Genomic DNA, 230,686 nt, shown 5'->3' with positions numbered 1-230,686 from the left:
GGCCGTGGTATTACCTTGCCATCAAACTCAACCGGTAGTTTGAAAAGTATTGCTATGGCAACAGGTGCCTATGCGTATATCCGTCGCCAATTTAAATTATCAATTGGTAAGATGGAAGGTATTGAAGAACCATTAGCTCGTATCGCAGGTAATGCTTACTTAATGGATGCAGCGGCAACCTTAATTACCTCTGGTATTATGTTAGGTGAAAAGCCTGCTGTTCTATCCGCAATTGTAAAATATCACTGTACCCATCGAGGTCAACGCTCTGTGATTGATGCCATGGATATCACTGGCGGTAAAGGTATCTGCCTTGGCCCATCCAACTTTGTTGGCCGCTCTTATCAAGGCGCACCTATTGCAATCACCGTTGAAGGGGCAAATATTTTAACCCGTAGTATGATCATCTTTGGTCAAGGGGCTATTCGTTGCCATCCATATGTACTTGAAGAAATGGCAGCAGCGCAAGAGAACAACCTGCATAAATTTGATAAAGCGGTATTTGGTCATATTGGCCACGTATTTAGCAATAAATGTCGTAGCTTCTGGTTAGGCCTAACGAATGGCCGTGGTAGTCATGCACCAACCAAAGATGAAACACGCCGTTATTATCAAATGTTGAATCGTCAAAGTGCTAACCTAGCCTTACTAGCTGACGTTTCCATGGCTGTGTTAGGTGGTAGTTTAAAACGTCGTGAGCGCATCTCTGCACGCTTAGGCGATATTCTTAGTCATCTTTATTTAGCTACCGCGACACTAAAACGCTATGAAGATGAAGGACGTCAGAAAGCCGACTTACCGTTAGTTAAATGGGCTGTCGAAGATTGTTTATACCAATCTGAAAAAGCCATTGATGATTTACTGAAAAACTTCCCAAATAGGTTTGTTGCTGGTGTTATGCGTTTTACGCTCTTCCCTACTGGTCGTGCAATGTCCGCGCCATCAGATCACCTTGATCATAAACTCGCACAGTTAATGATGGAGCCATCTGAAACTCGCGATAGGATCGGTCGTGGTCAGTATCTAACACCAACTGAACATAACCCACATGGTTTGGTTAATCAGGCCCTGTATGACATCATCGCCGCAGAACCAATTTTTGAAAGGATTTGTCGCTTGAAAGAACGTAAATTTAGCTTCACTCGCTTAGATGAATTGGCAGAGAAAATGTTACCTGAAAATATCATCACACAAGAAGAAGCGGATATTCTACGCAAAGCTGAGGCTAGCCGTCTTCGCACCATCAATGTTGATGAGTTTGATTTCGAAGCATTGGGAACAGCTAGTACAAAAAAGCCTCAAACTGAAAGCGAACACGAAAAGCAATCTAAAAAGAAACAAGCTGCTTAATTAATTCGAATTGGCAAACAGGCACAAATGAAAATAGGCGGGAAACATAGATAAACGATGTAACCTGCCTAACTAAATGTAGCCCCTCTCAGATTTGAAGCATAGCAAGTATATTTAATGATATAAAAACTAGCCTTTTATATTGGGCTAGTTTTTATTTTTTTAATTAAACTTCACTAACATTATCATTATTCGACTTAAACATCTCTAATAAAGAGTAATTACATCTTTAGTAACATTATTACTATATAAATAAATTTAACTTAAACAATTCTTATATTAATATCTCCCGCTATTTTCACTGTAGCGAGTGAAATCAATAACTCTCAAGTTTATTAATGGAGATATTATATGTCTTATTCAAGTAAAGAAGTACCACAAGGGGTCAAGCGTTGGAACTGGGGCGCGTTTATGTTTAATATCATCTGGGGATTTGGAAATAAATCTTATTTACCGTTATTGATGCTAATACCAGTATTTAATCTAATATGGATGTTCGTTTGTGGATTCAAAGGTAATGAATGGGCTTGGAAGAATGGTGACTATGATTCAGAAGAAACCTTCATGAAAGTACAAGAAACATGGAATAGAGCTGGATTAATCTATTTTATTATTAGCGTTGTATTTTCTGTCGTATTTTTCTTATTCTTTTTCTCGACAATGATGGCAATGTTAGCGGGTATTGCATCACAAGGTCAATATTAACAGTAAGTTGTAACTGCTATAATTTGTAATTAATATTAAATTATCATAGTGATTTTAAAATATCATAAACAAGCTTAAAATCACTATGACGACCACAGTTCTAATGTTTTATTTTAATTGATGTAAATAATTCATTCTATTAACAACACTCAACCAATCTTTTTGATACAGTAAACATTGAAAGCAATCCTCCTTTGCCCCCATATCAATATAGAACTTAGCTTTACTCACCCTATTATCAATATGACCTTTGTTATACAAATAGATATCCACTAGAGATACAATAGCATCCCCCCTATATCTTCCATTCAAATCAATAATTTTCTGATAATAGCGAATGCTATTTTCTAAATTAACATCCATACCGATACCAACTTTATTTAGAATAGCTAAATGATATAACGCAGGTTCAAAATCAGGTTGTAATTCAATGCTGTTATTTAAATAATTAATAGCTAATAAACAATTTTCATTGGGAACACGTTTTTTTACAGAACAATTCGAGTCATCAAAATAGATAAGATATAAGAGATAATGACTATACACATCACCTTTCCTAGCTTTATTTTTCAATTGATTAAAATTTTGAATTGTTCTAGGTTCTTTAACCGATATATTGAGATCACTTTGATATATGATTTCCTTTTTAGGTAATTTATAGTCAAGCATTCTATAAGAAGGGCGCTCCTTATAGGTTTCTTGGCAGCCCATACAACCACTTATAAAAAAAACAAAAATAATGTAAAAATATCTAAGCAAACTAGAACCCATTAAATATTGTGAGGTGAAAAATATTAAAAAAGAATGAAGCAGCGGTAATCATATTTTAAATATTTAATTCACCCTCATCTGTGTTTTCCTTCTAATGCAGTAAGGTGTGTAATTATTAGATGATATCTACTCGTTATACTGTAAGTTGCAGAGGTGTTAACTGCATCTAGCTAACCAAGTCACATAGTTTACCTATGCTCCGCTGCTACTTTAGCTTGTCGCTTATCTGCTCCTAAAATTATTTAGAGTATATTTATTTCCATTTCAAATCCTTTTATTAATATTTAATCTATTATTAATCTAGTTTTTTAAAGCTACCGTAATGCCTAGTACAAAATTGACTTCCATTTTTCATGCCAATTTCAGCATAATGTTGAGCTTGTTTTAAATCGACACCTTCGCCATCATCATTACTGATATGAAGATAAATCAAATACTCACATGCTAATTCACTACCTTTTTCCCCCTTATTCATTACCCTATCTAAATAATAAACTGCTTTTTGACGATTTCTTTTGAACCCAATACCTTCAGCATACATTTTACCGAGTTCAAACAGTGCTAAATCATACTCAGGATTTTGCTCAAGTGATTTCTTAAGGTATTCAACAGCAAGTAGACAATTCTGGTTCGGTTTAGTATCTAATATAATAATACTACTACAATTAGAATCATTATAATGTAGCATAGACATTAAGAAACTACTTTCCGCATCGCCATTTTCAGATTTAAATTTTACATTTAAAAAATCATTTAAATTTCTAGGCTCTGGATTTTTATCTTTTATAGAATTATCAAATTTAATATAATTAGATGGATAATTATAATTTAACATTCTATATGAAGGGATGATTTCCTCTCGCTCTTTATTAAGAATACAACATCCTGATAGAAATAACACAAACAAAACAATTGTGAATATTTTCAATCAATACCTCATCAATTAAGAAATAAATTATAAACAATTAAAAAACGTGATAAAACTTAATTATAAAATAAATTAAATCAGTAATAACAGTATATATAAACTAAAAATTAGACTTAAATCATTACCAGAAAGCTAACACAAAAAAATTATCTCATTAAACTATAAGATAAAAAATAACTAATTAAGGTTATTTTTTATTTATCTGATAAAAAACAGATAACATAAAATTATTTATACTTAAAATAAACTAAGGTGTGGCTAGACGATAAATGAAGATGGAGCGGGTAGAGTATACATAAACTATCAACACACTGAAATTTGGAGAATTTCGGGTATATATTGAAAACAAAAGATACTACCAATATGACAATATCTCCCCTTGTCATGCTTCAAGATGCAGGAGGTTGACTACGCCTACCTGCATCTCAAATTATTTACAGTATATATTTATAGACAAGAATTAAAGTTCTAGCGCCAATAACTCTTCGATGGTTTGGCGACGACGGATCAGTTTTGGCTCACCATTAATCAGTAGTACTTCAGGTAATAATGGACGGCTGTTGTAGTTTGATGACATGGAAGCACCGTATGCACCTGTATCATGGAACACTAAATAATCGCCAATCTGCACCTCTGGTAATAAGCGAGTTTCCACCATACCGCCTTCTTGCTGCGTAAACACATCACCTGATTCACATAATGGCCCAGCAATGATACTTTCTGTTTGTGCGCTATTTTCGAGTGATCGTCCATCGGCAGGGAGTACAGAAATATGATGATAGCTGCCATACATTGCTGGACGCATTAAATCATTAAAACCACTATCCACTAGCACATAATGACGGCTACCCATATGTTTAACTGCTCTAACTTCGGCGATTAACACACCAGACTCCGCAACTAAATAACGTCCCGGTTCTATTTCCAGTTCAACATTATGCCCCAAATGTTGCTCGATACGCTGACGAGCACTATTCCATAGGCTGTAATAATGTTGAATATCAATAATTTCATCTTGCTCACGGTACGGTGTTGATAGCCCACCACCAGCCGAAATCGCCTGTATATCAACACCTGACGAAATGACTTGCTCGACCATTGCATCACAGACATTGGCTAGATGTTGGTAATCTACCCCAGAGCCAATGTGCATATGCAATCCGACTAACGATAAGTCATATCGACGAATTTGTTCGAGTGCCTCTGGTAAGTCTTGATACCAGATACCATGCTTGCTGTTTTCACCACCTGTATTGGTTTTTTGTGAGTGACCGTGACCAAAGCCTGGGTTAATACGTAACCAAATTGGATGTCCTTGTTTTTGTTCACCAATTTGACTCAACATATCGATTGAGCCTGCATTTACAGGAATATCTAGCTCTGTAACACGTGCTAGTGTCGCTCTATCAAGTACATCAGCCGTAAATACTATTTCTGATTTTTCACGACCCGCCTGAAAACCAGCGACTAAAGCACGCTCAATTTCGCCTAGTGAAACAGAATCGACTTTGACACCATGTTCACGCATCAAACGTAAAATATGGATATTAGAGCAGGCTTTTTGTGCAAAACGCACCGTGTCGAATACTTTGAGCTGTTGTATACGCTCAATAATAACGGCGCTGTCATACACCCATAATGGCGTCCCAAACTGCTCAGGCAGAGCACGTAGATTTTCAGGTGTTAAATATTGGCTTGTGGTGGTTGCAAATGATGTCATTGTATACCCGAAATCCTTCAAGTTTCAGTATTGTTGATAGTTTATCTATGCTCCCCGTCTATCTTCGTTTGTCGCCTAACGGCAACTCGCATCACTTGGAGTATAGATCCTCTAACCATTTTTATTATACCTTCTATTATTCAGAGAATAGTCGGGAAAAAAAATATCCATTTTGTTAGAATCTATTCACTTTTGATATAGGATTGGCGATGAACACATTTTCTTGGCGGCATATTGAAATTTTTCGGGCAGTAATGACCACGCCAAATTTAACTGAAGCGGCACTCTTACTGAACACCTCTCAGCCAACAATCAGCCGTGAGCTGGCTCGGCTTGAACACCTATTACAGTTTAAATTGTTTGATCGTATTAAAGGTCGTTTAAAACCAACCACTCAGGGGCTACGTTTTTTTGAAGAAGTGGAGCGTTCATATTATGGATTAGAACGTATAAAAAACTCGGCGCAGACGATCCGCCGCTTTGATAACGCTCAACTCTCTGTCATTTGTTTACCGGCTTTCGCACAATCATTATTGCCGCATGTTTGCCAAAAATTTATGGCTGACTACCCTGAAGTGAGTTTAACGGTTATCCCGCAGGAATCTCCCATTTTAGAAGAGTGGTTATCGGCTCAGCGCTATGATTTTGGATTAACCGAGCATTTGCAAACCCCACCCGGTACTGAGCAACTGACATTAGGCTCACTGAATGAAGTTTGTGTCTTACCAAGCGGCCATCCTCTTGAAAATAAGGCAATACTGACACCAGCTGATTTTCAGCAGCAAAGTTTTATCAGCCTCTCACTAACTGATAGCTATCGACAAGTCATTGATGCCATTTTTTCTCAACAGCAAATAGACAGAAAAATGGTGATGGAAACCCATTCGGCATCATCGATTTGTGCGATGGCACTAAAAGGCATTGGTATTTCAATCGTCAATCCAATTACTGCGTTAGATTTTCATCAGCAATCATCTGGTAAGCTTATTATTCGACCGCTTAGCTTTGCGATCCCATTTACCGTAAGCCTAATAAAACCCATTCATCGCCCATCCTCAGAGTTATCAGATGTTTTCACTCGCTATTTACAAGATATATTTGCACAAACAGAGCGGGATTTAAGTGTGGCGCTGTTGGAGCATTGATAACCAATATTCCGAGGTTGCAAACCAATTACCAAGAAAATCTAATACCGCCCTTAATGTTGTAGGCATATTTTGCCGACTGGTATAAACCGCATAAATCCCAAGTGGCTGCGGTGTATAATCTGGTAGTAATTGGATAAGCTCTCCCGATTCAAGGTATTTTTTTACCGATAAATAGGGCTGCATTGCAATACCGGCTCCATTTAATGCGGCTTGAGATAAAAAGACAGACTCATCAGCGCTTAATCGCCCCCCCACTAACACAGAAAAAGGCTCACCGTTCTTTTCAAATCGCCATAAACTGCGGCCGAAGAAGTTATAAGTTAAACATTCCATAGGGGCTAAATCTTCAGGTTTAACCGGTATTTTTTTATCTTTTAAAAAAGAAGGTGCGGCACAAATCACCGAATGGCAAGTTGATAATGGTTTTGCAATTAAACTCGGCTCTAATTGGTTAGTAATACGGATTGCAAGATCTATCCGTTCTTCAACTAAGTTTACCGCTTTGTTGGTAATGCTCAGATCAATCGCCATATTAGGATACTGGTTAAGAAACTCTGTCATTGCGACGGAAAGGACTTGACTAGCAATTGACTGTGCGCAACTAATGCGCACCAAACCTGTTAGTTCATTAGCATCATGTTTTTGTTGTACAGGCAATGTTAGAGACAATGCATTCAATTTAAGTGCTTGCTGATAAACGCTTTCTCCAGCCGAAGTTAAACTCAATCGTCTGGTTGTGCGGTTCAGTAAGCGTACCCCCACCCATTGTTCCATTTCAAAAAGATAACGCGTTACCATCGCACGCGACATATCCAATTTATCCGCCGCAGCACTCATACTGCCCTGCTCTACAATACTAATAAAAACTTGAACTGCCGTTAGCCTATCCATCTATTTGACCGATTTATGCAACAAACATTTGCTCATTATGGCGTTTTTCTCATCATTATTGCAATTTAATATACACCTATTCCAGACAGATGAGACAAACTAACCAACAATTGGAAATAAATGATGAAACTACACACAGCAGTTGCCGCCTCAATTCTATTGATGAGTACCTCATTAGCTCAGGCCGCCGATCTAAAGCTCGATGTTTATAACCCAAGAAATAACAGTGTATTCCCTGTTTCTTCTGAAATTATTAGCGGTGATAAGGAAGTTGTTTTAATCGATGCTCAATTTCAAAAAAATGATGCTCAAGCTCTGGTTAATAAAATCAAAGCATTAAATAAAACATTAACAACTATTTATATCAGTCATTCAGATCCTGATTATTACTTTGGATTAGATACCATCACCAAAGCATTTCCAGATGCAAAAGTGGTCGCAACAAAAGAAACTGTCGAAGCCATTAAAGCATCGAAAGATGGTAAGTTGGCGTATTGGGGTGAAGTACTTAAAGAGCAAGCTCCGACAGCACTAGTCGTTCCGGATGTGATACAAGGTAATAGTTTTACTGTTGATGGTGAAACCTTGCTTATTAAAGGGAGTGATGGCCCAGCCCCTGATCGCACCTATGTGTGGGTTCCGTCACTTAAAGCTGTCGTTGGCGGTGTTGTCGTTTCAGATAATATCCACATTTGGATTGCTGATACCCAAACCAAACTATCTCGTCAACATTGGCAACAAACATTAGAAGGCATTCAAGCGCTAAAACCTGAAATCGTTGTTCCCGGTCATTTCACGGGGAATTCAAAAATGGATTTAGGTACAGTTACTTTTACTCAGCAATATTTGAATACATTTGAATCGATGGCAGAACAGAGTAAAGATGCCAAAATGCTAACCAGTAAAATGGAAAAGGCTTACCCTAACCTTGATGACAAATCGAGCCTAGAATTGAGTGCCAAAGTTATCAAAGGCGAAATGCAGTGGCCACAATAAAATAATCATGGTTGGCCGACTTAGCTCGGCCACGACATTAATAGAGGATAAACCGTGAGTAAAATAACCCTACATTATATTTATGATCCGCTTTGTGGCTGGTGCTATGGTGCATCACCACTCATTGAAATTGCGAATGCTCATCCTAATATTGCTTTAGAACTTCATGGCGGAGGAATGCTTGCAGGTGCATCCCGTTTACATATGGATAATCAGTTTCGTGAACATATTAAACAATCGGATAAACGCATTGCCGCTATGACAGGACAAGTGTTTGGCAAGCAATACCTAAACATGTTGGATGAGCCAGATCTGGTACTTGATTCCGCACCACCATTGCAAGCTATCCTTGCAGCAGCTCAGCAACACAAAGCACTAACTATGCTAAAAGCGGTTCAACATGCTCATTATGTTTCAGGTCGACATATTAGCGAACCCAATACTCTATTAGAAATCGCACATGAAATAGATTTGGATATTGAGCAATATCAGCGCGATTACCTACAACAAGGTGGCGATAATCTAGAACAGCATATTCACTATAGTCGCCAATTACTTGCACAGTCAGGCTCTTCAGGCTTCCCAACATTATTAATCCAGCAACAGGGCAAATGGTTGCGCGTGCCATTACAAAACTATTTAAGCGATGTAGAACAATGGCAGCAGTTTTTAGATTCAATAGTTGCAACCAGCCATTAAATTTAACCCATTATTTTTATAATAAATGGATTGAGTGAAGGTGCAAACAACCAATAACTGGCACTGAGTGTAATCGCAGGCCCAAATGGAATCGCATGAAGCACGTTGTTGTGCTTTTTAATGTGATAAGCAATGCAATAATGTATCGTACCAAACACAGCAGCTAAGGCTAAAAAATAGGGTAAATCCATCAGACCTATCCATGCAGCACCAGCAGCTATCAGCTTTAAATCCCCCCGCCCCATTTGTGGGCGTTGGCGGATTTTTTCCATGATCATAGTGATTAGCATTATGGAAAGATAACTAATCACAACCGCATATACAGCAGAAACCACATTGCCTTGTGTTATACAACTTTGATATACCAAACCAGCCCACAATAATGGATAAACAAGTATATCAGGGAGATAACCCGTTTTAAGGTCAATGATAAATAGGCAAACCATGATGTTTAAAAAGAAAGTGAATAAGGCAATAATTATTAACTCATTATTTAATAACGCATTAATAAACATTAAAGGAAGGTATAACAGTACTAACCATATAGTCTTAATGTTAATTCGTTCTTTATGAAAATATTTAACTGGAATATATTGTAACCACCACTGCGTGTTCTTTGCTGATAGAAATATAAGAATGATTATCAGTAACAGTCGGTCATAACAACTATTTTCAAACACCTCAAAAAAACATTTTCCGTTAATATTTTCAAGACAAAAATTACCTCGACACAATGTTAAAGCTGAAAGAATAGAAGAAATAATGCCATCAGTATAATGAAAAGGTAAAAGAGAGAGATTATTAGTAATTTTGTGATAAATCCGCTCGACAGAAAATAGCATTAGAGTCTTCCTTACCCATTCCTTTAGTGCCGCTATACTCTAAATAATTCAAGGTGCAGGTAGGCGACAAGCGAAGGTAGGCGAGAAGCAGAGATAAACTATGTGACTCGACTAACTGAGCGTAATCAACAACCCTGTAACTTGCAGTATGACGTGTATATACTCGTTATATGCTAACAATATACCGTGATTCGTCTTTTCCCCATACACAGTAATTCCGATGTAAATCATCGTTTTATCCTTTATAATCAACGGTTTTTTTAAATCCACTAAATATATACACCCTACCAATGCCACACAAAGTAGACTACAAAAACGGTTCAAATCACTATAAACTTAAGTGTCTCCCTTGCATTTAGGGATTTAAACCCCATATTTTATTTTTGCTATCTGTATTTTTAACCTTGTATTTTTTAAGGAAAAATTATGCGCATCCCACGCATTTATCACCCTGAGCCACTCCAAACCAATACAACAATCGCTCTTGACGATGATGCTGCTAACCATGTCGGCCGCGTTCTTCGCATGACGGCAGGCCAAAAGCTTGAGTTATTTGATGGGACAAATCAGGTTTTTAGCGCTGAAATATCAGAAGCAAGTAAAAAGAAAGTCTCGGTCAATATTGTCAGCAGCCAATTTGATGACAGAGAATCACCATTAGATTTGCACCTTGGGCAGGTCATTTCCCGCGGTGAGAAAATGGAGTTTACCATTCAAAAATCGGTAGAACTTGGTGTTAATACCATTACGCCATTATTGTCAGAACGTTGTGGCGTGCGTTTAGATGGCGAAAGACTCGAAAAAAAATTACTACAGTGGCAGAAGATAGCCATTGCCGCTTGTGAGCAATGTGGTCGTAACCGCATCCCACAAATCCGTCCTATCCAATCTCTTGAAGCATGGTGTGCAGAGGACGACGGTGGGTTTAAAATCAATTTACACCCTAGAGCAACACAAAGTATCAATACATTGCCCGCCGAATTAAATAAAGTTCGTCTATTAATCGGCCCTGAAGGTGGGTTAAGTGATGAAGAAATCGCCATGACAGCCAATTATCAATTTACCGATATTTTGTTAGGGCCAAGAGTATTAAGAACAGAAACGACTGCGCTAACCGCAATCACCGCACTACAAGTGCGCCTAGGTGACCTAGGTTAAGGAGAAAAAATGATCAAGCTCGGTATAGTAATGGATCCTATTTCATCCATTAAAATCAAGAAAGATACTAGTTTTGCTATGATGCTGGAAGCTCAACGTCGTGGTTATGAAATTCACTATATGGAGATGAATGATCTCTATTTATACCAAGGCGAAGCACGCGCAACCACTAAGGTTGTCACCGTCGAAGAAAACCCAAGCAAATGGTATGAATTCAAGTCTGAACAAGATATAGCCCTCGGCTCTCTTGACACGATTTTAATGCGTAAAGATCCCCCTTTTGATACTGAGTTTATTTACGCAACCTATATCCTTGAACGAGCCGAACAAGCCGGCGCTTTGATTGTTAACAAACCACAAAGCCTACGTGACTGTAACGAAAAATTGTTTACGGCATGGTTCCCTGAATTAACACCAGATACCCTCGTCACCCGTAGTGCTAAACAACTACGTGAATTCCACCAAAAACATGGTGATGTTATTTTTAAACCTCTTGACGGTATGGGTGGCGCATCTATTTTCCGCCTGAAACAAGATGATCCTAACGTCGGTGTTATCATTGAAACGCTGACAGAACACGCAACGCGTTACTGCATGGCACAAAACTATCTTCCTGCCATTAAAGAGGGGGATAAACGTGTGTTAGTGGTTGATGGTGAACCTGTCCCATACTGCCTTGCTCGTATTCCTGCACAAGGGGAAACCCGTGGTAACCTTGCTGCTGGTGGACGTGGTGAGGCTCGCCCTCTTAGTGAAAGTGATTGGGCTATTGCCCGTGCTGTTGCACCAACCTTAAAAGCTAAAGGCCTCTATTTTGTTGGACTGGATATTATTGGTGATAGACTGACTGAAATTAACGTGACAAGTCCAACTTGTGCTCGTGAAATCGAAGCTGCTTATGATGTTTCCATTACAGGTATGCTGATGGATGCTATTGAGCGCGATATCAGAAAATAATATTTTCTATCCGTTATACTTCAAGTTATGTGTGTGTTGATGATGCTCAGCGACATGTAACTTGGATTGTTTCAAGTATATTTAAGATGAAAAGGCAAAAACTCGTCTTTTCCTAATCAACCGATCAAAGTAGGCAATAAATAACCCATTTATGAACTTACAAAATCATTTTTTGATAGCCATGCCATCCTTGACTGATCCCTATTTTGAGCAATCAGTGGTCTATGTGTGCGAGCACAATGAAAAAGGGGCGATGGGGATCGTCATTAATAAACCTATTGATGACTTTTCGGTCAGTACTATGTTGGAAAAGTTAGAAATTACGATTTCTACTGACACAAATGCAAGTAACCTAGCAAAACCGGTAATTGCAGGTGGTCCCGTTGCTGAAGAGCATGGTTTTATTTTACATACGCCAATCAAAGGGTTTGCATCTAGTTTGCACCTTAATGATGATATGATGGTCACCACGTCTAAAGATATTTTAGAAACCCTTGGTAGCGAACGCCATCCAATACAATCTTTAGTTGCATTAGGCTATGCAAGCTGGGAACCAGGCCAACTTGAAAATGAAATCATGGAAAATAGCTGGTTAACTGTCGAAGCAACGCCAGAGCTGGTTTTTAACACACCAATCAAAGATCGCTGGCAAGCAGCTGCAAATCTATTGGGGATCAATATTCAAACTATTTCTATGCAGGCAGGGCATGCATAATGTCTAGCAGAACACTTCTCGCCTTTGATTTCGGAACAAAAAGCATTGGCGTTGCCATTGGCCAAGAAATTACTGGCACAGCTCGCGCTTTAACCTCCCTCAAAGCCAATGACGGTCGCCCTGACTGGCAACAAATAGAAAAACTATTGAAGGAATGGCAACCACAATTAGTAATTGTCGGCCTTCCTTTGAATATGGATGGCACCGAACAATTAGTGACCAGCCAAGCGCGTAATTTTGCTAATCGTATTCATGGTCGTTTTGGTGTAAAGGTAGAGCTTCACGATGAACGTCTTTCAACGGTTGCTGCAAAAGCCGATCTATTTGAGCAAGGTGGCTACCGAGCTTTAAGTAAAGGCAAAGTGGACTCCGCTTCTGCGGTTGTGATCTTAGAAAGTTGGTTTGATCAGCACCTATAAATATAAAGGTTATCTTTTGTCGTGTAATTTTTATTAATCTACGCACGCAAAGGTGCCGTTATAAAGCAATATGCTTTACACTAGGGGCATTGTTGATTATCCACCTAATGTAATTGAACAGAATAATGACCATTCAAAGTAATATCTCTGATGTAAAAGCACGCATTGAACAAGCGGCCACAGAATGTCATCGCTCTTCACATGACATCACACTTCTTGCGGTTAGCAAAACCAAGCCTTGTGACGCTATTTTAGAGGCCATTGCAGCTGGGCAGCGTCAATTCGGTGAAAATTATGTTCAAGAAGGTGTTGAAAAAATCCAATTTTTCTCTGATAGGACTGATCTCGTTTGGCACTTTATCGGCCCATTACAATCAAATAAAAGCCGTCTTGTTGCTGAACATTTCGATTGGTTTCATACCCTTGATCGTGAAAAAATCGCTCAGCGCCTTAATGATCAACGCCCTAGCGATAAAGCACCATTAAACGTATTAATTCAAATTAATATTAGTGATGAAAACAGTAAATCAGGGATCCAACTTGAGCAGCTGGACGAACTTGCTAAGTATGTCAGTCTACAGCCTAATTTAGTACTACGTGGCTTAATGACAATCCCTGCACCTGAAACTGATTATCAACGCCAGTGCTCAGTTTTCCGCAAAATGGAAAACGCGTATCAGCAATTACAAGCACACTACCCTAGTGTCGATACCCTTTCTATGGGTATGACTGATGATATGGCAGCGGCCATTCATTGTGGTTCTACCCTAGTACGAATTGGTACCGCTATTTTTGGTGCTCGAGACTATCAACGGTAAAACGGTAATAAGGAGAACAGCATGCAACATCGAAAAATCGCATTTATTGGCGCTGGAAATATGGCGAATGCAATTATTGCTGGATTAGTTAGCCATGGTTACCCTGCCTCTATGATCACGGTTTGCTCACCAACCCCTGTTCGCCGTGATAAAATAGCTCAACAATATGGCATTATCAGTAGTAGTGATAATGTATCCGCTGTACAACAAGCCGATGTGATTGTCTTAGCAGTAAAACCGCAAATGATGGAACAAGTCTGCCAACCACTGCAAAATGCGGCTGACTTCAGTAAAAAACTACTATTAACCATTGCCGCTGGGATCCCTTCACAGCGTTACCATGATTACTTAGCCCAACCGTTGCGGTTGATCCGTATTATGCCGAATACGCCATCGCTAGTGGGTAAGGGAGTCAGCGGGTTATATGCCGAAGCAACAGTAAGTACTGAAGACAAGCAATTCGCAGAACAACTCATGCAGAGTGTTGGGACAACAATCTGGTGCAAAAAAGAACAAGAAATAAATAATATTATTGCTGTTACAGGCAGCTCACCCGCTTATTTCTTTTTGTTTATGGAATCAATGCAACAAGCCGCGGAAAATCTGGGATATACTGCTGAGCAAGCACATGAATTAGTGTTAAACGCTGCCGAAGGTGCCATCGCGCTCGCCAAATCACAAAATGAAACCGCCTTTGCAACCCTGCGTGAGCAAGTCACCTCAAAAGGGGGTACTACTGCCATGGCATTAGCACAATTTTATGAACATCACCTTCCGCAAACGGTCGCAACCGCAATGCAAAGTGCGATCTCACGGGCAGAAGAAATGGAAAAACTTTTTTAATTAATAGCAGGACGAGATATGCAGACCTTACTTTTTGTTGTTACCACCATTATTCAACTTTATATTTTTGTCCTACTGCTACGTGTTTGGATGCAATGGGTACGTGCTGATTTTTATAACCCATTTTCACAATTTGTGGTCAAAGCAACTAAGCCTATCGTGACCCCATTACGTCGCGTCATACCTGCTATTGGCCCAATCGATACTGCATCAGTGGTGGTCGCGTTTGTCTTAGCGCTTGCCAGTATTATTTTTAGCCTTTGGGCAACGAATACTTTACCCATTATGGGGATCACCATCATCCCAATTGGGATTATTTTACTGCTTACTTATATCGGTAAATTAATTTTTTGGATGATATTAATTAGGGCGATAATGAGTTGGGTTAGTCAAGGCCGTAACCCTATCGACTATTTGCTGTATCAATTAACTGAGCCATTAATGGCGCCAATTCGTCGCATTATCCCAGCAATGGGGGGATTGGATTTTTCTGCGATGATTGTCATGTTTATTTTGATTGCACTGAATTATTTACGTTTGGATGTATCACTGATGATAGACCCAACCTTAACAGGCATTCTCTATTCAATTGGTGTGATGTAATAAGAGTTATCAACAATGCAAAAAGTGGTTTTAGCAACCGGTAATCCGGGAAAAGTGAATGAACTAGCCGATCTCCTGCGTGATTTTGGGATGGACATTATTGCCCAAACCTCTCTAGGCGTTGAGTCCGCAGAAGAAACAGGGTTGACATTCATTGAAAATGCGATCTTAAAGGCTCGCCATGCAGCAAAACAGACTGGACTGCCTGCTATTGCAGATGACTCAGGGATCTCTGTCGATGCACTTGGTGGTGCTCCAGGTATCTACTCTGCGCGTTATGCAGGTGAAGATGCCACCGATGAGCAAAATTTGCATAAATTATTAGAGGCCATGAAATCAGTGCCTGATGGACAGCGTCAGGCACAATTTAACTGTGTGCTCGTTTATTTACGTCATGCAGAAGACCCTACTCCTCTGGTATTTCATGGTCGCTGGCACGGTGTGATCACCCATGAACCTTGTGGTCAGGGGGGGTTCGGCTACGATCCTATTTTTTATGTACCTGAGCTTAACTGTACCTCAGCAGAACTGAGTAAATCAGAGAAACAAGCCGTTTCACACCGTGGGAAAGCATTAGCTATGCTGCTGGATGCACTCAAAAATGCTTAAGCTGCCACCATTAAGTTTGTATATTCATATTCCTTGGTGTGTACAAAAGTGCCCATATTGTGATTTCAACTCACATACTCTGAAAGGGGAAATCCCCCAGAGAGAGTATGTTGAGCATCTACTGCAAGATTTAGATCACGATGTTGCATTAATAGGCGATCGCTCGGTTAAAACTATTTTTATCGGTGGCGGGACGCCAAGTCTGTTAAGTGCTGAATCAATGCAAATGTTGATGGATGGCGTCCGCCAACGCGTCAATCTCGATCTTCAAGCTGAAATCACCATGGAAGCCAACCCAGGAACCGTCGAAGCAGAACGTTTTTCAGGTTACCAAGCGGCAGGTATTAATCGTATCTCCATAGGTGTACAAAGCTTTGGCGATGATAAATTAATTGCACTTGGCCGTATTCATGGCCCACAAGAAGCCAAACGGGCGGCTAAGTTAGCCACTGAGCTCCATCTGCGCAGTTTTAACTTAGATTTAATGCATGGATTGCCGTCGCAGACCCGTGATGAAGGCTTGTCAGATCTACGCCAAGCGATAGAGTTATCACCTCCGCACCTGTCTTGGTATCAGTTAACCATTGAACCAAATACACAATTTGGCTCACGTCCACCGACACTGCCTGATGATGACACTTTGTGGGACATTTATTCACAAGGCCACCAGCTACTCACCGCCGCGGGTTATCAACAATATGAGACCTCCGCGTATGCTAAACCCGGTTATCAATGCCAACATAATTTAAATTATTGGCGCTTTGGCGATTATCTAGGGATAGGCTGTGGTGCTCATGGTAAGGTTACATGTACTGATGGACGTATTTTACGTACCATCAAAACCAAGCATCCACGAGGCTATATGGAAGGACGTTACTTACAACAATCCTATAATGTCGCCGCAGAAGACCTGCCATTTGAATATTTTATGAACCGTTTTAGGCTATTAGAAGCCATGCCGCGAAATGAGTTTAGTGATTATACAGGGCTACAGGAATCCACAGTTAGAGCGGCATTGGATGAGGCTTTGCAAAAAGGCTATATCACTGAAACTGAGCATGAATGGCAAATTACAGAACACGGTAAATTGTTTTTAAACTCATTATTAGAGCTTTTTCTTGGTGAAGAGTAATAAGAACCCGCTTTAGTAGCGGGCTCTTAGTATCATTATAACGCTTTATCTACCGCATCAATCTGCTCAGTTAGGCTCACTAAACCACCACCTGACAAATACCATAAGTCAGATTTAAGATAGGTGATCTTGCCATTTTTATAAGCTTTGGTTTCTTGAATATTTTTATCTTCAAAAACCGTTTTATCTAGCTTACCTGCGCCGATAGCTTCGCTGCGATCAACAATTAAAATCACATCAGGGTTAGCCTGCGCAATTGTTTTAGTATCAACGACGCGACGTTTTGATTTATCGGCTTCTGCCACTTCAGGCAATTCAGCACGCTGAGCTTTAACCACATCATACACAACGCTTTGGTTATTTGGGATCAATTTACCGTCATTATGTAGCAATACCAATACTTTGGATTGTGATTTTTGCGCTTTATCTTGCGCTAAGGCGATCGATTTATCTAATTGAGTTAGTTGAGCTTCGACGGCTTTTTGGTCACCATACAGATCACCAATTAAATTGATATTCGCTTTTACTGAGTCAATATAATGTTTGCTATCGATGCCTAAATTTACTGTTGGTGCAATCTTTGATAATGCATCATAAGACTTACCTTGGCGGCCTGTGATCACAATGAGATCAGGTTTTAATTCAGCAATTTTGGCGAGATCAGGTTCTTTCATTCCACCTGCATTGTGCATCGTTGCAGGAATGCTATCTTTAATATATGCAGGCGCATTCCCCATTGGTAATGCAATCACTTTATCGCCAAGCCCTAATTTCTGCATTGAATCATAAATACCAAAATCAAATAAAACCACCTTTTGCGGTTTTTTAGAGACTTCAGTTTCGCCCGATAAGTGCTTAATATTAAGCTTTTCAGTACCTTGAGCAATCACCGCGTTAGGGGTAAATGAGGCTGATTCAGCACTCAATGCATACGGTGCAGAAAAAGAGAGTAGAGAAACAAGGACAGCAGGAATGAATTTTTTCATATTAACAATACCAATAGTCACTAAGCCAAACACGCATTCTAGAATGAGAAGTGAATAAGTCAACTAAATAAGAATCAATTTCATTTCGATTCTTATTATTGATAATGTCATCACATTTTACTGATAACAAAAAGGCAGTAAACATCAATGCCTACTGCCTTTGATAAACGGTAGAAAAGATTTATTTGAGGGAGTTCATTAACGAAATGCGTTGCTGTTCTAAAGAGGTCACTTTACCGCATACTTGCTGGCCAAATTGTTGGAAACTGTTCTCTTGATTTTTCCATTCAGCTTCCAGATCTTGTTGTAAACCACCTAAATTACCGAGTAAGCCTTGTAAAGCCTTACTGCTATCACCACCAGAAAGCAGTTGTTTACGTCCCATCTCATTGATGCTGTCTTGTAACATACCGCCTAAGCTATCATTAACTAATTGGCGCCCTTGTGTTTCTACTTTATTCATTGCTTGGTGATGGAATGCGTAGCCATCAGCACGTGTCTCAATTACCTGATTAATTTGACCATTCAGATCACTTTCAAGCTTAGTTAAGCGCTTACGCACATTACTGTCATTGCCAATCACACGGATCACAACCTTATCTAAGGTATTCCTTGAAGCTGACAGTTTCTTTTGTGTTTCTTGTTTGATCCATGGGATATCGTTACGAACAGCAGTTTGGTAACGAATAGCTTGCTGCCGCTGTTGCTCTGTTACCGCCACGTTTTGACCATTTAAAGTCACATCACCTTGGGGGGTAATTTTCAAATCGCCATTGCTACCAACGACCTGAATATTAGCAGGCGTCATAAAGATATCGTCTTTAGGCGTCACTGAACATTTATAATCAGCAGCTTGGCTGGTTGCACAAGCCAATAGTGAAAATGCAATTAAAGTACGGCGTAACATAGTAACTCCTATTGATGATACTTAAAATACAGAACGACCAATGCGTTTTGATAATAGTTCGAGAGCTGCACATCCAACAAGTGAGTTGCCTGCTGAGTCTAACTCAGGTGCCCATACCGCAACAGAGAACTGATTCGGCACAATACAAACAATTCCCCCACCAACCCCTGATTTACCCGGCATGCCAATACGAAAAGCAAATTCACCTGAGCCATCATACATACCACAAGTCATCATTAAGGCATTAATCTGCCGCGATTGTAACGGTGTAATGATAGGGTCAACTGAGCATGATGACATCCCTTGAGAGGTCAAATAAGAGAAGCAACGCGCAAGCTCTACACAGCTCATACTTAGAGAACAATAATGAAAGTAAGTTTCGAGAACTGTAAGTACATTATTCTCAAAATTACCAAATGACTTCATTAAAAAAGCAATTGCCGCATTACGACTAGCATGATCCAACTCTGAGCGCGCCACTGTCATGTCATAGCTAATATCAGGTTCACAGGCCAACTTTCGGACAAACTCTAACATGCGCTGCTTTGGAGCACTTAAACGTGACTGCAACATGTCAGCAATGACAATCGCCCCTGCGTTAATAAAAGGATTACGAGGGATGCCTTTTTCCATTTCTAATTGAATTAATGAATTAAATGGCAAACCTGAAGGCTCTTTACCTACACGGCTCCAAATTTCCTTTTCTTCATAGCGCGTCATTGCCAATGTCAAACTAAGTACTTTTGATATTGATTGAATGGAAAAACGAGTTTCAGCATCACCCGCCATAAAAATATCGCCATCAGCGGTATTAACAGCGATACCTAATTGATGAGGAGAGACATTCGCTAACGCTGGAATATAATTTGCCACGGCCCCTTTGCCCACTAAAGGCCGCACTTGGTCTAAAATATCGTTCAGTAGCTGATTGGAAAATTGACTGCTCACTGCACTTCACTCCAGAAAACAAAGGCACCCTATAAGGATGCCTTGAAGCTGCTAACAAAGCAGGATAACGACTGTTGTCCTGCTTAATGTTCAGTTCTGAACTTACTCTTCCCACCAAACATCAAATAGCTCTGAAACAACGATATCTTTCATGCCTTTTGATTTCAGCCAGTTTTCAACGATTGCACGGTGCTCTTCAGTACATTTACCGATTTTTTGTAGGCAAACAATTCCTTCCCAGCTCATATAACCGCTAGCTTCAAAAGCTAAACCATTTGGTTCAATCGCTTCTGCAATCAATGCATCAACTGCACGATCGACTTCTTCGATTGGTGTGCCTTCTTCAAAGCTCCACTTAACGATAAAACCTAATTCTTGAAATTCATCAATACGTAATTTTTTGCGTAAACGACGACTGCGTTGTTGCTTAGCCATTATTTTGTCCTCTCAAACATTAAATCCCATACACCGTGCCCCAACCGCTGGCCGCGCTTTTCAAATTTTGTTTCTGGTCGTGTCTCAGGGCGAGGAACATAATCCCCTGTTGTTGACAGGTTTTTATAGCCTTGAGCATGAGTCATGACTTCTAACATATGCTCCGCATAAGGTTGCCAATCTGTCGCCATGTGGAAAACACCACCTACCGCAAGCTTAGTGCGGATTTTATCAGCAAAAGGCGTTTGCACAATACGACGCTTATTGTGTTTCGCCTTATGCCATGGATCAGGAAAGAATAACTGAACCATCGATAAGCTCCCATCTGGGATCATCGTGTCCAATACTTCGATTGCATCGTGGCACATCACGCGCAAGTTAGTGATATTTTCTTCTTTAGCTGATGCTAGACATGCACCGACACCCGGCGCATGAACCTCGATCCCCAAAAAGTTTTTTTCAGGGTTTTGTGCCGCCATCGTAACTAAAGACGCGCCCATACCAAAGCCAATTTCTAATACAACTGGGTTGGCGTTATTAAAAACAGCGGTAAAATCGAAAGGTTGAGGAACAAAATCAATGCCCATAGCCTCCCATTCACTTTGTAGCGCATCTTCTTGGCGTTGTGTCAGACGACCTTGGCGACGGACAAAACTACGAACGCGGCGCATAACCCGCCCTTCTTCATTATATTCTGGGGAAATGACGTTATTGATCATAATATAAAAGTTCTGAGAATTAATTGCCTAATCAAGTAAATATGCTAAAAATGACGATATCTGCCTACTATTTTCAACAAGTTAGTAAAATGACTAATAATACAGGCTTGATAGAAAGAGCAGGGAGTTTACCAAAACTCAACCAAGGTTGCAGGTGAAAATTGGATAACTTTACACTCAACCACACAATAAGCGGTTTACAGCTCGTCTTGTCTATGTTGCAATCCTGACTAACACTGATTTCAACCGATTTAATAAAAATAATATACTCAATGGAAGCTCAACAATTTTCGCTCGCCGTGCTTAACTGGTATCACAAATACGGTCGTAAGACCTTGCCATGGCAAAAAGAAAAGACCTCTTATCATGTATGGCTCTCTGAAGTGATGCTCCAACAGACACAAGTCAGTACTGTTATCCCTTATTTTGAAAAATTTATTAGTCGTTTTCCGGATGTGAAAGCACTAGCAGATGCCCCATTGGATGAAGTACTTCATTTGTGGACTGGTTTGGGTTACTACGCTCGAGCCAGAAACCTCCATAAAGCCGCCAAAGTTATCGCCGAACAGTTTCAAGGGCAATTTCCAACCACATTTGATGATGTTGTCGCCCTACCCGGTGTTGGTCGCTCTACCGCAGGCGCGATCCTTTCTCTCTCTCAACAACAGAACTACCCGATACTCGACGGCAACGTTAAGCGAGTATTAGCTCGTTGCTATGCGGTTGATGGCTGGCCTGGAAAGAAAGAAGTCGAAAACCGATTGTGGGAAATCAGTACTAATGTAACACCTAACGAGGGTGTCGAGTTTTTTAACCAAGCTATGATGGATTTAGGTGCCATGGTTTGCACACGCAGCAAACCTAAATGTGAACTATGCCCCCTAAATTTAGGCTGTGTGGCATATGCAAATCACTCATGGCAAAACTATCCCGGTAAAAAACCAAAACAAAAAATTCCTGAAAAAACAGCTTGGTTCTTGATTTTACAATATGAAAACCAAGTATGGCTTGAACAGCGCCCACCTTCTGGTATCTGGGGAGGGCTATTCGCTTTCCCTCAATTTGAAACGCAACAACTGATGAACCAATGGCTTACCCAATCAGGGATAAAACATGATGTTCCAGAACAATTAATTGCGTTTCGCCACACTTTCAGCCATTTTCATCTGGATATTATTCCTGTTAAAGTGAGTATTCAGGCATTTACTTCAGCGATGGATGAAGGTAAAGGACTTTGGTATAACTTAAATCTCGGTGCAACAATCGGCCTCGCTGCGCCGGTTGAAAGCTTACTTCAACAGCTTGCCGTACCGCCTGATCTTCTGAGGAAAAAATAATGAGTAGAACTATTTTTTGTACTTTTTTACAACGTGATGCTGATGGGCAAGATTTCCAACTTTACCCAGGCGAGCTAGGAAAACGTATTTTTAATGAAATTTCAAAAGAAGCTTGGGGTCAATGGATGACAAAGCAAACCATGCTAATCAATGAAAAAAAATTGAACACGATGAATCCTGATGATCGTAAGATGCTTGAACAAGAAATGATTAAGTTCCTATTTGAAGGACACGATATTCATATCGACGGCTACACACCCGAAAAATAATTGATTGGTCTACCGACATTTTTTGGTAGACCGCTTTTTAAATACTGTGGAATATATGAAAAAACTGCTCGCATTGACGCTGCTGGTGCCTTTATTGATCTCCTGCTCCAGCAATAAAGAGTCTGATTATAATCCCAATTATGTGAAAGATACCAATGGGTTCGATATCCTTATGGGCCAATTTGCTCATAATATTGAAAACATTTGGGGGATCAAAGAAGTCCTGATTGCAGGACCAAAAGACTATGTAAAATATACTGATGAATACCGCACACGTAGTCATATCAATTTTGATGCAGGTACCATCACAGTAGAAACAATTTCTGCTGTAGAGCCCTCAGAACACCTAAAAAAAGCAATTGTTACCACCCTACTTATGGGTGATGACCCTAATTCTATCGATCTGTATTCTGATATTAATGATATCCCTCACAGTAAAGAGCCTTTCTTGTTTGGGCAAGTATTAGATAATACAGGTGAAGCCATTCGCTGGGAATGGCGAGCAACTAAATATGCAGACTACTTAGTTACTAACAAATTACAACGCCGTCAATCAGGTATGAATGTTGTCTGGAGTGTCACCATGCAGCTAGTACCTAACCACTTAGACAAACGTGCCCACAAATATTTACCGTTTATCAAAAAAGCTTCAGCTAAATATGGTGTTGATGAATCACTTATTTTAGCCATCATGCAAATTGAATCGAGTTTCAACCCTTATGCAGTTAGCCGTTCAGATGCATTGGGATTAATGCAGATCATGCCTAACACAGCAGGTAAAGATGTCTTCCGCTCACAAGGTAAGTCTGGTGTACCTAGCCGTAGTTACCTATTTGATCCTGAAAAAAATATCGATACGGGTACTGCCTATTTAGCAATTCTGCAAAACAGCTATTTGGGTGAGATCCAAAACCCAACCTCACGTCGTTATGCGGTAATAACAGCCTATAATGGTGGTGCTGGTAGTGTGCTAAGAGTGTTCCATAATGATAAAAAACAGGCCGCAGTCAAAATTAACAATTTAGAACCGGGTGACGTTTATGAAACCCTTTCAACTAAACACCCTGCTGCTGAGTCCCGCAATTATCTGATTAAAGTAAATAAGGCACAGAAAAACTATCGTCGTTAACAATGATAGTCTCTAGTACAAAAAACACTCGTTTAAACCTATCGTTTGCGAGTGTTTTTTATTTTTTCTGCTTTTTTATTATTCATCTTGCTCAATCATTGTCTAACATGTTGAAAAAAAGCGCATCCGGTAGAAAGTTTTGTGGATCTGCCTTGACTCCCACAGTGAAATCAGGTTTAATACGCCTCGTTGCCCGGATAGCTCAGTCGGTAGAGCAGGGGATTGAAAATCCCCGTGTCCTTGGTTCGATTCCGAGTCCGGGCACCACTTTCACTTCTACAGTGGTTCCCTCAAGTCAAGCAAACTCCTATATATTTCTTGCATTATCAATCATCTAACTTCACCGAACTCAACCTAAATTAAATGTCTGTTGGCAGCTTTTTCACGGACTCACCGTGTTTAATATAATTTATATCCCTTATTAAGACATTCAGCGCCTGCCAGATACAGACTACCAAACCTAAAGACAAAGAGTATAAACTCTCTAATGCGCGTGGGTTTTACCTTCTCGTTAAACCTAATAGCGCTCGTTTCTGGCAAATAAAATATCGCTTCGCAGGTAAAGAGAAAAAATTATCGCTTGGTGTATAACCTGATATTTCTCTTGCTGAGACCTCTCCTTTAGAAATAAGCACTTCCTGAGAGCTAACAAAAGCTTTCCGAAAATACAAACATCCCTATTACCCGTTTAGCCGATAAACACTGTTACTAACAGGAGTGAGAACGATTGAGATTAGAGCCGCTAGTTGGAGCGCGTTTGATTTTAATAATGCACTCCCGAAGGAAGAATAAAGATGCGCAGGCTACACTCTGCGCCTCTTTCTTAACAAGTGCCTGAGATATTAAAAGAAGTACATGTTTTTACGGATCAATATCAACCGATTTTTCCGGGAGCGCTGTAACGTTAATCAACCAATGAATGAAGCCAATATGAGCATGATTTTAAAGCGAATTGGGTATGATGGTTAAAAGACAAGGCATGACTTTCGCCACACCATGAATACAATCTTATATGAGCAAGGATTTAATAATGCATGGATTAAAACTCAACTGGCACATAAGGATAAAAACACTATTCAAGGCATCTATAACCATGTGCAATATTTGGAAAGAAGAAAAAAAATGATGCAGTGATATGCGGATTATATTGATGAGTCAGAGCATAAATCAAACTGAATAATTTCTTTATGCCATCTTTGCGAATATTCATAAAGGTGGTTATTACATAGATTTTATTTTTTATTTTGAATACTGATATCAAGCTATCATTTAACCTACTTCGACAAGTATACAGCCACCTGAACACCCACAACTGAGTAAATTGTGATTTTTTAAGTTTTTTTCGTAATACAGGCGCATGTTCGATAAACCAGCTATAAATCATCGAACGATGAAATGAAATCTCACGTTCACCTAGCATATCACTAATATTGGCATAGCTTAATAGTGTTGAGCTGTACCAACATAAACATCAAAGGGTAATCGTAGTGCGAAATGCTTACATTTGAACTCATTTGGTAGTATGAGTTTTTCTAAAGAGCTAATCAACAGCGTGAGTGTTTCTTATTTAGATAATTTTTGTAGCAAGCCCCTAGAAATAGAGCGGCATTGCCGCGATGCTTACACCTACGGCAAGCTTATTTTCAAACGCCAGATGAGTTTAATAAATAAACATATACAAATCAATTCATTATGATATTTCATGGTATTTTTATAAAATTAATTTTTCATTATAAAAGCAGTCACAGAAAGGCCTAAAAGGGTATTTGCGAATAAATAGGGAATGGTTAAAGAACCTAAAATAGGTGTATTTTTTTGCTTTTACCCACACATATGTTACAAGATAATGCAAATTATTAATATGTGTTAATTTCAGATTAAACTATTGTTTTTTTATTTTCTTATGAATTATAAATCTACATTTACGTTATCAAGTTTTGACTAATTAAAATTTTAAAAAATTAATTTTCCTAATTTAACCACTTGATATTCAGCTAAATTTAAAAAAGTATTAAGAGTTGTAACATGACAGTAATTACGGAAAAGTCCGATAGAGGGCGTTTGATTTTTAATCCTTACACTTTATAATTGTACCGAGTTAAACCTGATATGTTATATATTTTCATTTAATTACTAATTTTAAATTGGTAATTATTTTCATCCATTGGAAAGATTACTAATATGAATTTTGAAAAAAATAAAACTAATAGTCAGTGCGATAACCAGGACAATCAATTTTCAATTTACTGTGGAGCTGTTATTAAAAAAATCAGAAAAGAGTCTGGAATAACTGGCACCGAACTAGCCAAGAAATTAAATATTTCGCAGCAACAGATGTCTCGATATGAACGAGGTATTAATAAGATTTCAGTAGATACGTTATTTAATTTATCAATAGCATTGAATGTCCCATATGAAAAAGTAATTAAAAATGCTTTACTTGAAATGGAAAAATCAAATTGTGATGATGAGTCAATGTTGAAAAAGTTAATAATGGCTTCTAATACCGTTCATTTTTATTAATCATAATAGAATAAATGTTTTGTAGTAATAGAAATAAATCAAGTTATTTACTTATAATTCATAGAGGAATATATGAAAAAAATTTTTTTATTAGCATTAGTTTCTGGTGTTATGAGCTCTTCTGTATTTGCTGCGGATATGGGCCATGGAAAAGTGAATTTTAAAGGCTCCATTATTGATGCACCATGTTCTATTTCACCAGATTCAATTGATCAAACTGTTGAACTTGGGCAAATATCAAATATAGCGTTAGTTTCTGGCGGTAAGTCTAGCCCAAAAACTTTTGATATCGCTTTAGAAAATTGCGATATAGCAGCATTAGAAAAAGGCGTTCAATTAACATTTAGCGGTGCAGCGGCTTCATTTGATAATACAAATAAAACTTTAGGTATCGTTGGTACTGGTGCAGGAGCAGGTATACAAATTACAAATGGGGGTGGAAATATCATTACGTTAGGTACACCAACACCATTCCAAGATATTCAAGATGGAAATAATACCCTGCGTTTCTCGGCGTATTTAATGGGTAATGGTGGTGATATTAAAACTATTACTGCCGGTGAATTTAGCTCTATAGCTGACTTTACGCTGTCATACGAATAATCAATATTTAGTAGCTAGCAAAAAAGGATATTTTGCTGGCTTATTTCAAATGGAAACCAGCGTAGGAGAGGAAGCTATGAAATATTTAATGATCAGTAGGCTGCTTTCGTTGAGTCTTAGTATGTATTCTCTCATAAATATTTCCCCTGCCAATGCACTAGGTTTGGTAAAGATGAGTGGCAGTATCATTGAAACAGCCTGTGCTATTGATGTTGGTAGCCGTGATCAAACTATTAATATGGGAAGCCTCTCTCTGAGTGATATCCGTCGAGATGGTCAAGGCCCAGTACATCCGTTTGTTATTAAGTTAGTTAATTGTGTTCTTGAACGTCAAAACCCGAATCAACCTAATTGGCAATACTTTCGAGTCACCTTTGATGGTGCACATCAACACGGATTATTTAGTGTGAATGGACAAGCCAAAGGTGTTGGACTACAAATTCAACGTAATGATGGCGGAGAAATTATTGTTCCAGGACAAGCTCTATCTGCTCAAACTTTGACGCAAGGTTCCCGTGATTTAGCTTACGAATTAAGGTTGGTAGCTAATCATACTCCATTAGTATCAGGGCAGTACTACAGCCAATTAAGCTTTAAATTGGATTATGAATAATCCAATTATTAATTTTATATGTCAAAACCAAGTATTGATTTTGAATCAAAAAGCTAAATGGTTTTATTAATAAAAAAGAAATAAGAAGGTCGAGATGATGGCCCTAGGTTTTATTCATATGCCGTTGTTACGGGTAAGCCGTCCTCGGTTGATGGGACTACTTATTGCTTTATCCCTAAGTTGTAATAGCTACGCTGAGCAGATTGAATTTAATACTGATATTTTAGATGTCAATGATCGCGCAAATATTAATTTAGCTCAGTTTTCACGTCCAGGCTTTTTAATGCCAGGGGAATATCGTTTTTCTATTTTTATAAATAAGCATCAACTACCTGAACAAACCGTATTTTATTATGTACCCGATGGTCAGACAGATGAGAGCGAGGCCTGTTTAAGCCCTACATTAGTTGAGCAACTTGCACTTAAACCTGATTTATTGCCAACCCTAAAATGGTGGCATGATGGGCAGTGTTTATCACTAGAAAGCTTACCGGGCACTGAAGTTAAAGGGGATTTAGCTGTTTCCGCTTTATATATCAGTTTACCACAAGCGTATTTGGAATATACAGCCGAAAACTGGGATCCACCTGCTCGTTGGGAAGATGGATTACCTGGCGCTCTTTTTGATTATAACCTCAATGCACAGGTTGGTCAGCAAACTCGAGGTGGACAACGAACAAATGTCAGTGCCAGCGGTAATGGTGTTGCGGGTGTTAACTTAGGTGTATGGCGTATGCGTGCTGATTGGCAAATGCGTTTAGACAAACAGCAAGGACAAGATACTTCTAGTTCATTAGATTGGTCTCGATACTATGTCTACCGTGCAATTAAATCTCTCGGGGCAAAACTCACTTTAGGTGAAGATTATTTAGCCTCAGATATTTTTGACAGTTTTCGATTTACGGGACTCAGCCTGATCACCGACATCAATATGTTACCACCTAATTTACGGGGATATGCCCCCGAAATAACAGGTGTAGCTAAAAGTAATGCTACCGTTATTGTGAGCCAGCAAGGCCGTATTATTTATCAAACACAAGTTGCCGCTGGCCCTTTTCGTATTCAAGACTTAAATGATGCACTATCCGGTGAGATTAATGTTGAAGTTAAAGAACAAGATGGCTCAATTCAAACGTTTACGGTGAATACAGCCAGTGTTCCTTATCTCACTCGCCCAGGCCAATTGCGTTATAAGCTTGCCGCTGGACGTCCAACTGATTGGCGCCACCACGTGAGCGGTGAAACATTTGCCAGCGGCGAGTTTTCGTGGGGAGTAAATAACGGTTGGTCATTATATGGTGGCGGCGTTGCAGCGGAGAATTATGCTTCCGCTGCGGTTGGTATCGGTCGAGATCTGATGATGTTTGGCGCGCTGTCTTTTGATATCACCCATGCGCGTTCACGGTTAAAAGGGTTAACTGAAGTCGGCGATAAAACGTATCACGGTAATTCATATCGCTTGAGCTATTCAAAACGATTTGATGCCTACAATAGCCAAGTGACATTTGCAGGATATCGTTTTGCTGAGCAAGGTTTTATGAGTATGTCTGAGTACTTAAATGCCCAGTCTACGGGTGTCCGCCAGTATAGCAATAAGGAAATGTATACGGTTTCCTATAACCAACAATTTCCGGAGTTGGGGCTCAGTGCCTATATAAACTATTACCATCAAACCTACTGGGATCAGCCTGATAATGACCGTTATAGTCTGTCTTTAGCACGTTATTTTGATATCGGGAAATGGAAAAATTTAAGTGTTAACCTGACGGCTTATCGAAATCGTTATCAGCAGACTAATGATGATGGCGCCTACCTTTCCCTTTCATTACCTTGGGGGGAGAGTGGCTCGCTTAGCATGAACAGCAGTTGGGATGAGCGTGATAATTCTCAACGAGTCAGTTATTACGATCGATTAGATGAACGTACTAATTACCAATTAAGTACCGGATGGTCTCGTTCTGGTGGGTTAGTGAGTGGTTATTACACACATCAAGCTGATTTGGCTCAAATAAATGCAAATGCCACTTATCAGCAAGATAGATATCGTTCTGCTGGCTTATCACTTCAAGGTGGTTTTACGGCGATTAAGCAAGGTGTGGTGATGCATCGTGGTAATCAGCTTGGTGGGACTCGAATTTTTGTTGATACGGATGGTGTTCCGAATATCCCATTACGAGGTTATGGCTCAACTATTCGAACAAACTATTTTGGTCAGGCTGTATTAACAGATGTGAACAGTTATTACCGTAATCAGGTCAGTGTCGATTTAAATACATTACCTGAAGATGCTCAGGTATCACAATCGATTAAGCAAGGTACCTTAACAGAAGGTGCTATTGGTTACCGCCAGTTTGATGTTGTCGCTGGACACAGTGCAATGGCCTTATTGCGTTTATCTGATAATAGTTTTCCCCCATTTGGAGCACAAGTTTTCAATATAAAAGGCCAACAAGTGGGAATGGTGGGGGATGATGGGAGTACGTATTTAACTGGGCTCAACCCTAACGATAAATTACAAGTTCATTGGGATGACAAAGCACAATGTGAAATCACCTTACCTAAAATATTACCGAAGAGTGACACGTTGTTGACGAATTGGTTATTACCGTGCGATGCGACTGGCATCTTACCCATAGAGCAGACACAGATAGTTGTTGAATCGAATACAGCGAGTTTACCGTCATTATCTACGCCTCATTCATTAATTTCTGAGGTATCAGATAAGTCGGGTTTGGCCAGCTCACCGAGCTGGTTAAGAAAATAAAAAATAACATGATTGAAGAAGATTATCCCTACTTCATACTAAGGTAAAAAATATGTTACAGAGTAATAAAACCAATAAAAAAATTCATCACCCAATTGCCATTTTTTGGGTTGGGGCAGCGTTGATATCCGCAACACTGTCTTCCGCACAAGCTGCAGTCGCTTTAGATCGCACACGTGCAATTATGACGGGTGAAGATAAATCTATTAGCTTAAATATCAGTAATGAAAATAAACAATTACCTTATTTAGCGCAAGGCTGGATTGAAAATGCCCAAGGTGAAAAAATCACGGAACCTTTTACGGTATTACCTCCCGTTCAGCGTGTTGAGCCTGGTGCTAAAAGCCAAGTAAAAATTCAAGCACTACCGAGTGTCGCGTCGCTGCCGCAAGACAGGGAATCCGTTTATTATTTCAATCTACGTGAAATCCCACCTAAAAGTGATAAACCGAACACACTTCAGCTGGCATTACAAACACGAATTAAGTTGTTTTATCGCCCAAAGGCGATCATTCCAACTCGCCAACAAATGGATAATCCATGGCAAGAAAAAATCACCCTCACTCGTCAAGGTGACCAATACAGTGTGGAGAATCCAACGCCGTATTTTGTAACGCTTGTTGATGCTGCTTCAGTGAAAGATGGAAAAACAGTCGCGGGGTTTGAACCGTTGATGGTTGCACCTAAAAGCAGTTTGCTTATGGGGGGGAGTACAAAAGCCTTAGGAAGTAAGCCTGTACTCACTTATATCAATGATTATGGTGGGCGACCAACGTTGATGTTTACTTGTCAAGATAATCGCTGTCATGTGGTATCAGATAAACAGTAGCTTAGAACAAGATGACGTTAAAGCAGATTTCAACGCAGGAGAGCCTCATGAAAGAAGCCAATAAGATACCTCATTGTATGATGGCGTGCGGTTTAGGATTGTCCTTACTCAGTAGCACAGCACTCAGTGCTGAACTCGATAAAGTGGATAACTGGGATGTCGATGGTGCTAATGGCACATTATATGTACACGGAGCTTTAACGGAAAGTGCTTGTCGATTAGCGATGTCGTCAGCATATCAAACAGTTGAACTGGGGATATTAGGCACAGGGCAATTACAGAAAGTTGGTCAAACAGGTACCCCTGTCGCGGTACAACTGCGTTTAGAAGATTGTTTAAGTGGTGAAAGTCGTAATCGTAATAAACTCGGAAACTTATTGTGGAGTCCTGATATGCCTGCAATGAAAATTCGTTTTTTGGCAGAGGCGGACAATCAAAGCCCACAATTAGCTGCCGTTACGGGGGCGCAAGGAATCGCATTACAATTGAGTAATGCTTCTTATCATCCTATTGCAATAGGGCAATACAGTACTCCTGAGCTCGTTTCTCCAGGGCAGAATCAATTGACTTATTATATTACCCCGATCCGTACTACAGCAGGATTAAGTTCGGGAGCTTATCAAGCAATTATTCGCTTTCAGGTCAGTTATGATTAGGAGTTAACGATGTTATTGATACAGCATTTGACCATAGGGATTAAAGGCTTTATTACGCTCAGCTTTCTTTTTTTTAGCTCGCTGTTATTTGAAAGTCTATTTCATGTCGTACGTGCCGATACTGCAAATCTGAATTTAACGTTGACCATTACGATGCCTCCACAGTGTACGTTTGGTGGTGGTAGTTCAATACAAATTGTACGTTTTGAAGAGGTACAACAAGGATTAATTGATGGAGTGAGTTATAAGCGAACTCCTATTGATACCGGGTTATCTTGCAGTGCATTAGAAAAAAATGCGTTGAATATGTCGTTGTCATGGGATCCGGTAACCTTTAATGGCGTTTCTGCTATCAGTACAAACCGAACAAATTTGGGTATTGCCATTTATCGGGATTCGACTCGCTTAAGTAACGGCGCATCAATTAACTTTACCTATGGCAATTCTCCGAACTTGTATGCGGTACCGATAAAACCTAGTGGTGTAATGCTTAGTGATGCGGGATCTTTCACTGGCACAATGACTGTGACGTTAAATTATCAATAAATGTGGGACTATCTCATGAATAATACTCTCTTTGTTCGGTGTTTTATCGGCCTGCTTTGTTTATTAAGTCCGATATTATCACGAGCATTGGATGTCTATTTTACAGGAACATTGGTTGTCACGCCGCCAGAATGTACCGTGAATAGTGGTACAGTGGCAAATGTGAATTTTGGCGATATCCATGAAACACTGATTGACAATAGCAGTTATAAACGCACACGTATTGATTACACCTTAAATTGTACACATGTCTATAGCAATGCATTAAAAATGACGGTCAGTTGGAACCCGATTACGCTAAATGGGCAAAATGTCATTCGTACTGGTCGAACGAATCTCGGGATAGCGGTTTATCAGGATTCGACTCGATTAAGTAATGGTGATGTTGTGAATTTCACTTATGGTAGCAATCAGCCCGCGCTTTATGCGGTGCCAGTAAAACCCTCGGGAACAGTATTAACTGACGGCGGAAATTTTAATGGGACATTAACTTTTGTGGTGGATTACCGTTAAGGAGAATAAGATGAAATTTATTTACCGACAACAAGTGGCACTCTGCTTTTTTTGTGTAATAAGCTCTCCATTTGCATTAGGGTTAGAGGCAAACCTTTACGGTAATTTAATTGTGACGCCACCTGAATGCATTCTAAATAACAATGCTCAAGCAGCGATTCATTTTGGTGATATTTTATTAACGCGCATTGACGGTGATAACTACTTACAAACATTGCCATTGAGTCTATCGTGCACAGGATTAGCAAAAAATAATCTAACATTGACATTAAAAGGTGATGCGACATCGTTTAATAGCGGTGAAGAATTAAAAACAAGCAACGATAAACTAGGCATTGCTTTTTATGTCAATAATGTTCGACAAGCGATTAATAAACCAGTGAATATTAATTACACCTCTTTGCCTTCTTTAAAAGCCGCACCGATTAAAAATATGAGCGAGGGCTTTAATGATACAGATGGCGGTAGTTTTACTGCATTGGCGACATTAAAGGTGGACTATCAATGAAAAAGTCACTGATAAGCACAAGTCAACGTTATTTATGTAGTGTAGGCGGGCTCTTCATGATGATGTCCTCAGCAGTAGAAGCTAATTGGTTTTTTGATGGTACGCTCGTACTCCCTCCTGCCTGTGAATTAGGGCAAACTAATCCCGTACGCGTTTCTTTTGGAAAGGTAGGGGTCCGTAAAGTGGATGGGAATCTATTTAAACAAGACATACCGTATCAATTGAATTGCCAAGGTGACTTAACTCAACCGTGGAATGTGACATTGACGTTCAGTGGAATACTTGCTGGTTCGGGATTTGATAATGCAACATTACGCACAATTAGCCCTATGAATAACGGAAAATTAGGTATTCAAATTCAAAAGGACGGGATACCGTTAGAACTGAACAAAGCGTTTGCAATTAACAGTTCAAAGCCACCAAAATTATCGGCGGTTCCGATTAAGCGCGCAGGAACGGAGCTGGTTGGTGATAATTTTTCTGCGACCGGGACATTGACCATCGATTTTCAATGAAACGATAAAAGGGAAATAAGAAAAATGCAAATACCATTACGTCAATTATGGTCTTTAGTCTTGTCACTAAGTCTAGTTGGAGTACCGCTTTGTGCGCAGTCGGAAACCGTACAATTTGATGGAACATTGGTTGAGGACGCTTGTGAAGTATATCCTGGCGATGAAAATATCGAATTGGATTTTGGTACTATTGTAGACAAATATTTGTATTTGAATACACGAACACACAGCCAGCCATTTACAATTAGGTTAATTAATTGTGATTTAGTGTTGGGTAAAGAAGTTCAAGTAACCTTTATGGGAACTGAAAGTACAGCATTACCCGGATTATTAGCACTTAATGCAGGGAGCCAAGCAAATGGGATCGCTATTGGTTTTGAAACTCAAAGTGGCGAACCTATCTCGTTAAATAGATCAAAGGACTATACTCAACAACTCAAAGTCAGTGACACCAATAACATCAATTTGAAAGCTTATGTTCAAGGCGAACCTAACGCCCTTCGCGATAAATCCATTGCACGCGGAACTTTCGAGGCTACTACCACTTTTATTCTTGAATATGAATAACTCTAAAGAAATGGCTAATTTTTTGTTAACTATTCAAAATAACAATACTACATAAATATAACAGGAGTTATATATGTCAAAATATAGAATGCAGACAAGCTTATATATATTATTTCTATTAATCATCAGTTTTAATACGTCAGCTGATTCATCTGTAGACTTTGGTCCTAGACCTTACATGAATGCAGTAGTCAGTAATGGTGGTACAGGGCAGATGACAGAAGTAGGATACAAAGCTCCGGGAAGTGGTGATCCAAAGAGTGTCAGAATTGGGTTAGAAGCTTCTGGTTATATTCCAAATAGAGGGAATATAACAGTGTATTACGAAAGACTTTCAACTAATGAATGTAATGGCCGATTGGGTAGCTACACATCAGCAATAAATACAATAACAAATATAATGAATAATAAAATAAGTATTCCATATATATCAGGTGATTCTGTGGCTTTAGAATTGATGGACACTATTAATATAGATTTTATTTACGCCTGTTATGATTCAATGAACAGGGCTTCTGCACATATAGTAAGAAGTAGTCGGCGTGGGGATATTGAAATTGTGAATCCCCCAAATAAAAAAAACACATGTACACTAAACGACCAATTATTAAACTTTACATTTTTAGCAAATGCATTAGATGTAAATGGTGCTAAACAAAATAGAAACTTAACTATAAATTGTAGCAATGGGGATGCAAGAGACTATACCTTGAAATTAACCTCTTCTCGGGTAGATCAAAATGGGAATTTAAGTTTTGGGAATAGTGTAGCAGCTAAAATAGCTATTAATGGTACTGATATTAGTGCGAATAGTTCAGGTATTGAATTAAATGCTCTAGAAACAACAAACCTTAATGTCACAGCTAGTTTAGTTGGTGTAGCGCTAACTTCAGGAGAATCTTCAGCATCCGGAGTCTTAGTTTTAGAAGCCAAATGAGCACCCCATCACAAGCAGTGAGGTATTAACACCAAAGGCCAACTACTGATATCACGTTCAAGGAGCTAGGAATATCCCGCTAAGTAATTGATACTCACAGCAGCGCACTCGACGTCTAGGAGTTTTAAAGTTTCAGAAGAGGCAGACATAATATGGGGGATACAAAACTAAAATTCCCTTTCATAGCTAAGTCATATCTGCAAATTTGTAATTTTTATTCAACTACCGATTGATAAAATACGAATAAAGAAAATAACGCTTCTCTGGGTTATTCATTTGCATAATTTTAGTTTTTATGTTAGCTCGATTAACCACATCATTTATGTAACAAGAATAAATATAAGAATAAATTCACCATCATTTACTCTTATATTTAATTCTATTTTTAATAATAGCTTTTTAGTTATTAAAAGCTATTATGGCTGCTTCATATCCTGTGTGGCACTCAATTAATTTGAAATTTACAGTCGTTTTTCCTATACTTTTTTCTTTATTTCCACAGCATATAGTGAAGAAAAAATAATAGCTTACCGAGGTTACTTCAATTCTTCCAAGAATATGAAGCACGTAAAGATCAGCTATCAGATAATACTCCTGAAACCTTCTGACAAACAGAGATCCAGTTACCTAAATCAAATTGAAAATATTGCAGCAATAATTGCAAGCTAGCCGGCGTCGTGAACAATAATATCGTCAACAACTTCAGCAGCAACAAGCAGATGTTCAACGTCTTAACAATAATCTACAATTATTAGCGAAAAAAACAGTACACCGCCACCAGCTAGTTCAACTCAGCCCATCTTGACAACTGATGCTCTAAAAAAACGAGCAATTACGGCAAGCTTATGCCCAATACAATTTAGGTTGGTTAATCCAAAAAGACCACGTTACGCAAACTTCACATCACGCCGTACGTTATTACTTTCAGTTAGCTTGCGACAATGGCCTCCAACAAGCATGCTTAGCCCTTAAAGCTCAAATCGCGCCATAATGGCGCGACCTACCTCATTCAATTTAATAGTCCCATATACCATTAAATCGTTTTTCGTTACTTGCAGTATAAATAACAGTATGTGCAATATTTCTGTGCCCTAAATAATCTTGGATTAAGCGGGTATCACGACCTAAATCAGCCAAAGCATAACCGCAAGCATGACGTAACATATGTGGGTGCACTTTAATTGATAACTTAGCGTCTTGCCCATATTTTTCAATTAAACGAAAAATTTGGCTACGTGATAAAGGTTGATTTTTTTGAGATAAAAAAACCCATTTATTATCATCTGAGGCAATTTTTTTACGTTTGGATAGCCACATAACCAAAGCATCATATTCTTCAGGAATTAGAGGCTGTACAGTTGAAAGCCCAGATTTTAAACGTTTAACATAAATAACTTTTTGCTTCATATCGATATCATCAAGGGACAATTGGCGTAATTCACTTACCCTAAAACCATGTAAAAAGCCCATTAAAAACAAACAATAATCCCTTTCAGGATATCTCCCACTCTTTGTAGCGGCCAGTAATGCATCTACTTCTGTTTGCGTCATAAAACTTCTTTTTTTCATTTTTATCCCTTAAAAGTGCTCACCTCTACCTAAGGCAATAAAGTATTTATTTCCGATACCTATCATTGTAAAAGCACCAGATTAGACTTTTATTAGCCTTTTAGATACTCCTTATATCTAAAACCTCCCTTGCTTTAATAAAACAGAAAATGCGATAACGTTTTGTTATCCTTTGACGAGCAGGTAATCATCGAAGTATTAAAATATTCATTACAAGTGAATTAATATTATGTTTTAATCAAAACCCTATTCCCCTTTCTAATGAAAAACGGACAAAATCTATGAAATCATGGCCTTATCCTAAAATTGTTGCTCACCGAGGCGGAGGGAAACTTGCTCCAGAAAATACATTAGCCGCAATCGATGTTGGGGCTAGTTTTGGTCATACCATGATTGAATTTGATGCAAAACTTTCTCTTGATGGTCAGATTTTTCTCTTGCACGACGACACACTTGATCGTACTAGCAATGCTTACGGCGTTGCAGGTGAATTAAATTGGCTACAATTATTAAAAGTTGATGCAGGTAGTTGGTATAGTAAAAAATTTGCAGGTGAGCCATTACCTTTACTTTCTGAAGTCGCAGCTCGTTGCCAACAACACGCTATGATGGCGAATATCGAAATTAAACCAACAACAGGTCTAGAAGCTGAAACAGGAAAAATTATCGCGCTTGCAGCGCTTCAATTGTGGCAAGGCCAAACAGCTCCATTGCTCTCCTCTTTCTCAATTGAAGCACTAGAGGCTGCTCAACGGGCTGTACCAGAATTGCCGAGAGGATTGCTATTAGATGATTGGCGCGATGATTGGCATGAGCTAACAACACGACTGGATTGTGTATCTATCCATCTAAATCATAAACTATTAGATGAAAAGCGGATTAAACAATTAAAAAATGCAGGGTTACATATTTTAGTCTATACCGTCAATAAACCACCCCGTGCTGCGGAGTTATTAAAATGGGGGGTTGATGCAATTTGTACCGATGCGATCGATGTTATTGGTCCTGATTTTGCTGCATGATATTGCTTCACTTTGCAAGTTATTGACTAACTTGCAAAGCCCATACTATTCACAGTTCCCAATCGAATGATATTTGTCAAAAATCACAATATATTTACGGCTTTTCTTTTTTAAACGTGCATCTCGATATTCCTGCTGAGGTAACAAATAAAATACATCAGGTGTTTCATCTTCACTGACTTGGCAACTGTCATGCAAGATCACTCTAAAATAAGTATTTCCGGTATTTTTTAATACTCCTTCAACAGGATCACTTTCATATTTGAAATTAGGTTGCTTGGGTCTAACAACAAAGTAGGTTTCTAAACTGATAGTGGGATAAAACAAAGGAGATTTCTTTTGAGCAACACTATTTTGCGCTTCAAATGGTGTTTCACTAATAATCACTTTGTAATATCTCTCCTGTTCGTCAACCTTTCCACGATAAAAAATCTTAAAAAATTCTTGCTCTTTTGGTAATAAGATTTTTTTTAGTGGAGTGAAAATAATCTCACCATTGCGGATCTCTTCGCCAACTTCATGACCTCCCGGTCGATCAATCTTATACGCACTAAAACTATACAGATTCGTTGTTTTCGTATCATTAATGTATGGCTTTGAAAAAAACTCTTTATCCGCTTCCATAGAAGATATATCGGTATCGATATATAAGGCATAAGCACAGTTATAAAATAAACATGACATTATGAATAATATATAAGAGCTTAGTTTAACTTTAACCATTTTATCACTTATGCCTACATTGTTAGAGGTTGTTGAACTTTAATGAACATCAGGTCCAGTCCAGATTGCTTTTACTGTCACCGTACCACTTGCCGATACCGTACCTAGCCAGTCAATACCATCCAATGTAAACAATGAACTGGAATCATTCATAGGGAATGATAAATCCAGATTAGTGCGATAAAAAGATCCGAGATCTTGATTTGGTTGATCCCATGGTGTTTCAGACCATAAAGCATTTTTAAGTGATATTTCATTGCTATCACAACTTGCTCGATATGTCGATTTACCGCCATTTTCATTTGTAAATGAAAGATAAGCAGAAAATGGAACTTTAAACTTCTCATCATCCGATGAGAAAAGACAATATGTTTGTCCCTTTAAAGCAACAGAAGGACCATCAACTTTAGCTGTAATTGAATCTGCTTGGCGAAAACCACTGGTAGTAACGATATAATTGAATTCAATCGGCGGCTCTTCACTCCCCACTTTTCCTGTTTTAGATTGAACAGGGTTAAAATCGGCAGGAATGATACTAATCCCATAATCTCTCGGTTTTATGATCATTTTATTTGATGGCGTAAATTCATAGTATCCTGATTGTGGTACTGCCGTGTTAGTAAACGAAAATGTGAAAAAATCTTGGCTATTAGTAAAGTCAACATTACGGCTAACTAATTCTTTAAAGAAAGTGTTTGATAAAAATATAGATACATGTTGATTTGTCGGTTTAAAGTAATAATTAGCTTGATTTGTTGAGTTATAGTTATACCAACGATTACTTCCGTCATCAGGGCCAATTAATATCGTGTTTCCCGCAGGAGTAAAAGGAATTAATGTATTATTAATTTTCAGGCTCAACCTAATGTTGGCAAAAATATCACCTTTAGTTTCTTGATCAATAACCTGGCAAATAATACCACTTTGATTTGAAATAATACCAATACGGCAAAACTCAGAGCCTAACCCTAGATTAGGATTCCCATTACTATCAATAAAAATTTCTTGTAATGCACCAGTAGAGGTTAGTTTGATATGACCAGACTTAGTTATATTAAATTCATGGGAAGCAATGATATTACCGCCAACGCTTCTACAAGATTCACCTTTACTTGGGTCATAATCTGTTTGTGTCATGCAAGCTCGATAGCTATATGTCTCGTTCGTACTCACAGGTAATTGTAAGAAATATTGATATGCTGAATCACTGAAGATCCCCCTAGCATAATTGGATTCTCCACGCACATCACTCTGTACAATTTTATAAGCACCATCTTTCCCCATATATTGAGCAGGCCAATATCCTGTACTATCACGGCAAGTGTTTCGCATACATCGATTACCTGTAAACGGCCGATCTATTGGTGAATTTTCTAACCAAATATCAACATTTTGATTAGCCCGAATGCCTGTATTCGTATACCCCATATAGCCAAGACTTAGCTGAGATGTCCCTGAGTAACGCGTGTATTTATTTGATCCCGAAAAACGAGGATCGGTAGATCTCGGAGTAATAAAATATTCATCATCGACGTTATTTTCAATAAATACATAACTATTGGTAACATTTGCAGCTTGTACATTTCCTCCCGTAAAACCATTAACAATGGTACAAACGAGAAATATAAAAAGTCTATGTTTATTCATTAGCAAATTCTCTTTATCTTTTCGCAATTGAAGATTGAGGCTCACAGGTGACATCGCCTACCCACAAAGCACCTCTAGCGCCTTGTAGGTTTAAATCGGCCTCACAAATTGTTTTTTCATCTTCTTGCAATAGCGAAATAACTGGGTAGCGAACATCAACATCCATCGAAAACTCACCATTTTCATCCGTCTTGGTTCTTCCAATATGATTACGTATTGAAGCATATTTAATAAATTCACCATCTGGTGATTTAAGGCGACCGAAAACAGTGATTAATTGCCTAACTTCCGGCTGATAAAAAGCAATATTCCCCGGATATAAAGTGACAGATTTGTTCCTTCCAGACACAATATCGAAGCTATCTTTCGACTTACCATCATTCATTAATTGAATGTCGTAGTCAGAATAAGGCGATAGAGGGATAAATGTATTTTTTCCACTAATAGGATAATTTTGACCGTTGACCTTCGCCACCATACTTCCAGCACCGTTAATGTCAGAGTTAATAATCACCCCTGATTTTCCTTGCTGTCCACTTGGTGTCACCATGCCATTACTATAAGCAATAGAGCCACGAGAAGTATAATTACCATTAAACCTATCATTATCCGGTCGATTTAATGTGATCGTACCTGAGTTATATTTCATATCGTAAGAAGCATAAGCTAATGTTGAGAAGTCTGACTCACCGTTGTTTTTATCTCGGACTAATTTAGAAACAGATACCCCTGCATTCGTGATTGCAGAATCATCAAAGTTTTTATTCGCATAAATATTGGCCTTTACGTTACCGTTCGTAGAAGAAACACCAGTGCTTAACCAAGTGGATAACGGCAAAGAAAAATCAAGATTAATATATTTTTCATTAGTACTGCTTTGATTATCATAATGGTAACGCTGAACACCCGCTCTTAGCCCGACGGTCCCGTAACGTCCAGAAAATAATGTATTCGCATATTCATAGTTAATCGAATCACTGCCAACGCGGCGATCTTTGGTATTACTAATAGTAAAGCTTCCTGCTCTATCAATCACTTTATCAAAATTAAAAGTACCACCATAAGAATAGCTATCTGCATCATAAAGTGGCAAATCACCTTTTATGACTGTCTTCTCCCTCGACGCCCATAATGAGGCATAACCATCCGGTAAATTTACAGAAATAGTGCCAATATTCCGATGACTTCCATGGTTTTCCAACATACCTTGCCAAGAAATTGATAAGTGCTCATTTAAAGCAACATTAATACTGGTTTCATTGACTAAGAACTTATCAAAACCATAGTTAGACATGGTTAAACTCAATCCTGAGAATATCGGAAAACTTTTTGCTATCGAAGCACCTAATAAATAGCTCTTATTTGGAGTTTGAGTGTGTGAGTTTTCACCTCTCACATAACTTTTCTTATCGAAATCAACATAACCACCATAAATTTCCCAATTGGTCTTATCAAAATTTCTCCCCATAGCACCAAATGATTTATTAATAGTTTGGTTTTGTGTCGTCACAACTTTACCATCAACAACAGTTTCAATCGTGACATCATAAATACCATAAGGTAATACGCTAGTATCAACCTCATAGTTACCCATAGGGAAGTTTTGAATATTTAACAACTTACCTTGTCGATATATTCGTACTTCACCAGGGCTATTCAAAAATGCATAAATTGGTGTTAAAGACTGCTGCTTATTAACCATAAGACTTGAGGAATTATTACCTATTGAGACCGCATAAATTTTGCTACTGCTTAACGTAGTCAAACTAGCGATAGACTGTAAATTCCATGTGCTCATTAATCCAAGCGCAAAACGCAAGCCACCAAAATCACGCTCATACATTGCTCGATAGAGTTCAACATTTGAATTCGATTTACCAATACTGTAAGCAGAAGCATTAATATTCATATGGTGTTCTGCAAGCGCAAATAAGGTATCTAAATTGAAATAGCTACTAGACGTATTGTTAGCATTTTTGACTTGGCTTTGAAAAATACCGAGATCATAGTTAGCGACTGCTGAGACTGAATCAACAGAAGAGTTTCCTAATGAGGATTGTCTTATACGTTCTTTAGGCGAAAATGCTTGCTTATCAACATCCAAAGATAAATTAAAAGAAGAGATATTCAATTGTAGTACTGCATCACGGCTAATCACGATACCATTACTTTCATTAAAAAAAGCATTTTGTTGATTATCTATTTTCTCTACTAATTGCTCATTGAGTTTAGGCCCTTGCGTATTATCAATAAGATGAATACTCGATAGCTTTATCTTATCCTGATCGATAACAATGACCGCATCTGCTATCTTATCTTCACTTTGATTATTTTTATCTGCATCCTTTAATCGTAGGAATACAGGTACAGTCATCCCTTCCTCTAATGCAATAACGAATGCAGGAGGAATAATATATCCACCAATTTTTAAACTTTTTATTCCATTGGCATGAATAGAGCCTGAAAAAATAATACTCAATATTGATATCGCAATAACACTCTTACGCATGATTAAAGCCCATTCTAGTTATTTGACAACAATGAACTCTCCTTTGTGCCAAATACCTACGCTAGATTTTTTATTTGTGAGATCGACAAGCTGTAATTTCACTGCTAAATGAGGCATAAGGTAATAACGCTCTCGGCAAATACCATCTACGCCACTTTCTTTCTTTGAAGCCAAACATGGACCAGAAGCAACAACTCTGAAAGAACTATTTCCTAAATTAGAAACTTGTGAATTTTCATATTTATAATCGAACCGTTCGATTCTTGGTGCGACAACCAATATAGTGCTAATAGTTGCAGATGTTGTAGCTGATGCTGATTTTGCACTTTTGGTTGCTCCACTTTCACCTATCGGATCATCTTTCCAATTTAATCGATAGTATCGCTCTTTATCATCTTTAGGCCCTTGATAAATAATCTTAAATATATCTCTTGCATTACCTGGTAAAATTAAATTTGCAGGTGTTGATAATATTTCATTAGGATCACTGATTGGTAAAACCTTTCCGTTATCTAATGGTGAATCTATTTTCTCAATACTTAAATTAACCAATCTTGCCGTAGCAACAGTATTCTCTACTTCTTTAGCTAAGGTACTATTATTAGCATCAATAATTTCAGTAATATTACCAACATTGATGGCAAAACTACTTTTAAATGGTAATAACATTAAAATAGTGACTAAAGTTATTTTTCTCATCATAATAAAACTTAAAAATAATGACGATAAAGATACTATTTCCTTATACTATCTTTATCGCGATATTAAACGTCATACATTAAATTACAGCATTAACTTAACTAACAATTAATATTTTGTGAGCTATGTTTGCTGTACTTGAATATTTAATCAATTGGATACTATGCGTCAGAACCTGACTCTGGATTTGGAGCCGGAGTAAAATCACCATCCCAAGTCGCAGTAAACTGAACCTTTACATCACCATCCCAAGTACCATCAGTCAGTGATTTAAAATCAGTTGCTGCTCCTCCCGTTTCTGCACCAGCGATAACAAATGTAAATTCACCGCGGTCAGTTGCACGCTCTGAGCCATTATAAACACCATTAGCCGCTAAATTATCTAAGCCCGATGTCAAATTTTTAGAGGTATCGATTAAAACGGTATCTGTTGTTTTACTTAAATCCGCACCGTTCCATTTAACACCAACTGTTAATTTAGAATCATCAGTTGTTCTTGCTAATGTATTGGCAATAATTTTTGATGCTAATTTAAAATCTGTTGCACCGGCTTGCCCTTGAATAGCAATATCAAACGCACCATTTTGCTGGTTAAAGCTTTTTTGTCCTTCTGCATAATTAAAGGTTAAGCTTTTTAATGGAGTAACAACTAGCATGCTAGTTGTATCTTTGATCGCAGTTGCTTGCCATGTTGCTGTTGCTTGAGCAGTACGTGTCTCTGCATGTGCAACTGTAGCAAAAGATGCGGCAATAATAGTGGACAGTAATACTGACGGCAATTTTTTATTGAACATATTATTCTCTCTATTTATATCTGTGACAAAATTAAATACATAGTACAAAGAATACTGTTATCAGGATCCTTTATTAAATGTAATCAAAAAAAATTATAAAAAATAAAAACCATGACCATCGAATAAATCCGATGTTCTTTAAATAAGACAAACATCCATACTAAAATGATAATTCATGATTGATATTACCTATTTCATTAATAAGTAATACCAACCAAAATTTATTTTCTTTATGTGAATTTTTATTACCTAGTATACCAGATTAAATCTTAATAAAATCAAGCTAGTTCCACAACTTATTCGAGGTATTACTAACTATTTGATAATATGTCCTATCTTTATTGATAGCCTCATTAATTCTTTTATTATCATGCTCATCCATGACAGTATTAAATAAATCTCGCCATGATTTGTGCAAAATAGTTAAAATATTATCGACTATTTCAAAAGTGAGTTTTGTTTGCCCTGTTTCATAACGAGACACTTGCTGTTGACTGACATTTAACATCATCGCTAGCTGACATCCTGATAGACTGTTTTCTTTCCTTATTTTTCTTATATATAGCCCTATTTTTTTGTTTATTTCATCTGCAAGATAATCCATAAATCCCAGCCTTATATAAAAATAAGTATGCATTAATAAATACAGTTAAAGTTATGCGCAAATATTTGTTAGGAAGATAGTAAAACCAACAACTATCTTTGTATAATTGATTTAGAGAATCAAAATCCACAAACAAAAAGTAGAAAACTATTAAAACAAGGCTTTTTTACATTTCATTAAGAATTAAAAATAAAATACTAAATATAACAATGGAATACAAAAAACCAATACAAAATTAGAGTTCGATTATTTACATTTAGATACATTTTAAAATATTCACACAGAAAAAATACTCATATCTCGCCTATTTTGATCAAAAAACACTCTATCAAAAAATGATTTTCGATTCAAATTACTCATAATACGCGTTTTTTACATTGAAGCTGTCTTTTTTAAGATTTATCTTAATGGTTTGTAATATGTATACTAAGCTGTTTTCTATTCAAAACAGCTCGATATGCCGCCGTGTAAACAGTCAACAAATATCTCAACATGGCTAAAAATCATCATGGATATTTTTAGATAATCAATTTCAGCTCATTCATATCCTATATTCAGGTTAAACAATCATATAAATTGCCTTAATCTTTAAAATTCTCATGAATGAGCTGATAACTACTGATATAAACTAATTTGCGTTCGTCTTTCTTAACATAACTGCATCATATAAAGCTATTGCATTCTATCACTACCGTTAGATAAAAATCACTATCCGAAACCATATAACCAATAGCCTTCCACGTGAACCGATACTCAACATATGCAACCGAATAACCTAATTCTTTGTGTTTACAGTTAGTTATGCCCAAGCGTTTTTTGAATTTTTACTGAGTATTTTCAAATAAATATCTTCATTTTCTATAGATTGCTCAAGCTTCAATTGATTGTTAACGTTAACAGTTTTATTTATAAAATCAGCCCAATTACCCTCTAACTCTATCATTAACTGATTGATTAACGTGATATTGAAGTTAACTTTTCCTGTCTCATAGCGAGATAGTTGCTGCTGACTAAGGCCTAATTTTTTGGCTAACTCATAACCTTTTATTCGTTGCTTTTTTCTAAGATTTTTAAAGTATAGTGAAACCATGCTGTTCAAATCTAAATTATCCATCGATACCACCTTATGTGATTGCTGTTCTATTCTTAATTTAATTATACAAAAAAAAAAATTAAGCGGTTAATTTAAATTATGTCAATGTATAAAAAATATAAAACTTAACTTACAATTAGCATTATTATCTTATAGAAAACTATAAACTTTAAATTTCCATTCTCAAAAAACAAAAAATACTTACATAAATATTTAAAATTATAATTTCAAAATAATTTGAAACAACTAAAGAAATAAAGCTGATAGTTTTACTGTTAGTTACTTAAGACGCTAATCAATATATTCAAATCACTTTCATCACCATTAAAATACCTTACATTACAACTAGTTATATTAAAATTGTTAAAATATTACTTTATACATTACATTTATTCAGCTTTTATTTAACAATAATTTCACCTTGCTTTATATGTTACAGATAACAATTTTTATTCACATTATCGATTATCTATATTAATATTTAAATTAGCTACGATTGCAATAGTCATAAATTCACTGCAAAGTTATTCCCTAAATACAATCAATGCTGAATAATATCCACGTGTAAAATAATAAATAGATGACTACTACAACATAACATTACCCTTACCTACTGTTATGAACTCAAACATCACATGTAATAATATCGTTTCACTTGTACCATTATTTCCTTCCCTATAAAATTTTCTTAGGAAGAACTGTAAAATTAAGCTGCTTAAAAGCAGCCTCCTTTGGCGCTGATAACTAATTTACTTGATAATGGTATAGCGCTTTCATTCTATTAATTTTTCACCATTTTATTTAACAGAATATCACTCATACTAGCATTCGATATTGTTTCACCACAAAGTACCCTCATCAAAACCTCACCACCGAGCGAAGAAAGTGAAAACAACATATCAGGTTCTAGTAGGCGAATTTTATCCATATTACTTTCTTGGTTAACGAGAACGATCGTTTTTACATCTTTATTTGCATTAACTAATTGTTTAACACCTAATAATACGAACGTACTTAACGCATCACTATCCGTCATAATTAATACATATTGCGCTTGCTTAACATTCGCTTCAGCTAATAGTGCTGTACTTGTGGGATCACCCGTTACTATATTATCTTTCTCTGGATAATGTGTCCGATGGCTCTCTTGACAAATCACAGCGACAGGAAGATCTCGATTTTTTAACCCTTGATATACACTGACTGCCGTTGGTGTACTACCAATAACAACATAATGATTCTTCATATAAGAAAACCTCTTACGAACAATTTCCTTTGTCCCTTTAGCTAATAATCCAACAACATAAACCACTGATGTTGTAAATATAGTAATTCCAAGAATGATCACTGTAACAGTAAACACTCTAGCATCTGTTGACACAGGAACAATATCGCCAAAACCAACTGTTGTCATACAAACTAAAGCAAAATAGAAAGCTGTTGTTCCATCTTTTACAACAGGTAAAAATTCATTACCAATATAAAGTGTGCCAAAAATAGAATAGAGCAACAAAGCAATGATACAGGTGACTGCCACAAAGCCAGCACTGGTTAAACTATGATGATGATATCGTCTCCAAAACACACTTAATGCACTAAATAAACCTAAAGAAAAATAGCCTTGATGAATGTTTTCTGTCGCGATTTTTAAATCCACAAATGAAATAATTGCCAATAGAAATAACGAAAACACCCATGCGATACGCGCACCATTAAGCATAAATAACGATAAAAAAATCAATGAAATACCAAGAAGAAATCTTGGAATATCAAGTAGTTTCATAAATCCAAGAGATTTAAGCCACTCACTAAAGCCATTTGCACGCCAATCAATATAATCGGTATAAGCCCCAAAAACAGGGGTAATAATCATATAACCGTCAACGATGATAAGTATTGAAAGGACAAGTCGAATAAATAGGGATGATTTCAGAAAAACAATAAATACGTTATCTGACATTTTACCCTCACCCTGTGATCAGATAGGAATACATGGAACCCTCTATATATCACATGTTACGCAATGATGTTAGCTGCCAATACGCATTCCTTTCAATTTGGCTTACGGCATGTAACACAGACATCAACGAAAATGATTTAGTACATCTTGATGGTAAGCACGCCATCGCCATAACCCATCATAAAATGATGAAAAACCATTAACTTAAACCAAATATCAATCAATTTAAAAATCAATAACTAGCTAATCATTTTATTGAACTTAACTATTAAACTCATATCTAAAAATCGATTTTCTGCATTTTTTCTTATTACCTAACTTAACTTAAGAATAAGAGTTTAATAAATTATGGTTAATTCTACACAAGCAAAAAGATTTAGCTGGTCAGCCTTATTTTGGCTTCTCATCTACTTCTGGTATTTTTCCTCGCTATTGCAAATCTACGTAGTTGTGACGGGGCAAAGCAATACTATTGGGCTTAGAGATTCATTATTGTACAGTACACTTTGGTTAGTACCGGCCTTATTCTTCCCCCAACGGATTAGATTGGTTGCAGGTATTATTGGTATTATTCTTTGGCTTTCATCTGTTATCGCGCTTGCTTATTTTGTGGTTTATGGCCATCAAATTTCACAGAGCGTTATGTTTGTCATGTTTGAAACCAATACCAATGAGGCAGGAGAATTTTTACAGCAGTATCTTAGCGTTAAGGTAGTTGCAGTGATTCTCATTTATACCCTAATTGCTATTTTCTTATGGACGCGCCTAAAACCCGTTAACATGCCAGTTCCTGCCCGCATGCTAGTATCATTACTCGTTTTAGCAATATTATTTGGCGCACCTTATTATAATAAGGGTATTAAGCAAGACAGACCAATGGCCAATGTCATATCATATATTAATAGTAAATTGGCTTATGCAGCGCCTTGGCAGTTTGTGAGTGGATATTTCCTATATAAAAACCAACTCGCGAATATGGAAGAACTAATCCGTGATAACAGTAAAATTCCACCATTAGAGAATTTTGTTGATTCTAACGGCAATACGCCAAGAACCTTTGTGCTGGTGATCGGTGAATCCACAAGTCGCGACAGGATGAGCTTGTATGGATATCAGCGCCCAACAACCCCCGAGTTAGTTCAATTAAAACAAAACTACCCAGATAACTTGTCGGTGTTCAATGATGTTGTTACTTCGCGGCCTTATACGATTGAAGCATTACAGCAAATCTTAACATTTGCTTCGCAAACAGAACCTGATTTATTTAATTCACGTCCCTCAATCATGAATATGATGAAACAAGCTGGCTTCAAAACATTTTGGATCACTAATCAGCAAACCATGACTGAGCGTAATACGCTATTAACCGCATTTTCACGTCAAACTGATAAACAGTATTATTTAAATAACGATATGGCACAAAGCTCTAGAATTTATGATGATGTCGTATTCGCACCGTTTAAAGCTGCACTTGCGGATCCTGCTGAGAAAAAATTTATCGTTGTTCATTTACTTGGCACTCATATGCGTTATGAGTTCCGTTACCCAGAAAATCAAGCTATTTTTAAAAATAGAGATAGCCTAGTACCAAGTAATCTAAATGATGACCAAGTCAAAGACTACAATGCTTATGATAATGCGCAGCATTACAACGACTATGTTGTTTCAACCTTGATAAAAGATTTTGATTCATCAAAAGAGAATGGATTTTTAGTTTTCTTCTCAGACCATGGTGAGGATGTTTTCGATACACCACCGCATGAAACACTAGGCCGTACAGAAGGAAAGCCAACTAAAGTTATGTATAACGTACCATTTCTCGTATGGCAATCACCTGAATGGCTACAAACTCATCAATTGGATTTAAACGATAAAACTAGCAGACCCTATAGCACCATGGATTTTATTTACTCATGGTCTGATTTAGCTGGATTCAACTACCAAGGCTATATCCCACAAAGAAGTTTATTTAGTAATGAATTTGAGCCACAACCACGCTACATTGGTGATCCTGAAAACAAATCATCACTTAAACTATATGATGATTTAAATAAATAGTATTAACTCAAAATGGGAAGCTATCAGGCTTCCCATTTTATATGCTAATAATCTGACTACTGTATTTTGCCATCTTTCAAAATAAACTTAACTTCTCCTTGCCAAAACTCCGCAAGAAATACCGAATCAGGCTCATTAATCCCCTGCGCCTGCATTTGTTGATTTAACCACTCTTCATCTTTCTCTACAGATCGTAATTCATTTAACCTAGCCACCCCGTCCTTCATCACAATCACTGAGGGCATATTGGTTGGATCACAAATAACAGTGAGCTGCCCATCAGGTTCAATTTGAGCATAATAAATTTCTTGAAATGAATGAACACCTTGTGCATGTATCCGTGAGGAAATATTCAAAATATCAATTTTATTTCCCTTCTCAAGTATGTTTTCCATGATAAATTTCCCTTTATTAATAATAGGGATGGGATTACCAATAGTAACATTGCGGATAAAATTAAACTTTTTAGTTAAATAGTTTAGTCCTGAAATAAATGAGACACCAATAAGCAAGATAATAACATACTGATATAAAGGAATAGTGTCACTATAAATTACCCCCCCAATTATTCCACCTAAAACAAAGTTACCAATGAAATCAATCGGTGTCATTTGTGATAACTGCGTTTTCCCTGAAAGATTCATATGACTAAGAACAATAGCGAAACCAATGATAAATTTAATGATCACAAGTAGATAATAATAACTCATATCCTATTTCCTTTAGCTCTATTATTGTTTTTTATACGTTTTAACCAATATGACAATAGCATACTCTCTATCATCTTCTCTTACAGCTTATTTTCGGAGCCCACTTATTTTAAATTATGTTGAATATACGTTATATTTATATAAATGCTATATGCATCCTTGTCCCACTCATAACATGCTAAAGGATATATTTATGAAAAAGAAAATATTAGGTGCCCTTATTTTTGCTGGTATCATCTCTATGGCTGCGGGTTGTGACGACTCTTCAAAAACTGATGAAACAATGAAGCAGGTTGAAGAAAAAGCAGAGCAATTAAAGGATTCGGGTCAACAAAAAGCAAATGAACTCGAAAAACAAGCTTCAGATAAAGCATCAGAACTTAAGGATTCAGCCGATAAAAAAGCCGATGAATTAACTGAGAGTGCAAAAAGCAAACTATCAGAAGCTAATGATAAAGTCTCTGAAAAGAGTCAAGAAATTAAGACTGATGCCATTAATAAGGCCGATGAACTAGCTACTGATGTCAAAAATAAAACTGAAGAGCTTAAGTCAGAAAATAAATAGCTTCTTCGGTTAAATAGCTTCAACAAAAAACAGGTCAATTGACCTGTTTTTTGTTGAACATGATGTAACCAAATAGCACAAAAACCGTATTGGTTTATTCTATGGTATCGCTATGATACCTTTATGATTTTTACACCAAATGGACATCAATATGCAGATAAAATATAGCCTAGGCCACTCTTCTCCTGAACTCGTCGATGATGCATTCGAATTACGTCAACAAGTTTTTACTCATGAACAAGGCTTCCCCGCTGAAATTGATATTGATGAATACGATAAACACGCTTTACACGTTGTGCTATACCTAGAAGATACCCCCGCCGCGGTATTACGCTGTATATTACATTCAGATGGCCGAGTTAAAGTTGGCCGTGTTGCCGTACTCAAACAACATAGAGGTAAAGGGCTAGGTCGTAAGTTAATGAGATTCGTTGAGCAATATGCAAAAAAACACCAATTTCACACGATCGGCTTATCAGCACAGCATACCGCAATTGTTTTTTATGAAACTTTAGGTTATCAAACCGAAGGTGAAATGTACGATGAAGACGGAATGGATCATATTTATATGGTATTACCATTAAGCTAGCGTAAATGCCCTTACTCTATAGGTAAACCTTTTCTGTCCTATTATTGGAGGTCTTTATGGCTAACGGTTGGGCAAATGAAAATGCCGTTCAAGAACAAATCGATGCAACATTGGATGATGCCGTTGCTAAAGCGCGTAGCCAACTTCATTCAGGAGAAAGCGCCGAATTTTGTATTGAATGTGGTGAAGCTATCCCTGTAGCACGACGCCAAGCACTTCCTGGAGTGCAACTTTGTATTGCTTGCCAAAGTGCGCTTGATAAAAAGAATGCGACTTTCAGTGGTTATAATCGCCGAGCAAGTAAAGATAGCCAATTGAGATAACCTGTTTTACTCATTCCCTAAAAGTGAATGCTCCATATCATTTGGAGAAGCGTAAAATGATAACTGAGTAGGTCGCGAGCAGCATAGACAACAGAGTGACTGATATAAGCCATACTTCAGCTCAAAGCGCGGTAATTTGAAGAGTAAGAAGCATAAATATAGTCAGGTCATTTAGAGGATTACCTGCCTCCTCAAAATTAACATAATTACGCATTTCACTCATCTTATATAACTTTTTATTTAATCAGCTAAATCATAGTAATTATCACTCTTAATTGTATGATTAATAATAGTATATCATTAACTCGCGATAGCTAGTTACCCGTACTTATTTGAATTTAAGCTCTATATATGGCAGTATATCTGCCTATTTTTTCTATTGGGGGGGTAATAATCAGCAAAATAGTGGATAGTGGCAGTTTCTTAATTGTCTTTTCAGCTATCTCGATGAACTCGTTTATTAATGTTCTTTCTATCGTTTCTTATTTTAGAAACCCATTCGCAATTTTCATTGTTTCATTAAGAAGGACAGTTCGCCGCATACCCAATGCACCGTATGGTATGTAAACAATAAAATAAATCTAAGAAGGTTGTTATGAGTCAAACTGATACTGATTCAAAAAAAATTCGCTCAAAAATTAGCCCCCCTGTATTTTATACTTCCGCTTTGGTTATCTTAGTGATCGTAGGTTTCGCTGCCCTAGCGCCTGAAATAGCAGAATCTCATCTAAGTCATCTTCAACAAAATTTATTCAATAATGCTAGCTGGTTTTACATTTTAGCCGTTGCTATCATTTTATTGAGTGTGACTTATCTGGGACTCTCTCGATATGGACAAATAAAATTAGGCCCTGATCATGCACAACCTAACTTTAGTTATGTTTCTTGGTTTGCAATGCTCTTTTCAGCAGGCATGGGTATAGGCTTAATGTTCTTTGGTGTTGCAGAACCGGTGATGCACTACCTAAACCCACCGGTTGGTGATCCCCAGACAGTTGAAGCCGCTAAAGAAGCTATGCGCTTGACCTTTTTCCATTGGGGTCTTCATGCGTGGGCTATTTATGCCATTGTTGCATTGATCCTGGCATTTTTCAGCTACCGCCATGGGTTACCACTCACATTGCGTTCGGCTTTGTATCCAATTATTGGTGAACGCATTTACGGACCGATCGGGCATTTTGTCGATATTTTCGCCGTTGTAGGGACAGTTTTTGGTGTCGCAACTTCACTTGGGTTCGGCGTTTTGCAAGTTAACGCAGGGATGAACCACCTATTTGGTTTACCTGTAACCCCTATGGTGCAGGTTGCTCTTATCGTGATCTTTACTTGTCTAGCGACGATTTCTGTAGTTTCAGGGTTAGATAAAGGCATTCGTATTCTGTCTGAACTGAACTTAGGTTTAGCTTTTATCTTGCTGTTGTTAGTGCTAATTCTTGGCCCAACCGTTTTGCTATTAAAGTCATTTGTCGAAAACACTGGGGGCTATTTATCCGAGATCGTGAGTAAAACCTTTAACCTGTATGCCTATGAGCCTAAGTCTAGTGATTGGTTAGGTGGATGGACCCTCCTCTATTGGGGCTGGTGGCTATCATGGTCTCCTTTTGTCGGTATGTTTATTGCCCGTATTTCGCGTGGTCGTACAATCCGTGAATTTGTCACAGGGGTATTGTTTGTACCAGCAGGGTTTACACTCATGTGGATGACCTTTTTTGGTAATACTGCGATTAACCTGATCCAAAACCAAGGCGCAGTAAAATTGGCTGAAACTGTTCAGTCTGATGTTTCGCTCGCGCTGTTTGAGTTTTTAACCTACTTCCCGTTTTCTACTGTATTGTCATTTTTTGCAATGCTAATGGTCATCGTCTTTTTCGTTACCTCCGCGGATTCGGGCGCAATGGTGGTTGATACCTTAGCATCAGGCGGAGACTCAAACACCCCTGTTTGGCAACGTATCTTTTGGGCCGGGCTGATGGGCGTTGTTGCTATTACTCTGTTACTTGCGGGTGGTCTACAGGCTTTGCAAACATTGACTATCGCTAGTGCTCTACCTTTCGCGATGGTATTACTTGTTGCCATCTATGGGTTATTCAAAGCATTGCGTGTTGATGCCTACAAGCGCGATAGCCAACAATTAGCCACTATCGCACCTACCGCGAGCCGTAACCCAATTCCGTGGCAACGACGCTTGCGTAATATCGCTTATTTTCCAAAACGTAATCAGGTAAAACGTTTCTTAGGTGAAGTCGTTTATCCATCAATGGAAATGGTCTCTGAAGAATTAGCTAAACAGGGTACAACATGCCATATCCATAATGATAAAGATGACCGAATTGGTTTTGAAGTCGATTTAGGTGAAGACATGAACTTCCTATATGAAGTTCGCCTACGCTATTATGTACAACCCGCATTCGCACTTGCAGGCATGGGGGATGATAGTGACGAAGAGAAAAATGAAGAGCAAAAATACTATCGAGCAGAAATCCACTTAAAAGAAGGTGGTCAAGATTATGATGTTATGGGCTGGACTAAAGAACAAATCATTCATGATATTCTCGATCAATATGAAAAACATATTCACTTCTTACATTTGTTAGGTAAGTAAATCACTCTTAGGGCATCAGAATTTATGCAAAAATAATCTGATGCCCCGTTTTTTTAAAGAAAGCATTTCCTTTTCAAGTAAAATTACTTTTATTTTGAGGAATTAGCTTATGCTTTCAGTGTACAAAAATTCAATTACCTTACCCAAGCATCCCTTTAGAAACCTAGAGTCTGCCAACAATAATTTCTCTAATTTAGTCACTAGCATGGCTAACGTAACTATTAGTTCTGAAGCGCGTCAACATTCTTGTGAATATGAATACACGTACGATGCAGTATTTTTTCAAAAAATTATTGCGGCTCAAAGTTATTACACCATTTATTGAACACGCTGCTCCTATCTTTAGTCAAAATGATATGAAACAAGATTTGGCGTTACGCTTAATTGATTTCATTAGGTCATCTAAAGATGAAAAATTCAAAAGTTATATTTTACGTCCTAAATACCACATACCTATACTCTAAATAATTCGGGATGGGGATGCAGGTAGGCGACAAGCGAAGATAGACGGGGAGCATAGATAAACTATATGATTCGGCGAGCGTAGCGCAGTCAACAGCCCTGCATCTTGAAGTATGACGAGTATATACTCTAAATAATTCGAGATGCAGATAGGCGACAAGCGAAGATAGATGAGGAGCATAGATAAACTATGTGACTCGGCGAGCATAGCGCAGTCAACAACCCTGTATCTTGAAGTATGACGAGTATAGAATGGTCAGCGCTCAAGAGTTTATACAGGTCAATCTATAATAACTTGCCCACATAAAACACTTTTATCTGAAAAGATAAAAACCTCTCCATCAAAAGAGTGCATGGGTAAAATGGTATTAGCTATAATAACCAATACCATTTTATTGTTGATAAAAAGGAATACCTTAGGCAGTTTCTCTTTTATCAGTGATATTACTGTAGTCAGGGCTTTCTAATGCAATCAATTCATCAAGTAATTCCGTTAAACGTTGCATTTTTTCATGAGAAAACGCTTGTTCAATTTTTTGATATCCTTCTTCCACTTCTTGGCGTGCTTTATCATAAAGCTCCTGCCCATTAGGTGTCAGGGACACATACAATTTGCGCTGATCATTGAGAGGTTTTAAACGAAAAATTAACCCCTCACGTTCCATTCGAGTCAAAATTCCCGTCAAACTCGGGCGAAGAATGCAGGTTTGAACCGATAACTCATGGAAATCAATAGAGCGCTTATCCGCAAGAACACGAATAATACGCCATTGCTGTTCAGTCAAATTGTATGACTTTAAAATAGGCCGAAAGAATCCCATTGCAGTCTCTCTCGCCTGTAATAATGCAATTGTCAATGATTCATGCATAAGTCTAAAACCCACCACTCTATAATGTTTAATTAGTACCAAGTTCTTGGCACCACTTCATGTATTGCGCTTTTACGTCGTAAATTCACTCTCAGTGATAGCGATACTCTCAATTATTCTCATCGCTTAAAAGCAAGGTTAGCACGGTAAAATAACAATCACAAAGAAAAACCCTAAAATATTAATGAGTAAATAATTTAATCCCCCTCAAGAAAGTTAAAGAAAAGTTACAATAAAAAATAAGCAAAAATATCAACATACTGAATATTAAGGGGTTACACTCAAAAAACATGAATATGTTAAAGAGATCACAATTAAAATTAACAAATGCATTAGTCTATTGCCAATTTCTAATTAATACATTATTAATATATTAACAATCATTCGAAATCTTCGATTTATGAGTAAGGAGTTGTCAATGAAAGGCACTGTTTTTGCCGTTGCCCTCAACCATCAAAGCCAAATTACGCACTGGCATGAGGCTTTCGGGCAAGCCCCTTATAAAACCCCACCTAAAACACCTGTGTGGTTTATTAAGCCGCGTAATACACTAATTAATTCAGGCGATAATATTTTACATCCAGCTGGTGAGACCGTTAAAAGTGGCGCAACACTTGCCTTAATCATCGGTAAAGATGCACGTAAAGTCAGTCAAGCTGAGGCAAAAAATTACATTGCAGGGTTTGCATTAGCTAATGAAGTTAGTCTGCCTGAAGACTCATTTTACCGCCCAGCAATCAAAGCCAAATGTTGTGATAGCTTTTGCCCAATCGGTGAGATGACTACAGCAACATTAACTTCTCCGGTTGAGATCATTACATTGATTAATGGCAAAGAAGCCGACCGTTGGTCCACCAAAGATCTAGTACGTGATGCCTATGAATTAGTGGCTGCATTAAGTGAGTTTGCAACATTAAAAGCAGGTGATGTGATCCTAATCGGTACTCCTCATCAACGCGCCACCATCCAACCGGGTGATCAAGTGGTTATACAAGCAGAGGGCTTTCCAAGCCTAAGCAATCAAGTTGTTGCGGCAGGAGGACAATAATAATGAAACACGCCAAAATTCGTTATCAAGGTAACGAGTACTCAGTAACAGTCGGTGATAATGAAGAAATTACCCTACCAAACGGCCAAGTTATTGCGGGTGATGATGCGAATGTTGAATGGTTACCACCAGTAAGAGGCACACTGTTTGCCCTTGGTTTAAACTACGCCGATCATGCTACAGAGCTTGATTTTAAGCCACCTGAAGAACCTCTGATTTTTATCAAAGCAGACAACACTCTAACAGGCCACCGCCAAGTCTCTGTTCGCCCTGATAATGTTGACTATATGCACTATGAGTCAGAGCTCGTTGTCGTGATCGGTAAAACCGCACATAAAGTTTCACAAGCTGATGCAATGGACTATGTTGCTGGCTATACCGTTTGTAATGACTATGCGATCCGCGACTATTTAGAAAACTACTATCGCCCAAATTTACGAGTGAAAAGCCGCGATACCTTAACACCAATCGGCCCTTGGATTATCGATAAAGATCAGATTGAAGATCCACATAACCTCGCACTTTACACCTATGTTAACGGTGAATTGCGTCAAAAGGGCTCCACCGCGGATCTCATTTTTAATATTCCGTTTTTAATTGCCTACCTCAGTGATTTCATGACCCTACAACCTGGCGACATGATTGCGACTGGAACACCAAAAGGGCTTTCCGATGTGGTACCTGGTGATGAAGTCATTGTTGAGGTCGAAGGTGTTGGCAGACTGATCAACTACATTGTCAGCGAAAAAGAATATGAGGAGCGAGTGTAATGACTAAGATTAATCATTGGATCAATGGCAAAAACGTTGCTAGCAAAGAGTACTTCCAAACCACCAGCCCCGCGACTGGTGAAGTACTAGCTGAAGTGGCTTCAGGCGGGCAAGATGAAATCAACCAAGCCGTTGCCGCAGCAAAAGAGGCTTTCCCTAAATGGGCAAACACACCAATGAAAGAGCGTGCACGGTTAATGCGTCGCCTTGGTGAGCTGATCGACCAAAACGTCCCTGAAATTGCTGAAATGGAGACCCAAGATACAGGTCTACCAATTCATCAAACCAAAAATGTGTTGATCCCGCGCGCTTCCCATAACTTTGAATTCTTCGCTGAAATTTGCCAACAGATGAATGGTCGTACCTACCCTGTTGACGACAAGATGATGAACTATACGCTGATCCAACCTGTTGGTGTCTGTGCACTTATTTCACCATGGAACGTGCCATTTATGACAGCAACATGGAAAACAGCACCTTGCTTAGCGTTAGGTAACACCGCCGTATTAAAAATGTCAGAACTATCACCATTATCAGCAAACCGTTTAGGTGAATTAGCGCTAGAGGCGGGTATCCCTGCTGGTGTGCTTAACGTGGTTCAAGGCTATGGTAATACCGCTGGCGATGCATTAGTAAAACACCATGATGTACGTGCAGTGTCCTTTACGGGAGGCACCGCGACTGGCCGCATGATTATGCAAAATGCAGGTCTGAAAAAATATTCAATGGAACTTGGTGGTAAATCCCCTGTTCTGGTATTTGAAGATGCTGATATTGAGCGTGCATTGGATGCAGCGCTATTTACCATTTTCTCCATTAACGGTGAACGTTGTACTGCTGGCTCACGTATTTTTATCCAAGAAAGCATTTACCCTGAATTTGTTAAACGCTTTGCTGAGCGCGCCAATCGCCTAATTGTCGGAGATCCTACGGATCCGAAAACCCAAGTAGGAGCACTGATCAGCGAACAGCATTGGAACAAAGTTTCTGGCTATATTCGTCTTGGTGTTGAGGAAGGTGCAACATTACTGGCGGGCGGCCCAGACAAACCAACCGATCTACCTGCACATCTGAAAAACGGCAACTTCTTGCGCCCAACAGTATTAGCTGATGTTGATAACCGCATGCGTGTTGCTCAAGAAGAGATCTTTGGACCAGTGGCTTGCTTGATCCCATTCAAGTCAGAAGAAGATGGTTTACGCATGGCTAATGATGTTGAGTATGGCTTAGCATCCTATATTTGGACACAAGATGTCAGCAAGATCCTTCGCTTATCTCGCAGTATTGAAGCTGGAATGGTGTTTGTGAATACACAAAACGTACGTGATTTACGTCAACCATTTGGTGGTGTTAAAGCATCAGGTGTCGGTCGTGAAGGTGGTGAATACAGTTTTGAAGTATTTGCTGAAATGAAGAACGTTTGTATTTCCTACGGGGATCATAATATTCCTCGTTGGGGCGTGTAATTTATTGAAATATTAATCATTAATATTAATTTAACATCAAGCCCTATTATAGTTCGAGCGACTTCCTGACAGGAATAGCTCGAACTTTCACAGGGGAGGTAAGGACTTATGGGTAAGTTAGCACTAGCGGCAAAAATCACACATGTTCCATCCATGTACCTGTCAGAATTACCCGGTAAACATCATGGCTGCCGTCAATCCGCCATCGATGGCCACAAAGAAATTAGTCGTCGCTGTCGCGAGTTAGGCGTTGATACCATCATTGTTTTTGATACTCACTGGCTAGTTAATAGTGCTTATCATATTAACTGTGCAGATCACTTCGAAGGGATCTATACCAGTAACGAACTCCCTCACTTTATTCGCGATATGGAATATGAGTATGACGGTAATTCAGAGCTAGGACGAATGATTGGCGAGGAAGCTCGTAAATTAGGCGTTCGCGCGCAATCACATGAAATTCCAAGCCTAACTTTGGAATATGCAACACTGGTTCCAATGCGTTATATGAATAGTGATCGCCATTTCAAAGTGATCTCTATCTCCGCATTCTGTACTTCTCACAGTTTCGAAGACAGCCGCAAACTTGGCGAAGCTGTACTGACTGCGATTGAAAAATATGATGGCACTGTTGCAGTACTGGCAAGCGGTTCACTATCACACCGTTTTATTGATGATCATCGCGCAGAAGAAGGTATGAACAACTATACCCGCGAATTCGATGAGCAAATGGATAAACGTGTGGTGAAGTTATGGCGTGAAGGCCGTTTCAATGAGTTTTGTAAGATGCTACCTGAGTATGCTGATTACTGTTATGGCGAAGGCCATATGCACGACACCGTGATGTTATTAGGCATGTTAGGTTGGGATAAGTATGCAGAAAAAGTTGAAGTCCTAACGGATTTATTCGCTAGTTCAGGAACAGGTCAAATCAACGCTATCTTCCCATTACCTAGCTATATTACTGATAAACAGAAAACTGTTGCTTAGGAGCCATAATGCCTCATTTTATTGCTGAGTGTACTGACAATATCCGTGAACAAGCCAAACTGCCTGAACTGTTTTCAAAGGTCAATAATGCGCTCGCGGGCACAGGTATTTTCCCTCTTGGCGGGATCCGTAGTCGTGCCATTTGGTTAGATACTTGGCAAATGGCTGATGGTAAGCATGACTATGCTTTTGTACACATGACCCTCAAAATTGGTGCAGGTCGTTCTCTTGAGGATCGCCAAAAAACCGGCGAGTTGCTATTTGCATTAATCAAAGAGCATTTTGCTCAGTTGATGAATGATAGATACCTAGCGTTGTCTTTTACTATGGAGGAGTTAGATCCTGTACTGAATTATAAACAAAACAATATTCATGCGTTGTTTAAATAAGGAATACTGATGCCGACCGCATTCGATAAACATATCCCTCGCTACCTGATCCCATTACTGGGGTCATTAGTCGCTTTTGGGCCGCTATCGATCGACATGTATCTTCCTGCATTGCCACAAATGGGAATCGAGCTCCATGCAAGCCAAGGACAGATGCAGTATACACTCGGCGCATTTTTTACAGGTTTTTGTATTGGTATGCTGTTTTATGGGCCACTCAGTGACATCCTTGGACGTCGTAAAATGTTATTAAGTGGCCTCATCATTTTTACGCTAGCGAGCTTACTATGCGCGCAAACAACTTCAGCTGATTCTTTAATTGCATTTAGGGCTCTACAAGCCTTTGGCAGCGGAGCTGCTATCGTGATGGCCAGAGCGATTGCAAGGGATGTTTATCTAACGAGTGAATTACCTAAAGTCTTATCTCTAATGACACTGGTGACGATGATAGCGCCTCTGCTTGCGCCTTTGCTAGGTGGTTTTTTACTTATTCACTTTCAGTGGCAAGCGATCTTCTATCTTCTTGCACTGATTGGCCTTTGTTCTACGGGGTGTATTTTCTTTTTACTCCCTGAAACCCTTTCACAACAAAAGGGTTCTAAAAATTTACTCAGCGTAGCATTTCATAATTACGCTCAAGTGTTAAGCGACAAAGAAGCCATGAGTATCATTGGCACTATGGCATTTTCTTTCGCGGGTATGTTTGCTTTTATCAGCGGCTCCCCCTTTGTTTATATCCAATACTTTGGGGTATCTGAACAGCATTATGGCCTCTTATTTGGTTGCAATATTCTTGGCATGATAGCGATATTGCTACTGAATGTCCGATTGCTCAAAACCTATAGTCTGAACCGTATTCTGTGCTTACAAAGCGGGGCTCAATTACTGTTTGGCGTATTATTACTTATTTTCTACCAGCAAAGCCTGCCTATTATTGTTATTCTGGTGGTGCTGTTTTTATCAATGGTCAATGCTATCGGTACTAACAGCTTGTCACTGTTATTGCAGCATCGAGGAAAAATTGCAGGCAGCGCCAGTGCTCTCGCTATCTCTATTCAGTTTGCATTGGCAGCAATTGCAAGTGTTGCAGTTTCTGTACTACAGGATGAATCCCCATTTGCTATGGCACTGGTTATGGCTGTCTGTGCCGGACTCAGTTTCACTAGCCAGCGTTTTTCGGCTAAAAATGTCCGCTCACAGTTAATTTCAGTGTCTTCGGAGAAAAAAGAGAAATGAGTATCAACGTTAATTCTACCTTATTCCGCCAGCAGGCTTATATCAACGGTCAATGGGTCAATGCCAACGATAATAGCCAATTTGATGTCACTAACCCTGCTAACGGCGAAATCATTGCTAAAGTCAGTAATGTAGGTGCAGTACAAACCCAACAAGCCATTGATGCAGCAGAAAAAGCACTGCCTGCTTGGCGAGCCAAAAGTGCGAAAGAACGTAGCCAGATCCTTAATAAATGGTTCCGACTGATGATGGACAATCAAAAAGAGCTCGCAGAGCTACTCAGTTGGGAGCAAGGTAAATCCATTACTGAATCAATGGGAGAAATTGCCTATGGTGCAAGTTTTATCGAATGGTTTGCTGAAGAAGGCAAACGTGTTTACGGTGAAACTATCCCTTCTCCACTTCCAGGCCGCCGTTTAGTCACCATCAAACAACCGGTTGGTGTCGTGGCGGCTATCACGCCATGGAATTTCCCGAATGCAATGATCACCCGCAAGGTAGGTCCAGCACTGGCCGCAGGGTGTACTATGGTTCTCAAACCCGCAGCTGAAACCCCATTATCGGCATTAGCGCTCGCAGCGTTAGGTGAAGAAGCAGGGATCCCTGCTGGTGTATTTAATATTGTACCGGGTACCGATGCTAAAGCTATTGGTGGAGTGATGACCTCTAGCCCTGTGGTTCGAAAACTGACATTTACGGGTTCAACCCGTGTTGGCAAACTATTGATGGCACAATGTGCTGACACAGTTAAAAAATTGTCGTTAGAACTGGGTGGCAATGCGCCCTTTATCGTCTTTGATGACGCTGATTTAGATGCGGCAGTTCAAGGCGCATTAGCTGCTAAGTTCCGCAATAGCGGACAAACTTGCGTCTGTGCTAACCGAATCTTAGTTCAAGAAGGTGTTTACGAAGAATTTGCGAAACGCCTCGCAAAAGCTGTTAACGAATTGAAAATTGGTCCTGCAACCCAAAGCGATTCACAGCAGGGGCCTCTGATTAACCAAGCTGCTGTTGATAAAGTCAACGAACATATCACTGATGCGGTATCTAAAGGCGCCCGTGTACTTGCTGGGGGCAAATCTGCCTCACTAGGCGGTTTGTTCTTTGAACCGACTGTATTAGCTGATGTAACCGAATCAATGATTGTCGCTAAAGAAGAAACATTCGGTCCGTTAGCGCCATTATTTAAATTCCGTGATGAACAAGAAGCCATTCAGTTAGCCAATGATACTGAGTTTGGTTTGGCATCTTATTTTTACTCAAGGGATATTGGTCGTATTTACCGTGTTGCTGAAGCATTAGAAAGCGGCATGGTAGGGATCAATGAAGGCATTATCTCAAATGAAGTCGCCCCATTTGGTGGCATTAAACAATCAGGTCTGGGGCGTGAAGGTTCACGTTACGGAATTGAAGATTATCTGGAAGTGAAATACCTCTGCTTTGGTGGGCTTTCTAACTAACTTAATTTAGTTACCGCACTACGCTAACGGTGTAGTGCGGATTTATACTCTAAATAATTCGAGTTGCAGGTAGGCGACAAGTGAAGATAGACGATGAGCATAGATAAACTATGTGATTCGGCTAGCTGAGCGTAGTCAACACCTCTGCAACTTGAAGTATGACGAGCATAAAAGCCTCTAGCGTTTCTTGCGTTACCAGCAGAAATCAACAGGAGCAATATTCGCATGTTACAAAAAGATGTCATATCTCAAGTTGCACAACGCCTTAATCAGGCCGAAAAAACGCGTGAACAGATCCGTCAAATTTCATTGGATCACCCAGAGATTACGATAGAAGATGCCTACGCTATCCAACGTGAATGGGTGGGTTTGAAAATTGCTGAAGGGCGTTCACTTAAAGGCCATAAAATTGGGTTAACTTCTAAAGCCATGCAGGCTAGTTCGCAGATAGATGAACCTGATTATGGTGCACTTCTAGACGATATGTTTTTTGATGATGGCTGTGAAATCCCAACAGACCGCTTTATCGTACCGCGTATTGAAGTTGAGCTTGCTTTTGTCTTAGCGAAACCGTTAAGTGGTCCTAATTGCACTCTGTTCGATGTTTATAATGCAACCGACTATGTAATACCAGCGCTTGAGCTGATTGATGCTCGTTGCCACGGTATCGATCCTGAAACAAAGCGTCCACGTAAAGTTTTCGATACTATCTCAGATAATGCAGCCAATGCAGCAGTTATTTTAGGTGGCAGACCAATCAAACCACGTGATCTTGATTTACGTTGGATTAGCGCCTTACTTTATCGCAATGGTGTTATTGAAGAATCAGGCGTCGCCGCTGCGGTTCTCAATCACCCAGCAAATGGGGTTGCTTGGTTAGCCAATAAATTAGCCCCCCACAATGTCCAATTAGAAGCAGGTCAAATTATTTTAGGTGGTTCTTTCACGCGCCCTGTTGCCGCTCGCAAAGGAGACGTATTCCATGTTGATTATGGCGTAATGGGCTCTGTGAGCTGTCGTTTTGTATAAGGAAATCATCATGGATATTTTACACAACAAATTTAAACAAGCATTGAAAGAACAGCGCCCGCAAATTGGTTTATGGCTAGGTTTATGCAGCTCATACAGCGCCGAATTAATCGCAGGGGCTGGGTTTGATTGGTTACTTATCGATGGTGAACATGCACCTAACAATGTGCAAACAACACTCACACAGTTACAAGCCATCGCGCCATATCCTTCACAACCTGTAGTTAGGCCGCCTTGGAACGATCCCGTTATTATTAAGCAATTATTAGATATCGGCGCACAAACACTGTTGCTACCTATGGTGCAAAATGCAGAACAAGCACAACAAGCCGTTCGTGCGACACGTTATCCACCCGCTGGGATCCGTGGAGTTGGCAGTGCGTTAGCAAGAGCCTCACGTTGGAACCGTATTCCTGACTATCTGAAGCGCGCTAATGATGAAATGTGCGTGATCGTGCAAGTTGAAACGCGTGAAGCTATCAACAACCTTGCTGATATTTTGCAAGTTGAAGGAATTGATGGGGTATTTATTGGACCCGCCGATCTCAGTGCTGATATGGGCTTTTCTGGTAACCCGAACCACCCTGAAGTTAAATCTGTCATAGAAAAAGCGATTGTGCAAATTCGTGCTGCGGGTGTGGCTCCGGGGATCTTGATGGCTGCACCAGATGTTGCCGATCACTATTTGAAACTAGGCGCATTATTTGTAGCTGTTGGAGTTGATACTACGCTATTGGCTCGTGGAGCAGAAGCGCTTGCTGCGCGCTTTGGTAAAACGGTTTCTGAAACCGCACCAACGACACCGAGTGTGTATTAATTTTAAAAATAAACAGACCATTAAATACAAATAACCCTACAAGCAAATGTATTTGATGGTTAATAGTCAGCGACATTAGTCACCACGTACCTCTAGGGCAGACATTATAGTATGGCTGCCTAACGGATTTTTGTACCCATAATAGCATTAAATGCATATAAATGAGGGAATTACAAAATGAGCAACACATCAAACATTGCTGAGAAAAACCCAGCAGAACAGCATAAAAACTTGACTGAACCACAACAACGCGTTATTAAAAAATTATTTCGTCGATTAATTGTCTTTTTATTTGTGCTGTTTGTTTTCTCTTTCCTTGACCGTATTAATATTGGTTTTGCGGGACTAACAATGGGGAAAGATATTGGCCTTACTTCGACTATGTTTGGTCTTGCCGCTACCTTATTTTATGCAACCTATGTTATTTTTGGTATTCCTAGCAACATAATGTTAGGGATTGTAGGTGCACGCCGCTGGATCGCCACCATCATGGTGCTCTGGGGTATCGCTTCAACAGCGACCATGTTTGCTACAGGCCCCACTAGCCTATACGTTTTACGTATGTTAGTTGGTGTAGCTGAAGCAGGTTTCTTACCGGGGATCCTTGTTTATCTCACTTATTGGTTTCCTGCCTATTTCCGCGCTCGTGCGAATGCTTTATTTATGGTTGCCATGCCTGTCACGATGGCATTTGGCTCCCTCGCTTCCGGCTACATTCTTGAATTAGATGGTGTTTTAGATCTTAAAGGCTGGCAATGGTTATTCCTGCTGGAAGGATTCCCATCCGTTATTTTAGGTGTTCTCGTTTGGTTCTATCTTGATGATTCTCCGGCCAAAGCTAAATGGCTAACCAAAGAAGATAAAGAAAGCCTCCAAGAAATGATGGAGCAAGATAAACTAGAACTGGTACAGCCACAGGGCTCCAAAAGTCATAGTGCATTGCAAAATACCAGTTTATGGAAAGAGATTTTTACTCCTGTAATTCTTATGTATACCGTGGCGTATTTTTGCCTGACGAACACGCTCAGTGCCATTAATATTTGGACGCCACAGATTATGCAAAGTTTTAATCAGGGTAGCAGTAATGCAATGATTGGCTTACTTACCGCGATCCCTCAGTTTTGTACCATATTAGGTATGGTATATTGGAGCCGACGTTCAGATAGGCTACAAGAACGTAAAATGCATACCGCACTCCCTTATTTATTTGCCGCCGCCGGATGGATCATCGCCGCACTGACCCATCAGCCAATGATCCAACTACTCGGTATTATTATGGCATCAACAGGATCATTTACCGCGATGGCCGTGTTCTGGACCACACCCGACCAATCAATTAGCTTACGCGCTCGTGCCGTTGGTATTGCGGTGATTAACGCTACAGGTAATATTGGTTCTGCGGTTAGCCCGCTATTGATTGGTTGGTTAAAAGATCAAACGGGCAGCTTTAACTCAGGGCTTTATTTTGTGGCAGGGTTACTGGTCATTGGTGCTATATTGGTTGTATTAATTCCAATGAAAAGTTCGCGTCCAAGAGCAACGCCTTAAATAAACATAATAATCTGGGCTGTAGGCAAATAGCTTACGGCCCGCTTGATAACCTAAAGGATCAATGTGGTGTCATCGCTAATAACCAATATCGATATCAGTAAAGATTATGATGAGACACAGGGAAATGATGATGTCCATTACCAAACCTTTGGTAATATGGCCGCATTTTTTGGTCGGGATATGCAAGCTCACCGACACGATGGCTTCTTCCAACTGCATTATCTTGAGACAGGGCATATCACACTGCAACTTGACGAACAGCGCTATTCCGTTCAGGCTCCGCTTTTTATACTTACCCCGCCTTCTATCCCTCATGCTTTCTTTACTCAAGAAGATACTGATGGCCACGTGCTTACGGTACGGCAGGATCTGATTATTCCATTATTAGAATCACTCTATCCAGCTAATCCTGATTTGGTGGCAATTCCTGCTATTTGCTTATCGGTCGCGGATAAGCCTGACGATCTAGAAACTTTTAACTATTATTGGTCATTGATGGCGCGCGAATCATCAAACAGCTACGCTGGGCGAGATCAAGTACTTTCCTCCCTCGCTCAAGCCTTATTTACTTTTTTACTTCGTTCCATTCCACTTGATGACCATCCGGTCAGTGGCGTTAGAGGAGAGCATCGATTATTTCAACGTTTTAACCAACTTATTGATGCACATTATCACGAGCATCTTTCCATCCCAGAATATGCTGATAAATTAGGCGTTACAGAATCTCGGCTTAAAGATATGTGCCGACGGTTTGCTAATCGCCCACCGAAACGCTTGATATTCGACCGGTTGTTACGAGAAGCCAAACGTATGCTGCTATTTTGTGATAGTCCAGTCTCTGAAATCGCCTATCAACTGGGTTTTAAAGATCCTGCTTACTTTGCGCGATTTTTTAACCGATTGGTTGGTGACTCGCCTAGCCAATGGAGAGATAAAAATATTCATTAGCCGGTTGCTAGTAAGCAACAGTTTATTTGCATACAAATAATTTATTTATTCATTAATTAGCTCATTTTTCGAGCTCTATTTGTCATAAAAAAATAAAATAATTTATATTATCTATCAATAAATACTAATTTTATTCTTTAGCATTTTTAATTCTTTCAAATACTCATTTAAAATAGTTATAAATAAGCGATAAATTAATAACTACTATTTATTCAAAATTCATAATTACCCCATATTTAAAAATCAAATCATAAAGTTACACAGTGTATCCCTCTAGATTATTTACATATTATCAATTGGAGTTTTTTAAGTAATATTATAACTAAATATTATATCAAAATAAGATGATTTACCTAAAATACCATGGTAAAAATCACTCATCTTATGTGTAACTGCGTTTGCTATTCTCAGGGTGAAGGTTAACTATGTACGATGATTTAAATTCATTAAGCCGACAGCTTAAAATGGATAATTTTTCTTTTCTTGAAATTGAAGAAACCACTGCATCTGGTAGTGGACAGCTATTATCCAATATAGCACCTAGATCAGATACACCAATATCAGATAAAAAAGATAATCAGCTCAAAACGATAGAAAAAGCTCCATCACAGGATAACCTTACATCAGCAAATGAATTTAAAAATTTTATTAATTACAATAATAACCATTATTATAATGAAATAAATGGTTCCACGTCTCATACCGAGCAAGCTATTATACTCAGTGTACTATTTTCAAGTATCAGTAAAAAATAATTTTATTTTAAAGTAATATGGACATGAGTTAATTATATGCAGAAAACATTCAAGTTTTTTAGCTCAATACTTTTATTGCTATTATTTCTTTTATTAATCATTATCCCACTGGATAGTGAAAGGCAACTTTTATTAGGATGCGTACTTGTTATATTGACTTTTTTTATTGGTATATTTAAAGGTAAAAAAATTCAACTCACTATGATATTAATCTCTTTACTGTGTACATCACGTTATATCTGGTGGAGAGCAACAACAACACTTTATTTTGATTCTTATATTGAGTTAATTCTAGGCTCATTACTTTTTATTGCAGAGCTATACTCATTAGCTATTTTGCTTTTCGGCTATATTCAAACATGTTGGCCACTAAAAAGAACCATAGAACCCTTGCCACGAGATACAACACTATGGCCAACCGTCGATCTATTTATACCAACTTATAATGAAAGTATCGATATTGTCAAAGATACTGTACTCGCAGCTCAATGTATTGAATATCCGAAAGATAAACTTAAGATATTTATATTAGATGATGGGAAACGCGAAGAATTTCGTCAATTTGCCGAAGGGGTCAATGTCGGTTATATCACTCGTCCAGATAATAACCATGCTAAAGCGGGTAATTTAAATCACGCTCTAACAAAAACAGAGGGAGAACTTATTTGTATTTTTGATTGCGACCATGTTGCTACACGGGTATTTTTGCAAGCGACAGTTGGCGCTTTCTTAGTAGATGATAAGCTTGCACTGATACAAACTCCGCATCATTTTTACTCAAAAGATCCCTTTGAACGTAACCTCAAAGCAGCCAAAAGAGCACCTCATGAAGGCTCGTTATTTTATGGTCCCGTTCAGCAAGGCAATGATAACTGGAATGCTGCCTTTTTCTGTGGTTCATGTGCAGTGATCCGCCGCAGAGCATTAGCAGAAACGAATGGTTTTGCCGTCGAGACCGTAACCGAAGATGCTCATACCGCATTAAAATTACAACGTAAAGGCTGGAATACCGCATTCTTAGCGATCCCCTTATCAGCAGGTTTAGCTACTGAACGGTTAACATTACATATCAACCAGCGTATTCGTTGGGCTAGAGGAATGACGCAAATTTTTCGAGTTGATAACCCAATGCTTGGGCGTGGATTATCTTTCACACAACGTATTTGTTATCTCAATGCTATGCTACATTTCCAATATGGCTTACCTAGAGCCACCTTTTTACTATCACCATTAGTATTTATTTTATTCGACCTAAATATTATTTCATCATCAGCAGCATTGATATTTTCTTATGCATTGCCACACTTAATTACCTCTAACTATGTAAACTCAAAGTTAGTTGGCAATTACCGTTATTCCTTCTGGGGTGAAATTTATGAAACTGTCATGGCATTTCATCTAATACTCCCTACCCTGATGAGTCTAATTTCACCAAAACTCGGTAAATTTAACGTCACAGACAAAGGTGACTTAACTGATAAAAATTATTTCGATCATACCGCTGTTCGTCCTTTAATTGTCGTTGCGCTGCTTTTAGTACTTGGTATTAGTATGGCGCTAACTAAATGGGCTATTGGTATGTACAGTTATATTGATAATGGAGTCATTATTATCAATTTAATGTGGGGAGTTTACAGTCTACTCATTGTATTAGCTTCGATAGCCGTAGCGAAAGAAACTAAACAATTACGACGTACAACCCGAGTGTCTGCAATATTACCGGTTACTGTTTATTTTTCTGATGAGAGCCAGATAGAAACTCACTCTGTTGACTTATCTATGAATGGTGTAAGGCTTAATTATCCATTTAAGCATAACCCTACACAAGAATATGTCACACAAATATCAATTGGCGTAGGAAAAGAAAAAGCACTAATTCCAATCCAAAAAACATGGATTGATGGTGCCTATTTGAGAATGGAATTCGCTCATTTAACAGATAATATACGGCGTGATGTTGTTCGTGTCGTACTCACTCGTGCTGATGCATGGCTGAGCTCACAACATGTAGCAGATAAACCATTAAGAGCATTTGCTGATGTCTTACAGTGTGCCATTGGATTATTTATTATCCGCAAAGATAAAAAATCACCAAATAATTCAATAATTCTATCCACACCAAATAAAGAGCAGCAACATGCCTAGTCGCTACATGAGCTTATTATTAATCATTAGTATGTTGCTGATGCAAAGTACTGATGAATCCCCTAATGATTTTGGTAAAAATCATTAAGTTAAGGTGGATACACATCTTGTCATATGATCAAATGGTTTCGCGAAAAATCAATAATCAGACAACAAGATGTGCGAACTCGATATTTTACACGACTCTCTTTACCAATTCTGCCCCGAATTACACTTAAAACGACTCAACAGCTTAACGTTGGCTTGCCACGCATTACTTGACTGTAAAACTCTCACTCTTACCGAACTTGGCCGTAACCTGCCAACCAAAGCGAGAACAAAACATAACATCAAACGAATCGACCGATTGTTAGGTAATCGTCACCTCCACAAAGAGCGACTCGCTGTATACCGTTGGCATGCTAGCTTTATCTGTTCGGGCAATACGATGCCCATTGTACTTGTTGACTGGTCTGATATTCGTGAGCAAAAACGACTTATGGTATTGCGAGCTTCAGTCGCACTACACGGTCGTTCTGTTACTCTTTATGAGAAAGCGTTCCCGCTTTCAGAGCAATGTTCAAAGAAAGCTCATGACCAATTTCTAGCCGACCTTGCGAGCATTCTACCGAGTAACACCACACCGCTCATTGTCAGTGATGCTGGCTTTAAAGTGCCATGGTATAAATCCGTTGAGAAGCTGGGTTGGTACTGGTTAAGTCGAGTAAGAGGAAAAGTACAATATGCAGACCTAGGAGCGGAAAACTGGAAACCTATCAGCAGCTTACATGATATGTCATCTAGTCACTCAAAGACTTTAGGCTATAAGAGGCTGACTAAAAGCAATCCAATCTCATGCCAAATTCTATTGTATAAATCTCGCTCTAAAGGCCGAAAAAATCAGCGCTCGACACGGACTCATTGTCACCACCCGTCACCTAAAATCTACTCAGCGTCGGCAAAGGAGCCATGGATTCTAGCAACTAACTTACCTGTTGAAATTCGAACACCCAAACAACTTGTTAATATCTATTCGAAGCGAATGCAGATTGAAGAAACCTTCCGAGACTTGAAAAGTCCTGCCTACGGACTAGGCCTACGCCATAGCCGAACGAGCAGCTCAGAGCGTTTTGATATCATGCTGCTAATCGCCCTGATGCTTCAACTAACATGTTGGCTTGCGGGCGTTCATGCTCAGAAACAAGGTTGGGACAAGCACTTCCAGGCTAACACAGTCAGAAATCGAAACGTACTCTCAACAGTTCGCTTAGGCATGGAAGTTTTGCGGCATTCTGGCTACACAATAACAAGGGAAGACTTACTCGTGGCTGCAACCCTGCTTACTCAAAATCTATTCAAACATGGTTACGCTTTGGGGAAATTATGAGGGGATCTCTCAGTGCAAAGTATCACTGCTTTCGCACAACCGCTAGAAAGTGAATATACAAAGCTGTCTACTGACTTAGACTTTATTTTAAATAACAATTTATCCGATAACAAAAACAATGTTGAGACAACGTCTGAAGAAATATCACTTAAAAAATTAGGATTAACCAAAGGGCTAACACTAACGAGTAGTAAACTACAATCTGGGGTCAGTTTTACCCTACCTTATGATTTTATTGCCATTAATTCTGATATGCGAATTGTTATATCCGTCAATCAAGCAGACAACATTGAAAAAGAAAATTTACAAATTATCTTAAATGGCCAATCTTTAGGTGCAGTTCCTCTATCGCAAGTCGATGAAAACCGTTCTATTTTTACTTTAAAAATTCCTAATTCTCTATTGTCATCAAAGAATAACTTAAATTTTCAAGTCATTAGTAATGATGACATCATTAATAATGAATGGACATGCCAGCGACCCGATCTCAAAAATCTGGTGGTCAAAATAGCCCCATCTAGTTCAATGACCATGAAAGGGATCCTGATGAATACTCGAAAATCACTGGCGGATTTCCCGCGCCCATTCTTAGATCCTTTAAAAATTAATAGAAATGAGCTGACTTTTATTTATTCTGCTTCTCCAACCTCAGATAGCTTGGTCTCTTCTGCAATCGTAGCCTCTATTTTTGGCATCAAAAGCGACGAAAAAGAAAATGACTTTAACGTTTATTTTGATGAGATCCCTGAAAAGCATGCTATTTTATTCACAACACTAGGTGAAACTATTTCAGGCCAATCATTCGCCGATCCTAATGGCTCAAGCTTAAAACTTATTGATAATCCCAACAATAAAAAATACAAATTACTCGTTGTCAGTGGTCGTAATACAGATGAATTACGACAAGCTGCTTACCAACTCTTTCGTACTGATTTAACTGATAATAGCACTATGCAAGTGCAACCTCACACCGTCCATAAACGTCAAGCTTACGATGCTCCTAACTGGCTTTCAGCTAAAAAAATTATCCCATTTAGTCAATTAATCAAAAGTCCTGATGCACTACAAGCACATATGTTTTGGAATGAGGAGAAGAAAATCAATTTTAGGCTTCCTCCTGATATGTTTATGCTTTCAGGTGATAAAATTCCTTTAAAAATTGATTATACTTTTGACCGGAAAAATTGGTTTGATGTTGATAATTCAATGTTAACCATTGCACTTAATCAGCAATTTTTAAAAAATGTGAATGCAAAAAATCATACTATTGTAGCCCCTATTATTGATTTCTTTGAATCTCAAAGTAACAATAGTACAACCCTTTATTTAGATAACACGCGCTTTCAAGGGGAAAATAAATTAAGTTTTTACTTCAATATCACTCCAAATAGTGACACACCTTGTAATATTCTTAGCAATAACGATATTGTCAACCAAATACTACCTAGTTCAACACTTGATTTACGCAATATTGGTCACTTTGGTGAATTACCCAATAGCGCTTGGTTCCTGAGTGGATTATTTCCGTTTACCAAGTATGCCGATTTATCAGACACCTCTATTTTAGTACCTGAGCAACCTGAAAAAGATGAAGTGGCTTTATTGCTCAATCTCATGGAGCATTCTGGGCGTATTACTGGTTTTCCTGTCAGGAATTTAACGCTATTTAATCATTTTGAAAAAATACAATCTAATTCAAAATTAAAATCATCAAATATTATCATTATTAACAAATTAAAAGATTTCTCTGCAATTCAACCACTACTTTCAGATACGCCCTATCACTATAACCAAGGTAACTTACAAATTTCTTCGCCATCACTTATACATAAAACAAAGTTATTGCTATTGGGTGAGTGGAAAAATCAATTTGAAGAAGCCAATAATTTTTTATTGAACACTCATCAATGGCGTGGCTCTCTTAGCTTTAAATCACCATGGTCTTCTGACAAGATCGTTACCATTCTGACTGCAACCAACTCAGCTCAATTAAATAAGCTAGCAACAGATATGATTACTCCAGGACGGCAACAAATTGAATCAGGTGACACATTGCTATTCAGCGACCTTGATGATGTAAAAATCCTACGATTAACCCCATCATTCCTATCAGGCGAATTACCATTATTTACTTTAACCATCTGGTTTTTTAGTCAGCATCTATTTTTATTGATGACCATATTATTTGGATCATTGTTTTTAATCAGTTTTTATTTATTCCAGCGATTAAAAGCACATGAGTCTAAGCGTTTATCAGGGACGAAAAAATAAGATGAAAAATAACAAATTTGCAAAAATGCTACTCATGTTGCTATGCGGAATACCTGCCTGTACAACATTTGCTACCTCTTTAGAAAATGAGACAGCAATCAAGATACTGTTAGAAAAAGCCGATTATTGGCATGGCAAATCTAACTATGAACTAGCGTATGATGCGCTTAATAAAATTTTTGCTATAGAGCCTAATAATATCGAAGCATTATATTTAATGTCACGCTATAAGATCCAACAAGGCAACAAGCAAGATGCTACCTCATGGATCGAACGATTCAAAAAATTCTCCCCTAACGACCAACGGATCAGGCAGCTAATGCAATTCGATCCGCAAAAAAATACGTCTGATACGTTACTTAAAAAAGCCCGCTCATTGGCGCAAAAAGGTCAAATCGATCAAGCGATACAAGCGTATAACAATCTATTTATTAATAATCCACCAAGTGGTGATCTGGCAATTGAATATTACGAAACCTTAGCGGGAAGTAAAAATCATCTAGAGCTAGCAATATCAGAATTAAGAAAAAAAGCTCTGCAATCTCCTTCAGATAGTAAAGTGCAACTTGTACTCGCAACTGTATTAACTTATCAAGAGAAAACTCGCCGAGAAGGCATACAAAAGCTTAGCCAGCTCGATAATAAAAATACTGCCGTGATTAATGCTCTTCAGCAAGCATTACTATGGCTACAACCAAATGAAAGTGATTTACCACTTTATCAAAACTTTATTAACCTTTCGCCAAACGATAACCGTGTTATGGAGCACTATAATCGCAGCGTTGGTGGTAATGAGATATTAGCGGCATTTACACTGCTCAATAAAGGCCGCATTGAACAAGCAAAACAAAAATTTACTACTGCCTTAGAGAATGATCCGAAAAATAGTGATGCAATGGCAGGACTTGGTTACGTAGCGTTACATCAAAAAGATTACCAACAAGCTGAAATACGATTACGTGAAGCAGCAAATAGCACAGACAATCATAAACGAAAACAATGGTTAAAAGATCTTGAGAGCATAGGTTATTACTCTTCTCTGGACACGATAAAAAAATTAACACGAGATAAGCAGTACGATCAGGCTTTTGCTTATATAGATCAAACCGCTGCATACAGTTCACAACAACAGCTCACATTAGACTTACTACGTGGGCAAATTTATCGTGACCAAAAAAACTACACAAGTGCAGAATCTCTTTATCAAAAACTCAATCAAAAATACCCCAATAATAAATTGATTAAAGAGCAGTTAGTTTGGTTATTTGCAGAGCAGAAAAAGTATGCTGAGTTAAACCAATTATTCGCAACTCTTCCCGTTTCAGAGAGACACTATTACCAACAACGCATTGATATGAGTGAACAATATCGAAAAGAAGCACAACAAGCATTAGATAATGGCTTAGACAATCAAGCTGAAACTATTTTAAAACAAGCAATTGATAAAAATCCTAACAATGCTTGGCTAAATCTTGATTACGCGCGGGTACTCAACAAAAAAGGCGAAAAACAAAAAGCAGCAGCGGTGATAAACAACCTAGTGACTAATTACCCTTCTACCGCAGCTTGGCACAGCGCACTGATTTTTGCATCAGAGCAAAATAATTGGAGCAATGTACTCACTTTATCCAACAAAATTCCACCAGAGGCTCAGTCATCAGAAATTATTGAGTTAAAACAACGAGCTAAATTTAATCAACAAGTCGACATTGCGAAACATTATATAGAAAACGGCAACAATAATGCAGCCCTCAATACACTTAAAATAAATATTAAAGTGCCACCAAATAACCCAAGTGATATCGGTCGGTTAGCCCAACTCTATATGGATGCCGGTGATAATCAAATGGCTTTAAAGCTGATCCGCCAAAATCAATTATCAGAGCCTCAAGGAAACTTAAGTGATTACGGACAACAAATTCTCGTTTTACGTCGACTAGGTTATATTGCCGAAGCAGAAAGTTTAATGAACTCTCCTGCTTTATTGGCTACAGCGAATGAAAAAGAAATAAATAATATCAGAGCAACTTATTTAAGTGAGCAAGCTGACTTATATCGCGAAAAAGGTCATTTAAATGAAGCTTGGCAAATATTAGCACCCGAGCTCAAAAATAATCCTAATAACAGTTTATTACTTCTTGCGACTGGGAGAATTTACCAAGCCAATGGGCAATCTAATCAGGCTGCTGACATATATCATTATGTTCTATCTATTTCACCTCAAAATCAGGATGCCTTAATGGGATTGGTGGATATCGCATTAGCTAATAAAGAGATTTCCACGGTAAAAAAATACTTTAACCAAATACCAGCAAGTAACAGAACAAGCTACATCATGCTATCAGCAAGAGTCGCTAAACTTGAAGGAAATAACACTCAAGCCATAAAACTATTAAAAACAGCTCAATGGGGGTTAATTAACCCTACTGAAAACTCAAGTGATTTCCCTATAAACCACCCGCTAGCTGGAGAGGTCCTCGAAAATACCAATCAAAGTACTCAACAAAAACAGCAGTTAAATTATATTGAAATCATGCTCAACGAGTTACAACAAAAAACGGCTATTGCTCTGGATAATACCATTGAATTTAATAGTCATTCAGGAGAGTCAGGACTAAGTAAATTAACGGAGTTTAAAGACACTGTAAGCCTATCAATTCCTGTATCTGAAGATATGAAAATAGCCTTGAATATATCTCCATCGGTAATCGATTCAGGTAAAACCCCTGCTGAAAATGCAAGTTTAGTCGGTAGCGGTGCCCTAATCAGAGCAAATCGCCGTAGTCTGGTTGATAGTTCTCTGCGCGAAAATATTCATGCTGATGAAATTGGTAGTAACACATTACAAGGTTTGGAATCAAGCATTTCACTTAAAAGCGATAATTTCCAACTGGATTTTGGCCATACTAACAGTGATGCTTTAATTGTTTCTTTGGTCGGTGGGGCTAAATGGTCATTCAATACAACACCAAATAGTCAGCTAACATTTAATGCAGAACGACGTGCCGTAAAAGATAGTTTACTCTCTTATGGTGGCTTGAAAGACAGTGTTTCTGGTAAAGAATGGGGAGCAGTGACTCGTAATACTCTTTCGGCTCAATATGCTTGGGATGATAGCCATTATGGCGCCTATGCTAAAATTGCCGGAAATAAATATATTGGTAGCAATATACAAACTAACCAATCGATTGATTTTAATACCGGTACATATATTTATGGTATTAATAAAAATGATAAAAAACTGACCTTAGGTGCAAATGTCCATTATATGGCATTTGATAAAAACCTTAATTATTATACGTTAGGACATGCTGGCTATTTTAGTCCACAAAGATATATTGCTTTTTCATTACCGATATCTTATCAGCAAGACATCAATAATTTATCCATAAAATTAAGCTCAAATATTGGTTATCAATCTTATACAACTGAAAGTACAGACTATTATCCAAATAATCCCCAATATCAAAAAGAGTTAGAGAACTATGCGCTTAATGATGAATATATTGATACTCGCTATAAAAACACGAGTAAAAATGGTATTAGCTATGCGATTAATGTAGACACTAAATATAAAATATCTCCATCATCATTGATTGGTGCAAATGTAAGCTATAACACTTTCGGAAATTATGATGAAACAAAAGCAAATATTTACTTTAAATATTTATTCGACAACGATATACTAGGAAAATAGAAATGATTTATGACCAAGATAGTTACTTACAACGCAGTTTTAAAACTGGTTGGCATGATTTAATCAATTTCTTATTTTATGAATTTTCATCTGGTGAAACCAATGAAGGCTACAATACTTTAAGAAAAGTTGGGCGACAATTAGGTGAATTACATAAAATTGAAAACTCAAGCACATTAGCCCAATTAGAAAAAAATATTAATAGTGCTTTAGAAATCTTCAACTGGGGATTTATTAAAATGGCGCCAGCAAACAGTGAGTTGCTTATTATTCACTGTGCATGGCCTCACGCTCCACAATCCGTTAATAAAAAATGGCGTAAAGCTAGCGCTAGTGTTTTAGAGGGGTTATATACTCAGTGGTTGGCCTCTCAAGGCGGTAATGAATCAGTCCCTGTGTTATGGAATGAAAATGCAACAGAAGACGTCTTTATATTTCGTTATGCTTTATTTAAATAGTTTTTATGCTGAATTATAATAAGATTACACAAGAAAGAAATAAAAGTATTCCTTTAAACTTAATTCTCGACGAGGCAGTAGCATTATTATTAATTGATATATATGGAAAAGTTTCTTATGCTAGCTCATATTTCATAGAAAACTACCACTATGAATATAATGAAATCGTAGGTCTGGCATTTGATATAAGAAAAAAGCAGTTAATTTTAGGTATAACTGATTCTTTTTCTGTTAAGCGATATAAGTGTTTCAAAAAAGAAGTTTTTTTTATAACTAAAACAAAACAGAAAGTTTTTTTCATTGCTAATTTTGTTGAATTTAAACAAGATTTTAATAAGGAGCATCATTATTGCTTAACACTTACTGAGGTTACTAGGCTTATATTTAAAAGGAATAAATTACTTTTTCAGGTTCATCATGATCCATTAACAAAATTATTAAATAGATATGGGTTTTATGAAAGCAGCAAAATGAAAATAAAGCTGGCAAAGCATAATGCACTTGAATACTGCATTGCCATTATTGATATTGATAATTTTAAAATAATAAATGATACCTTTGGCCATCTTTGTGGTGATAACTTATTAAAGCAGTTCTCTAAGTATGCCAAGGAAAGCCTACCGAATGATGCTCTTTTTGCTCGATTGGGTGGAGATGAATTTGTTTTAATGATCAGTGGGTTTATGGGGCAAAGTTTCGAATTATTTTTTTTAAACTTTATAGACCGTCTGAGGCGTTATTCATATCATTATTTAGGAAAAAAAGCCTTTAACATCAATGTCAGCATTGGTATTGCACAATATCCGTTAGATGGTAACAATCTGAGTTTATTATTAAAAAATGCTGATATTGCATTATACAAAGCAAAGAAAGAAGGAGGAAACAAAGTACAAAAATTTATTTAGTTTTAACACTATATAGCTATTTATATTAATAAAATCCAAAAGTACTATTTTGATAGCAATATATATTCAATGCGCGGGCAAGAAACAAAGGAATGATAAAAATCACTATGCTTTAATGAAAAGCGCTGCAACTTGAAATATATACTCTAAATAATTCGAGGGGTAGCAAAGAGACAAGTAAACGAGCTGCTAAGTGCATAGAAACTATGTGGATGGCACAAGTGAACGCAGTTAACAATGCTGCAACTTGAAATATGACGAGTATAACATGTATACACTAAATATTTTATTGACCAAGGATCATATATGTTAAAAGCTGTGATACCTGTTGCTGGTTTAGGAACTCGCATGTTACCAGCAACAAAAGCAATACCGAAAGAGATGCTACCTCTTGTCGATAAACCGATTATACAGTACATCATAAAAGAATGTTATATGGCAGGTATCAATGAAATTATTTTCGTTACCCATTCATCAAAAAATTCAATTGAGAATCACTTTGATACCTCTTTTGAATTAAAATCATTACTTGAGCAGAAGGGAAAACAGCAGCTATTAAATGAAATTAATGGTGTATTACCTAAAAATATAAAGATAATGCATGTTAGGCAAGGTGACTCAAATGGTTTAGGCCATGCAGTTTTATGTGCAAAGCCATTCGTGGGAGATGATGATTTTATTGTTATTCTACCTGATGTCATCATTAATGAGTATAAATGTAATTATGAATTCGACAATTTACCCGCCATGATAGAGCGGTTTTATTTGACTGGGAAAAGTCAAATACTGATAGAAAGGGTCAATAAAGAGCATGTAGAAAAGTACGGTATCGTTGATTGTAATAACGAGATATCCAATAGCGGAAGTTTTAACAACATCTCAGCTATTGTAGAAAAACCACATAAAGATAATAGTCCCTCTGATCTTGCTGTTGTTGGCCGCTATGTTTTAAGCCGAGATATTTGGCCATTATTAGAAAGAACACCGATTGGAATGAGTGGTGAAATACAGCTTACTGATGCGCTATCAATGCTACTTAAAACCCATGCGATAGAAGGATACCACATCAAAGGTGAATCACTTGATTGTGGTGATAAAATGGGCTACATGAAAGCATTTTTCGAATACAGCCGACAGCATCAAACATTCGGCTCACAGTTCCATCGATGGATAAAAGATACTGTAGCCGTAGTTTAATAGCATTGATAATTTTAGTTTTATAAAGGTATAAAAAATAAATTAACTAAATCCAATCAGTAGTCTGAAACTGTGTTATTCATTAAAAACGTATAACTTATTGAATGAATTTCAGGATTGGATTTACATCAAAAATAAAAATTTAGAATATACATTATAGCCCTTTAAATTTTTTTTATATTTAACTCTAAGAATTACTTCACTATAAAAAATCTTATCCAATAATGGCATCTCAATATTTATCTCCATTACGTTTATTGAGATTTCATTATGAATAAGTTTGGTGCTAGACCGACTTAATATTAATGATAGAAAACATCACATTTCATACAGTGAAAATTATTTTCTGTCATTAGCGCCTGTTCACTATTAAGTGAGCAATAAACAATAACAACTAGGGTTAGATTTAAATTACAGCAGAGGCAATAACATGAATATTAGAGACTTTGAGTATTTGAACGCATTAGGTAAATTTCTTAACTTTAAGAAAGCTGCTCAATACTGTAATGTTGCACAGCCAACACTAAGTATTCAAATTGGTAAACTTGAAAACCACTTAGGTTGTTTCTTACTCGAAAGAACAACACGTCGAGTTAATTTTACACCTTTAGGTTTACGAATTTTAGAGCATAGCCAAATTATTTTACGAGAGGTTGAAGAGATTAAAGCTATCGCTCAGCAATCGACCAATAATAATGTTAAAAATTTTCATATCGGTATTTCTGACACGTTACCAGAATACTTCATTTCATATATTACAGAAGCCGTTTCTAATAATGACCCAACCATAAAATTACATCTTACCATTGATAAGACTGAGGCACTATTCTCACAGCTTGCAGCTATGTCTTTAAATTTATTAATTGTTTCATCAATGAAATGCCCAGATAACTTTATCTCAGCATCATTGATAAGCTTTCCAATAAATCACCAGCATCTCACCCATAAAGGAACTGATGAGCAATTCACAAGTATTTTGGGCTCTCATTCAGAAATAAAATCGAAAATTTGTTTTAGAAATGGCGATAAAAATATGGATAACTATCTGAATATCGGTAATTTAATCAATGAATCAATCGATATACTCTCCAAGAAGGCTTACATAGCCTGATCAATCAACCAGCAAAAGGCGTACTTAAATATTCGCTCACTGTAGCTATATTGAGTACGCTTTATGCAACTTCTTGTTAACTTTTTCAGTTAATTTTCTAATTTAACCTTATATAAGAAAATTATATGTTCATTTTAAAAGTACTTTTTTATCATAATCTTTCTATTGAGTACTTTTTGATTGAATATTTTTTTATCAAAAATTCATGTAAATTTTAAAATCATTAAACAATTAACAAAATATAACCATATGAATTTACTGATATTTATGTAAAATAATATTTTTTCATTAATAGAAAAACACAACAGTGATCACATTCCTATCACAAAATAACGTTATCAACGAAAAGTACCAGCGATCCTTTCTAAAGTCTCTTTCTTATTTCTTAATAAAGCGCTTCAATTAAGAAACACAAAATAAACATAAAATTAACATAAATCAGATGCCAGTGCTCTAAGTACCCTATTACACGCCGGCATCCTTTGTGAGATACGAGGTAAACATGAAACCAGAAGATTTTCGCTCTGATGCTAAACGTCCATTTAATAGCCAAGAATATCTAAAAAGCCTACAAGATGGCCGTGAAATTTATATCTATGGTGAACGTGTTAAAGATGTCACAACACATCCCGCTTTTCGTAATTCAGCGGCTTCGATAGGACAGTTATATGATGCACTCCATGATAAAGCAACTCATGACAGCCTTTGCTGGGGAACCGATACCGGAAATGGTGGATACACCCATAAATTCTTTCGTTTTGCCAAAAGCGCAGACGAACTACGCCAACAACGTGATGCTATCGCCGATTGGTCAAGACAAAGCTATGGATGGATGGGACGCACTCCAGACTATAAGGCGGCATTTGCCAGCTGTTTAGGTGCCAATCCTGAGTATTATGGACAATTCGCGGATAACGCACGTCACTGGTATAAACGAATTCAAGAAAGTGGTTTATATTTTAACCATGCGATTGTCAACCCACCTATTGATCGCCATAAGCCAGCAGATGAAGTCAAAGATGTTTATATCAAGCTGGAAAAAGAAACTGATGCAGGTATCATCGTCAGCGGCGCAAAAGTGGTCGCAACCAACTCAGCATTAACTCACTATAACTTTATCGGTTTTGGTTCAGCTCAAGTCATGGGTGATAACCCTGATTTCGCACTGATGTTTGTTGCTCCAATGGATGCTGATGGCGTTAAATTAATCTCTCGTGCTTCATATGAATTAGTCGCAGGTGCGACAGGAGCACCTTTTGACTACCCATTATCAAGCCGATTTGATGAAAATGATGCCATATTAGTCATGGATCATGTGCTGATCCCTTGGGAGAACGTGTTAATTTATCGTGATTTTGACCGAGCACGTAATTGGGCTGTACAGGGTGGATTTGCTCGTCTATTCCCTCTACAAGCTTGTGTTCGTTTAGCCGTTAAACTCGATTTTATTACGGGTCTACTGCAAAAGAGCCTTGAATGTACTGGTGTTATCGACTTCCGTGGTGTACAAGCAGACTTAGGTGAAGTCGTTGCATGGCGTAACCTATTTTGGTCACTCACCGATGCAATGACAGCCGAAGCAAAAGCTTGGGAAGGTGGTGCATATCTACCCGATACGCAAGCAATTCAAACATATCGAGTAATGGCACCAATGGCTTATACGAAAATTAAAAACATCATTGAAAGTAACGTAACGAGTGGCCTGATCTATCTGCCATCCAGCGTGAAAGATATGAATAATCCAGAAATCGATAAGTACTTGGCAAAATACGTTCGCGGCTCAAACGGTATGGATCATGTAGAACGTATTAAGATCCTAAAACTCATGTGGGATGCAATTGGCAGTGAATTTGGCGGTCGTCATGAATTATACGAAATCAACTATGCAGGTAGCCAAGACGAAATCCGTCTGCAATGTCTACGCCATGCGTACGGTTCCGGTAATATGAAAGCCATGACAGATATGGTTGATCGCTGCCTGTCTGATTACGATCAGCATGGCTGGAAACGCTCACACCTGCATAACAATAATGATATTAATCAGTTAGATTCGCTGCTGAAATAATCGGCAGCAGGAGGTCAATATGTCTTTAGAAAATGAACATCGCCTGCGTTTTAGAGATGCGATGGCAAGTCTTGGTGCAGCAGTCAATATTGTCACCACCGATGGTACAGCAGGTTGTTGCGGTATTACAGCAACCGCAGTCTGTTCAGTCACAGATACGCCACCCACTCTGATGGTGTGTGTTAACCGCAACAGTGCTATGAATGCGGTTTTTCAAGAAAATGGCCGCCTGTGTGTAAATGTGCTGAATCATGAACAAGAAGAAATGGCTTGCCATTTTGCTGGAATGAAAGGTTCCACCATGGAAGAACGTTTTGGTTGGAATGTTTGGGATAGAGGCATTTTACAACAACCATTACTCAAAGATGCTTTGGCTAATCTTGAAGGCGAAATTACCCAAGTGCAAGATATTGGTACCCACTCTGTTTACTTGGTTGAGATAAAACAAATCATTGTAAGAGAAGAAGGCCATGGGTTAGTTTACTTTAAACGTAAATTTCACCCAGTTATGCATCAGCTACTTGCAGTAACCGCATAAAGCATCACGTTATAACAGCAAAAAAGAGGCTGCATTTATTTGTAGCCTCTTTAATTTTTTACGGGAAAAATAAAACACTTAATATCCACATCTTAATCCCTAACTGCATGATATGCCTTGCCATTGTGATGATAAAAAACATGTTCAGATATAACAATCAATATTAAATAAAATTTGGCATTAATCACATTTCAATAGGGCAATTATCAAGTAAATGCTTTTCGAAAATGAATATTACGATGTTTAGGCTGCCCATGGATATGAACACGCTGAATATGACGTTTAGATTGTGAAGAAAATGCTTCACGCCCATGTAACAGCGAAAAATTATCACATATAACAATATCACCAGCTTGCCATTGATGTGCATATAAGTAATTAGGATCATATAACTTATTATGCAATGAATGTTGAATATCACTTAATTTTTCATTTGGTATACCAATAAAATCGACAGAGTGGTGATCAGAATATTTCAGCACATTTTTACCCATTGGTTCATTATAGCGGAGCACTTTTTTCTGTTCTCTAGGATGCAAACAAATCAATGGCGAAATCACTTCTCCACCATAGTGGGTGATATTTTTTGTTCGATAGGTAATAATCGCCTTTTCCCACAAATTTATATCTAATTGGTTGACATCGGCAATTAGTTTTTCTGTATTAACAAAATTTGTTCTACCCTCATGCTCAACTGAGCCAGCTGATATACAATGAAATATTTGAAACTCAGGAATAAATTCGCTATACATTCCATCCCAATGTAAAGGTAAAGAAAGATTATCCAATACATGATCAGGAGGGTCATTGTGTTCAATGATATCGAGTACAGCACCAAACGGCCACATCATTATTTCCCCCCAATGATGTGAATATGAAATTAATTTTTCTTTATCTTCAAATCCAGAATAAAACCCTCTAAATATGATGAGTAGGTGTTTACGTACCCATCCACGTAACATATTGATAGATAGCTTTGTTATACTATCACCAATGTTATTCGGTGTTATTGATATTCCAAAAGGTGTTATTTTTTCTATATTACAATTAAGCATGTCATCCTCTAAAAAGTTTAATCTTTCGGCTATTTTATTAAAACATTAACCGTAGAATAATAAACTTTGAAACTGAAAATTGGTTAATTTTAAATAATGTAATGGCTTGGCTCTTCATTTATTTTAATCAATTTCCCATCCATTTCTTCTGCCTCAGATCTTTTCATTAGTATGAACTTTCCATTTATCTGAACAGCCACCCCATGCCAAGGCGTTAGCCAATTATCGCAAGTTGGCATCATATGAATTCCTATTTTAAGGCTACTCACAGGCTGAGGATGGATTGATAAACGAATTGCTGATGGAAACTGTTGAGCAAGTAAATTTCCCCATGCCCAACTATGTTGAATAACACCAACTGCACGTTGGCGAGCATTTTTTTGCAATGCATTTTTAGAGCCTGAATAATTAGGTAATAAGCTATCTTCATAAAGAAAACGGGTTATTGCTCTATATAGACTTAATCCGTCTTCACTCCCAGTCAACTGTTTTTTTATTACCCCAATAGCTAATGAATATTTTTCAACTAATAATTTACGAGAATGGTTATAACAATTATTCGATGTATTAAACTCTTCAACATGGCTCAAATTAAAAATTGAAATATAATTTAATTCTAATTCACATAATAACCTATTAAGTTTATCTTGATAATCATCAATGATACCATCGCAAACGCCAATTAGCTCACCGAACACATGACCATCTGAACAAATAATCATTTCAGCGCCTGGAGGATAATAAACCTTTATTCTTTCACATAACGAGTTGAGAAAAACCAATGATAACTTTTCTGCCATATCAGGAAGTTTTCCCAATACTTTTTTGCTATTGGGTGATTTTGTAGGAAATGCCGGCAGTATAAACATTATCGGTTTAGATTGTATTAAAAATGCTTTAACCCTAGGAAGATGAACCTTTAAAATAATTTCTTCCTCCTCCTCAAGCGTCATTGAAGATAGATTAAAACGGCGTCTATACTGCAATATTTCATTTAATATCTTTCGTGATATCACATCTATATAAAGAAAATCCATAACGACACCCAATACATTAAACATATCATAAAAAAATATTACAATCACCAATTTAAAAATAAATTATTAATTTATTCTTCATTTTAATTTACTATAATAAATCAAATGCAAATATTATTTTTTTTAACAGATAATCCGTTCAACTTGTTAGAAAGGAATATTTAACATATAGGTATATTATTATTTTATTTTTTATTATTTAATTTAAATAATGTTGGATAATGTTTTGGATTTAGACGTAAAAATAATAGTAGAGTTATCAATACCATTAAAATATGTGCCACCCACACCCACGTAAAACTTTGACTAACGCCATGTAACCATGCTGCAAACAGAGGACCAAAAGCAGCAATAATGAATCCACCAGCCTGCATCAACGACGTTAATGCCCCTGCACTAACAGGATGTGGAAGGTGATCTAAAGATGTAATAATGCTCAATGCAAAACAGCCACCTAACCCTGCCCCAATTAAACATACCCATAAATAGGGTAATGCTTGTGGAAATATGACCAAACCTGCAAAACCCATCATTTGGCTACATAAGGTGACCCCCAACCAAAAACGCCGGTCAATATTATGAGCAGCTAAAACAGGTATTAATAGCGCCGAAAGCGCCTGACATACACTCAACAGAGCGACTAATGAACCACTTAATGCACTACTCAGCCCTTGTTCAATGAAAAATGGTGCCAGCCAAGTCACTACTGAGCCATAACCTGCATTGATAAAGCCAAAGCCAATCATAAGCAACCAAGCTCTTGGCTTAGCTAGAAATGCCAAAACAGAACCATTACCCGTTGTATTCAATGAGCTAGATGTACGAATATTTACGATGACTGCAATCAACGCAAATAAAGCAGGTAATGCCATCCACGCTAACGCGGCTTGCCAATGACCTGATGATCCCGCGACTAATGGTGTTAATTGTGCCCCTATTGCTCCGCCGGCCATAAGCATGGAGGAATATAAGCCAGTCATAACTGCCATTTTATGAGGAAAATGTAATTTAATTAAACCCGGAAAAACAGCTTGGATATAGGCTGCACCTACCCCGCACATGAATGCTGTTGCGAGCAATTGCCCACTATCTGAGACGAATAAACGCGATAGGGAACCAATCAATAGCAGCAATACCGCAACACTAACCCCTATTCGCTCCCCTAACCGCCGGTTCAAGGCAGGTACAATTAATGCACCGATCCCCATTAACAGCATCGGTAATAACGTTAATAATGATATTGCTTGGTAATTCATCCCTGTCGTTTGGATAATCTCTTCAATCAGGGGACCCGGCCCTGTCATAAAAGGCCGTAAATTGATCCCCACTAAGATGATCGTCAGGACTAAACCAAAAGATGCTGTTTTACGCTCACCCATTAATGCTGTTGTTCCCACCAAAAAGAGTACAGTTGTGGTTGTGTCTCATGTTCAGGTTTTAATTGCGTAAACGATAACCCAACCTGCTGATGGGGCTCTACTCTTAGCGAAGCAGCGATAGCTTCTGTCGATAAACCAAAGGGCTCCGCATCCTGATTTGAATAAGCGTAAAAAATCCGTGTAATACCCGCCATACGCATTGCAGCTAAGCACATCGGGCATGGCTGTCCACTGGCATACACCACACAATCTTCTAACCTAACCCGCCCTAATGTTTCTCCAGCTTGGCGTAACGCCATCAGCTCCGCATGTGCAGTTGGATCACTCAGTTCAAGCATTTGATTGACCCCTGTTGCGATCACTTTACCATCGCATACAATAATCGCCCCAAATGGGCGCCCACCAGCTTTCACATTCTCTCTAGCCAATGAAATCGCTTGCTGCAAAAATTGTTTATCTAACATTACTTCGCTCCTGAATTTTCTAGAATTTCAATCAGATTGCGATATCCTTTCTGTTTTGCCAACGTCAGAGGCGATTTTCCACTTGCATCCGCTAAATTAACATCAGCCCCACCTTTAATGAGCTGTGTCACAATGGTTGCATATTTCTCACTACCATCACCGAGTATGATAGCTTCAATTAACGCAGTCCAACCTAAGCGGTTAACATGATTGATATCGACGCCTGCATCAATCAGAGTTTGTACTGTTTTTACATGTCCACGTTCAGAAGCGGGGATCAATGCTGTCCCACCGTATCGATTGGTACTTTTCAGATCTGCCCCATGCGCTAACGTCATTTCAAGAATTTCTTGTAGCCCACGTGCCCCTGCATATAAATATGGCGTATCTTGTATTGCATCACGCGCATTGACATTCGCCCCTTGTTCGATCAAAAAGCGTGCTACCTCAATTTGGTTTTTATGCGTTGCCGCCATCAGAGGTGTACGTAGGCGTAAATCGCGTTGTTCCAGATCGGCTCCCTGCTTAACCTGTTGCATAACTGCCTGAAGATTGCCCTGTTCAGCTAATGCAACTAGTGATGAATTTGATTGTGCGAATGATTTAGTCATAAGTAGTAGAAAGATCCCCATTACACTTAACAAGTACATTTGCCAATTGGTGACGAATAATCGCATTTTCATAGTAACCTCCTCAGTAAACTATTTAATTTACTGAAAATATATGATATTTAAAAATTAAATATTTAAATGATAGGTATTTGCAAAATGAATGCTCTATTAAATTTGGTTTTACTCAAAACTTTTATTGCGGTCGCAGAAACAGGTAACTTTACTATTGCTGCTCAACACCTTAATTCAACGCAATCTACGGTAAGTCAACAAATCCAACGTCTTGAAGCACTTGTCGGCCAGCCTTTGTTCATTCGTAGCCATCGACTATTAACCTTAACAGAAACAGGTGAAATATTGCTCAGTTACGCGAAAAAAATAATCACTCTTAATGATATGTTTTTCATGAAAGCCACGGGTAATGCGGTGATCCAAACGCTGCGTCTTGGTTTTCCGGAAGACTTTGCTTCAGGGCAAGTTACCCCAACACTGGCTGCTTTTATGCAAGAGCAGCCAAATATTCGTTTAGAAGTGACCAGCGGTTTAAGTCGTCAGTTACATCAACGCTATCAGAACGGTGAACTTGATTTAATTATTGTTAAACAGCGCAAAGGGGAATTTAATAGTCATTATTGCTGGCCAGAGCCATTGTGTTGGCTAACTAGCCTTGATAACCACCACCTCAATACTCATTCTTTACCCTTAATTGTTTTCCCTGAAAATGGCTTGTATCGTAACGATATGTTCCGCTTACTGGATATTGAACAGCGCCCTTGGCATATTACCTATACTTGCACAAGCCTTGCTGGTATTCAAAGCGCCATTACCGATGGACTTGGCATCAGTTTATTACCACTGCGAGCTAAGCTACCACAGCATCGGATACTTACTGCACAAGAAGGCTTTCCTGATGCAGAGGAGATGGAAATTGCTATGCATGTCCATGGCAATTCAGAAGTGGTTTTAACGCTAGCTGAACGCCTAGCACGACAATTTGAACAACTTTGATAAAGAACATGATATGCATAAACTATTTGAGCACCTAATCACACTAGAAAAAAAGCTACATCATTATTCAAATAGAGATAATTTAGAATTTCTTGAAAATGTTCTGCACCAAGCGTTTTTAGAATTTTGCCGCTCTGGTGTGAGCGCCGATAAAACAGAGACACTTTTAGCTCTCACTCAAGCTAATAATTTATTGGAAATTCACTCCGAAAATTTCCAATGTGCACAGATAGATGCGAATACAGTGCTCATCACCTATTTAAGTTTTCAACTTGATAATGAGATACGTATTAAACAAACACTACGCTCATCGATTTGGAGCAAAAATCAGCACAATCAATGGCAGCTCCGTTTCCACCAAGGAACACCACGTTCGTGATAAACACTTTATTCTGCACAGTAACATTCATTACTTGTACATTTTCCTGTAACACCTAAATAAATAAGGAATTTCAAATAAAAAGACACCCTACTCGACCTAGCTACGACCCCTATAATTGTAATAGTGGTATACCTCATATACCTGATACACACTGGGATCCACATTCAAAAGCATGGGAGTTCAATGATGTACAAGTTAATCATGACTCCATCCCAGCAAGCTTGCCACCTGAAATCAAGAATGCATTAAAGAACAATATTTGTCTTGTTTGTGGTGAAAAAAATTGCCCGTATCTTAAAGAGAAAGATTTTCAAGAATTAATTAAAGCGATCAATAGTGGCGATAAGACAGGTGCTTTAAGAGTTTACAATCAAAGATTTGCGCAATTCAGGAATATGAAAAAAAGCATTATAATAGCGAGTTTAGATAGAGCCAGAGTCGCAAGGGAAAGACAAGGTCCATGTGGTTATTCAGGGCCTATACAGTCAACAGGTATTATTGCAATGCCAGGGATATGGAGTGCGTGGAATAATCTACTTGCAAGTACAGGAAGTAATACAAATAGTTATGCATATACTATAAATTTCAATACATCTTCTAATTTAGAGTCTTCTTTTGATGTTCAAATTAAATATCCTGTTGCCGAAGGAATAAAAACAATTGATACCGTAGGACCTGGTTCATATTTTATAGAGGCAACTGGAGCAGGGTTTTCCAGCATTCGCATTAAATCACATTCAGTACCTATAACAGTTCGGATTGAATATCCGAAAGAGTAATCACATAAAAATGTATATACTCTAAATAATTCGAGGTGCAGCTAGGCGACAAGAGAAGATAGGCGGGTAGTATAAATAAACTATGTGACTCGGCGAGCTTATCGTAGTCAACAACCCTGCAACTTGAAGTATGACGAGTATAAACAACCTAAAGGTGCAATAGCATTATATTATTGCCCCTTTATTTTTATATGCATTAATAATAGATTGCAATATTATTTCATTTAAAACTGGCTGAGCATAAGACTTTTCTGTCATCATTTCAGTCCATATACTCGATGGAGAAGAAACCTCTACTTCATTGAAAAATAAAGAAAATAATTTACTAACATTCCGCATAAAAAGTTCATTTAATTTATCTGAACAATTAGCATTCTTTTTTAATTCAATCCATAAAAAGTGACGATTTTTAAACTCTGAATTACCGACTTTAAGTACAGAAACACACTCTTTTTCTAAAATAAACTCATCATTTTCAAATTTGTAGACGAGCCTATCGTTGTTACCTGCCACTGAACAAGCTATTGATAAGACACCAACAATAGCGATTAAAAAATTCTGGATCCATCGACTCACTCAAATATCTCCTTTATAACAAATAAAAAATAATAACTTCTATATTAGCTTGTTATACATTTAGTTTCAGTGACCCAAAATACAAAAATCCCCCAGCAAGATAACCCTACTGGGGGATTAATTTAGCAATAGGCTTATGATACAAGCCTAAACACAATTACAGAACGTCAACGCAGTTCAGTTCTTTGAATGCTTGTTCTAAACGAACAACCATTGAATCTTGTGCTTTGCGCAGCCATACACGTGGGTCATAGTATTTTTTGTTAGGTTTGTCCGCACCTTCTGGGTTACCCAACTGACCTTGCAGATAGCCTTCGTTCTTTTTGTAGTAGTTCAGGATACCATCCCAAGTTGCCCACTGAGTATCAGTATCGATGTTCATTTTGATAACACCGTAGCTAACCGCTTCTTTGATTTCAGCAGCACTTGAACCTGAACCACCGTGGAATACGAAGTCTAGGCTGTTGTGTGGCAGATTAAATTTCTCAGAAACATAGTCCTGTGAATTACGCAGAATTTTTGGCGTTAATTGTACGTTACCTGGCTTATAAACACCGTGAACGTTACCGAAAGAAGCTGCGATAGTAAAACGTGGGCTAACTGCGCTTAGTTTCTCGTAAGCGTATGCAACGTCTTCTGGTTGAGTGTACAGTTCGGAGCTATCCATACCTGTGTTATCAACACCATCTTCTTCACCACCAGTACAACCTAACTCAATTTCCAACGTCATGTCGATTTTCGCCATGCGAGCTAAGTATTTGGCACAGATTTCAATGTTTTCTTCTAATGTCTCTTCTGACAGGTCAATCATGTGTGAAGAGAATAGCGGTTTGCCCGTTTTCGCATAGTGTTTTTCACCCGCATCTAACAGACCATCAATCCATGGCAGAAGTTTACGCGCACAGTGGTCAGTATGCAGAATAACAGGTACACCATAGTGCTCAGCCATTTGATGCACATGATATGCGCCTGAAATTGCACCTAAGATTGCAGCTTGTTGGCCTTCTGCTTTCAAGCCTTTACCAGCGATAAATGCAGCACCACCGTTAGAAAACTGAACAATCACTGGAGCACGTACTTTCGCTGCCGCTTCAAGTACGGCATTAATTGAGTCTGTACCGACACAGTTCACAGCAGGCAATGCAAAGTTATTTTCTTTAGCAACTGCGAAAACTTTCTGTACATCATCACCTGTGAGAACACCCGGTTTTACAAAATCAAAAATTTTAGACATTTGAAAAGGTCCTGTGTTAAACAGACTGCTTTATGCAGTCTGTTGTTCATGACAAATTAATTACGCTTTAGCACGTTCTTCCAGCATCACAACTGCTGGGAGCTTTTTACCTTCAACAAACTCAAGGAAAGCACCGCCACCAGTTGAAATGTATGAAATTTTATCGGCAATATCGAATAGGTCGATAGCCGCTAGGGTGTCGCCACCACCAGCAATTGAGAAGGCATCGCTTTCTGCGATAGCACGAGCAACAATTTCAGTTCCTTTACGGAAGTTAGGGAATTCAAATACGCCTACAGGGCCATTCCACAGAATGGTTTTGGCATTTTTCAGGATCTCAGCCAAGCGCTCAGCAGACTCATCACCTAAGTCTAAAATTTGCTCATCATCTTTAATTTTTGTGCTTGATTTTAAAGTTGCTTCAGCGGTTTCAGAGAATTCGGTCGCAACACGAACATCAGTAGGAACTGGAATATGGCAGTTAGCCAGCAGTTTTTTCGCTTCAGGGATCAAATCCGCTTCGTACAGAGAACGGCCAACATTATTGCCTTCTGCGGCAATAAAGGTATTGGCAATACCACCACCCACGATCAATTGGTCAGCAATTTTAGACAGTGAATCTAAAACTGTCAGTTTAGTGGATACTTTAGAACCACCAACAATCGCTACCATTGGACGAGCTGGATTACCTAACGCTTTACCTAGGGCTTCGAGTTCTGCACTCAATAGCGGACCAGCGCAAGCAACTGGAGAGAATTTGGCTACGCCATGAGTTGATGCTTGCGCACGGTGAGCCGTACCAAAGGCATCCATCACATACACGTCACACAGTGCAGCATATTGTTTTGACAGGGTTTCGTCGTCTTTTTTCTCGCCTTTATTAAAGCGAACGTTTTCCAAAACAACTAATTCACCTTCAGCTAGCTCAACACCATCTAAGTAGTCTTTCACTAAACGCACTGGGTAGTCGATTTTTTCTGCCAGATAGTCAACAACAGGTTGCAGTGAAAATTCTTCGTTGTACTCGCCTTCAGTCGGACGACCTAGGTGAGATGTGACCATGACTTTAGCACCTTGCTTGAGAGCAGCTTCAATGGTTGGTAATGAAGCACGGATACGTGCGTCAGAAGTAACTTTGCCATCTTTTACAGGAACGTTTAGGTCAGAACGGATGAAAACGCGTTTACCCGCTAGGTCCAAATCGGTCATCTTAATTACAGACATGGTGAATCCTCTTGTTGATTCTCTATAAAATTTTCATTAATGGCTAAATGAAGATCGAGTTTACCTTATCATTCAATAGCCGTTAATTAGTTGAAACCTGTTGCTGCCATCGCCAGTGTTGTATCTAGCATCCGGTTAGCAAACCCCCATTCGTTATCACACCAAACGAGAGTTTTAATTAAATGTTTACCGCTAACACGCGTCTGGGTTCCATCGACAATCGCACTGTGCGGGTCATGATTGAAATCCATCGAAACTAACGGTAATTCAGTATAGTCTACTATACCACGAAATTGCCCGTGGGCAGCGCTTTGCAGCAGCTGGTTAACTTTAGTCACACAGACTTCACTGTGCACGGTAACACTCAAATCTATTGCTGTCACATTGGTTGTTGGTACCCGTACCGATATCGCCTCAAAGTGATCTTTGAACTGAGGGAAAATCCGCGTAATACCTGCCGCTAATTTAGTATCAACAGGGATAATGGATTGGCTCGCCGCTCGCGTTCTTCTCAAATCATGATGATAAGCATCGATAACGGGTTGATCATTCATAGATGCATGAATGGTGGTCACCGTACCTGACTCAATACCAAAAGCATCGTCCAGCAATTTTATAATTGGAATAATACAGTTTGTGGTGCAAGAAGCGTTCGAAACAATTTTATCGTCAATGGTTAAGCTACCATGATTAACGCCATACACAACGGTTGCATCAAGATCATCAGTACCAGGGTGGGAGAAGAGAACTTTTTTTGCGCCAGCTTCAAGGTGTGCTAAACCATCTTCACGGGAGCCATATGCTCCACTACAATCTAACACAACGTCAATGCCAAGTTCTTTCCAAGGCAGAGCACTTATGTCAGGTTGATGAAACAGACGCATATTGTCATCACCTACCTGTAATAGCGAACCATTCAAACGGACATCCCAAGCAAAACGCCCGTGACTGGAGTCATACTTAAGCAAATGGGCAATCCCTTCTGGGGCTGCTAGTTCGTTAATTGCGACAACGACAATTTCTGCACGTCGTCCAGATTCATATAACGCCCTAAGTACACTCCGTCCGATCCGGCCAAAACCGTTAATCGCTACTTTTATTGGCATCCTACACCTTGAATTTTAGCAAAATCACACGGCTGATAAGGATAACTGACTCACACAAACTCTACTGCTCATTTTAACTGTTAAACATCAAAAGTGTGCTTCACTCGACACTTTTGAAATATTTTAGCCAATTAGTCATAGCAACTGAAACGGTTCAGCTAATAAGAATTAGATTAAGGGATATATTCAGAGAACGCAATAGTAAAACTCAATCATATGCACAAAAAAACAACGCCCCTGCACCAAAATTGATACAGAGGCGTATTTTAGCGATGTTAGCAGCCACTCTTTAGGCTACTAAATAGCTTAATTAAGTAGAGACTTAGCCGCTTTAACTGCATTCTCAGCAGTAATGCCAAACTCTTTGAACAGTTCTTCAGCTGGTGCAGACTCACCAAATGAGTGCATACCAATAATCGCACCATTCAGGCCGGTATATTTAAACCAGTAATCTGCAATACCTGCTTCAATCGCAACACGTTTAGTCACATTTGAAGGCAGAACAGCTTCACGGTATGCCGCATCTTGTTTATCAAATACCTCAGTTGAAGGCATTGAAACAACACGGATCTTACGACCTTCGCCAGTCAGCTGATCAGCAGCTTTCACCGCTAACTCAACTTCTGAACCTGTTGCAATAAAGATCAGCTCAGGTTGGCCTTCGCAATCTTTCAGGATATACGCACCCTTCTCGATCTCAGCTAATTGTTGAGCTGTACGTGGTTGCTGTTCCAGATTTTGACGAGAGAAGATCAGAGCACTTGGGCCATCTTTACGCTCAACCGCGTATTTCCAAGCCACCGCAGATTCAACTTGGTCACAAGGGCGCCATGTATTCATGTTTGGTGTCACACGTAGGCTTGCCAACTGCTCAACAGGTTGGTGAGTCGGACCATCTTCCCCCAGACCGATAGAGTCATGAGTATAAACAAAGATGCTACGGACTTTCATCAATGCCGCCATACGCACTGCATTACGTGCATATTCAACGAACATCAGGAAGGTTGCACCGTAAGGAATAAAGCCACCATGCAGAGCAATACCATTCATAATCGCAGACATACCAAACTCACGCACGCCGTAGTGAATATAGTTACCGGCAATGTCTTCATTCAAAGGCTTAGAACCAGACCACATGGTCAAGTTACTTGGTGCCAAGTCAGCAGAACCGCCAAGGAACTCAGGTAATACTTTACCAAATGCTTCTAATGCATTTTGTGATGCTTTACGGCTAGCAATATTGGCTGGATTTGCTTGCAGATGCTCAACGAATTTTTTCGCTTCTGCATCAAAGTTAGCAGGCAGCTCACCCGCCATACGGCGTGTAAATTCTTCAGCTAATTCTGGGAAAGCTTTTGCATAAGCGGCAAACTTGTCATTCCAAGCTGCTTGTTTTTCTTTACCTGCACTACGCGCATCCCAAGCTTGGTAGATATCTTGTGGGATTTCAAACGGTGCATAGGTCCAACCTAACGCTTCACGTGTTGCTGCGATTTCTGCATCGCCTAATGGTGCGCCATGAACCGCTTCGGTACCTGCTTTATGTGGAGAGCCAAAACCAATAATGGTTTTGCACATAATCAGAGTTGGTTTATCCGTTTCACGGTGCGCTTCTGTGACTGCTGCATGAATTTGATCTGCATTGTGACCATCGATATCACGAATAACATGCCAGCCATAAGCTTCAAAACGTGCTGCGGTATCGTCTGTAAACCAGCCTTGAACATGGCCATCGATAGAAATGCCATTGTCATCGTAGAACGCAACCAGTTTGTTAAGTTTTAGCGTACCTGCTAATGAACAGACTTCGTGAGAGATACCTTCCATCATACAACCATCGCCCATAAACACATACGTGTGATGATCGACGATGTCATGACCAGGACGGTTGAATTGTGCCGCTAATGTGCGTTCTGCAATAGCAAAACCGACTGCGTTTGCAATACCTTGCCCTAATGGACCTGTCGTGGTTTCAACACCTGGAGTATAGCCATATTCAGGGTGGCCCGGGGTTTTAGAATGAAGTTGGCGGAAATTTTTTAACTCATCGATAGATAAGTCATAACCCGTCAGATGCAGCAAGCTATAGATCAGCATTGAGCCATGGCCGTTTGATAACACAAAACGGTCGCGGTTAGCCCAGTGTGGATCAGCTGGGTTATGATTCATATAGTCACGCCACAGAACTTCAGCAATATCAGCCATGCCCATAGGCGCGCCAGGGTGCCCTGATTTTGCTTTTTGAACCGCATCCATACTCAGAAAGCGGATAGCATTAGCAAGGGTTTTACGAGTCGTCATTAGTATACTCCAGGTCGGATAAAAACGTACTTAAACCAATTTTCACAACGCAATATGGAATTATTGCAATTTTTCATAGGCAAACTATGAAACTAACGCAATTTGTTCCATACAGCAATTATTCGTGACATTCGCGGCCACGAATTGTCAATAAATTAAGCTACCGTAAAGCTGAATCCATTCCATTGCGCAAAATATCACTTAAAGATAATTTTTTTGCGCAAATCATTGCCCTTATTAAACCTGAGTTTACCATCAGGGATCAAGGTGATTTGTGCATCTTATACTTTAATGGGCAACAATAGTGATTATTGACAAGTTTTTCTATGAAAATTCGCTCTATGCTCTAAATAATTCGAGGCGCAGTAGAGGACGAATTAAGCTACCTAAAAGCCTATACATAAATAGGTAACTCGTATAATAAACAGGGAGGCTCTATCTTAGTCAAAAGTACTACAACTTGGAGTATGACAAACATCACTATCAAAGCTGGAGAGCTGATGTGTTTCTTATGGCACAAAAAATACCATGTTATTAAATTAGTTTTATTATCATATCGTTAACTGATACTAATCATCGCTTTTAAATAGCATAGTCACCGATTAGACTATCTATACTCTAAATAATTCGAGGTGCAGCTAGGCGACAAGTGAACCAATCGCTAGGCGCATAGAAAACTATGTGACTGGCGTGAGTGAACGTAGTCAACAACGCTGCAACTTGAAGTATGACGAGTATACTTGTGACTCACACTTTCGAGGTTTTATTGTGCTGTTTGAGATTTTCAGAAATATCGTTCATTACGGCTTCCACTTTTTAGTGCCTATTTTATTTGGCTATCTGTTTTGGCGAAAAAATTGGAAACTGGCAGCACTGTTGATGATCTCAACCATGGCGATCGATTTAGATCATTTATTGGCAGATCCGATTTTTGATCCCAATCGCTGCGGCATTGGTTTTCATCCGTTACATACTGGTTGGGCAGCTATCGCTTATGTGGTGATATTTTTGCTGCCATCATGGAAGTTAAAAGCAATTGCAGTGGGGTGTTTGTTTCACCTTTTTACTGATTCATTGGATTGTTATATGGGAACATACATATAAATGAATAATGAATATTCATTATTCTCAGCCAGCAGCCATCGAAATGAATGAAATGTTTAGCATTAACATTTAAAAGCACCTTTCAAATTAGATTAAAAATATCAAAACTTTAAGGTGCAATTAAAATAGCCAGTACTTATGATTTTTTGCTAAATTCTCATTATCGATAATTTTTAGTAAGCGAACCCTGACATTCTACGATATAAATAGATAATTTATTCAATATATACAGATAAGTCCACTGCAGCGCTATATATACCAGGCGAAAGCCAGCGAGCATAATCTATACATAAGTTCCAAGTTAAACCTAAATTAAATCCATTGTTACTACCTTCAGTGGGTTCTATAGCAACATCATCGTATGTTATTTTTTCACCTGTGAACATAATATTACCTTCACCTTTACAAAACAGCTCAGGATCTACTGGTTCATCTTCTTCATATATAAAACCTTCAATAAATAGGTTGGCATCAAGATTACTACCACTACCACTATCAATTGTTGGCATTAATTGGTTTTTAGCATATACAACACCTTTATTTACCCGAGCAGAAACTTCAACATTGAACCAAGGCTCTTCGGGTTTATCGCAAGTTCCATTGATAGTCATATTTTCTGAAGCAAATATCCCATCATCAGATAAAGTTGATACATGATATTTTAATGACCTATTTCCATTAATACTGATATTACAAGCTGGCTCAGTTATGACTTCAAAAGCAATAGATTTAGCAGGTATAGATATATTACCTAATGGGTTACTCGACCTAGAAATAAAATATAATGTATCGACTCTAATACCACTTTTTAAACCAAGATAATATAAACCAGGCTGGATTAAATCAGTTGATAAAAATTCAATATCAACTCCTACTACTGACCAGGTAAGCGTTCTAGCCTCCGAATCCCTAAAAAAATTGTCATATGGAGGTGAGGTAGGATAATGGTAAAGATAAAGGCAATATGGATTACCCTCCGTCGGTGTTAAACTAGAATATGATTCTTCACGTCCATTGATATAAGTAAAATTACTGTGTGAGATTCGTTCAATTGTTTCATACCAAGTTGCGTCTACAACATAATTCAAACTTGCATGACCCACAACTTCATTATCTTCATTATATAGATAAAAATAATAACGATCGTCTTTGATATAAAACTCATCATTACTAATACAGCTTAATCTATTTGTTGATATGGCGGAGAAAGGTAATGACTCATCATATTTAGCGGTATTCATTTTTCGTGATCCCGAACGCTCATCTGATACATAAACTTGAGAGAAATCAGTATCAGGTGGCAATGTAACTGGATATATTTCCGCATAGGCAATAGGAAAGTAAACTAAAAACAATCCAAGCAGAAAGCTTATTTTAATATTTTTCATCATTAACTCTCTAGTCATTTTAAACCCAATACAATTACTGACAATTTAATGCCATTCTCTTGATTGGATTGTCATCAGTAATTTTAATATTTTGCAAATTAGAAAAAACCACATAACATGAAGAAGATACACTGCTTCCCCATTGAATATGTAAGCGCCCTGAATTAGGTAATCCACTCATATAAAGCAAACTATTATCGCCAACAATACCGGTGTTTTCTTCAGGAAAACTGTCATTATCACTATCCGTTTCATTTCTTACTAATGTAGCTACTGCACCAAATGGAATAACATTATCTTTGTAAGTTAAGCTCATAATCGCTTGCATACCAACACGTGTAGGAAATTTAGCTTTAACTACAGCGCCTTTTGTTGGATAAACATTTTTAGACGTTTTTGGTAGAGTCACATCATTAGGTAATGAATTAACATTTAGGCCTATCATATTTTTTGAGTAAGCATTCGCATTTGATGAAATGGCATAACCGAACATATCTATTTTTCCGCTGCCGTTACTCAGCAATGTTCCATCAGCATCTGGCGCTTCAACTAAAATAATCGAGTTACCTAGAGTTCGAGAAAGTGTCACTCCACCTGAATGAATAACTGCACCACCATTGATACTTGCATTAGTTGATGATGAATTGGTCGAATGACTATACCCTCCAGAAATATTACCTTTAGTTGTATTATAATTAACATTAATTGAACTATTAGTATCTTGATCATGATTCCCTAAGCTATGGGATAGAGAATAAGATAAATTATTATCTAATATAGAACCATGTAATCCTAATTGCTGACTATATCTACCTTGACTATCTTTTGAGATATAATAGCTACTACTCATATTTCTGATATTTTCTTCATTTGTAAACAAACTGAAAGGAACATTAATATTAAGTGATACTTGATGATTTTTAGGCCAATCATTACTGTTATTAGATTTACGGTAGTCAATACTGTAATTAATGTTATAGTTAATCCCTTTAAAACTATTATTATACCCCGTTGAAAGCTGAGTGGTTTCTGTATTCGAATCCCAGTAATCTGTTTTACTACCACTTAAGTACATTGACCCATAAATACCAAAGGATTGAGATATTGCCGTTCTAAAACTAGAACGCTGCCTTAATCCTAGCCAAGGAGCTACCCCCTCCCGTAATTCATAATTATTATTGTTAAAATCAGAAAAACTAAAAAAGTGACGTGTCGAATAACGTAGCGCAGTTAAATCAACATTTGTTCCTGTTGAAGTTAAGCTCTTTGAATATTTGATCCTAAATGACTGCCCTTCTTTTTTGTCACCTGATAAAAAAGAAGCAGACGCATGCGTCATATCGATAGAAAGTGCACCGAAATAACCCAGAGAGATCCCTGTTCCTATAACGCCTGAAAAATAATCTTTAGAAAAAAGAGAGCCGCCATACAATGTAGTATCATATGGTAACCCATAAATTAGGCTTCCTAAAATAAACTTAGCTCGCTTAGATGCGCGTGTTAAATTACCGTTATATTCACCCGCAGTCACTTCATACTTCATTCCCCCAGCTCTTAACATCACAGGCAATGATGAATAAGGATAAGTGAAGGTTCTTTCTGAGCCATCTTCTTCTCGAATATTAACTTGTAAGTCACCTGAAGACCCTGTTGGATATAAATCCCTAATACTAAAAGGCCCCGGAGCAACATACGTTTGATAGACTAAATTACCATTTTGCTTAATGGTTATTTGAGCATTTGACTGTGCAATGCCATTAATCTCAGGCGAAAACCCTCGCAAACTTGAAGGAAGCATTTGTTCATTTGAAAAAAATTTAATACCTTTAAATGGAATACTATCGAAAATATTATTTCCTGTTGAGTTCTCACCAATCACCACTTCACTACGAAGTGCATTAATTGCTCGGGTGATATACGTATTAGAGAAACGTGAATTTTTGTTTGTATAATTTTGCCTACCCGTTGAATTAGAGTAATAATAACGATAATTGCTTCTAAGACGCCAAGGCCCTAAATTAGCTCCACCATTTAAACTAAAAAAAACATTATCTCTATTCGTTTTATCACCGTAATATGAATCACTTCGGCTACGGCTGCCATTAAGATTATAAGAAAATAAAATTGCCGGAATACCATTTTCTAACATACTTTCAGGAACATAACCATTAGCTCGATTATTCATATATATTTGGGGGATACTAATATTCACTCGTAGCTTGGATAGTTCAGCACTAACTGATGAATCAGGTATTAATCGGCTTAAATCTGTAATGCTTTCCACATCGGTTATTTTTTGTAATGCTTCTGTTGCAGAAAAATTAACACCCATTTCTTGAAGCGTAGGTTTTGTAAACTCTGGGCTAACCTCATCATTATCTTTTTTTATAAAACTGATATCAAAGTTACCAATATTTTTTTTATTAACAAAAATAGTAACATTGTATTTGCCTTCAGGGATCGCATTACTCTTTTCAAATCTAGTCAAATCGATAGAGTTAGGGTCAATGCCTGACTTCAATGATAATAAATTTGGATCAAAAAAATCATCAGCATAAGAATAACTAGCAATACAATAAGAGATAACACTCAAGAAAAAAAATCTATTTTTTTTCTTGTAGGAATTGTGTAATTTCATAGTTACATCTCATCTTTTTATAATTTTATGGTTTCTTTCGGCAAACTTTGCATACGTTCATTGCGCAATCGCCATATCACTTTACTATTACGATAGTTACCCTGAGGTAATTGATAATTTTGAACCCCAAAAGGAGGAACCATTTCAATCGGTTTTTTATTACCAAACTTAAAATCCCCTACGGATAATTCGCTAAAAATCAAATAAATAGGTGAATCATTTTTGACCTGAAGAACATTATCCACCACACTGAAACTTAATTTATCTTTAACTGATTTAACGTTAACACTTTTAATTAACTCAGGACGATAATAGAATTTGTAGTATATAACTGTTGTAAATGTTAAATTACTCTCTGTATTCTTGAATTTAATTGTATTTTTTGAACCTCTGGGTGGAATAGCTTTCAATACAATAAAGAATACCGACTCCCTATCTTGAGGTAATAAATTTAAGTTACCTGAACTTTTAATTTGCCATGAATACTCCGCTTGGCTTTCTAACCGATAAAGCGGAGGAGTTATTATAAAAGGAATATCATCATCATTAGCTTTTTTATTCTCCCGCATGGCCTCATTCGGTATTGAAATACTCGCTTGAATTAAATATGGATAATTTTCTAAGTTTTTTAATGAAAAAGATATTCCCCGACTACCATGTTCAAAAACCAATCTTTTATGGACAAAGCTCAATCCATCAATATGCTTATTTCCGTAAGCGCTAGCTATCAGAAACCATAACGAAACAAAAATAAGAAAAAAATTCTTTTTCATTGATTTCCTCCACACTCATGAATATAAGCATTAGTTTTCCCACCGAAATCATTCATCAATCGCCAAGATAAATTTTCTATTTTCTCTTGTCCTTTTAAAGTTTCACTAGAATAAGGCGGGATCATCGTATTTTTAAATTTTTCATTTTTACTTTTAAAGTCAACAACGGTTAAATAATAAGGTGTTGGATTAGTCATTTTTATTTCTTTGTTAGCACAAGATATAATTAATTTATTATAAGAATCACTTACAAGCATTTCTAAATTTTTAGGGCGATAATATAATTTTATAATTAAGTTAGTAACTATAGTCAAACTACCTTTTTTTTCATTCTTCTTTGGCGGAATAGCTCTAGCACTAAAATAAAATACACTTTCTCTGTCTGTTGGTAGACGGTTTAGCGATACAGGGAAAATACGCATCATAAATGTTGAATTGCCTTCAACACGAAAAACATTTGGGGTCGCTAAAAAATTATCTGTAATTTCGTTTTTATCATTATAAATTTCATTTTGTACTAAAAATGGAGAATCTACATTATTTTTAAATATCACTGACGATGACGTTTCTCCTTCCTCAAAAATAATTCTTGTTTTATTTAAACTAAGCCCTGCTGCATGGGAAATAAAAGACAATATCGTTAATATAAAAAAAATAAAGATTCTCATATTATTACACCTAGTCAGAATAATAGCTAAAAGTAACAAAAGCTGAAAAATCACCTGTGAACTCTTCACAGCTATTGCCGAGATCACTACAAGCTAATACCGCAGTAAATGTTTTATAGTCACCTTCTTTTTGGATGTTATTAAAAATAACATCACCGACAGAATAAGTTGTTGTTTCACTGTCATCCTTAATGGCAACCCCAAAACTTGCTAATTTATCAGTATTAAAAACTTTTCCTTGAGAATCATTGACTAAACTTCCGCCTGATATTTGGACTTTAGATGTTGCTAAATCATCAAAAGTACAATTATCCAAAGAAACATTAAATTTAGCTTTTTTACTTTGTTCCTTTATCTCACTAAAGCTGACACTACCAAAATCAATCCTATTTGTTGACTGTTCTAATCCTGTCACCAAGACATCACATAATTCTTGTTCAACATAAATAGTGAATAAAAACCGAGCTGTTTGATCATCAGGTTTAGCCGAAAAAGAGCACAAGAACAGCGCTAAGATTAAAGGTGTTGTAATCTGCTTATGGCTGAATAAATGAAATTTCAATCGCTGCATTAATATCACCTGTTGTAATTGGTTTATCTTCTATCTTAACCGCCGTGACTTTAAAAAAATTTTCACCCGAAGTTGCTTCAATCGTTGAACTAGAACCATTGAAGTTAATTTCTGTACATGAATTATTACTGCTTGCTCCACAATTTAATAATAAGAAACCGACATTAATTGACTGATCTTCAAAAAGCGTATTTTTATTGATTTTTGTATTACCTAATGTCGCTATTCCTAAAAAAACAGGAGGCTCGTCAGTTGATGACACTACATCACAGCTGTATTTAATTGAAAAAGATTTGTTATAAATGCTTTCCACCCCAGGAGCTAACTCGCTAAGAACACTAATATTAAATGACTCATCAAAAACAATATTTTGTTCACTGCTAGCATCAAACTCACAGGTCGTATTTTCAACCTTTCCACTAAAATAAAGTGTTGTTCTTGGCTCAGAATAGGATACTCCATTAACTGTTAGCATAAAAAAAATGGTAGTAAATCCCTTTTTAATTAATTGTCGATGATTACGCATCATACCCTCCTAAGTCATTAATAACTTTCCATTTAACTATTTCACCTTTTGCTGATCCAGACTCAAAACGAATGCTTGAAAATGGTGCTATCATGTTATTTTTTTTATCTGTGCTAATAACAATAGGCTTGTTATTCACCGATACACTATAAAAACTGATGTAATAAGGTGAGTTATTAACTGCTTCAACTTGGTTATCAATATTTTTAAATATTAGCGATGACTGCGCTTCTTTAGCAGTTTGTTTTAAATCAGTAGGCCGATAAAATAATTTAATAATATTATCAAAACCGATAATTACCCCTTCACTGTTTTTATCTCTCGCAGGGATCATGCGAGCTTTAAAATAAAAAACCGATTCTCTATCTTTCGGTAGTTGATTATTGACCAACATAATACGTACATCTTGCCGACTCATTTTTTCTATACGAAATAAAGGAGGAGTGATCTCAAAAGCGTCAGGATATTGTTCGCTCGCAATGGTAATTTGCGTCAGATAATTGACTTTTTCATCATTATTTCTGAGTGTCACAGACACACTTTTTTCCCCTTGTGGATAAATAATACGTGTAGCATCAATACCAACGCCCGCAGAATAAGCGAAATTATTTAGCTACAAGAAATTGGCAACAATAATAAATAACCAAATTTTTAATGACAGTGTATTTTTCATCGTTTTTTATTAAGGTGATTACAAAACTGTAATCACCTTACTTTAATTAGTTATACGCTACGCTAAAGATAACCGGTACATTCAGGATATCGGTATCATTAGCACCGTTCAGTGCAAACAGGTCTGCCTGCATTGGTAATACATTCACGGCATTACCATCTACATCCGTCACAGCACCTTGATCATCCTCACTCATAACCAGTTTTTGACTTACGCTGATTAATTGATTCGGTTTAATTTCAGTAGCAGTGCCTGAAGCAGAGTTAGTTTTAATACCCACAGCTAATGTTTTTGCATCTGTATTAGCAAAAAGATTTGGATTAAAGATACTTGCTTGACCATCTGCATACAGGCTTAAAGCACCAGAGGTGGTTTCTGCGCCAGCACAGTTAGTCAGTACTAAGTTAAAATCTTTATTCGCAATAGCAGTTGTTGGACCTTGCGTTACACTTTCAGTGGTGAAAACCCCAAAATCAACAATAGAGCCAGAGCTTGTTGCAATATCACAAGTTCCTTTTTGTAATTGTGCTTTAAATGTCACTGTTGTTGTTGTTGCCGCCATTGCAGAACTTGCAACGCCAGCCGCTAACATTAATGCAGCGATAGATGCTAATTTAATTTTCATATTGAACCTCTTTTATAATGATATAAACGTGTGGTATTCAACAGAATTCTTTCGAATTCTATTTATTAAAAAAACATTACTTACCTAGTCATTAATTATTAAACTAATGGCTATATTTCCTAAAGTGAACGATATAAATATTTATATACACTCATTATGCTTCAAGTTGAAACGTTGTTGGTGTCACTCACTTGTGCTAATCACAAAATTATTTATGCCTTTATTGATTAATTCACTTATCCCCTAGCTACCCTAAATTTATTTATTTTTTAATTGTAATCAATATAAACAACACCAGACCTTGAATATGAATTAGGGATCAGAGTACCGACATCCGTCACCACCGCCCATAATGGCGTACTTCCAGTTCTATTTTCACTTAAATCCCAGTTCAATTTGGTATTTGAGTCATAGTCATCAAACATCATACGTATAGTTAACCCACCCATTTTTATTTCTGAGGGTGATGCTCTTAAATTTACCGATGTATCTGCATTGCAAATACCGCTAAGGTGTGCAGAAGCGCTCGCATTTACAGCTGATTTTTGATCTACAGTTCCTAAATTTAATGTATCGTCGTCAAACCAAAATTCACAAACAGTATCTTCCTCCTCAACAGGTGGAAATATGATATTAATCTCCTCTCCTCCACTTGCTCCGCCCCATGAAGCATGACCATCACTACAACCTAATGTGGTATCTCCATAACACTTATGGAATCGAACTCCCCATACATATGGAACAGGTACACCTGTTGAATATCCCTGTACAGTTATTCCGCCAGGTAAGGTGTACATTTGAGTAGGGCCATCAACAACAAGGATCCATGTAGGTTCATAAATTGAGCCAGATACCGAAAACTCGGAAAAATTACCCACCTGACCAACATAAGAGATGTATGTAGAATTTGCATACCAAGCATAACTTGGTTTACAGTCAACGCCCGGTTCCCGACAACCATTATTTTGTGGCATAGTTCCATTGAAGGATAAACCACCTTGAGCTTCCTGAGTTTTCCCTATCGATAAACCAACACGACACCCCGAATAACAAATATAATTAGGGTCCGGCAACCATGTGTCATAGAGACTAATTACTAGTTTTCCACTAAATGAACCATATAGGCCAACCCATTGAGCAAAATATTTCTGCCCATCAGCAAATACTGCTAATGAATCACCTTCAATAAGCTCTGTAGAGCCCGTATCTAACTCAAAACACATAAGGCCTTGATTGCAAGATGCAGCAGTCCCGAGAGAGCGCGAACCCTCATTATCCCAAAACCCAAAAGAAACCGATGGAATAACCAAAAAAGTAAAAATATAAAAACGCAACGTAAAACAAAATATGATTACTTTACGCCTATAGCTTATATTTCGCATACCAATTCCTAAAATTAAACATATCCACTTATAATGTTAATGACTAAGCAATAACTGTGTTTATTAGTACAAACTAGAAATTAATTTTTATTTTTTCATCATGTTGCAAAATTTATTATGGCGATTTTTTCGCTCTAAAAACTAAAAAAGATTTATTTAGTTAATCACTCATAACTCAACGTATAGGTCATCACTGCGGTAAAATTACCAGAGACTAATTTTTTATTTGCCAGTGCTTCACGCTCACCTTGTACATAAGCCTTTAAACGAATAGTCATATCGCCATCTCTCAGTGGCACTGCATAGTCAGTCGAACCATCAATCGGGATCGGACGACCGTCTAAATATTCCAAACCAATTCCTGCCCCTTTAGCTTCACTATTTGGGGTAAACATCAGTAAGCCCTCACTGTTCACGGGACCGGAAAACGAGGCTTTTACAATACTACCTAATGAGGTATCACAATCTTTTAATTCAAATGTAATTAGAAAGCCCGATGTGCGAGTAAAGCGATATAGTGATTTCGTCGGCGTCACACCCAAATCATAATAGGGATTTTCAGTTCCCGGCTCGATGGTACACGGCAACGCAATCAATGTACCTTTGTAGTGAATGTCGACTGTGGAATCCGCCCTTGCTGACCATGACGAAAACAGCAAACTCGACAATAATAAGGTGCTACTCCAGCTAAAGACTTTTTTCATCATCATCTCATCCACCTTACGGATAGCGTATTTCGACTGTGCCTGTGGCACGAAAATCACCTTCCAGTAAATCCACCGCCGGATCTCTGACAGGAACCGCTGACAATGGAATGACAGCAGAGCCACCACTCGACATCACAATCGGGATATTGGCATCATCCGGCGCAACGACTTGTCCTTGATAATACAAACGGATTGCAAGGCCATTACGATTAGTCAGCACAGCATTATTATCGAATGATTTGGCCTCCATCCCTGTATAACCCAGATAAAGTCGTACATCGTTACCGAGATCATCGCCACAAGTGACTCTCAATGAGAAATTCTGCATGTAATTAATGCCATCAATTTTGGTAATCCCCACTTCATCAAAATCCACCATAATGGGATCATTATCCCCCGTGATATCACAGGGAGGATTGCCAATGAGATTACCGGTAAAATTGACGCGTGTTGATGCATTCGTAAACGGTGCATTGAAGCTAAGCAGCAATATTGCTATCGCACACCAAGCCGCTGACTGTTTGAATCGCTGAAGTTTCATTAGTTATACTCCACCGTCAGTAATGCGGAAGCGTCAAACTCACCATCATCCAACCCGACATTCGCATTTTTCACCGGAACAACCGTTAATGTAGGCTCATTGCCATAGGAAAACGGGATCTCATCATTAAATGAAAAAGGGTGACCATTTTGCTTCACCAGTAGACCTAAACCAGTTCTGTCAGTTCTTAGCAATCGATAGCCGCCCGCCGTAAAATCTGCCCCTGTGTTATCTTCAAAAAATAAATTCAACGACGTTCCATTGACGGCATCATCACAATGTAAGCTGTACGGTATCGGCCGCTCATACGCCACACCATCAATGTTTTTAATGATCATGTCCCCAAAATCTACTTCAATGATTTCATTATCATTTACATCACATGTTTTCAGTTCGATCCGCACTTTTACGGTAAAATCCAATTGTTCTGATCCAGCAAAACTACTTATAGGCAACCATAACGTACCCAGTATCAGTAATGCGCTACAACCAAGCCTTGTCATTGCGCCCCCTTACTCATACAACATTTCAAAAGAAATCAGCGCAGAATACGCGCCCGGCTGCATCAATTGTGCTGTACGCACTGGCGTTACCGTGTAAGTCAGTGTAGATTGCCCCGACGGCAACAAAACGGGATTGCTATCAAGATTGATCGGCAATGTCTGCCCTGCTGTATTATTCAACACCAACCCCAATCCCTGCACACCATTGACCTTGATGTAGTTCGACATAAAAGGTACCGTTGGGGCAATAAAACGAATTTTGATTACAGGTTGGGTGCTACTCCACGCGACTTGTCCCGTACGCACATTTTCAACAGTACTCATGACTTCAAGGCAATCTTGCAGCTCTAAATGAAATTGCGTGGGCCGTCCTCTGTCGCCAACCGCTTTTAACTCCGCCGTTTCAGTATTACCTAATTCAACCGCTTGATACGCCGAGGTCATCGCTAAACGGCACGGACTTTCGGTCAGTGAACCCGACACATACAGCGCACCGTTGGCACCATCGACCTGCCAGTTATCCACGGGACGATACAAACGCGTATTGTTATCCTCGGCCTGACTGCCCCATGAACAGACAAGTACGCTGCCAAACAACACAGAGGTGACAGCATGATGGAGTAATTTGTGTGTCATCGGTTATTCCTTATCGTCATGATGCAGACAAAGCAAATGTAATCGGCTACGGCGTTGCTGGCTTATCGTTCGGTACCACATGGCATTGACTACCTTGGCACTGGAAGGTCAAATTTGGGCGTCCACCGTAGTCATTGATGTAAGTCACGACCGGACGCTGCCCTAATGCATTGGCACTCACCCCTAACGCACTTTCACCAAACGGGGGCAGCATAATGGGTTTAAATTCTTTTTTCTCTTTGCTGTCCAAGGCCTTAAGGCTTTCTGCGGCATTAATTACCGTCACGTAATACGGCGTAGGGTTTTTGACCATTACCGTAGCGCCTTGTTTTTGCAGGATCAGCTGCTCTTGCCATGGTGTGCCCATTTTTGCCGGTACAATCGCTTTCGGGCGATAGAACATTTTTACCCGTGTTTGCAAAGCAATTTGCAAGGTATTTGGCTTATCACTTTTTGGTGGTATTTCACGCAAGTTAAAGTAAAACAAGCTCTCGCGATCTTGTGGCAAGGTGCTAATCGCTGGCAGGGCTTCGATTTTCACTTGGCTAGATTTACCCGGCTCCACCCGCTGCACCGGAGGTAAGACCACCAAGGGTGACGTAATTTTGTTGCCTTCTGCATCGTCAATCCACGCCTGTGCCAAATACGGCAACTGTTTGTTGTTATTTGAAATATTCAGTGACATCGATTTTTGGTCACCGTTGAAAATCACTCGGGTACGGTCAAGACCAATCGCCGCGTGTGCCATGCTGCTTAAACACATCACGCCCATCACACCCGCTATCAAAGCGTATTTTTTATTCAGTTTCATGCTGTTATAACCTTTTTAATGTCATCTCGGAGACACCATTGCGTCGCCACAAATTCGATTGAAACCATGCTCGTGTATTATCGCTGCGCTAACTGCTTTGCGGTCAGTGGGGTACACTGCAACAACAGTGAGGGATTGTTGATATCGATACTTTCCGGAAAAGCCACTTGGCACCCGTCATCGTCGCCCCACTGAATGGTCATCAGAGAATTTGGCTCAATACCGCTGATATATGCACTGCCGCTGTCCCCCACGATGCCGGTGCTTTGCCCCTTCGCATTGAGGATTTGTGCCCCAAACGGCGGATAACTGCCATCCGGTAAACGCAATACCGTCATCGCTTTTTGTCCTGCCACCACCGCGAACTCACGGTAGCCCACGGCGCCTTCGGTTAACGTCACTTGCACCACCGATTGCTGGGCATCGACATCATCCGGCAGCGCATTTAAGTCAATTTGTGCTTTACTGCGGTAGTAACTGCTCATGTCACCCACCACCGCTTTACCAAATACGTTTGTCGTCACCGGTGCCCCAAATCCTTTGACGGGTACATTGGCAATGCCATCAGTGTCCACCAGTAGGCGAGTTCCACCAGGGACACTCATGCGGTGTACTCCACCGCCTTCTGCCGTCAGGGTTATCCCACCGGTTGCCGATAACCCAAACGCGGTATATTGATTATTGGCGTAACTTGCATTCGCCGAGACACGCGCCGTATCGCCTTGGTGAGTCAGATACGCTGTCCCACTCGCCCCTTTACGGTTTGAGCCAACCCCCAATTGGTAATTGGTGCGCTCATTAATACGGTCATGGTAGGTCACCCGATTGACCGTATCGTAACGGCTGCTGTTTAACGAGTACCCCATATTGGCGCCATTACTCAGCGGGAACGAGGTGGATAAATACACGCTGTCATCCGTCACCCCGTTATACATACTGCGGTTTGCCGACAGGTTGACGCTGACATTCTTAATCGCTCCCACATCAAAATATTTGGATAACGTCAGGCTGTAATAGTTGTTTTCTGGCCTATCCCAATAGGTCTGATGGTTGTAATTCAAATACACGGACATACCGATATCACGGAAGTTTTTGCTCAGTGAAATGGTGTACAGCTCTTTGCTGCCCCCATAACGAATACCGGTTTTCGCGGCCTGCAAGAAATCCGACATACTCATAAAGTCACGCTCGGAGAAGCGATAACCCGCAAATTGAATTTGGCTGTCAATGGCATCAAAACGTTTTGCGTAGCTGACACGATAAGAGCCGCCATTAATGGTATTTTCACCCGCCAAACGAGCGAACGATTGGGTGACATCGAATGACAATGCCCCGAACGCCAGTAAGTCACGACCGATACCCGCAGAAATCGCTTGGTAGTTTTTGCTGCCAATCAAACCGCTGAACAGTGACCACCCGTTATTCACCCCCCACGACAACTCACCCGTAATAAAATTGTCACCTTCTTTATCGCGGTTCACATTATTTGGCTGCCCCATCGCCAACTTATATTGGATTTGCCCTGGGCGAGTTAAGTAAGGCAGGTTGGCGGTATCAAGTTGATACTCTTGCACCGTGCCATCTTGCTCTTCAATCTTGACATCTAACGTCCCGCTGATCGCATCGCTCAAGTTTTGAATACGAAACGGGCCCGGCGCCACTTGTTCGGTATAAATCACCCGCCCTTGTTGGCTGATCGTGACTGTCGCATTCGACTGCGCGATCCCCGTCACTTCCGGTGCATAGCCGCGTAAATTAGGCGGTAACATATTCAAATCCGAGCGCAAACTGGCGCCAATAAAACGGAACGAATCAAACATATTTGAGTTCAGGTAATCTTCACCCAAAATCAGTTTGGCCCCGAGCGCCGGCAATGCGCGGTAGGCGTAAAAACGGTTCCATTGCAGATCACGATTGACCGCTTGGGTCGAGCCCGTGGCGTGATTGAGACGCCCCTGCCAATCGGCACGAAAACGCCATGCGCCTAGGTTCACACCAGCCACCCCGTTGCCGTTTAACGTGTAGGTATTATGGCCTTTATTGTGTGGTCGGTAGGTATTACCGTTAATATTGTAATCCAACAAAATCGCCGCAATCCCCTCATCCCAACGTGATGGTGGATCCCAGTTAGGCGCTGTGTATTCCATATAAGCTTGTGGAATACTCACGTATAAGGAGGACGTCGAGAGATCCCCACGCACCTGCATCCCCGGCAAGCTTTCTAAGTTTAAACATTGGTCATCATGCCACCATGTCAGCTTTTTCAAGCTGTCGGCGGTCAGTCCCAATTGCGCAGTAATCTCGGGTGACAAACACGGCACGCTGCCTTGAGGGTCGTTGTCAGGCACATAAAAAGGAATTTTGACTTCCGGCAAGGCATCATCATTGACTTTTAACGCCAAGCTGTAGGTTCCCGGCATCACGTAGCCCGCACGGGAAAAGTGGTCAAGGTTGATATTTTTTTTGTCTTCCACATCCAATACATCAGTATTGAATTGGATAGCCTCTGTCGACACCGATGCAAAGGCTTCGCCGTGACCACCCAAGGCAAACGCAATGGACAGCGACAGCAGTGCAAGGCGAAAAGGAGTGGCCTTTGGTAAAGACATAAAAAATATCCCTCGTGAACAATCACAATAAAAAGAAGTGCCAATAAAATCGCTGCCAGCGGTTTAGTAATAATCGACTTTAAAGCGGATCAAACTTTGATAAGGCCCAGCTCTCAATGGCCGAGAATCCGAGACCAAGCGTAATTGATAAGCCAGCCGCATACTCGGTGGCACAATATCGTGCTCTGGGGACGCTTCACCCGGTATCACTTGACGCAACTGTGCGTCTTGCATCAATAACCCCACACCCCGCGCCTCACCAAACACTTGAAATAACCCATTATCTGCCGGCGCATCAAAAGTCATGCGCAGTGCGCGCCACGTTTGCGTTGGGTCACTGTGTTTGACTAAATTGCAGTTCACCAACTGAATTTCAAAATCTTGTTTGGGACCTTGGCCTTCTTGGCGGATCGTGCCAATCGGCAACACCCCCATATCAATGATCTGATCACGGGATTCCATGGCAATTGTGCAGGCTGCATCGGTGATTTCACCGTTCATGGTCACCGTACCTGCACCTTGCCCAGCTGCGTGCGCCAAAGGTGAGGTAAAACTCGTCGCGAGGAGTAACGCACTCCATCCGAATACTGCTTGACGCCCCATGGTTTTACCCTCCTTTGAATGACACGCTAGTGTTCTAATTACTCGTAGCTCATGGTGAAGTTAGCCAGTGCAGTGAATTCACCTGGAACGATAGTTTTGCCATCACCTTTCAAATAAGCAGAGAACAGCAGCGAGTTGTCACCATTTTGAATCTTTAGGTCGGTTCCCGCAGAGCCATCTAATTTCACAGGTACGCCACCTAAACCGGCAATTTGAACACCTGCGCCAGATGCTTGACCTTGAATAGCCAGTGAATCCGCCAAGTTAGGGTTCACACCGCCCGTAAAGGTAACGGTTGCCGTATTGTCTTTTAGAGTAGTTGTATCGCAGTCAACCAGCTCGATAGTGAATGGCACTGGACGAGAAGTACCACCATCCTCTAACTGTGCAGATGCTACTTGACCTAGGTTAACCGTTTGGTCAGTTGACTCCGGTGCAATACCACAAGCAGCTTCGATGATAGAGCCATAGAAAGTCACCGTACCTTGACCTGCGCTGACTGGAGCAGCCATAGCCGATGCACTCATTGCACCAGAAATCAAAGTTGCTAAAATAATCTTTTTCATATTTGCCTCTGCAATAGAAATAATATTGTTTAAAGTTAAAAAAGAATGCATTTAAAAACATTCAGGTGTGTCAAAGCCTAATTATTTAGATATAAATAACTTAGAAATAATTTAGATTAAGAATAAAAATTTGGTTTTGTTGAATAGTTGCTAAATAACTATCATCCCCACAAATTACTTTTATTATATCGACCAAATGTTTCCAGCTGTTTTTTCAATTCTTCTGATTGGTCAATTGAAGAAAATACATTATGGTATTGTACGCAGACTTTTTTTTCTGTTTCGAATACTCTCATAAAGACCTGATTAAAAAAATCCGTAAGTGGAACATCAAGTGCATTTAAGATAATAATTAAAGTATCTATAGTTAAATTACAAACTCCGCACTCATAGCGGGATATTTGTTGCTGCGAAACATTGACTAAACGAGCAAGCTCTTTTCCTGTCATTGAGCGCTCTTTACGTAGCTTATGTATTTCCTTTCCGATAGCTTCGGTAAAAACAGTCCTTGAATTGTTAAATTTATTTTCCGATATTTGCACTGCATTTACTCTCACTATTATTCTCCATACATTAAATTAATAGTTTCTACTTAGTAACATTAATATATTGAATAGGAATTTATAAAATAAAAACCAACAAAAAATAGAATCCCATCTCATTCAAACCATTGAATGAAAACTCTATTTTCAAATATTTCCGTAACTTTTAGGTATAAAGGGTATGAATAATTTTTTTATTTTTCTCACTCGGCTAATGCATATTAATTTACTTGAGGACAGAAACAAAATCAAACTTTGGCCTCCCTATTTAGTAGTAACTTGGACACGCAATTACGCCTATACAGAGTAAATCAAATATCTTTAAAACTAGCCACCTTGCTGCATTCAGAGTGAGTCACTTTAAGAGTATCTATAGAAAACAGTGATTTCCACTAATACTATTCACATAAGGAAGGAAATAAAGATAAAAAAACCAAATTTAATTAAAAGTCACAATAATTCATAAAAAAATAAATAAATTAATATATTCAGTATTTCTTACGTTAATGATAGGATTAAGTAATCCCTTATTTTTCAACACGATATAACAAATACAAGCAAGGACAGGAAAAAATACAATATACAAAACTGATGAAACATTGCACTAATATCAATATTAATTTCTCATTATAGAGAGAATATATGAAAAACCAGTTATTATTCATATTAAATAAAAAAGTAGTTTTATCAATCCATGCAATATTTAACTCAAATTAGAGAGCACTTTCATATATATGATTTTAAATAATATCAAAATAACATAATCATTTTTCGATTCGTCAATTATTGACACATTAAAAATACTACGCCCCTCCCACATACTAGTACATATTTTAACTTTATTTATTGATGATAAATCACTAGGTATATTTTATTAATAAAACACGAAGTATATTGCATGAATAAAAAAACTAATTAAAAACAGATACATTAATACTTAGCTAATGAGCTAGTGCAGCAAAAGTATCAATATTAGTCGAAATAAACACAAAAAAACGCCAGAAATTAACAATATTCATAATGTTAAGAAACATTAAAGAAACAGTATTCATACATATTTCCTGTGCTATTTCTCTAAAGGAATAGATAAAGCTACTAAGGAATAGAAATAACATAAGGGGTAACTAAGATAATAATTTAGCTTTAGTTATGCCATTTGATAAAGAAAATGATTTTAATTTACTGAAAATAAAAAATCCCGAGTCAAAGACTCGGGATCTAAGTTAATAGCCTCTCCCCTGTTTTAGTATCGGTTTATTCTCCTAATCTATAAAACCCCTTTCAGGATCGACCTCACTGGCTTTAGTGTTTTTGCTGGCGTTGTTTTCAGCATCTTTTTCACGTTTTTATCTTACGTTCATGATCACTGCATGAGCTAGCTTAATACATTAACTGAGCGCAAAACTCCCTCTCACGAGGCAATCTTGCACATATTCATCTTCACTGGGTTATTGACATTGCGTATTCCCTGTACGGTGGTTAATTGCGCCATTCGCAATGAGTAATTTTTGCATGTCAATATGGCCTCGCTCACATGCATAACTCAATGCACTTTGATTAAAGGACCCCACACGATTATCTTTTGCCGTCGTCACAGCATTCAAATCAACCTGTTGGCTAATAAAATATTTAACAATATCAATGCGGTTATTACTTGCTGCAATCATAACTAATGTCTCACCATCATCTTCATATGATGAGTCCTGAATATCAAATTTCCCTTCTAATGCTTGTTGGAGCTTTTTCACTACATTTACATTCTTACCTAACGTAGCTGATTTAAGGGCATTATAGACATCTCCGTTATCCGTTGCCCAAAGGTTAGCTTTTTGCGCTATCAGGTAATCCACCATGTCCTCATAACCGATAAAAGCCGCCCAGCCCAATGCTGTTTGCCCTAAGCTTGCATTGTCTTTAGCCTCAATATTTTGCCCTTTTTCAACATACATTTTAACCGTCTCTAAATCCCCTTGTTTAACGGCATCAAACCATTTTGCATCAGGCCCTTCTGAAGGTGCCTCATAAAAAATACGATGAGGTAACTTATTTTTATTCGCAATATCGACCATTTCCGCATAGTCCAATCGAAATTGTTGATAACCATCTGGATTATTTTGATTCAATACTTTTGCGTTGCTAGCCGATGAAAAAAATACCCATAAGAATGCCAATCCAAGCATTTTAATACGCATCATGTGCTCCTAATAGTTTCTAACCACTTAACCTAAATTATCCAGCGAGTTTACCCAACATCCCTACAAGGAGATAGTCAGAAAGTGTGAAGTTTCATGCATAAACTGATTGGCACTTTTATGTATAACCAAAACTAAATATTGCTCAGATATACAAGTGATCACTAAGAAGATTAGAAACATGATTTATGTGCGATATATCAATGTTTGCAGAAAAATTAAATCAAAGATGGGTTATCTAGCAAAAATGATAAAGATAAACGAGCTCACACTTATTTAATAAATTGAATTAAACATTATATGTGATACTCAAAACATACATGTTTTTATGGAAGGGCGGTGATATAACCACTCACATGTGATCAACAAACTAAGAAGAACCTCTGACACCATCTAGTCATAGCAAAGCCAATCAATAATCATACGCTGATATAGCCTAAAAAACAAAAACGCCATGCTAATTAATAGCATGGCGTTATAATTTGGCGGAACGGACGGGACTCGAACCCGCGACCCCCTGCGTGACAGGCAGGTATTCTAACCAACTGAACTACCGCTCCGAATGTTCCTTCAGGGAACGGGGAGCATATTACGAACACTTCCAAAGACAGTCAATACTTTTTCTTGAAAAATCGTGCAGTTGAACAGTTTTTAGCCTTAAAAAACCTTTATATTAATGAAACGTCTCTTCTTCATCAGGTGTTTGACGCCACAGACAAGGCTTTCCACCTTTTTTATCAACAATATCTAGCCTTTTTTCATGCTCGATAAGTTCTTCATCTGAGGCATACAATACTTTAAGACCTGTCATAGGACGCTCAATGCGCTGGACTTCTTCCACATAGTTTTCAGTTGAAGTATCTGCATCCATTGAGAAAGCAAGTGATGTCTGCCCACCTGTCATCGCTAAATAGACATCGGAAAGTATCTCCGCATCCAATAACGCGCCATGAAGAGTTCGCTTAGTGTTATCAATCAAGTAACGATCACATAAAGCATCCAAGTTATTCCGTTTTCCGGGGAATAGCTGGCGCGCCATGACTAAGCTATCTGTAATTTGACAAAACTCAGTCGTTGGTGGTATCCCTTTATTCAATTTGCGGAATTCATAATCCATAAAACCAATATCAAACGGCGCATTGTGGATAATAAGCTCTGCGCCACGAATAAATTCGAGAAACTCATCCGCAATATCGGCAAATACAGGTTTATCCTGCAAAAATTCATCACTAATACCATGAACTTCAAATGCTTCAGGATCAACTAAACGGTCAGGTTTAATATAAACATGGAAATTACGCCCCGTTAATCTACGGTTAATCACCTCAACGGCACCAATTTCAATAATACAATGGCCTTCGTAATGAACGCCTAGCTTGTTCATACCTGTCGTTTCAGTATCAAGGACAATTTGTCTTGTTATCGCCGTGCTCATCATGAATTTTTGTGTCAAACTAAGGATTAATGAATAAGGTAGAGTGTAACAGAAATGACAAAGCAGGTAGAAATTTTCACTGATGGTTCTTGTTTGGGTAATCCAGGTCCCGGTGGTTACGGTGTTCTCCTTCGTTACCAACAACATGAAAAAACACTCAGTGAAGGTTTTTTTATGACAACCAATAATCGAATGGAGCTGCTCGCAGCAATTGTTGCGCTCGAATCGCTAAAACGCCCATGTGATATTATTTTAACCACCGATAGCCAATACGTTCGCCAAGGAATTACGCAATGGATCCATAACTGGAAACGTCGCCAATGGCGTAAAGCAGATAAATCGCCAGTGGTTAATGTAGATCTATGGAAACGTCTTGATGAAGCGATTACTCGACACACCATTGATTGGCGCTGGGTCAAAGGGCATGCAGGGCACCCTGAAAATGAAAAATGTGACGAGCTTGCAAGGCAAGCTGCTGAATCACCAACACAAGAAGATACAGGCTATCAACCAGCTCAAGACTAGCCAATATCTCTTATCGATTCTTTGAACGACTAGATATGCGCTTTGCGGCCCCAATAGCTGTCCCAATCTTAACTTTTGGTTGTTTAAATTTAAGTAGAGTCGGTGTTAATGGGTAAGTTCGTTTTCTGGCAACAATAACATTTAATGCGCCAACCCCACCGATGTGCTTATTCAACCAATTTTCAGGATCATGCCAAGGGAATACTTGGCAATTACGGTGATAGAGCACTTCGTAGTTTAGTACACTAAGCCAGTCAAATACCCGTAATGTTGGGAAGAAACGACTACAATAAGGCTGTTGCTTACGAAGAAAAGGGAGCGCTTTCCCTATACCTAGTAAACTAAATGGATTAAAACCTGAAATAATTAACCAACCGTCATCAACCAACACCCTATCAACCTCACGCAACACCCAGTGTGGGTCATGGCTATATGCCAACATATGAGAGATCAAACAAGCATCGATAGATTTATTAGCAAATGGTAATGCCAAAGGCTCTGCTAAGACATGAAATCGCGGATCATCATTCCCCACGCTAAATTGATGGGCTATCATACATTCTTCAGTGTCGATCTCGGTACTTAAATGTCCTAATTTAAGCAAATGAAAACCAAACATTTTTGGCCACCAAGGACGAAGCTGGTATTGTAGTGCTTGGCGATATTGTCGCCCGAAAGGAATATCAGACCAAGATACTGGCATCTGGAATTTTTTTTCAATACGCGCTGGCTTCATCAAATTCCCCTTAATCAAACCCTAGAGGTCATTATGGAGTTAATACGAGTTCCTGCTTTAAATGATAACTACATTTGGATCCTATCGGATAATCATCAACAGTGTATCATTGTTGACCCAGCAGAGTCAGAACCTGTTCTCGAAATATTGGCACAAAATAAACTCACTCCAATCGCTATCTTGCTCACTCACCACCATCATGATCATACTGGCGGTGTAAAAGGCATTCTGCAATCATTTAGTCAATTGCCTGTTTTTGGGCCAGAAGAAACAGAAGCTAAAGGTGCCACTGAATTAGTTAGCCAAGGTGACCAAATAAAAATCGGTGAATTTGATTTTCATGTGATTGGGCTACCGGGACATACCCTTGGACACATTGGTTTTTATCAAGCGCCTTATCTCTTCTGTGGCGATACTTTATTTTCAGGTGGTTGCGGTCGTATTTTTGAAGGAACACCAGAGCAAATGTTTCAGTCAATTCAAAAAATAGCGGCTCTCCCCGATGATACTCTTATCTGTTGCGCTCATGAGTACACACAATCTAATCTTAAATTTGCTCATCATATTTGGCCTGATAATCTGCAAATTAGCAAATATCAACAAGAAATTGACCTTAAACGCAGTAAAAATCAAGCAACAGTACCCACCACACTTGGAACTGAGCGAAAAATAAATGTTTTTTTACAATGTGATAATGTTGAACTACAAAAAAACATGAATATTAATCAAGCTAATCCACCACTTAGAGCAATTTTTACCGTTTTACGTCAATTAAAAGATTATTATTAGCGTTTAATTATTGTCTTCTTTGTGTCTGCTAAGTATTATTGTTCGACTTTCACACATACAACAATGAAGAATAATGACACAATGAAGACAATAGCGACGATTATCGCCATTGTTCTGCTGGCCGGATGCCAAGCTTCCCCACAAAAAACCAAGCAGAACAGGTCTTCAGCAAACCACACTATAGAAACCATTGCTCCACATAATCAGGCAGCAAGTAGACAACTTCCAAAGATGGATAATGACCTTTGGGGGTATATCAGTGATGAGCTGAAGATGGATATACCTGATAATGCTATCATCAGGGAACAAGCCAACAATTACTACACAAAACAGAGTTTTCTCTACGATGTCACATTAAGGGCTGAACCTTACATGTATTGGATCGTGGATGAAATTGATAATCGTAATTTACCGATGGAATTAGCTTTAATTCCAATCATTGAAAGTTCATTCAATCCAAAAGCAACTTCCCCTGCTCAAGCTGCTGGTCTTTGGCAAATCGTTCCTATCACCGCACGATCTTATGGTTTAAAACAAGATCAATGGGTAGATGAACGCCGTGATCTTGTCACATCGACTAAGGCTGCTTTTGATTTGCTCGAAAATTTAAACATCATGTTTGGTCATGATTGGGAATTAACCTTGGCTGCCTATAATTGTGGCGAGGGCTGTGTGTTAAATGCAATCAAGAAGAATGAAGCCGCAGGGCTACCCACCGACTTTTGGTCATTATCTTTACCAAAAGAAACCAAACAATATGTCCCTAAAATATTAGCATTAAGCCAAATTTTAAGATCTCCAGAAAAATATCAAGTTAAGTTACCTCATAGCAACCGCAATAGGGCATTAACACAAGTTGATGTTGGTCAACAAATTACATTAACCCAAGCCGCTGAACTGACAGGAATTTCAGAAGAGTCCCTCAAAACCTATAACTCAGGTTATAAACGAGGTATTACTTCACCAAATGGTCCCCATTATATTATGTTGCCAACCGCTAAAGCGGAACAACTTAAACTATCGCTCTCAGACCAATCAGTTTTAGATAATATTCGTATGGCTGCCGCTGAAAATCAGAAAAGAAGGCCTGCGCAACAACAGAAATCTAGCCACTTTAATTACAAAGTCGCTAAAGGTGAGTCCGTAGCAAGTATCGCCAAAAAATTTAATACCACCAGTAAGAGTATAAAACAACTTAATGGCATGAAAACGGCTAATATTCGTCCAGGGCAAATGTTAAAAATTAAAGGGGTTGCTCCAGTCGCTAATAGCCGGAAATCTAAAACTTACCGGGTTAAGAAAGGCGACTCTTATTACAGTATTGCTAAAAGACATGGTATCAAGCTAAATGATCTAATGAGTTGGAATTCAGGTGTCAAAATGGCAGATCTAAAACCTGGCGTTACATTAAACCTCTACTTATAATTACCCACATGTAATACCTATCGATTAATCGGTAGGTATTACATATTGAATAACAAAAATTAATTATGCTTATCAATATTGAAATCATATTCAATTGTCGTTAATTCCTTCACTATTATGTTAAAAAATCGCATTCAAATTATTTAACACACCGCTTTTTAAGTTAAAACCATCGTTATTTTTTGTAAATAAACGCAAAGTAGCTCTGATTCGATATAAAATCTCCTTAAAATTGTGTTTAATTGATATAAATAGCACTATAAAACCCTTATCAACTATTAATTTTGAAAAAATTTGCTGGTCAGGTGGTGACTTATGTAATAAAAGTGCTATATTATTAGCACAGCGAAAACAGTTAGCGCTGCTAGCCCGTATTTGAATATTACAGATATAATTATTGATAATTCTAAAAATTGCACCTGTTTCACACAGAATCTATATAACCTAAGATATTGATTAATAAATGCTTATGTTAGTAATTCAAGGTGTTTTATTTAGTTTGCACTAAATTATTTTGATATAGAAATACACATAGCAAAGGTTAGTCTCGCCTGCGGAGGTGATTATGGATGAATATTCACCCAAAAATTATGATATATCTGAGTTAAAATATTTGTGTAACAGCCTGAATCGAGAAGCAATTTCTAGTTTACAGAAAACAAATACACACTGGGTAAATGATTTAAGCTCACCACAAAGTGCCAGCCTTAATGAGCTTATTGAACATATTGCCGCTTTTGTATGGCAATATAAGATAAAATATCCCAAAGAGAATCTCGTTATATCATTAGTTGAAGAGTATCTTGATGAAACTTATGATTTGTTCGGTAGCCCTGTAATAACTCTAAGTGAGATTATTGATTGGCAGAGTATGAATCAAAATCTAGTTGCTGTACTTGATGATGATTTAAAGTGCCCTGCAAGTAAGACTTAAGATACCGTTTATGTCCAAATAACTATAACATGGCATGTTATAAAGCTTTTTTAATTATCAATAAAAGAAAGGGTATTATGACCAAAACTGATTATCTGATGCGTTTAAGAAAATGCACGACTATCGACACGCTTGAACGCGTGATCGAGAAAAATAAATATGAACTATCTGAAGACGAGTTGGAGCTATTTTACTCGGCTGCTGACCATCGCCTTGCAGAACTCACGATGAATAAACTTTATGACAAGATCCCTGCATCGGTTTGGAAATTTGTTAGGTAACTACTCATTAATATACACAGATAATGACTGGTTATAGCCGATAATTCATTTTATCGGCTCAATATATTTCGTATCCCCCTATTATTGCATTACAAAATAATGCAACCACCCCGCTTGTAATTTATACATTTGGATAATAGCGATAAGTAATAAAGTAACATTAGCACTAATATCTAACTTATTCGTTCGCATCTATAAATAAAAATGTTATAAATAAAGGCCGTTCTAACTTATAAATGTTTATATTAAAATTAATAACATTCATTTTATTCTTTAAATAATATGAAATTAGAACTAAAGTGGTAAGAGAAATAAACTTTCAAAACGACTAAAAAAAGTCAATATAACGTCACAATCAGTCTGATAACGAGTATAACTCATTTTTCGGATAATATCACTGTGGCAATAAAACGATTAATAATAACGATAGGCTAAAATAGAGAGTCATTATTAAGCAATAAGCGATATAGCTAGAATTGGGTGGGGGCCCTGCCAGCGACATCCCGGCACACACATCCCCTGCTATGGCTGCTTCCTTCCGGACCTGACCAAGTTAACAAGTTAGCGTTGCGGGAGAACCAACAGAGCCCCCATAGATTGCTTCCTAAAAAGCAGGTGGCATTATGCTTGATGATAACTGAAATAGCAAGGAAACCACCACTGAATGCTGTTTTATTGTGCAATAATAGGATCTTTAACTTTACTGTACCGGTACAAGTCGCAATTCTATATCCTGAGTAACTCCATTATTAATCACAACACTCTCAACATTGGAAATAAACCAAACATCACCTTCAACAGAAACTGTCGCTCTCACTGCCAAATGTGCACTAGAGCGAATTTCATCTTTTTGATAGCTTAATTCAAACGGGAATGGTGATTGCTTACCCTGCGTATCGTAATATTTCTGCGATAAAATTAAAGCAGGTAGCTCTGCAATTGACGTGTCAGCTAGGGTGACTGTAACAACTGCATTGACTGGTAATGCTACACGCTGTTGGATCACAACTTGCCCGCTAATTACGCCAGACTCAATACTCCTATTTGTTGTATCATGAGAGCGATCAAGCTTGGCTTCTTTCGCTTTATTGTTATTTCCCTCACAGCCCATTAATAGAGCCATAAGGATCAACCCCATGATGACTTGGTATAATTTCATGATAAGTGCCTAAAAAACAGATCATTGCCAAAATATTTTTATATTATTTATCTTAAGGTGCAATTTTTTACTGAAGACACTTCAATTATAGCGAAAAAATCTCATTAATGAAATATCATTTCCAAATGTAACAAAAAATTTCAAAAAATATTTTCACTTCCATACCATGTTGAAGTAGCTCAATAACAATTAGATATAGATTTTATCTATAAAAACCTTACCACAAAAACTGCCTACCTATTTTTGTGTATTAATGGGAAAATATAGTTATCTGATATTTTTTAATTGATACCAAGGTCGCTATGAGCCCAGAATTGCAAAATTTAATTAGCTTATTAGAGCTAGAAAAAATAGAAGAAGGTATTTTCCGTGGTCAAAGCGAAGATCTTGGCCTCCCCCAAGTTTTTGGTGGACAAGTTGTTGGCCAAGCTATGTATGCCGCGGAACAAACGATCCCTGACGATCGCGTCATCAACTCGTTTCACAGTTATTTTTTACGCCCTGGAGATAGCCAGCGCCCTATCGTGTATGACGTTGAAATACTCCGAGATGGCGGCAGTTTCAGCACGCGCCGCATCAGTGCAATACAACATGGAAAACCGATATTTTTCATGACCGCATCTTTCCAAGCGCAAGAAGATGGTTTTGATCATCAAAACTTAATGCCAGAAGTACCATCACCAGAAAAACTGATCTCTCAAGATGAGATTATCCAACGTTTAGCCGCTCAGTTACCTGAATCAGTCAAGAAGTATGCTTTACGTCCGAATCCATTTGAATTCCGCCCAGTGCAATTTTATAGCCCATTTGATGCCCCTCCCCAAGAACCATTCCGCTATATTTGGTTCAAAACAAAAGGGCAACTTCCTGATATCCCATCACTTCATCATTATTTATTAGGATATGCATCTGACTATAATTTTCTTCCTGCAACCCTACAACCTCATGGTCGTGGTTTTATGGAGAGGGATTTGCAAGTTGCGACAATCGACCATTCTATGTGGTATCACAGACCATTTAAAATTGATGAGTGGTTACTGTATGCGATAGAAAGCCCATCTGCATCAGGTGGTAGAGGCTTTGTTAAAGGGCAAGTTTATAATCAACAAGGAGAGTTAGTCGCAACCGCGGTTCAAGAGGGGGTTATTCGTAAAAGAAAGCCTCGTTAAAAATATGTTAGTACTAACTAACAAGGCAGGGAGTTATTCTTCCTGCCTTGTCATATTTTATGTGATATCGTTATTCATGGATATCCACTATTACGGCTTAATTAGCCCCCATAACATGAATGTTAGTACTAACTTACATCATAATTAGTTATACGCGCTTTCACCGTGATGGGTAATATCCAGTCCTTCTCTTTCTTGCTCCATATCTGCACGTAAACCTGTTGTTTTATCTGCGATTAAGAAAGCCAGATAGGCAATTACCGCGGTCCATATCACACAAACAATAATACTAAATGCCTGTATACCGACTTGTTTCATCATCGTGACACCTTCGACATATCCCATCCCACCTAATGCCGCAGAAGCAAATACCCCTGTCAATAAACACCCCACAATGCCACAAACGCCATGTACCCCAAATACATCGCATACATCATCAACTTTTAACCAGCGTTTTAAAATAACCACTCCCCATAGCCCTGCAATACCAGAGATTAGGCCTATTATCAGTGCACCAGCAACACCAACAGCGCCTGCACCGGGTGTCACACCCACTAATCCTGCAAGGCAGCCAGAACAAGCGCCGAGTAACGAAGGCTTATTTCTAAAAATCCATTCCGCGAACACCCATGACAACACAGCACCGGACGTTGCAACAACAGTATTGATAAAGGCAAGCGCAGCAATTGAGTTTGCACTTCCTGCTGAGCCTGAATTAAAACCGAGCCAACCAATAAATAAGATTGCCGTCCCCATAAAAACCATTGGCAAATTATGTGGTTTTATTGCTTCTTTTCCGAAACCAATTCGCTTACCAAGTAAGTAAGCACCAACAAGCCCCGCAACTGCCGCATTAATGTGTACAACGGTTCCACCAGCAAAATCTAACGCACCATCCTGTGCTAATAAACCACCACCCCATACCATATGTGCCATTGGTATATAAGCAAAAGTCGTCCAAATAAAGGCAAATATTAAGACCGCAGAAAACTTGACCCTCTCACCTAAAGCGCCAACAACTAACGCAACAGTTAAACAAGCAAAAGCCCCTTGGAATGCAACATGTACAAATTGTGGGATCGTTGCTGAAAGGCTTTCAATACTAATTCCTTTCAACATAAATTGGCTAAAGCCGCCAAAAAAATCATTTCCTTCGCTAAATGAAAGACTGTAGCCATAAACAACCCAAATGACAGAAACTAGAGCTAAAATCACCATAGTTTGCGCCATAAGTGATAGAACGTTTTTACTACGTAATAACCCGCCATAAAATAAAGCGATCCCTGGTACAATCATAAACAAAACCAGTGCAGTGCAAATCATCATAAAAGCATTATCGGCTTTATCTATACCCTCTTCAGATGCGAGTACACTCGCAGGAAAACTCGCTATTAGTAGCAAATAAACGCATTGAAATAGTTTACTCATCGCCATTCTCCTAAAGTGCCTCATCTTGTTTCTCACCGGTACGGATCCGTATAGCCTGCTCCAGTTCAAACACAAATATTTTTCCATCCCCCACTTGCCCTGTATTTGCAGCTTTTTCGATTGCCTCGATAACCTGATCGGCAAATTCATCTGATACAGCAATTTCCATACGTACTTTAGGCAAAAAATCAACGACATACTCTGCACCACGATATAATTCAGAATGACCTTTTTGGCGCCCGAATCCACGAACCTCAGTAATTGTTAAACCTTGGACACCAATATCTGAAAGCGCTTCTCTTACTTCGTCTAACTTAAAAGGTTTAATGATTGCGATGATGTATTTCATTTTGCCTCCAATTAATTTAATTCCCTGTCACCCCATGCTAAATATTTCCCATAACAACAAGACCAACCGCAAAAATACTTAGAGTAAATAGTGTTAAGCAAATAGCGTGCCAAAATTAATTACACTTATAATTCAAAGAGTCATGACAAAAGAAAAGGCCACTCAACTGAGTGGCCTTGCAAAATGCATTATAAGTGTGCAAAAAAACTAAATGAGTACCGTTTCAGACTCAGTACCATCATGTTGGATTAAAGATTCACCAACTTGCTGTAATTGATACATTTGATAATAGCGCCCTTTTTGCTGTAGTAATTGCATATGATTTCCTTTCTCAACAATTGCACCACGATGGAGCACAACCACCTGATCCGCATCAATAATCGTTGATAAACGGTGTGCAATAACCACCAAAGTGGTCGTTTGACGAATAATACGTAGCGCTTTTTGAATAGACTGTTCAGTGCCTGAGTCAATATTGGCTGTAGCTTCATCAAGAATAAGAATTTTTGGTGTAACAACTAACACACGAGCCATCGCCAGCAGCTGCCGCTGACCAACTGACAATGTATTACCTTGTTCACCAAGCATTGAATCTAAACCATCCGGTAACAAGCGCACATGTTCAGCAAGTTGCACCATTTCTAGCACCTGCCAAACTTTGTCTTGTGACACATCGCGCCCCAAGGCAACGTTATCAAAGAAAGAAGCGGCGAGTACAACAGGATCTTGTTGTACCATAGCAATACCGTTACGCAAAACTTGATGCGACAACGAATGTAAAGGTCGACCATCAAGCAAGATTTCACCTTGCTGCCATGGGTAATATCCCATAATCAAGTTAGCGATAGTACTTTTACCGCTCCCTGTATGCCCCACTAATGCAACAAAACTATTTTCTGGAACGTGAAGATTAATATCATTGAGTACCTTTTTGTCTTCACGGTAGGCAAATGATACATGTTGGATATCAATAGCGCCGCTTTTTAATGGCGCTGCATGCTCACCATAACCTTGTTTTGGGCTATCCATTAATTCGAATACTCGCTCCCCTGATACTACTGCTTGTTGTAACATAGACTGCTGAGAGGTCAGTTCAATTAATGGCTCATTTAAACGCCCAAGGTAGTTAATAAAAGCATATAAAACACCAACACCTATCGTTGTAGCACCATCAATACCAAATAAAAATAGTAGCCCACATAGAACAGATGCAGACAACAAACTCAAAAGAGGACGCAATAATAAGCCATCTAATTTCAATGCCTTCATACGTTCATGATAATGATCTTCGCTCGCTTGCAACATTTTCTCACCAAATCTAGCTTGCTGGCGAAACTGTTGAATGACCGTCATACCATTAATCACTTCATTAAAACCATTGTTAATCTCAGCCAGATAAGAGCGTACTCGTCTGACAATTGGCGTGCTTAAGCGTTGGTAAGCAAACATCACCACCAACACAGCGGGGAAAATCATAATCGCCACCAAAGCCATTCGCCACTCAAGGGTAAACATCGCAATCAACATGGCACAGATAAGCGCTAAGCTACGAAATACCGTAGGCACAACCATAACAAATAAGTCTTTAATGACTTCAGTATCATTGGTTACCCGAGAAATAATTTGCCCTACAGGTTGTTTATCAAAAGCACTTAAAGGCTGCCTTAACGCGGAGTTCATCACATCAGTGCGTAGCGCTTGTACAACACCAACCGCGGCTTTATTAAAAAGTATCGTTTGGTAATAATGAAGTAGTGCCGCTAAAACCTGCAACACCACAAACCCAATCACCATATATAAGGCTAATGGCATAATTATTTGCTTCTTAGCAACCATATTGTCGATAAAATAGCTAATCAGTAATGGGCCACTCACTTCCGCCGCCGCTGCAACCCATAACATGATAATTGCTACCGACATCGTTCCACGATGTACTTTTCCATAACCCATTAGACGCTTTAATGCAGGCCAAAGAGGCTTCTTCTGACTCATAAATCACCGTCCAAAGCTGCTTCAATCTGTTGATAATGATACATATCCTTGTACCAACCTGATTGAACCGATAGCGTTGTATGAATACCTTCCGCCGCGATACTCCCTTGGGATAAAACCAGAATATTGTCCGCTTCAACCAATGCAGATAAACGATGCGCGCTGATGATCAGCGTTCTTCCTTCACGCCAACGGCTAAGATTTTGTAAAATTGTAAATTCAGTTTGCCCATCCACAGCGGATAACGCATCATCTAAGACTAAAATTTCCGCATTTTGTAAAATAGCACGAGCAATAGAAATACGTTGCTTTTGCCCACCAGACAACATAACACCTCGTTCACCGACTTGAGTTTGATAGCCTTCAGGCAACCTCAAAATATCATCATGTACACAGGCAATTCGTGCGGCTTCTTCTATTTGCTCAACCGTTGCCTGTGGATGGCCTAACGCAATATTGCCTGCAACAGTATCAGAAAATAAAAATGGCGATTGATTAACAATCGCTAACCGGCTACGCCACTCATCAAGTTGAATGGTTGGTAACGAATGGCCTTGATAACAAATTTCACCTTCAGTGACATCAAATTGCCGCTGAAGTAGAGTAATTAATGTTGACTTGCCTGAGCCAGTTGGGCCACATAACCCTAAAAATTGTCCTGGTTGCAAATCGAAACGGATATCATGTAATGCCACTCGCTCAGTTTCAGGATAGCGAAATACCTTAATATTTACGCTTAATTTACCTCGTTCTGCCTTTAGAGATTGTTGACCATCTGCAATATCTAAAGGCTCATTCAACAATTCTCGAATACGGCTATACGCCGCACTACCACGCTCTACAATATTGAACATCCAAGCCAGAGCAAGCATCGGCCAAATCATTAATCCTAGATACATCACAAAACTAGTCAGTTCACCAAGAGTTAATGTGCCTTGTAATACCATCCAACTCCCTCCAGCAATTGCTAGAAGGTTTGCCATACCGATAGCTATAAAAATAGTTGGATCAAAGCGTGCATCTACTCGTGCCACATGCATATTACGACGCCCAGCTTCGGTTGCCACTTGCTCAAACTGATTCGATTGATGATCTTCAAGGCCAAATGCTTTGATCATCCGAATACTGGTCAGGCTTTCTTGTGCATGGTTATTTAAAGAAGAAAATGCTCCTTGTGCATGCTTAAAGCGGTGATGTAACTGGTCACCAAAGCGTTTGATCACTATCGCCATTATTGGCATAGGGATCAGAGCTAATAACGTTAGCTGCCAACTAATATTGACACTCATCATGAGTAGCACCGCACAGCCCATGACTAACGAGTCAACAAAGGTTAAAACCCCTTCACCAGCAGCAAATACCACTCGGTCAACATCATTGGTAGTACGAGCAATTAAATCGCCAGTGCGATAGCGCAAATAAAAGGATTGATTCTGAAGACTGAGTTGCCGATAAAACTTTTGTCGTAGCTGTACCGCTAGCTTATAAGAGGCACCAAATAACCAGAGTCGCCATACATAGCGCAAACCATAAACAACAACCGCAATACCTAGCATCAATGTGACATAAGATACTAACTGGCTGGTTGCCATGGTTTGGTTACTAATACCATCCACCACCACGCCAACTAATCTAGGTGGAACAAGTTGTAAAATCGCAATAATAATTAAAAAGCAAACAGCGCCACAGTAACGTCGCCACTCACTAAAAAAATACCAGCGTAGTTGTGAAAATAATCGCACTTAGTCACAGCCTTGAATCAAGTTTAATGGTCTATCGTTATCATCATAACAACAATAGCGGTAATACAGCGTTAACATCGCTAGTCAGGGATGGGTAACACAGTCGTATATTTAATTTTTTCCATGGCAAAACTGGAGGTAACGTCAATCAACCCATGAACACCATTAACCAGTTTTTTGTAGAATAGATCGTAAGATTTCATGTCTTTAACTTCAACCTGCATAAAGTAATCATACTCCCCTGCCATACGATAGAATATCAGTACTTCAGGAAGCTGGCTGACAAATGACACAAATTGCTCATACCATTCGCTGTTATGGTGTTGTGTTTTAATCATCACAATCACCGTCAATCCTAATCCTAATTTTTCGCCATCGAGTAAAGTCACCCGACTGCGGATATAGCCATCATCTTCAAGGCGTTTTAACCTTTTCCAACAAGGAGTTGAAGTTAAACTAACGTGTTCTGCGAGTGCATTTAAAGAGAGGCTACTATCATTTTGCAGTAAACGAAGTAACTTTTTATCTATCTTGTCTAACATAAGCGCTCTCTGTTGATTATAAAATGCCATTAATTACGCTATATCATAGAATAATTTTACCTAAATAGGCGGGAAGAGTATAAATAATTCATCAATTAACGATAAAAGGTCAAATTAAGTCTGTGCATGTTAGCCTAGCACCGCTAACATGGCTGATGAACAAACTCAGTACTTATTTTTTATCAAAGGGAGTATTTATGAAACGTGCGGTTGTTGTCTTCAGTGGCGGACAAGATTCGACAACGTGCCTTATTCAAGCACTAACAACTTATGATGAAGTCCATTGCATCACCTTCGATTATGGTCAGCGCCACCGTTTTGAAATTGAAGTAGCACAAAAACTTAGTCACTCCCTTGGGGCAACCGCACACAAAACACTTGATGTCACTCTACTTAATGAACTTGCTGTGAGTAGTCTAACTCGCGATAACATCCCAGTTCCTAATTATCATGAAAGCGAAGCTAGTGGATTACCAACCACCTTTGTTCCCGGTAGAAATATCTTATTTTTAACCTTAGCGGCTATTTATGCATACCAAGTCCAAGCTGAGGCAGTGATCACTGGTGTCTGTGAAACTGACTTCTCAGGCTACCCTGATTGCAGAGATGAATTTGTTAAAGCTCTTAACCATGCTGTTAGCTTAGGATTGGCAAAAGATATTCGTTTCGAAACCCCACTGATGTGGCTCGATAAAGCACAAACATGGGCACTTGCAGATTACTATGGCCATTTAGACACCGTCAGAGCCCAAACATTGACTTGTTATAACGGCATACAAGGCGATGGCTGCGGTGAATGTGCCGCCTGCCACCTTAGAAGTAAAGGCTTAACGCATTATTTGGCCAATAAAGACGCTGTTTTAGTCTCCTTAAAAAACAAACTGGATCTCCCTTAGCTTTGTACTTATGTAATCGGAAAGTGTTTCAACACTTTCCGATTTCTCTTTTAAACCGCAATAAAATCACCAGTCTCACTGAGTGATAGTTGTTGTAATTTCTCTAGTATTTCACCATTAAGTGGGACTGATTTATTCGCAACTAAATCAACTATCACAAATGTCAGTACTGCATCTGATACCAGCTCTTTTTTACCATTCCTTTCTCGTGATATTTGCTGATAGCATAGTGCACTCTTGGTGTTAATTTTATCGATACGCGTTACAACGGTTAGTTGGTCATTAATTACTGCCCCTTGAAAATAGTTTACATTGATGTTTACAACCACCATAGCCAACTGTTTTTTAAGTGCCCATTCAAGAAAACCTTGATTAGCCATTACAGCCCATCGATCAGTTTCATAAAACTCAAGGTAACGTGCATTATTAACATGTTGAAATACATCGATGTGATAACCACACACTTTTATTTTTGTTGCCATAACTACTCCGACCAGTTGCCATGTTTTTACAAAAAGATAACAAAAAATCATGACTCATGCACAAATCATTTAGTTTATGTGATATACATCGCCGTTATAGCCACTAATGAAGCAATCACAGACTGGAAACATTAAAACAAGTACCCATGCAACATAAATGGGTACCAAGTGAATTACAGAGTTAACTTACTCCTATTTTTTTCTAAAAATGAGGGACCTATTCCTTTCACCTCTAAAATATTTTCTAACGAACTAAATGCACCATATTTGTCCCTATATTCAACAATTGCCTTTGCTTTTTGGATCCCTATCCCACTCAGTTTCTTAGCCAATTCCTCTGCACTTGCTTGATTAATATTAACTTGATGAGTACTGCTAGAATGAGTTGCATCGACAACCTGCTGAGACGTTTGGTTCGTTACTGCTAATGATGGTTTCTCAGTTTCCGTTTTTTTAGCTAATGCTTGCTGTTGATACATCAACATTGAAAATATGATCACAACACTACCTAAAAACTGTTTTGTTAATTGCATCCATGACATCGAGTTTCTCCTGTTTAAAGTGAGATAACACAATGCCAAGAAGATAATAGAAAAGCTTTTTAATCAGAGTAGAAATAAGAAAGGCCACCCAAAGGTGGCCTCAAAGAATGCTATCTTGCAATAAAAATTGCGAGGAGCTTCCCAAATTACTCGACGTTGAACTCTTCAATTTTTGCGTTATTACGTAGGTTCAGCATCAATGCTTCATTCACTGAAGCTGCCATCATGCCTTGATACTCTCTAGTTAACTGCGCTAACTCTTCCTCAGAAGCTTTACCTGCGGTTACTTTATCAAGTTGAATGATAACTAGGTTATCTTGTGCATCACGCGCTGTTGCATAAGTTGCTTTACCGTCTACTAGTTTCGCCATTGCCATCGCTGCACCAGTAATTGGTGTTTGTGGCATAACACGAGAAACCGTTTCAGGGGCAGTAAATGTCACATTAGCCTCACTTAGCGCTGACTCACCTTTACCTTCTTTCAGTGCAGCAAGCAATTTATCGCCTTCCGCTTTTAGTACTGCATTTGCTTTTTGACGTTTAACTAGTGCTTCAATTTCAGGTTTGACGGTTTCTAAGGATTCGATTTGCTCTGGTTTGTACTCTGTAACACGAACCACAAATGCACGATCACCTTCAACGTTAATCACGTCAGAGTTGATACCTGTAGAACCATTTTTATCTACTAGGCGTTCACTGAAAATCTCATTGATCACTTTAGGGAATTTCAATGCCTCTGGTGGATTGTTCTTATCAAACCAGTCAGTTGTTGCCACTTTTAGGCCTGAAACTTCTTCGACAGATGCTAAAGATTCATTATCGTTAGTTGCAGCTTCACTGACTTTTTGCTGTAAGTCATAGAACTGTTTAACATTTTTCTCTTGGCTTAATGTCGTTTTCAGTCCATCTTTTACTGAATCAAATGATTTAACGCTTTCAGGTTTAATATCATCCAAACGGAAAATAACAAAACTTTCTCCGGATTTAACTGGCGCAGAAATTTGACCTTTTTCTGTTAGCTTAGCGTCAGCAATTTCAGCAGGGGTAGACGCCTCTTCCATCCAACCGATAACACCTTTATTGCCAGCACTGAATTTATCAGTCGACTTTTCAGCCGCGAGGGTTTCAAAATTAGCCCCTGCTTTTAGCTCATCGACGATTGCATTCGCTTCTTTTTCAGAGGCGACTTGGATCATGCTGTAATGCTTTTGCTCCGCCTGAGTATAATTTTTCAGGTTTTGCTCATAGTAGGTTTTCAGCTCTTCATCAGAAACGGTTTGCTCTGGCAGCGTCGTTGCGTCAATCTCAACGTAGCTGACTTTAACTTTCTCAGGTGAAATGAAGCTATCGTGGTTTGCATCATAGTAAGCTTTAATTTCATCTTCAGTCACAGACTGTTTAGCTTGTGCATCCGCTAATGATAACGTCGCTGTGCGAATTTCACGCTCTTGTAAAAATAGCTCCGCATACGTTTTGACTTCTGAAGGAAGTGCAAAATCGCTGCCTGTGAAAGCTTTAGCTAACTGTGCGCGCACCAAATCATTACGGATTTGGGCAGCAAAGTTGTCCGCATTGACATTATATTGCTTTAATATCAAACGATACTTTTCGCTATCAAAGTTACCATTAGTTTGGAAAATTGGCATCGCGAAAATCGCTTTCTCTATCTGCGCATCGCTCGCAGACAGGTTTAATTCTTGCGCATACTGATTAATCAGCTCACTATTAATTAAGTTGGCAAGTGCTTGAGCACGCAATGCTCTCATGGCTTCTTCATTACCAGCTATTTCAGAGAATCTGTCTCCCAAATTCTCTTGTAAGGACTGACGCTCTTGCGAGAAAGCCTGTTGTAGTTGCTCCCTGCTAATTGACTGTCCATTTACTTCGGCAGCATCATTGCTCGACCCACCAATCATGTAACCGGCAACCCCTGTCAGCACGAATGACAGAATAATAATAGCCAGTAGCACTTTGATAAAAGGACTGTTCGCTTTCGTGCGTAGATTGTCCATCATAAAAAGGCTTAACTCCGCTTGGTTGAATTCATTTCCTAATAATACGCTAATCTTAACCCAGATTGAAAAAAAAGCGCATCATTTCCATGATGCGCCTCTATATTAGCTGATTAATAATATTCAGTCAGTGTGAGTTTTAGAAAAAATAAAACAAACTCAAAATAAAACTGGATTAACCATTAACCGCGTCTTTTAAACCTTTGCCCGGACGGAAAGCAGGTACTTTCGCCGCAGCGATTTTGATTTCTTTACCTGTTTGTGGGTTACGTCCTGTGCGAGCAGCACGTTCACGAACTGTGAATGTACCAAAGCCAACTAAAGCAACATCATCACCTTTGCTCAGTGAGCCAGTTACAGATGCAACGAATGCATCAACAACACGACCAGCTGCAGCTTTAGAAATATTCGCTTCAGAAGCGATTTGATCAATCAGTTGAGACTTATTCACTCTTATCATCCCCATATTAGTTTTGACTATGATCTTAATTAGGCTATTAAGCTAATTAATGATGCAGCCGTTATATCAATCCTTAATGCCAATGGCAAGAGAACAGATAACATCCAAATAATTATCAGAATCATCGTTAAATTAGCGACGAAAAAAAAGGCTGACAACCCCTAAATAGGTCATCAGCCTCATTTTTATTTAAACTTCTTGATTCAGCTCACTCTTTTCGACTTATTTTTTACGACTTCCGCACCAAATGGTGGGTTCACTAATGCTAAAGAGAGTACTTCTTCAATCGTTTTCACTGGATGAATTTCCAAATCAGCAATAACATTTTCTGGAATTTCTTCCAAATCACGCTTGTTCTCAAATGGAATTAACACCGTTTTAATACCACCACGATGTGCAGCCAGTAATTTTTCTTTCAAACCACCGATAGGTAAAACTAATCCTCTTAAGGTAATCTCACCTGTCATTGCCACGTCAGCTTTAACTGGGTTACCTGTTAAACAAGAAACCAGCGCCGTCGACATCGCAATACCAGCACTTGGGCCATCTTTCGGTGTTGCACCTTCAGGCACGTGTACATGAATATCACGTTTTTCATAGAAATCACTGTTAATACCCAGTTTTTCTGCGCGTGCACGTACTACTGTTAAGGCAGTTTGAATCGATTCTTGCATCACTTCACCAAGAGAACCTGTATAAGTCAGTTTCCCTTTACCCGGTACGCAAGCTGTTTCAATAGTTAATAGATCACCACCTACTTCAGTCCATGCCAGACCAGTTACCTGACCGACGCGGTTTTCAGTATCTGCTTGGCCGTAATCGAATTTGCGAACCCCTAAGAAATCTTTCAGGTTATCAGCATTAATTTCGATGTGTTTAAGCTTTTTATCCATCAATAAGGATTTAACCGCTTTACGGCACAGTTTCGAAATCTCACGCTCAAGACTACGAACACCCGCTTCACGAGTGTAATAACGAATGATACTAATTAATGCACTGTCATCAATGGTTAATTCACCTTTTTTCAGGGCATTACGCTGAATTTGCTTCGACAGTAAGTGTTGTTTAGCAATATTCAGTTTTTCATCTTCCGTATAACCTGACAGACGGATCACTTCCATACGATCAAGCAGCGGAGCAGGTATGTTCATTGAGTTTGATGTTGCAACAAACATCACATCAGAAAGATCGTAATCAACTTCCAGATAATGGTCGTTAAATGCGACGTTTTGCTCAGGATCCAATACCTCTAACAAGGCTGAAGCTGGATCACCACGCATGTCTGATGACATTTTGTCGATCTCATCGAGCAAGAATAGTGGGTTTTTTACGCCTACTTTTGCCATTTTCTGGATCAATTTACCCGGCATGGAACCGATGTAGGTGCGACGATGTCCACGGATTTCCGCTTCATCACGTACACCACCTAGCGCCATACGGGTATACTGGCGGCCAGTTGCCTTAGCAATAGATTGGCCAAGTGAGGTTTTACCAACCCCAGGAGGCCCTACCAAGCACAAAATAGGCCCTTTGATCTTGCTGACACGGCTTTGTACTGCCAGATACTCTAAAATACGTTCTTTTACACGCTCTAAACCATAGTGGTCAGTATCGAGAATCTCTTGAGCCTTCACGAGGTCTTTTTTTACTTTACTGCGTGCGTGCCATGGTACCTGAACCATCCAGTCGATATAGCTACGCACAACCGTGGCTTCAGCTGACATTGGAGACATCATTTTTAGCTTCTGCAATTCCGCTTCTGCTTTTTCATGTGCCTCTTTTGGCATTTTTGCTTCTTCAATTTTGCGTTTTAGCGCTTCATATTCGTCAGGAGCATCATCCATTTCACCAAGCTCTTTTTGAATCGCTTTCATTTGCTCATTCAAATAGTATTCACGTTGGCTTTTTTCCATCTGCTTCTTAACACGGTTGCGGATGCGTTTCTCAACTTGCAGTAATTCAGTTTCTGACTCCATCATTGCCATCAGGAACTCAACACGCTCTGCTACATTTGCCATCTCCAGCACTCGCTGTTTATCAGCCAATTTCAATGGCATATGAGAGGCAATCGTATCAGCAAGTTTATCCAGCTGATCTTGCTCAATGGAATGCAGTGAAGTCAGTACTTCAGGTGGAATTTTTTTATTGAGTTTGATGTAGCTCTCAAACTGACTAACAATCGTGCGATAAAGAACTTCTTGTTCTTTTTCATCAAGAAGCTCTGCCGCAGGTGCAGCAGCTTCGTTATAAAAATCTTTAGCCTCTGAGCTATTTTTCTCAGATTCTGACTTCAAATATTCGGCTTGTGCTATGAAATATTCACCATTATCAGTCAAGCTACTAATGTGTGCTCTTCTTAGGCCTTCAACTAAAACTTTAACGGTGCCATCAGGCAGCTTTAGCATTTGGATAACTGAAGCAACAGTACCAACTGAAAATAGGTCATTGACTCCAGGCTCATCAGTTGAAGCTTCTTTTTGAGCTACGAGCATTACTTGCTTGTCATGATCCATCGCTGCTTCCAGACTGTGAATGGATTTTTCACGTCCAACAAACAGTGGGATCACCATATGTGGGTACACCACTACATCACGCAGAGGCAATACTGGTATTTCAATGCGTTCGGAACGCTCAGGATTCATAAAGCTCTCTCTTCGTTTAGCTTGCGCTAGTTTAAGGGTTTCCAACAATTGCTCAAAAAATGTTTATTTTAGGAGCAAAGAAACCACACTCAGAATATAAACTATATGGGGATAAGATTTTAGCATTCAATGGGTCATTGAAGATAAAAAATGAAATGAGGGATAACCCTCATTTCATTCATAAATTGTTACTGCTAAATCTTAGGTGTTAATTATCACCAGAGGCTTGAGCATCAGGCTTGCTGTAGATCAGTAATGGTTCAGATTGTTCGTTAATAACGTTTTCATCAACCACCACTTTTTCTACATTTTCCATAGAAGGTAGGTCATACATTGTGTTTAACAACGCAGCTTCCACAATAGAACGTAAGCCACGGGCCCCCGTTTTACGTGCCATCGCTTTTTTAGCAATTGCTTTTAACGCATCTTCACGAAACTCTAATTCAGTTCCTTCAAGGTTAAATAACGCTTGATATTGCTTAGTTAATGCGTTTTTCGGCTCTTGTAAAATTTGGATCAATGCTTCTTCACTAAGTTCTGTTAATGTTGCCACAACTGGCAAACGACCAATAAACTCAGGGATCAAACCAAATTTGATCAAATCTTCTGGCTCAGTCTTCGCTAATAATGCACCTTCAGTAATTTTTTCAGATTCGCCTTTCACTTCTGCTGCGAAACCAATGCCTGAACGTGTATTTAAACGCTGACCGATCACTTTATCTAGGCCAGCAAAAGCACCACCACAGATAAATAAGATCTTAGAGGTATCAACCTGTAAAAACTCTTGCTGAGGATGCTTACGGCCACCTTGTGGTGGAACTGCTGCAATCGTGCCTTCAATCAGTTTTAGCAACGCTTGTTGCACACCTTCACCTGAAACATCACGGGTGATCGATGGGTTATCTGATTTACGAGAAATTTTGTCAATTTCATCAATGTAAACAATACCACGTTGGGCTTTTTCTACATCATAATCGCATTTTTGGAGCAGTTTTTGGATGATGTTTTCAACATCTTCACCTACATAACCGGCTTCTGTTAATGTTGTGGCATCCGCCATGGTGAAAGGGACATCCAAATAACGCGCTAATGTTTCAGCAAGCAGGGTTTTACCACTACCTGTTGGCCCAATCAGCAAAATGTTACTTTTACCCAGTTCTACACCTTCGTTAGTGGTATCACCATTACGTAAACGTTTGTAGTGGTTATACACTGCGACAGCAAGAACTTTTTTCGCTTGTTCTTGACCTATGACATAATCATCAAGGTGCTCGCGGATCTCATGGGGTGTCGGCAGTGCACTGCGTTCACGATGAGGAGCTAGTTCTTTAATCTCTTCACGAATGATGTCGAGGCATAAATCGACACATTCATCACAGATATAGACTGACGGACCTGCAATCAGCTTGCGGACTTCGTGCTGACTTTTTCCGCAGAAAGAGCAGTACAACAGTTTACCTGACCCCTCTTTGCGCTTTTCTGTCATCAGTTGACCTCACTTATCGTCAAATTGCCCTGTTTAATTACCATCTGATAACCCGAAACAGGGCAATAAATTTCTTCAATATTCAGGGAATCCCCTAACTAATTAACGGCTGGTATAAATTTGATCAACCAACCCATATTCTTTGGCTTCATTTGCAGATAAGAAACGATCACGTTCAGTATCACGGTTAATCTCTTCAATCGATTTACCCGTATGCAATGCCATCAATTCATTCATTCGAGACTTAACTTTCAGGATTTCCTGAGCGTGGATCTCAATATCTGTCGCTTGACCTTGATAACCCCCTAAAGGTTGGTGGATCATCACACGCGAGTTTGGCAAACAGAAGCGTTTACCTTTTGTCCCAGCAGTCAGCAAGAAAGCGCCCATAGAGCAAGCCTGCCCCATACAAATCGTACTAACATCAGGTTTAATAAACTGCATGGTGTCATAAATTGACATACCCGCGGTGATCACACCACCCGGCGAGTTGATATAAAGCTGGATATCTTTTTCTGGGTTTTCTGCTTCCAGAAATAGCATCTGTGCGACGATGAGGTTCGCCATATGATCTTCCACCTGACCTGTCAGGAAGATAATACGTTCTTTTAACAGACGTGAATAAATATCGTATGAACGTTCACCCCGAGAGGTCTGCTCAATGACCATTGGCACAAGTGCCATTTGGGATGCTAGGTTTTCCTGACCGCCAAAATGTGACATCGAAATCTCCTATTAAAACTTTCTGGTGCTTGCGCCTAAGTTGACTGTTTGCTTATCTTTTGGGCAGCAAACAAACAGTTTGTCTTTAAAAATTATCTTTATCTTGCATAAATCACAATCATCTCACAGCTTCTACGCTTTTAAGTTGACTAAAAAGCCTTCGAAGAAATGTGCACTTATTTATACTCGTCATGCTTCAAGTTCCAGCATTGTTGCCTTCGCTTACCCACGCTAGCCACACACTTATATATGCACCTAGTATCTCATGCGCTTGTCCCTAGCTGACCTTGAATAGTTTAGAGCATAGAGTGATTATGTCGTAGAAAATAAGACGCACTTTAAAATAGTTTAACACAAGTCTGTAAGGATTCACGGATTTGTTGCTTACATTAACCCGACATTATTCAGCCAATATAACTAAAATATACCGTGCCGCCTTTAATCAAATTAGGGCAAAAATGTTATTTTCAAGACTATTTTATACTCAAAATAATTCGAAGTGCAGCTAGGCGACAAGCGAAGATAGCCGAGGAGCATAGATAAACTCTATGACTCGGCTAGCTGAACGAGGTCAACAACGCTGCAACTTGAAGTATGACGAGTATAATCAAATTGACAAAAAACCCGCAATGCAGCATAGCATCACGGGTTTCTAATTTGCATAACTTAAAAAATGAAATTAGCCAGCTTGAACTTGATTCATCAGTTCAGTGAAGTTAGTTTCTTTTTCAGTTACTTTAGCTGCTTCTAATACTTTCTCAACAGCTTGTTCTTCTAGCGCTAAGTTACGAACACTGTTCATCAGCTCATTATTTTTGCTGTAGTATTCAATAACTTCTGCTGGATCTTCGTACGCCGATGCCATTTCTTCGATCAGAGTTTTAACGCGATCTTCGTCAGCTTTCAGTTCGTTAGAGCTGATCACTTCACCTAACAGCAGGCCGATAACAACGCGACGTTTTGCTTGTTCTTCGAACAGTTCACGAGGCAGTTCCATCGCTTGTTGTTCGTTACCACCGAAACGTTGAGCAGCTTGACGACGCAGAACGTCGATTTCGCCATCAACGACAGCAGCTGGAACGTCGATTTCATTTGCGTTAACCAGACCATCCAGAACTTGTGCTTTAATACGGTTACGAACCGCATTTTTCAGCTCACGTTCCATATTTTTACGTACTTCTGCACGCAGGCCTTCTAAAGTGCCATCAGCAATACCGAAACGCTTGATGAACTCTTCAGTGAATTCTGGCAGTTCACGTTCTTCAACTTTCTTCAGAACGATAGCAAATTTCGCTGCTTTCCCTTTCAGGTTTTCAGCATGGTAATCTTCTGGGAAGTTAACTTCGATATCGAACTCTTCGCCTGCTTTGTGACCAACGATGCCATCTTCAAAGCCAGGGATCATACGACCTTCGCCCATAACCAGTGCGAAATCTTCTGCTTTACCACCTTCAAATTCTTCACCATCGATAGAACCAGTGAAGTTGATAGTAATGCGTGAATCAGCAGTTGCAGCTTCAGCGATTTCTTTCCATTGAGCTTGTTGCTTACGCAGAGTTTCCAGCATGTTTTCCAGATCTTCATCTTTAACAGCAACAACTGGTTTTTCTACTTCGATAGTTTCCAGACCTTTCAGTTCGATTTCTGGGTAAACTTCGAATTCCACTGAGTAAACAAAATCTTTACCATCTTCAAGCATTTCAGGCTTGTAGCTTGGCGCACCAGCTGGATTGATTTTTTGCTCAACGATAGCGTTGATGAAGTTACGTTGCATCACATCGCCCAGAACGTCTTGCATAACAGACGCGCCGTAACGCTGCTTAACGATGTTCATTGGTACTTTCCCTTTACGGAAACCATCAACACGTACTTTCTTCGCGACGCTGACTAGCTCGCTGTTTACTGCTTTTTCAATATCGGCAGCAGGAACGGTGATTGTTACACGACGCCCAAGGCCTTGAGTCGTTTCAACAGAAACTTGCATCTTCTTACCTCAAAAAAAATCTTAGTGATCGGTCTACTCCAGAGTTATGCCATTAAATCATAATGACCATCTCCCTTCCAGAACCGGGGCGTTGTTTTCACAACGGTCATCCCTGATATCAGAAGCGTCCCGAAACCTTACTGAAAATTAGACGCAACATTATACCGATGCGGATGCTCTGAGTCGAGAAAAGCTGATAAAAGAAGCGATTATTCCTCTTTATTTGTGACTTTTCTGACTAAAATAAACATTCTTCAAGCAAATTGAAGAAAAAATCACCACCGATATGGATGTTGACATCATAAAACGAAATCAATTATTCCATCACAATGACAGTAACGGTCTCTATATGTCAATCAACCGTTTGTTTTACCACCACCACGACATGCAGGGGAGTTTAATGCAGTATCTGCTAATCCCTCCCACTCAGTAGGAGTATAAGTATGAAGGGCTAATGCATGAATACTCCCCGCTAGTTCGTCCGCCAAAATAGCATAAATTTCACGGTGGCGACCAACCATACGTTTATTTTCAAATAGTTCACTCACGAGTACGACCTTAAAATGGCTTTCTGAACCAGCAGGAACGTTGTGCTGATAGCTTTCGTTAATCACTTCCAAATGAACTGGCGCAAAGGCAGCCTGTAACTTTTGCTGGATATGAGATTGCATGTTGTGCCCCATAAAATAACTCCTAAATTGCTCCTAGATTATCGTTCTTCATTATCTTTTTTTGTACTGATAGTGGAGAATCATTCACAATGATATGATTAATACCTACTTTGACGAATTTTTTCAGAAATAGTTGTCTAACCATTCATAAGAAAGAAGCGTCAAATGGCAATTTATACTCTAAATAATTCGCGATTCAGGTAGGCGATAAGCGAACATAGGCGGTGAACATAGATAAACTCTATGACTCGGCTAACTGAGCGTAGTCAACAACACTGCATCTTGAAGTATGACGAGTATATACTCCAAATAATTCGAGTTGCAGTTAGGCGACAAGTGAAGATAGACGAGGAGCATAGATAAACTCTATGACTCGGCTAGCTGAGCGTAGTCAACAACACTGCAACTTGAAGGATTTCGAGTATATACCCTAACTCAATGGATGAGTGTTACACCATAGCGGAACACACTCAATTAAGAAAGATGAACTGGAAAAAATTATGTTAAGAAAACTGTGTTTTCCTCTTTTTGCACTATTTCTTCTAGCGGGTTGTGCAACCAGCAACAATACCTTATCGCTTGAACCTAAGATCACTTTACCTGCACGTAACCCAACACTCAATGCAACCGCAATTAGTGTGAGTAGTGTGGATAATAGAACCTCAAAATCACTAACAGAGATCAATCGTAATGGTAGTTTAGTGGTGCTATCACCTTCTCGTGATCCTCGTTATTTAATGCAAGAAGCCGTTGAAAAACAAATGGCCGCTCGTGGTTTTATGGTGTCCTCACCTGCTAATGTGAACCTCGTTGTCCAGCTAAATCAACTCAATGCTCAAGTCTCTGAGGGGAGCTTACGCCATAATATTACTGTCAATTCAAGTGTAACGGTTACAGCCACAGCACCTAATGGCTCAACCAAATCACGTACGTTTACGCGTAATTACAACAACCAAGAATTACTTGGCGCAAGTAACGAAAAAATCGAAAAAGCCATCAATCTTGCTTTAACTGATTTAATCGCTGATATGGCTAATGACCAAGAGTTAACCCAGTTTATCCGTCAAAACGCGCGGTAATTTCACGTTATGATGAGAGTTTGTTTGTAGTAGGCTCTCATCATCTATATATAAGTTAAAAGAACACGGAAGCGCCACTTTTACAAAACAATTGGTATTTTAAATATACTTTAAATAATTCAAGATGCAGCTAAGCGAGCGGTAAGAGGATAAAAATACGGCGACTGGCGTCAGTGATCTTAGCCCCCTAACCAAAAACGCTGCAATTGAACTATGACGAGTATCTACCAAGCACATATTAGGAAGATTATGTCCCACTCGTTATTACCAAAGCTGCCTAACTCAGTCATTTTAATCCTATTAGGTTTTGTTTCTGGCCTTCCTCTAGCACTGACAGCAGGTACGCTACAGGCCTGGTTGACCGTCGAAAATGTTGATATAAAAACGATTGGTTTCTTTTCTCTTGTTGGCCAAGCCTACGTATTAAAATTTCTTTGGTCTCCAATGATGGATAGGTATACCCCTTCTTTTCTTGGGCGCCGTAGAGGATGGCTACTAACAACGCAGATCCTCTTGATCATCAGCATTGCAGCGATGGGTTTCATGAGCCCAACGGAGCACTTATGGTGGCTCGCTGCGTTCGCAGTTATGGTGGCTTTTTGCTCTGCCTCGCAAGATATTGTTTTTGATGCCTACAAAACAGACTTACTCAGCGCTGAAGAACGAGGATTTGGGGCTGCGGTTTCTGTGATGGGCTACCGCATCAGCATGTTAGTTTCTGGCGGGCTCGCATTATGGATGGCAGATAAATTCCTCACATGGCAACAGCTCTATATGGTAATGGCAGGGCTGATGCTAATTGGTGTTTTTGCAACGCTACTCGCCAAAGAGCCAGAAGATAATGGGACCCCTCCTACCTCTCTGAAAGATGCGATTTATAAGCCACTTTCCGAATTTTTTAGCCGTAACAATGCATGGTTAGTCCTCTTATTAATCGTGTTTTATAAGATGGGTGATGCATTTGTAATGGCGCTAAGTACTAACTTTTTATTGAGTGGCCTTGGTTTTACCTTAAGTGAAGTTGCCGCTGTCAATAAAACCGTCGGTATGGCTGCCACTATTTTTGGGGCTTTGTTTGGTGGTTACCTCATGAAGAACATGAGCCTCTTTAACGCCTTATTGGTGTTTGGTATTTTGCAAGGCGCTTCAAACATCGGCTACTGGTTCCTTGCGGTAACGCCACCAAACATTATCAGTATGGGTTCAATCATTGTTATCGAAAATATTTTTTCAGGGATGGGAACCGCGGCATTCGTAGCGTTATTGATGACATTATGTAATAAATCATTGTCGGCAACACAATTCGCTTTATTATCCGCACTTTCGGCGATAGCTCGTGTGTACATCGGCCCAGTTGCCAGTATTGTGGTACTTTCTTATGGCTGGCCAACCTTCTATCTTATTTCAATTGTTGTTGCGGTACCCAGTATCCTTCTATTACTTGCCTGTAAAACCTCTTTAGCCTATACGCAAACCACAGGGTTATTCCAACGCAGGGAGCTGTACCCACAAGCGTATAAAATTGCCGTTTATATCCTTTTAACCGCAATTGGTATATTGGCTCTATGGCTATTAACTCTCTTATTTACCTCGTTTGCTTCAGTCAAAATTTACTTATTCACCAATTACATCTCTCTTTGGCTTGCATTACCTGAATATAAAAACTTTATTTTCAATACTGGCGCAAGTATTGGTGCACTCAGTTTAATCATTGGTGGCTGTCTCGATTTCTTCGCTGTCCGCAAAATAGTTAAGAAATAAAATATTAACAATGAAATCATCCCTAACTGAAATTAATTCGGTTAGGGTTTTTATTGACCTTTTAAATTAGATCTGACTAGCAAATATTGATATATCCATCGCCATAACGTGACAGACATCACTCATTGCGTGAAATATATTTTTTTATTGCAAATGAAAAGTCTAATATCTCACATGTTAAGGGCTAATCAGCCTTTTGGCTGACAACAATAAATCTCGTTAATACTCAAACGAAAATAATATATCATGAAAAAACAACTTCTCTGCGTCGCGGCAATCGCTTCTTTAGCTGGAACGGCCAATGCTGACGACTTTTTAGGCTATCAGAATGGTTTCGCGGATATCAATGTCAACTATCTAGACTGGTCTCACCGCACTGAAACTAAATCAGAAAATACCACTCGTAAAAAAGACTTTGCTTATATTGAATTAGAAGGCGGAGCTAATTTTAATTGGGGTGAGCTATACGGCTTTTTTGATGTAGAAAACCCATTCCACAAACGTCGTACAGAACCGGGACGCAACCAACGCTATACCATCAAAACAACAGGTCGCTTCTATTTAGGTGATACTGGTTTCAACGTCTATGGTCACGTATATGGTACATGGTCAATGCCAGGTGCGAAATATGGCGGTAATTTCCATGAAGTCAATACGTTATACGGTTTAGGTTATAACACTTCATTTGGTGATCTGTGGTTTAAACCTTTTGTGGCAATGCACTATGTTGACCAAACTTACTATTCAGGCAATAACGGCTATGTCGTTGGTTGGGTTGCAGGCTATGGCTTTAAGATGTTTGAAGAAAACTTCATGATCACTAACTGGCATGAAATGGAGTTTGCTCGTCATAAGCGTTACGGAAATGGCGGACGTGATGGGGTGAACGGGGCGCTAGCATTTTGGTGGAATGCAACACCAAACTTAGCAGCCGGTGTCCAATACCGCTATGCAGACAATAAATTGGGTGATGATTTTTATCAAGATGCGATCATTTATACATTAAAGTATACGTTCTAAGACGGCCTATTTGATTGTAATAAAATTTTAAAAACACTCTTTTATTTTCAATGAAGTAAAAATTTTTCTTAGCTATTTTGCCGATAAGGTAGTGAAAACTGCCTTATCTTGATAAATAATCGTATATTTACCTACCATTTTATTTAACATTCATATCAGTTCCCCTGTTTTTAGCTCACTTTTGTATATATTTTTCTTTGATAAATGACAAAGATACTTTAAAATCTGCTCTGTTTTAGCAAAGAATGCCTATAAATTAGATAAGCTTTAACTTTTTCATCATAAGTTCTTCACATGTGATCATATTAACATAAAGAGCTAACAATCCAGCTTCTTTACCTTACAATTGTTTACACTCACATAACCTTACCGTAGAATGCCCCCACTGATGAAACGACAATTAGAATCTTTGTCATTTGGGGTCGTGGATGAGACTTATGAACTACAAAAAAAGCATTGGGGCAATCTCACTGGTTGCTGCTGCCTTCCTATTAGGTGGCTGCGATATGGTGTTGATGGATCCTAAAGGCGCCGTTGGCGTTAAACAAAAAGAGCTGATTCTTATTGCAATCGGCTTAATGCTCGTTGTTGTGATCCCGGTTATTTTCATGGCGTTTATCTTTGCTAGAAAATATCGTGAATCCAATAAATCAGCAACCTACCGTCCTAACTGGGCTCACTCAAATAAAATTGAGTTAGTCTGCTGGACTGTTCCTATCATCATTATCATTATTCTAGGTACTATCACTTGGAAAACGACTCATGAGCTTGACCCATATAAGCCATTAGTCAGTGATCAGGAACCTGTCACTATTGAAGTTATTTCAGCTGACTGGAAATGGATATTCATCTATCCAGAGCAAGGCATCGCAACAGTGAATGAAATCGCATTCCCTACTGGTGTCCCAGTTAACTTCAAAATTACGTCTGATTCGGTGATGAACTCGTTCTTCATTCCATCTTTAGGTGGCCAAATCTACGCAATGGCAGGTATGCAAACTAAACTTCACCTAATCGCTAATGAACCAGGTACCTACAAAGGCTTCTCTGCAAGCTATAGTGGCCACGGTTTCTCTGATATGAAGTTTAATGCGATTGCAACGGCTGATCGTCAAGGTTTTGATGAGTGGGTACAAAAGGTGAAAGCTTCACCGAAAACAATGGATACCATGCAAGCTTTCGACGAAGTCGCGAAGCCTAGCACAAACGTTCCTGTTACCTACTTCTCTAGCGTGAAACCAAACCTGTATAACGACATCGTTCTCAAGTTTGGCCATGAGCACCATAAGGGTCACGCTCCTGTTGAATCGAAAGATGAAAATACAGGTCACACTATGAATATGGGCCATTCTGCTCATACTGGCGTTGAGGAATAAGGGCATGTTCGGAAAATTAACACTAGACGCAATTCCGCTCCATGAACCTATTATCGTTATCACACTAATTGCTATCGTTATTGGCGGCTTGGCGCTAGTTGGTGCGATTACATATTTCGGTAAATGGAAGTGGTTGTGGAAAGAATGGTTAACCTCTGTTGACCATAAAAAAATTGGTGTCATGTACATCATTGTCGCAATGGTCATGTTGTTCCGTGGTTTCGCGGATGCCATCATGATGCGTGGTCAGCAAGTACTTGCTTCTGCTGGCCAAGAAGGGTTCTTAAACCCTCACCACTATGACCAAATCTTTACCGCGCACGGCGTTATCATGATTTTCTTCATGGCTACGCCTTTCGTTGTTGGTCTGATGAACTTAGTTGTTCCTCTGCAAATTGGTGCGCGTGACGTTGCTTTCCCATTCCTTAACTCATTGAGCTTCTGGTTCTTTGTAGTGGGTGTTGTTTTAATCAACATCTCTTTAGGGGTTGGTGAATTCGCTCAAACAGGTTGGTTGGCTTACCCGCCATTATCTGGCTTGGAGTACAACCCCGGGGTCGGGGTGGATTATTGGATATGGAGTCTCCAGATATCCGGTATTGGTACTCTATTAACTGGTGTTAACTTTATTGCGACCATTATCCGTATGCGTGCACCGGGTATGTCGATGATGAAAATGCCAGTATTCAGCTGGGCAGCACTGTGTACTAACGTACTGATCGTGGCAGCATTCCCTATCTTAACTGTCACTATTACCCTTCTGACTCTTGACCGTTATCTGGGCACCCATTTCTTCACTAACGATATGGGCGGCAACATGATGATGTACATCAACCTGATTTGGGCCTGGGGCCATCCAGAGGTGTATATTCTTGTTCTACCAGTATTCGGTGTGTTCTCAGAAATTGCAGCGACTTTCTCCAAAAAACGTTTATTCGGTTACACTTCCTTAGTGTGGGCGACTATCGTTATTACCGTGATGTCCTTCATCGTTTGGTTGCACCACTTCTTTACGATGGGCTCAGGAGCAAACGTCAACGCCTTCTTTGGTATCGCTACGATGATTATCGCAATCCCAACTGGGGTTAAGATCTTCAACTGGCTATTCACTATGTACCAAGGTCGTATTGAGTTTAAATCGCCAATGCTGTGGACTGTCGGCTTCATCATCACCTTCTCTGTTGGTGGTATGACTGGTGTTCTGCTAGCGGTTCCAGGTGCAAACTTCGTTCTGCATAACAGTCTATTCCTGATCGCTCACTTCCATAACGTTATCATTGGTGGTGTTGTATTTGGTTGTTTCGCAGGTATGACTTACTGGTTCCCGAAAGCGTACGGCTTTACTCTGAATGAGAAATGGGGTGTTCGTGCCTTCTGGTTCTGGATCACTGGTTTCTTCTTAGCATTTATGCCGTTGTACATTCTTGGCTTCATGGGTATGACCCGTCGTTTAAGCCAAAACATTGACCCTACATACCATACAATGTTAGTTGCTGCTGCTTGTGGTGCTGCATTGATCGCTATCGGTATTGCATGTCAAGTTATCCAAATCATTGTGAGTATCCGTGACCGCCATGAAAACCGCGACTTAACCGGTGACCCATGGGGTGGACGTACACTGGAGTGGGCAACTTCTTCTCCACCACCATTCTACAACTTCGCGATTGAGCCAAATATTCAAACTCGCGATGCATGGTGGGATATGAAAGAAAAAGGCATCGCTCATAAGAAACCGACTTCATATGAAGAAATTCATATGCCAAAAAATACAGGCGCTGGCGTGATTATCGCTGCATTTAGCTTGATTTTAGGTTTCGCGATGATCTGGCACATCTGGTGGCTGGCAATCGTTGGTTTCGGTGGCATGATTGTTACTTGGATTGCAAAAAGCTTCGACGAAGATGTTGATTACTACGTACCTGTTGCTGAAATCGAGGAAATCGAGAATAAGCACTTTGAAGACCTACGTAAGGCAGGTGTGAACGATGTCAACTAACACTATGACTAATCATAACGCAGCCCATGCAGAGCATGGGCACCACGATGCAGGCGGAACTAAAGTATTTGGTTTCTGGCTGTATATCATGAGTGACCTTATTCTGTTCGCCAGTTTATTTGCAACTTATGTTGTTCTGGCTGATGGAACTGCGGGCGGCCCTGAAGGTAAAGATATCTTCAGTTTGAAGTTCGTTTTAGGTGAAACTTTCCTACTATTATTTAGTAGTATCACCTACGGCTTCGCCATGATTGCAATGCATAAAGGTAAGATTGGACAAGTCAATTTATGGCTGTTCGCAACCTTCCTGCTCGGTCTTGGCTTCGTTATCATGGAAGTTTATGAATTCCACGAACTGATCGCTGAAGGCTTTGGCCCTGATCGTAGTGGTTTCTTGTCTGGCTTCTTTGCTTTAGTTGCAACACATGGTTTGCACGTAACTGCTGGTCTGATTTGGATCATTATTATGATGATTCAAGTCACTCGTCGTGGTCTTACTGACGTGAACCAAACTCGTTTGAACTGCCTGAGCTTGTTCTGGCACTTCTTAGATGTTGTTTGGATCTGTGTATTTACCGTTGTTTATCTTCTGGGGGCTATTTAAATGAGTCATGCAAAAGATGCTCACACTGGAGCAAGCCACGGTAGCGTAAAAACATACATGATTGGTTTTATACTGTCGGTTATTTTGACAGTCATTCCTTTCTGGATGGTGATGGAAGGCACAGCTTCACAAGCAGCTATCCTTTGGACAGTTGTTGGTATGGCTGTTGTGCAGATCCTCGTACATTTAGTATGCTTCCTGCACATGAATACTTCATCAGATGAGCGCTGGAACCTGGTAGCATTCCTGTTCACTATGCTAATCATCGGTATCGTTGTCGTTGGCTCTCTGTGGATTATGTACAACCTGAACATCAATATGATGCTCGACTAAAGAGTTGCCGATATGTTTAAGCAATACCTGCAAGTGACCAAGCCAGGAATTATTTTCGGAAATCTAATTTCTGTGATCGGCGGTTTTCTACTGGCCTCAAAAGGCACTATTGATTATCCGCTGTTTATTGCGACTTTGCTGGGTGTATCACTGGTCGTGGCTTCTGGTTGTGTTTTTAACAACTATATCGACCGTGATATCGACCGTATCATGGAAAGAACGAAGAATCGCCCTTTAGTTAAAGGGCTGATTGACCCGAAAATTAGCCTGATTTACGCCGCTGCATTAGGTATTGCTGGCATGCTGCTACTTCTTGTAGCAGCTAATGCTCTGGCAATGCTCCTTGCGGTAATTGGTTTCATCGTTTATGTAGGTATTTACAGCCTATATATGAAACGTAAATCAGTCTATGGCACGCTAATTGGTAGTTTATCAGGCGCAGCGCCACCGGTTATCGGTTACTGCGCAGTCACAAACGAATTTGATACAGGTGCACTGATCCTGTTATTGATCTTCAGTTTGTGGCAGATGCCACATTCGTATGCTATCGCGATTTTCCGTTTTAAAGACTATAAAGCAGCCAATATTCCTGTTTTGCCAGTTATTAAGGGGATCTCTGTCGCTAAGACACATATCTTCTTATACATCTTGGCATTTATGGTTGCCACTTTGATGTTAGCCATCAGTGGTTACGCAGGATATAAATACCTCGTGGTGGGTGCTGCGGTCAGTCTTTGGTGGCTTGGCATGGCAATTTCTGGTTTTAAAACCGAAAATGATGACCGTGTTTGGGCTCGTAAACTGTTTATCTTCTCCATCGTTGCGATTACTTCATTAAGCGTGATGATGTCAGTTGATCCGACAGTTTCAACCGATACTGTTATAGCTTTGGTGAGATAATTTCTATACTCTAAATAATTCGAGTTGCAGGTAAGCGACAAGAGAAGATAGCCGATGAGCATGGATAAACGATGTAATTCGGCTAGCTAAGCTTAGTCCCTTATACCTTAACGAAAAGCCCTGCAACTTGAAGGATGACGAGTATAACCATATTAATTCTAACGGCAGGCTTGTCCTGCCGTTTTTATTTGCACTAATTAGCCTACCCTACTGAATAACTTTTATGTTCTAATAACGAGATATTCACTTCTAAAATAGCTAGATAAACAAAGCCTTTCTGACTAGTAAATAATTATCTACTCTAAAGATTCGGGGTTCAGCTAGACAACTAATCCCTAACCCCATGAGTAATGATGTGAATAGCGTTTGTAATTAAAGAGGTCACCGCTACAGCTTGAAGTTTCACGAGTAGAATACTCTAAATAATTCAAGTTGTAGCAAGGCGGCAAATGTAACTAATCCCTAGGAGCATACAAAAGTATGTGACTAGGGTTAGTGAATGAAGCCAACACAGCTACAGCTTGAAGTATGACGAGTATTTATGAATGACAACAAAATGACGCCTAACGAACTCCGCGCTACTTGGGGGTTAGGATCTGTTTTTTCCCTACGCATGTTAGGGATGTTTATGGTATTACCTATCTTGACCAGTTATGGCATCCACTTAAAAGGCTCTACTGAATTTTTAGTGGGTTTAGCTATCGGAATATATGGATTAAGCCAAGCCATTTTCCAAATTCCATTTGGGTTACTGTCAGATAAAATCGGTCGTAAACCTCTCATTGTATTCGGATTGATCATTTTTATTATTGGCAGTGTGCTGGCAGCCATGAGTGATTCTATCTGGGGTATTATTATTGGCCGTGCCTTACAAGGTGCAGGGGCAATCTCCGCAGCGGTTATGGCCTTACTGTCAGATTTGACCAGAGAACAAAACCGTACTAAAGCGATGGCATTTTTGGGGATTAGTTTTGGTTTAACTTTTGCTATCGCGTTGGTTTTGGGTCCTATTATTACCCATTGGGTTGGTTTGAGTGGGCTGTTTTGGGGAATAACGCTACTGGCAGGCGGAGCCATCGTCGTTACTCTATTTGTTGTCCCTAATAGCCATAATCACGTCACTAACCGTGAATCCGCCTTTGTGAAAGGTAACCTACGAGCAGTTCTAACGGCGCCACAATTACTTAAACTCAATTTTGGTATATTAAGCTTACATACATTATTAATGTCTAGCTTTGTAGCTTTGCCGTTACTTATGGAAAAAGCGGGCTATTTAGCCAAAGATCATTGGAAAGCTTACCTAGTCACCATGTTAGTCGCGTTTGTTTCAGTACTACCTTTCATTATTTATGCTGAAAAACACCGTAAAATGAAACAGGTATTTATTTTTTGTATTACCCTACTCGCATTGGCTGAAATCACGCTATGGCTATCAGGTGATCATTTATGGGTGATCTTTGTCGGCCTACAACTCTTTTTCGTTGCTTTTAATATCATGGAAGCCATTCTGCCTTCACTGATCAGTAAAGAAGCGCCTGCTGGCTATAAAGGGACTGCAATGGGGGTTTATTCCACCAGCCAATTTATCGGTGTTGCTATCGGGGGAATACTTGGTGGCTGGTTATATGATGTTAATGGCGCCGCTGCGGTGTTTATTGGTGGATTATTATTAACAGCAATCTGGCTTATTGTTAGCTTAACCATGCAGCAACCACCTTATGTCAGTAGTATTCGCTTAGAATTACCTAGCCACCTTACAGATAGCACACGGTTGCAAGCATTGTTAGCATCACAACCCGGTGTTATTGACGTTGTCGTTGTTGCCCAAGAATACAGTGTGTATCTTAAAGTCGATAGAAAAGCCACATCAAGAGAGCAGTTAGAAACAGTTATCTCACAATTTTGATGATAACTGCACCTTCTGTTGTTTCGAGTATAGGGCAAAAAGTGCAGTCAACTCATGGGATCATTTAAAATATGACTGTTTTTATCGTGGTGCTATACCTGTTGGATAGCAGTTATAGCTCATTTTATAAATAAAGGCTCCCGCACGTGAAGTTTGGATTTCACCTTGACTGGTGATACCCAAAAATTTTCCTGTACAACGGCCAATAATATAATCAAAGAAAAATACCGAACAAACAGGGATAATTTTTTCTCTAAACGTAAAAATATACATGTCTTCTTCAAATTTGTAGCAGGTAGCATAATCCATATCACCATGACCGAATTGCTCACCACGTAAATTCTGCCATGCATAGCGTTCTGAATTAACATAGAAGTGTTCGTAATAATGATTAGGACTATAAACATTCAGTGTTCTATAACCAATAAGCTCACGAGTTGGCCGAGGCTCTTCACCTGTGACCTCACCACCAAGGATCACCCCAGCCTGAAAATGCTGTACTAACCGCGAGCCATTACTCACTTTCCCCTCCGGTAATAAAATGCTACGAACAGTTAATACGCGCCGTGTTGCTATATTTAAGATCAAGGTTAAACTTTCATTTTGTTTATCCGTAAACTGAATATCGAAAAAATAATGATCTTTTGAAGTACAAACTTCTTCGCAGGGATCACAACCATATTCATCGTTGTATTGCCAATTAACCAATAGGTGACTTTGCTCTCCCTGAACAAATTGTAACTCCATAATACCGCCATCTGAATACTCTATAGTGATGGTTTTATCTAACCAATCCTGTGTATTAGGTAATCGATTCGTATCAATTCCTTTTGCAAAATCATCATAATTTTTCCAGCCAGATTCAGCATTTTGGTTTAATACATCTTGTTTTTCTGATCTCGACATATTCACCTTCTTTTTCTAAGTTAATATCATTACTGACTGCTAAACGTTTTATTCACAATCAACCAACGTGAATCGATTTCAACAAGAGATAAATAATCGATAAATTGCAATCCGTGGTAGAGTAATTTGACTTTCACATTGGCTATTCCCCCAGAAATATCAATAGTGACAATCTGCATAGAAAAAACTTCACCACATTCAGACGGGATCGGCATATGACTGATTTTATCTAGCCACTGTGATAACGATAATTTTTCAAACTCCCCCACAAGATAGCCAAATAATTGAGCATCTGGATGAAAAGCTTGGGTAAGCAAGCCAATATCGCGGTGATGCATTCCAAGAAAATAGGATTGTACAGTGCTATTGATTTCGCTTAATAGAGTATCTGACATCGTTCACTCTCCTGTTATAGGCATAGATTTTGATTGTGTTCGCTTTGCAATAACCAATGGCGCAGTTTCTTTCAAAAAGCAGGCTAGAATGCAAGAAAGTAATGCACCAACTGAAGCGATCAACAGAGGGCTAGCTAGCCCATAGTTATCAGCAATAAACCCAGCGGTGAAAGGTGCCACAAAGCCACCAATAAACTCGCCAATTCCCATAATCAAGCCTAATGTTGAGGCTATCATGGTTCTAGATACGGTTTCCGAAGGAATTGTTGCCATGAATAAAGTAAAGCAGCCCATTCCGGTATAAGTCAAAAAAACAATAATCCCTAATAAAAATGGATTATTGATATAACAAAGAAATAAAGGACAGCTCATTGCAATCAATGAAAAAAAGATAAGAATGGGTTTTCTACCTAGACGATCAGAAATCGCGGGGATCACAGTTCCCCAAAATACCCACGCAAAACCAATAGCACTGACAATCAACCCCATAGATTGTTCACTGAAGCCACGCTCTTTGACAAGAAAAGTCGGTGTGAAAGTGACAATAAGAATAAACCATGTCACAAAAAAGCAAGATATAAAAATACACAAGATAACATTTTTATTTTTACAAATTTCTTTATAACTGGTTTTTGCTATTTCTTTTTCATTTTTTTCAAATTTGCTATCCGCTATATCAGTCGTCAGATTTTTATTACTATTAATTTTCACCAGTTTATAAATTAAGAAAGCTAATATCAAACCGGGGATTACGGTAATATAAAAGGCATTTCGCCAACCATAATCGAGAGCAATCATAATAATAAGTGGCGGAGCGATAATTGCACCAAGCAATCCCGGAGCTGTGGCTTGAACTAACCCCATATTTAATCCACGGCGTTTAACTTGTGATGCTTCTAACATCAAAGATTGTGATATTGGCAATACAGGCCCTTCGGCGATCCCCATTAAGGCTCTGAAAACTAATAATAGAGCAAATGAAGACACAATTCCTGAAAGCCCTGAGAATACAGAGAACATCGCAACACAAATCACTAACATCGGCTTTCTAATATTAAAGCGGTCTGATATCGCCCCTAAGCCAGCGCCAGATAATGCCCAGCATAGCGCTAAAATAGCCGATAGCATTCCAAGATGTGCATTAGTAAGATTTAATTCATCTGACATCATCGGAAATAAAAAAGAAAGGGACAAGCGATCAAAAAAAACACAGCCAAATACACAAAACAAAAGTAGTAATAATTTATTTTCATAGCTAAATAAATTTAGTTTATTAATAACTATTTTCATTATTCAAACCTCACAATTAGGCTTATTCAGATATTATTTAGCCTAATCTAGCAAGTCAATTTATTTGTTACTATTTTGTTAATGATGAATTTTATCTATTTAAAAAACGCAATGAAATAAAAATACAATTAATTCACAAAAACAATTAATAAAAAATAAATTAGACCGATATTTTTATTATATTTTAGAATATCATTCTTTAGGTCGATATTCATTTAAAGTTAATTATTTCTATATTAATTATATGAGCTAAAATTTTAAAATAAAAAAGAGGAAATATGAAACCAAGGAATATCGTTATTACAGGCGGTGGAACAGGGATTGGTGAGGCTTGTGCCCATTTATTTACGCTTTTGGGAGACAACGTTTTTATTATTGGTCGACGAGCTGAACCTTTGCAAACCGTTGCTTATCAAACTGGCGCTATCGCTATTACTGCTGATGCCGCCACTGAAACTTCATGGAATGAGGTTATTTTACCGCAAATTAAACAACATACCGATACTATAGACGTTTTGATTTGTAATGCAGGCGCGATGGGGATAGGTAAAGCCGAAGATATCAGTGACCACCAATGGCATCAGGCTATGACCGCTAATTTAGACAGTGCTTTTGCGAGTGCCCGTGCTTGCCTACCTAATTTAGTTCAAAGCCAAGGCAACATACTTTTTATTGGCTCAATTGCTTCATTAGCATCAGGGCCTGAAGTTTGTGGATATGTTACCGCAAAGCATGCAATCATTGGGTTAATGCGTTCTATTGCTCGTGATTATGGTCGTCAAGGCGTAAGAGCCAATGCCATTTGCCCTGGATGGGTAAAAACGCCAATGGCTGATGAAGAAATGCAACCGCTGATCAATCAGTATCAATTTACGTTAGATGAAGCTTACCAATACGTTTGCCGTGATGTTCCATTACAACGCCCTGCTACACCAAAAGAAATCGCCCTTGCCTGCAAATTTTTGTGTTCAGCTGATGCCGCAATCATTACAGGAACAACACTGGTTATTGATGGTGGTGCAACAGCCGTTGATTTACCCACTCTCGCTTTTACTGAAGGCGCTATCAGGGCATAACGTAACATCCTATTGATAGGTACTTTATCTAGCAAAAGTACCTATCAAATCAATGACGGATTACTGCAACAGTAAAACTAGTCGCGGAAGTTATTGAATTGGAAAGGTTGCCCTAAATCACTTGAACGCACTAACGCCATAACAGATTGCAAATCATCGCGCGATTTTCCAGTGACACGAACCTGCTCACCTTGGATCTGAGCTTGCACCTTCAATTTGCTATCTTTAATTGCTTTGACAATTTTCTTAGCAACCGCTGACTCGATACCTTGTTTTAAGGTCACTTCAACGCTATAAGTTTTTCCGCTGTGAACAATCTCCTCAGGGACATTCAATACTGCGCCATCAATACCGCGTTTAGACATTTTTTCTCTTAAAATATCCAGTAATTGTAGAACCTGAAAATCGGACTCACTGGTTACCTTGATGGATTCACTTTTGTCGTTTAACTCAAAACTCGCCGTCACATTTTTAAAATCCCAACGACTGGTTAATTCACGCTCGGCATTTTCTACCGCATTTCGTACTTCATTCATTTCAACTTCAGATACAATATCAAATGATGGCATGGTTAAGACCTCCTGATAATCAATATGATGCATGATAGCTGCTTTCTATTGATAGCAAAAGTACTATACTGGAAATCTACACTCATCACTGCCTTTAGGAGGAATATGAGAATAACGCTTATTGGCTGTGGTGCCATTGGCAAGCTATGGCTCGCTGCGCTAGCCCAACAAGGCCATGATATCCAAGGCTGGCTACGTATGGCTCAGTCTGATTTATTCGTTGATGTTAATGAACCTGATGGTCGCGTTTTTCGTGAACTTATCCCTTGCAACAACCTTAACCATCTACAACATAGTGAGCTAATTATTGTCTGCTTAAAAGCATGGCAAGTGTCTGATGCACTACTCCCTTTAATTCATAATATCCCTGAATCCTGCCCAATTTTATTACTGCATAACGGGATGGGGACATTAGATGAATTAACACCTTTACGTCAGCCATTTTTAGCGGGTGTTACAACGCATGCCGCTTGGCAAAAAAATAATCAAGTCTTTCATGTTGCAAATGGCATAACTCACATTGGTGCGGTTAACTCAATTGCTGAAAATTGCTATCCTATCGCGGATATTTTGCATACAGCCCTACCCGATGTTGCGTGGCATAATGATATTTTAGCAACCTGCTGGCAAAAACTTGCCGCAAACTGCGTAATTAACCCGCTAACCATTATCCATGATTGCAAAAATGGTGAATTACTAAACCATACAGCCCAAATCAATTTATTAATTGATGAAATTTGCCAAGTGATGGATATAGAAGGATTGCATACCGATAAATTACAGCTCACTGATTATATTTATGGCATTATCCATAATACCGCAGATAACTATTCTTCTATGTTGCAAGACATTCGTAACAAACGACGCACTGAAATTGACTACATTACCGGTTATCTGATTAAACAAGCACGCGCACATGGGCTAAATACACCAGAAAATGATCGCCTATACCATTTGATTAAACAACGAGAAGAAAAAAATGACGGCTTCCGTACTAATATGCATCGCCAATGGCAGTGAAGAGATAGAAACGGTAACAACTGCCGATCTATTAGTCAGGGCTGGGATCGCAGTCACCTTAGCAAGCGTGACCGACGATGGTTCAGTGGCAATAACTGCATCAAGAGGAATAAAATTAATTGCAGATACACCTCTGATCAAAGTGGCCGATGAACCTTTTGATGCGATAGTCCTTCCAGGAGGAATGGGAGGCGCCGAAACATTTAGAGATAGCCCATTGGTGGTTGAAAAAGTCAGAAGAATGCATCTGGATGGAAAAATTGTCGCCGCTATTTGTGCAGCACCCGCTATGGTTTTGGAATATCATCAATTATTTCCTATCGGCAATATGACAGGCTACCCAAGCACACGAGAGCAAATTGCAGCCAACAAATGGGTGGATAAACGCGTTTATTTTGATGAGCGAGTTAATTTACTGACCAGTCAAGGACCTGCAACTACCTTTGATTTCGCCTTAAAATTGATTGAATTACTGGTTGGCCGTGATTCCGCGGCAAACGTTGCTTCACAGCTCGTACTCCCACCCGGTATTAATGATTATTTAGAACAATAATAAAAACCCCCAGTAATTGGCTATCCAACTATTGGGGGCACGGTACAGCCATCTCGGCTTTTATCTTGTCGAAATGAACAATTTATGGACGATAAACTTTTACATTATTAAAACCTTGCTCTTGCAAATAGAGCGCTTGTAAACGACTCATCACACCACGGTCGCAATATAATAAGTAAGTTTTCTCTTTAGGTAGATCACCAAACTGAGTACCAAGACGATAGAATGGAATGTGTTTAACGTCTATCCCTTCAATCGCCAACGGTTTGTCTTCGTGTTCATCAGGGGAACGGATATCTAAGATCACTTCATTTTCAGCTGAAAGCTCACTCACCATTTCAACTTCAGCCACTTGCTCGCGGCTTTCTTGCGCAATTTGGCGGATATCAATATTTTGTGATTGCTCAACCACTGAGTCTAAAATAGTGAAATCAAAGTTTGCTTCTTCGGCCTCGATACGTGCTTTGACTGCTTTTACCGTAGGGCTTTTAGAAATCACACCACAGTATTCAGGCATGGTTTTCGCAAAGTCTTCTGTACCAATTTGGCGCGCGACTTTAATGATGTGTTCTTTATCATGAGAAATTAGTGGACGCAGTACCAATGTATCTGAAGCATTATCAATCAAACGCAAGTTAGTTAAGGTTTGGCTTGATACCTGTCCTAATGCCTCACCCGTGACTATCGCTTGAACGCCATAACGCTCAGCCACTTTTGAGGCAGCACGTACCATCATACGTTTTAACACAACGCCCATTTGGCCATCATCGACTTTTTCTAGAATTTCAGCCACAACGGGTTCGAAGTTAACCGCAATAAAGCGTACCTTATGTGAGCTGCCAAAACGGTTCCATAAATAATGAGCGATTTGTTTTACGCCAATTTCATGAGCCGCACCACCTAAGTTGAAGAAACAATAGTGAACTCGACAACCTCGGCGCATTAACATATAGCTGGAAACGCCTGAGTCAAAGCCCCCTGAAATGAGAGACAATACATCTTCTTGTGTACCGATAGGAAAGCCACCAATGCCTTCATAACGTGCTTTCACGAGGATCAGGTTTTCATCTTCAATTTCTAGATGGACTGTGGTGTCAGGATCGGTGAGTTTCACTTTTGCTGAAGCGATATGTTGGTTTAAACCACCACCAATATAACGTTCTGCCTCAATCGAGGTAAATTCGTGCTTCCCTCGACGTTTTACACGAACACAAAAGGTTTTATTTTCTAGCGATGCACCGTATGCCTCATGTGCCATTTCATAGATATGATGTAGGCTAGTAAACGGTTTTTCTTCAACTTCTAAAATATGATGAATACCAGGGATACGTGTGAGCATATCACAAATTTCGTCGTGCTTTGTTTCCCCTTTAACACGCACTTCAATGTTATCCCAATGACGAACAACCGCGATTTCTTCACCTAGCGGCTTAAGCACATTGCGAATATTACTGGTTAGGATCTTAATAAAACGTAACCTAACGGTCTGGCTTTTAATGGTAATTTCTGGAAATAACTTAATGATAAACTTCATAATAGCTGCATGTTAATGTTATAGGGGCAAATGAACGTATTGAAAGAGACACACGCACAGGTTACCAATTGTCAATAAAGAAGCGTATTATAGCACCATCTTGCGGGTTGAATCTAAAAACACCAATAATAAATTGTATCCGCTGTCAGACTAAGTTAGTCTGCTGAATGAATAAAACACCCTAGTCGAATGATTGAACATTTGCGGTTAAAGAAATATGGCTAAAGAAAAACCTCAACAAGTCCCAGTAGTTAGCTTTGAAAACTCGCTTAAAGAACTTGAGGAAATTGTTTCTCGTCTTGAGTCTGGCTCGCTACCCCTAGAAGATGCACTCAATGAGTTTGAACGTGGCATCCAAATCGCTAAGCAAGGGCAAAAAGTCCTACAACAGGCTGAGCAACGCGTTCAGATCCTACTGAGCGATGATGAAAACAAAGCGCTTGATGATTTTTCACCCGATACTGAATAAATTATGTCTGAACAACATTCTAACAGCTTCGCAGTACAGCAGCAGCTAGCGTATGAGCGAGTTAATCAATATTTATTGCATGCCTTAGATGCACTTCCATTCTCTGATTTACCCCTTGCAGCGGCAATGAAGCATGGCGCCCTTCTCGGGGGTAAGCGCTTACGTCCATTTTTGACCTATACCGTAGGTGAAATGCTTGGCGTGGGTCGCAATAATCTTGATGTTCCCGCAGCAGCTGTTGAATGCATTCATGCCTACTCACTGATCCATGACGACCTTCCAGCGATGGACGATGACGATCTACGACGTGGACAGCCCACATGCCATGTCAAATTTGGCGAAGGAAATGCCATCCTTGCTGGGGATGCGTTGCAAACATTGGCATTCCAATTATTGTCATCTGGCTCAATGCCTGATGTTACAGATAAAGACAGAATTGCTATGTTAGCCGAGCTCGCTTATGCAAGCGGTTTGGCGGGTATGTGTGGTGGCCAAGCATTAGATCTCGAAGCAGAAGGCAAGCAGGTAGATTTAGTGGCACTTGAACGTATTCATCAACATAAAACGGGGGCTTTAATACGTGCCGCAATTCGTATGGGTGCCTATTCAGCAGGAACAAAAGGTCATCAAATTTTACCAGCGCTAGATAAGTATGCAGAAGCTATTGGCCTCGCGTTTCAGGTACAAGATGACATTTTAGATGTGGTTGGTGACAGTGAGGTGACCGGTAAGCGCCAAGGTTCAGACGCAGAACATGAGAAAAGCACTTATCCATCATTGTTGGGGCTTGAAGCCGCTCAGGAAAAAGCCCGTGAATTGTATTATACTGCGCTAGAAGCATTAAAAATAATTGAAATTCAAGGCTATAATACACAAACCTTAGTCGCACTTGCCAATTTCATTATCGAGCGAAAAAGCTAATGTAATACAATGTCATTTTACATTCAGACGAAGAATGATAAAGGTGGCATAATAGATATGTACTTTAGATAATTCGAGCGTTGGGTTGACCGGCGCTATACTCTTATGTGATTCAAATCACCATTCTGTGATAACTGAATAACACACTAGTAGTAAAAATATTACTGTGGCAAAGACATATTTTGCTTGCAAAAAACGATGCCACTTAATGTGTATACTCTAAGTCATTCGAAAGGGCAGCTAGACGATAAGATAATAGGTCGCTAGGAACATAAAAGACACTTTGACTGGTACAAATGAGAGCAGTCACCACGCCTTAACGAGAGGCGCTGCAACTTGAAGTATGACGAGTCATACTCTAAATAATTCGAGGTGCAGCTAGGCGACAAGTGAATGAGTCCCTAGGAGCATACAAAAGTATGTGACTAGTGCGAGTGAATGCAGTCAACAACGCTGCAACTTGAAGTATGACGAGTATATTACTTTATTAACAATTATAAATAGTAGTGAGCCCCTAATGAGTATTGATATCGCTAAGTATCCAACACTAGCGCTGGCAGAAACACCAGAAGAGCTACGTTTACTGCCAAAAGAGAGCTTGCCTAAGCTGTGTGATGAACTCAGGCAGTTTTTACTTAGTAGTGTTGGTCGTTCTAGCGGTCATTTTGCCTCTGGTTTAGGCGCGGTTGAACTCACCGTTGCATTACATTATGTTTATAAGACGCCTTTCGATAACTTGGTGTGGGATGTTGGTCATCAAGCCTACCCCCATAAAATTTTGACGGGTCGCCGTGATCGTATTGATACTATCCGTCAAAAAAATGGCTTGCATCCTTTCCCATGGCGTGGAGAAAGCGAATATGATGTATTGAGCGTTGGTCACTCATCGACTTCAATCAGTGCTGGCCTAGGTATGGCAATCGCCGCTGAAAAAGAAGATAAAAACCGTAAAACGGTGTGTGTGATTGGCGACGGTGCTATCACAGCAGGTATGGCATTCGAAGCGATGAACCATGCTGGTGATGTCGCGCCTGATATGTTAGTTGTCCTAAATGATAATGAGATGTCAATTTCTGAGAATGTTGGCGCACTCAATAATCATCTAGCGCATCTGCTTTCAGGCAAGTTGTACACCACGTTACGTGAAAGTGGTAAAAAAGTTTTCTCTAATATGCCTCCCATTAAAGAGCTATTAAAGAAAACTGAAGAACATATCAAAGGCATGGTCGTTCCAGGCACCATGTTTGAAGAATTAGGCTTTAATTACATAGGCCCTGTTGATGGCCATGATGTGATCGCGCTGGTGCAAACGCTAAAAAATATGCGTGATCTAAAAGGCCCTCAATTTCTACATATCATGACTAAAAAAGGTCGTGGATATGAACCCGCAGAAAAAGATCCTATCAGCTGGCATGCCGTACCTAAGTTTGATCCAAGTACCTTTACCTTGCCAAAAAGCAAAGAAACCGGCCCAACCTATTCGAAGATCTTTGGTGATTGGTTGTGCGATGAAGCACAAAATGATGACAAATTGATGGCGATCACCCCAGCAATGCGTGAAGGATCGGGCATGGTACGCTTTTCAAAAGAGTACCCTGATCAATATTTTGATGTTGCCATCGCCGAGCAACATGCCGTAACTTTTGCCGCGGGATTAGCGATTGGCGGCTATAAGCCAATCGTAGCTATCTACTCTACGTTCTTACAACGTGGTTATGATCAGGTGATCCATGACGTTGCTATTCAAAAAGTGCCTGTTTTATTTGCAATTGATCGTGCAGGTATTGTAGGGGCTGATGGGCAGACCCACCAAGGATCGTTTGATTTGTCTTATCTACGCTGTATTCCAACGCTAGTCATCATGACACCAAGCGATGAAAACGAATGTCGCCAAATGCTGCATACAGGCTATCACTATAGTGATGGACCAAGTGCAGTACGTTACCCTCGTGGTACTGGTACAGGGGCAGAATTACAGCCTTTAGCGCCATTACCTATCGGTAAAGGTGTTATTCGCCGTCAAGGTGAAAAAATTGCCATCTTATGTTTTGGTACATTACTCAGCCATGCGTTAGTTGCAGCTGAAAAACTCAATGCAACTGTTGTTGATATGCGTTTCGTTAAACCACTTGATGAAGCATTGATTTTAGAAATGGCTAATAGCCACGATCTAATCGTAACTTTGGAAGAGAATGCGATTATGGGCGGTGCAGGTAGCGGTGTTAACGAGTTTCTCATGCACCAACGAAAGATCCTACCTATATTGAATCTTGGACTGCCTGATTACTTTATTTCACAAGGTAGCCAACAAGAAGTGCTTGCAGACTTAGGTCTCGATAGCGATGGCATCATCAAAGCTATTGAAGAGTATCAACAGAAAGCTTAATCCCAAAAAAGCAGGTATTGGAGTTATTCAATACCTGCTTTTTTAGCGTTATTTTAAAGATCCGTTATTTTAAAAAAGCATAGCTACGATCAATTTAAATCAAATTTCTTTTAAAAGGATCTTGCTTTTATCTCAAATAAAGTTCAGTATGTTTTTAATACCTAATTGCCCTCATAAGAATTTCTGTCAATATTGACAAAAACATCTCATACTTTTATGGGATATACGCCTCATTTTATTTTAGCTGCCTTTTGGCAGCTTTCTTTTGCCAATCCCAAAAGCTTATTTGTTTTAATTCAAATAATTATCGGTAGCCTTTATTGAACTAACGCTAGTTGATTTTATACCGAAAAAATTACTTCAATTATATTTTCATAACTCAAGCTGTAAGAAATAGATATTATTTTTATATTATAGATAATCGATAAATATCACTATCTGATGATAAATAATCAATAAAAAAGTCCATATCAGCAACTGACATGGACTTTTTTAATAATATTATTTTGCTCCTTTAACTATTTACACTTTCCAAAACAAAGTGATCAAACCCTTTTAGGTTCACATCAACTGCTTGGTTATCATGATAGTAACGGATCCCTTCCGATTGAGGTTTGATCTGCCCAATACACGTAAAATGCGCCCCTGTATGTGCTAGTGCCATTTCTAACGCACCACGATTAATTTCAGGGATAGTGAAACAAAGTTCATAATCTTCACCGCCGCTAAGCGACCAAATCTGAGCTTGTTCTTGAGAGCAGTTTTGCTTCAATGCTTCTGATAAAGGCAAAGCATCTAAATTGATATGTGCTCCACAGCCACTCGCTTTCAGTATATGGTTAAGATCAGAGATCAGCCCGTCAGAAATATCAATTGCTGAAGAGGCTAAATTACGTAGCGCTTGCCCTTGTAAAATGCGAGGTTGAGGTCGTAAATGGCGACCAATTAACCACGATTTTTGCTCTTGATCCGCGATATCTAAACGCCCTTGTAGCAGAGCTAAACCCGCAGCACTGTCACCAAGCGTTCCTGTTACATATATCCAATCACCGTTACGAGCACCGGCTCTGGATAACGCTTTCCCCGTAGGCACAAGTCCATGTACCGTATAAGTTAGGCTCATAGGACCACGTGTAGTATCACCACCAATTAATTGCATTCCATAATAGTTAATTTGTTCAAACAAACTATCACTAAACTGCTCTAACCAAGTTGGATCAACATGAGGTAGCGTGATCGCCAAGGAAACCCATGCAGGATCAGCGCCCATCGCGGCAAGATCGCTTAAATTGGAAGCTAATGATTTATAGGCAAGATCTGCTGGTGATATATCAGGAAGGAAATGAATGCCAGAAACTAAAGTATCAGTGCTTACAGCAAGTTGCTGCTTTTCTGGGATAGTCATCAAGGCACAGTCATCACCAATACCGATGTTTACATCACGCCGATTCGTTTTTTGACGATTAAAATAACGCGCGATGAGGTCAAATTCGCCATATGACATGGTAGGTTTTCCGTTTTCGCTATACTTGGGAACTTCGTTATTAAAAAATAATAGACATAAAGATAGACCGCATAAGCAGTCTATCTTATTACTACTGTATACCCGCCATACTTCAAGTTGCAGTGCTTTTGGTTAACATATGGTGACAATACTCATGCGCACTTGTCACCTAACTGCACCTAGAATTATTTAGAGCATAGTACTATTACAGGAGGGGACCCTGAGCAATTTTATTTTTTACGGCGAACAGCAGGTGCAGCCTTATCAAGAACACCATTAACAAATTTATGGCTATCTTCTGCGCCAAATACTTTAGCGAGTTCGATGCCTTCATTAATCGCAACTTTGTAAGGAACATCTTCACGGAAGCTAAGTTCATACATAGCGACACGTAAAATCGCTTTCTCTACCTGCCCCAGCTCTTCCAGTTGACGAGATAAAAAAGGTGCCATCAGTTGATCAAGTTTAATAGCGTTGTTCGCTACACCTGACAACAGTTCACGAAAATAAATTACGTCAACGTCAGACATGTCCTGTTCAGCAATAAATTCATATTCCACATCAGAAACATTATTGCCAGATAATTGCCATGAATAGATGGCCTGTACAGCACACTCACGAGCGCGGCGACGAGCAGCAGGTTTCACAAGATTCCCCTTAAATAAAAACTAAATCAGCCTTTTACAGCTTTAAGTACATTAATCATTTCTAATGCAGTCAATGCAGCTTCAGCGCCTTTGTTACCTGCTTTTGTACCAGCACGCTCAATCGCTTGCTCAATATTTTCAGTGGTTAAGACACCAAAGGTTACAGGTACTTCACTGTTCATTGCAACGTGAGAGAGGCCTGAGCTACATTCACCAGCAACAAATTCAAAGTGAGCCGTTCCACCACGGATTACGGTACCTAAAGCGATAACTGCATCATATTTTTTCGTTTCAGCTAATGCTTTGACTGTTAATGGCAGTTCATAAGCACCCGGTACCCATACAACAGTGATGTTGTCTTGAGAAACTTGGCCGATACGCTCTAGCGCATCAACAGCGCCGTCCAGCAGACTATCATTAATAAAGTTGTTAAAACGAGCGATTGCAATAGCGACGCGCGCTTGTGGCGCGGCAACAACACCTTTAATTACGTTCATAGCCTTCCTTAAATTAATTATACTTGTCATCCTTCAAATTGCAGCACTTTGCACTAAGGTATAGCGGCTACATTTCGAATTATTTAAAGTATATACCTCATGGGGCGCGGATTTTATCACATTCTTTCACTAACCGCGTGGTTGAATTTCAGCAAAACCATAAAAAACTTCAATTACCACACAGGACGTAGTCTGACACGCAAGTCATCACCGACTTTCTGCACATCAGTAAATTCAAATTTTGGCGCATCTGATAAATGAGCAAGCGCAGGAAAATTCACTAGGCCACGCGCCGTATCACCGAGTAATTTAGGTGCAATATATACAATGAGCTCATCGACTAAACCAAGCTTCAATAATGAGCCTGCTAATATTGGCCCAGCCTCAACCCAAATGCTGTTTACGTTTCGCTTAGCCAATTGCATCATCAAAATAACCAAATCAATACCGTTATCATCCGCAGGGATCGCGAGTTGTTCGACTTGCCCTTGCCACATGGCATCAACCTCTGGTTTTGGACGCACTAACCAGCACTCCCCTTCAAGCTGAGTGACTTTGTGCTGAGCGGTGACTCTATTATGGTTATCCAAAACAATACGAATAGGCTGACGTAATGCATTTTCAGGATAAATAGCTTGAATATCGGTAGGCAATTCATTCCAGCGAACTGTCAATGATGGATCATCCGCTAACACAGTATTACTTGTGCTTAAAATTGCACTGGCTTGTGCTCGCAACATTTGAACATCTTTCCTAGCCGCCGCTGAGGTGATCCATTTACTTTCCCCAGATTGCAAAGCGGTTTTACCATCAAGCGAAGCCGCTAGTTTTAATTGGATATATGGGAATGCCGTACGCATGCGTTTTAGAAAACCACGATTTAGCGCCTCAGCCTGCTCCATTAATACGCCACTGGCCGTTTCAATGCCTGCCTTAGATAGCATATATAGGCCTCGCCCTGCTACTTGAGGATTGGGATCTTGCATTGCGGCGACGACACGGCTAACCCCTGCATTAATTAAAGCTTCAGCGCAAGGTGGTGTGCGCCCATGGTGGCTACAAGGCTCTAGCGTAACATAAGCTGTCGCTCCTTTGGCTTTTTCACCGGCCATTCGCAATGCGTGTACTTCTGCATGGGGTTCGCCTGCTTTTTGATGATAGCCTTCACCCACTATTTCGCCATTATTGACGATAACGCAGCCAACATTTGGATTAGGTGACGTTGTAAAACGGCCTTTTTCAGCGAGCTCTAGGGCTCTCGCCATATAGATGCTATCTTGTTCTATCATGCTTTAATCCTGTAATTTAGCGATCTCTTCGCCGAACTCACGTATGTCTTCGAAGCTACGGTACACTGAAGCAAAACGGATATAAGCGACTTTATCCAGTTTTCTCAGTTCATCCATCACTAAATTACCAATCTGTTTAGAAGGAATTTCCCTTTCACCTGTTGCACGTAATTTTGATTTGATGGAGATAATAGCCTGTTCAACTGCATCCGCGCTAACCGGTCGTTTTTCTAATGCTTTTTGCATACCGCGGCTGAGTTTTTCTTCATCAAAAGGTTCACGTACTTCATCACTCTTAATTACCCGTGGCATAACAAGTTCCGCCACTTCAAAGGTGGTGAAGCGTTCATGGCAAACGAGACATTGACGACGCCTACGTACTTGAGAGCCTTCTCCAACTAGACGCGAGTCAATTACTTTCGTATCCACAGCTGAGCAAAATGGGCAATGCATAGTGTTTCCTGATCTTATTTCGGGTAAACAGTGTAACTCAGTGCTTAATAAAAAACACCCCGCAAGGCTGTACATTTAAAGCCTAGCGGGGTGTTTTAGTTTTGTGTTTTACTTTTCAGTAAACTAGAAAGATTGTTTTAACGCTTAACCCAAAACATTAGCCATGGTGAAAACACCTTTATGGCAATAAAGACTCTTGGTCAGCGCCTTCTTTCTCAACCTTCGGTGGAAGCAAATGTTCACGTCTCATACCCATCTTCAGTGCTAATGCAGAAGCAACATAGATAGATGAGATAGTACCGATGGTCACACCAATTAACATAACCAGTGAGAAGCCTTCTAACATCGTGCCACCAAAGATATACAGCATCAGAACCACTAATAATGTTGTTGCTGATGTCATAATGGTACGGCTTAATGTCTGAGTCAAAGAGACGTTCATGATTTCGTATGGCGTACCACGACGAATTTTACGGAAGTTCTCACGAATACGGTCAGATACCACGATACTATCGTTCAGTGAGTAACCAATCACCGACATCAACGATGCCACGATGGTCATATCTATCTCAATATGAAAGAGAGATAGGATACCTAACGTAATCACAACGTCATGTGCAAGCGCTAATACGGCCCCTGCTGCTAGACGCCATTCGAAACGGAAGCCAACATAGATCAAAATACAGATCAGCGCCGTTAACAGTGCTAATGCACCTGTTTGAGCGAGCTCAGCCCCAACACTTGGACCAACAAACTCAATACGTTTAACTGTCGCTTGTTCATCAACATTTTTATTGATGATAGTAATGATCTCTTTACCAACTTCTTGACCCGCTGTTCCTTCAATTGGTGGTAGACGGATCATAATGTCACGGCTGCTACCAAAGTTTTGGATTAACGGATCTTTGTGCTCTGAATTAGATAAACTCTCACGAATTTTATCTAAATCCGCAGGCTGACTTAAGTTGATTTCTATGACGGTACCACCAGTGAAATCAAGCCCCCAGTTGAAGCCTTTAACTCCAATAATCACAATTGATGCGATCAGCAATACGATAGAAATACCAAAGGCAACGTTGTCCCAGCGCATAAAGTCATAAACTTTACGGCCATAGTTCAATTGTTCAACAGTATAATCCTGTGCCACAACGTGCTCCTTAAATTGACAGCTTGTTGACACGTTTACCGCCATATAGCAGGTTCACGATTGCACGCGTACCGATAATAGCTGTAAACATAGAGGTGGCGACACCGATAGCTGTCGTAATTGCAAAGCCTTTGATTGACCCTGTACCCACTGCGTACAGAATAATTGCAGTGATCAATGTTGTCAGGTTTGCATCGATAATACTTGAGAAGGCGCCTTTATAACCTTCATGAATCGCTTGCTGGACGGAACGCCCATTGCGCAGCTCTTCCTTGATACGTTCGTTGATCAAAACGTTGGCATCGACCGCAACGGCAAGGGTTAATACAATACCGGCAATACCTGGCATGGTTAACGTCGCCCCTGGTAACAAGGACATCACACCAACAATCATAATCAAGTTTGCAAACAGTGCCGTACTGGCAATCAAACCAAACTTACGATAATAAATAATCATAAACAGGATTGATGCTAATAGACCTGCTAAACAGGCTTTCAAACCTTGCTCGATATTTTGCAAACCAAGGGTTGGACCAATGGTACGCTCTTCAACGATTTGAATTGGCGCAATCAATGCCCCCGCACGCAGCAATAGTGATAGCTGGCGAGCTTCGTTTGGATCTTGAATACCTGTAATACGGAACTGGCTACCGAAACGCGCTGAAATATTGGCAGCATTGATGACTTTCTCATCTTTGACCAAAATCACACGGCCTTCAGCGTCTTTCTTGCCACTGTCTTTATATTCAACAAACAGTGTTGCCATGAGTTTACCCTGATTATCACGAGTAAAATCAGACATGGTAGAACCACCAGCACTATCAAGACCAATGCTTACTTGTGGAGCACCGTTTTCATCGCCGCCAGACGTTGAATCAGTAATATGATCACCCGTTAAAATAACGCGCTTATACAGTACGTAAGGCACACCATTACGATCATATTTAACTTCAGAATCACCCGGTACACGACCACTTTCAGCCGCTGATGGATCAACGCTTTGGTTGACTAAACGGAATTCCAATGTGGCTGTCGCACCAAGAATTTCTTTAGCGCGCGCAGTATCTTGAATACCCGGTAACTCAACAACAATACGCTCCGCACCTTGGCGTTGAACTAATGGTTCGGCAACACCTAATTGGTTTACACGGTTACGAATAATCGTAATGTTTTGAGATACAGCATAGTTACGAGCCTCACGTAGACGCTCATCCGTCATTACGGCAGTCATGGTATTGTCGCTACCATCTGAAAACACTAAATCTTGGAATTTACGAGCCAGTGTTTTCTCTGCTTGGCTACGATCATCAGCGTTACGGAAACGCACTTCAACGCTATAATTGTCGCCTTTACGGATAGATGAGTACGGAATGCCTGCTTGGCGCAAGTCATTGCGTATACCGTCCATGTTTTGTTCCTGCAACTTACCTAATGCAGTATCCATATCCACTTCCATCAGGAAGTGAACCCCACCACGCAAATCAAGGCCAAGTTTCATTGGCTCACCACCGACAGCTTCTAACCACTTCGGTGTTGCTGGTGCAAGGTTTAATGCAACAACATATTGATCACCCAGTGCGCTTACCAGTGCTTCACGGGCGCGTAGCTGGATATCCGAGTTGTTGAATCGGGCAAGTACAGCCCCATTTTCCAAAGCGACAGATTTGCTTTGGATATTGTCTTTTTCTAACGTTTTTTGGACTTGGATCAGCGTTTGTTCATTGGCGGCGGTTCCCCGCACGCCAGTGATCTGAACAGCCGGATCCTCACCATATAGGTTTGGAAGCGCATAAAGCAGACCGATGAGGATCGCAGCGATCAGCATCAGATACTTCCACAAAGGATAACGGTTTAGCACGGCAGTTCCCTTCGGGAAAATCAGAAATTAAATAGCTTTCATTGTGCCTTTTGGTAAAACGGCAGCAACGAAATCACGTTTGATGGTTACTTCAGTGTTCTCACTCAGTTCAAGAACAACATAACCCGTTTCAGAAACTTTGGTTACACGTCCAATCAAACCGCCGGTCGTTAAAACTTCATCACCCTTAGTGATTGATTCCATCAGTTTACGGTGCTCTTTAGCACGTTTTTGCTGTGGACGCAGGATCATGAAATAGAAGATCAGGGCGAAAACGACAAGCATGATAACCATTGTGTATGGGCTACCCTGTGCTGGAGCGCCTGCGGATGCCGCTGCTTCAGAAATAAAAAAACTCATTCAACTTTCCTCATTGTTATTGAACGCAATTTAAAACATAAGTACAGCCAAGCCTGCTATGCTACACAGGTTCAACCTATTTCGCACTTAAATTCATTCCATATTTAACGAAGGTTGGGTTTTCCCAATCTTCTGATAAAAATCTTTAGCGAACTCGTCGAAGTTTCCTTCTTCAATCGCCTGACGAATACCCGCCATTAAACGTTGATAATAACGTAAATTATGAATGGTATTTAACCTTGCGCCAAGAATTTCATTACAGCGATCGAGATGGTGCAAATAAGCACGGCTATAATGGCGGCAAGTATAGCAATCACACTCTGAATCGAGTGGGGCAGTATCCGATTTATATTTCGCATTGCGAATTTTTACCACGCCAGTGGTGACAAATAAATGTCCATTTCGCGCATTTCGAGTTGGCATCACACAATCGAACATATCAATACCGCGACGGACACCTTCAACTAAATCTTCAGGTTTACCGACACCCATTAAATAACGAGGTTTATCAGCCGGTATTTGCGGGCAAACATGCTCTAAAATACGATGCATATCTTCTTTTGGCTCACCAACCGCCAAACCGCCTACAGCGTACCCATCAAAACCAATCTCCACCAGCCCCTTAACAGAAATATCACGTAAATCTTCGTAAACACTGCCTTGGATAATGCCAAATAACGCATTTTTATTGTTTAACTCATCAAAACGCTGACGGCTACGTGCAGCCCAACGTAAAGACATTTCCATTGACGTTTTAGCATAATCCCAATCAGCAGGATATGGCGTACATTCGTCAAAAATCATCACAATATCAGAACCAAGGTCGTACTGAATTTCCATTGATTTTTCAGGGCTTAAGAAGATTTTCTCACCGTTAATTGGATTACGGAAATGCACACCTTCTTCTTTAATTTTACGCATTGCACCAAGACTAAAAACTTGGAAACCACCTGAGTCAGTTAAAATCGGCCCCTGCCATTGCATAAAATCATGTAAATCGCCGTGCAATTTCATGATTTCTTGCCCAGGGCGTAGCCACAAATGGAACGTGTTACCTAAAAGGATCTGTGCGCCCGTTTCTTTAACTTCTTCAGGCGTCATGCCTTTAACGGTTCCATAAGTACCAACAGGCATAAACGCAGGGGTTTCAACCACACCACGCTCAAAAATCAAACGACCACGACGCGCTTTGCCATCCGTGGTTTGTAATTCATATTTCACTATTATGTCTCCTAGCATCAGAAAAACAGTCCAATGCTGATTTTCACTTTTATCAGCAAGCAGCGTTGCTGTTGCCTACATTAACTTACTCTCCAACCTGCTCATGACGAGCATCGGGATTACAGGTGATATACATCGCATCACCATAACTAAAGAAACGATATTGCTGTGCAACTGCTTCTTTATAGGCTTGTAGGGTATTTTTATACCCTGCAAACGCAGAAACTAACATAATCAACGTTGATTCTGGCAAATGGAAGTTTGTGATCAATGCGTCAATGATTTGGTATTCATAACCTGGATATATAAAAATTTGCGTATCATCAAAGAATGGTGCTATCAGCGCATCTTGGCTGGCTTTAGCCGCACTTTCTAATGAGCGTACTGAGGTTGTTCCTACCGCAACAACACGGTTTCCTCTTGCCTTACAAGCTAATACCGCATCAACAACATCTTGTGGCACTTCTGCATATTCAGAATGCATTATATGATCTTCAATGCTATCAACCCGAACAGGTTGGAATGTACCCGCACCAACATGCAAGGTGACAAAGGCCATTTCGACACCTTTTGCTCGTAGCGCTTCTAATAGTGGTTCATCAAAGTGTAAACCTGCTGTCGGTGCAGCAACGGCGCCCGGACGCTCACTATAGACGGTTTGATAAAGTTCTTTATCTGATTCTTCATCAGGTCGATCAATATAAGGTGGTAATGGCATATGGCCGATTTGATTGAGTATACTCAATACATCGCGTGGATCATCAAAACGCACTTCAAATAAGGCACCATGACGCGCTACCATTGTCGCATTCACGCTTTCATCTTCACCTAAAACCAGCTCAGCACCTTCTTTTGGCGCTTTAGATGCCCGAATATGTGCCAATACACGATGCTCATCTAGCATTCTTTCGACAAGTAGTTCGATTTTACCGCCACTCGCCTTACGGCCAAATAAGCGTGCAGGGATCACCCGAGTATTGTTAAAAACTAACAAATCACCGGGCGCCAGTTTATCTAGAACATCGGTAAAAATACCATGGGTCAGTTTTCCCGTTGGTCCATCGAGGCTCAGCAGTCTGCACGCGCTTCTTTGCGCTTGAGGATAGTGGGCAATTAATTCTTCAGGTAATTCAAAAGTAAAATCGGAAACACGCATTGTCTTAACTTCGATCTAAAAAACAGGCGACTAGTCTAGTGCTGAGGACTCGAAGGCGCAAGAAATAAGCGTATTTTTGCCGAAAAAACTGTTTTTATGTAACAAATGTTTTGCAAAATCCGCCATTTCTTTAATTAAAAACAAAACGCTTCTCTTTTTCCCTTTTCCCTTTTCCCTTTTCCCTTTTCCCTTTTCCCTTTTCCCTAACTCGATCTTATACCCCATGAATTTCGAATTAGAGCAAGGCAGCTAGCAAACTGCTCCCTAGGAGCATACATAAGTATGTGACTACGGTCAGTTTGTGCGGCGAACACAGCTATAATTTGAAAGGCATCGGGTATAATTAGCGAGCAAACTGAGCCCTAGGAGCACACATAAGTATGTGACTAGGGTCGGTTTGTGTGGCGAACGCAGCTATAATTTGAAAGGCATCGGGTATTATTAAGATAGTATCGAGTATATGATAACCACATGAACTTCTTAGCTCACCTACATCTAGCTCACAAAGCCAATAGTTCCTTGCTTGGCAATTTAATGGCCGATTTTGTTCGAGGTAATCCCGAAGGCCTCTATCCGCCTGATGTTGTTACAGGTATTTTTATGCATCGAGCCGTTGATAAAGCGACCGATACTCACCCTTTAGTCAAACAAGCTAAATTATTGTTTCGTGATGATTATCGTCGTGTTGCCCCCATCACGCTTGATCTGGTCTGGGATCATTTTCTTTCTTTGCATTGGAATATCATTGAACCTACGATGTCGTTGAGTAATTTTGTGCATTTTGCCCGATCTCAAATCGAACCCGATCTTTGTCATACCCCTGAAAGATTTCAGGAGTTAAATGAGTTTCTTTGGCCACAACAATGGTTAATTCGTTACGCTGAAAAAGCGTATATCGGTAAATCATTAAATGGAATGGCACGTAGACGGCCTAAATTGCATGCACTCAGTGGTTCTTTTAATGACTTTTTATTGCACTACACTGAGCTCGAACAGCTATTTTTCGAATTTTACCCACAGATGGTTAATAAAGCTGAACAACGAATTTTTGTCGGTAACCTCACAACATCGACAACTTGATCGCTATACCACTTGCACTTTGTTGTATTAAAATTATTGTATTGATGTTAATTTATTAAATTGCTACAATTGATAGGCAAAAGCTATCACAACGATTGGTATTTATACCTTTATTGTTTGTAGGGAATTCCATATTCTTCCACAGTGTATAAATATACTCTAGATAATTCGAGAGGCTGCTCGGTGGCCAGTGAATGAGTCGCTAGGAACATAGAAAACTATGTGGCTGGCGTTGAATGAACGTCATCACCATGTTTTAACGAAAAAGCGCGGCAACTCGAAGTATACCGAGTATATATAGAAAGCCTTTAATTCAAACTCATAGGAGTAAATTATGGTTCTGGTAACACGTCAAGCCCCTGACTTTACTGCGGCAGCTGTTCTTGGTAACGGTGAAATCGTTGATAACTTCAACCTAAAAAACCACCTGAACGGCCGTGCAGCTGTGATCTTCTTCTGGCCAATGGACTTTACCTTTGTATGTCCTTCAGAATTGATTGCATTTGATCACCGTTATGAAGAATTCAAAAAACGTGGCGTTGAAATTGTTGGTGTCTCTTTTGACTCCGAGTTTGTTCACAACGCATGGCGTAAAACTCCTGTTGATAATGGCGGTATTGGTGAAGTTAAATACCCAATGGTTGCTGATATCAAACGTGAAATCATGAAAGCTTACGGCATCGAGCACCCAGAAGCAGGTGTTGCTCTGCGTGGTTCTTTCTTAGTAGACAAAAATGGTGTTGTTCGTCACCAAGTCGTTAACGACCTACCACTAGGCCGTAATATTGATGAAATGCTGCGTATGGTTGATGCGCTGCAATTCCACGAAGAGCACGGTGATGTTTGCCCAGCTCAGTGGGAAAAAGGAAAAGAAGGTATGAACGCATCTCCTAAAGGCGTTGCTGACTACCTGACCAAAAACGCAACGGGTCTGTAATTAAGACCTTTTAAGTTTTTATAGATCGGCATAGGCGTTGCTTGTGCCGATTTTTCCATTTTTAGAGATTGCCATCATATTATTCCCTCCTGTCTTGTCATCTTTTTTGCAATAGCGATTGCTAGAAAATTCTTAATTAAACTTAAAATTCAATATATTTAAGAATATATAGCGAACCATACTTTCATGGTTTCAATATTTATAATATGGTTACATTTATCAATAATTAGTTACATTTTTTAGCTTAATCGCTAAGACAATCATAAAGTAGGATAAATGTCATGAAGTTCAAAATGTTAGCATCCATTGTTATTGCTGGAGTGGCACTTGCTGGCTGTGATAATAACCAAACGGCATCCGAAAGTAATTTCAAAAAATCCATTCAAGATTATCTCGATACAAAACCTGCTATTTGTATTAATACAGGCTCATTCCCTGCTGGTTTTTTAGCACCATCCAATACACGTACTATTGAACAATTAGATACTTTGGTTGATGCGGGACTATTAAATAAAGCGAACAAACAAATTGTTGTTAAGGATATGTGGGGCACTGAGAAATCAGGTGATGGCGTAGAGTTTACGTTAACTAGCGAAGGTCAAAAATTCTTTGACGCGACAAAAGCCGATTTCTCAGGTCGTGGTAGCTTCTGCACCGGTAAATTTGTCGTCACCGAAGTCACTAACTTTACTGAGCCAGCTGAGCGTGGTGGACAAAAAGTTTCAATTGCTAATTTCAAGCAAAAGATTGAAGACGTCGCACCTTGGGCTAAAAATGAAAAAGTGATTGCCGCTTATCCACAAATTAAAACCAGCCAAGAACGAGCTGAAAAATCACAACAAAGTCCTTTAGTTCTAACCAATAATGGTTGGATCCATATCGCCTTATTTAATCAAAAATAAACTCAAAAAATATCTTTAGAGGCACCCCTGTGTGCCTCATTATTGCCACGAAAAATTCCCTCAAAATAAATTTTTTAGCATTTTGTTAACACTTTTCAGTTTTATCCTTCAGTTATCTCAACTATTTTATGCTATACATTAAGCGCACAAATGATTAACAAATAATTCACATTAGTCGTTTATGTTACATAATCTCATACATTCATCAGGAGATACTAATGATAAAAACATCATGGCGCCCTTCTGCCCTACTACTTTCGCTACTTATCTCACCTCAGTTATTTGCTGCCTCAGAGCCTGCTGTTGAGGCACAAAAAGGCATGGTGGTATCTTCTCAACATTTAGCATCACAGATTGGTGCTGATATCCTTAAGGCTGGTGGTAACGCGGTCGACGCTGCTGTTGCTGTTGGTTATGCACAAGCGGTCGTTAACCCATGCTGCGGCAATATTGGTGGTGGTGGTTTTATGACAATCCACCTTGCTGATGGCAACGATCTTTTTATCAATTTCAGGGAAACGGCCCCTAAAGCAGCTAATGCAGACATGTATCTCGATAAAGATGGCAAACTCATTAAAGATGCCAGCCTTTATGGTTATTTAGCTTCCGGTGTTCCAGGTACTGTCAAAGGCCTTGATTATGCTCTTGAAAAATATGGCACCATGAGTCGCCAACAAGTGATGGAGCCGGCGATTAAATTAGCCAGAGAAGGATTTATTTTGACGCGAGCAGATACTGACGTACTGGATACGACGACAGATCGCTTTAAGCAAGATCCTGAAGTGGCACGCATCTTTTTAAAGCCTGACGGTAGCGCTTTCCAACCGGGTGATCTATTAGTACAAACCGATCTAGCTAATACACTGGAAAAAATAGCAAAAGGAGGACCTAAGGCTTTCTATGAAGGCGAGATCCCTAAAATTGTTGAACAAGCCTCTAAAAAGAATGGCGGCATCTTAACTGCCGACGATTTTGCAAATTACACGATCACCGATACAACACCAGTTAGCTGCACCTATCGTGGCTATAAATTTATCTCTGCGCCACCACCTAGCTCAGGTGGTGTAACGATTTGCCAAACGCTGAATATATTAGAAAACTATGATCTTAAAGGAATGGGCTTCAATTCCGCTGAATATATCCATACGTTAACAGAAGCGATGCGCCATGCTTATATGGACAGAAATACGTTCTTAGGTGATCCCGCATTTGTCGATAACCCAACGGATAAATTGCTGAGCAAAGCCTATGCGGAAGAACTGCGCAAAAAGATCAAACCAAATCAAGCCACACCATCAACTCAAGTTCAGCCGGGTGTTGGCCCACATGAAAAACCAGAAACGACTCACTACTCTGTTGTCGATGATAAAGGTAATGCGGTTTCAACCACCTATACCATCAATGGCCGTTTTGGCTCAGTGGTGATCCCGCCGGGTACCGGCTTCTTTTTAAATGATGAAATGGATGATTTCACCACTAAAGTCGGTGAAAAAAATATGTATGGGCTAGTGCAAGGGGAAAGAAACTCTATTGCTCCCGGTAAGCGCCCACTTTCATCAATGAGCCCAACCATTGTGACTAAAGATGGCCATGTGTTCCTAGTACTTGGTTCACCGGGAGGATCGCGTATTATCTCAATTACCCTACAAACCGCATTGAATATTATCGACCATGGCATGCCGCCACAAGAAGCGGTAAATGCTGCAAGGATCCACCACCAATGGTTACCTGATGAGGTCTATTATGAAGAAAGAGGCGTCTCTAAAGATAGTTTAGCCTTACTTGATAAGATGGGCTACAAGATGGTGGAGCAAACCCCATGGGGAGCCGCTGAGCTGATTATGGTTCCTGTACCTGATGCAAAAGGTGACAAAACGGATTCGTCAGGTAATGACTCTGCTGTTTCAGGTAAAGTTCGCCAAGGCTATATCTATGGGGCAAACGATGTAAGACGCCCTGCGGGTAGTGCTGTTGGCGTTAATTAAACTATCCCTATTTCAAATAAACCAAAAGGAGCAAATTTGCTCCTTTTGGTTTTTAATATAGTTCTATTAAGCCTGATGATGCTCAGTTGCTGGCGTCACCACCCGATCACAAACAGCTGCAACAATTAGCACGACAATCGAAGGCAATAACCACGCTAAGTCTTGCTGATACAGTGGAATAGAGGTCATCCATTCAGGAATATAATCTTTCAGGTTATCTGATGCTTTTGCAGCGCCAATCAACCCAACCACAAAACTCGTCAACATAGTTGGTGCAATCACTACACTTGGGTTACGCCACCACTTGAGCGTGAAGCTAAGTAAGATCAACACAATACAAGGTGGATAGATCGCCACTAACACAGGAACAGAAAATGCAATCAGCTTACTTAAGCCAAGGTTAGAGACCACCATAGAAAACACGCCAAGTATCAGCACTAAAGTACGATATGAAATCGGCACATAGCGGCTAAAGAACTCAGCACAAGCGCAAGTCAAACCGACCGCCGTCACCATACAAGCAACGAAAATCAGAACAGCTAGGAAGAAACTACCATAATCGCCAAAGGTATATTGAACATACGCGTGCAGAATGTCTGCCCCATCTTGTGGATTAGGAATAATTGATGCGCTGTTTTCACCTAATTTAAATAATGATAGATAAACCAGTGTCAGCAATACCCCTGCAATTAAACCAGCCCACATAGTATAACGCGTTAATAATGAAGAGTTTTCAATTCCTCGCGAACGCGCAGCATTAACAATGACAATACCAAATACCATCGCCCCTAACGTATCCATGGTTAAATAACCATTGATAAATCCATTAGAGAATGCCATATCACGATATGCATCTGTTGAAGGCAGTGGTTCACCTGCCGGCCACAATACCGCAGCAACGCCAAGGATAGCTAAAGCCAGCATTTTCACCGGTGCGAGTATGTGGCCAACACTGTCGAGTAATTTTCCCGGATACAATGAAATACCGATCACTAACACAAAATAGACCGCACTGTAAATCAATAGCGAGATGTCAGATTCACCGCCAAGTAACGGTGCTATGCCCACTTTATATGATACGGTTGCGGTACGAGGTGTCGCAAATAAAGGCCCAACTGAAAGGTAAGCAACAACGGCAAGTAATAAACCTGCGGTTTTGCCTACAGGTGTACTTAAGGATTCAATGCCACCACCGACTTTAGCTAGTGCAATAACGGTTAAAACGGGGAGACCAACGCCAGTTACAAGGAAACCAAGGGCTGCGGTCCAAACTTGTTCACCTGCTTGTAAGCCGACCATAGGTGGAAATATGATATTTCCAGCCCCAACAAATAGCGCAAAGGTCATAAAACCTAAGGCAATAATATCTCTGGATGTTAAACGATGAGCCATATTTTATATTAAATCTATGTAACGATATTAGAAAATGTAGAGACGCCTATAGGTATCTCTTTGAATTATAATTGACGACACACTCGTCACTCTTCAAGTTACAACACTAATGGCATCATTCGTTCCGACTAGTCACATACCTTTGTATGCCCTTAGCACTTCACTCACTCGCCGCCTAGTTATACCTCGAACCATGTAGAGCATAGAATTTTAATTAACAAGCCATTAACAATACAATGTGTATTATTTATCACATCAGGCAAGATGAAAACTCAGAAAATAGGGAAAATCGCCAATAACTGGCTACAAGTAAAACTTTTATAGGGTAAAAAGGCAATAGCAAACCAGAAAACAAGCATAAAACACTAAAGTATTTTTGCTAGCCAGTGATTACTGTCAGTAAACTACGAATATACACTATATGATTTGAACAAAAAACAATCAATATGCGATTATTCACTCTCGCTATTTACCATGACAGTGGCTAAATGAGGACGAGGAAATAGAATATCGAATGACCTGAGAAGTCGCTAGAGTTTAGAGAAAGTTGACCTTGGCTACTGGCTTTTATCACTAAAAAAGAACAAATAAACATCTAAAAAAGGGATATATACGTTGAATTAACAAGCAAAAGCGGCAACTAGCTGCCACTTTCATCAAGGATCATGTTAGGGGCTATTTATACTGTCTTAACCGTTTTCTTATCAGTTACAATCAACACCGGTGGTAAAGTAAAAGAGAACTCACTGCCTTTGCCAAGTTGGCTGGTGATCACTAACTGACTATTATGGTGCTGTAAAGCATGTTTGACGATGGCTAAGCCTAAACCTGTTCCGCCACTCCCATGGCGAGTCCTTGCTTTATCAACACGATAAAAACGCTCGGTCAAGCGAGGGATATGTTCAGCAGGGATCCCTGTACCATTATCTGCCACACTAAAGCGTGCGCCATGATGATTTTTCTGCCAACTAACACGAATAGTTGAGCCTTCAGGTGTATGAGCAATCGCGTTATACACTAAGTTTGCTACCGCACTACGCAGTTGTTCCTCATTACCATAAACACGTAATTTTTCATCGACAGAAAATTCAAATTGTTGCCGCCCCTGACTTAAGCTAATCGCCTCTTGCTCAATCATTTTTAAAATAACAGGGATATTAATCTGCTCATCTAAACTAATTTGTGGAGCCACTTCAATACGTGATAGTTGCAATAATTGCTTAACCAAGCTATCCATACGGTGTGCTTGTTCTTGCATCACATGAAGGGCTTTTTTATTGGCGGGTGAGGTATTTTCTTGGTCATCCAGTACTTCAAGATACCCCTGAATAACCGTCAATGGCGTGCGTAACTCATGACTTACGTTAGCAAAAAAATCTCTACGTGCTTTTTCTAACCGACGTTTTTCAGTGACATCGCGAGCCACCATTAATAATTGACCTTCCGTATAAGGAAGAATACGAAATTCAACAATCGCACCACTATTCAGCTCAAGCGTTAACGGTTGCTCATAATTCTGTAAGGTAAAATAACGACTAAAATCAGGGTAACGTAGTAAGTTAAAAATAGGTTGTCCACTATCTTCAGGCCAACGAAAACCCAATAAGTGTTGGGCATGGCGGTTACACCAAAAAATATTCCCTTCAAGCGTCATCATTACCACGGCATCAGGTAAAGATTCAGCCCCACTTCGAAACCGCTTAATTAATTGTCCTAGCTCACGACGACGTTTACGATTACGTTGTTGCATTTGATATATCCCGTAAAATATGGGTTCCCATCCACCTTTACCATCAGGAGGGAGCATACTACGGTCTAGCCATAACCAATATGACAGTTTCATTAAGTTATAACTATGCCAAATCAACGCTGCTGCAAGCGAAATCACCAACAGCCATGCAAGATGGCCGATAAATAAAGATAAAATTAATGCAGGTAAAATAAATAAAAACAGCCCTAAAATCAGCTGTTTCCATGATAAGCGTTCAAGCACGCGGGAATCCCCTTTAGTTATCAGTAACGCGTTGAGAAGCGATAGCCCGTACCACGAACTGTTTGCACCATTTTATCATGCCCTTCGACTTCTAATGCCTTTCTAAGGCGGCGAATATGTACGTCAACGGTGCGATCTTCTACATAAACATTTGCGCCCCAAACATAATTAAGTAGCTGCTCACGACTATACACCCGCTCAGGGTGAGTCATAAAGAAATGCAGTAATTTATATTCCGTTGGCCCCATATCAATAGGCGTATCTTGACTACTGACACGGTGAGAGGTTGGATCTAATGTTAACCCGTTCATTTCAATGATGTCTTCTGTCGCCATCGGCGAAATACGACGTAAAATGGCTTTAACACGAGCCACCAGCTCTTTTGGTGAAAAAGGCTTAATCAAATAATCATCAGCCCCAACTTCTAGCCCTTTTACTCGGTCTTCCTCTTCCCCACGCGCAGTCAGCATCATCACGGGCACATCACGCGTGTCACTGTCACGTTTCATATGTTTAATTACTTGGATCCCTGAACCACCCGGGATCATCCAATCCAATAACACCAAATCAGGTAACGGGTCAACTAACTGCGCAATTGCGGAATCATAATCATCAGCTTCAATAGACTGAAAACCATTCTGCTCTAGTACAAAACAAACCATTTCTCGGATGGGCGCTTCATCTTCAACTACTAGAATGCGTCTTGCCATGATTAATCCTGTAAATAAGAAGAGATTATTAAAAGTAAAATCATTATGCGTCACTTTTATGACAGAATTATGAATGTTAACACTCAATGATGATAGTCCGATAATAATTGTCATTTTAGTGAAATATCGAGGTCATATGAGCAAAACGACAATTCTCCGCATCAACGCGCTCTGATAAGGTATACTGCATAACGTTCAATTAGCATAATTTCAATTCCAGTATTCGTCATACTTCAAGTGATAGCGTTGGTAACTGCAACTTTAAATATGACGATTAGCCATCCTTAGGAACCTATATTGATGCGTATCATCCATACCTCTGACTGGCACCTTGGCCAATATTTTTTTACAAAAAGCCGTGCTGCGGAACACCAATATTTCTTAACTTGGCTAATCGAACAAGTTAAACAATATCAGGTTGATGCTGTCATTGTTGCCGGTGATATCTTTGATACGGGCTCACCGCCCAGCTATGCAAGAGAACTTTACAACCAATTTGTCGTCTCTTTACAACAAACTGGCTGCCAATTGGTGATACTCAGCGGTAATCATGATTCCGTTTCTGTGTTAAATGAAACCAGCTCACTACTGGCTTATTTAAATACTGATGTTGTCACCTCGGGTAGTCAACCCCATGTCATCACACTTAAAAATGCACAAGGTGAGCCTGGGGCATTGCTATGCGCTATCCCATTTCTGCGCCCAAGGGATATTCAACTCAGCGTTGCAGGGCAAAGTAGCGAACAAAAACAGCTCTCACTACAAAATGCAATTAGTGAATATTATCAGTGTAGCTATCAACTAGCCCAGCAACAACGTGAAGCTCTGGGGCTTGAAATTCCGATTATTGCCACAGGTCATCTAACCGTTGTTGGTGCCGAAGTTTCTGATTCTGTGCGGGATATTTATATCGGCACCCTAGATGCCTTTCCATCAGGAGCCTTTCCCCCTGCCGACTATATTGCATTGGGGCATATCCATCGTCCACAAGTCATCGGCGGAAAACCGCACATTCGCTATTGCGGGTCACCTATTGCATTAAGTTTTGATGAAGCTGAACAACAAAAAAGCGTTTGTTTAGTGGAGTTCGATCGCAGTGATATCGCTCAAATTCAACAATTACCGATCCCTATATTTCAGCCATTAAAAACCCTCAAAGGATCACTTGCCGATATCCAAAAGCAGCTAAATGAAATAAATAATAATGACAGTATTCAACCCATTTGGCTGGATATCGAGGTTGCCAGCCAAGACTACCTTGCTGATATACAGCAACGTATTGAAGCATTGGTTAAAGATTTACCTGTTGACGTGGTTTTGTTACGTCGAGCTCGCAAGCAGCCACAAGGCCAACAGACAGCTCTCGCCAATGAAACATTAAATGAGCTTACCGCCGAAGAGGTGTTTTTACGTCGCTTAACAGAAGAAGAACTGGGCGATAAAGAAAAAGAACAACGGCTCTTACTGCTATTTAAACAATCTCACGATGCATTACGTTCTGAGCTTGAGGGGGACGCATGAAAATACTGAGTTTACGTTTTAAAAATATTAACTCCCTCAAAGGTGAATGGAAAATTGACTTTAACCAAGAACCTTTTATCAGCCAAGGCCTATTCGCCATTACTGGCCCTACCGGAGCTGGTAAAACAACACTGTTAGATGCGATTTGTCTTGCTCTTTATCATCAAACTCCGCGTTTAAATACCTTATCAGCCAGCCAAAATGAACTCATGACCCGTCACACAGGCGAATGTCTTGCGGAAGTTGAGTTTGAAGTGAAAGGAACAGCCTACCGCGCTTTTTGGAGCCAAAGACGCGCAAGTAATAAGCCTGATGGTAAATTACAGTCACCGAAGGCCGAGTTAGCCACGGTGAATGATGGCAAAATTATCGCTGAGAAAATCAGTGAAGTCAGAGAGCAAATTATTCAAATTACTGGGCTCGATTTTGGCCGTTTCACTAAATCAATCCTTCTATCTCAAGGTGATTTTGCAGCCTTTTTGAATGCCAGTGAAAAAGAACGAGCTGATTTACTTGAGGAAATCACTGGCACCGAAATTTATAGCCAAATCTCGAGTTACATTTATCGTCAGCACAAACACGTTAAAAATGATTTAGAAATTTTAAAAGCTCGTGCACAAAGTATTCACTTACTCACAGAAGATGAATATCAAACATTACTCACTGAACAACAACGTTTGGCTGAAAAAGAAATAGAGTTAAATCAAAAGCGTACACAAAATCAGCAAATACTACATTGGCAGCAACGCCAACAGCAACTCAATATACGTTTACAACAGCAGCAATTAGAGCTGCAACAAGCTCAAAGTGCCTATCAATTAGCTGAACCTGAACTAAAAAAACTCACTGATAACATCCCTGCTGAGCACCTACGCCCTCTATGGCAAGATGTAGAGCGCCAACAACAATCACTAAATGAATTATTAGAAAAACAGCAAAATCTTTTACTGGCTCTAAATACTCAGACTCAACAGCTAGCTCCATTACAAGAACAATTAACACAAGTTAATACGCAAAATACGCAGCACCTAAGCTACGTCCAGCAACAAACGTTAGTGATCGATAACCAAGTTCGCCCATTAGATAACGAAATTATTAATTTAAATCAGCAAATTAAAGAAATACTAGAGCAACAAAATCAATATCAATCCCAACATCAAACAAAACAAACCGTAATTGAACGTGCTCAACAGCAAATAACACTGTCAAATACAGAACTCAGCACTATTCAGCATTATTTGCAAGAAAACCAACAAGATGTACTAATTTCGCAACATATTGCTTCATGGCGTCAACAGGAGCAATATCTTGAACAATCTAAAAAACAAGTTACCCAGCTTGAACAGAAACAGCAGACACTAAAACAACAATATGCAACGTTATGCAATGAACAAAAGCAACAAACCGAACAATATGCGCAACTTCAACAACAAGTTGAGCAAGATAGTGCTATTTACCAGCAAATTGAAAAAAAATATTTAGCATGGCTGGAAACTCATGATCTTGAAAAAATTAGCCAATCTGTTGAGCAATTGCGCATAACAGCACAGCATCTACAATTGTTACCCCTTCTGCTTACTCAATGGCAAGAGCTGCAAAATCAGCAGCAAATTAAATTAACTCAACAAAAAGAGATTACCCAATCAATCACACAAGTTGAAAAACAGTGCCAACAGATAGAAACACAAATTAGCCATACTCAGCCACATTTAACCGATTTACAGGCTCGATTACGATTAGAACAAAAAATAGTCAGCTTAGAAACAGAACGCCAACAGCTGATCGCAGGTAACCCTTGCCCACTTTGTGGAGCAACTGAACACCCTGCGGTAACCGAATATCAAGCCATTGAGCCGAGCCAAACAGAACAACGTTTACATGAACTAACAACGCAATTTGAGCAACTCAAACACACCTTAGTCACTCAACAAACACAATTGCAAAAGGATATTCAACGACAAGAGGACAACCAGCAAGCACTATTACAACTTGCCAATCAAGAAAGTCACATACAAAAACAGTGGGTAACAACCTGTCAGAAAGCAATGATTGATGATTTAGCGATTGAGCAAAGCGCCGTAGAGCAGCTGCTCAATCAAAGCCAGCAACAGCTCTCTCGCCAACAACAGCTCTTGGAGGATTTCACGTTACTAGAACGTGAATATCAGCAATCAAAGCATCAGTTGCATGAAAAACAATCATTAAATAAGCAGCAACAATCAACGTTAACTTTACTTGATGAGCGCATACAGCACATTCAACGCTCAATCGATGAAACCCAAACGCAGCTAGTGACTCAGCAACAACGATATAATGAACAACATCAACAACTGCAATCGTCATTATCAGCCTTTCAATTACCGGCTAATGAACACATTTCTCAGTGGTTTGATGGACTAGAAAAACGCGGTCAGTTATATGAAGTCAAAAAACAGGCCATCCAAGATCTCACCAAAAAAATTGCCGTCACAGAGGCTATGTTACAGGCCGAAGTCGCTCAACAAGCTACGGTGAAACAACAATTAGAAAATAGCCAACAGCAGTTACAACAACTGCAACTGTTACTGCAACAAAAGCAGCACTCGCGACAATCATTGCTGGGAGGTCAATCCATCTCACAATTTGTCAGCCAATTACGCGTAGAACAAGAGAAGATCACTGCTCAGCTACAACAGCTCAACGAGCAAGTGACTTATCGTGAAAAAGAAATCGCATCACTAAAAGGGAGCTATCGTGAAGTTAGCAGTGCGATTGAGAAGGGTCAGCAGCAACAGAGCAGCGCCCAAGAACATTTTAATCAAGCACTGATAAACAGCCCTTTTGCGACACAGCAGACATTTTTGGAAGCGTTATTATCAGCTGAAGAAAAATTGCGATTAGAACAATTACATCAACAATTAAAGCAATCCTGCATACAAGCAGAAACACGTTATAAAGAAGGTGAGTTAGCATTACAAGAGCATTTGGCACAACAGCCAAAAGAGATGTTAAATACCCAGCAAGCACAATTGCAGCATGATATTAATGAACTTGATAGTGCAATAAAAAATCTCAATCAGCAGCAAGGGCAAATTATCAGTCAGCTAAATACTGATAAGCAGCAACGCCACCAACAGCGTGGCCTATTACAGGAAATAGAACAAAGCCAAGCGCATTGTGATGATTGGGGACTACTCAATGAATTAATTGGCTCTGCCGAGGGAGATAAATTCCGTCGCTATGCACAAGGCTTAACCTTTGATTGTCTTATTTCGCTCGCCAATCAGCGGCTCGATAAGCTACATGGGCGTTATATCTTAAAACGGAGCCATAATTCTGATCTTGAATTACAAGTGATTGATGTCTGGCAAGCCGATACCATCAGGGATATCAAAACCCTTTCCGGAGGCGAAAGTTTCTTGGTCAGCCTCGCATTGGCATTGGCGTTATCAGATATGGTGAGCAATAAAACGCAGTTGGAATCATTATTCCTTGATGAAGGATTTGGGACGCTCGATCCAGAAACCTTGGATATCGCCTTAGATGCTTTAGAAAGTCTAAATGCCTCAGGTAAAACCATTGGGGTCATTAGCCATGTTGAGGCAATGAAAGAACGGATACCTGTGCAGATCCCCGTGAAAAAAACCAATGGTTTTGGATTTAGTGAATTACCTAGCCAATATCGAGTTAACTAAAAACAATCCGCAGAGGCTAATGCCTCTGCAATTTTTCAAACTAGATAGCATCCAAAGCCTGCGATAGCGCTTGCTTTAAATCATTAACGTTTTCAATTCCTACTGATAAGCGGACTAAGTTACTTTCAATACCTGTTGCTTGGCGAACTGATGCTGCAATCCCTGAATGGGTTGTCGATGCAGGATGGCAAGCCAAAGATTCTGTACCACCTAAACTCACCGCAAGCTTAAACAGTGCCAGATGGTTTAAGAAATTAAATGCGTCCTCTTCATTCTCTCCGACATTAATTGAAAAGGTTGAACCTGCACCTGTGCATTGACGTTGATAGATTTGATATTCAATACTTTCTGGTGGTAAAAACTCAGGATAATGGACCTTTTTGACTTTGGGGTGTTGATGCAAGAACGTCGCTAATTGCAGGGCATTATCATTGGCTTTTTCCATGCGTAACTGTAATGTTTCCAGTGAACGTCCAAGCATCCAACTTGAATGCGGATCAAGCTGTGTACCAATCGCATTACGTTGCGCACGAACTTTATTCAATAGCTGACGGCTACCAACAACACCACCGGCAACTAAATCAGAATGACCCCCAACATATTTAGTTAGTGAGTACACACTTAAATCAGCACCTAATGATAACGGTTTCTGGAAAACTGGCCCAAGTAAGGTGTTATCGCAGATCAATAGTGGTTTCTCGTTTTGACGCGTTTGCGCTATCTCTTTGGTTAGCTCGCTCAATAAGTGAATGTCCACTAACGTATTCAATGGATTCGAAGGTGTTTCGATATAGATAGCTGCAATGTTTTTAGCTGGATCAACACCTTTAATCACTTCTCTTATCGATTCCACATCGCAGCCATTTGCGAAAGGAATTGAAGTAATACCAAAACGAGCCAATGTATTTAAGAATAGCGTTTCCGTTCCACCGTATAATGGTTGAGAATGCAGTAATACATCTCCAGGCTTCAAAAATGCCATTAGGCAGGTAGTGATCGCTGACATCCCTGAAGAAAACAGTGCCGCACTCTCCGCACCTTCATATAACGCGAGCCGGTCTTCAACGATTTCGCTGTTTGGATGATTAAAACGAGAGTATACAAGCCCTTGTTTTTGATCTTCAGGCGTTGGTGTGCGCCCACTAACCATATCAAAAAATGCTTTCCCTTCCTGTGCCGTTTTAAATACAAATGTAGAAGTTAAAAATACAGGGGGCTTAATCGCACCTTCTGAAAGCTGTGGATCATATCCATAGCTCATCATTAATGTTTCTGCTGCTAATGTGTGCCCGTTAAGCTCTTTTTTATAATAGCGATTTGACATCATGGTACTCCAATAAAATAAACGCTCAGCTGTATGCTAAGTACATCATAAGATATTGCTATTTTTAATTATTTGCTCGTATTCCTCCGGATAAAATTGGCGCGTTACTGATAAATGTGAACGTAGTCGCCCTTTGATGGCATTTTTACCCAAATTCGTAAATAAAGGGTTTAGTGGATCGCTATCAGGCCCCAATGCTTGTTTAGCCAAATAAGCAGGTAGAGGTAATAAGGGTACTTCATTCGCAAATACACTCGGCGTAATAAAATAGGCGATCGAATAGCGTGACACGCTGTTTTGCTTTCTAACTACCTGATGAACATTCGCACGTAGGTAGCCATTGGTGGCTAATTCAAAAACCTCACCAATATTGACAACAAAAGCATTTTCTAAAGGTGCAACATCAACCCAACCACTATCCGTCTCAACCTGCAATCCGCCAATGTTGTCTTGCCATAATAAAGTTAAGATCCCTGCATCTTTATGTGCACCAACACCTTGTTCCCCATTAAAACTATTTTCACGTGCAGGATAATGAATTAGTTTCAATAAATGCTGGGCAGGATCAGCAATAATAGGATCAAAGCTGTTTTCAGGAAGCTCTAATGCAACAAGAAATGCCTTAATTAATTTAATTGCAGTTGCTCTCATAGCCGATTGCCAAGCCAGCGCCTGCTCTCTTAATTCAGGTAGTGCATCAGGCCATTGATTTGGCCCTTGCAAATTAAACCAAATAGGATCCTGTTCTGTTAAAGATAATGCAGGCAGCTCTTCACCAATATCAATTTGTTCTCGATAGTCAGGTTGATTACGCGTATTTTCTTGTGTTGACCCAGTATAGCCACGAAAATGTTTTGAATGGCTCATATCTATTTTACTTTTTTCGGTTATTGGTAAAGAAAAAAAGCGTTTCGTGGTGGCTAATAAATTTTCTCGTTGTTCCGATGAAACATCGTGCCCAATAAGATAAAAAAAACCGATTTCACGTGCTGTAAAACGTAATTTTTGATAGAAGTTTTCACGGGTACTTGGATCATCTAATTCACGAAGATCAATAATCGGTAGTGGATATGCTGACATAATAAAACCTTATGAGTTGTTAGTTTTATTAATTAAATAGCACGTTAATAAAATACTAAAATAATTTAAAAGTATATCGATATACTCTAAATAATTGGAGGTACAGATAAACCACAAACGAAGATAGACGAGGAGTATAGCTAAACTCTACGACTCACTGGGCGTTACGTAGTCAACAACCTTACATCTTGATGTATGACGAATATATAGCAATTTATTAATAATATAGAGATATAACTAAAAGTTATTCTTACTGATGAAATGTTATTTCAATTACCTCTACGCAATCTGCTTATATATTCTTAAATAACACGTTTGGGATACTTTAATGAAAAAAATAGCTGCATTATTATTAGCACTTTCCGTTTCTGCTTTGATTGCTTGTTCACAAGAGGATGAGGTCAAACAAACCACCAATAGCAGCACTCAGGAGCAAAAAATCATTATTGGTAGTCATGGTAGCGATGCGGATATTTGGCAATTTATTGCCCAATCACAGGCAGCTAAAGATGCCGGTTTAGACATAGATGTTAAAATTATTGATGATGGTGTCACCCTCAATATTGCAACTATCGATGGTGATGTTGACGTGAATGCATTTCAATCTTGGGGATTTTTGAAAGACTTTAATAAAAATAATGGCAATAAATTAACGGCTATTGCCACAACTTACTTTGAGCCAATGGCTGTTTACTCATCTAAATATAAAAAGTTAGATGAATTACCTAATGGCGCACTCGTCGCGATCCCTAATGATACCGCCAATCATGCAAGAGCATTATTATTATTACAAAAGGCAAAACTAATTACATTAAAACCTAATTTTAACCAAGCAACCGGTTCTGTTAATGATATTATTGATAATCCCAAACAGTTAGAATTTAAACAAATAAAATATGCTCATGGCCCAAGAGCTTTGCCCGATGTTGATATCGCCGTTATTGGTAATACCGCCGCACAAGAAGGGGGATTAAATGCTTTAAGTGATTCTTTATTCCGCGAACAGAATGATGGTAGCATTAATGACATGATTAATGTGTTAGTCGTCAAAACAGAGAATAAAGATAACCCTGCATTTAGTAAACTCGAAAAAATTTATCATACTGAAGCAGTTAAGAACTATATTCGTGATAACTTTGGGGGGACAAAAATACAAATATCCCAACCTTTAGCATCTCTTAAATAAATTTATATGTATCAGTCTTTCTGTAGGGTATATCAAATTGTACCCTACTCCCCTTATTCAGTTCTCTTCATTAATTTCCCTTAATATCACTCACCCATTTACACAAAAAGTGCTAAAACACAACTAATTACTTGAATATTAACAATTTTATTAGCAAACTAACTTAGCCTAAAAATTTGAACTTTACGGTTAAATTTTTTTTCTATGATTTTTTAACCACAACGATATAGTAGTACTCATCAAATGAATAGCAGCGTCTGGAACTGTTCATATAATACCGTGCGCTAATAAATAGCTAGGAGACTTACATGTCAAACGCATTTATCGAAATGATTAAAAACCGTCGTACTATTTACAACCTAGGCGATCAATTACCTGTTTCTCACGATCATATTACAAAACTAATTAAAGAAGCAGTCAAACATTCTCCTTCATCATTTAACTCACAAACGTCACGTGTTGTCATTTTATTTGGTGAACAACATAAAAAATTGTGGAACTTAACCAAAGAAACTTTGCGCGCTATTGTTCCTGCTCAAGCTTTTGCCGCAACTGAACAAAAAATTGATAGTTTTGCAGCAGGTGCTGGTTCTATCTTGTTCTTTGAAGATATGAATGTCGTTAAAGGCTTACAAGAGCAATTCCCATTGTACGCAGACAACTTCCCTATTTGGTCAGAACAAGCAAGCGGTATCGCACAATTCGCAGTATGGACTGCATTAGCACAAGAAAATGTGGGTGCATCATTACAACACTACAATCCACTAATTGATAACCACGTTCAAAAAGAATGGGGTACACCAGATAATTGGGTATTACGTGCTCAAATGGTATTTGGTTCTATCAATGCACCAGCTGGTGACAAAGACTTTATGGATGACGAAGCAAGATTCAAAATCTTCAAGTAAGATTTAATCATTCAATTTGCCCTTGTATCGACAAAGAACAAGGGCAAATATCGTTCACACTTTTCATTTACACCTTTCATGATACGCCAACACCATGGGATTAAACAATAAACCCACTAAAGGCAGCTCTCTAAGCAGTTATTTAGTTCGTTTAAAAGTTTATTTTCCCTAAAAGCATCAAAACAATAATTGTTAATAAAACACCTAAAACAAATCCATTCCTAGCCTGTTTCCGGTTTTTATTCGGTAAACAGGCTATTTTCATTACCAGAGCAGAAGATTATACAGCAGCATGATCGTTTAAAAATTCCTCGCATGCAAGATAAACTATGTGAAATGCATATTTCCTTAGCATATGTCATATTAATTACTCGCAATTGAACTAAACTTATAAATGAGAACCCGCAACGCGCTACTCGAATTTGTTGTATTCATCATGAATAACTCGAGATGCAGCTGAGCAATAAGCTCGTGAAGTCGCTCAACAACGCTGCAATTTGAAGTATGACGAGTATGTGCTAGTTCAATTAGGAGATAGACTATGAAACGCTTATCCTTACTTGCCACTGTTACTGCTGTACTCATTTCTAGTTTTTCTTTTGCCTATGCCGCTTCCAATGTAATTGGTGGCGGTACTATCACCTTTTTTGGCTATGTTTACGAACCACAATGTGAAGTGAAGGTCGCGAATAGTGAGCAAGTTGGCCTTGAGTGCTACCGTAATGGTAAAAACCAAATTAAAACCAGCTCACTTAGAGAGGCCAAAAAACTCAGTTCAGATTTTGTAAAGGTGGAATACAACCAATTTAACAACAAGCCGACTTTAAATATTACTTATGACTAGAGCTTGTTATTAATAAATTCATAATAAGATACCTACCGCTAGCAACGTAGGTATCTCTTGTTTGATATTATTACTGCATATCGATTAAAAATGTTGCTTTACTGTTTGCGTTTCCAGGCTTAACTGTTCCTCCTGTAGGGTATTTCACATACCGAGCACTAAAGGTCAAGTTAATCATCTGAAGCCCTGACCCACCTAATACAGAAACAGGAGTCCAGTTATTTGTAGTTGGAATTGGTGCTCCTACAGCACCTAATGATAATAATTTAACTCTTGCTCCGCTTGAATTTAATATTTCAATCGCTACACCTTTAGCTGTAGCACCTGAGCTAGGATCTAATAATAAATAGTTCTGTTCATCTGTTATTCTATTTTCTTCACTTGGTACAAAGCCATATTTTACTTTCGTTGATCCTCTTTGACATTCAATATCTACTGAAAAATTAGTTAAAGTGGATGGTAAATTATTTGCTGAATGAGTTCCTAGGTTTACAGTAGGTGTTACTCGTGAAATACCACAGGCATTATTTAGTCGGCCATAAATAACGCGCATAGCAAGAGGGATTGCAGCATAAGCGTTACTTACCGTACCATTTTCATTAATACCAGGACCGCTAAAGACAATTTGTCCCCGATTAACTACCCCAATAGGCCCTACATAGGATGTACCAACAGCCTGATTTGAGCGAACTTGTTTAGTCGTAAAACCAGCATAGTGTTTCATCTTAATAACTATTTTTTGATTATTACTTGGATCTATATCGTAGCCTATGGTTTCCTTTCTAATATTACTACTATTATTGCCAGTATAATTACTATAAAACTGTGTACTGGAAGAGGCCCCATTACCAATGAAAAAATTAAACATTAATCCAACCATATTAGTTTTCCAATAGCCTATACCATCTACGGTACCAAATGGAGTATAGTTATCTATCCCATATCCTATCGGTATATAATATAGCTGATAAATTTTATCTTTATCTGCAAGGTCACATCTAAATAAAACCTGATCGATAGGAATACCTAACTGTGAAGCCATATCCTGAGGAGATACATATTCATATCCTAATGTTGTTCCCTCTGGCTGATACTTTTTATCATAGATATTAACATCAGACTTAGCCCCTCCTCTAACTGGCCCACCAAAAAAAGTCACTTGAGTACATTTGGCATATGATAACTCAGATATAAAAAAGAGTACGATCCCCATCAATAATATTGACCGTTTAATTATAAACATAAATAACCCCAATAAATTATAATCTAATAAAATGGCGTGTTAAATATATTGCAACATTAATTATTCATTAATATAATGCTTTTAATATAAATAACATGTAGCTTCAGGAATTTCTTTATTAATTTTAATTTTATAAGAGAACTTGCAGCGTTGTTCATTTGCATCTCCCCATTTTACAAATACTAAACCTTGTTCATCAGTCGCATTAAAATGAACTAATCCTCCCTGCCCCACCAAACCAACTTTATTATTATTTTCATCATATATATCAGAGCCAAATGGTACTGATTTATTATTTGATAATATAATACGATAAGTAATATTATTACCTTTTTGAGTTTTAAATTTCACTAATGATATTGAACCTGCATAAGGTGCAACTTTCGCCATATTATTATCAATCTCAACATCTGAACTCATATTTTCAGAATTAAGATAAAGTGTGTTGTATTGATATGGCATTAATGATGGAACGACTGCCTGACCACGCTTATTCAAGACAATATTGTTCCATGATGACACGGATGCACCTTCACCACCTTCTGCTTCAATAATAGCAAAGGTATCACCTAAATAACGAGAAGGAATGATCCCTCCTTCGTAAACAACCAAAGCTCCATTCGCACCTGCTGAGAATGATTTATAATCACGCCCTTGAGAATAGCCTGCGTTAATTGCTGTTAGTGAAAACTCTTTTTGTATATTACCTGAGAAGTTACTATTTGAACGGCCAATATCACTTGCCGTAGCATTCCACGAAATTGAGTTATCTTCACCAAATGAACTACTCACACTTGTATTATTTGACCAGCGATCATTTGCGTCAGAACGTGTTACAGAGCTCGTTAAAGTTGTATTTTGCTCTGGATACCAAAGAGAGAATGGTACAGTGACGCTTAACATATAGTTATTATCACCACCTTGGTCACTATTACGATACATCTTCATATAGGTAAAGCTGTAACCAATACCTTTAAAGTTATTCATATACCCAGCCTGTAATTGTTTACTGTCTGGTAAATTATCACGCCAAGTCTGTAATGAGCCGCTTACATAAACAGTTCCGTAATCCAATAGATTTTGGTTGACGGTTAAAATATATTGAGCTCGCCTTGGGTTGATAGACTCTCCATTATACAAATAGCTATCACGATAGGTATCAGCTTCATATAAACTTAAATAGTCTTGTGATTCATAACGATATCCAGCTAAAGCGATATTAGTGCTAGTCGCTTGAATATCTTTATTCCACGTCACCCTTGCTCGCGCACCTTTATAGATTTTATCATTATTTAATTCAGCCTTAGAACTAGCCATATCAAAGCTGAAAGCTCCAATATATGTGTTAACCGCAAAGCCTAACATTCCAGACTGATATTTATTAGAATACTGCATACCGACGAATGGTGTTAATATATTACTTAGGCCATATTGCACTGTCGATTGTACAAATATATTGGAAGATGTGTTCGGCCCGCGTAGTTCACCACTAACAATGCTGTAATCAATCTGCCCTGGTCTTAATAAGCCGGGTACTGTAGAAAATGGAACAATAAATGTTGAAACACTGCCGTTCGCTTCAGTAACCTCCACAATCAAATCACCACCGTAACCCGTTGCATAGAGGTCGTTGATCACAAATTCGCCGGGCGATACGTTAGTTTCATAAATTGTATAGCCATTTTGAATAATTTTTACTCGCGCATTACTATTTGCAATTCCTCTTACTGTTGGAGCAAATCCTTGTAAGGATTGTGGGCGCATGCGATTATCAGTAGCCAATTCGGCACCAGTATAGGAAAAACTATCAAAAAGACTACCACTCGTAAATGATTGCCCAGCAGTTAATTCACTTTCTATTTCAGGGAATGCACGCTGAACATAAGTTCGAATACTTTCATGTTGAAATTTATCATTCTGATTATATTGCATGCTAGATTGATGGCGAATCCGATATAACCCCAAGTTTAACCCTGCGGAGATATTACCGTAAGCTGAGTGCTCATCCTCTCCATTGCTACGACTACTATAACCATTAACGTTATAATTCATAAATAGCGCTGAAACCCCTTCATTCAAGGAGCTGATTGGAACATAACCACGTGCATACTGTTCTACCATCGCCTGAGGAATCAATATATCTAATCGTAAAACATCTTGTTTTAAATGAATTTGCACATCATTTGATAGCGCTTGAAGATCTTCACATTGTCCATTAGATGTAATTAATGATAAAAAATCAGGTTTTATATTAAAACTGTCAATATCTTCTTGTGTTAAGCAAGGAACAACTTGACCTTTATCGTTTTCATAGAAAAGAATATTTTTGTTATAAATAAATTCATTATTTAAGTAGACATCAACAGACCAATCCCCAGTAGTAATTTGATCTTCCGAAAGTTTATCTATAGAAATTGACTTTGCGTTACCAACCAGAAAACCTTCATTATATGAATATTTTTTTTCATTCTGATTTTGTTCTACGGCGAGTGCAAACCGACCAGCTCCAAAAGATAAGGAAATAAATAAAAATATTAATTTAATTTTCATATCAATACCATTTAATTATATATTTGATTCGTAGGGATCCACACCGCCATAATCATTAATTATGCTGTAGTTCACTTTTTTAGAGTTAATAAATTCATTTGGTATCGAATTACCATTTTCATTACCTAGTGAGATAGTTGAAAATGGTGCAACCATATTTCCTTCAAGTTTTAATTTTTTTGAACCGTTTGAAATTGAAACATCTTGAAAGGTGATATACCAAGGTGAGTTATTTTTTACTAATACTTGATTACCTTTAGCTGTTTTTTCAAATGAAAAATTAAGTTTTTCATTTAGCAATGCGGGCATGCCAATTCCTTCGGGTCTAAAAAATAATTTGATCCTTGTCCGAATAGCGATTTGCATAGTATTTTGTTGCTTTTCAATTGCATCTTGATCTTCTGGTGGCACTTCCAGTACATTCATATAATAAATAGATTCTTTATCTTTAGGTAATGACTCACCAAGGTAGGTTATACGCAAATTTTGACCTGAACCAGGTCCCATTTTAAAAATAGGCGGAGTGATAGCAAATGGCGTTTTAATATTCTCGGGTGATTCATTAGGATCACCGTTATCTAGCCATACTTGAACAAGAGCAGGCCATTTATTTTCATTAACAAGTTGTGCAATTTTACTCTTAGATTTTTCATTATAAATAACACGAGTGCCATTAATAATTACACTAGCATAAATCGGCGTCGATATAATGAATAATGAAATGAATAATGAAATGAATAAAATAAATTTCTTTATAATTGATGCTCGAGTTATCATAATGACTTAACCTTAAAATTATCTTATTTACTAAAATAGTATTTTTATATAGCATCAAGAAACAATAGAGCTTTCATTTTGCCAAATAATAAAAAATAAAACTTATAATCAATGATTAATTATATTGATACTAAAAAGTGGAAATTATATTTCCACTTTTTAGATCATTTATATCAGGAAGATTTCTCTTCCTGATAATTCTGCTATTATGGATATGCGATTGTATAATTCACTTGAGCAGTAACAACGCCAGCGTTAGTTACTGGAGTTTTCGCAAAGTAGTAAGCTTGGAATGGCAGAGTTGCACTGCCTGCAACGATATTCGTTTGACCAGCTGGACCACCGTTTACTTTTGTCTGAGTACCAACAGAGTCAGCTAAACGGATCTGTACACCTGCTGGGCCGGTTGTTGGATTCAAGTTACCATTACTTGCATCAGTGCTGGTTGTATTTTCAAAGCTCGCTGCAACAGCAACGTTTGAAGTACAGTTTGCCAACTTCAATGAAAACTGAGTTACACCAGCGATATCACCAGCGTTTGCTAATGCTGTCGTAGATACTTTTGGTAAAGTAACGGTGAAGTCTTTACCGCCATTATCTGAAGTGATATCACAAGTTGTCGCAGTAATCTCACCATTAAATGTAATAACACCATCTGCCGCCATAACTGATGCTGAAATTGAAGATGCAACTAATAAAACCAAAAGAGATTTTTTCATATTTGACCTTTGTAAGATAAAACGAGTCCTATCCTTTATTATTAAAATAAGGATGATTAACTACACATATTGATAACTAAAGTTGTACTAAGTCCTTTTAATATTACTTCCCGAAATTAAATAACTAAGGTATTTGCAACAAATATATTTTTGTCGTAAATAGTCTTGTCATAATCAGATAATAAAACTACGATATTCACATTAAATGCATTAGCAAATTTAGCTAATGATTCAACATCAATTCTATTTATGCCACGTTCAAAACGGGAAATTTGCTGTTGGCTTATTCCTGTTACTTTACCTAGCATTTCACCACTCCAACCATTTTGTAATCTGAGTGATTTAATTCTTTGACCAATTGATAATGAGTATTTATATCTTTCAATTTCCATGTCTGGTACCTCTGAATTTATTATTCATGCTTTGATTCAGATTAGTTGATGTCCAATATATTACGTATCCAGAGTTTAAAAACAAATAACCTCACTCATTCACGAGTAGGTAAAGAAGTTTAATTAATTGGTAACACTGAAATGAATCAACAATAAACAAAACCAATAAAAACATAATGTTATCAATAAACAGCAAGCCAGAATTAACAACTATTTTTGTAAATTAGATAGAGATAAATAGGCTTAAAAACCTACTTTAAATCGAAAAATCGACATTAACACCAAAAAAACCAATTTTATGTTTAAATATATATTATCTTAGCTACATTTTTAGATAATAATTATTATTACCTATATTATGAGTTTCTTTTTTTGACTATAAACACATCATAAAATAACGGTTAATTAATGATTGCTCTATGCAAAAAATCACTTATCATTTAAAAAATCACAGTAATGGCATCTGTTTTTTACATAAACAACATTTCTCTCACATTCCTTTAGGCGTGTATAACACAATCGAATCTATTTCAGACGCTCTTATTTTAATCAATCAATAATGGGTAAATAAATAAAACAAGTAAGTCTTGTAAATTAAAAAGATTAAAATTTGATCATCATTAAAAATGATTTTGGAACTTTCCTTAAAAATTAATTTAATTATAAAATATATAAAAAATTAATGTTTAATTTTTTTATATAAATTGATATCTCATTTAATTTGATTTTCTTTACACATTACCACATACATTTTTATATTTTTAACTTTAAAAAAACACATAAAATAAACCCCTCCGTTACTATTAACACAATATCAATAATAACGAGGGATTCTATTTATTAATAGGACATCTATATTTAATTATATTTCACTTATTTTTCAGTTAAATTAATTTGGTAAATAGCAAAACCTATGCTATCTGTTCCAACTTGTTTTACTGAATACAATGAATGCTGCTTAATAAATGTTGCAGCTTTCTCAGTAGGAGATGTCTCAAAACGAATATCCAGTTGCTTATCGGTCTTAATCGGTAAGAAAGACCAATTATTGTCAGCCTTACTTGCAACCTGGCCCTGTTGTTTAGAAACCTTCGCAATATAAGAAGCAAGTATTGAACGGTTTTCATCAGGTGAAGCAAATGCGATATGGCTATCTCCCGTTCCAGCAAATTTACCACCGTAAGCCCTATAATTATTGGTTGCGACTAAGAAGCTGGCTTTAGGATCGATTGGCTTCCCTTGATAAGTGACATTTTTAATGCGATTAGACTGTGGGCTTACAGGCTGACAATCTACATCATATTTTGCAGGTTGAGTCAGGTCTATTTGATAATTAACCCCACTAATAGTGTCGAAATTATAAGTTCTAAAACCATCCCAATTAATTAGGCTTTGAGGGGATGTCGATTGAGGATCAATACGATTAAACATACCAGCAGAGCACTCAAGCCATTCAATCACTTCTGCGCCTGTCGCTTTCACTACAACTAACGTATTAGGATATAAATACAAATCTGCGGCATTACGGAAAGTTAAATCGCCCTTTTCTACTTCAACAAATTCATCCGGTGCATTTTTCCTTCCTCCGACTTTAAATGGTGCAGCAGCAGCTAAAACAGGCAGATCGGCTAGATCAGGATCACCTTGAATATAGTGTTTGGTGTAATCAATTTGGGCATCATTCACGATCTGAACCGTTGGATCACTTTGAACTAAGGCCAAATAGCTGTACATATTGTCAGAAGCTTTACCGATCAGTTTGCTAACAAATTGACGCGTCTCATTGTGTGGTTTATCAATGATTTTAGCCAATTCATTATCACGCTCAACTAATGGTTTTTTATTAGCTTTATCATAAACAGGGCGTGCCTGTGCATTTGCATCAACAACTTTCCAGCTCCCGTCATCATTGTTTAATACCAAATCAACGACACCAAGGTGATCGCCCCATTGCCCAGGCATAACAGCAGGGATCCCATTAACCGTTCCTTTGGCAATGTCGACCCCTTTAATATTTGCAAATTCCTTGCTTGGAAATACACCATGTGAATGACCAAACATAATGGCATTAATATCCGGAACATCGCTCAGGTAATAAACGGAATTTTCAGCCATCGCTTTATATGGCTCTTGAGAGAAGCCTGAGTGCGGGATCGCGACAATGATGTCGGCACCTTCTTTCTTCATTTGCGGCACAAATTTTTTGGCGGTTTCAGTAATATCATTGACGGTAACTTTACCGCTTAAGTTTGGTTTGTCCCAAATCATAATCTGTGGTGGAACAAAACCTATATAGCCAATCTTCAAGTTATGCTCTTTGCCGTCACGATCTTTAACTGGCGTATCAACGATAATATAAGGTGTAAAAAAGTTTTCCCCCGTTTTAGCATCAATAATATTCGCGTTTATATAAGGAAATTTAGCGCCAGCAATGGCTTTTTTCAGGTAATCCAACCCAAAATTAAATTCATGGTTACCAAAGTTACCTACGGTATACCCCATGGTATTCATTAAACTATGGGCTGGATGGGATCCCCCTTCTTCGATGCCTTTCGCTGCCATGTAGTCTGCTAATGGGCTGCCCTGAATTAAGTCACCGTTATCCACCAACACAGCATTAGTTACTTCAGCTTTAGCCGCTTTAATCAAACTTGCAGTTCGAACTAACCCAAACTGATCTGTTGATTTATCCTTATAATAATCAAAATCAATCAAGTTACTATGAATGTCAGACGTTTCCATAACACGTAAATCAACTGTCGCAGCATTGGCATTCAATGTGATAAACAAAGCTAGCGCCGACAGTTTAAAGATATTATTCATCTGTAATTCCTCTACACAAATTGATGCAAAATCATTTTTAGTCAGAAAAGTGCTCAAAACCCTATTTTAAGATCTTCATAGATTTTAAGTAATTCGAGGTGCAGCTAAGCAGCAAGTGATATTATCTCGCTGTACATATATAAGTATGTGGCCTCGGATAGCCCTATACCTAAACGAAAAGCGCTGCAACTTGCAGCGTGACGAATGTAAACAGTGCACTTGATATAAAGTGAAGTCACTACCTATCTTAATTAGATTGATTTAATTGAATATAAGTCACAAAAAGTCATCATTGTCATACCTAATTTTGCGGCCACAACCACGCAGCACCACGTACACCACTCGAATCGCCATGCACTGCTTTGCGAATTGGTGTATCACATTCACGTCCAAATACCCAATTTCTAATTAATGGCGGTAATGTTTGATATAAATTATCGACGTTGCTCATTCCCCCACCAAGCACAATAACATCAGGATCTAACATATTAATGGCTTGGGCCAATGCTCTTGCAAGACGCGACTGATAGTTATGCATCACAGACGTCGCATGTTGATCACCTGCCCCAATCAATTCAATAATCTCTGAACCTGTTTTTGTTTCACCTGTATACTTGCGATAGTCACTCATGAACCCCGTTCCAGAAACAAAAAGCTCGGTACAGCCAACTAAACCGCAATAACATTGTTCACCCTGAAGAAATGCATGGTCTTGTTCATCTTGCCAAGGTAGTGGGTTATGCCCCCATTCCCCAGCGACACCATTTCCCCCTGAGTGCACTTGCCCATTAATTGCAATTCCTGCTCCGCATCCAGTCCCAATAATAACGGCAAACACGACTTTAGCGCCTTTGCCTGCGCCATCAACGGCCTCTGATACGGCAAGACAATTCGCATCATTCGCCACTTTTACGGGGCGTCCTAGCAGCTTGGCTAAATCCGCATCAAAAAACTGCCCATTCAACCATGTTGAATTTGCATTCTTCACCCGTCCTGTTACTGGAGATAATGTACCTGGAATACCGACACCAACAGTGCCTTTTTGCCCTGTTGCTAATTCTGCATCGCTAACTAAACTCACAATTGCATTTAGCGTTGCTTGATAATCACCACGAGGCGTCGCGACCCGTTTTCTAAATAAAGTCTCACCATCATCATCCAGTGCGATAACTTCAATCTTAGTACCACCGAGATCAATTCCAATTCTCATCGTTGCTCCACCTGAGTATTCGTTCTGTACTTATAGTGTATAGAAAACATGCCATTAATACTGCTACACGTAATAAATTATGTGATAGGGCATTTTTTTTCGCTTAATAACAGACAATTCGTTATCATAGCCATCGGCTAAAATAGGCAATCCATCAACAAAGGTAGGTTTTTCATGTGGTTCAAGAATATATTGGTCTATCGTCTGAATCGTGATCTGACACTCAGTGCTGACGATCTAGAAAAACAGCTTGCCCCTCTCGCCTATCACCCTTGCGGTAGCCAAGACATGATGCAAACAGGTTGGGTGTCACCAATGAAGGGTTCTGACTCTTTAACGCATGCTGCGGGTAACCAAATTCTGATCTGCGCGAAAAAAGAAGAGAAAATGTTACCTTCTCCAGTGATTAAGCAAGAACTACAAGATAAAATCGAAAAACTGGAAGCTGACCAAGGTCGTAAACTGAAAAAAACAGAAAAAGACTCCCTTAAAGATGAAGTCGTTCATGCATTACTGCCTAGAGCATTCAGTAAATACAGCAAAACCTACATATGGATTGATACTGTTAATCAGCTAATTATTGTTGATGCAGCAAGTGCGAAACGTGCCGAAGACAACTTGGCTTTGCTGCGTAAAAGCCTAGGCTCACTTCCTGTAGTACCACTCACATTTAAAGATCCAATCGAACTGACTTTAACCGAGTGGATCCGTTCGGGCTCCCTACCTCAAGGTTTTTCTGTGATGGATGAAGCTGAATTAAAAGCCATCCTTGAGGAGGGCGGCATTATCCGTTGTAAAAAACAGGAATTAATTTCCGACGAAATAGCCACACATATCGAAGCTGGAAAATTAGTCACTAAATTGGCTTTAGATTGGGAAGAGCGCATACAGTTTATGCTTTCGGATGATGGTTCACTAAAAAGGTTAAAATTCAGTGATACATTAAAAGAACAAAACGATGATATTGGCAAAGAAGATTATGCTCAGCGCTTTGATGCCGATTATGCCCTAATGACAGGCGAACTCAGTGCACTTATCACTCGCCTTATTGATGTCCTCGGTGGTGAAGCCGAACATTAATCAACAATTTATTTTATCATTGGCAACACAATTTCATCGTGTTGCCATCACTTTTTAGACCTTGCTAGCATTGCCACTATTAAGTCATTGACTACCCGCCAAATCTCTGCTGAATTACATTTCAATAACAAAAATAATCAAGTCGCAACCATAAGGTCAAACTTCAATCGCAGGAATTGTTATGAAAGAGCTCATCGAACCAGAAGTGGATGAACATTCACTTGTCACTCTGCAAAAAATTACGGCAGATAACTTCTCTGAAATTTGTCTGTTAAGCCATACACTTAGTGAAGCACAACGTAGTATGGTAGCGGATAATGCATACTCTATTGTTGAAGCTCAATTTTCAGATTGTGCATGGTATCGAGGTATATACGCTGATGATGTTCCCGTTGGTTTTATCATGCTGCACTCTGGATTAGATGATGATGAACTCGAATATGATGGCATTATGCTATGGCGTTTTATGATAGCAGAGCCCTATCAAAAACTAGGGTTTGGCCGAGAAGCTTTACTGCAAGTGATTCGTTATTTAAAAAAGAAAGGTTATCCACGTCTATATAACAGTTGTGGCGAAGGAGAAGAAAGTCCTTTTGAGTTCTACCAAAAGCTCGGTTTTATCCCAACGGGATCGTATCTAGACGATGAATGTGAATTGGTACTTGATTTAACAAATTGGAAAGATGAATAACCGAACTACATTAGAAACTCAATTAATTAATTTTTTTATGTTTTATATTTAACGGGATACCCTAAATAATTCGTGTTGCAGCTAGGCGGCGATTGAGTAGAGCCCTAGTAGCATACATAAGTATGTGACTAGGGTCTGCGATTGAAGCCAACAACGCTGCGGCGCGAAGTATGACGGGTATCTGGTGGATATCTTTATTTTTGGATCAAATACCGTATAGTCGGCCCATCTTGTTGAATATCCAACACCGTATAGCCATAATTTTTTGCATCTAAAGGGATGTTATTAATCGATTGTGGGCAATCGCTCACCACTTCCAATATTTCCCCTTTTTTTAACGATGGCATCGCTTCTAGTGTTGCTACTGCTGGATAAGGACAAGGCTCACCAACCATATCTAATCGATAGTCAGGGATAATTTCTTTATGGCTCATGATGCCTCCGTTGTTGTTATTGCTTGAGTTTGTGTGCGCTTACGGAAAAAATATTTTTCCCATACCAACATTAAAATAAAGGCTAATGCTAATAGCAAATAAGTCACAGCTAAGCCGCCTTGCGGACCAAATGTTTCGAGTAAATTAACCTTATCAAAATCAGTGGCTAACCAAGGAGCTAGATCATCCCAATAATAAGCCAGAATAGTTGCTCCAATGATGTTACCAAAACCAACCCACCAATAATGAACTTGCCCTTCAACAGCCCGATACATCCAACCTGTTTCACAGCCTCCTGCTAACACTATCCCGAAACCAAACAGCAATCCGCCAATAACCGCATTGGGTCCCGCCCACAATATTTTTGGTGTGGCGCCGAGTTGTACATAACTAAAAATACCAATCGCGCTGACAGCCATACCAATAATAATCGCTTTTGCCATGTGAGTTCTTCCCGTGATCCATAAATCGCGGAATGCAGAAGTAAAGCAAATTTGAGCACGTTCAATCAGTAAACCAAACCCTATGCCACACAAAATGGCGATACCGAGTACAGGCGCATCCCATAAGGTATAAAACCCCCATGCAATGGCGATTAAAAATACCGTCATCCCTAATTTGAAGCGTTTTTTAGCGACATCAGTCCGCTGTGTTAAAGGAGAGGCCGAAGAAACTTTTTTCAATTTAACGGGGATCCTAAACATTGGCATCAGCGTGAATTTGGCCCCAAAGTAAGAGCCTGCCGCAGTTGCGATAGCAAAGTACCATGCGTGTAAAGAAAATTGAGGGATCCCAGTGAAAAATGCGGCAAGATTACACCCCATTGCTAAGCGAGCACCAAACCCAGCAATGATACCGCCAATAATCGCTTGGAAAATACGGATCCGATGTTGAGGCATTCGTAGTTTAACGTTATTTGCCCATAGCGCGGCGGCGAAACACCCAGCAAACATCCCGATGATCATTACGCCATCAATCCTATCTAATGGGCTACCCGAAAAACCAATGACTTTAAAGTATCCCCAATTTTCAGGCTCAGCACCAAAGAGCTGTAAGATGTGCCCACCCCAACGAGTAAATTCACCAGTTACAGCCCAAAATGTGCCAGTTAAGCCAAAATAGTATGTCGAGAGAACACCTGCTGCAATAACGGCAGGTAAAGGTTTCCAAAAACGGATGAGATAGTGAGATTTAAACTCAGACCAAGTCATGTTAACTTCCAATTGATTCACGCCAGTACCTGGCAGAGAAGCCCGCTGTTGTATCTATACTCTAAATAGTTCGAGGTGTAGGTAGGCGATAAGTGAAGATAGAGGGAGAGCATAGAAAAACTATGTGACCCGACTAGCTAAGCATAGTCACTTATACCTCAACGAAAAGCCTTACAACTTGAAATATGACGAGTATATTCCCCACAGCAGTAGAGATAACATAATACTCCGATAATTCATTTCGTGAAGATATTTGTTTAAATAATGCTAGTCATACTTAAATAGACCGCAATTGGTCTAATTAGCATAAAAAGCTAGCAGAGAACATCGGCGTGCAACTACTAGATAAAAAATAATTCGTTGTTTTAACTTAAATTTAAGACAAAAAAAGCGTTATCAGAGATAACGCATGAATGTGTAGTCTTATTTATCTATAATAGAGGAGTATAATATGAAATTGCCTGTTAAGGCGTTGCATTGCTATGCGTAGTCTGAAATCAGCCCATTTGACTTCAGAATAACATTCTTCAACTAATAAACCGATTCATGATTAAAGCAAAAAAGTGGTAAAACTTATTTTTGTTAACTCAAGATATCAAGGTTAATTTATATTTCCCTAGTTTGGCGTATAAAGAAAATAAATAGTTTAAAACATGAAAAGTATTTAAAAGTATTTCCAAATGTTATTGATTGCAATATAACGCAACATAATTGTTGCGCAAGTGTTTTTTTCATTTAACTAAAATCATCCAAGAAAAAGAAAAAAGATCAATAAAATCACAGTGATATAAAAACAATCATGTTTTAAAAAAACATTAATATATATTTTTAGATATAATTTACATAATTACTGATATCTTGAAAATGTTACAAAACTAATTATTTAATAAACTCTCCTTATCTGGAAATAGATTAAAACTTAGTTATTATATTTATTTATTCATATATATTGAATCTTAATAAGTATTAATCTAATTTATTCTATTACCTTATTTACTCAGTAACACGAAAAATGAATAAATTCACATTCTATTCATCAAAACTACAAGGGATTATATTTATTATTTAAATAACAATAAGTTATATATTACCTAGATTAAATTGACACTATTTTCGAGTTAGAAGTTACGCGTAACTACTTAGTCTTATTCAAAATTAAATAATCCCATAAAGAAAAAATGGTTTATTTTTAATAATCACTTAGCGAACTAATTTGGTGAAAAAAGCAAAAACAATGAACATTTAAGTTACATTTTTTATACATTTTTTAACCATAAAACGATGACATTAATTCAAAAAATTAATGATTACAGGCATAAATGAAAGGAGACTCAACCAATAATGAGTAACAAAAAACGCGTTTTATCTCAAATGAGGTAAAACGCGTTGTGCAAAGCTATATGATTTACTGCTTAGGGGCGGTCGCTTCCATACCAACTAAACCAATCTTGAGATACCCTGACTGCCGTAATGCATTCATAACATCCATCATTGTTTCATAGTCAACGGTCTTATCCGCTTGGAAAAATATGGTGGTCTCTTTATTGGCGTTGGTTGCAGCATCTAGTGATGTTGCTAGCTGCTCTTTTGTTACCGCTTGATCGCCAATAAATAGCTGGCTATCTGATTTTACTGTTAGGAATACAGGTTTTTCCGGACGCGGCTGTGGTTTTGCTGTCGAAGCAGGTAAATCAACTTTGATATCAACCGTTGCTAATGGAGCAGCAACCATAAAAATGATCAGAAGGACTAACATAACATCAATAAAAGGTGTTACGTTAATTTCATGCATTTCACCGCTATCATCTTGTTCATCGCCTAAACGCATTGCCATAATCGTTGTTACCTTGCTTTACTATTTGCCAGATCGAGGTCACGACCTAATAGTAGCGCAGCCTGTGCTGCAACATCACCAATCTGACCACGATAGTTATTAATCATACGAGCAAAAATGTTATAAATAACCACAGCTGGAATTGCCGCAATCAGACCGATCGCCGTTGCTAATAGTGCTTCGGCAATCCCAGGAGCCACAACAGCTAAGTTAGTTGTTTGTGAGTGAGCAATACCAATAAAGCTATTCATGATCCCCCAAACGGTACCAAATAGCCCCACAAATGGCGAAATTGCGCCAATAGTCGCTAAATACCCATTACCGCGCCCCATATAGCGGCTAATTGCAGCAATCGCTCTCTCTAAGCGGAAGCCAGTTCGTTCTTTAATACCCGCTAAATCAGTACTTTGTGCAGACAGTGTCCTTTCAGCAACCGCTTCATTAAGCAACAAACTAGTCACACTATTTGCTTTGAAATTGCTCGCGATACTAACCGCCTCATCAAGCGATTTAACTTCTGCTAATGCTTTTGCTTCTGATTTCAAGCGTCGACGAGCAACTAATAGCTCAATACCTTTAGAGAAGAACAATGCCCATGTGATAATTGATGCAATAACCAGCCCTATCATAACGGTTTTAACAACATTATCTGCGTTTTGATACATCCCCCAAACCGATAAATCTTTGTCGAAACCGCCTTGGTTTTCAGGTGCAATTTCAATGCTTTCACTGATAACAGGTGCTGATGTATTGTTTTCAGCACTGGCTTGATTTTGTGCAATTGGCGTCGCTGCGGATGGGTTATTTGCTTCAGAACCCGAAGCAGCCGGTGCTGTTTGAGCTGATGTTGGGGTTGTCTCTGGTGTGGTATCCGCATATGCAGTTCCCATCAGGCCCATCGCCAATAGAATAGAAGCTGTTAGTTTACGCATCAGTTGGCCTTATATTCTCTTTTTCTGTGTTCTATTAATATACTCGTTATACTTCAAGTTATCGTGTTGTTGACTATGCTCACTCGCACCAGCCACATACTTATCTATGCGCCTAGCAACTTGTTCACTTGTCACTAATACAACCTTGAATTATTTAGAGTAAAAATGTGTGCCGATGATATTGTATTTACAGTCACCGACTAACCTATAAAAGCGAAGTTCCCTCGCCTAATGTGTCATTTTTAAAAATGACGGTGCTGATAATATCAAACATGACGCGAATTGATAGTAATTATCATTACTATTCAGCATTTTTTTATTATTTTTTGCTCTAAAGCAAACAAGCCCATTGCAATCATGAGGTTATTTTAAGCTGACATGAAAAAAAATCAGATTGAAAGTTAAAGCATGTACTTCCTCAATCAAATCATTTAACTTCAATTAACGACTTTCCGGTTTCCCTACTTTAAGCAAGTGCAAGGACACAATATGGCAAAGATCCGCCCCGAAACACAACTTGTCCATCTTGGCAGAAATCCTAAATATACCCAAAAAGGTGTTAATCCAATTATTCAGCGCACCTCGTCAGTGATTTTTGACACTGTTGAAGAGAAGCGCCATGCTACACAAAATAGGGCAAATTCAGTCCTTTTTTATGGTCGCAGAGGAACCCAAACACACTTTGCCTTCCAAGAGGCCATGACTGAACTTGAATGTGGTGCAGGCACAGTATTATACCCTTCTGGCGCAGCTGCTATTACCAATTCAATATTATCTTTTGTTTCTTCTGGCGATCATATTTTAGTCACAGGCTCAGCTTACGATCCGACACAAAATTTTTGTGACAAAATCCTTACTAAGCTAAACATTAAAACCGACTATTTTGATCCGTTAATCGGCGCTGGTATTGCCGAACTATTGCGCACTAATACACGTATTGTTTTTTTAGAAGCACCTAGTTCTATTACCATGGAAATACATGATCTTCCTGCGATTGTTCAAGCTATCCGCCAACAAGCACCTGAAACGATTATCATGATTGATAATACTTGGGCCGCAGGTGTATTACTGAAACCTTTGCTACTCGATATTGATATTTCAATCCAATCTGCCACCAAGTATATCAATGGTCATTCAGATTCAATGCTAGGCATTGCGGTTGCCAATCAACGCTGTATTAAGACATTACGTGAAAATTCCTATTTACTTGGTCAAACCGCGGATCCCGATACGGTATATATGGCTGGACGTGGTTTGCACACATTAGCCACGCGCTTAAAACAGCATGAAAGTAGTGGCCTCACTGTTGCACAATGGTTAGAACAACGGCCTGAAGTTGAATCTGTTTACCACCCAGCTTTACCTTCTTGCCCGGGACACTCATTTTTTGTTCGCGATTTTAGCGGCAGCAATGGATTATTCTCTTTTCAACTAAAATCACGTCTCTCCCAGCAGCAATTTGAAGATTTTCTAAACCATTTTAGCCACTTCAAAATGGGCTATTCATGGGGTGGCTATGAATCATTAATTTTAGGCTACCAAAAAGAAGATCTATTAAGTATGCGTCAATACGATTTCCAACCTAATGACGGCACCTTTTTCCGTATCCATGTTGGCCTAGAGCATCCACAAGATCTGATTGATGATCTGGCATTGGCATTTGAACGCATTTAAGCATGTATTTTTTTCCAATACTTTCATAGTGTTTGCTAATATGAAAGTATTGGTATGACCTCTATTAAAATTTCAACTAATCCACACATTCAGTAAACAAATCAAACTTAGCGTCATTTTTTCCTGTAAGATAATAATGAATTCGCTTTTTTCGCAGCTTTTTTCGTAAATACAGGAACGATTATGGAAGTACTACGCGAAATCGTACTGGCACTTTGGCACCACGATTTTCTTAAACTCTCCAATCCAGAAGTACTTTGGGTTATTTATACAGTTCTCTTTGTGGTCATCGTCTTAGAAAATGGGGTGCTTCCCGCAGCCTTCTTACCCGGTGATACCCTATTGATCCTTTCAGGTGCATTAATTGCAAAAGGTGTATTGAGTTTTGTGCCAACGATTTTATTACTCACTACCGCAGCAAGCGTTGGTTGTTGGCTAGGCTTCCTTCAGGGAAGATGGCTAAGCGAAACAAAATTAATTAAGCGTTGGCTAGCGCAAATCCCTCATGAATACCATGAAAAAGCGAACCATATGTTTCATAAACAGGGGCTATATGCGCTGTTGATAGGCCGCTTTTTAGCCTTTGTGCGAACATTATTGCCTGTTCTTGCAGGACTCTCTGAACTGAGCCATCGCCGTTTTCAGTTATTCAATTGGTTAAGCGGGCTGTTGTGGGTCGGGATTATCGTCACACTGGGCTATGCGCTAAACCAAATTCCATTTATCAAACAGCATGAACAGGTCGTCATCAGTGTGCTGATGATTTTACCTGTATTGCTACTTATTGGTGGTTTAATAGGGTCGATTATGGTGTATTGGAAGCATCGTAAAGCTCTCAGTAATAAAACAGAATAAGCAAAAAGCCGTCTCTTAAAGGATGCACAGACTACCGCCAAACGTATTCTGTTTGGCGGTAGTTGTTTAGAGTGTTGAAATAAACGAGCAAAATCAATTCATTGATTTTCGGCTGATAACACGAAGCGGGAAAAACCACGCTTTTATCCCGCTTCGTCAACAACATCGAGCCGCCTCTTAAAGGCGGCAAATGATTTATTAGTGAGCAAAATAAACGGTCAGTGCAGCAAACAGATATTGCCCAATTTCAGGGGTCATCCATGTGCCACGAGAGATAACAGGATCCTCTTGGTAAATTTGACGAATTTTTTCCTGTAGTACGGGATCACCACCGGTAAATTGATTAAACATGGTTAACCACATTTGAGCCAATGATTGAACCTCTGCTGATTCAGGTGGAAGACCGGCTTTTAGTGCATTATAGAGACCGGCGATCAGCTCAGGCCACACTCTACCTGATTCAAAATAGTGTTCTTGAACAAAAGCAAATTGCTGCTCCGTTAAGTGGGGTTTGAAAATATCTAGCTGATGTTCACTAAACCCTCTAGCAACATACTCAATCATTTCCTCAGTAATACCCGATGAAATAGCAAATTCATTGTCTGATAAATGGATCGTGTTTAGGCGAGCAAAAAAATCGGGGCTTCCGCCAGTATCACGTTCCAGCGCTATCATCCATTCCGTTGCGACTTTCTTTGCTTGCTCGGAGTCAGGTGCAATCCCTTCTTTTATTAAGGATTTGACTATACTAACTCGTTGCTGCCACTCTTCGCTCTTTAGGGTGTGAGCCGTATACAGTGGCATCTGCTCTAATTCTTTTGGTGTAAAGTACTTATCATACATGGACATCATCTCCAAAATGGAAAACCAATCAGTCTGAGTGAGAATGTCGCCAGCCTGCATCTGCCGCTGAAGCTGCTCCAATCGATATTGCAACTGTGCCATCTGCTTCATTTGTGCCGACAGAGCATCAATACGCTCTTGCAGCATTTGCGCCATATCACCACTTTGACCATCTAAGATCTCACCGATGTCTTTAAGTTTTACGCCCACTTGCCTTAACATTTGAATTTGAGTCAAACGCTCAAGACATTGTACGTTATACAAACGATAACCTGCATCGGTTCTTGCAGTCGGTACTAATAACCCTATTTCTTCATAATGATGAAGTGTACGAATAGTTAGCCCGGTTCTCTGGGCAATTTCACCCACTTGAAATAGCATCTTTATCCTCCTGTGATCGACTTGCAGGTTAATGCCTCACGTTACGTAAGAGTCAATACACTCGTTATCATTTAAAATATATTTCTTTTGTATAATTTTATCTTTTTCTTGTAGCAGAGCACTATGCCGCTGATTATACTCTCAATAATTCGAGATGCAGGTAGGCAACAAGCGAAGATAGTTGGATAGCATAGGTCAGCTCGGTGAGCGTGGCGTAGTCACTGATGCCTCCACGAAAATCCCTGCAATTTGAAGTATGACGAATATATAATTCCGACGAATAATCCACACTTATAAATGATGGTGAAATAAATGAACATAAAAGCAATATCCATTGGATTGCTTTTACTTCCTGTAATAGGGCTGGCTGATAGCTTAGATATTGGTGAGCCTAGTACTCCCGGCTATGAAAAAGCAGAAGAAGCAAAATCCTGTATTGACCAATATGCTTTTGATATTGCGAGTAAAAATAACCAATCTGCCACGGAGATCGCCGAAGCTGCTCTGGGCTACTGTGATAATAAAATGGAATCATTTCGTCAATACAATCGCGAAATGAGTGTGGCCAATATCCCACAAGATGATATTCGTGAATTGTCTTTACGAGGCGCGGCGCTATTTGCAGCCGACCAGCAATTCCATGACTTAAAGGTTTCGTGGATAAAGGATATTGAAAATAAAATATCCAAACACCGCCAAGCAATACAATAAATTTTACTCGTCATACTTCAAGTTGCAGGGTTGTTGACTACACTCAGCTACCCGAATCACATAGTTTTCCTATGCTCATCGGCTATCTTCGCTTGTCGCCTACCTGCATTCTTGAATTATTTAGAGTAAATGTGCTCAAAAAAGCCCTGTTATTTTTCAATAACAGGGCTGACTGAACTGACGATTTAGTTATTTGATCAGTGCATGCATTTCCTGAACTGAAATCACTTTCTCAGTTGGATCAGCACTCAATGACATGGTTGTTGCAAAACCCCCATTCAATGTAGTGTCATAGTGCACTTTATACTGTAGGGCACTACGGCGGATCAATTTAGAATCTTCAATAGCTTGACGGCCCGCAGTGGTATTAACGATATAATCGTACTCACCATTTTTGATCCTATCTTGAATATGTGGACGCCCTTCGTGAACTTTATTGACTAAACGTGGGTTGATCCCTGCTTCGCCCAGTACAATCGCGGTACCATGGGTCGCATCTAGCTCAAAACCATGTTTCAGTAGTTTAGCGGCTAAATCAACAACACGTGTCTTATCCCCTTCGCGCACCGATAATAAAGCACGCCCTGATTTTTTCATGGTCGAGCTGCTGCCTAACATCGCTTTAGCAAAAGCCTCTGCAAATGTACGGCCAACCCCCATAACTTCCCCCGTTGAACGCATTTCAGGCCCTAAAATGGGGTCAACACCTTGGAATTTGTTAAACGGCAGTACCACTTCTTTCACAGAATAATAAGGAGGAATGATTTCTTTGGTGATGCCCTGCTCTGTCAATGATTGTCCAACCATCACGCGAGCAGCCACTTTCGCGAGTGGAACCCCTGTTGCTTTAGACACAAATGGCACCGTACGTGCGGCACGCGGGTTAACTTCAATCAAATACACTTCATTGTTTTTCACCGCAAACTGTACGTTCATCAAGCCACGAACACGTAATTCAAAAGCTAAACTGCGTACTTGCTCACGCATCACATCTTGGATTTCTTGGCTAAGTGTATAAGCAGGCAATGAACATGCGGAGTCACCTGAGTGAACACCCGCTTGTTCGATGTGCTCCATGATCCCGCCAATCAAGACCATTTCGCCATCACAGATAGCATCCACGTCAACTTCAACGGCATCATCAAGGAAGCGATCTAACAGAACTGGTGCATCATTTGACACACTCACCGCTGTTTGGAAATAACGGCGTAAATCCGTTTCGTCATAAACGATTTCCATTGCTCGTCCACCTAGAACATAAGAGGGACGTACCACCAGCGGATAGCCAATCCCTGCTGCTTTTTCAACAGCCTGTTCGATGGTTGCCACGGTTGCATTTTGTGGCTGTTTTAGATTCAAGCGGTTGACTGCTTGTTGGAAGCGTTCACGATCTTCTGCACGGTCAATCGCATCAGGGCTAGTACCAATCACGGGTACACCAGCGGCTTCTAATGCACGCGCCAATTTCAATGGTGTTTGCCCGCCATACTGAACAATTACCCCTTTAGGCTGTTCAATACGCACAATTTCCAACACATCTTCTAACGTTACTGGCTCAAAGTAGAGGCGGTCTGAAGTATCATAATCGGTTGAAACCGTTTCAGGGTTACAGTTCACCATGATAGTTTCATAGCCATCTTCACGCAGCGCTAATGATGCATGAACACAACAGTAGTCAAATTCAATTCCTTGACCAATACGATTTGGGCCACCGCCTAACACCATCACCTTTGGCTTATCTGAATTAGGGTTTGATTCACACTCTTCTTCATATGTGGAGTACATATAAGCGGTATCAGTGGCGAATTCCGCGGCACAAGTATCCACGCGTTTATATACTGGGTGCAGGTCATAACCTTGACGTAGCTTCCGTAGCTCTGCTTCAGAGACCCCCACCAATTTCGCTAAGCGAGCGTCGGCAAAGCCTTTACGCTTCAATGCACGTAAAAAGTCTTTAGTTAACCCATTAATTCCTTGCTCTGCCACTTGCTCTTCTAAGCGCACGAGCTCTTCAATTTGTACAAGGAACCAGCGGTCAATATTCGTCAGATTAAAGACACCATCTACAGAGAGACCAGCACGGAATGCATCAGCAACATACCAAATACGCTCAGCGCCCGCATCTTTCAATTCACGGCGGATCCGAGTCAACGCTTCGGGATCTTCTTGGCTCACTTTCGGATCAAACCCCGTCGCACCAACTTCAAGGCCACGTAAGGCTTTTTGCATCGACTCTTGGAATGTACGACCAATTGCCATCACTTCACCCACTGACTTCATTTGTGTTGTCAGGCGATCGTTAGTACCTGCAAATTTTTCGAAGTTAAAACGAGGGATTTTTGTCACTACATAGTCAATTGAAGGTTCGAACGATGCAGGTGTACGGCCACCCGTGATGTCATTCATTAACTCATCAAGGGTATAACCGACTGCCAATTTGGCAGCAATTTTAGCAATTGGAAAACCTGTTGCTTTAGAAGCTAAAGCAGAAGAACGTGATACACGAGGGTTCATCTCAATAACAATCAAACGACCGTTTTTCGGGTTAACTGAAAACTGAACGTTTGAGCCCCCCGTTTCAACACCGATTTCACGCAGTACTGCCATTGAGGCATCACGCATGATTTGGTACTCTTTGTCCGTCAGCGTCTGTGCCGGTGCAACGGTAATTGAGTCGCCTGTGTGGATCCCCATCGCATCGAAGTTTTCAATCGAACACACGATAATGCAGTTATCGTTTTTATCGCGTACCACTTCCATTTCATACTCTTTCCAACCGATCAGCGACTCATCAATGAGTAGCTCATTAGTTGGTGAGAGATCTAAGCCTCGCGTACAGATTTCTTCAAATTCTTCACGGTTATAAGCGATCCCGCCGCCCGTGCCACCCATTGTAAAGGAAGGGCGGATGATACAAGGGAAACCAACATCATCAGCAACCGCATAGGCTTCTTCCATATTGTGCGCGATACCTGAACGAGCGGTATCCAAACCAATTTTCTTCATTGCTTTATCAAAGCGCTGGCGATCTTCGGCTTTATCAATAGCATCAGCAGTCGCACCAATCATCGTCACACCAAACTCAGCTAACACACCTTGGCGCTCAAGTTCTAATGCACAGTTCAGCGCTGTTTGCCCACCCATTGTTGGCAATACTGCATCTGGACGCTCTTTTTCGATGATTTTACGTACCACTTCCCAATGGATAGGCTCAATATAAGTTGCATCGGCCATTTCTGGGTCAGTCATGATGGTTGCAGGATTGGAGTTAACTAAAATGACGCGATAGCCTTCTTCACGCAATGCTTTACACGCTTGCGCACCTGAATAGTCAAACTCACACGCTTGGCCGATAACAATCGGGCCAGCCCCTAGGATCAGAATACTTTTTATATCTGTACGTTTTGGCATTTTATTGCTCCCGATTATTTTGCGTTATGACTTGGTTCTGGCGATATTCATTAATCAATTCGATAAAATGGTCGAACAGTGGTGCCGCATCGTGAGGACCAGAGCTTGCTTCAGGGTGACCTTGGAAGCTAAATGCTGGTTTATCTGTGCGGTGAATACCTTGCAGAGTGCCATCAAACAATGATTTATGTGTCACACGTAATGTGTCGGGTAATGTTGATTCATCAACCGCAAAACCGTGGTTTTGAGCGGTGATCATCACAACGTTTTGATCTACATCTTTGACTGGGTGATTCGCACCGTGGTGCCCAAACTTCATTTTTACGGTACTCGCACCACTGGCTAGCGCTAATAATTGATGACCTAAACAGATACCAAAAACAGGGATCTCTGTGGTTAAGAATTGTTGAATTGCTTTGATTGCATAATCACAAGGAGCGGGATCGCCAGGGCCATTTGATAAGAAAATACCATCTGGATCCATCGCTAACACCGTTTCTGCGGATGTTGTCGCTGGCACCACCGTTAAACGACAGCCGCGGTCAACTAGCATACGTAGAATGTTACGTTTCGCGCCAAAATCGTAGGCCACAACATGTAGTGGTAGCTCATCTTCATTTTTTGCGCCCAGCTGACCCTCTTCTAGAGTCCAAGAACCTTGAGTCCAAGTATAAGCTTCTTTAGTGCAGACTTCTTTCGCCAAATCCAAGCCGTTCAGGCCAGAAAATGCGCGTGCTTTATCCAGCGCTAATGCTACGTCAGGGTTATCACCAGCAATAATGCAACCGTTCTGCGCTCCTTTCTCTCTTAACAAACGCGTCAGTTTACGTGTATCAATATCAGCTATTGCAACAACGTTATGGCGCTTCAGGTATTCTGATAGACCTTCCTGACCGCGAAAGTTACTGTAAACCAATGGTAGGTCACGAATTATCAAACCTTGTGCATGAACGTCTGGGGATTCTTCGTCATCGGCATTGGTGCCGACATTACCAATATGAGGATAAGTGAGAGTAACGATTTGGCGGGAATAGGAAGGGTCGGTAATTATTTCTTGATATCCGGTCATTGACGTATTGAAAACGACTTCTCCAACAGCGGCCCCTTCAGCACCAATGGCGCGCCCGTGGAATTCGGTTCCGTCTTCGAGAACCAGTATAGCTGACTTAATCAAAACACCCTCCAGGGAATAATAAATCACAATTAGTGCATATTAATTCAGATTTGAGGATCTAAATCAATGCCAAAATGCGTTTTTAAGCAATTTTTGGCAAATTGCGCGCATTCTAATGATGAGATGAGGTCTTGTCTAGAAAAAAACGCATTTTTTTCGTTTTTTTCTTACTTTTTTGGGTATCAGCCTAACTTTTATTGTATTGAGCACTAAAACAAGCAGCCATAAACACAAAGTAAACGGTTGCAAACCGAATTAGTTGCATAATTGATGATAAAGCATGTTTAGGGATAATAAAAGATGATTATTTAGACAAAAAGGATACAGACGGAGATGATAACAATTAAAAACAATAACAAAAACAAAAAATCAATAACAATAAAGCAAATCATGACAAATAAAACTAAAACACCATGATTTGCCTAGCATTTTAAAATCAAAATAATTAAATATTTTCCAAGTTAAGGACATCTTTCATATTATATAACCCAGACTTTTGAAGAACAACCCAACCTGAAGCCCTAATAGCCCCATTTGCGAATGTCATCCGACTGGAAGCCTTATGTGTTATTTCTACACGCTCACCGATATCAGCAAACATAGCCGTATGCTCACCAACAATGTCGCCTGCACGTACGGTCGCAAAACCAATTGAACCAGCTTCGCGCTCGCCTGTATATCCTTCACGTGAGTAAACAGCACAATCTTTTAGCTCTTTACCCAGTGCGCTAGCGATTGACTCACCCATCGCCAGTGCCGTACCGGATGGCGCATCCACTTTATGACGATGATGGGCTTCAATGATCTCAATATCGGTATAGTCACCCATTACTTTTGCCGCTTTTTCTAATAATTTAAGAACAACGTTAACACCGACACTGAAATTTGCCGCAAATACAATTGGAATAGATTTAGCGGCATCAGCAATCGCTTGTTTACCTTGTTCATCAAACCCTGTAGTACCAATCACCATTGCTTTGCTATTTGCGCGGCAGAAAGCCAAATACTGCAAGGTCGCTTCTGGGCGAGTAAAATCAATGACCACATCAAAGTCATTAGCAACTTTATCTAACGAATCAACAATCGAAATGCCTAATTTACCAATACCTGCTAATTCACCCGCATCAGTGCCAACCAGTGTAGAACCAACTCGCTCAATTGCCGCGCCTAGTTGAATACCCTCTTGCTGTTGTGCAGCCTGAATGAGTTGGCGTCCCATACGCCCACCAGCGCCAACAACGGCAACTCGGACTGTTGAATTCGTCATTTAATATCCTTTTAGTCATCTTGTAGTGGATTTATACGCTCACAAACCTGAGAGCCACTGCATAATTTAAAAACTCATTACTCTATTCTAAATACTTCGAGATACGGGTAAACAACAAGCTAAGATAGGCGGGGAATATAGATGAACTATGTGACTCGGCGAACGTAGCGTAGTCCCCCCTGCATCTTGAAGTATGACAAGTATATATAGATTAACCAGCCCATCAAAACCACGCTAGCTATAATCACCAATTATTAACAAAAGCGTACAACGCGCTAGAATTATCAGAAAAAGTTGTTAAACCGTTTGCAATAAAGTATGACGAGTCTAAAAAATGGCTGTGAATCACATGCTAACAGGTCTAGACTTATGTTTTATCGTCACAATTGTTCGATTTAAGCAAGGTAGCTCTCTATCATATGGCTAACACTCACATTGGCTTTCCAACAGAAACCGTTATCGTTTTCATCGCATTAGCTATCGGCGCTATTGCCATCGATTTATTCATGCACCGCTCAGATAAAGCAATCACCCTTAAAAATGCCATTTTTTGGTCGCTGTTCTGGGTGGTTATTGCAATGGTTTTTGCTGTATTTCTCTATTTACATCATGGTTCTGAGGTAGCAAGCTTGTTTATCACAGGTTATGTCCTTGAAAAGGTACTCTCCGTTGATAATTTGTTCCTAATGATGGCTATTTTTTCTTGGTTCTCAGTCCCTAATCATTATCGACATCGTATTTTGTATTGGGGAGTTATTGGCGCCATCGTCTTCCGAGGCATTTTCGTTGCTATCGGCACGGGGCTACTTAGCCTAGGGCCATATGTTGAACTGATTTTTGCATTCGTTGTGGCGTGGTCAGCAGTTATGATGCTAAAACAGCGTGATGATGATGAGATAGAAGATTATTCACAGCATCTTGCATATCGGTTAGTTAAGCGTTTTTTTCCTATTTGGCCTAAGATCAGCGGCAATGCTTTTTTATTAACCCAAAAAGAAGTTGATCTCGAACTCAGTAAACCTGAAAACCAAAATATCAAAGTAGGAAGAGTAACCAAAGCAGCCTACTATGCAACACCACTAATGCTATGTGTCGCAATTATTGAATTATCGGATGTTATGTTTGCTTTCGATTCGGTGCCTGCAATTATTGCCGTCAGCCGCGAACCACTGATTGTTTATAGCGCGATGATGTTTGCCATACTGGGTTTACGTACTTTGTACTTTGTCCTTGAGGCATTAAAACAATATTTAGTCTATCTGGAAAAAGCGGTAATTGTGTTGCTATTTTTCGTGGCAGGGAAATTAGCGCTGAATGCCACCGATCACCTCTGGCACCACGGTTACACTATTTCAACGAATATCAGTTTATGGGTGATCCTTGCGGTATTAGCCATAGGTGTGCTGGCAAGTGTGATTTTTCCAAAAAAGAATAACTAACGACACTCACCTCTTGATAATCACGTTATCAAGAGGTTTTACCATTACTGATCTTTCGCGATCACATCTCGATATTTATAACGGTAGTGCTTTTTATGAAAGTGACGCCAATGCGCATCTTGTGCCGCTTGCAATAATTCAAAATCACCTCGGGTATCACCCCATGCCCTCAAATGATATTGGCTTAAATCACCATATACTTGCTCTAAACGCTTCACTTTTTGCTCACGACGACAGTTTTGTCCAACCAAATTACCTGTTAATTTGCCATCAATGATTTCCAGTTCAGTGCTAATCAATTTAATACCTAGTCGTTCTGCAAAAGGCTTAAGTACAAGGGAAGGGGAAGCAGAACAAATAGTCACTTCAGCACCACTTTCGACCTCAGCGGCCACCCCTAATACCCCTTCTGGGCGCATTAATGTAGGCCAATAAGTTTGACAGAACTGTTCGGCTTTTTCTCTCAGCCACTTTTCATCAACCCCCGTTAAGAAGGTTCTAATTAAGACTTCTTTCAGTTCATCTCTGGTCAATTTACGTCTAGCGCATTGTAAGCTAGGCAAAACTAATTTAATAATTTTGCGTGAAAAGCGGTACTTCCCAAACGTAAACTTCAAAAAGGGAATAAAACTGTCGTGATAAGTCAATGTGCCATCAAAATCAAATACAGAGAGCACATTAGATGAATTGGCAATATTGTCCGGTACCAATGAAGACTCCAAAAAATAATACATCCCCCTAATTATTTAAATTAACTAGCGGGATGATTAATGCTAATTAACTAATTTCTTTAACTTCAACACGCAACTCTTTAGGCACTTCAAACACGATATTTTCTTCGCGACCTTGAAGTTCAACGACATCATTCGCGCCAAGTTCTTGCAGCCTATCAATGACTTGACGGACTAAAATATCAGGCGCAGAGGCTCCGGCCGTCAGTCCAATAATATTTTTATCAGCTAGCCACTCAATTTTAATATCTTCCGCACCATCAATTAAATAGGCTGGCTTTTTCATCCGAGAAGCTAACTCAGCTAAACGGTTGGAGTTTGATGAGTTTTTCGAACCAACCACCAGCACTATATCAGCACGTTCTGCAAGTTCACGTGCGGCTTCCTGCCTATTGGTCGTCGCATAGCAAATATCATCTTTACGGGGACCAACAATACTAGGGAAACGCTGAGTTAATGCATCAATGACATCAGATGTATCATCAACCGAAAGCGTTGTTTGCGTCATAAAACAGAGGTTGTCTTCGTCTTTAACCTGTAATTTCCAAACATCTTCAGGACTTTCAACGAGGTACATTCCACCTTCAGGGTTGCTGTATTGCCCCATTGTTCCTTCAACTTCAGGGTGTCCTGCGTGGCCAATAAGGATAGCTTCTTTGCCTTTTCGGCTTGCACGAGCAACTTCCATATGTACCTTGGTCACTAAAGGGCATGTGGCATCAAACAACATGGTTAAATCGCGAGAGCGCGCTTCTTGGCGTATCGCTTGAGAAACACCATGTGCAGAGAAAATTAAGATAGAACCATCAGGTACTTCAGAGATCTCTTCAATAAAAATAGCACCACGCTGACGCAGGTCATCAACGACATAACGATTATGAACCACCTCATGACGGACATAAATCGGGGCGCCATAAAGCTCCAACGCTCTTTCAACAATGCTGATTGCGCGGTCTACCCCTGCACAAAAGCCACGAGGGTTAGCCATTAATATTTGCATTTTGACTCTCCAATTGCGGGTCAATCTCAAGCACTTCAATATCAAAACTGATTTGTTGCTCTGCGAGTGGGTGGTTAAAATCAATAGTGATCGATTCACCCTCTATTGATTTTACTACCCCTGGCATCTCACTGCCATTCATTGCAGTAAAAAGCATGATCGTGCCAATCTCAGGTATCCCTGTTTCAGTGAAATCACGCAAGGAAAAGTATTGGACCAAATCAGGGTTATGTTTTCCAAATATGACATCACCTGGTAAAGAAAAACTTTTCTTTTCCCCAATACTCAGCCCTAAAAGTTGCTGCTCCAATTCAGATGACAACGAGCCATTACCTAAACTAAACAGCGCCGGTTTCCCTTGGCTATATGAAGAATCCGCCGTTGAACCGTCTTCTAATTTCATTGTGAAATGCAGCAATACCGCGCTATGCGGCTGTACCTGAGTCGACATAAACCGAACCTATTTTCTATCATATAAATTAGCCCGGAAGAACCGGGCTAGGTGCTGTTGGCCTTTGATGGCCAATTTTCATTCGGATTAAAAGCATTTAGACAAAGTCAGAGCCCCGCCGTCTAGCTGCACCTCGAATGATTCAATATATTTTACCTGTTAATCCTCTTTCTTTTTGCTTTTATCTGGCAAAAAGCCTTCGAGGATCACCAATGCCGCACCTAAGCAGATAGCGATATCTGCAAGGTTAAATGTTGGGTAGTGCCAATTACCAATATAAAAATCAATATAATCGACAACAAAACCATGCATTAAGCGGTCACTCAGATTACCAATTGCTCCACTGATGATCAGAGCGTACGCGATATTGCTTAACCGTTTTTGTGCGCTCTGACGATACATCATTACAATGAGAATGATAGATATCGCAATTGCCACACCAGCAAAGAACCAGCGTTGCCAGCCGCCCTCATCCGCTAAGAAACTAAATGCAGCGCCAAAGTTTTGCGCATACATAAGATTGAGGTAAGGCATAATTGGATGTGGTTCATACAAGTTCATCTCTTTCAAGACAAGCTGCTTAATCCCTAAATCCAATGCAATCAGCACGACTGTTAACCACAGCCAGCGCAATCCAGTAGAACAAATTGGTCTCTTCATTTATTATGCAAACTTACGTAGTTCACCGTTACCGGCTACGTTAGTGACACAGCGACCACACAATTCAGGGTGATCAGCAACGGAGCCTACATCATTAGCATAGTGCCAGCAACGAGGGCATTTCTCACCAGATGCTTTGCTAAAGCCAATTTTCAGGCCACTCAGCTCTGATTGCTGTGCATCCGCTGGCGCAGAAGCGATATCTGCAACAGTCACTTGGGAAGTTAGCAACACAAAACGCAGTTCATCCGCTAAGCAATTTAGTTTCGCGGCCAAGTCTTTATCTGCATACAACACCACTGCAGCCTCTAATGAACCACCAATATGTTTATCTGCGCGTGCTTGTTCAAGCACCTTGTTCACTTCGCCACGAACAGCCAATAACTCCGCCCAGAACTCATCGTTCATTTCTTCCGAAGCATCCAAGCCAAACAGTGCATCGTACCATTCTTCTGTTAATACGTATTTAGCACGCTCTCCTGGCATTTCATTCCAGACTTCATCAGCAGTGAAGGAAAGTACAGGCGCAATCCAACGCACTAACGCTTCAACAATGTGGAACAGTGCTGTTTGGCAACTACGACGCGCAAGGCTATCGCTCTTCGCGGTATATTGACGATCTTTAATGATGTCTAGATAGAAAGAGCCCATTTCGATTGAGCAGAAATGCATTAAGCGCTGAATAACTGATAAGAAATCATATTCGTCGTAAGCTTTTGCGATTTCCTTCTGTGCTGCTAGTGCACGGCCTACCGCCCAGCGATCTAACACCACCATATCTTCAGGCTTCACCATATCAGTCGCTGGATTGAAACCGTTTAAGTTAGCTAAGAAGAAACGAGCTGTATTACGAATACGGCGATAAGAATCAGCTGCACGTTTCAAAATTTCATCTGAAACCGCAATTTCACCAGTATAATCAGTTGATGCCACCCATAAGCGTAAGATATCAGCACCAAGTTTGTTCATCACATCCTGTGGGCTAACGGTGTTACCTAACGATTTAGACATCTTGCGACCTTGACCATCCACAGTAAAGCCGTGTGTCAATACTTGACGGTATGGCGCTTTGCCTTTCATTGCTGTCGACAGCATGAGTGAAGACATAAACCAACCACGATGTTGGTCTGAACCTTCAAGGTACATATCTGCTGAATTACCATGGTATTCAGGACGTGCATCCACAACAGCAAAGTGTGTTGACCCTGAATCAAACCAAACGTCTAAAGTATCCGGTACTTTACGATAAATTTCAGCTTCTTCGCCAAGTAATTCAGCAGGATCCAGATCCCACCATGCTTGGATGCCATCAACTTCGACACGTTTCGCCACTTCTTCCATCAATTCTAATGTACGAGGATGCAGCTCTTCAGTGTCTTTATGTACGAACAACGACATTGGAGTACCCCAAGTACGTTGACGAGAGATACACCAGTCAGGGCGATTTTCGACCATTGATTCGATACGTGCACGCCCCCAACCTGGGATCCACTGAACAATATCAATTTCTTTCAGTGACTGCTCACGTAAGCCATTTTTGTCCATGCCAATAAACCATTGTGGTGTAGCACGGAAAATAACTGGTGTTTTATGGCGCCAACAACATGGGTAACTATGAGAAATGGCTTGTTTGTACAGCAGAGCCCCTTTTTCTTTCAGAAGCTCAACAATCAGGTCATTAGCTTTAAAAATAAATACACCATCAAGTGTTGGATAGGTATTTGTTAAGAAACAACCATCTGGCCCAACTGGGTTTGCTGTTTCTAGACCATATTTCTGACCAACCACATAGTCCTCTGGACCATGGCCCGGTGCCGTATGGACTGCACCTGTACCTGCATCTAACGTGACATGGTCGCCTAAGATTGCCGGAACATCGAAGCCCATAAATGGATGTTGGAAACGCAATAATTCAAGTGCACTACCATCACACTCACCAAGCACTTTCCATGACTCTACACCTGCGGTTGTCATGACATCTTTAACTAAATCAGCCGCAAGAATAGTCACGTCGCCGTCAGCCTCAACCAACTGATATTTAAACTCAGGGTTCAAAGAAATCGCGCGGTTAGCAGGCAGTGTCCAAGGTGTAGTTGTCCAAATAACCAAAGAAGGTGTTTTATCACCTGTCGTTGCAAATTTCTCGTAGACCGCTTGGCTATCTACTGCTGGGAAGCGCACATAAATAGAAGGTGATGTTTTGTCATAATATTCAACTTCCGCTTCGGCTAATGAAGAGCCGCAAGCTGTACACCAGTGAACCGGTTTCGCCCCTTTCACTAAATGACCATTAGCGATAGTTTTTGCCAATGCTCTGATAATGTGAGCTTCGGTTTTAAAATCCATCGTCAAATAAGGCTTATCCCACTCGCCTAATACCCCAAGACGCATAAAGTCAGCTTTTTGCCCTTCAATTTGCTCTTTAGCGTATTGACGGCATTGTGCACGAAATTCAGCGGCGGATACTTTTTCGCCCGGTTTACCAACGATTTGTTCAACTTTATGTTCAATCGGTAGACCATGGCAATCCCAACCAGGGATGTATGGGGAATCATAGCCCGCCAACCCTTTGGATTTAATAATAATGTCTTTGAGAATTTTGTTAACTGAGTGACCAATATGAATACTGCCGTTAGCGTACGGAGGTCCATCGTGCAGAATAAATGTTTTCTTGCCCGATTTTGCTTTACGGATTGCTTGATACAAACCTTCTTTGTACCAGCGCTCTAACATCTGTGGTTCGCGTTTTGCGAGATCACCACGCATTGGAAACCCTGTTTCTGGTAGATTCAGGGTATTTTTATAGTCACTCATCGATTCTCAGTTCCATTTTTCCGCTAAATTATCTGACACCTGTTGCAGCTAAGTAATCCCTAGCTGTAATCACATCTTTAGCTATTTGCTCCTTCAGGGCATCTAATGAAGCAAATCGCTGTTCATCACGTATTTTTTTACGTAATACGACATCAATATGACGTCCATATAAATCCATAGTAGTATCAATTAGATGGACTTCTAATTGTTGCCCTTTTCCAGAAACCGTTGGCCTCGTACCAATATTGGCCACACCGGGCAAGGGTTTATCTCCTAAACCATGTACTTCTACAGCATACACACCCATAACAGGGGTGACCAATCGTTTTAATGGCAGGTTTGCAGTCGGAAAACCAATGGTACGACCAAGTTGGTTACCATGAACCACACGCCCACTAATACGATATGGATGACCTAATAATGTTTCTGCTAATACTAGATCATTATCTTGTATTGCTTTGCGGATCGCTGTACTGCTAATACGCAATCCTGAATCACAAAAACTTTCTGTATCCGCGACTTCGAAGCCGTACTGACTTCCTGCTTGCTGAAGGAACGCAAAGTCCCCCATGCGATTTTTGCCAAAACGGAAATCATCGCCAATAGCGAGATATTTCACACCCAATTTTTCAACCAGTAAATCAGCCACAAACTCAGACGGCGTCAGTGAGGCAAAATGTTGGTTAAACTCAACACAAAGAAGGTAATCAATACCACTGTCTGCTAAGTATTTCACTTTGTCCCGCAAGCGAGTCAAACGAGCTGGCGCTTTATCACCAATAAAAAACTCAAGTGGCTGAGGCTCAAAAATCATCACGACAGTGGGTAATCCCAACTGCTCACCCTTCAGTTTTAAATTTTGAAGTAAAACCTGATGTCCACGGTGGACACCGTCAAAATTACCAATAGTCAGTACGCAACCATGATGGTACGCCCGGATATTCTGTATACCGCGAATTAGCTCCATAACAGGCTCAATACCGAGGAAATAGCTGGATTATACCTTGTACGACGCTTAAGGTTAACCCAAGTTCGTAAAAGGTTTCATTTAATCACCATTTTTTGATCATCACACCCATTATAGAGTCAATTTCTTACGACTCTACACCTAGAGGATGGTTGCAAATTACCCACCGCAAATAAAAAGATCAAAATATAGGGATAACCAATGGATTATCAATACAACAAATTTGCGCTGAGGTCTCGAAAAATCGTAAAATTTTCTGACTTTCACAGCTACAAGTGCAACTCATTGTAATCAATGACCAATAATCAAACAACTATTGTTCGATATTCATACTCACCCCCCTATTCACTATCTTAAAAATTTTCTCGACTAAAAAATTTTTTATTATCTAGCATCAATTACGCTTTTTTTCGT

Annotated in this window: 208 protein-coding genes, 2 tRNA genes, 1 other RNA gene and 2 pseudogenes (1 of these 213 running past the window's edge); 102 read left to right on the top strand and 111 right to left on the bottom strand. The window is 39.4% G+C overall.

Annotated elements, in window-relative coordinates; all coding sequences use genetic code 11:
• Both fadE and M1E96_RS04245 read left to right on the top strand, forming a co-directional pair.
• Positions 1-1,350: the 3' portion of an acyl-CoA dehydrogenase FadE gene (gene fadE / locus M1E96_RS04250; RefSeq protein WP_369427380.1), read on the top strand. Its footprint begins 1,116 nt before the window's first position; 1,350 of the gene's 2,466 nt are visible here — the last part of the coding sequence; its start codon lies off the left edge, out of view; its stop codon occupies positions 1,348-1,350.
• A gap of 351 nt (positions 1,351-1,701) precedes the next feature.
• Entirely contained in the window at positions 1,702-2,055 is a 354-nt protein-coding gene (locus M1E96_RS04245) for a ribonuclease G (RefSeq protein WP_070926544.1), read from the top strand.
• A gap of 108 nt (positions 2,056-2,163) precedes the next feature.
• Here the strand turns inward: M1E96_RS04245 and M1E96_RS04240 are convergent, their stop codons facing one another.
• The 3 genes from M1E96_RS04240 to lysA all read right to left on the bottom strand — a co-directional run bounded on the left by M1E96_RS04240 (position 2,164) and on the right by lysA (position 5,474).
• Positions 2,164-2,766, bottom strand: a complete 603-nt coding sequence (locus M1E96_RS04240; protein ID WP_319066739.1) for a hypothetical protein — start codon at positions 2,764-2,766, stop codon at positions 2,164-2,166.
• Positions 2,767-3,121: 355 nt separating this feature from the next.
• The gene (locus M1E96_RS04235; RefSeq protein WP_272580313.1) at positions 3,122-3,754 is read right to left on the bottom strand and encodes a tetratricopeptide repeat protein; all 633 of its coding nucleotides are present in this window, start codon (positions 3,752-3,754) and stop codon (positions 3,122-3,124) included.
• A 460-nt stretch (positions 3,755-4,214) separates the two neighbouring features.
• Positions 4,215-5,474 carry a diaminopimelate decarboxylase gene (lysA, locus tag M1E96_RS04230; RefSeq protein WP_070926551.1) on the bottom strand — a complete coding sequence of 420 codons (1,260 nt, stop codon included), beginning with the start codon at positions 5,472-5,474 and terminating at the stop codon, positions 4,215-4,217.
• Positions 5,475-5,683: 209 nt separating this feature from the next.
• Here lysA and M1E96_RS04225 point away from each other — a divergent pair, with 209 nt between their 5' ends.
• Entirely contained in the window at positions 5,684-6,619 is a 936-nt protein-coding gene (locus M1E96_RS04225) for a LysR family transcriptional regulator (protein ID WP_272580314.1), read from the top strand.
• Here the strand turns inward: M1E96_RS04225 and M1E96_RS04220 are convergent.
• Positions 6,593-7,513 carry a LysR family transcriptional regulator gene (locus tag M1E96_RS04220; RefSeq protein ID WP_272580315.1) on the bottom strand — a complete coding sequence of 307 codons (921 nt, stop codon included), beginning with the start codon at positions 7,511-7,513 and terminating at the stop codon, positions 6,593-6,595. The genes M1E96_RS04225 and M1E96_RS04220 overlap by 27 nt on opposite strands.
• A 123-nt stretch (positions 7,514-7,636) precedes the next feature.
• Here M1E96_RS04220 and M1E96_RS04215 point away from each other — a divergent pair, with 123 nt between their 5' ends.
• Positions 7,637-8,509 (top strand): MBL fold metallo-hydrolase, encoded by an 873-nt coding sequence (locus M1E96_RS04215; RefSeq protein WP_272580368.1) that lies wholly within the window; start codon positions 7,637-7,639, stop codon positions 8,507-8,509.
• Positions 8,510-8,563: 54 nt separating this feature from the next.
• On the top strand, positions 8,564-9,208 hold the full coding sequence (locus M1E96_RS04210; RefSeq protein WP_272580316.1) for a DsbA family protein: 645 nt from the start codon (positions 8,564-8,566) through the stop codon (positions 9,206-9,208).
• Positions 9,209-9,210: 2 nt separating this feature from the next.
• Here M1E96_RS04210 and M1E96_RS04205 read toward each other — a convergent pair whose 3' ends face one another.
• The gene (locus tag M1E96_RS04205) at positions 9,211-10,050 is read right to left on the bottom strand and encodes an A24 family peptidase (RefSeq protein WP_369096758.1); all 840 of its coding nucleotides are present in this window, start codon (positions 10,048-10,050) and stop codon (positions 9,211-9,213) included.
• Positions 10,051-10,476: 426 nt separating this feature from the next.
• Here M1E96_RS04205 and rsmE point away from each other — a divergent pair, with 426 nt between their 5' ends.
• From rsmE to hemW, 9 genes are all read left to right on the top strand, one after another.
• Positions 10,477-11,208 (top strand): 16S rRNA (uracil(1498)-N(3))-methyltransferase, encoded by a 732-nt coding sequence (rsmE, locus tag M1E96_RS04200; RefSeq protein ID WP_070926560.1) that lies wholly within the window; start codon positions 10,477-10,479, stop codon positions 11,206-11,208.
• Positions 11,209-11,217: 9 nt separating this feature from the next.
• Positions 11,218-12,165: a glutathione synthase gene (gene gshB, locus M1E96_RS04195; protein WP_272580318.1), complete on the top strand. Its 948-nt coding sequence runs from the start codon at positions 11,218-11,220 to the stop codon at positions 12,163-12,165.
• A 151-nt stretch (positions 12,166-12,316) separates the two neighbouring features.
• On the top strand, positions 12,317-12,880 hold the full coding sequence (locus tag M1E96_RS04190; RefSeq protein WP_070926564.1) for a YqgE/AlgH family protein: 564 nt from the start codon (positions 12,317-12,319) through the stop codon (positions 12,878-12,880).
• On the top strand, positions 12,880-13,299 hold the full coding sequence (ruvX, locus tag M1E96_RS04185) for a Holliday junction resolvase RuvX (protein ID WP_272580319.1): 420 nt from the start codon (positions 12,880-12,882) through the stop codon (positions 13,297-13,299). The genes M1E96_RS04190 and ruvX overlap by 1 nt, the downstream gene beginning before the upstream one ends.
• 125 nt (positions 13,300-13,424) lie before the next feature.
• Positions 13,425-14,117 (top strand): YggS family pyridoxal phosphate-dependent enzyme, encoded by a 693-nt coding sequence (locus M1E96_RS04180; RefSeq protein WP_140187577.1) that lies wholly within the window; start codon positions 13,425-13,427, stop codon positions 14,115-14,117.
• A gap of 21 nt (positions 14,118-14,138) precedes the next feature.
• Positions 14,139-14,960: a pyrroline-5-carboxylate reductase gene (gene proC / locus M1E96_RS04175; RefSeq protein ID WP_319066751.1), complete on the top strand. Its 822-nt coding sequence runs from the start codon at positions 14,139-14,141 to the stop codon at positions 14,958-14,960.
• A gap of 18 nt (positions 14,961-14,978) precedes the next feature.
• On the top strand, positions 14,979-15,563 hold the full coding sequence (locus tag M1E96_RS04170; protein WP_070926570.1) for a YggT family protein: 585 nt from the start codon (positions 14,979-14,981) through the stop codon (positions 15,561-15,563).
• Positions 15,564-15,578: 15 nt separating this feature from the next.
• The gene (locus M1E96_RS04165) at positions 15,579-16,172 is read left to right on the top strand and encodes an XTP/dITP diphosphatase (RefSeq protein WP_140182039.1); all 594 of its coding nucleotides are present in this window, start codon (positions 15,579-15,581) and stop codon (positions 16,170-16,172) included.
• Positions 16,165-17,304, top strand: a complete 1,140-nt coding sequence (hemW, locus tag M1E96_RS04160) for a radical SAM family heme chaperone HemW (RefSeq protein WP_369427379.1) — start codon at positions 16,165-16,167, stop codon at positions 17,302-17,304. Before M1E96_RS04165 ends, hemW begins: the two co-directional genes overlap by 8 nt.
• 35 nt (positions 17,305-17,339) lie before the next feature.
• Here the strand turns inward: hemW and M1E96_RS04155 are convergent, their stop codons facing one another.
• The 5 genes from M1E96_RS04155 to trmB all read right to left on the bottom strand — a co-directional run bounded on the left by M1E96_RS04155 (position 17,340) and on the right by trmB (position 21,299).
• Complete coding sequence (locus M1E96_RS04155; protein ID WP_070927039.1) at positions 17,340-18,290, bottom strand: siderophore ABC transporter substrate-binding protein; 951 nt, start codon at positions 18,288-18,290, stop codon at positions 17,340-17,342.
• Positions 18,291-18,471: 181 nt separating this feature from the next.
• Positions 18,472-19,197 carry a DUF2884 family protein gene (locus M1E96_RS04150; protein ID WP_140182043.1) on the bottom strand — a complete coding sequence of 242 codons (726 nt, stop codon included), beginning with the start codon at positions 19,195-19,197 and terminating at the stop codon, positions 18,472-18,474.
• Between the two features lie 21 nt (positions 19,198-19,218).
• The gene (gene glsB / locus M1E96_RS04145) at positions 19,219-20,145 is read right to left on the bottom strand and encodes a glutaminase B (protein ID WP_070926578.1); all 927 of its coding nucleotides are present in this window, start codon (positions 20,143-20,145) and stop codon (positions 19,219-19,221) included.
• 102 nt (positions 20,146-20,247) lie between these two features.
• Positions 20,248-20,580: a YggL family protein gene (locus M1E96_RS04140; RefSeq protein ID WP_070926580.1), complete on the bottom strand. Its 333-nt coding sequence runs from the start codon at positions 20,578-20,580 to the stop codon at positions 20,248-20,250.
• Positions 20,580-21,299: a tRNA (guanosine(46)-N7)-methyltransferase TrmB gene (gene trmB / locus M1E96_RS04135; RefSeq protein ID WP_070926582.1), complete on the bottom strand. Its 720-nt coding sequence runs from the start codon at positions 21,297-21,299 to the stop codon at positions 20,580-20,582. Before trmB ends, M1E96_RS04140 begins: the two co-directional genes overlap by 1 nt.
• A gap of 272 nt (positions 21,300-21,571) precedes the next feature.
• Between trmB and mutY the strand changes: the two genes are divergently transcribed.
• The 5 genes and pseudogenes from mutY (at position 21,572) to M1E96_RS04110 (ending at position 25,168) form a co-directional block, all read left to right on the top strand.
• The gene (gene mutY, locus M1E96_RS04130) at positions 21,572-22,636 is read left to right on the top strand and encodes an A/G-specific adenine glycosylase (RefSeq protein ID WP_070926584.1); all 1,065 of its coding nucleotides are present in this window, start codon (positions 21,572-21,574) and stop codon (positions 22,634-22,636) included.
• A complete protein-coding gene (locus M1E96_RS04125; protein ID WP_070926586.1) occupies positions 22,636-22,905 on the top strand; it encodes an oxidative damage protection protein in 270 nt (89 codons plus the stop codon). The genes mutY and M1E96_RS04125 overlap by 1 nt, the downstream gene beginning before the upstream one ends.
• Positions 22,906-22,960: 55 nt before the next feature.
• Positions 22,961-24,034, top strand: coding sequence for a membrane-bound lytic murein transglycosylase MltC (mltC, locus tag M1E96_RS04120; RefSeq protein WP_070926588.1), 1,074 nt, complete (start codon positions 22,961-22,963; stop codon positions 24,032-24,034).
• Positions 24,035-24,225: 191 nt separating this feature from the next.
• Positions 24,226-24,301, top strand: a tRNA-Phe gene (locus tag M1E96_RS04115).
• Positions 24,302-24,454: 153 nt separating this feature from the next.
• Positions 24,455-25,168, top strand: a pseudogene (locus tag M1E96_RS04110) (tyrosine-type recombinase/integrase).
• A gap of 178 nt (positions 25,169-25,346) precedes the next feature.
• Here M1E96_RS04110 and M1E96_RS04105 read toward each other — a convergent pair.
• A pseudogene (locus M1E96_RS04105) lies at positions 25,347-25,558 on the bottom strand (IS6 family transposase); the annotation flags it as partial.
• Positions 25,559-26,215: 657 nt separating this feature from the next.
• Here M1E96_RS04105 and M1E96_RS04100 point away from each other — a divergent pair.
• The 12 genes from M1E96_RS04100 to M1E96_RS04045 all read left to right on the top strand — a co-directional run bounded on the left by M1E96_RS04100 (position 26,216) and on the right by M1E96_RS04045 (position 35,608).
• On the top strand, positions 26,216-26,557 hold the full coding sequence (locus M1E96_RS04100) for a helix-turn-helix domain-containing protein (RefSeq protein ID WP_272580320.1): 342 nt from the start codon (positions 26,216-26,218) through the stop codon (positions 26,555-26,557).
• Between the two features lie 72 nt (positions 26,558-26,629).
• A complete protein-coding gene (locus M1E96_RS04095; protein WP_369427378.1) occupies positions 26,630-27,160 on the top strand; it encodes a fimbrial protein in 531 nt (176 codons plus the stop codon).
• 172 nt (positions 27,161-27,332) lie between these two features.
• Positions 27,333-27,773 carry a fimbrial protein gene (locus M1E96_RS04090; protein ID WP_272580322.1) on the top strand — a complete coding sequence of 147 codons (441 nt, stop codon included), beginning with the start codon at positions 27,333-27,335 and terminating at the stop codon, positions 27,771-27,773.
• A gap of 94 nt (positions 27,774-27,867) precedes the next feature.
• Positions 27,868-30,537, top strand: coding sequence for an outer membrane usher protein (locus M1E96_RS04085; RefSeq protein ID WP_272580323.1), 2,670 nt, complete (start codon positions 27,868-27,870; stop codon positions 30,535-30,537).
• A 52-nt stretch (positions 30,538-30,589) separates the two neighbouring features.
• Positions 30,590-31,366 (top strand): fimbria/pilus periplasmic chaperone, encoded by a 777-nt coding sequence (locus tag M1E96_RS04080; protein WP_272580324.1) that lies wholly within the window; start codon positions 30,590-30,592, stop codon positions 31,364-31,366.
• A gap of 47 nt (positions 31,367-31,413) precedes the next feature.
• Positions 31,414-32,022 carry a fimbrial protein gene (locus M1E96_RS04075; RefSeq protein WP_272580325.1) on the top strand — a complete coding sequence of 203 codons (609 nt, stop codon included), beginning with the start codon at positions 31,414-31,416 and terminating at the stop codon, positions 32,020-32,022.
• Positions 32,023-32,031: 9 nt separating this feature from the next.
• On the top strand, positions 32,032-32,568 hold the full coding sequence (locus tag M1E96_RS04070) for a fimbrial protein (protein ID WP_272580326.1): 537 nt from the start codon (positions 32,032-32,034) through the stop codon (positions 32,566-32,568).
• 15 nt (positions 32,569-32,583) lie between these two features.
• A complete protein-coding gene (locus M1E96_RS04065) occupies positions 32,584-33,081 on the top strand; it encodes a fimbrial protein (RefSeq protein WP_272580327.1) in 498 nt (165 codons plus the stop codon).
• Between the two features lie 10 nt (positions 33,082-33,091).
• Positions 33,092-33,589 (top strand): fimbrial protein, encoded by a 498-nt coding sequence (locus tag M1E96_RS04060; protein ID WP_272580328.1) that lies wholly within the window; start codon positions 33,092-33,094, stop codon positions 33,587-33,589.
• Between the two features lie 56 nt (positions 33,590-33,645).
• Entirely contained in the window at positions 33,646-34,104 is a 459-nt protein-coding gene (locus M1E96_RS04055) for a fimbrial protein (protein WP_272580329.1), read from the top strand.
• A 24-nt stretch (positions 34,105-34,128) separates the two neighbouring features.
• Entirely contained in the window at positions 34,129-34,671 is a 543-nt protein-coding gene (locus tag M1E96_RS04050; protein ID WP_272580330.1) for a fimbrial protein, read from the top strand.
• Positions 34,672-34,744: 73 nt separating this feature from the next.
• Entirely contained in the window at positions 34,745-35,608 is an 864-nt protein-coding gene (locus M1E96_RS04045; protein WP_272580331.1) for a hypothetical protein, read from the top strand.
• 1,014 nt (positions 35,609-36,622) lie between these two features.
• On the opposite strand, the gene M1E96_RS04040 is transcribed toward M1E96_RS04045, so the two are convergent.
• Positions 36,623-37,177, bottom strand: coding sequence for a tyrosine-type DNA invertase (locus M1E96_RS04040; RefSeq protein WP_272580332.1), 555 nt, complete (start codon positions 37,175-37,177; stop codon positions 36,623-36,625).
• A gap of 281 nt (positions 37,178-37,458) precedes the next feature.
• Here M1E96_RS04040 and ugpQ point away from each other — a divergent pair, with 281 nt between their 5' ends.
• A complete protein-coding gene (gene ugpQ, locus M1E96_RS04035; protein ID WP_319066875.1) occupies positions 37,459-38,199 on the top strand; it encodes a glycerophosphodiester phosphodiesterase in 741 nt (246 codons plus the stop codon).
• A 45-nt stretch (positions 38,200-38,244) separates the two neighbouring features.
• On the opposite strand, the gene M1E96_RS04030 is transcribed toward ugpQ, so the two are convergent.
• The 8 genes from M1E96_RS04030 to M1E96_RS03995 all read right to left on the bottom strand — a co-directional run bounded on the left by M1E96_RS04030 (position 38,245) and on the right by M1E96_RS03995 (position 48,228).
• Positions 38,245-38,922 (bottom strand): fimbrial protein, encoded by a 678-nt coding sequence (locus tag M1E96_RS04030; RefSeq protein ID WP_070926607.1) that lies wholly within the window; start codon positions 38,920-38,922, stop codon positions 38,245-38,247.
• Positions 38,923-38,961: 39 nt separating this feature from the next.
• Entirely contained in the window at positions 38,962-40,569 is a 1,608-nt protein-coding gene (locus tag M1E96_RS04025) for a fimbrial protein (RefSeq protein ID WP_337979804.1), read from the bottom strand.
• Between the two features lie 13 nt (positions 40,570-40,582).
• Positions 40,583-43,078, bottom strand: a complete 2,496-nt coding sequence (locus M1E96_RS04020; protein ID WP_272580335.1) for a CS1-pili formation C-terminal domain-containing protein — start codon at positions 43,076-43,078, stop codon at positions 40,583-40,585.
• An 18-nt stretch (positions 43,079-43,096) separates the two neighbouring features.
• Complete coding sequence (locus tag M1E96_RS04015) at positions 43,097-43,777, bottom strand: hypothetical protein (RefSeq protein ID WP_140187635.1); 681 nt, start codon at positions 43,775-43,777, stop codon at positions 43,097-43,099.
• Between the two features lie 161 nt (positions 43,778-43,938).
• Positions 43,939-44,571 (bottom strand): common pilus major fimbrillin subunit EcpA, encoded by a 633-nt coding sequence (locus tag M1E96_RS04010; RefSeq protein ID WP_272580336.1) that lies wholly within the window; start codon positions 44,569-44,571, stop codon positions 43,939-43,941.
• A gap of 283 nt (positions 44,572-44,854) precedes the next feature.
• A complete protein-coding gene (locus tag M1E96_RS04005; protein ID WP_272580337.1) occupies positions 44,855-45,175 on the bottom strand; it encodes a helix-turn-helix domain-containing protein in 321 nt (106 codons plus the stop codon).
• A 799-nt stretch (positions 45,176-45,974) separates the two neighbouring features.
• On the bottom strand, positions 45,975-46,289 hold the full coding sequence (locus M1E96_RS04000; protein WP_070926615.1) for a helix-turn-helix transcriptional regulator: 315 nt from the start codon (positions 46,287-46,289) through the stop codon (positions 45,975-45,977).
• 760 nt (positions 46,290-47,049) lie between these two features.
• Entirely contained in the window at positions 47,050-48,228 is a 1,179-nt protein-coding gene (locus M1E96_RS03995; RefSeq protein ID WP_272580338.1) for an ion channel, read from the bottom strand.
• 32 nt (positions 48,229-48,260) lie between these two features.
• Between M1E96_RS03995 and M1E96_RS03990 the strand changes: the two genes are divergently transcribed.
• The gene (locus M1E96_RS03990) at positions 48,261-48,431 is read left to right on the top strand and encodes a hypothetical protein (RefSeq protein WP_175442502.1); all 171 of its coding nucleotides are present in this window, start codon (positions 48,261-48,263) and stop codon (positions 48,429-48,431) included.
• 145 nt (positions 48,432-48,576) lie between these two features.
• Complete coding sequence (cptA, locus tag M1E96_RS03985) at positions 48,577-50,286, top strand: phosphoethanolamine transferase CptA (RefSeq protein ID WP_272580339.1); 1,710 nt, start codon at positions 48,577-48,579, stop codon at positions 50,284-50,286.
• 56 nt (positions 50,287-50,342) lie between these two features.
• Here the strand turns inward: cptA and M1E96_RS03980 are convergent, their stop codons facing one another.
• Entirely contained in the window at positions 50,343-50,996 is a 654-nt protein-coding gene (locus tag M1E96_RS03980) for a DUF421 domain-containing protein (RefSeq protein WP_070926621.1), read from the bottom strand.
• Between the two features lie 193 nt (positions 50,997-51,189).
• Here M1E96_RS03980 and M1E96_RS03975 point away from each other — a divergent pair, with 193 nt between their 5' ends.
• The 5 genes from M1E96_RS03975 (at position 51,190) to M1E96_RS03955 (ending at position 55,539) form a co-directional block, all read left to right on the top strand.
• The gene (locus M1E96_RS03975; protein ID WP_272580340.1) at positions 51,190-51,561 is read left to right on the top strand and encodes a hypothetical protein; all 372 of its coding nucleotides are present in this window, start codon (positions 51,190-51,192) and stop codon (positions 51,559-51,561) included.
• 151 nt (positions 51,562-51,712) lie between these two features.
• On the top strand, positions 51,713-52,150 hold the full coding sequence (locus tag M1E96_RS03970; RefSeq protein ID WP_272580341.1) for a GNAT family N-acetyltransferase: 438 nt from the start codon (positions 51,713-51,715) through the stop codon (positions 52,148-52,150).
• 56 nt (positions 52,151-52,206) lie between these two features.
• The gene (locus tag M1E96_RS03965) at positions 52,207-52,473 is read left to right on the top strand and encodes a DksA/TraR family C4-type zinc finger protein (protein ID WP_070926627.1); all 267 of its coding nucleotides are present in this window, start codon (positions 52,207-52,209) and stop codon (positions 52,471-52,473) included.
• A gap of 595 nt (positions 52,474-53,068) precedes the next feature.
• A complete protein-coding gene (locus M1E96_RS03960; protein ID WP_140182179.1) occupies positions 53,069-55,075 on the top strand; it encodes a choline BCCT transporter BetT in 2,007 nt (668 codons plus the stop codon).
• Between the two features lie 254 nt (positions 55,076-55,329).
• A complete protein-coding gene (locus tag M1E96_RS03955) occupies positions 55,330-55,539 on the top strand; it encodes a T3SS effector OspC family protein (RefSeq protein ID WP_369113499.1) in 210 nt (69 codons plus the stop codon).
• Positions 55,540-55,953: 414 nt separating this feature from the next.
• Here the strand turns inward: M1E96_RS03955 and hpaR are convergent, their stop codons facing one another.
• Entirely contained in the window at positions 55,954-56,406 is a 453-nt protein-coding gene (hpaR, locus tag M1E96_RS03950; protein ID WP_070926634.1) for a homoprotocatechuate degradation operon regulator HpaR, read from the bottom strand.
• A gap of 418 nt (positions 56,407-56,824) precedes the next feature.
• Here hpaR and M1E96_RS03945 point away from each other — a divergent pair, with 418 nt between their 5' ends.
• The 22 genes from M1E96_RS03945 (at position 56,825) to hpaC (ending at position 84,618) form a co-directional block, all read left to right on the top strand.
• A complete protein-coding gene (locus tag M1E96_RS03945) occupies positions 56,825-57,454 on the top strand; it encodes a fumarylacetoacetate hydrolase family protein (RefSeq protein ID WP_070926636.1) in 630 nt (209 codons plus the stop codon).
• 2 nt (positions 57,455-57,456) lie between these two features.
• Entirely contained in the window at positions 57,457-58,224 is a 768-nt protein-coding gene (locus M1E96_RS03940) for a fumarylacetoacetate hydrolase family protein (protein ID WP_272580343.1), read from the top strand.
• Positions 58,224-59,690, top strand: coding sequence for a 5-carboxymethyl-2-hydroxymuconate semialdehyde dehydrogenase (gene hpaE, locus M1E96_RS03935; protein ID WP_070926640.1), 1,467 nt, complete (start codon positions 58,224-58,226; stop codon positions 59,688-59,690). The genes M1E96_RS03940 and hpaE overlap by 1 nt, the downstream gene beginning before the upstream one ends.
• Before the next feature lie 108 nt (positions 59,691-59,798).
• Positions 59,799-60,680, top strand: coding sequence for a 3,4-dihydroxyphenylacetate 2,3-dioxygenase (gene hpaD / locus M1E96_RS03930; RefSeq protein ID WP_070926642.1), 882 nt, complete (start codon positions 59,799-59,801; stop codon positions 60,678-60,680).
• 8 nt (positions 60,681-60,688) lie between these two features.
• Positions 60,689-61,069, top strand: a complete 381-nt coding sequence (locus M1E96_RS03925; protein ID WP_070926644.1) for a 5-carboxymethyl-2-hydroxymuconate Delta-isomerase — start codon at positions 60,689-60,691, stop codon at positions 61,067-61,069.
• Positions 61,070-61,078: 9 nt separating this feature from the next.
• Complete coding sequence (locus M1E96_RS03920) at positions 61,079-62,305, top strand: Bcr/CflA family multidrug efflux MFS transporter (protein WP_319066887.1); 1,227 nt, start codon at positions 61,079-61,081, stop codon at positions 62,303-62,305.
• Entirely contained in the window at positions 62,302-63,765 is a 1,464-nt protein-coding gene (locus M1E96_RS03915; protein WP_272580344.1) for an NAD-dependent succinate-semialdehyde dehydrogenase, read from the top strand. The genes M1E96_RS03920 and M1E96_RS03915 overlap by 4 nt, the downstream gene beginning before the upstream one ends.
• A gap of 225 nt (positions 63,766-63,990) precedes the next feature.
• A complete protein-coding gene (gene hpaH, locus M1E96_RS03910) occupies positions 63,991-64,794 on the top strand; it encodes a 2-oxo-hept-4-ene-1,7-dioate hydratase (RefSeq protein WP_070926649.1) in 804 nt (267 codons plus the stop codon).
• Between the two features lie 10 nt (positions 64,795-64,804).
• On the top strand, positions 64,805-65,611 hold the full coding sequence (hpaI, locus tag M1E96_RS03905; RefSeq protein WP_272580345.1) for a 4-hydroxy-2-oxoheptanedioate aldolase: 807 nt from the start codon (positions 64,805-64,807) through the stop codon (positions 65,609-65,611).
• A gap of 177 nt (positions 65,612-65,788) precedes the next feature.
• On the top strand, positions 65,789-67,159 hold the full coding sequence (gene hpaX, locus M1E96_RS03900; protein ID WP_140182172.1) for a 4-hydroxyphenylacetate permease: 1,371 nt from the start codon (positions 65,789-65,791) through the stop codon (positions 67,157-67,159).
• Between the two features lie 66 nt (positions 67,160-67,225).
• The gene (gene hpaA / locus M1E96_RS03895; RefSeq protein WP_070926654.1) at positions 67,226-68,110 is read left to right on the top strand and encodes a 4-hydroxyphenylacetate catabolism regulatory protein HpaA; all 885 of its coding nucleotides are present in this window, start codon (positions 67,226-67,228) and stop codon (positions 68,108-68,110) included.
• A 425-nt stretch (positions 68,111-68,535) separates the two neighbouring features.
• Positions 68,536-68,865 (top strand): hypothetical protein, encoded by a 330-nt coding sequence (locus M1E96_RS03890; protein WP_272580346.1) that lies wholly within the window; start codon positions 68,536-68,538, stop codon positions 68,863-68,865.
• Between the two features lie 36 nt (positions 68,866-68,901).
• Positions 68,902-71,010, top strand: a complete 2,109-nt coding sequence (gene bcsA / locus M1E96_RS03885; protein WP_272580347.1) for a UDP-forming cellulose synthase catalytic subunit — start codon at positions 68,902-68,904, stop codon at positions 71,008-71,010.
• A gap of 157 nt (positions 71,011-71,167) precedes the next feature.
• Positions 71,168-72,376 (top strand): IS4-like element ISVsa5 family transposase, encoded by a 1,209-nt coding sequence (locus M1E96_RS03880; RefSeq protein WP_369426974.1) that lies wholly within the window; start codon positions 71,168-71,170, stop codon positions 72,374-72,376.
• A gap of 12 nt (positions 72,377-72,388) precedes the next feature.
• Complete coding sequence (locus M1E96_RS03875) at positions 72,389-74,647, top strand: cellulose biosynthesis cyclic di-GMP-binding regulatory protein BcsB (protein WP_369427377.1); 2,259 nt, start codon at positions 72,389-72,391, stop codon at positions 74,645-74,647.
• A gap of 1 nt (position 74,648) precedes the next feature.
• Positions 74,649-78,344: a cellulose synthase subunit BcsC-related outer membrane protein gene (locus M1E96_RS03870; RefSeq protein ID WP_369427376.1), complete on the top strand. Its 3,696-nt coding sequence runs from the start codon at positions 74,649-74,651 to the stop codon at positions 78,342-78,344.
• Between the two features lie 2 nt (positions 78,345-78,346).
• The gene (gene bcsD / locus M1E96_RS03865; RefSeq protein WP_070926666.1) at positions 78,347-78,802 is read left to right on the top strand and encodes a cellulose biosynthesis protein BcsD; all 456 of its coding nucleotides are present in this window, start codon (positions 78,347-78,349) and stop codon (positions 78,800-78,802) included.
• Between the two features lie 5 nt (positions 78,803-78,807).
• A complete protein-coding gene (locus tag M1E96_RS03860) occupies positions 78,808-79,707 on the top strand; it encodes a GGDEF domain-containing protein (protein WP_272580350.1) in 900 nt (299 codons plus the stop codon).
• 306 nt (positions 79,708-80,013) lie between these two features.
• Positions 80,014-80,904, top strand: coding sequence for a UTP--glucose-1-phosphate uridylyltransferase GalU (galU, locus tag M1E96_RS03855; protein ID WP_070926673.1), 891 nt, complete (start codon positions 80,014-80,016; stop codon positions 80,902-80,904).
• 430 nt (positions 80,905-81,334) lie between these two features.
• Complete coding sequence (locus tag M1E96_RS03850; RefSeq protein WP_070926675.1) at positions 81,335-82,015, top strand: LysR family transcriptional regulator; 681 nt, start codon at positions 81,335-81,337, stop codon at positions 82,013-82,015.
• A 502-nt stretch (positions 82,016-82,517) separates the two neighbouring features.
• Positions 82,518-84,080 (top strand): 4-hydroxyphenylacetate 3-monooxygenase, oxygenase component, encoded by a 1,563-nt coding sequence (gene hpaB, locus M1E96_RS03845; protein WP_070926677.1) that lies wholly within the window; start codon positions 82,518-82,520, stop codon positions 84,078-84,080.
• Between the two features lie 19 nt (positions 84,081-84,099).
• Entirely contained in the window at positions 84,100-84,618 is a 519-nt protein-coding gene (gene hpaC, locus M1E96_RS03840) for a 4-hydroxyphenylacetate 3-monooxygenase, reductase component (protein WP_070926679.1), read from the top strand.
• A gap of 206 nt (positions 84,619-84,824) precedes the next feature.
• Here hpaC and M1E96_RS03835 read toward each other — a convergent pair whose 3' ends face one another.
• From M1E96_RS03835 to M1E96_RS03815, 5 genes are all read right to left on the bottom strand, one after another.
• Entirely contained in the window at positions 84,825-85,673 is an 849-nt protein-coding gene (locus M1E96_RS03835) for a TauD/TfdA dioxygenase family protein (RefSeq protein ID WP_369113494.1), read from the bottom strand.
• Positions 85,674-85,762: 89 nt separating this feature from the next.
• Positions 85,763-86,710: an isocyanide synthase family protein gene (locus tag M1E96_RS03830; protein ID WP_272580352.1), complete on the bottom strand. Its 948-nt coding sequence runs from the start codon at positions 86,708-86,710 to the stop codon at positions 85,763-85,765.
• A gap of 185 nt (positions 86,711-86,895) precedes the next feature.
• A complete protein-coding gene (locus tag M1E96_RS03825) occupies positions 86,896-88,089 on the bottom strand; it encodes a cyanate transporter (RefSeq protein ID WP_337979796.1) in 1,194 nt (397 codons plus the stop codon).
• On the bottom strand, positions 88,089-88,553 hold the full coding sequence (locus M1E96_RS03820) for a nucleoside deaminase (RefSeq protein WP_272580354.1): 465 nt from the start codon (positions 88,551-88,553) through the stop codon (positions 88,089-88,091). Before M1E96_RS03820 ends, M1E96_RS03825 begins: the two co-directional genes overlap by 1 nt.
• On the bottom strand, positions 88,553-89,236 hold the full coding sequence (locus M1E96_RS03815; protein ID WP_272580355.1) for an ankyrin repeat domain-containing protein: 684 nt from the start codon (positions 89,234-89,236) through the stop codon (positions 88,553-88,555). The genes M1E96_RS03820 and M1E96_RS03815 overlap by 1 nt, the downstream gene beginning before the upstream one ends.
• Before the next feature lie 84 nt (positions 89,237-89,320).
• Here M1E96_RS03815 and M1E96_RS03810 point away from each other — a divergent pair, with 84 nt between their 5' ends.
• From M1E96_RS03810 to M1E96_RS03800, 3 genes are read left to right on the top strand one after another with little or no spacing between them, the layout of a single operon-like run.
• Positions 89,321-90,172, top strand: coding sequence for a LysR substrate-binding domain-containing protein (locus tag M1E96_RS03810; protein ID WP_272580356.1), 852 nt, complete (start codon positions 89,321-89,323; stop codon positions 90,170-90,172).
• A gap of 13 nt (positions 90,173-90,185) precedes the next feature.
• Positions 90,186-90,551, top strand: coding sequence for a DUF4440 domain-containing protein (locus M1E96_RS03805; RefSeq protein ID WP_272580357.1), 366 nt, complete (start codon positions 90,186-90,188; stop codon positions 90,549-90,551).
• Positions 90,552-90,610: 59 nt separating this feature from the next.
• A complete protein-coding gene (locus tag M1E96_RS03800; RefSeq protein ID WP_349485487.1) occupies positions 90,611-91,333 on the top strand; it encodes a colicin Z family toxin in 723 nt (240 codons plus the stop codon).
• Between the two features lie 165 nt (positions 91,334-91,498).
• On the opposite strand, the gene M1E96_RS03795 is transcribed toward M1E96_RS03800, so the two are convergent.
• The 5 genes from M1E96_RS03795 to tkt all read right to left on the bottom strand — a co-directional run bounded on the left by M1E96_RS03795 (position 91,499) and on the right by tkt (position 97,774).
• A complete protein-coding gene (locus M1E96_RS03795) occupies positions 91,499-91,909 on the bottom strand; it encodes a hypothetical protein (RefSeq protein WP_349485467.1) in 411 nt (136 codons plus the stop codon).
• A 157-nt stretch (positions 91,910-92,066) separates the two neighbouring features.
• Complete coding sequence (gene fbaA, locus M1E96_RS03790) at positions 92,067-93,143, bottom strand: class II fructose-bisphosphate aldolase (protein WP_070926695.1); 1,077 nt, start codon at positions 93,141-93,143, stop codon at positions 92,067-92,069.
• 60 nt (positions 93,144-93,203) lie between these two features.
• Positions 93,204-94,367 carry a phosphoglycerate kinase gene (gene pgk / locus M1E96_RS03785; protein WP_070926697.1) on the bottom strand — a complete coding sequence of 388 codons (1,164 nt, stop codon included), beginning with the start codon at positions 94,365-94,367 and terminating at the stop codon, positions 93,204-93,206.
• Between the two features lie 86 nt (positions 94,368-94,453).
• Positions 94,454-95,473 carry an erythrose-4-phosphate dehydrogenase gene (epd, locus tag M1E96_RS03780; protein ID WP_070926699.1) on the bottom strand — a complete coding sequence of 340 codons (1,020 nt, stop codon included), beginning with the start codon at positions 95,471-95,473 and terminating at the stop codon, positions 94,454-94,456.
• Positions 95,474-95,779: 306 nt separating this feature from the next.
• Positions 95,780-97,774, bottom strand: a complete 1,995-nt coding sequence (gene tkt / locus M1E96_RS03775) for a transketolase (protein ID WP_070926701.1) — start codon at positions 97,772-97,774, stop codon at positions 95,780-95,782.
• Between the two features lie 768 nt (positions 97,775-98,542).
• Between tkt and M1E96_RS03770 the strand changes: the two genes are divergently transcribed.
• On the top strand, positions 98,543-98,878 hold the full coding sequence (locus M1E96_RS03770) for a DUF6122 family protein (RefSeq protein ID WP_337979952.1): 336 nt from the start codon (positions 98,543-98,545) through the stop codon (positions 98,876-98,878).
• A gap of 215 nt (positions 98,879-99,093) precedes the next feature.
• Here the strand turns inward: M1E96_RS03770 and M1E96_RS03765 are convergent, their stop codons facing one another.
• The 21 genes from M1E96_RS03765 to dnaQ form a co-directional block, all read right to left on the bottom strand.
• Positions 99,094-100,284 carry a hypothetical protein gene (locus M1E96_RS03765; protein ID WP_272580359.1) on the bottom strand — a complete coding sequence of 397 codons (1,191 nt, stop codon included), beginning with the start codon at positions 100,282-100,284 and terminating at the stop codon, positions 99,094-99,096.
• Between the two features lie 16 nt (positions 100,285-100,300).
• Positions 100,301-102,904, bottom strand: a complete 2,604-nt coding sequence (locus M1E96_RS03760) for a fimbria/pilus outer membrane usher protein (protein WP_272580360.1) — start codon at positions 102,902-102,904, stop codon at positions 100,301-100,303.
• Between the two features lie 17 nt (positions 102,905-102,921).
• The gene (locus tag M1E96_RS03755) at positions 102,922-103,677 is read right to left on the bottom strand and encodes a molecular chaperone (protein WP_272580361.1); all 756 of its coding nucleotides are present in this window, start codon (positions 103,675-103,677) and stop codon (positions 102,922-102,924) included.
• Positions 103,674-104,345: a molecular chaperone gene (locus tag M1E96_RS03750; protein ID WP_272580362.1), complete on the bottom strand. Its 672-nt coding sequence runs from the start codon at positions 104,343-104,345 to the stop codon at positions 103,674-103,676. The genes M1E96_RS03755 and M1E96_RS03750 overlap by 4 nt, the downstream gene beginning before the upstream one ends.
• Before the next feature lie 10 nt (positions 104,346-104,355).
• On the bottom strand, positions 104,356-104,916 hold the full coding sequence (locus M1E96_RS03745) for a fimbrial protein (RefSeq protein ID WP_272580363.1): 561 nt from the start codon (positions 104,914-104,916) through the stop codon (positions 104,356-104,358).
• Complete coding sequence (locus tag M1E96_RS03740; RefSeq protein WP_369427375.1) at positions 104,882-105,445, bottom strand: fimbrial protein; 564 nt, start codon at positions 105,443-105,445, stop codon at positions 104,882-104,884. The genes M1E96_RS03745 and M1E96_RS03740 overlap by 35 nt, the downstream gene beginning before the upstream one ends.
• A complete protein-coding gene (locus M1E96_RS03735; protein ID WP_369427514.1) occupies positions 105,435-106,022 on the bottom strand; it encodes a molecular chaperone in 588 nt (195 codons plus the stop codon). The genes M1E96_RS03740 and M1E96_RS03735 overlap by 11 nt, the downstream gene beginning before the upstream one ends.
• Before the next feature lie 139 nt (positions 106,023-106,161).
• Positions 106,162-106,740, bottom strand: coding sequence for a fimbrial protein (locus M1E96_RS03730; protein ID WP_319066920.1), 579 nt, complete (start codon positions 106,738-106,740; stop codon positions 106,162-106,164).
• A 269-nt stretch (positions 106,741-107,009) separates the two neighbouring features.
• Positions 107,010-108,122, bottom strand: a complete 1,113-nt coding sequence (locus tag M1E96_RS03725) for a hypothetical protein (protein WP_272580371.1) — start codon at positions 108,120-108,122, stop codon at positions 107,010-107,012.
• A gap of 164 nt (positions 108,123-108,286) precedes the next feature.
• Complete coding sequence (locus M1E96_RS03720; RefSeq protein WP_272580372.1) at positions 108,287-108,877, bottom strand: fimbrial protein; 591 nt, start codon at positions 108,875-108,877, stop codon at positions 108,287-108,289.
• Positions 108,843-109,370 carry a fimbrial protein gene (locus M1E96_RS03715; RefSeq protein WP_369427374.1) on the bottom strand — a complete coding sequence of 176 codons (528 nt, stop codon included), beginning with the start codon at positions 109,368-109,370 and terminating at the stop codon, positions 108,843-108,845. Before M1E96_RS03715 ends, M1E96_RS03720 begins: the two co-directional genes overlap by 35 nt.
• On the bottom strand, positions 109,370-109,873 hold the full coding sequence (locus tag M1E96_RS03710) for a fimbrial protein (protein WP_272580374.1): 504 nt from the start codon (positions 109,871-109,873) through the stop codon (positions 109,370-109,372). Before M1E96_RS03710 ends, M1E96_RS03715 begins: the two co-directional genes overlap by 1 nt.
• A 9-nt stretch (positions 109,874-109,882) precedes the next feature.
• Positions 109,883-110,356, bottom strand: a complete 474-nt coding sequence (locus M1E96_RS03705; protein ID WP_272580375.1) for a fimbrial protein — start codon at positions 110,354-110,356, stop codon at positions 109,883-109,885.
• Between the two features lie 199 nt (positions 110,357-110,555).
• Complete coding sequence (locus tag M1E96_RS03700; protein ID WP_272580376.1) at positions 110,556-111,320, bottom strand: fimbria/pilus periplasmic chaperone; 765 nt, start codon at positions 111,318-111,320, stop codon at positions 110,556-110,558.
• A 77-nt stretch (positions 111,321-111,397) separates the two neighbouring features.
• Positions 111,398-113,929, bottom strand: coding sequence for an outer membrane usher protein (locus M1E96_RS03695; RefSeq protein ID WP_272580377.1), 2,532 nt, complete (start codon positions 113,927-113,929; stop codon positions 111,398-111,400).
• A gap of 63 nt (positions 113,930-113,992) precedes the next feature.
• Entirely contained in the window at positions 113,993-114,532 is a 540-nt protein-coding gene (locus M1E96_RS03690; protein WP_081335911.1) for a fimbrial protein, read from the bottom strand.
• Positions 114,533-114,570: 38 nt separating this feature from the next.
• Positions 114,571-115,098 (bottom strand): fimbrial protein, encoded by a 528-nt coding sequence (locus tag M1E96_RS03685; protein WP_070927049.1) that lies wholly within the window; start codon positions 115,096-115,098, stop codon positions 114,571-114,573.
• Positions 115,099-115,259: 161 nt separating this feature from the next.
• On the bottom strand, positions 115,260-115,655 hold the full coding sequence (locus M1E96_RS03680; protein WP_140181933.1) for a helix-turn-helix domain-containing protein: 396 nt from the start codon (positions 115,653-115,655) through the stop codon (positions 115,260-115,262).
• Between the two features lie 1,433 nt (positions 115,656-117,088).
• Complete coding sequence (locus M1E96_RS03675; RefSeq protein ID WP_070926731.1) at positions 117,089-117,835, bottom strand: ankyrin repeat domain-containing protein; 747 nt, start codon at positions 117,833-117,835, stop codon at positions 117,089-117,091.
• A gap of 480 nt (positions 117,836-118,315) precedes the next feature.
• Positions 118,316-118,392: transfer RNA gene (locus M1E96_RS03670), tRNA-Asp, on the bottom strand.
• A gap of 113 nt (positions 118,393-118,505) precedes the next feature.
• Entirely contained in the window at positions 118,506-119,267 is a 762-nt protein-coding gene (gene dnaQ, locus M1E96_RS03665; protein ID WP_319067083.1) for a DNA polymerase III subunit epsilon, read from the bottom strand.
• 54 nt (positions 119,268-119,321) lie between these two features.
• Here dnaQ and rnhA point away from each other — a divergent pair, with 54 nt between their 5' ends.
• Positions 119,322-119,792 carry a ribonuclease HI gene (gene rnhA / locus M1E96_RS03660; protein WP_070926733.1) on the top strand — a complete coding sequence of 157 codons (471 nt, stop codon included), beginning with the start codon at positions 119,322-119,324 and terminating at the stop codon, positions 119,790-119,792.
• Positions 119,793-119,802: 10 nt separating this feature from the next.
• Here rnhA and M1E96_RS03655 read toward each other — a convergent pair whose 3' ends face one another.
• A complete protein-coding gene (locus M1E96_RS03655; RefSeq protein WP_272580378.1) occupies positions 119,803-120,528 on the bottom strand; it encodes a methyltransferase domain-containing protein in 726 nt (241 codons plus the stop codon).
• Positions 120,529-120,561: 33 nt separating this feature from the next.
• Between M1E96_RS03655 and gloB the strand changes: the two genes are divergently transcribed.
• The 4 genes from gloB (at position 120,562) to M1E96_RS03635 (ending at position 123,957) form a co-directional block, all read left to right on the top strand.
• The gene (gene gloB / locus M1E96_RS03650; RefSeq protein WP_272580379.1) at positions 120,562-121,317 is read left to right on the top strand and encodes a hydroxyacylglutathione hydrolase; all 756 of its coding nucleotides are present in this window, start codon (positions 120,562-120,564) and stop codon (positions 121,315-121,317) included.
• A gap of 81 nt (positions 121,318-121,398) precedes the next feature.
• Entirely contained in the window at positions 121,399-122,742 is a 1,344-nt protein-coding gene (mltD, locus tag M1E96_RS03645) for a murein transglycosylase D (RefSeq protein ID WP_070926740.1), read from the top strand.
• Positions 122,743-123,307: 565 nt separating this feature from the next.
• Entirely contained in the window at positions 123,308-123,676 is a 369-nt protein-coding gene (gene tomB / locus M1E96_RS03640; RefSeq protein ID WP_070926742.1) for an Hha toxicity modulator TomB, read from the top strand.
• Between the two features lie 77 nt (positions 123,677-123,753).
• Positions 123,754-123,957, top strand: a complete 204-nt coding sequence (locus M1E96_RS03635; RefSeq protein ID WP_004927064.1) for an HHA domain-containing protein — start codon at positions 123,754-123,756, stop codon at positions 123,955-123,957.
• A gap of 487 nt (positions 123,958-124,444) precedes the next feature.
• On the opposite strand, the gene ffs is transcribed toward M1E96_RS03635, so the two are convergent.
• Together ffs and M1E96_RS03625 are read right to left on the bottom strand one after the other, a co-directional pair.
• An RNA gene (ffs, locus tag M1E96_RS03630) (signal recognition particle sRNA small type) lies at positions 124,445-124,541 on the bottom strand.
• A 116-nt stretch (positions 124,542-124,657) separates the two neighbouring features.
• Positions 124,658-125,116 carry a YbaY family lipoprotein gene (locus M1E96_RS03625; protein ID WP_319066938.1) on the bottom strand — a complete coding sequence of 153 codons (459 nt, stop codon included), beginning with the start codon at positions 125,114-125,116 and terminating at the stop codon, positions 124,658-124,660.
• 302 nt (positions 125,117-125,418) lie between these two features.
• Here M1E96_RS03625 and tesB point away from each other — a divergent pair, with 302 nt between their 5' ends.
• Entirely contained in the window at positions 125,419-126,285 is an 867-nt protein-coding gene (gene tesB / locus M1E96_RS03620; RefSeq protein ID WP_070926746.1) for an acyl-CoA thioesterase II, read from the top strand.
• A gap of 144 nt (positions 126,286-126,429) precedes the next feature.
• Here tesB and amtB read toward each other — a convergent pair whose 3' ends face one another.
• From amtB to M1E96_RS03595, 5 genes are all read right to left on the bottom strand, one after another.
• A complete protein-coding gene (gene amtB / locus M1E96_RS03615) occupies positions 126,430-127,713 on the bottom strand; it encodes an ammonium transporter AmtB (protein WP_070926748.1) in 1,284 nt (427 codons plus the stop codon).
• Positions 127,714-127,723: 10 nt separating this feature from the next.
• The gene (locus M1E96_RS03610) at positions 127,724-128,062 is read right to left on the bottom strand and encodes a P-II family nitrogen regulator (RefSeq protein ID WP_070926750.1); all 339 of its coding nucleotides are present in this window, start codon (positions 128,060-128,062) and stop codon (positions 127,724-127,726) included.
• 207 nt (positions 128,063-128,269) lie between these two features.
• Positions 128,270-130,054 carry a SmdB family multidrug efflux ABC transporter permease/ATP-binding protein gene (locus M1E96_RS03605; RefSeq protein WP_337979792.1) on the bottom strand — a complete coding sequence of 595 codons (1,785 nt, stop codon included), beginning with the start codon at positions 130,052-130,054 and terminating at the stop codon, positions 128,270-128,272.
• Positions 130,051-131,796, bottom strand: coding sequence for a SmdA family multidrug ABC transporter permease/ATP-binding protein (locus tag M1E96_RS03600; protein WP_319066944.1), 1,746 nt, complete (start codon positions 131,794-131,796; stop codon positions 130,051-130,053). Before M1E96_RS03600 ends, M1E96_RS03605 begins: the two co-directional genes overlap by 4 nt.
• A gap of 80 nt (positions 131,797-131,876) precedes the next feature.
• A complete protein-coding gene (locus tag M1E96_RS03595) occupies positions 131,877-132,338 on the bottom strand; it encodes an Lrp/AsnC family transcriptional regulator (protein ID WP_070927053.1) in 462 nt (153 codons plus the stop codon).
• Between the two features lie 197 nt (positions 132,339-132,535).
• Between M1E96_RS03595 and queC the strand changes: the two genes are divergently transcribed.
• On the top strand, positions 132,536-133,234 hold the full coding sequence (gene queC / locus M1E96_RS03590; RefSeq protein WP_272580383.1) for a 7-cyano-7-deazaguanine synthase QueC: 699 nt from the start codon (positions 132,536-132,538) through the stop codon (positions 133,232-133,234).
• A gap of 50 nt (positions 133,235-133,284) precedes the next feature.
• Here queC and M1E96_RS03585 read toward each other — a convergent pair whose 3' ends face one another.
• The 9 genes from M1E96_RS03585 to bolA all read right to left on the bottom strand — a co-directional run bounded on the left by M1E96_RS03585 (position 133,285) and on the right by bolA (position 144,248).
• A complete protein-coding gene (locus M1E96_RS03585) occupies positions 133,285-133,716 on the bottom strand; it encodes a thioesterase family protein (RefSeq protein ID WP_070926758.1) in 432 nt (143 codons plus the stop codon).
• A gap of 173 nt (positions 133,717-133,889) precedes the next feature.
• Positions 133,890-134,258: a ComEA family DNA-binding protein gene (locus M1E96_RS03580; RefSeq protein ID WP_272580384.1), complete on the bottom strand. Its 369-nt coding sequence runs from the start codon at positions 134,256-134,258 to the stop codon at positions 133,890-133,892.
• A 146-nt stretch (positions 134,259-134,404) separates the two neighbouring features.
• Positions 134,405-136,273, bottom strand: coding sequence for a peptidylprolyl isomerase (ppiD, locus tag M1E96_RS03575; RefSeq protein WP_369427373.1), 1,869 nt, complete (start codon positions 136,271-136,273; stop codon positions 134,405-134,407).
• Positions 136,274-136,445: 172 nt separating this feature from the next.
• A complete protein-coding gene (gene hupB / locus M1E96_RS03570) occupies positions 136,446-136,721 on the bottom strand; it encodes a nucleoid-associated protein HU-beta (RefSeq protein WP_175442508.1) in 276 nt (91 codons plus the stop codon).
• A gap of 212 nt (positions 136,722-136,933) precedes the next feature.
• A complete protein-coding gene (gene lon / locus M1E96_RS03565) occupies positions 136,934-139,372 on the bottom strand; it encodes an endopeptidase La (protein WP_070926764.1) in 2,439 nt (812 codons plus the stop codon).
• Between the two features lie 208 nt (positions 139,373-139,580).
• Positions 139,581-140,858 (bottom strand): ATP-dependent protease ATP-binding subunit ClpX, encoded by a 1,278-nt coding sequence (gene clpX, locus M1E96_RS03560; protein WP_140181917.1) that lies wholly within the window; start codon positions 140,856-140,858, stop codon positions 139,581-139,583.
• Positions 140,859-140,960: 102 nt separating this feature from the next.
• A complete protein-coding gene (gene clpP / locus M1E96_RS03555) occupies positions 140,961-141,581 on the bottom strand; it encodes an ATP-dependent Clp endopeptidase proteolytic subunit ClpP (RefSeq protein WP_070926768.1) in 621 nt (206 codons plus the stop codon).
• A 679-nt stretch (positions 141,582-142,260) separates the two neighbouring features.
• The gene (gene tig, locus M1E96_RS03550) at positions 142,261-143,565 is read right to left on the bottom strand and encodes a trigger factor (RefSeq protein WP_070926770.1); all 1,305 of its coding nucleotides are present in this window, start codon (positions 143,563-143,565) and stop codon (positions 142,261-142,263) included.
• 356 nt (positions 143,566-143,921) lie between these two features.
• On the bottom strand, positions 143,922-144,248 hold the full coding sequence (bolA, locus tag M1E96_RS03545) for a transcriptional regulator BolA (RefSeq protein WP_140181915.1): 327 nt from the start codon (positions 144,246-144,248) through the stop codon (positions 143,922-143,924).
• Positions 144,249-144,736: 488 nt separating this feature from the next.
• Between bolA and M1E96_RS03540 the strand changes: the two genes are divergently transcribed.
• From M1E96_RS03540 to M1E96_RS03500, 9 genes are all read left to right on the top strand, one after another.
• On the top strand, positions 144,737-145,315 hold the full coding sequence (locus M1E96_RS03540; RefSeq protein WP_070927057.1) for a YajG family lipoprotein: 579 nt from the start codon (positions 144,737-144,739) through the stop codon (positions 145,313-145,315).
• A 249-nt stretch (positions 145,316-145,564) separates the two neighbouring features.
• Positions 145,565-147,076, top strand: a complete 1,512-nt coding sequence (locus M1E96_RS03535) for an MFS transporter (protein ID WP_319066948.1) — start codon at positions 145,565-145,567, stop codon at positions 147,074-147,076.
• Positions 147,077-147,322: 246 nt separating this feature from the next.
• Positions 147,323-148,096: an outer membrane protein OmpK gene (locus tag M1E96_RS03530; protein ID WP_070926775.1), complete on the top strand. Its 774-nt coding sequence runs from the start codon at positions 147,323-147,325 to the stop codon at positions 148,094-148,096.
• Between the two features lie 428 nt (positions 148,097-148,524).
• Complete coding sequence (gene cyoA, locus M1E96_RS03525; protein ID WP_272580388.1) at positions 148,525-149,472, top strand: cytochrome o ubiquinol oxidase subunit II; 948 nt, start codon at positions 148,525-148,527, stop codon at positions 149,470-149,472.
• 4 nt (positions 149,473-149,476) lie between these two features.
• Positions 149,477-151,468, top strand: coding sequence for a cytochrome o ubiquinol oxidase subunit I (cyoB, locus tag M1E96_RS03520; RefSeq protein ID WP_272580389.1), 1,992 nt, complete (start codon positions 149,477-149,479; stop codon positions 151,466-151,468).
• Positions 151,458-152,072, top strand: coding sequence for a cytochrome o ubiquinol oxidase subunit III (locus M1E96_RS03515; RefSeq protein ID WP_140181908.1), 615 nt, complete (start codon positions 151,458-151,460; stop codon positions 152,070-152,072). Before cyoB ends, M1E96_RS03515 begins: the two co-directional genes overlap by 11 nt.
• The gene (locus tag M1E96_RS03510; protein ID WP_070926779.1) at positions 152,073-152,405 is read left to right on the top strand and encodes a cytochrome o ubiquinol oxidase subunit IV; all 333 of its coding nucleotides are present in this window, start codon (positions 152,073-152,075) and stop codon (positions 152,403-152,405) included. It abuts the gene before it with no gap.
• Positions 152,406-152,417: 12 nt separating this feature from the next.
• A complete protein-coding gene (gene cyoE, locus M1E96_RS03505; RefSeq protein ID WP_070926781.1) occupies positions 152,418-153,305 on the top strand; it encodes a heme o synthase in 888 nt (295 codons plus the stop codon).
• Between the two features lie 541 nt (positions 153,306-153,846).
• A complete protein-coding gene (locus M1E96_RS03500; protein WP_272580390.1) occupies positions 153,847-155,211 on the top strand; it encodes an MFS transporter in 1,365 nt (454 codons plus the stop codon).
• A gap of 81 nt (positions 155,212-155,292) precedes the next feature.
• On the opposite strand, the gene M1E96_RS03495 is transcribed toward M1E96_RS03500, so the two are convergent.
• From M1E96_RS03495 to M1E96_RS03485, 3 genes are read right to left on the bottom strand one after another with little or no spacing between them, the layout of a single operon-like run.
• A complete protein-coding gene (locus M1E96_RS03495; protein ID WP_070926783.1) occupies positions 155,293-156,117 on the bottom strand; it encodes a MoaF C-terminal domain-containing protein in 825 nt (274 codons plus the stop codon).
• Between the two features lie 29 nt (positions 156,118-156,146).
• Positions 156,147-156,512, bottom strand: coding sequence for a nuclear transport factor 2 family protein (locus tag M1E96_RS03490; RefSeq protein ID WP_070926785.1), 366 nt, complete (start codon positions 156,510-156,512; stop codon positions 156,147-156,149).
• Positions 156,513-156,515: 3 nt separating this feature from the next.
• Positions 156,516-157,802, bottom strand: coding sequence for an MFS transporter (locus tag M1E96_RS03485; RefSeq protein WP_319066957.1), 1,287 nt, complete (start codon positions 157,800-157,802; stop codon positions 156,516-156,518).
• Positions 157,803-158,080: 278 nt separating this feature from the next.
• Between M1E96_RS03485 and M1E96_RS03480 the strand changes: the two genes are divergently transcribed.
• Positions 158,081-158,878, top strand: coding sequence for an SDR family NAD(P)-dependent oxidoreductase (locus M1E96_RS03480; RefSeq protein WP_140186882.1), 798 nt, complete (start codon positions 158,081-158,083; stop codon positions 158,876-158,878).
• Between the two features lie 77 nt (positions 158,879-158,955).
• Here M1E96_RS03480 and M1E96_RS03475 read toward each other — a convergent pair whose 3' ends face one another.
• Positions 158,956-159,447 carry a YajQ family cyclic di-GMP-binding protein gene (locus M1E96_RS03475; RefSeq protein WP_140181946.1) on the bottom strand — a complete coding sequence of 164 codons (492 nt, stop codon included), beginning with the start codon at positions 159,445-159,447 and terminating at the stop codon, positions 158,956-158,958.
• Between the two features lie 105 nt (positions 159,448-159,552).
• Between M1E96_RS03475 and panE the strand changes: the two genes are divergently transcribed.
• Together panE and yajL are read left to right on the top strand one after the other, a co-directional pair.
• On the top strand, positions 159,553-160,467 hold the full coding sequence (gene panE / locus M1E96_RS03470) for a 2-dehydropantoate 2-reductase (RefSeq protein WP_140181898.1): 915 nt from the start codon (positions 159,553-159,555) through the stop codon (positions 160,465-160,467).
• Positions 160,427-161,020, top strand: a complete 594-nt coding sequence (gene yajL, locus M1E96_RS03465) for a protein deglycase YajL (RefSeq protein WP_272580393.1) — start codon at positions 160,427-160,429, stop codon at positions 161,018-161,020. Before panE ends, yajL begins: the two co-directional genes overlap by 41 nt.
• Before the next feature lie 82 nt (positions 161,021-161,102).
• On the opposite strand, the gene thiI is transcribed toward yajL, so the two are convergent.
• On the bottom strand, positions 161,103-162,554 hold the full coding sequence (gene thiI / locus M1E96_RS03460) for a tRNA uracil 4-sulfurtransferase ThiI (protein ID WP_070926794.1): 1,452 nt from the start codon (positions 162,552-162,554) through the stop codon (positions 161,103-161,105).
• Between the two features lie 217 nt (positions 162,555-162,771).
• Here thiI and xseB point away from each other — a divergent pair, with 217 nt between their 5' ends.
• The 3 genes from xseB to dxs all read left to right on the top strand — a co-directional run bounded on the left by xseB (position 162,772) and on the right by dxs (position 166,330).
• On the top strand, positions 162,772-163,023 hold the full coding sequence (xseB, locus tag M1E96_RS03455; protein WP_070926795.1) for an exodeoxyribonuclease VII small subunit: 252 nt from the start codon (positions 162,772-162,774) through the stop codon (positions 163,021-163,023).
• Between the two features lie 3 nt (positions 163,024-163,026).
• Positions 163,027-163,944 carry a (2E,6E)-farnesyl diphosphate synthase gene (gene ispA / locus M1E96_RS03450; protein WP_349485461.1) on the top strand — a complete coding sequence of 306 codons (918 nt, stop codon included), beginning with the start codon at positions 163,027-163,029 and terminating at the stop codon, positions 163,942-163,944.
• Positions 163,945-164,461: 517 nt separating this feature from the next.
• The gene (gene dxs, locus M1E96_RS03445; protein WP_272580395.1) at positions 164,462-166,330 is read left to right on the top strand and encodes a 1-deoxy-D-xylulose-5-phosphate synthase; all 1,869 of its coding nucleotides are present in this window, start codon (positions 164,462-164,464) and stop codon (positions 166,328-166,330) included.
• 514 nt (positions 166,331-166,844) lie between these two features.
• On the opposite strand, the gene thiL is transcribed toward dxs, so the two are convergent.
• From thiL to queA, 10 genes are all read right to left on the bottom strand, one after another.
• Positions 166,845-167,834, bottom strand: coding sequence for a thiamine-phosphate kinase (gene thiL, locus M1E96_RS03440; RefSeq protein ID WP_272580396.1), 990 nt, complete (start codon positions 167,832-167,834; stop codon positions 166,845-166,847).
• 230 nt (positions 167,835-168,064) lie between these two features.
• On the bottom strand, positions 168,065-168,481 hold the full coding sequence (gene nusB / locus M1E96_RS03435) for a transcription antitermination factor NusB (protein ID WP_070926800.1): 417 nt from the start codon (positions 168,479-168,481) through the stop codon (positions 168,065-168,067).
• A gap of 26 nt (positions 168,482-168,507) precedes the next feature.
• On the bottom strand, positions 168,508-168,978 hold the full coding sequence (gene ribE, locus M1E96_RS03430) for a 6,7-dimethyl-8-ribityllumazine synthase (protein WP_070926801.1): 471 nt from the start codon (positions 168,976-168,978) through the stop codon (positions 168,508-168,510).
• A 173-nt stretch (positions 168,979-169,151) separates the two neighbouring features.
• On the bottom strand, positions 169,152-170,267 hold the full coding sequence (ribD, locus tag M1E96_RS03425; RefSeq protein ID WP_272580397.1) for a bifunctional diaminohydroxyphosphoribosylaminopyrimidine deaminase/5-amino-6-(5-phosphoribosylamino)uracil reductase RibD: 1,116 nt from the start codon (positions 170,265-170,267) through the stop codon (positions 169,152-169,154).
• A gap of 3 nt (positions 170,268-170,270) precedes the next feature.
• Positions 170,271-170,720 carry a transcriptional regulator NrdR gene (nrdR, locus tag M1E96_RS03420; protein WP_070926803.1) on the bottom strand — a complete coding sequence of 150 codons (450 nt, stop codon included), beginning with the start codon at positions 170,718-170,720 and terminating at the stop codon, positions 170,271-170,273.
• Between the two features lie 178 nt (positions 170,721-170,898).
• Complete coding sequence (gene secF, locus M1E96_RS03415) at positions 170,899-171,867, bottom strand: protein translocase subunit SecF (RefSeq protein WP_140181886.1); 969 nt, start codon at positions 171,865-171,867, stop codon at positions 170,899-170,901.
• A 10-nt stretch (positions 171,868-171,877) separates the two neighbouring features.
• Positions 171,878-173,725: a protein translocase subunit SecD gene (secD, locus tag M1E96_RS03410; protein ID WP_081335912.1), complete on the bottom strand. Its 1,848-nt coding sequence runs from the start codon at positions 173,723-173,725 to the stop codon at positions 171,878-171,880.
• A 27-nt stretch (positions 173,726-173,752) separates the two neighbouring features.
• On the bottom strand, positions 173,753-174,085 hold the full coding sequence (gene yajC / locus M1E96_RS03405) for a preprotein translocase subunit YajC (RefSeq protein WP_004905542.1): 333 nt from the start codon (positions 174,083-174,085) through the stop codon (positions 173,753-173,755).
• Positions 174,086-174,178: 93 nt separating this feature from the next.
• Positions 174,179-175,306, bottom strand: coding sequence for a tRNA guanosine(34) transglycosylase Tgt (gene tgt, locus M1E96_RS03400; protein ID WP_070926809.1), 1,128 nt, complete (start codon positions 175,304-175,306; stop codon positions 174,179-174,181).
• An 85-nt stretch (positions 175,307-175,391) separates the two neighbouring features.
• The gene (gene queA, locus M1E96_RS03395) at positions 175,392-176,462 is read right to left on the bottom strand and encodes a tRNA preQ1(34) S-adenosylmethionine ribosyltransferase-isomerase QueA (protein WP_318707660.1); all 1,071 of its coding nucleotides are present in this window, start codon (positions 176,460-176,462) and stop codon (positions 175,392-175,394) included.
• A gap of 471 nt (positions 176,463-176,933) precedes the next feature.
• On the opposite strand from queA, the gene M1E96_RS03390 reads away from it, so the two are divergent.
• The 4 genes from M1E96_RS03390 to ggt all read left to right on the top strand — a co-directional run bounded on the left by M1E96_RS03390 (position 176,934) and on the right by ggt (position 181,366).
• The gene (locus M1E96_RS03390; RefSeq protein WP_070926813.1) at positions 176,934-177,542 is read left to right on the top strand and encodes an ACP phosphodiesterase; all 609 of its coding nucleotides are present in this window, start codon (positions 176,934-176,936) and stop codon (positions 177,540-177,542) included.
• Between the two features lie 334 nt (positions 177,543-177,876).
• Complete coding sequence (locus M1E96_RS03385) at positions 177,877-178,479, top strand: peroxiredoxin C (protein WP_070926815.1); 603 nt, start codon at positions 177,877-177,879, stop codon at positions 178,477-178,479.
• Positions 178,480-178,760: 281 nt separating this feature from the next.
• Positions 178,761-179,381: a hypothetical protein gene (locus M1E96_RS03380; RefSeq protein WP_140181884.1), complete on the top strand. Its 621-nt coding sequence runs from the start codon at positions 178,761-178,763 to the stop codon at positions 179,379-179,381.
• Between the two features lie 218 nt (positions 179,382-179,599).
• Complete coding sequence (ggt, locus tag M1E96_RS03375) at positions 179,600-181,366, top strand: gamma-glutamyltransferase (RefSeq protein ID WP_369427372.1); 1,767 nt, start codon at positions 179,600-179,602, stop codon at positions 181,364-181,366.
• Between the two features lie 66 nt (positions 181,367-181,432).
• Here ggt and brnQ read toward each other — a convergent pair whose 3' ends face one another.
• The 3 genes from brnQ to phoB all read right to left on the bottom strand — a co-directional run bounded on the left by brnQ (position 181,433) and on the right by phoB (position 185,461).
• Positions 181,433-182,758 carry a branched-chain amino acid transport system II carrier protein gene (gene brnQ / locus M1E96_RS03370; RefSeq protein WP_140181880.1) on the bottom strand — a complete coding sequence of 442 codons (1,326 nt, stop codon included), beginning with the start codon at positions 182,756-182,758 and terminating at the stop codon, positions 181,433-181,435.
• Positions 182,759-183,437: 679 nt separating this feature from the next.
• On the bottom strand, positions 183,438-184,751 hold the full coding sequence (phoR, locus tag M1E96_RS03365) for a phosphate regulon sensor histidine kinase PhoR (RefSeq protein WP_319066988.1): 1,314 nt from the start codon (positions 184,749-184,751) through the stop codon (positions 183,438-183,440).
• 20 nt (positions 184,752-184,771) lie between these two features.
• Entirely contained in the window at positions 184,772-185,461 is a 690-nt protein-coding gene (phoB, locus tag M1E96_RS03360) for a phosphate regulon transcriptional regulator PhoB (protein WP_070926825.1), read from the bottom strand.
• 300 nt (positions 185,462-185,761) lie between these two features.
• On the opposite strand from phoB, the gene sbcD reads away from it, so the two are divergent.
• Both sbcD and M1E96_RS03350 read left to right on the top strand, forming a co-directional pair.
• Positions 185,762-186,982, top strand: coding sequence for an exonuclease subunit SbcD (sbcD, locus tag M1E96_RS03355; RefSeq protein ID WP_369427371.1), 1,221 nt, complete (start codon positions 185,762-185,764; stop codon positions 186,980-186,982).
• Complete coding sequence (locus tag M1E96_RS03350; protein WP_369427370.1) at positions 186,979-190,656, top strand: SbcC/MukB-like Walker B domain-containing protein; 3,678 nt, start codon at positions 186,979-186,981, stop codon at positions 190,654-190,656. The genes sbcD and M1E96_RS03350 overlap by 4 nt, the downstream gene beginning before the upstream one ends.
• Positions 190,657-190,696: 40 nt before the next feature.
• On the opposite strand, the gene M1E96_RS03345 is transcribed toward M1E96_RS03350, so the two are convergent.
• Positions 190,697-191,983 carry a cystathionine gamma-synthase family protein gene (locus M1E96_RS03345; RefSeq protein WP_070926831.1) on the bottom strand — a complete coding sequence of 429 codons (1,287 nt, stop codon included), beginning with the start codon at positions 191,981-191,983 and terminating at the stop codon, positions 190,697-190,699.
• 42 nt (positions 191,984-192,025) lie between these two features.
• Positions 192,026-193,060, bottom strand: coding sequence for an isopenicillin N synthase family oxygenase (locus M1E96_RS03340; protein WP_140181870.1), 1,035 nt, complete (start codon positions 193,058-193,060; stop codon positions 192,026-192,028).
• A gap of 328 nt (positions 193,061-193,388) precedes the next feature.
• Here M1E96_RS03340 and M1E96_RS03335 point away from each other — a divergent pair, with 328 nt between their 5' ends.
• The 3 genes from M1E96_RS03335 to M1E96_RS03325 all read left to right on the top strand — a co-directional run bounded on the left by M1E96_RS03335 (position 193,389) and on the right by M1E96_RS03325 (position 195,998).
• On the top strand, positions 193,389-194,246 hold the full coding sequence (locus M1E96_RS03335) for a MetQ/NlpA family ABC transporter substrate-binding protein (protein ID WP_319066993.1): 858 nt from the start codon (positions 193,389-193,391) through the stop codon (positions 194,244-194,246).
• A 308-nt stretch (positions 194,247-194,554) separates the two neighbouring features.
• Positions 194,555-195,154: a nitroreductase family protein gene (locus M1E96_RS03330; protein WP_070926838.1), complete on the top strand. Its 600-nt coding sequence runs from the start codon at positions 194,555-194,557 to the stop codon at positions 195,152-195,154.
• Between the two features lie 541 nt (positions 195,155-195,695).
• A complete protein-coding gene (locus tag M1E96_RS03325; RefSeq protein ID WP_337979790.1) occupies positions 195,696-195,998 on the top strand; it encodes a hypothetical protein in 303 nt (100 codons plus the stop codon).
• Positions 195,999-196,068: 70 nt separating this feature from the next.
• Here M1E96_RS03325 and M1E96_RS03320 read toward each other — a convergent pair whose 3' ends face one another.
• The 7 genes from M1E96_RS03320 to mak form a co-directional block, all read right to left on the bottom strand.
• A complete protein-coding gene (locus M1E96_RS03320) occupies positions 196,069-197,241 on the bottom strand; it encodes a fimbrial protein (RefSeq protein WP_272580403.1) in 1,173 nt (390 codons plus the stop codon).
• A gap of 81 nt (positions 197,242-197,322) precedes the next feature.
• Positions 197,323-199,791 carry a fimbria/pilus outer membrane usher protein gene (locus M1E96_RS03315; RefSeq protein WP_272580404.1) on the bottom strand — a complete coding sequence of 823 codons (2,469 nt, stop codon included), beginning with the start codon at positions 199,789-199,791 and terminating at the stop codon, positions 197,323-197,325.
• A 15-nt stretch (positions 199,792-199,806) separates the two neighbouring features.
• Positions 199,807-200,568 (bottom strand): molecular chaperone, encoded by a 762-nt coding sequence (locus M1E96_RS03310; RefSeq protein ID WP_272580405.1) that lies wholly within the window; start codon positions 200,566-200,568, stop codon positions 199,807-199,809.
• Between the two features lie 206 nt (positions 200,569-200,774).
• Entirely contained in the window at positions 200,775-201,287 is a 513-nt protein-coding gene (locus M1E96_RS03305; protein ID WP_272580406.1) for a fimbrial protein, read from the bottom strand.
• Between the two features lie 116 nt (positions 201,288-201,403).
• Positions 201,404-201,679 carry a helix-turn-helix domain-containing protein gene (locus tag M1E96_RS03300; RefSeq protein WP_272580407.1) on the bottom strand — a complete coding sequence of 92 codons (276 nt, stop codon included), beginning with the start codon at positions 201,677-201,679 and terminating at the stop codon, positions 201,404-201,406.
• Between the two features lie 873 nt (positions 201,680-202,552).
• Positions 202,553-204,502 (bottom strand): bifunctional 2',3'-cyclic-nucleotide 2'-phosphodiesterase/3'-nucleotidase, encoded by a 1,950-nt coding sequence (locus M1E96_RS03295; protein ID WP_319066996.1) that lies wholly within the window; start codon positions 204,500-204,502, stop codon positions 202,553-202,555.
• A gap of 301 nt (positions 204,503-204,803) precedes the next feature.
• A complete protein-coding gene (gene mak, locus M1E96_RS03290; RefSeq protein ID WP_070926854.1) occupies positions 204,804-205,712 on the bottom strand; it encodes a fructokinase in 909 nt (302 codons plus the stop codon).
• Positions 205,713-205,886: 174 nt separating this feature from the next.
• On the opposite strand from mak, the gene rdgC reads away from it, so the two are divergent.
• Together rdgC and M1E96_RS03280 are read left to right on the top strand one after the other, a co-directional pair.
• The gene (rdgC, locus tag M1E96_RS03285; protein WP_140182781.1) at positions 205,887-206,792 is read left to right on the top strand and encodes a recombination-associated protein RdgC; all 906 of its coding nucleotides are present in this window, start codon (positions 205,887-205,889) and stop codon (positions 206,790-206,792) included.
• 181 nt (positions 206,793-206,973) lie between these two features.
• The gene (locus tag M1E96_RS03280; RefSeq protein ID WP_070926856.1) at positions 206,974-207,483 is read left to right on the top strand and encodes a GNAT family N-acetyltransferase; all 510 of its coding nucleotides are present in this window, start codon (positions 206,974-206,976) and stop codon (positions 207,481-207,483) included.
• A 194-nt stretch (positions 207,484-207,677) separates the two neighbouring features.
• On the opposite strand, the gene yedF is transcribed toward M1E96_RS03280, so the two are convergent.
• From yedF to exbB, 4 genes are all read right to left on the bottom strand, one after another.
• Complete coding sequence (gene yedF, locus M1E96_RS03275; RefSeq protein ID WP_004926886.1) at positions 207,678-207,917, bottom strand: sulfurtransferase-like selenium metabolism protein YedF; 240 nt, start codon at positions 207,915-207,917, stop codon at positions 207,678-207,680.
• The gene (gene yedE, locus M1E96_RS03270; RefSeq protein ID WP_272580457.1) at positions 207,914-209,128 is read right to left on the bottom strand and encodes a selenium metabolism membrane protein YedE/FdhT; all 1,215 of its coding nucleotides are present in this window, start codon (positions 209,126-209,128) and stop codon (positions 207,914-207,916) included. The genes yedF and yedE overlap by 4 nt, the downstream gene beginning before the upstream one ends.
• Before the next feature lie 1,405 nt (positions 209,129-210,533).
• Complete coding sequence (exbD, locus tag M1E96_RS03265; protein ID WP_070926859.1) at positions 210,534-210,962, bottom strand: TonB system transport protein ExbD; 429 nt, start codon at positions 210,960-210,962, stop codon at positions 210,534-210,536.
• A gap of 8 nt (positions 210,963-210,970) precedes the next feature.
• Positions 210,971-211,894: a tonB-system energizer ExbB gene (gene exbB / locus M1E96_RS03260; RefSeq protein WP_272580409.1), complete on the bottom strand. Its 924-nt coding sequence runs from the start codon at positions 211,892-211,894 to the stop codon at positions 210,971-210,973.
• 489 nt (positions 211,895-212,383) lie between these two features.
• Here exbB and metC point away from each other — a divergent pair, with 489 nt between their 5' ends.
• Together metC and M1E96_RS03250 are read left to right on the top strand one after the other, a co-directional pair.
• On the top strand, positions 212,384-213,568 hold the full coding sequence (gene metC / locus M1E96_RS03255; protein ID WP_070926862.1) for a cystathionine beta-lyase: 1,185 nt from the start codon (positions 212,384-212,386) through the stop codon (positions 213,566-213,568).
• A gap of 183 nt (positions 213,569-213,751) precedes the next feature.
• Positions 213,752-214,423, top strand: coding sequence for a DedA family protein (locus tag M1E96_RS03250; protein ID WP_337979786.1), 672 nt, complete (start codon positions 213,752-213,754; stop codon positions 214,421-214,423).
• 198 nt (positions 214,424-214,621) lie between these two features.
• On the opposite strand, the gene M1E96_RS03245 is transcribed toward M1E96_RS03250, so the two are convergent.
• The gene (locus M1E96_RS03245; RefSeq protein ID WP_272580411.1) at positions 214,622-215,647 is read right to left on the bottom strand and encodes a MerR family transcriptional regulator; all 1,026 of its coding nucleotides are present in this window, start codon (positions 215,645-215,647) and stop codon (positions 214,622-214,624) included.
• A gap of 312 nt (positions 215,648-215,959) precedes the next feature.
• Here M1E96_RS03245 and M1E96_RS03240 point away from each other — a divergent pair, with 312 nt between their 5' ends.
• Positions 215,960-216,358, top strand: coding sequence for a hypothetical protein (locus M1E96_RS03240; RefSeq protein WP_272580412.1), 399 nt, complete (start codon positions 215,960-215,962; stop codon positions 216,356-216,358).
• Between the two features lie 189 nt (positions 216,359-216,547).
• Here M1E96_RS03240 and carB read toward each other — a convergent pair whose 3' ends face one another.
• The 3 genes from carB to dapB form a co-directional block, all read right to left on the bottom strand.
• The gene (gene carB / locus M1E96_RS03235; protein WP_140182779.1) at positions 216,548-219,769 is read right to left on the bottom strand and encodes a carbamoyl-phosphate synthase large subunit; all 3,222 of its coding nucleotides are present in this window, start codon (positions 219,767-219,769) and stop codon (positions 216,548-216,550) included.
• A 1-nt stretch (position 219,770) separates the two neighbouring features.
• Positions 219,771-220,943 carry a glutamine-hydrolyzing carbamoyl-phosphate synthase small subunit gene (gene carA / locus M1E96_RS03230; protein ID WP_272580413.1) on the bottom strand — a complete coding sequence of 391 codons (1,173 nt, stop codon included), beginning with the start codon at positions 220,941-220,943 and terminating at the stop codon, positions 219,771-219,773.
• A 445-nt stretch (positions 220,944-221,388) separates the two neighbouring features.
• A complete protein-coding gene (gene dapB / locus M1E96_RS03225) occupies positions 221,389-222,210 on the bottom strand; it encodes a 4-hydroxy-tetrahydrodipicolinate reductase (RefSeq protein ID WP_140182778.1) in 822 nt (273 codons plus the stop codon).
• Positions 222,211-222,629: 419 nt separating this feature from the next.
• Between dapB and M1E96_RS03220 the strand changes: the two genes are divergently transcribed.
• Positions 222,630-223,649 (top strand): TerC/Alx family metal homeostasis membrane protein, encoded by a 1,020-nt coding sequence (locus M1E96_RS03220; RefSeq protein WP_070926875.1) that lies wholly within the window; start codon positions 222,630-222,632, stop codon positions 223,647-223,649.
• Positions 223,650-223,693: 44 nt separating this feature from the next.
• Here M1E96_RS03220 and M1E96_RS03215 read toward each other — a convergent pair whose 3' ends face one another.
• The 6 genes from M1E96_RS03215 to ribF all read right to left on the bottom strand — a co-directional run bounded on the left by M1E96_RS03215 (position 223,694) and on the right by ribF (position 230,272).
• Positions 223,694-224,371: an HAD family hydrolase gene (locus M1E96_RS03215; RefSeq protein WP_272580414.1), complete on the bottom strand. Its 678-nt coding sequence runs from the start codon at positions 224,369-224,371 to the stop codon at positions 223,694-223,696.
• A gap of 55 nt (positions 224,372-224,426) precedes the next feature.
• Positions 224,427-225,380 (bottom strand): 4-hydroxy-3-methylbut-2-enyl diphosphate reductase, encoded by a 954-nt coding sequence (gene ispH / locus M1E96_RS03210; RefSeq protein WP_272580415.1) that lies wholly within the window; start codon positions 225,378-225,380, stop codon positions 224,427-224,429.
• Complete coding sequence (fkpB, locus tag M1E96_RS03205) at positions 225,361-225,831, bottom strand: FKBP-type peptidyl-prolyl cis-trans isomerase (RefSeq protein WP_272580416.1); 471 nt, start codon at positions 225,829-225,831, stop codon at positions 225,361-225,363. Before fkpB ends, ispH begins: the two co-directional genes overlap by 20 nt.
• Positions 225,832-225,990: 159 nt before the next feature.
• A complete protein-coding gene (lspA, locus tag M1E96_RS03200) occupies positions 225,991-226,491 on the bottom strand; it encodes a signal peptidase II (protein WP_070926883.1) in 501 nt (166 codons plus the stop codon).
• A gap of 3 nt (positions 226,492-226,494) precedes the next feature.
• Entirely contained in the window at positions 226,495-229,305 is a 2,811-nt protein-coding gene (gene ileS, locus M1E96_RS03195) for an isoleucine--tRNA ligase (RefSeq protein WP_070926885.1), read from the bottom strand.
• A gap of 28 nt (positions 229,306-229,333) precedes the next feature.
• Positions 229,334-230,272, bottom strand: a complete 939-nt coding sequence (ribF, locus tag M1E96_RS03190; protein ID WP_070926887.1) for a bifunctional riboflavin kinase/FAD synthetase — start codon at positions 230,270-230,272, stop codon at positions 229,334-229,336.
• Between the last annotated feature and the right edge of the window lie 414 nt (positions 230,273-230,686).

It is taken from the genome of Providencia sp. PROV236, from assembly GCF_033676985.1.
GTDB classification, from domain to species: Bacteria; Pseudomonadota; Gammaproteobacteria; order Enterobacterales; family Enterobacteriaceae; genus Providencia; species Providencia manganoxydans.
The sequence above is the reverse complement of the archived record's forward strand: the minus strand, read 5'-3'. Positions and strand labels throughout refer to the sequence as shown.

Bases quoted from the DNA above. Each gene is read 5' to 3' on its own strand.
- M1E96_RS04245 (WP_070926544.1), top strand. From the start codon at position 1,702: ATGTCTTATTCAAGTAAAGAAGTACCACAAGGGGTCAAGCGTTGGAAC.
- M1E96_RS04240 (WP_319066739.1), bottom strand. From the start codon at position 2,766: ATGGGCTGCCAAGAAACCTATAAGGAGCGCCCTTCTTATAGAATGCTT.
- lysA (WP_070926551.1), bottom strand. From the start codon at position 5,474: ATGACATCATTTGCAACCACCACAAGCCAATATTTAACACCTGAAAAT.
- M1E96_RS04225 (WP_272580314.1), top strand. From the start codon at position 5,684: ATGAACACATTTTCTTGGCGGCATATTGAAATTTTTCGGGCAGTAATG.
- M1E96_RS04220 (WP_272580315.1), bottom strand. From the start codon at position 7,513: ATGGATAGGCTAACGGCAGTTCAAGTTTTTATTAGTATTGTAGAGCAG.
- M1E96_RS04215 (WP_272580368.1), top strand. From the start codon at position 7,637: ATGAAACTACACACAGCAGTTGCCGCCTCAATTCTATTGATGAGTACC.
- M1E96_RS04205 (WP_369096758.1), bottom strand. From the start codon at position 10,050: ATGCTATTTTCTGTCGAGCGGATTTATCACAAAATTACTAATAATCTC.
- rsmE (WP_070926560.1), top strand. From the start codon at position 10,477: ATGCGCATCCCACGCATTTATCACCCTGAGCCACTCCAAACCAATACA.
- gshB (WP_272580318.1), top strand. From the start codon at position 11,218: ATGATCAAGCTCGGTATAGTAATGGATCCTATTTCATCCATTAAAATC.
- M1E96_RS04190 (WP_070926564.1), top strand. From the start codon at position 12,317: ATGAACTTACAAAATCATTTTTTGATAGCCATGCCATCCTTGACTGAT.
- ruvX (WP_272580319.1), top strand. From the start codon at position 12,880: ATGTCTAGCAGAACACTTCTCGCCTTTGATTTCGGAACAAAAAGCATT.
- M1E96_RS04180 (WP_140187577.1), top strand. From the start codon at position 13,425: ATGACCATTCAAAGTAATATCTCTGATGTAAAAGCACGCATTGAACAA.
- proC (WP_319066751.1), top strand. From the start codon at position 14,139: ATGCAACATCGAAAAATCGCATTTATTGGCGCTGGAAATATGGCGAAT.
- M1E96_RS04170 (WP_070926570.1), top strand. From the start codon at position 14,979: ATGCAGACCTTACTTTTTGTTGTTACCACCATTATTCAACTTTATATT.
- M1E96_RS04165 (WP_140182039.1), top strand. From the start codon at position 15,579: ATGCAAAAAGTGGTTTTAGCAACCGGTAATCCGGGAAAAGTGAATGAA.
- hemW (WP_369427379.1), top strand. From the start codon at position 16,165: ATGCTTAAGCTGCCACCATTAAGTTTGTATATTCATATTCCTTGGTGT.
- M1E96_RS04155 (WP_070927039.1), bottom strand. From the start codon at position 18,290: ATGAAAAAATTCATTCCTGCTGTCCTTGTTTCTCTACTCTCTTTTTCT.
- M1E96_RS04150 (WP_140182043.1), bottom strand. From the start codon at position 19,197: ATGTTACGCCGTACTTTAATTGCATTTTCACTATTGGCTTGTGCAACC.
- M1E96_RS04140 (WP_070926580.1), bottom strand. From the start codon at position 20,580: ATGGCTAAGCAACAACGCAGTCGTCGTTTACGCAAAAAATTACGTATT.
- trmB (WP_070926582.1), bottom strand. From the start codon at position 21,299: ATGATCAATAACGTCATTTCCCCAGAATATAATGAAGAAGGGCGGGTT.
- mutY (WP_070926584.1), top strand. From the start codon at position 21,572: ATGGAAGCTCAACAATTTTCGCTCGCCGTGCTTAACTGGTATCACAAA.
- M1E96_RS04125 (WP_070926586.1), top strand. From the start codon at position 22,636: ATGAGTAGAACTATTTTTTGTACTTTTTTACAACGTGATGCTGATGGG.
- mltC (WP_070926588.1), top strand. From the start codon at position 22,961: ATGAAAAAACTGCTCGCATTGACGCTGCTGGTGCCTTTATTGATCTCC.
- M1E96_RS04100 (WP_272580320.1), top strand. From the start codon at position 26,216: ATGAATTTTGAAAAAAATAAAACTAATAGTCAGTGCGATAACCAGGAC.
- M1E96_RS04095 (WP_369427378.1), top strand. From the start codon at position 26,630: ATGAAAAAAATTTTTTTATTAGCATTAGTTTCTGGTGTTATGAGCTCT.
- M1E96_RS04090 (WP_272580322.1), top strand. From the start codon at position 27,333: ATGAGTGGCAGTATCATTGAAACAGCCTGTGCTATTGATGTTGGTAGC.
- M1E96_RS04085 (WP_272580323.1), top strand. From the start codon at position 27,868: ATGATGGCCCTAGGTTTTATTCATATGCCGTTGTTACGGGTAAGCCGT.
- M1E96_RS04080 (WP_272580324.1), top strand. From the start codon at position 30,590: ATGTTACAGAGTAATAAAACCAATAAAAAAATTCATCACCCAATTGCC.
- M1E96_RS04075 (WP_272580325.1), top strand. From the start codon at position 31,414: ATGAAAGAAGCCAATAAGATACCTCATTGTATGATGGCGTGCGGTTTA.
- M1E96_RS04070 (WP_272580326.1), top strand. From the start codon at position 32,032: ATGTTATTGATACAGCATTTGACCATAGGGATTAAAGGCTTTATTACG.
- M1E96_RS04065 (WP_272580327.1), top strand. From the start codon at position 32,584: ATGAATAATACTCTCTTTGTTCGGTGTTTTATCGGCCTGCTTTGTTTA.
- M1E96_RS04060 (WP_272580328.1), top strand. From the start codon at position 33,092: ATGAAATTTATTTACCGACAACAAGTGGCACTCTGCTTTTTTTGTGTA.
- M1E96_RS04055 (WP_272580329.1), top strand. From the start codon at position 33,646: ATGATGATGTCCTCAGCAGTAGAAGCTAATTGGTTTTTTGATGGTACG.
- M1E96_RS04050 (WP_272580330.1), top strand. From the start codon at position 34,129: ATGCAAATACCATTACGTCAATTATGGTCTTTAGTCTTGTCACTAAGT.
- M1E96_RS04045 (WP_272580331.1), top strand. From the start codon at position 34,745: ATGTCAAAATATAGAATGCAGACAAGCTTATATATATTATTTCTATTA.
- M1E96_RS04040 (WP_272580332.1), bottom strand. From the start codon at position 37,177: ATGAAAAAAAGAAGTTTTATGACGCAAACAGAAGTAGATGCATTACTG.
- ugpQ (WP_319066875.1), top strand. From the start codon at position 37,459: ATGAAATCATGGCCTTATCCTAAAATTGTTGCTCACCGAGGCGGAGGG.
- M1E96_RS04030 (WP_070926607.1), bottom strand. From the start codon at position 38,922: ATGGTTAAAGTTAAACTAAGCTCTTATATATTATTCATAATGTCATGT.
- M1E96_RS04025 (WP_337979804.1), bottom strand. From the start codon at position 40,569: ATGAATAAACATAGACTTTTTATATTTCTCGTTTGTACCATTGTTAAT.
- M1E96_RS04020 (WP_272580335.1), bottom strand. From the start codon at position 43,078: ATGCGTAAGAGTGTTATTGCGATATCAATATTGAGTATTATTTTTTCA.
- M1E96_RS04015 (WP_140187635.1), bottom strand. From the start codon at position 43,777: ATGAGAAAAATAACTTTAGTCACTATTTTAATGTTATTACCATTTAAA.
- M1E96_RS04010 (WP_272580336.1), bottom strand. From the start codon at position 44,571: ATGTTCAATAAAAAATTGCCGTCAGTATTACTGTCCACTATTATTGCC.
- M1E96_RS04005 (WP_272580337.1), bottom strand. From the start codon at position 45,175: ATGGATTATCTTGCAGATGAAATAAACAAAAAAATAGGGCTATATATA.
- M1E96_RS04000 (WP_070926615.1), bottom strand. From the start codon at position 46,289: ATGGATAATTTAGATTTGAACAGCATGGTTTCACTATACTTTAAAAAT.
- M1E96_RS03995 (WP_272580338.1), bottom strand. From the start codon at position 48,228: ATGTCAGATAACGTATTTATTGTTTTTCTGAAATCATCCCTATTTATT.
- M1E96_RS03990 (WP_175442502.1), top strand. From the start codon at position 48,261: ATGGAACCCTCTATATATCACATGTTACGCAATGATGTTAGCTGCCAA.
- cptA (WP_272580339.1), top strand. From the start codon at position 48,577: ATGGTTAATTCTACACAAGCAAAAAGATTTAGCTGGTCAGCCTTATTT.
- M1E96_RS03980 (WP_070926621.1), bottom strand. From the start codon at position 50,996: ATGAGTTATTATTATCTACTTGTGATCATTAAATTTATCATTGGTTTC.
- M1E96_RS03975 (WP_272580340.1), top strand. From the start codon at position 51,190: ATGAAAAAGAAAATATTAGGTGCCCTTATTTTTGCTGGTATCATCTCT.
- M1E96_RS03970 (WP_272580341.1), top strand. From the start codon at position 51,713: ATGCAGATAAAATATAGCCTAGGCCACTCTTCTCCTGAACTCGTCGAT.
- M1E96_RS03965 (WP_070926627.1), top strand. From the start codon at position 52,207: ATGGCTAACGGTTGGGCAAATGAAAATGCCGTTCAAGAACAAATCGAT.
- M1E96_RS03960 (WP_140182179.1), top strand. From the start codon at position 53,069: ATGAGTCAAACTGATACTGATTCAAAAAAAATTCGCTCAAAAATTAGC.
- M1E96_RS03955 (WP_369113499.1), top strand. From the start codon at position 55,330: ATGAATACACGTACGATGCAGTATTTTTTCAAAAAATTATTGCGGCTC.
- hpaR (WP_070926634.1), bottom strand. From the start codon at position 56,406: ATGCATGAATCATTGACAATTGCATTATTACAGGCGAGAGAGACTGCA.
- M1E96_RS03945 (WP_070926636.1), top strand. From the start codon at position 56,825: ATGAAAGGCACTGTTTTTGCCGTTGCCCTCAACCATCAAAGCCAAATT.
- M1E96_RS03940 (WP_272580343.1), top strand. From the start codon at position 57,457: ATGAAACACGCCAAAATTCGTTATCAAGGTAACGAGTACTCAGTAACA.
- hpaE (WP_070926640.1), top strand. From the start codon at position 58,224: ATGACTAAGATTAATCATTGGATCAATGGCAAAAACGTTGCTAGCAAA.
- hpaD (WP_070926642.1), top strand. From the start codon at position 59,799: ATGGGTAAGTTAGCACTAGCGGCAAAAATCACACATGTTCCATCCATG.
- M1E96_RS03925 (WP_070926644.1), top strand. From the start codon at position 60,689: ATGCCTCATTTTATTGCTGAGTGTACTGACAATATCCGTGAACAAGCC.
- M1E96_RS03920 (WP_319066887.1), top strand. From the start codon at position 61,079: ATGCCGACCGCATTCGATAAACATATCCCTCGCTACCTGATCCCATTA.
- M1E96_RS03915 (WP_272580344.1), top strand. From the start codon at position 62,302: ATGAGTATCAACGTTAATTCTACCTTATTCCGCCAGCAGGCTTATATC.
- hpaH (WP_070926649.1), top strand. From the start codon at position 63,991: ATGTTACAAAAAGATGTCATATCTCAAGTTGCACAACGCCTTAATCAG.
- hpaI (WP_272580345.1), top strand. From the start codon at position 64,805: ATGGATATTTTACACAACAAATTTAAACAAGCATTGAAAGAACAGCGC.
- hpaX (WP_140182172.1), top strand. From the start codon at position 65,789: ATGAGCAACACATCAAACATTGCTGAGAAAAACCCAGCAGAACAGCAT.
- M1E96_RS03890 (WP_272580346.1), top strand. From the start codon at position 68,536: ATGTACGATGATTTAAATTCATTAAGCCGACAGCTTAAAATGGATAAT.
- bcsA (WP_272580347.1), top strand. From the start codon at position 68,902: ATGCAGAAAACATTCAAGTTTTTTAGCTCAATACTTTTATTGCTATTA.
- M1E96_RS03880 (WP_369426974.1), top strand. From the start codon at position 71,168: ATGTGCGAACTCGATATTTTACACGACTCTCTTTACCAATTCTGCCCC.
- M1E96_RS03870 (WP_369427376.1), top strand. From the start codon at position 74,649: ATGAAAAATAACAAATTTGCAAAAATGCTACTCATGTTGCTATGCGGA.
- bcsD (WP_070926666.1), top strand. From the start codon at position 78,347: ATGATTTATGACCAAGATAGTTACTTACAACGCAGTTTTAAAACTGGT.
- M1E96_RS03860 (WP_272580350.1), top strand. From the start codon at position 78,808: ATGCTGAATTATAATAAGATTACACAAGAAAGAAATAAAAGTATTCCT.
- galU (WP_070926673.1), top strand. From the start codon at position 80,014: ATGTTAAAAGCTGTGATACCTGTTGCTGGTTTAGGAACTCGCATGTTA.
- M1E96_RS03850 (WP_070926675.1), top strand. From the start codon at position 81,335: ATGAATATTAGAGACTTTGAGTATTTGAACGCATTAGGTAAATTTCTT.
- hpaB (WP_070926677.1), top strand. From the start codon at position 82,518: ATGAAACCAGAAGATTTTCGCTCTGATGCTAAACGTCCATTTAATAGC.
- hpaC (WP_070926679.1), top strand. From the start codon at position 84,100: ATGTCTTTAGAAAATGAACATCGCCTGCGTTTTAGAGATGCGATGGCA.
- M1E96_RS03835 (WP_369113494.1), bottom strand. From the start codon at position 85,673: ATGCTTAATTGTAATATAGAAAAAATAACACCTTTTGGAATATCAATA.
- M1E96_RS03830 (WP_272580352.1), bottom strand. From the start codon at position 86,710: ATGGATTTTCTTTATATAGATGTGATATCACGAAAGATATTAAATGAA.
- M1E96_RS03825 (WP_337979796.1), bottom strand. From the start codon at position 88,089: ATGGGTGAGCGTAAAACAGCATCTTTTGGTTTAGTCCTGACGATCATC.
- M1E96_RS03820 (WP_272580354.1), bottom strand. From the start codon at position 88,553: ATGTTAGATAAACAATTTTTGCAGCAAGCGATTTCATTGGCTAGAGAG.
- M1E96_RS03815 (WP_272580355.1), bottom strand. From the start codon at position 89,236: ATGAAAATGCGATTATTCGTCACCAATTGGCAAATGTACTTGTTAAGT.
- M1E96_RS03810 (WP_272580356.1), top strand. From the start codon at position 89,321: ATGAATGCTCTATTAAATTTGGTTTTACTCAAAACTTTTATTGCGGTC.
- M1E96_RS03805 (WP_272580357.1), top strand. From the start codon at position 90,186: ATGCATAAACTATTTGAGCACCTAATCACACTAGAAAAAAAGCTACAT.
- fbaA (WP_070926695.1), bottom strand. From the start codon at position 93,143: ATGTCTAAAATTTTTGATTTTGTAAAACCGGGTGTTCTCACAGGTGAT.
- pgk (WP_070926697.1), bottom strand. From the start codon at position 94,367: ATGTCTGTAATTAAGATGACCGATTTGGACCTAGCGGGTAAACGCGTT.
- epd (WP_070926699.1), bottom strand. From the start codon at position 95,473: ATGCCAATAAAAGTAGCGATTAACGGTTTTGGCCGGATCGGACGGAGT.
- tkt (WP_070926701.1), bottom strand. From the start codon at position 97,774: ATGACGACTCGTAAAACCCTTGCTAATGCTATCCGCTTTCTGAGTATG.
- M1E96_RS03765 (WP_272580359.1), bottom strand. From the start codon at position 100,284: ATGACTAGAGAGTTAATGATGAAAAATATTAAAATAAGCTTTCTGCTT.
- M1E96_RS03760 (WP_272580360.1), bottom strand. From the start codon at position 102,904: ATGAAATTACACAATTCCTACAAGAAAAAAAATAGATTTTTTTTCTTG.
- M1E96_RS03755 (WP_272580361.1), bottom strand. From the start codon at position 103,677: ATGAAAAAGAATTTTTTTCTTATTTTTGTTTCGTTATGGTTTCTGATA.
- M1E96_RS03750 (WP_272580362.1), bottom strand. From the start codon at position 104,345: ATGAGAATCTTTATTTTTTTTATATTAACGATATTGTCTTTTATTTCC.
- M1E96_RS03745 (WP_272580363.1), bottom strand. From the start codon at position 104,916: ATGCAGCGATTGAAATTTCATTTATTCAGCCATAAGCAGATTACAACA.
- M1E96_RS03740 (WP_369427375.1), bottom strand. From the start codon at position 105,445: ATGATGCGTAATCATCGACAATTAATTAAAAAGGGATTTACTACCATT.
- M1E96_RS03730 (WP_319066920.1), bottom strand. From the start codon at position 106,740: ATGAAAATTAAATTAGCATCTATCGCTGCATTAATGTTAGCGGCTGGC.
- M1E96_RS03725 (WP_272580371.1), bottom strand. From the start codon at position 108,122: ATGCGAAATATAAGCTATAGGCGTAAAGTAATCATATTTTGTTTTACG.
- M1E96_RS03715 (WP_369427374.1), bottom strand. From the start codon at position 109,370: ATGAAACTTCAGCGATTCAAACAGTCAGCGGCTTGGTGTGCGATAGCA.
- M1E96_RS03710 (WP_272580374.1), bottom strand. From the start codon at position 109,873: ATGACAAGGCTTGGTTGTAGCGCATTACTGATACTGGGTACGTTATGG.
- M1E96_RS03700 (WP_272580376.1), bottom strand. From the start codon at position 111,320: ATGAAACTGAATAAAAAATACGCTTTGATAGCGGGTGTGATGGGCGTG.
- M1E96_RS03695 (WP_272580377.1), bottom strand. From the start codon at position 113,929: ATGTCTTTACCAAAGGCCACTCCTTTTCGCCTTGCACTGCTGTCGCTG.
- M1E96_RS03690 (WP_081335911.1), bottom strand. From the start codon at position 114,532: ATGGGGCGTCAAGCAGTATTCGGATGGAGTGCGTTACTCCTCGCGACG.
- M1E96_RS03685 (WP_070927049.1), bottom strand. From the start codon at position 115,098: ATGAAAAAGATTATTTTAGCAACTTTGATTTCTGGTGCAATGAGTGCA.
- M1E96_RS03675 (WP_070926731.1), bottom strand. From the start codon at position 117,835: ATGATGCGTATTAAAATGCTTGGATTGGCATTCTTATGGGTATTTTTT.
- dnaQ (WP_319067083.1), bottom strand. From the start codon at position 119,267: ATGAGCACGGCGATAACAAGACAAATTGTCCTTGATACTGAAACGACA.
- rnhA (WP_070926733.1), top strand. From the start codon at position 119,322: ATGACAAAGCAGGTAGAAATTTTCACTGATGGTTCTTGTTTGGGTAAT.
- M1E96_RS03655 (WP_272580378.1), bottom strand. From the start codon at position 120,528: ATGAAGCCAGCGCGTATTGAAAAAAAATTCCAGATGCCAGTATCTTGG.
- gloB (WP_272580379.1), top strand. From the start codon at position 120,562: ATGGAGTTAATACGAGTTCCTGCTTTAAATGATAACTACATTTGGATC.
- mltD (WP_070926740.1), top strand. From the start codon at position 121,399: ATGAAGACAATAGCGACGATTATCGCCATTGTTCTGCTGGCCGGATGC.
- tomB (WP_070926742.1), top strand. From the start codon at position 123,308: ATGGATGAATATTCACCCAAAAATTATGATATATCTGAGTTAAAATAT.
- M1E96_RS03635 (WP_004927064.1), top strand. From the start codon at position 123,754: ATGACCAAAACTGATTATCTGATGCGTTTAAGAAAATGCACGACTATC.
- M1E96_RS03625 (WP_319066938.1), bottom strand. From the start codon at position 125,116: ATGAAATTATACCAAGTCATCATGGGGTTGATCCTTATGGCTCTATTA.
- tesB (WP_070926746.1), top strand. From the start codon at position 125,419: ATGAGCCCAGAATTGCAAAATTTAATTAGCTTATTAGAGCTAGAAAAA.
- amtB (WP_070926748.1), bottom strand. From the start codon at position 127,713: ATGAGTAAACTATTTCAATGCGTTTATTTGCTACTAATAGCGAGTTTT.
- M1E96_RS03610 (WP_070926750.1), bottom strand. From the start codon at position 128,062: ATGAAATACATCATCGCAATCATTAAACCTTTTAAGTTAGACGAAGTA.
- M1E96_RS03605 (WP_337979792.1), bottom strand. From the start codon at position 130,054: ATGAGTCAGAAGAAGCCTCTTTGGCCTGCATTAAAGCGTCTAATGGGT.
- M1E96_RS03595 (WP_070927053.1), bottom strand. From the start codon at position 132,338: ATGTTAGACAAGATAGATAAAAAGTTACTTCGTTTACTGCAAAATGAT.
- queC (WP_272580383.1), top strand. From the start codon at position 132,536: ATGAAACGTGCGGTTGTTGTCTTCAGTGGCGGACAAGATTCGACAACG.
- M1E96_RS03585 (WP_070926758.1), bottom strand. From the start codon at position 133,716: ATGGCAACAAAAATAAAAGTGTGTGGTTATCACATCGATGTATTTCAA.
- M1E96_RS03580 (WP_272580384.1), bottom strand. From the start codon at position 134,258: ATGTCATGGATGCAATTAACAAAACAGTTTTTAGGTAGTGTTGTGATC.
- ppiD (WP_369427373.1), bottom strand. From the start codon at position 136,273: ATGATGGACAATCTACGCACGAAAGCGAACAGTCCTTTTATCAAAGTG.
- lon (WP_070926764.1), bottom strand. From the start codon at position 139,372: ATGAATCCTGAGCGTTCCGAACGCATTGAAATACCAGTATTGCCTCTG.
- clpX (WP_140181917.1), bottom strand. From the start codon at position 140,858: ATGACAGAAAAGCGCAAAGAGGGGTCAGGTAAACTGTTGTACTGCTCT.
- clpP (WP_070926768.1), bottom strand. From the start codon at position 141,581: ATGTCACATTTTGGCGGTCAGGAAAACCTAGCATCCCAAATGGCACTT.
- tig (WP_070926770.1), bottom strand. From the start codon at position 143,565: ATGCAAGTTTCTGTTGAAACGACTCAAGGCCTTGGGCGTCGTGTAACA.
- bolA (WP_140181915.1), bottom strand. From the start codon at position 144,248: ATGGGGCACAACATGCAATCTCATATCCAGCAAAAGTTACAGGCTGCC.
- M1E96_RS03540 (WP_070927057.1), top strand. From the start codon at position 144,737: ATGTTAAGAAAACTGTGTTTTCCTCTTTTTGCACTATTTCTTCTAGCG.
- M1E96_RS03535 (WP_319066948.1), top strand. From the start codon at position 145,565: ATGTCCCACTCGTTATTACCAAAGCTGCCTAACTCAGTCATTTTAATC.
- M1E96_RS03530 (WP_070926775.1), top strand. From the start codon at position 147,323: ATGAAAAAACAACTTCTCTGCGTCGCGGCAATCGCTTCTTTAGCTGGA.
- cyoA (WP_272580388.1), top strand. From the start codon at position 148,525: ATGAGACTTATGAACTACAAAAAAAGCATTGGGGCAATCTCACTGGTT.
- cyoB (WP_272580389.1), top strand. From the start codon at position 149,477: ATGTTCGGAAAATTAACACTAGACGCAATTCCGCTCCATGAACCTATT.
- M1E96_RS03515 (WP_140181908.1), top strand. From the start codon at position 151,458: ATGTCAACTAACACTATGACTAATCATAACGCAGCCCATGCAGAGCAT.
- M1E96_RS03510 (WP_070926779.1), top strand. From the start codon at position 152,073: ATGAGTCATGCAAAAGATGCTCACACTGGAGCAAGCCACGGTAGCGTA.
- cyoE (WP_070926781.1), top strand. From the start codon at position 152,418: ATGTTTAAGCAATACCTGCAAGTGACCAAGCCAGGAATTATTTTCGGA.
- M1E96_RS03500 (WP_272580390.1), top strand. From the start codon at position 153,847: ATGAATGACAACAAAATGACGCCTAACGAACTCCGCGCTACTTGGGGG.
- M1E96_RS03495 (WP_070926783.1), bottom strand. From the start codon at position 156,117: ATGTCGAGATCAGAAAAACAAGATGTATTAAACCAAAATGCTGAATCT.
- M1E96_RS03490 (WP_070926785.1), bottom strand. From the start codon at position 156,512: ATGTCAGATACTCTATTAAGCGAAATCAATAGCACTGTACAATCCTAT.
- M1E96_RS03485 (WP_319066957.1), bottom strand. From the start codon at position 157,802: ATGAAAATAGTTATTAATAAACTAAATTTATTTAGCTATGAAAATAAA.
- M1E96_RS03480 (WP_140186882.1), top strand. From the start codon at position 158,081: ATGAAACCAAGGAATATCGTTATTACAGGCGGTGGAACAGGGATTGGT.
- M1E96_RS03475 (WP_140181946.1), bottom strand. From the start codon at position 159,447: ATGCCATCATTTGATATTGTATCTGAAGTTGAAATGAATGAAGTACGA.
- panE (WP_140181898.1), top strand. From the start codon at position 159,553: ATGAGAATAACGCTTATTGGCTGTGGTGCCATTGGCAAGCTATGGCTC.
- yajL (WP_272580393.1), top strand. From the start codon at position 160,427: ATGACGGCTTCCGTACTAATATGCATCGCCAATGGCAGTGAAGAGATA.
- thiI (WP_070926794.1), bottom strand. From the start codon at position 162,554: ATGAAGTTTATCATTAAGTTATTTCCAGAAATTACCATTAAAAGCCAG.
- xseB (WP_070926795.1), top strand. From the start codon at position 162,772: ATGGCTAAAGAAAAACCTCAACAAGTCCCAGTAGTTAGCTTTGAAAAC.
- ispA (WP_349485461.1), top strand. From the start codon at position 163,027: ATGTCTGAACAACATTCTAACAGCTTCGCAGTACAGCAGCAGCTAGCG.
- dxs (WP_272580395.1), top strand. From the start codon at position 164,462: ATGAGTATTGATATCGCTAAGTATCCAACACTAGCGCTGGCAGAAACA.
- thiL (WP_272580396.1), bottom strand. From the start codon at position 167,834: ATGTCATATGGCGAATTTGACCTCATCGCGCGTTATTTTAATCGTCAA.
- ribE (WP_070926801.1), bottom strand. From the start codon at position 168,978: ATGAACGTAATTAAAGGTGTTGTTGCCGCGCCACAAGCGCGCGTCGCT.
- ribD (WP_272580397.1), bottom strand. From the start codon at position 170,267: ATGATAGAACAAGATAGCATCTATATGGCGAGAGCCCTAGAGCTCGCT.
- nrdR (WP_070926803.1), bottom strand. From the start codon at position 170,720: ATGCATTGCCCATTTTGCTCAGCTGTGGATACGAAAGTAATTGACTCG.
- yajC (WP_004905542.1), bottom strand. From the start codon at position 174,085: ATGAGTTTTTTTATTTCTGAAGCAGCGGCATCCGCAGGCGCTCCAGCA.
- queA (WP_318707660.1), bottom strand. From the start codon at position 176,462: ATGCGTGTTTCCGATTTTACTTTTGAATTACCTGAAGAATTAATTGCC.
- M1E96_RS03390 (WP_070926813.1), top strand. From the start codon at position 176,934: ATGAACTTCTTAGCTCACCTACATCTAGCTCACAAAGCCAATAGTTCC.
- M1E96_RS03385 (WP_070926815.1), top strand. From the start codon at position 177,877: ATGGTTCTGGTAACACGTCAAGCCCCTGACTTTACTGCGGCAGCTGTT.
- M1E96_RS03380 (WP_140181884.1), top strand. From the start codon at position 178,761: ATGAAGTTCAAAATGTTAGCATCCATTGTTATTGCTGGAGTGGCACTT.
- ggt (WP_369427372.1), top strand. From the start codon at position 179,600: ATGATAAAAACATCATGGCGCCCTTCTGCCCTACTACTTTCGCTACTT.
- brnQ (WP_140181880.1), bottom strand. From the start codon at position 182,758: ATGGCTCATCGTTTAACATCCAGAGATATTATTGCCTTAGGTTTTATG.
- phoB (WP_070926825.1), bottom strand. From the start codon at position 185,461: ATGGCAAGACGCATTCTAGTAGTTGAAGATGAAGCGCCCATCCGAGAA.
- sbcD (WP_369427371.1), top strand. From the start codon at position 185,762: ATGCGTATCATCCATACCTCTGACTGGCACCTTGGCCAATATTTTTTT.
- M1E96_RS03350 (WP_369427370.1), top strand. From the start codon at position 186,979: ATGAAAATACTGAGTTTACGTTTTAAAAATATTAACTCCCTCAAAGGT.
- M1E96_RS03345 (WP_070926831.1), bottom strand. From the start codon at position 191,983: ATGATGTCAAATCGCTATTATAAAAAAGAGCTTAACGGGCACACATTA.
- M1E96_RS03340 (WP_140181870.1), bottom strand. From the start codon at position 193,060: ATGTCAGCATATCCACTACCGATTATTGATCTTCGTGAATTAGATGAT.
- M1E96_RS03335 (WP_319066993.1), top strand. From the start codon at position 193,389: ATGAAAAAAATAGCTGCATTATTATTAGCACTTTCCGTTTCTGCTTTG.
- M1E96_RS03330 (WP_070926838.1), top strand. From the start codon at position 194,555: ATGTCAAACGCATTTATCGAAATGATTAAAAACCGTCGTACTATTTAC.
- M1E96_RS03325 (WP_337979790.1), top strand. From the start codon at position 195,696: ATGAAACGCTTATCCTTACTTGCCACTGTTACTGCTGTACTCATTTCT.
- M1E96_RS03320 (WP_272580403.1), bottom strand. From the start codon at position 197,241: ATGTTTATAATTAAACGGTCAATATTATTGATGGGGATCGTACTCTTT.
- M1E96_RS03315 (WP_272580404.1), bottom strand. From the start codon at position 199,791: ATGAAAATTAAATTAATATTTTTATTTATTTCCTTATCTTTTGGAGCT.
- M1E96_RS03310 (WP_272580405.1), bottom strand. From the start codon at position 200,568: ATGATAACTCGAGCATCAATTATAAAGAAATTTATTTTATTCATTTCA.
- M1E96_RS03305 (WP_272580406.1), bottom strand. From the start codon at position 201,287: ATGAAAAAATCTCTTTTGGTTTTATTAGTTGCATCTTCAATTTCAGCA.
- M1E96_RS03300 (WP_272580407.1), bottom strand. From the start codon at position 201,679: ATGGAAATTGAAAGATATAAATACTCATTATCAATTGGTCAAAGAATT.
- M1E96_RS03295 (WP_319066996.1), bottom strand. From the start codon at position 204,502: ATGAATAATATCTTTAAACTGTCGGCGCTAGCTTTGTTTATCACATTG.
- mak (WP_070926854.1), bottom strand. From the start codon at position 205,712: ATGAGAATTGGAATTGATCTCGGTGGTACTAAGATTGAAGTTATCGCA.
- rdgC (WP_140182781.1), top strand. From the start codon at position 205,887: ATGTGGTTCAAGAATATATTGGTCTATCGTCTGAATCGTGATCTGACA.
- M1E96_RS03280 (WP_070926856.1), top strand. From the start codon at position 206,974: ATGAAAGAGCTCATCGAACCAGAAGTGGATGAACATTCACTTGTCACT.
- yedF (WP_004926886.1), bottom strand. From the start codon at position 207,917: ATGAGCCATAAAGAAATTATCCCTGACTATCGATTAGATATGGTTGGT.
- yedE (WP_272580457.1), bottom strand. From the start codon at position 209,128: ATGACTTGGTCTGAGTTTAAATCTCACTATCTCATCCGTTTTTGGAAA.
- exbD (WP_070926859.1), bottom strand. From the start codon at position 210,962: ATGGCAATGCGTTTAGGCGATGAACAAGATGATAGCGGTGAAATGCAT.
- exbB (WP_272580409.1), bottom strand. From the start codon at position 211,894: ATGCGTAAACTAACAGCTTCTATTCTATTGGCGATGGGCCTGATGGGA.
- metC (WP_070926862.1), top strand. From the start codon at position 212,384: ATGGCAAAGATCCGCCCCGAAACACAACTTGTCCATCTTGGCAGAAAT.
- M1E96_RS03250 (WP_337979786.1), top strand. From the start codon at position 213,752: ATGGAAGTACTACGCGAAATCGTACTGGCACTTTGGCACCACGATTTT.
- M1E96_RS03245 (WP_272580411.1), bottom strand. From the start codon at position 215,647: ATGCTATTTCAAGTGGGTGAAATTGCCCAGAGAACCGGGCTAACTATT.
- M1E96_RS03240 (WP_272580412.1), top strand. From the start codon at position 215,960: ATGAACATAAAAGCAATATCCATTGGATTGCTTTTACTTCCTGTAATA.
- carB (WP_140182779.1), bottom strand. From the start codon at position 219,769: ATGCCAAAACGTACAGATATAAAAAGTATTCTGATCCTAGGGGCTGGC.
- dapB (WP_140182778.1), bottom strand. From the start codon at position 222,210: ATGACGAATTCAACAGTCCGAGTTGCCGTTGTTGGCGCTGGTGGGCGT.
- M1E96_RS03220 (WP_070926875.1), top strand. From the start codon at position 222,630: ATGGCTAACACTCACATTGGCTTTCCAACAGAAACCGTTATCGTTTTC.
- ispH (WP_272580415.1), bottom strand. From the start codon at position 225,380: ATGCAAATATTAATGGCTAACCCTCGTGGCTTTTGTGCAGGGGTAGAC.
- fkpB (WP_272580416.1), bottom strand. From the start codon at position 225,831: ATGTCGACTCAGGTACAGCCGCATAGCGCGGTATTGCTGCATTTCACA.
- lspA (WP_070926883.1), bottom strand. From the start codon at position 226,491: ATGAAGAGACCAATTTGTTCTACTGGATTGCGCTGGCTGTGGTTAACA.
- ileS (WP_070926885.1), bottom strand. From the start codon at position 229,305: ATGAGTGACTATAAAAATACCCTGAATCTACCAGAAACAGGGTTTCCA.
- ribF (WP_070926887.1), bottom strand. From the start codon at position 230,272: ATGGAGCTAATTCGCGGTATACAGAATATCCGGGCGTACCATCATGGT.